We start from the raw sequence: 230,686 nt of genomic DNA, 5'->3' as shown, positions 1-230,686 counted from the left end.
CATGGTTTTGCGGGGCTGTGGGCGCTCATCGACCGACTGCCAGCCGAGCGCCGGCCCCATCTTTTGCGCGGTGACTGCGCCTATGGCCAGGAGGCGCTGCTCAGTGAAGCTGAAGCGCGTAAACTCAACTATTTGTTCAAACTGCGCCGCACCGCCAAGGCCCGCGAGCTGGTGGCCGCGCTTGAACGCACCACCACCACCGCTTGGACCGACGCCGGACAAGGCTGGCAGGGCTGCGAAAGCTGCCTGCGCCTGCAAGGCTGGAACCGGGCCCGACGTGTGGTGGTCTTGCGCCGTCGCCTCAACGACCAACGCCACCCCCGGGCCCGCCGCCGCCTCGTGCGCGAGCAAGCCGACCACGCTTTGCTGCTGAACATCCCCGACGCGGCCGCCTGCGAGCCGATCATCTACGAACATCAGATCCTCGTTACGAGCCTGCCCTACGAGATCCTTACCCTTGCCACCCTGTATCGGGAACGTGGGGGCGCGGAAAACCCCTTCGACGAGCTCAAGAACCAGTGGAGCTGGTCGGGGTTTACCTCCCAGGAGCTAAACTCCTGTCAGCACGCCGCGCGTTTGGCCGCACTGGTTTACAACTGGTGGACGCTCTATCACCGCCTGCTTCAACCCGGTCAGCACCACGAGGCGGTGAGTACACGTCCCCGTCTGCTCTGCGGAGCGACCCGGCAGAGCGAACACTCCGGTCAACGCCGCCTGGACGTGCGCTTGAGCCATGCCGAGGCACCTCGCCTGAGTGAACTCATCACAAAGCTGGCCAGATGGTTACATGGTATCCTTCATAATGCGGAGCAATGGAGTGTCGCCCAGCGCTGGGGGCAAATCGTAGCGAGGATTTTACAGGAAAACTTCCCTGTACTCGGCCCTGAACCGCCTTTGGCCACCGCCCCAAGCTGATCGCGCTTCCGTTCAGCCTGCCGCAGCACTCTCCACCCTCATCTATCCGACGGGCAACGCCCGCCGGCCGCACTTTCTATTGCCGGATTTAGGATTATTCGATCAAGGCCGTGGTGCTCTCCCGCCAGCGTTACCGCTACGATGCCGCTGCGGAGGTGGCGCCGCTGGACCTCGCGCTTGGCTGGGGCCCCATGTCCACCGCCGCCGTGATCAACGCACTGAGCATCTCCCAATCGGGCCGCTGGTATGAGTACTCCTGGTCCGGCCAAGAACCTCTGCCTCCCGATCAGATCGCCTGCCACTCCGCCAACACCCACTGCCTGCCCGCCACCCCCGAAATCCGCCGGCAACTGCTGGCGATTAAACGCCACGACGTGGTGACCCTCGACGGCTTTTTGGTCGAGGTCACCAAGCCGGGTGGCGGCGACCCCTGGCGTTCGTCGCTCAGCCGGACCGACACCCGCGGCGGCGCCTGCGAAATCATGTGGATCACGGCGATCAAACGGTGAGGGGCGCGGATCTCCGGCCGCAATCGTTCTCCTACTCCTACTCTTACTCCTACTCGTTCTCTAGCCCGGCGTATTTTCCGGCCTCTGGCGCGGACGACACTGAGGTCGGCCCTCGTGTATCGGACTTAACTCCGGTTTCGAAATCCGGGCCTTTCGGGCGAATTCGCGTTCGAGGTGAGCTGAATGAAATCGGTTCCTGGAGCTGCGGATTCCTTGGGGTAAACATCCTTGAGCTCACGCTCAAGGCCACGGGGAGTGTGTCAACGAAGGGTGTGGCCTTGAGCGTGAGCTCAAGGATGCGGCGAGACTCGACTTGAGCGCTCCGCAGTATCAGCCCAGCCACTGCTCAAACTTGACCGCATCCTCTGGCGTATCGACGCCGATGGTCGGGTCGTTGGTCACCCCGCAGCGGATCTCGTAACCGTTTTCCAAAACCCGCAGTTGCTCCAGTTTTTCCAGCTGCTCGTAGCGCCCCAGCGGCAAGCGGGCGAAGCGTTCGATGAGGTCGGCTTTGTACGCGTAGAGGCCGAGGTGTTTGAAGCACGGGTTGGCCTGTACCCAGGCGTCGTCGACCACGCCGGCGCGGTCGCGGCCATAGGGAATCGGCGCGCGGGAGAAATAAAGTGCACGTCCGTCGCCTGGCGCGAAGACCACTTTGACCTGATTGGGGTTGTTGAAATCCGCCGCCGTGGTGAACGGCGTGCCCAACGTGGCCATCGCCGCCGTGCCGCTGATCAGCTCGGCCAGGGTCAAAATCTGAGCTCGGGTCACCAGCGGCTCGTCGGCCTGCACGTTGATAACCTGGTCGGCCTGCACGGTGCGGTTGGCCTCGGCGATGCGGTCGGTACCGCTCTGGTGTTGCACCCCGGTGAGGATCGCGGTGAACCCGGCCGCACGCAGCGGGGCCGCCAACAACTCGTCGTCCACGGCGAAAAAAAGCGGGAATTCCGGGGCTTCCTGGCGGATGCGCTCGGCCACCCACAGCAGCAACGGACGCCCCTTGATGAGGTGTAACAGTTTGCGGGGGAAGCGCGTGGATTCGAGCCGGCAGGGAACGATGATCGCGGTCTTGGACATGGTGGGGCAAACGCTGGGGTTCCGGTTTTGGGGTTGCAAGCCGTCGCCTCGCGCCGGACTCTGCTTAGGCAAATGGCAATGGATAAAACTACTACTACCCCCAGCCCGAATGTGAAGGAACTGGTTGTTCAGAACAAAATGGGCATTCACGCACGCCCGGCGGCCATGATCGTGCGTATCACCAACAAATTTAAGGCCGACGTTTTTGTCAAAAAAGACGAGGAGCAGGTTAACGGTAAGTCCATCATGGGCTTGATGATGCTCGCTGCCGGCAAAGGTTCGAAGGTCAAGTTCCTCGCCACCGGCGACGACGCCCCGCAGATGCTCACCGAGCTCGAACAGCTCTTCACGCGCAAGTTCGACGAGGCCTGACTGGCCACGGAACGGGTTGACCCAAAAACCCCGAATTGAAGCAGGCGGCCCCAAGCGGGCCGCCTTTTTTGTGGCCGCTTGGGGGGCGACGTGAGCGTCGAAGTGCTCGTCGGCATCCGGAAACGGAGTCGGAGTCGAGAACGAGTAAGAGTAGGAGAACGAGAACGATTGCGGAGGGACGACCTCCGTGTCGTCCGTGTTCGCAAAGTAGCGCAGACTTCCAGTCTGCTCCGGCAATCGCCCGAGGCAGACTGGGAAGTCTGCGCTACTTTTTTCGGCCGCCCGATCCAGCCCACCCCAAGGTGGCCCCTCACCTCGCACAAAAAAACGGCGCCCGGGGAGGGCGCCGTTTTTGCGAGGGATGCTCGGGATGGGGGCGATTAGCCCTTGATCATGTCGATGACGGCGGCGCGCTCTTCGACCAGCTCTTTGTTGGTGAGGGCGATCTTCGACTTGGCGAATTCGCACATCTCATAACCGGTGATGACCTCGTAGCTGCCGGGCGTGGTGGTGCGCACGGGCATACCGGCCCAGACTTCGGGGTCGAAGCCGTAGCGGCCTTCGGACTTCACCGCGACGGAGTGGATGGCACCGGGGGTCACTAGACTGTGCACGTGGTCGACGAGGGCGTTGGCGGCCGAGGCGGCCGACGAGAGGCCGCGGGCGGCGATGATCGCGGCGCCGCGTTTGCCGACGGTCTCAAGGAACGGGCCGGTGAGCCATTCCTTGTCGTTGATCACGTCGATGGCCGACTTACCGCCGATGGAGGCGTGGGCGAAGGCGGGGAACATGGTCGGGCTGTGGTTACCGTAAATGAAGATGTCTTTGACGGCGGTGAGGGCGACGCCGGCCTTCTTGGCCAACTGGGCCTGGGCGCGGTTCTGGTCGAGGCGCACCATGGCGGTGAAGCGATCGGCGGTGAGGCGCTTGGCCTGCGAGGCGGCGATCATACAGTTCGTGTTGGCGGGGTTACCCACCACGGCGACGCGGGCGTCGGCAGCGGCGACCTCGTCTATGATCTTACCTTGGCCGATGAAAATCTTGCCGTTGTCCTTAAGGAGATCGGCGCGCTCCATGCCGGGTCCGCGGGGCTTGGCGCCGACCAGCAGTGACCAGTTGGCGTCTTTAAAACCAACGCGCGGGTCGTCGGTTAGGACCATGCTTTGCAGCAGGGGGAAGGCACAGTCGTCGAGTTCCATGGCGACGCCTTCAAGCGCCTTCATGGCCTTTTCAAAAGGCACCTCGATGAGTTGCAGGATGACCGGTTGGTCGGGGCCGAACATCGCGCCGGAGGCGATGCGGAACAATAGCGAGTAGGAGATCTGACCGGCTGCTCCGGTCACGGCGACGCGAATGGGTTGTTTGCTCATGCGGGCAAAAACCTAGGGCGAAAATAGGGCGGGTGACACGCACCAAATTCCCTTATTGCTGCGCAGTTTTTATCCGCAAAATGTGACTGTGCCAAGCTTTGCTTGGGCTTCGTCCCGGAAACTCAGCGCCGATTCATAGCGGGAAGTTTACCGAGGTAAGTGCGCGGAGCGCGCGACGGTCATGATTTTCGGACATGTGGGCGATAAAGTCGGAGGTATAAAGGTGGCGTTTTTTAGTTCGTTGACCGCGCCAGTGCATGAACAGGCTGTTGGCCCAGCGGTTGAACATGCCGTGGATGCGCACCGCGTTCGGGCGGCGTAATCGGCAGCGATCATCCTGGCGCGAGGCGTCGAGGCGGGCATGCAAACCGGTCTCGATTCCCCAGTGCGCAATGTTGACCTCCAGCCATTGGGCGGGAGTCAACTCGGCGGCGGGGCGACTGGTGATCAGCGCCACGGTCTCGGTGGGCTTGCCGTGGCGTTTTCGGCAGATTCTCGCGGCTTGCGCCACCAGGGGGAAGCAGGCGCTTTCCGCGCTCAACTCGCGCGCCACCAGGGTGCGCGTCACGGGGTGCTTCTTTTCCTGGGTGGTACGTTGCTCGGCAGCGGGATCTTTTAACGGGTCAAAAAAGGGGCGCCCGGATCGGGCACTTGCGCTGCTACGATTTTCTGCAAGCCGGGCTGATTGCCTTTGACGGTGAACAGGTAGTCGCCGCCATGCTCCAGTACGATCGCCCGCGCGGTGTCCGCCTGGGTATGCAGGGCATCAAGGCTCACGAGTTTATCGACCAAATCGAGTCTCTCACACAGGGCGCGGGCGGCGGGAATCTCGTTACTTTTTTCGGCGACGACCTCGCTGCCGAGATAAAACAAGCTCGGCGAGGTAACCGCGGTCACGACGTTTTGTCCGCCGCTGTGCTTGGGGACTTTGCCGTCGATGACCACGATCTCGCTGTCGGGGGGCTCGCCTCGCACCTGACGTTGGTGGGCGAGTAAAACCTCCTCGATGCGCGAGGCCTGAACGCGGGCGAACAGCCGACTAAAGGTGGGCTGGCTGGGAGCGCCGTATTTGCCGCGGCGGCGGATCACCCCGAGGGCTTGGCGTTGGACCGGGGAGAGCCGGCGGGCGAAAGCGGCCAGGTCACGTTGGCCGCGGGGTGCTCCGGCCAGATAGGCCGCCGCCGTGATCGCCAGCAGCGCGTGCAAGGGATAGGCCCCGATGTAGGCGCGGTATTCAGGCACTTGCCGGAAGGCCTCCGCCAGGCTGATTAAATCGGGGGCCTTCAGGGTACTTCGCACCGGAACTTTCGCCTCCACCGCAGCCAGCGAGGGTTTGATCTGCCCTGCCTGAAGAGCTCTCCGGGCCCGGGGCTCCAGCTCGCGCACAAACAAGCGCTTGGGCTTGGCGTGGTGCTCGTAGTAATCGCGCGACTTACGCGTGTTGCCCTTGGTCAGGCCCAACTCGGTCCACCCGGATGCCTTGTATACACTTCCCGTAAAACGCTCGGGGTCGACGAAGGTTTCCACGACGAGCACGGGGTGCTCGTAACGCGACTGCCAGTCGGCACTGAGCCGGCCGAGCACCCGGCTCAAAACCGCCGAGCCCAAGTTGGGCACCGCCGGCTTGGGCAGCAGCAGGAACCGCACGTTGTTGACCACCAGCGCCAATCGGCGTCGGCGCTGTTCGCCACTCCAGCCAATCCACGCCTCCCGGCCGCGCAGGTGCAGCGCCGCCGCCGCAAACACCAGCACCGCCACCCAGGTGCCCTGCGCATCGCTCACCGCGTACAGCAGCCGCTCGCCCACCGGTTTCACCGCGCCCAGATAGTGATGCTCCTCAAGCAGCCCCTGCGCTCGGGCGTTTAACTCGGGGCTGTCTAGCACCTGCACCTGCAAGTGGCGCAGCGAAATCACCTCCCCTTGGGGGTTCGACGGGTTCGTTTCGGCCGGCATCATTCACCCAGCCAAAATGATTTCCTAGGGCTTGTCCCGCTTATTCCGCTCCTTTGTTAGTATTCAGGTGTTTAGCTGTTCAATGAATCGGCGGTGCCGGAAACTCTGCTGTTTTGGTAGCACTTTTCGCGCGTGTATTTTAACGCCCCCGCCAAACCCTCGGCGGATAGTAAACACGGCTCGACACGCTGCTGGGGCGAAGCCTCTATTCTCGGCTCATGACCCAAGAGATTCCGGCCCCTCGATTGACTAAAAAAATCTACGAAGAGCGGGTCCCGGCTTTACGGGAGAAGCTCGTTCAGTTGCAGGTTCGGCTCAAGGCAGCGCCGACCAAGGTTCTGCTCATTTTCGCTGGCGAGGAAGGCGGTGGCCGTGGCGAGGTGATCAACACCCTGAGCGCCTGGCTCGACCCGCGCGGGGTGGAGACCGTCGCCTTTCGTGAACCCTCCGACGAGGAGCGCGAGCGCCCCTTGATGTGGCGGTTTTGGCGCTGCCTGCCGTCGTATGGCCGCCTGGGGGTTTTTGCCGGCTCATGGTACACCGAGCTTTTGCGCGCCCAGGCTGGCGACGTACCCAAGCCTGCGCATATCGAGCGCCACCTCGGCCACATTCGGGCCTTTGAGAAACTCCTCTCCGATAACGGCACGCTCATCATCAAAATCTGGCTCCACCTTTCCGAGTCCGACCAGCGCCGGCGCCTCGACGAACTGGCCGACAATCCCGATACGGCTTGGCGAGTGACCGATGAGGCTCGCCGGCATCATCGCAACCATGCCCGGATCGCCCAGTCTACTACTCGTTTACGCGAGGAAACCCACCGCACCGGAGCCCCTTGGGTGGTCATCGATGCGGCGGATTCCCGCAAGCGGAACCTCGAGGTCGCCGCCCTTTTGGTGAGTCAACTGGAGGCACATTTACAGCGCTTCGATGCGCCCCGGGTCCGGGTGCCAGCGCCCAGTGTTCCTGTCTCGCTGCGGCCGGATGGACTGGCGGGTTTGCTTGCTCTGCCGCTGGACCAGAAATTGTCATCGGAAGACTACGAGGCCAAGCGCGAGAAGTGGTTGGGTCGCCTCAACCGCGCTACCCGCGCCGCCCAGAAAGCGCAGCGCTCCATCGTTTTTGTATTCGAAGGTTGGGATGCGGCGGGCAAAGGCGGGGCGATTCGGCGTCTGACGAGCGCGATTGATGCCCAGGATTATCGGGTAATTCCCGTGGCCAAGCCCACGGACGAGGAAAATGCTCATCACTACCTGTGGCGTTTCTGGCGCCACCTGCCGCGAGCTGGGCTCACCTCGATTTACGACCGCTCCTGGTACGGGCGGGTGCTTGTTGAGCGCCTCGAGGGCTTTTGCAGCGAGGCCGAATGGCGCCGGGCCTACGACGAGATCAACGACTTTGAGGGCCAATTGACCGAGCACGGCACCATTGTGATCAAGTTCTGGATGCACGTCAGCCAGGAGGAGCAATTGCGGCGCTTTCGTGAGCGCGAGCAGACGGCCTACAAGCAGCATAAAATTAACGACGAGGACTGGCGTAACCGGAATAAATGGGCCGCCTACGAGATTGCCGTCGGCGATATGCTGGCGCTTACCGCGACCACCGATGCGCCTTGGCACCTCGTTCCCGCGAATGACAAACGCCACGCTCGGCTCCAGATTCTGCGCACTTCGGTGAAGGCTATCGAAGCTGCCCTCGGTCTTTAATGCCGGAGGCGGTCACATTCAAAGCACCGCACTACCTCAGAGCTCAATCCGACAAGATCAATGTTACCGCCTCTGGAGACGGAGCAGCGCTCGTCCTTCGTCGGGGCGCAGAAAGGAGTTTTCAAGCGCCCCGCACTCGGGTCCAGTAACCCCCATGTTGTCCAAACCCATTCCCGGTTCGACCGGAGAGGTGCTCACCTGCCTGCCTTCGCCCTACCAACCGCACCCGGCGACCGGCCTGCTCTACCTGCCCCGGTTCCTGGCCAAGTGCGCCTACGTAAAAGCCCACGGCGCGCTCCCGGCCAGCTACGCCAAGAACTACAAGCGTGGCCTCGACCGCTTCCTCTGTATGCACCTGGGCGTCGAGCCGGCTGCGGTGGAAAAAATCGTCCATACGGCAACGACTGCCGCGGAGATTGAGGCCGGTCTCCTCGCGCTCTTCCCTGCCGACGTGCGCGCGATAAAATGGAACCGCGAACTCGTGCAAAAGGGGCTGACCCCGGCCGGGCGTGAGTTCTTAAAAGAGGCCCTCACCGCCATGGGCTGCGCCGACCGCGCCGAGCAGATCATCAGTGTCCCTGACCTGATCGACTTCGACGAAGGCCGCATCGAGTAGGCTTCCTTCGCAACCGCCAGTTGCGTCCGTGCAAACCTTCCCCGTAGTTTCCCTTCATCATGATCAAAGGACAGAAAGTCGTCTGCACCAACGATAGCTTCGTCGCGGTGGTCCGCGCCATCTACAAGCAGCTCCCGGTAAAGGGTTCGACCTACACCATTCGAGAGGTGTTTCTCGGCCGGGAAAAGGTCGTCAAAGGCGGCGATAGCGCCACCGTGGGCTTGCTGCTCACCGAGCTGGTTAACCCCACCGATCCGTTTCACGCGGGCCAGCAAGAACTGGGTTTTTCCTCCGAGCGGTTTGCCCCGTTGGAGCAGGTTCCCGAGGAGCACGCCGAGGAGTTGGAGGCGGTCGGTGCAGGCAATGACAAGGGTAAGGGCGGGTACTGGATGGATTGAACTGTAGCGCCTTAACGAGCTCCGCAGGCGGTCTGGAGTAGCGCAGGCTTCCAGCCTGCATTTCAGCTCTGAGGCAGACTGGAAGTCCGCGCTACTTTTCGGAGGTAATCCGGCCGTTTCGGGCTTCAATAACGACTGATGCAGGCACAAAAAAGCCGCCCGAAAATCGGGCGGCTTTTTCCTTAAAAAGGCAGCGAGACGGGCTCGTTACTTCTTCTTGGCGACGACGGCCTTCTTGGCAGCTACGACGGGCTTCTTGGCGACGACAGCCTTCTTAGCGGCGACGACGGGCTTCTTAGCAGCGACGGCCTTCTTGGCGACGACAGCCTTCTTGGCAGCGACGGGCTTCTTGGCAGCGACAACTTTCTTAACGGTCTTGGTGGCTTTGGCCATGGGATGTTCCTGTATGGATTTTAGGTTCTGGTAGGACGCCCGAAAGTGGTTTCGGGCGTTTGGCGCATTATGCGCCGCGCGTGGCGAGCATCAGTGAGTCTTTTATAAATGCAAGTGCCCAGTGAGCGAAAAGGGGTGTTTTTACGCAAAAACGGCGGGCTTTTTGGGCCTGCATCCTTTTTTTCGATACGGCGTTTTTGGGCGCGGTTGATGGCCTTCAGTGGCGGCGGTTGTGGCCGGTTTCGTTCCCTTCAAAACGGTCGAATTCGTGTCGGCTCGGAAAGGGATTTCTCCTCCTAAAACGGGGCGCTTGAGGCCTTCGTTGCCCGCCGGCGATCAGCGGTATTCTAGCCAGCCGGTTTCGGAGTATTGCTCGACCAGCCCGTCCATTTCGCCCTCTGCAAATTCCGGCCACGGGCTGGTTAGCGCTTCGGCCCCGAGAGTTTCACCGAGGCGGGTAGTGAAGGCCTCGGTGAAGGCATCCCAGTCCACTTCGCCCAGTGCCGACTTGGCGATGCTGCCCTGAAACAAGAGCCCGTGCTTGGTTCGTTTCTGCGCCGCCCCGGCGACTTTGGCGCCGGTCTCGGCATGGAGTACGTCGTAGAGTTCTGGGCGGATGAAGCAGACGGTGGGCGCGCTGGTGGGTTCACCTGAGCAGGCGGAGTCACAGCGTTCTTTCAGCACTACGGGCTGACCTTGGGCCTGGAGGGCGGCCACCAAATCGGCGTGGACCCGGCGGTAGCTCTCGGTGGCGCGGGCATCGTAGAGTGGTTGGCCTCGCGGGATGACCAAGGCGAAGGTCCAGTCATCGCGGTGATCCACCACGCCGCCACCGGTGGGCCGACGGGTGATGTCCAAGTGCTCGTCGGGGGCGAGGGCCTTGAGTTGCTCGCGCACATAGGCGATTTTTTGGCCGAAGCCGAACGTCACGGCGGGCATGCGCCAGCTGTAATGGCGAAACCGGGCGCTTTCCGGGGCAGGGTAGCGGTTCAGCAGCAGGAAGTCCGCCGCCATGTTTTCCGCGGCACCGGCGGTCCGCTCAGGAAGGATGTGGAGCTGCATGGTTTTTGGGGGAATCGGGCTCTTACTCGGGCTCTTACTCTTACTCGTTCTCCTGCTCCTAAGCGTTCTAGGATCTGGCGGATGGAGCCGAGGCTGGCTGGAGCTCGGCGTTGGGATGAGGAATCGAGAACGAGTAGGAGTAGGAGAACGAGAACGATTGGGGGTGGCGGTTACGCGCTGAAATACCAGGCGCGGCAGGCGGGCGGGATGATGAACTGGTCGAGTTGCGCGGCAAAGGTCTCGATCGGGGTTTTGACCACGCCGGCCAGGGGTTTGAGGTCGAGCCCCAGGCGGGCGGGGCGTTTTGAGGCTGCCCTCGGGTCATCGGCGCGGGAGAGCGCGAGAAGTGGCGCGGAGGTTTCACTTAACTTGAAATGCGCGCGGATGCGGCGGGCGAGTTCGTGGCGGGAAAGCAGGTCGGCGCCGGCCCAGTGAAACACCCCGCGCACGTCGTTGCGTTCGAGGATTTCGACCATCAGCTCGGCGAGGTTGCCCGCCGTGCAGGGCTGGCGGAATTCGTCGGTGTACACGTGCGGGGTCTGGCCCGCAGCCCAGGCTGCAAACAGGCGCTCGTGCAGGCTGCGTTGCGCAGTGAGGCTGTTGCCGCTGAGCAACGGGACGCGCAGCGTGACCGACATGAGGGGCGCTGCGGTCAGCACCAGGCGTTCGCTTTCGGCCTTCTGGCGGGCGTAAAGGTTGAACGGTTTAACCGTGCTTTTAACCGTGTAGGGTTCGGCGCTGGTGCCATCGAAAACCTGCTCGGACGAGAGGTGAATGAGCTTGGCGCTCAGGTGGTGGGCGAGCCGTGCTAGTTGCTCGGGCAGGGCGACGTTGAGGGCTTGGGCGCGGGCTGGATCGGCATCGCACTGGGCGGGTTCGGAAATGGCCGCGCAGTTGACGATGGCCTCGGGGAAGGTCTCCAGGACGACTGCGGTGAGCGCGGCCTCATCGGTCAGGTCGAGGGCGCGTTTCTCGGCTAGTCCGGGAACGGTTCCGGCGTAGGTGCCGACTAAACCGATAACGTGGTGGCCGCGACGGGTGGCGGCTTGGGCGAAGGCGCTGCCAACAAGTCCGGAGGCGCCGGTGAGCAAGATTTTCATGAGCGGGGGCGGGGGAGGCGTGGGGCTTTAATACTCATTAGCTTTCAAGTTGAGGTTTACGGAATCCCTGAGCTCACGCTCAAGGCCACACGCTTCGCGAACAAACTCATAGTGGCCTTAGGCGTGAGCTCAGGGTGTTTCCCCAAGGTATCCGCTTCCCATAAACTAGGGTAATTAATCTCGTTTTGATCGCGAATGAGCATGGGCGGGGCTTTTCCGGTGGATGGCGGGTGCGGATTCCGGTTGAGGCGAGGGTTCGTCGAGTACGGCGCGCACGGTCTGCAAGAGCGTGCTCATCGCGTAGGGTTTGGGAAGCGTGCGGTGGCCGTGCGCCACCACGCCGGCGCGGGTCGGAGTGGACTTGGCGTCCGTGGCGATCAGGCGCAGTTCGGGGTGGCGGGCCTGCAGCGTACCGGCGAGTTTCGCGCCTTCAGCCGGGTTGAGTTCGCCGATGAGCAGGTGCACCGGTTTGCCGTGGCGAAGCACGAGCGGCAGCGCGGCACTGGCACGCGGGGCCGTGAGGACCGTGTAACCATCGGCAGTGAGAATGCCGCCGACCATCTTGGCGACAACGAGGTCGGCTTCGACCAGCAGCACGGTTTCCTTGCCTCGGGTCGAGGGCAGCGGCCCGAGCGAGGTGGGTTGTTGCGACAACGCCTCGGTTACCTCGGGGAGTAGAATTTCGAAGCAGGATCCCTCGCCCGGGGCGCTGCGCACACAGATAAATCCGCCGCTTTGCTGCACCACGCCGTAAACCAAGGCGAGGCCGAGGCCGGTGCCCTGGCCGTGCGGCTTGGTGGTGAAAAAGGGTTCGAAGAGCTGGGCCTGGATCACCTCGTCCATGCCGCGTCCGTCGTCCTGAACGCTCAGCTTGAGATAACGCCCAGGAGCGGGGGCGTCGCGGCGGGCGTGGCCGGTGGGGGAAACCGTGTGGTTGGCGCTTCGCAGGGTGACCCGCCCGCCGACGTCCATGGCGTCACGGGCATTAAGCGTGAGATTGAGCAGCACCTGCTGAAGCTGAGCAGGCTCCACGCACACGTGATCGGTGGTGGCGGCGAGGTCGAGGGAGAGCGATTTATCCGCCCCGAGGAGCTTGGCCAAGATGCCGGCGTTGTCTGCAACCAGTTGGTTCAAGCTCACGACCAGAGGCGTCATGGATTGACGGCGGCTGAAGGCGAGCAGTTGACGAACCAAGCCGGCGGCCTCGATGCCTGCGCGGTGAATCTCGCCGAGCTCGCGGGCGGCCTCGCGCAGGGCGGGTTTTGCACCCAGGATTTCGGAGTAGCCGTTGATCACCGAGAGCAGGTTGTTGAAGTCGTGCGCCACACCGCCCGCCAAGCGGTTGACCGCCTCCAGGCGCTGCGAGTGGATTAGGTCTTCTTGCAGGCGGCGCTTCGCGGTTAGGTCGCGGTAGGTGACGGCGACGTGGGTGACGCGCCCTCGTGGATCGGTGACAAGGCTGTAGGTCCAAGTCGCGTAAAGCGGGCCGCCCTCGCGGCGCTTCAGGTAACCTTCGCCGGTGAGCGTCTCAGCAGGGTTGGGGTCGGTGCGCCAGCGGCGCAGTGCCGCCAGCGAGCGTTGATCGGCGTGGAGGTGGCCGTGGGGTTGACCGCGCAGCTCGGCGGTGGACCAGCCCGTCAGCGCGCACAGGCTGGCGTTGGCAAAAACGACGGGAAATCCACCCCGTTGCCAGCAGGCACTGGCGATGAGCACGCCTTCGCCCAGGGTGGCGAGGGCCGCGGCGAGAAGGCGGTCGGACGGGCGCGAGCTCGGGCGTTTTTTAGCGGAGGCGACAGGCACGGTTAACGCGAAGGTTCAGGGGGCGAGCCGTTCGATAATCCACTCCCCGCCGACAGCGTCACGGCGGTAACGCATGCGGTCATGCAGGCGACTGCGGCGGCCCTGCCAGAACTCGATGCTTTTCGGCGTCAGGCGATAGCCGCCCCAGGCGGGAGGCAGCGGGATCTCGGCGCCTGCGTGGGTTTTCTCCAAGGCCTTTAACGAGTCTTCCAGAATTGAGCGGCCGGTGATGATGGAACTCTGCTGCGATACCCACGCCCCGAGCTGGCTGGCCCGCGGCCGACTGTGGAAATACGCAGCACTCTCCTCGCGGCTGACCTGGCTGAGCTCGCCCTCGACGATGACCTGCCGCTCCAACGCCAGCCAGGGGAACAGGAGTGTGGCGCGGGGGTTCTCGGCGAGTTCGCGGCCCTTGCGGCTTTCGTAGTTGGTAAAAAAAACAAAGCCACGTCCATCGAGTCCCTTGAGTAATACGGTACGAGCCGAGGGTCGGCCCTCGCGCGTCGAGGTGGCGAGCGTCATGGCATTCGGCTCGATGACCTGGGCCGCCTCGGCTTGTTGGAACCACTGCTCGAATTGGCGGATGGGGTCACGGGCGAGGTCTTTTTCCAACAAGCCCGACAAGCTGTAGTCTTTGCGGAGATCGGCGAGAGACATGGTTTAGGGGGTGAAGATGCGCGGCGAGGTGGCCCTGTCAAAATCAACGTGTAAGTGCGCGAATCTCCTCTGCCCAAAGCGGAAAGGCCGAGGTTAACGGGGTGCGTTCACCGAGGCGGAATTCACGCTCGTCCCAAGCCGGGCTCAGGGTGCAGCCGAGCAAGGCCCAACGGCCGCCGGGGGCCAGTCGCGCGCCCTGCCACGCACCAGCCGGCACCACGAGCAGCGGCCGCTGGCCATTCAGTATTTCGGGGCCAAGCCGGGTTTTGGTGCCGTTGCCGGTGGCCGGATCGAGGCACAGGTGCTCGGCTGGATCGCCTGCATAAAAGTGCCAAAGCTCCTCAGTGCTCAGGGAGTGGAGGGCGGAAAAACCTTTGGGCGTGAGCAGAAAATAAATCGCGGATCCGGCTGCCCGCCCGTTCGGCAGGCACAGGGCGCTGCGGTAGGCCGGGCGGAAAAAGCCGCCCTCGTTGGGCAACGCTTCGAGTTGGAGCGCGGCAATGATCGCGGCAGCGGTGGGGTGGAGCGTCTCGGCAGTCATAGGTGCGCTCAGGTTTCCTCAAAGTAGCGCAGACTTCCAGTCTGCTGAGTGCGATTGGCTTTCACGCCAAGCCACCGATCCAAAGTGTCACCTATTAGCCTAAATCCGGCAATAGAAACTAGCCAAAAATCACGCAGGTGATTGTTTGGCTGTCATATGCCGCCGTTTTTACCGCCGGAAAAAGCTCACCCCGAGGGTGAGTCAGAAAACCCTGATCACAAGGCAACGCCAAGCGATGCCGCCGAGGTGTTGATTGTGGATACACCCGGAGGACGTTTTCGTGCGCAGTTCGCCCCAGAGTTGCCGGTGAGCCCCTTGGGGGCACTGGTGTTTTTCACGCAGTACTTGTGTGCGACAGGAGGCTTCGAGGCACTGGTTGCGGACACGCCGCTTTGTTACAGCAGCAACCGCGCACACCGCCCTCGCGACGTGATTGGAACCCTGCTTTTGGGGATGCTCTCCGGGCACTATCGCTACGCGCACCTCGCGGCCCTGCGCGGCGACGACATTGCCCCGAGCCTGCTCGGACTTAAGTCGATTGTCAGCGAGGATTGTGTGCGCCGGGCGCTGGCTCGCATCGGTGCCGAGCAGGGGCAGGACTGGTTGCGGCGTCACCTCGACCAAACCTGTCATGGGTTTTTGGATAACCAGTGGATCCTCGACATCGATGTCACCATCAAGCCCATCTATGGACGTCAGGAAGGTGCCAGCATCGGCTATAACCCGCAAAAGCCCGGACGCCCCAGCCACGCCTACCACACCTACTGGATCGCCACCTTGCGCCTGTGTCTGGACGTGGAGGTGCACCCCGGCGATCAATCCGCCGCCGGACATGGTTTTGCGGGGCTGTGGGCGCTCATCGACCGACTGCCAGCCGAGCGCCGGCCCCATCTTTTGCGCGGTGACTGCGCCTATGGCCAGGAGGCGCTGCTCAGTGAAGCTGAAGCGCGTAAACTCAACTATTTGTTCAAACTGCGCCGCACCGCCAAGGCCCGCGAGCTGGTGGCCGCGCTTGAACGCACCACCACCACCGCTTGGACCGACGCCGGACAAGGCTGGCAGGGCTGCGAAAGCTGCCTGCGCCTGCAAGGCTGGAACCGGGCCCGACGTGTGGTGGTCTTGCGCCGTCGCCTCAACGACCAACGCCACCCCCGGGCCCGCCGCCGCCTCGTGCGCGAGCAAGCCGACCACGCTTTGCTGCTGAACATCCCCGACGCGGCCGCCTGCGAGCCGATCATCTACGAACATCAGATCCTCGTTACGAGCCTGCCCTACGAGATCCTTACCCTTGCCACCCTGTATCGGGAACGTGGGGGCGCGGAAAACCCCTTCGACGAGCTCAAGAACCAGTGGAGCTGGTCGGGGTTTACCTCCCAGGAGCTAAACTCCTGTCAGCACGCCGCGCGTTTGGCCGCACTGGTTTACAACTGGTGGACGCTCTATCACCGCCTGCTTCAACCCGGTCAGCACCACGAGGCGGTGAGTACACGTCCCCGTCTGCTCTGCGGAGCGACCCGGCAGAGCGAACACTCCGGTCAACGCCGCCTGGACGTGCGCTTGAGCCATGCCGAGGCACCTCGCCTGAGTGAACTCATCACAAAGCTGGCCAGATGGTTACATGGTATCCTTCATAATGCGGAGCAATGGAGTGTCGCCCAGCGCTGGGGGCAAATCGTAGCGAGGATTTTACAGGAAAACTTCCCTGTACTCGGCCCTGAACCGCCTTTGGCCACCGCCCCAAGCTGATCGCGCTTCCGTTCAGCCTGCCGCAGCACTCTCCACCCTCATCTATCCGACGGGCAACGCCCGCCGGCCGCACTTTCTATTGCCGGATTTAGGATTAGGTGACACTTTGGGCTGGGGCAAACTGGGGTTGCCGCTGCGAACAAGCCTGCGGGTTTTGGGGTTCCCGAAGAAAAGCCGTTCACTGCTAATCAAACAGCGGGCGCCGTGCTGCTGGCGCGAAACTGAAATCCGAAACTTGCCCTCGTTTACCGCCTGCTGCTCGATGCCGGGAATGATGATTTTTACTTCGCCACGCGGACGCCTGCGCTTGATCGGTTGGCTGGAGGGCACCTCGTTTCTCCTGCTGCTGGGGCTGGCCATGCCGCTAAAGTATTTCTGGGGCCAGCCGGAATGGGTGCGGGTGATCGGGATGGCGCACGGCGTCTTGTTTATCGCTTATCTCGCCGCCGCGCTTCAGGCCGCCATCGATGAGGGCTGGTCGGTGACGCGTACCGGGTTGGTCATGACCGCGAGCTTTCTGCCCTTCGGTACGTTTTATGTGGATGCTAAATGGCTCCGGGCTCCCTTCACGGTGCGCTCTTGAGGACGTCCAGCACGGTTCCGGGGGTGAGTAACTCGGGGAGCGCGATGGGTGCCGGTTTGCCAGGCAGATAAACGAGGTTAAAGGGCACCGCGCTGCGGTTCCACTTCGCCAACTCGGCGGTGATGCGTGGATCGGCGTCGGTCCAGTCGGCGCGCAGGGTAACCACCTCGCGCTCGCGGAAGGTTTTGAGCACCTCGGCTGAGCCGAAGACCACTTTCTTGTTGGTCTGGCAGGTGAAGCACCAGCGCGCGGTGAAATCGACGTACACCGGTTTGCCGTCCGCCACGGCCCGAGCCACCGCCTCGGGACTCCAGGTCTGCCAGACGATTTCGGTGGGCGCGCTGGGTCGCGGCCAGCCCAAGCCGAGTCCGAGTCCAAGCAGGATCAGCCCGCCGAGCACCCCAAGGCGGGCGCGCGCGGGAGTTGCGCTGTACGTGGCGTAGCGTCCGTACAGCCAGGTAGCCATGGCGATCACGGTCAGGCCAAGTAACACCGCGAGCAGCGCCGTGTCGTCGGCTTTGAGCTGCCCGGCCAACACCCAAATCAGGTAACCGACGGTCGCATACAGCGGGAACGCCATAGCTTGTTTAAAGGTTTCCATCCAAGCGCCGGGGCGGGGCAGCAGTTTGACCGCCTGCGGGAAAATCGAGAGCAGCAGGTAGGGTAGCGCCAAACCGACCGCGATGGCGGTGAACACGGCGAACGATTCGACCACCGGCAAGGCCAGCGCAGCGCCGAGAGCGGGCGCCAGAAACGGCGCGCTGCACGGGGTCGCCACCACGGTTGCGAGCACGCCGGTAAAAAACGAGCCGGTGAAGCCGCCCTGGGTTTGCAGGCCGGACCCGACGCCGACCGCGCGCAGGCCGAATTCAAACACCCCGCTCATGCTCAGCGCGAACACCAGCATCACCGCAGCCAGGGCAAAGACGAAGCCGGGCGACTGGAGTTGAAAGCCCCAACCGAGTTGGTCGCCACCAGCGCGCAACACCGCGAGCGCGCCCGCCAGCGTCCAGAACGAGAGCAACACCCCGCCGGCGAACGCGAGGCCGTGCAGCGTGACCTTGCGGCGGTCGGCTCCAGCCTGGTTAACGAAGCCGAGGATTTTTATCCCCAGAACCGGGAAGACGCACGGCATCAGGTTGAGGATCAGCCCGCCCACAAAAGCCAGCAGCAGGGTGCCGGCAAGGGTGTCCACCGCCACCGCCGCCTCGGGTGTGGCGCGGGTGACGCCGAAGCCGCCCGTCGTCGCCGCAGCCCCGTTTGCAGCCGTCGGGACGAGCGAGGCGGGCTCAATGGGGACGTCGATGCGCAATCCCGTGGCGGCCGGTTCGCCCTCGATGCGGAGCACGCCGATGAGCCGCGTGGGGGCGGCGGCGAGTTCCGGGGTGACGGGCAGGTCGAGGCTCAGCCATTCGCCGCCGATGCCGCTGGTGGCCGGCGAGGCGGTGGCGGCGCTGCCCGTGGAGTTCGACGCGGCGGGGCGCACGGTCTGGGGTTGGTCGAAGGCGATGGTCTCATCGTTGGCGAAAAACCACGGTTTTTGCGCCGGTGGAAGCGGCTGCGCGTCGGGGGCGGCGTGGGTGAGGCGCAGGTTGATCTTGTCGCCTTGGCGGGTGGCGCGAGCGGACAGCCCGGTTAACTCGCGCGGTTGGTCGGCGAGGGTTGCTGCGATGGCGGCGGCGTGAAGGGGATCGGCGGCGGGCGGGCTGGCCAAGATGGGCAGGGTGAGCGAGACGGTGGCTTTGCCCGGCACGCAGGTGTCGGCGCACATGAGCCAGCTGGCGTCGGCGGCGAGGGTGACGCTGCTGCCGGGGGGGAGGTCGGAGGGCGGGGTCAACGTGACGGGCAGGTAGAGGACGCCTTCGTAGCCGTTGCCGGCGATGGTGCCTTGTGGGTCGCTGATTACCTTGGGCAGCGGCCAGTGGATGGGCGAGGCGGTCCAGCCGGGCGGGAGTTTCCAGCTCAGTTGGGTGGGCAAACCGGTGCCGGGGTTGAGCCAGTAGGTGTGCCACGGCGCTTCGTGAACCAGCCGCAGGGCCACGGTGAGCGGGCGCCCGGGCTGCACCGACTCGTCGGCGGCGGTGAGCGAGGCCTCGACCTGTGCGCGGGCGGTGGGCCCGAACCAAGCGCAGATCGAGACGAAGAGCAGCAGGGCGAACGAACGAGAGGCGTGGAAGGTCATGGGAGTTGCGAGAGTTAACTGCTGAGACCCACGGGGGCCGAGGCAGTTGCGGGCAATGCGCTCGGTGCGCGGACGGAGCGGTTCAACATGTGGGCGAGCAGCAACGTGTAGAAGCACAGGACGATGTTTTGCAGCGGGAGTTGAAGGGGCGTGGGCAACGCGTAGATGATGCAAACCAGCGGCAGCCAGACGCCGAGGTTGGCGCACAGCAGCGGCAGAACGCGGCGGCCATACCAGCGAGGTTCGCGGAAGTCGGCCTTGAGGCGGGCGAGGCTGCAGCCGTGTTGGTACCAGAAATAAAAGACCGCCGTGGAGGGCACGGCCCAAATCGGGCAATAGATGAACTGGTCGATCACGGTTTTGGCGGTGACCGTTCCCACGTCCACGGCGTCGCCCAAGGTCAGCGCCAGGAAGCCGTACCACAGGCTCACCTCGATGCCCTTGTACGCCCAAAACGCGGTGTAAACGAAGCCGGCGCGCCAGCTGAGTTGTTCGCGGGTGGCGGGGGTGCTTTTGAGGTAGAGCAGGGGCAGCAAGCCGCCGAACAGGCCGGTAGAAAGGATGGCGAAGGACATTCCCATTCTGGCGCGCAATTCGCTGAGTTGGGCGAGCAACGCGTGGGTGGGGCCGTGCCAGTAGTAGCCGAGCACCACCACCAGCGCGAAGGCTTGCAGGGCGAGGCCGGGCACGAGGTTGGCGCGCGCGCTACGCAGGCCGGATTTCCAAGGAGCTTCGTCGAGGGGGACTGGGGCGGACATACAGTGGAGTTAACGTGCCGCCCGGATTTCCATCGGGCAAGCGGGAAGTGGGCGTTACTCCGTCTCCGAAAACCGGCAGAGCGCATGCACCGCGATACCTTCAGCGGCCAGCTTGGCCGAGCCGCCCAGCTCCGGCAGGTCGATCACCGCCGCCACACCCACCACCTCGGCACCCAGCGAGCGGACCAGTTTAGCCGCCGCCAGCACCGTGCCGCCTGTCGCAATCAGGTCGTCGACGATGAGCACGCGGTCGCCGGGCTTGCACGCGTCGGTGTGGATTTCAATGGAGGCTTTGCCGTACTCCAAGGCGTAGTCGGTGCCCACCGTGTCGAAGGGTAACTTGCCCTTCTTGCGCACCAGCATGAAGGGCTTGTTCAGTTGGTAAGCCAGCGCCCCGCCGAGGATAAACCCGCGCGCGTCCACCGCCGCCAGCAGGTTCACCCCGAGCCGGGTCGCATCCAGCGAAAAGCTTTCCACCAGAACGCGGAAGGCTTCCGGGTCGTGAAACAGGGTGGTGACATCGCGGAAGTTGATCCCGGCGTGCGGCCAGTTGCGGACGGTGCGAATGCGAGCTTTCAGGTAGGATTCGGTGTCGGGATAGGCCATGGGGAAAACGCCAACCGTGGCCGCTTCGCTTTTGGCGTGCGAGCCCGCTTTCAGGCCGAAAGGCGGTGAAAAAGTAGCGCAGACTTCCAGTCTGCTCGGCGTGGAAAAGCAGAAGCAGGCTGGAAGCCTGCGCTACTTTTATGCCCTTAAGCTCCACAAATAGACGCCTTGCGCTGCGTTAATCTTTGAGCGGTCGCGAGCTCGTGCGTTGCGTCACTTCGGTGCGGCCGACAAGGTGCCGCGATGCACCTCGATTTCACCGCGCTTTCTCCTCGTGACGCTTATAACTGGATGGCGGATACAATCACCCCCCGGCCAATCGCCTGGGTGTCCACGATCTCGCCCGACGGGCGCACCAATCTCGCCCCCTTTTCCTTTTTTAACGGCATCACCGGCAACCCGCCCACGCTGATGTTTTCGGCTGTCAACAACCGCGCCGGCGAAAAGAAGGACACCGTGCGCAATATCGAGGCGACCGGGCAATTTGTGGTGAATCTAGTTTCCCACGTCCTCACCGAAAAGATGAACGCCTGCGCCGCCCTGCTGCCGTACGGTGAGAGTGAGTTTGATAAATTCGGCATCGCCGCCGTCGCCTCGACGCAGGTGCGCCCGCCACGGGTGGCGGAGGCTCCGGTCGCCTTCGAGTGCCGACTGCACTCCATCGTGCCGATGGGCGAGGGCGCGGGAGCAGCCAGCGTGGTGTTTGGGCGCATCGTTGCCGCCTATGTGAGCGACGCGGTTCTCGGCGCCGCTGGGACGATTGATCCCGCCTTACTCGATACCGTCGGGCGGCTGGGCGGCGAAAACTACGTGACCACCCGCGACCGTTTTACCCTCAAGCGCCCCGATCGGCGCTGAGCGGCGATGGAGCCGAGCGCGGGTCGGTCCGCTGCAAGCCTGGCCGTGGCTGTCCTTAGGCGTGTTAGCGTTCAAGTTGAGGCTTACCGCATCCTTGAGCTCACGCTCAAGGCCACACCCTTCGTGAACACACTCCCCGTGGCCTTGAGCGTGAGCTCAGGGTGATTGCCCCACGGATGCCGCTGCCCCACGGACCGTTTTCCTTAAGCTTATCTTGAACGCGACGTATTACGCGTCGCCCAGATCCATCGCGTCGGCGAGCGCGGCGTAGCCGTTCTTGGGGATGATGAACGGGTCCATGATCGACTCGCTGCGAATCGGGGTTTTCGCCGCCGCCGTCGGCGCGCCCGGAGCGGCTTTAGGCGCTTGGGCAGCGGCGGTCACTCCGGTGGGTGTTTGAACGACTGCGGCCACCGCCACGGTTGCAGGCGGGGCTGCGGGCGCCACGACGATCACCGGCTCCTGCACCGCCTCGACTGGCGCAACTTCGGGTGCTGCTGCAACCACCGGCACGACTGCCTCCACCACCTCCACCGCTGCAACCACAACAGCGGCTGCGGGTGCCTGCTGCACGGGGGCTTCAGCGGCCAACGTGGGTGCGAGAGTCACGGGCGCTGCGGCGGCCACTTCCGCAACGCGGTTCAATTGGTTAACCAATCCCGCCACGGCTGCCTCCACCTCCGCCAAGCGTGCGGTGAGGGCTGCGGTGGTGGCGCCAAGGCGCACCTCGGCGACGGACACCCGCTGCTCGACTTCGGCCGCGAGTTTAACCGGTGCCGCAGCAAGGGCGTCCTGCAACTCGCTGCGAGCGCTGCGCGCCTGTTCCGCAGCGACTGGGAATTCGCTCAGCGAGGCCGCGATCGCCGCGCGGTGTTCGCGCACGTTTGCCTCAAAGCGACCGAACTCCTGGAGAGTCGTTTTAAATTCCGCCGCCGCCGTGCCGATGGGCGCAACCTGGGCGGTGAGCGCGGCAAACTGCTCTGCGAAGGTCGCCATCTGGCTGTCGAGGCTCGCTTCGCGGGCGGCCAAGGCGGACTCTTGCGTGGCGTTTTTCTCCACTTGGCCGGTCAACGCAGACAGTTGGCCGGTGAGCGTCGTTAACTGGCCGTCGAGTTTCGCCGAGTGATGGATGAGGGCTGTTTCACGCGTCGCCAGAGCCGAGTTTTGCGCACCGGACACGGCGGCCTGTCGGGCGAGTTGCTCGGCCTGTTGTTCGAGCTGGGCGGCCAGTTGCGCGCCGAGCTGGGCTGCCAAGGCGGATTCCTGCTGAGCGGCGCGTTCGGCGCGGGCCTGGGCGAGCTGCTCAGCTTCGGTTAATTTCAGGGTGAGCGCCTCGGCGGTTTGCTGGAAAACCACGGGCAGGCGTTCGGCTGCGGCAAGGCTGCGGCTGGCGAGAGCGGCGGCGTCTTCAAGACCAGTGGCGGCGGCGGCCCATTGGGTGCCCCAGCGTGAGGTGTGGGCATTGGACGCGGTGACCAGCTCGGCCAACTCGCGCTGACGCTCGGCCAGGGCGACATCGCGTTGGTGGACGTCGTTAACAATAAAGGGATAAATCATCGCTACCGCACCCAGTCCGACGCAGCTCACTACGGCTAGCAAAGGCCCGCCGGTGAGTTCGCCCGGGGTGAACCAGCCGATCAGTCCGGCCGTGAGCAACAACCCGGCATCGGCGGCGATAAACGGGACAACTGACAGCGGGCTAGGGGACTGGGTGGTGCTCATACGACGATAGAGATAGTGGTAGCGGCATCTTCGTTCCGCTCCCTGCCGGTTTTCAAGGGTGAAGGTCTCGGCCCGAAAAAGTAGCGCAGACTTCCAGTCTGCTCAGAAGCATCCCGAGGCAGACTATGACGTCTGCGCTACTAATACCAATTCGCGTTCAAGATGAGCTTAATTAACTTGGTCATGAGGGAGCGAATACCATTGGGAAAACACCCTGAGCTCACGCTCAAGGCCACAAGGAGCGTGTTCGCGAAGCGTGTGGCCTTGAGCGTGAGCTCAAGGATGCCGTAAGCCTCAACTTGAACGCTAACTGGTATAACGAAACGAACCTACGGCGAAACTCCTCGTCCCATACCCGCGTCTCAGCCCGCCTTGGCTGTTTTCAGCGCCGCCGAGATGAAGTCGAGGATCTCGTCGCGGCCCTTGCGCGTGGTCGACGAGCTGGTGAAAACCGCCGGCTGCTCGGGCACGAACTCCGCGATCGCATGCTTAAACAGGGCGATGTTCGACTGCGTCACCGAGTTGGACTGCTTGTCGGTTTTGGTGAACACCAGCGAGTACGACACGTCGGCGGTCACCACCCAGCGCAAAAACTCCAGGTCGATTTTTTGCGGAGCAAGACGCGAGTCGATCAGCACAAACAGGTGAACAAGGTTTTCGCGCTCCTCGATGAAGTCGGCCACCGCCTCGTTGAAATCGGCGCGTTGGGTTTTGGCGATCTTGGCGTAGCCGTAGCCGGGGAAGTCCACCAGGCACCAGTTGGCGTTGATGCGGAAAAAGTTGATCAACTTGGTCTTGCCGGGCGCGTCGGAGGCCTTGGCCAGGCGGTTGTTTTCGGTGAGCAGGTTGATCAGGGACGACTTGCCGACATTGGAGCGGCCGATAAAGGCGAACTCGGGCAAAGTCCAACGCGGGCTCGTCGCAAGGGTTTGGGCGCTGATCTCGAAGACGGCCGTTTTGATTTTCATGAGGCGCAGTCCGACGCGGTCGGCGCTGCATTTCAAGCTCTGCGACCCTTAGGGCGAACAAAGTACTTCGCACCCGCCCCAAATTTCCCCTTACTCGCCCCTCCTTCGGCACCGCGTCCGTTAATCCGCCACTCCGTCCTCCGTCAATCCGGCCCCAGTCCGTCTACCGACCGACCGTCCTCCGCCACCCTCCCGTCCCTTTTCAATTCGCATGTCGCGCCTCAATTTCACCCTCGAAAAAACCGCCCCCGGCTCCAAAGCCCGCGCCGCGCGGTTCACCACCCTCCACGGCGAGGTGCGTACGCCCGTTTTCATGCCCGTGGGGACCCAGGCCACGGTCAAATCCCAGACCATCGACACGCTCAAGGGCGCCGGCTCCAGCGTGCTGTTGGCCAACACCTACCACCTGCTCCTGCGTCCCGGCCCCGAGGTGTTTAAAAAGTTCGGCGGCATCCACCGCTTCATGAGCTGGGACGGCCCGGTGCTGACCGACTCGGGCGGCTTTCAGATTTTTTCCCTGCCGCACTCGCGAGCGATGGAGGAGGACGGCGCCAAATTCAAAAGCTACGTCGACGGCACGGTTCACAACCTCACGCCCGAGCTGAGCATTGCTACGCAGCGCGCCATTGGCAGCGACATCATGATGGTGTTGGACCAGTGCATTCCCTCGACCGCGCCCTATGATCAGGCCGAGGCGGCCATGCACCTCACGCACCGCTGGGCCGAGCGCTCGTTGCGCGCCCGAGGTGACTCGCCGCAAGCCATGTTCGGCATCGTGCAAGGCGCCTGCCACCACGACCTGCGTAAACAAAGCGCCGCCTACCTGCGCAACCTCCCGTTCGACGGCCTGGCCATTGGTGGCCTCGCCGTCGGCGAGACTCACGCCCAACGCTACGAATTCACGCACCTGGTTACCGAGCACCTGCCGGAAAACTTGCCGCGTTACCTGATGGGCGTAGGCACGCCGATCGACATTTTGGAGGCGGTGAACAGCGGCGTGGACATGTTCGACTGCATCATCCCGACGCAGCTTGCCCAGCGCGGCACCGCCTTCAGTTCACACGGCAAGATGCACATCGCCCGCACCGTGTATAAATTCCAGCAGGGCCCGCTCGACGCGCGCTGCGGTTGCCCGACCTGCCTGCGTTACGAACGCGGCTACCTTCACCATCTGGTTAAGACCGGCGAAAACCTCGGCTGGCACCTGCTCGGCCAGCACAACATCTGGTATTACCACCAGCTCATGCGCGAAATCCGCGAGGCCATCCTCACCGGCACCTGGCTCGCCTACTACGAGCGCAAGCGCCTCGACCTGGTCCGCACCGATGAGGATAACCCCACGATCCCCGAGAAAAAGCCCAAGGCTGAACGCGCCCCGCAGCTCGGCGATTACACGATTCACACCTCCGAAAAAGGCTTTTCGAGTATCCGCCAAATCAGCTCTGGCGAGATCATGCACTCGGTTAACCGCCCCGAGGATGAGGCGAAAACCCTCTACATCGACCAGTCGTATCTGGCGGCGCGGCTCTTGAAACGCTCCGCCGAGGACACCGCCGAGGTGGTGCTGTGGGACGTCGGTCTGGGTGCGGCGCACAACGCCATGGCGGCGCTGCGCTGCTTCGAAACAGTGTTGGCCGAGCACGGGCCGTCGGCGGTGCGTCCGCTGCGCATCGAGAGTTTTGAGTGCGACCTCGACCCGCTCAAGCTGGCTGCCAAGCACCCGCATCAATTCCCCCACCTGCGCCACGGCGCTCCTTATCGCCTGCTGGAAAACGGCAGCTGGGCCCACGCCTCGGGGTTACTCACCTGGGAGCTGCGCCAGGGTGACTTCCTTTCGTTTATCGAAACCAGTCCGGCACCCGACGTGATTTTCTACGACCCGTTTTCCTCAAAAACCGATACCGGGCTGTGGACGGCGGCGGTTTTTACGCGCATCGCCCGCCAGTGTGGCGGGAAAGCGGCGGAGCTATACACCTATTCGAATTCGACGGCGGTGCGGGTGGCCTTGTTGACGGCAGGATTCTGTGTGGCTGAAGGCGCGGGCACGGGCCCGAAGGCGACGACCACGATCGGGTTCACGCAACGGGAGTCGATCGCCACGCATCCGCTCGCGCCCAAGGCGCTGGGTGAAGAGTGGCTGGTGCGCTGGCGCCGCAGCGGTTCGAAATTCCCCGCCGGTTTACCCGAGTCGGAGCAGGCGGCCTTTGCCGCGCAGATCGAAACCCACCGGCAGTTTCAGGGTTAAATCAGCACTCTAGCGATCTAACCGCCGCCCCTCCCCCCACCCCCCAGTTTCCTCATTCGCCCAAGCCAAAGTGTCACCTATTAGGTGACACTTTGGCTTGGTCTGGAGTTTGGCCCCTGACTAGTCGAACGCAGATCAGCCGAATCCTTGAGCTCACGCTCAAGGCCACACTCTTCGCGAACACACTCCTTGTGGCCTTGAGCGTGAGCTCAAGGATTCGGCGCACCGCAGCCAGAAAAAACACCTCGTGCTCACGCACGAAGCCACACCGAGCCAAAGCCACCCAGGCAAAGGCACACTCCAGGCCGCACCCGCCCGAACGTGGCCTTGAGCGTGAGCTCAAGGTCTGGAGTTTGGCCGTTTAACTCGTGCCAAGAACCACACAGGTGCGGCGCATCATGTATGGCGATCTGAGCTGATCACTCCGGAGAGTTTCGCAGACTTCGCAACAGCCACCCGCACGTCAACGAACGCATCGAAACCCATGCCGTTGCTACCTGCGGTAAGCTTCTACCTTAGCTGGGGGGACGGATCTCAACTCGTTTTGGGGCCAAACTCCAGCCCAAGCCAAAGTGTCACCTATTAGGTGACACTTTGGCTTGGTGGTCAGGGAAACAAGCGGGGCGTGATACGGGGGCGAGGGAGGAACTTGGTTACTTCTTAACCGGCACGTGGGCGGCCTGACGCAGGACCTCGCTCTTGGAAATCTTCAGGCCGTGAGCCACTTTATTGACCCGCACCGCTTCCGCTGGCGTTAGCACGGTGACGCGCTCGGTGCCGTCACGATCGACCCACTCGACATGGTGGGGCTTTTGACGGGAGGTTTTGACCAGGTCGGTTAGGAACGTGAGTTCGTCTTCAGGCAGAGTGAGCATGGGCCGGAGTGACCGGACGCCCCGCGCAGGTCAACGCCGCTCGTTTTGGTCATGGGGCCTTGGCGTTAATTCCAAACGCCGAAGTTTTAACCACAGATTTCACAGATGGGCACAGATCGCAGACGGTTGATGAATTTTAAGAGGGGATAACCAGCAGCAGCCGTAAGGGACCGGGTGTTACATGGCTACATTTGGAGTGGGATTTCGCGCTTTGGGGATATGAAACGCTCGAACTCCGTGTTCGCCTGTGCGCAGTTGCCAGCTGAGAAAAAACGCAGGGTCGGAGGCATCTCGATGACGCAGCAACTGCCGCGTGCGCGGGCGGTGCTTAGGGGGGGGGCGGGGCGATTTGGTTGGTTTTGGTGATCGAATGTCTCCGGCAAGGGTCTGGCCGGAGACCCACAACCGCTGAAGAAAGAAAAGGTCTGAAGTGGCCAGGGTGGAATGGCACTTAGTTAGGCGGGGCTATCGTCTTTTTCGGTTAAGTCGCCCCTTCAGGGCTGGTGTACCTTAATCCATGATTCCTAGGGCGTTGCCCTAGGCTTTGATCGAGTGCCCCTTTGGGGCGGTCGGGCCTAACTAAGTGCCATTCTGGCCAGGGTGATTTTTGTCGATTTATCGGGTTTGAAAAATAATGCAGAAACGGTAAAAGCCCATAATATTGTGATGTGGAATTAGTTAATGGATGGATGGAAGCGCCCCTCCACTCTCGGATTACCCTCCCCCAATTTTCGATAAATTCTATATTTTTTAACGACTTAGATTAAAGAAATGCGCGGGGGGTGCCGTAAAGCCTAGGGATAAACCCTTAGTTTCCTTTCCTCATGACTTTTACGCCTTATCGCTTCGGATTCCTTTCAGTTGGTTTTGTCGCGACAACCTGGATCGCGGCCTGGGCGGCTGATTTGCCCACGGGAGGTAGCATCGTGGCCGGCAGCGGCACGATCCACCAGACCGGCACCACCCTCACTGTCACGCAGGCCACACCCAAACTCGCGGCCGACTGGCAGAGCTTTAACATCGGCGCCGGCCACACCGTCGAATTTGTCCAGCCGTCGGCCAGTGCCGTGGCCTTTAACCGGGTCGTGGGCACCGATGTGTCGGTGATCCAGGGGGCGCTCCGGGCCAACGGCCAGGTTTTTTTGGTCAACCCCAATGGCGTGCTCTTCACCCCCACCGCCCAGGTCAACGTCGGCAGCTTGGTTGCCAGTACACTGAACCTAGGCGCAAGCGATTTTATGGCCGGTAACTACGCGTTTGCCGGCAACAGCGGCGCTTCCGTTATCAACCAAGGCACACTCATCGCCAGCGGCGAAAACGGCCTCGGCGGCAGCATCGCGTTGATCGCGGCCACCGTCACCACCACCGGAAGCATCGAGGCGGCGGGCGGCAACGTCCTGCTCGGTGCCGGCCAGGCCGCCACGCTTGACCTCGGCGGGCCGGTCAAACTGCAAATCACCCAAGGTGCTCTCGACGCCCAGATCGCCACAGGCGGGGCAATTCGCGCCTCGGGGGGCCAGGTGTATCTCTCGGCCCGAGCTGCAAACAGTCTTCAGACCAGTGTGATTAACCACAGCGGCGTGATCGAGGCCAGCAGCCTGACGAACCAAGGCGGCCGGATCGTACTCGAAGCCGACCATATTACCCTGGCGAACACCTCACGTTTAACCGCGACCGGCCCGACCGGCGGCGGCACGGTGTTGGTCGGCGGCGACTGGCAAGGCAGCGGTTCTCTGCGTCAAGCTACCACCGTGACCATGGAGTCCGGGGCCCAGATCGACGCCAGCGCCACTCAGTCCGGCGATGGCGGCAAAGTCGTGCTCTGGAGCGATATTCATAACGCCGCTTCGAAGACCCGCGCCCACGGCGTGATTCAGGCCAAAGGCGGAGCGCTCAGCGGCAACGGTGGTGCGATTGAAACCTCCGGCTATTGGCTCGATGTGGCGGGCATCACCGCCAATGCCTCCGCGCCCAACGGCCAAGGCGGCCAGTGGCTGCTCGACCCCATCAACATCGAGATCGGCAGCACCGCGACCACCGGCGGCCCGAGCTTCCCCAATTGGACCTCGACCGCCGACTCGTCGTTTATCCTCAACACCGATCTGGAAACTCAGCTCAACGCCGGCACCAATGTGGTGATCTCCACCGGTTCGGGCGGCAGCCAAAGCGGCGATATCACCGTTTCCAGTACCATCAGCAAAACCAGCGGCGGCAATGCCACACTCCGGCTTAACGCCCACCGCGACATCGTCATCAATGCGGATATCTCATCGACCACCGGCACCTTGGGCCTGGTGTTTGACGCTGACACGGACCGCAATGGCACTGGCTACATCCAGGTGAGCAGCAACCTCACTACCAACGGCGGCAATCTCGAATTCGGTACCGGAGCGAGCGGCTCGATCAACGGTGTAACCACCTTGCTCGGGGGCGATGTGTATTTTAGCGGGGGTAGCGCACTCACCCTGTCCACCGGAGGTGGTAGTTTCTCACTCCAGGGCGAAACGATCATCGCCAACACCAGTGGCCTCACCATCAACACCGCCGGTGGCAGCGTGTCGTTTAGCGGTCTGGTGAATTCGGGCAACAGCTACACCGCCGTCACCAGTGGCTTGGATTGGACAGCTGCCTTGGCTGCGGCCCAATCAGGGTCCGGCACTGCGACCAATGACACCTACCTCGCGACGATTACCTCACGGCTCGAAAATTCCATCGCCAGCCGGGCGACGAACTTTTCCGACTATTGGTTGGGTGGCCGGCGTGTGACGGGGATTGGCAGCAATAGCAGTTGGCGCTGGGTGGCCGGCCCCGAGGCCAGTCTGGACACCAACGGACTGATTTTTTTCACCCAAAACACCAACGGCAGCGGCGGGGGCAGCACCGTAGCGGGTGGGTATTCGAACTTCAGTTCCGGTGAACCCAATAACTTCAATGGGTCATCCGCCTTGACTGATGAAGCCGAGTCCGCGCTTCAGTTTACCGGAACCCAAGGGCAATGGAATGACCTGCCCAAAACGGGGAACACTGTAACCGGTTACCTGCGTGAGACCAACCTGGCGGCCTCCCCGCTCACGATCAATGCAGGCGCAGGGACCGTCACCTTGAGCGCTGCGGTCGGCGGCTCGAAAGCGCTGGCCTCTTTCAACGTCACGGCCCCCACCGTCGCCATCAACGGCGGAGGCGTCACCACCACCGGGGCGCAGACCTACACCGGCAACGTGACCCTCGGCGCGGCCAGCACCACGCTGACCCAGACTACCGCCGACACCGACTTCAGCGTTCTCGCCAACAAATCGATCACCAACGCCAGCGGCGGCAACGCGACTTTGCGGATCAAGACCACGGGCGACATCCTGCTCAATTCCGGCAGCAGCATCTCGTCGTCCACGGGCACCCTCGGCATCACGCTCAACAGTGACAGCGACAACACCGGCGGCGGTGGCATTGCCCTGTTTGGCACCACCCTGAGCAGCAACGGCGGCAACATCACTCTGGGCGGTGGCACCGCCGGTGATGGCTCCGGCAATGCCAACGGCTTGCGAACGGTTGCCAATTACATTTCCGACACCATCAGCCCAAGTGCCGGCAACATGGGTATCACGATTGGTAATTCCACGATCTCGGCCGCCGGAGGTAACATCACGATGAATGGCCAGGGGCGCGATGGCGATGGCACGGCCGGTCGGGCCAAGGGCATCGAGCTGGTGGGCGACACCGGCGGCAACGTCACCGTGTCCACCACCGGCACAGGCACCATCACCCTCAACGGCCAGGGCGGCAACGAAACCGGCGGCGGCAACGTGGCCAATTATGGCGTCAATTTGAATAACTCCTCGGGTACGGGCACCATCACCGTGAGTACACAAAACGGCGCCCTCACGGTCATTGGTGTCGGCGGTGGCACCGGCGACACCAACCACGGCATCAGCTTTGAGGGCTCCAGTAACAGCAACGTGGTCAGCTCAACCGGCGGGGCGATCAGCCTCACGGGCACTGCTGGGTTGGGTTCCGCCTCGCGCGGGATCTCGATTGCGAGCAACTCGACCGTGGGCGGGGCCAGCACCACCGGCGCGATCACCCTCACGGCCGATACCGTCAGCCTGGAGGGCACCTACCGCTCCACGGGAGCACTCACGATCAAGCCACTGACTGCCGCCACCACCATTGGCCTGGGCGGTGGCGCCGGCACCCTCGCCCTCAGCGCCGCTCACTTTTCGACGAACTTCGTCGACGGCTTTTCGAGCATTACGGTCGGACGATCCGACGGCACCGGCCTGATCACCACAGGGGCATTCACCGCCAACGACAGCGTGATCTTACTGAGCGACACCGGTAACATCGTCGTCGGTGGGGCGTTAAACGTCGGCAGCAATACCCTCACGCTCAACACCACCGGTGCGGTCACCCAATCGGCCGGTATCACTGCGGGCAGCCTCGCCTTGTTGGGCACGGGTGGCAGCTACACGCTGACGAACACCGCAAACAATGTAACCACCTTGGCGGCGAATACCGGCGGTATTTCGTTCTTCGATAGTGACACGCTGGCGATCGGCACGGTCGGTGCGACCAACGGCATCACCGCCACCGGACTCGTCACGGTGGAAACCGGCACAGGCAACCTGACGGTCAGTCAGAATATCAGCACCGCCAACACCACCGCTTCGGCCATCGTGTTCAACGCAGGCAAGAGCGCCACGCCCAACACCGCCGCCGGTGGCAACATTGTCCTGAGCGGCAGCCCGACCTTCACCACCGGCAGCGGCGGACGGGCGACTTTATTCACCGGTTCTCTCGAAGGTAGCACGGGGTTGACCGCGCTGTTGGGTGCAAGCAGTGGCCGCTTCCGCTATGGCAGCGACGAGACAACCACCCAATTCACCCCGGCGCTCGGCACCGGTCTGCACGCCATCTACCGTGAGCGGGAGGCGACTCCCGTGGCCGTGAGCACAACCCAGACCCTTGTGACCAAGCTGGTCCCGGTGATCCCCGATCCGATTGTGGCTATTGGCTTCAAGACCGGCGGGAGTTTCCTGGATAGCACGGGCGATACCCGTGCACCCAATGAGCTAAATCCGAAGCACGGCGACTTCGAGGGTGCGAGCATGACCTCGAGCGGACCGTTAACCGTGTTAGTTGTACGAGGCGGTATTTTTATCCCGGAGGATTTTCTCTCCCCTGCCTCGGACCTGCGGTTCGGCCGTTAAACGACCCCATTCCCTTTAATCATAAACTCTTCCCCTTTCTTGTTCATGAAACTCTCCCCTGGTCATGCGCTGGTTTTAGCGACGTCTCTCGTGGTTAGCTCCGCCGGTTTGGCGCAAACCGCGCCGAATGCAGGCGAAACCCTGCAACAACTACAGCCTCCCCCGGTCGCGCCGCGTCCCAACCCCGAAGTCGCCTTGCCGACCACTCCGAAAGCGGCCGTGCCCAAAAGCCCGACGGAGGCGACCGTCGTCCTGCACGCCATCCATTTCGTCGGCAATACCCAGGTAGCCACCGACGAACTGCAACACACGCTGGCGAACGCCTTGGAGCAACCGCTGGATTTAGCTGGCCTGCGCCAGCTGGCCGAGCGAATCGACGCCCTGTACCGGGCGCGTGGGTATCCCTTCGCGCGCGCCGTCCTGCCTCCGCAAGATTTGAAAGACGGAACCTTGCAAATCGATATTTTTGAAGGCCGCTATGGCCAGGTGACGGCCGAAAGCGCCGACCCCAAACTGGCCCAGCAAGCGCAACGTTTCTTAGCGCCGTTGCAGCCGGGCGCGGTCATCGCCACCGCCTCGCTGGAACGCGCGGTGTTGATTTTGAATGATCAGCCCGGGGTCGCCACCACCCCGGTGATCAAACCCGGAGCCGAATCGGGAACCGGCGACCTTGGCGTGAAAGTGGAGCGGACCGCGCTGATCACCGGCGACGTGGGGCTGGACAACTGGGGGAGCCGTTTCAGTGGCCAATATCGGGCCCAGGCGAACCTGGCGATTAACAGCCCCTTCCAGCTCGGCGACCAGATCACGTTGCGCACCCTCGCCAGTAACGAAGATCTGCTGCTCGGTTCACTTAATTACAACACGCCGCTCGGCACTTCCGGTTTACGCGGATCGGCCGGTTACGCCTACACCAGTTACGAATTGGGCAAGGAATTCGCCAATCTCGGGGCCACCGGCGTGGCCAAAGTCACCACGGGAAGTGTCAGCTATCCGCTGATCCGCTCCATGGCCTCCAACCTCTCGCTAACGACCGCTTTTCAATCGAAAGAATTGCACGACGAACGCAGCAGCGTGGGCTCGGAGGAAGAGCGTTCCAGTATCTCACTCCCAATCAGCCTTCAATTTGATCGCCGCGACCTCTGGTGCGGGGGCGGCATCACCTATGGCAGCGTCAGTTGGACTCCCGGCCGCCTCGACCTGGATGCAAACTTGACGGCGGCCGACACCACCGACACCCGCGGCACCTTTCACAAATTTAATGTAGATGTGGTGCGAATTCAGTACCTGCCGCAGGGCTGGAGTTTGATGGGGCGAATCAACGCTCAGGCGGCGGCCAATAATCTCGATTCGTCAGAAAAGTTGAGCTTGGGCGGGGCGAGTGGAATCCGCGCCTACCCCACAGGGGAAGCGACCGGAGACCAAGGGCTGTTGGCGCAAGCCGAATTACGTTACGCGGTTGGGGCATTCACGCCCTACCTGTTTGTCGATGCCGGCCGCATTTACCAAAACACCCACCCCACGGCGAGTACGACAGCCAACGAGCGTGACTTGAGTGGCGTCGGCCTGGGTGTGCGTTTTCAGCGCAACCGCTGGAGCGCCGACCTTGCGTTGGCCTGGCGCACGAGTGGCGGAGCCCCGGAGTCCGACACCAGCAGCGAGCCGATGCCGCGGATTTGGCTGCGAGCGGGCTACGGGTTTTAACCGCACGCCCCTAGGCTGTCCTGCCCTGCGTTCGTTCCGGGGTATGATCCGGAGCCCTAGGGCGTGTCCGGTAAAGATTGGCGGTCTATTTGTATAATTCTGTTAACCAACAACAAAGATTCGTTCCGAGCGATGTCGATTGGGACGAGCTAAAAAAATAAGGCCCAGCGGGACAAGCTGACTGGGGCGCAACGCTGCGGCCGACCATGCGCGGATACCTTCGCCGCCATGGTCTCCATCGCCTGCATCCTCATCTGGCTCCAATCTTAACCAGACACGCCCTAGCAGCCCGTCGGACTGAAAAAAGCGGGTTCGGGCCAAGTCCCCGGCCCGCGCGCCAACTTTGAGTGTGGCGGATAGATTTTGGGGCCTAAAATACTCCTTCGGGCTGTGGCCCGTTGGATTAGGGCGGTTAATCAATGGCGCGTCCGGATTTTTTTGGTGTTTGAGGGTTGGTTTTCCTGCGTTGGCGAGGTTAGGCCGGCCGCAGTTTGGCGTTGAGGCGATGAAGACGCTTAAAGTTGTAGGCCAGGCACACCAGCTCCCATTCGAGGGATACTTTTTCCAGTCCGCGCATTAAAAAACGTCGGAAGCCGAGCGCCTCTTTTATAATACCAAAAATCGGTTCAATGGTTTCTTGCCGTAGTTTATATAACGCTCGTCCGGCGGCCGTAGCGGTGCGGTGGATCATGCGTTCGGCGAAGCTCGCCTCGGGGCCCGGTTGCGGCGGGTCTTCGTGCTGTTCGAGTTGGGCGATCGTGCGGCCATGCGGCTCCCGTTTCATCGCTGCATATACAGTTACGCCCGTTGTGGTTGCGTCCGGTGCGGACTCGGCCTTTGTCACCGCCGCTTCACTCACAAAACCACTGTCAATCAGTACGTTCGCCACCTCAATATGTTGCGCGATGGCCGCCAGGTTTGGCTCAAGCTGCTGTTTATCATTGGGCGCATTACAGACCCGCGCACCGACGATCAGGCGCGAGTCGGTGTCGGCCCCGGCTTGTGCATTATAACACTGCTGGAAGCCGTTGCCCGTTTTCATAATCCGGCTGACTTCATCGGTCAGGTTGACCTGGTCTTTCGTGCCCGGAGTGGGGTCGGGCTGAACGGGAACTGGGCCACGCGGTTTTTTACCCGTGTCGGCTTCGGACGCGGAGCGTTTTGCCATTTTAGCTTCATACTCAGCTTGTTCCGCCTGAAACCGCAGATGCGCCCGGGCCTCGATTTCCGCCTTGGCCTTGGCCAACGTCGCCTTGCGCTCCTCGCGCCGCTGGATCTCTGCGGGGATCGTCAACCCGTCTTGCAGCGGGATCGCGTCCGCAGCGTCGGCTTTGCGCAACAGTTCAGCGATTTCCAGATCAAGGACTTCCATCGTCTTAACCGCATGGGCATAACTCACCGCCGAGTGCTTGCTGGCGTTGGCAAGTATTTTGGTGCCATCGACGGCCACCGTGACGTTGCCGATCTTTAACACTCCGCACGCCGCAGACATCTGAAGTAATTGAGCAAAAGCTTTTTGCACCAATTCCCGGTTCTCCCGGCGGAACGTGCAAATCGTATCGTGGTCGGGGTGCGTGTCGGCACAGAGCAGGCGCACTGCCACGTTTTCATAGGTCGTGCGCTCAATTTGGCGGCTGGAAAAAACTCCCGTCGCGTAACTGTAAGTCAGTAAACTCAGGAGCATCGACGGCGGGTATTGCGCACTGCCGCTCCCACGCTGATTTACGGACACCGAACTGACGTCGATCAAGTCAACCGCATCGATGATAAAATGCACCAAGTGATCCGGCTTCACCCAATCCCGCAGGTCGGGCGGCAGCAGTAACGGAGTGCGCCGATCAATTATAACGAACTTGGTTGCCATGGAACTACTTAGTTACGCTTTTAATTGGTAGTCAATATAATACAAATATTTAATGCGTTTATTTTTCCAAGTCCGACAGGCTCCTAGGTGACACTTTGGCTTGGGGGTCAGGGAAACTAGCGGGGTGGGATGCGGGCGAGGGGGGGGGACTTGGTTATTTCTTAACTGGAACGTGGGCGGCCTGACGCAGGACCTCGCCCTTGGAAATCTTCAGGCCGTGAGCCACTTTATTGACCCGCACCGCTTCCGCTGGCGTTAGCACGGTTACGCGCTCGGTGCCGTCACGATCAACCCACTCGACATGGTGGGGCTTTTGACGGGAGGTTTTGACCAAGTCGGTTAGGAATGTGAGTTCGTCTTCAGGCAGAGTGAGCATGGGGCGGAATTGACCGGCAGGTTCCCGCAAGGTCAACGCTGCACGTTGACGATGCAGGCGCCCAAAAAAGTAGCGCAGACTCCAGGGAGCAGACTGGAAGTCTGCGCTACTTTGTGCCGCCAGGCTCGCGCTGCTTTTTACCCCTCGCTCAGATCGCGTGAATCGCGCTCTTGCTCACCGCCATCGCCGCTTCCTTGACCGCTTCCGACATCGTCGGGTGGGCGTGGATCGTGCGGGCCAAATCTTCGGCGCTGCCACCGTATTCCATGTGCGTGACGATCTCGCTGATGAGTTCACCTGCATTCTTACCGAGGATTTGCGCACCGAGGATTTTGTCGGTCTTGGCGTCGGCGATGATCTTCACGTAGCCGTCGCCGGCATCGTTGGCCAGGGGTCGCCCAAAATGGGGCGCCCAAAATGGGGGCGGGGCGGAATGGCGCTTAGTTAGGCAGGGTAGCCCCAACGGGGCGTCATACCCTAGCCTAGGGCAACGCCCTAGGCATCATGAGGTAACGATAAAAGCCCTGAAGGGGCGACCTAAGCCAGATACACCGATCAGCCCCCTTAACTAAGCGCCATTCGGGGCGGGGCGTTACATGGGTACAGGAGCCGGCAAGAAAGACCCGAAACGTGGACATCGGCCCGAATGTATCCCTGTAACGCCCCGACCCTCTCACTCCCCATTTTCAACGGACTCCGATCGTTCTTGAAATAAATAAAACGTTAGCTAACGTTTTATTTAATGCCTTACGAGCCATTGGATAAAGATCGCCTGAATCAAGCGTTGCGACGCCTAGGCGAGCTTGCTGTGGCCGAGGGCTTGGAGTTGGAACTTTCTTTGTATGGCGGCGCCGTTTTCACCTTGGTCTATGGTTCGCGCGACAGCACCAAGGACGTGGACGCGTTGATTCGTCCCTCCGCTATCGGCCATCGCCTTGCCCTTCGGGTCGCGCTCGAACTGGGGTTGCCCGAGGACTGGATCAACTCCGATGTCGCCCAGTTTTTGTCGGAGCAGGAAGCCAAACGAGCACTGCCGGCGGAGATGTTTGGTCCGGGGCTCCAGGTCACCGTGCCGACGGCCGCCTACCTGCTGGCGCTCAAGTTGCGCGCCTGCCGTCCGCCGTTGCCGGGTTATCCGGGCGACGCGCCCGACATCCGCTTCCTCCTTGGCAAACTCAAGCCGGCTTCCCGCGAAGAGGTGGATGCGATTTTTGCCCGCTTCTTCCCGCACGATGCACTCACCGAGCGCGCGCGGGAAATGGTTGAAACCACACTTGCCGACATCGGCTGATTTTTATGCAACCGCGTCCGCAAACATTGGCCGAGGTGGCCGCCCGCGCCGATACGCTCGAGCGTTTCGGCCGCGAGCTGGCGGACTGGTTGCACACGGTGCGCAAGCTGGGATCGAGGCCGGCGCTTGCCCAGACGTTTGCGGCGGCACCGCTGCGATTGGCGGGTCGTTTTGCCGAGGGCGCTTTGGCCGATGCCACGCTTGCGGCCTATGCCGACTGGTTGGCCACCCGAATACGCGCCGAGCCGCCGACTTGGTGTTTTGAGCCGGAGCGAATCGCACCCGTGCCCTGGTTTGCAGACGAAGGCCCGCGCTCGCGTCTGCTCGCCCTGCGCGACACGCCGCCGGCCTTCAAGCGCCGCAACTTATTCACCTCCGCGCCCGATCTGCCGGTGCGCCTGCGCCGCGGCCGCCCGCCGGTGCCGGTGGCGGACAAGCGTGCCACCAATGCCGCCCGCCAGCGCCGCTTTCAGCAAAAACGCCGCGCACTCTTGCGCGACTTACTGGGGCGCGTGGAGCGTGGAGAACTTAACCCGAACGCCGAAGTTTTAACCACGGAATTCACAGATGAGCACAGATAACAGAGTGTTACTGAATTTGAAGACAGGATGAAAAAAAGGGGATCAAGCTGAGTCCGTTTACCTCCTAAGGGATTGTATCTGTGCAATCTGTGTAATCTGTGGTTGGTTTGAACTTCGGAATTCAGGCTTAACACGTAGGAGGCCCTCCGATGCTGGAGCGCTGATATCAATTCGCGGTCAAGATGAGCTTAATTAACTTGGCCATGAGGGAGCGAATACCATTGGGGAAACACCCTGAGCTCACGCTCAAGGCCACGAGGAGTATGTTCGTTACGAGTGTGGCCTTGAGCGTGAGCTCAAGGATGCCGTAAGCCTCAACTGGAACGCTAACTGGTATACGCACAAAAAAGCCCGCCGGTTGAGGGCGGGCTGGTTATCGAGGCGTGAAGCTGATCCTGTCGCTTAGATCGCGTGAATCGCGCTCTTGCTCACCGCCATCGCCGCTTCCTTCACCGCTTCCGACATCGTCGGGTGGGCGTGGATCGTGCGGGCCAAATCTTCGGCGCTGCCACCGTATTCCATGTGCGTGACGATCTCGCTAATGAGTTCGCCAGCGTTCTTACCGAGGATTTGCGCGCCGATGATTTTGTCGGTTTTGGCGTCGGCGATGATCTTCACGTAGCCGTCGCCGGCATCGTTGGCCAGGGCGCGGGCGTTGGCGGCGAAGTTGAACTTGCCCACGTTGATCGCCAGGCCCTTGGCCTTGGCGGCGTCTTCACCCAGGCCCACCGAGGCGAGCTCCGGGTCGGTATAAACAATCGCGGGCATCAGGTCCCAGTTAATATGGCCGTGTTTACCGGCGATCCACTCGGCGACGGCAATGCCGTCTTCCTCGGCCTTGTGCGCGAGCATCGGGCCGTCGATCACGTCGCCAATCGCCCACACGCCCGCAGCGGTGGTCTTAAGGTGGGCGTCGACTTGGATGCGCTTCTTGTCTGTAAGTGCGACGCCGGCGGCGGCGAGGTTGAGGTTGTCGGCAAACGGGCGACGGCCGACGGCGACGAGCACCTTGTCGGCGGGGAATTCCAAGACTTTGCCCTCCCGCTCGGCGGTGAGGATGCCGTTGGCGAAGCCGGTGACCTTGGCGCCGCACTCGATCTTGAGCCCCTGCTTTTGCAGCAGGCGGGTGAAGTTGCGCACGATGTCGTCGTCGAAGGTCGCGGCGATTTTGGGCAAGAACTCAACCACGGTGACCTCGGCGCCGAGGCGGGCCCAGACCGAGCCGAGTTCGAGACCGATGGCGCCGCCACCTACGACCACGAGCTTCTTGGGCACGGTGGTCAGGGTCAGGGCTTCGGTGCTGGAGATGACCGTCGTGCCATCGAACTTCATGAACGGCAGCTCGACCGGGGCGGAACCGGTGGCGATGACGATATTTTTGGCGGTGAGCTGCTGGTCGCCGACGGCGACCGTGGAGGCGGAAACGAAGGCGGCTTCACCCGTGATGACGGTGACCTTGCGGGCCTTGGCGAGCGCAGCGACGCCACCGGTTAATTTGGTGATGATGCCGTCCTTCTTTTTGAGCATAGCGGCGACGTCGATGGAGACGCCGTCGATTTTGATGCCGTGTTCGGCCGCGTGTTTTTGCGCGAACAGGAAGTGCTCCGAGGAGGCGAGCAGGGCCTTGCTGGGGATGCAGCCGACGTTGAGGCAGGTGCCGCCGAGGGTGGCGCGTTTGTCGATGAGGGCGACCTTGAGGCCGAGCTGGGCGGCGCGGAACGCGCAGACGTAGCCGCCGGGACCGGCGCCGATGACGATGAGATCGAAAGTTTGGGAGGAGGACATGGTTTTAACTCTTTCTCTTTCCTCTTTCTCTTACTCGTTCTCGGTTTGTCCCTGCGGAAGGATAAAGAGAACGATTAAGACTAAAGAGAAAGATGGTTCAGACGCTGAGAAGAAGGCGGGTCGGGTCTTCGATTGCCTGTTTGATTTTGAGCAGGAAGGTGACGGCTTCTTTGCCGTCGACGAGGCGGTGATCGTAGCTGAGGGCGAGGTACATCATCGGGCGGATGACGACCTGGCCGTTGAGGGCGATCGGGCGGTCGTTGATCGCATGCAGGCCGAGGATGGCGCTCTGCGGTGCGTTGATGATCGGGGTCGAGAGCATCGAGCCGAAAATGCCGCCGTTGGTGATGGTGAAGCAGCCGCCTTCGAAGTCGGGCATCGTGAGTTTGCCGTCGCGGGCTTTTTTGGCGACGTCGCCAATGGCTTTCTCGATCCCGGCCATGTTGAGCTGGTCGCAACCGCGCACCACGGGGACAACCAGGCCCTTCTCGGTGGAGACGGCCATGCTGATGTCGTAGTAGTTGTTTTGAATGATCTCGTCGCCGTCGAGCTGGGCGTTGACTCCGGGGACTTCCTTGAGGGCGTGAACCACGGCCTTGGTGAAGAAGGACATGAAGCCGAGCTTCACGCCGTTCTTTTTGACGAAGTCGTCCTGGTACTTGGCGCGCAGGGCCATGACGGCGGACATGTCGACCTCGTTGAAGGTGGTGAGCATGGCGGCCTCGTGCTGGGCGGCGACCAGGCGCTTGGCGATGGTCTGGCGCAGCTTGGTCATCTTGACGCGGGTGCGTTTGCCGGCGGGAGCGGCGGCACCGGTGGAGATAACCGGGGCGCTGCTCGGGAGGGCGGCAGCAGGCGCAGCGGCGATGGCGGCGACGATGGCGGCGGAATTGGGGTTTGAACTTTCAGCTTTCACCTCGGCGGGCGCAGGAGCGGCTGCGGCCACGGTTGCCGCTGGTGCGGCTGCGGCGGCGAGGACGTCGCCCTTGGTCAGGCGGCCGGCTTTGCCGGTGCCGTCGATCTTGGTGGCGTCGACGCCGGTTTCGGCGAGCGCGCGGCGAACGGCGGGGGATTGGGCCGTCTCAGCAGCCTGGGTGGTGGCGGGAGCCGTGGGAGCGGAAGCCGCAGCAGAGGCACCGGCGGCGACATCGGTGTCGATCACGGCGACGATTTCACCGATTTTGACCTCGGTGCCGGGCTGGACCTTGAAGGTGATTTTTCCAGCGACGTCGGCGAGGCCTTCGGAGGTGATTTTGTCGGTTTCGAGCTCGAAAAGCGGTTGGTCTTTTTTGACCACGGTGCCGTCGGCGACGTGCCACTTGGCGAGGATGCCGGAGCTGATGGATTCGCCGAGGGGCGGGATTTTGACTTCGTGGAGAGACATGGTGGTTTTTTTAAAGGGGAGTTTTAACGCAAAGGCCGCGAAACACGCAAAGGATCGGAACTGGGCGATCTTTGCGGCCTCGCGTCTTTGCGTTAAGGATACGATCAGAGCGTGAAGGCGTCCTTGAGGAAGGCGGCGAGTTCTTGTTTGTGGACGGCGAGCGAGCCGACGGCCGGGGAGGCCGAGGCGTCGCGACCGGCGTAGGTTGCCTTGCGGCCGAAGAGCTCCTCGAGCTGCGGGGCGAGGAAGCTCCACGAGCCGTTGTTCTGCGACTCCTCTTGGCACCAGATGAGCTTGGACGCAGCGTGCTCCTTGGCGATTTCGGCGAGCTTGGTTTTGTGGAGCGGGTAGATCTGCTCGATGCGCACCAGCGTGGTGTCGGTGACGTTGTTGGCGGTGCGGTAGGCGTCGAGGTCGTAGTACACTTTGCCCGAGCAGAGAATCAGGCGCTTGGCCTGCTTGGGCGGCTGCGGATCGAGGATGATCTCTTCGAAGCTGCCGGAGGTGAATTCGGCCAGTTTGGAGGTGGCGGCAGGCAGGCGCAGCAGCGACTTCGGCGACATGACGATGAGCGGCTTGCGGAAGTCGCGTTTCATCTGGCGGCGCAGGGCGTGGAAATAGTTGGCCGGGGTCGTGATGTTGGCCACCTGCATGTTGTCCTCGGCGCAGAGCTGGAGGAAGCGTTCGAGGCGGGCCGAGCTGTGCTCGGGGCCTTGTCCTTCGTAACCGTGGGGCAACAGCAGCACCATGCCGCTCATTCGCTGCCACTTGGATTCGGAGGAGGCGAGGAACTGGTCGATTACGACTTGGGCACCGTTGGCAAAGTCGCCGAATTGGGCCTCCCAAATGCAGAGCATCTGGGGGTAATCGAGCGAGTAACCGTAGTCGAAGCCGAGCACGGCGGCCTCGGAGAGCAGCGAGTTGTAAACACAGAAACGCTCCTGCTTCGCGTCGATGTTGAGCAGCGGAGTGTATTTTTCGCGGGTCTCGGAATCGTAGATGACGGCGTGGCGGTGGCTGAAGGTACCGCGCTCGCAGTCCTGGCCGGACAGGCGCACGGGGCTGCCTTCGAGCAGTAGGGTGCCGAAGGCGAGGGCCTCGCCGAAGCCCCAGTCGATCGGGCCGCCGTCCTTGTGGGCCTGAACGCGTGTATCCAAGAATCGCTTGATCTTGGGGTTGGCTTTGAAGTTGGCGGGCAGATGGGTGATGCCGGCCACGACCTTGGCGAGGGCTTCGGCGGATACATGGGTGTCCACGTGGATGTGGTTGTAGCCAGGTTGGAAAATCGCGCTGGAGCCGGCGAACGGGCTGTTGGTTTTACCAGCGGCCTGGGTGGCGGCTTCGGCGGCTTTGGCCTTGGCGAAGGAGGCTTCCATCGCGGCGGTGTACTCGGCCTTGATGGCCTCGGCGCCGGCCTCGTTGAGCGTGTCTTCGCGGATCAGGCGCGCGGAGTAGGGCGCGGAGATCAGCGGGTGAGCGGCGATCTTCTTGTAGAGCGTGGGCTGGGTGAAGGCGGGTTCGTCGGCCTCGTTGTGGCCATGCCGGCGGTAGCAATACATGTCGATCACCACGTCGCGCTGGAATTTGACGCGGAATTCGAGCGCGAGGCGGGTGACGTAGCAGACCGCCTCGGGGTCGTCGCCGTTCACGTGGAAGACGGGCGCCTCGATCATCTTGGCCACGTCGGTGCAGTAGCGCGTGGAGCGGGAATCGCTCGGCTGTGTGGTGAAACCGATCTGGTTGTTAATCACCAAGTGTACGGTGCCGCCGGTGCGGTAGCCGGGCAGTTGCGAGAAGTTGAGCGTCTCGGGGATGACGCCTTGGCCGGCGAAAGCGGCGTCGCCGTGAATGAGGAACGGGCAGACGCGGCGGCGGTCGACGTCGCCACGGATGCGTTGGCGGGCGCGGGCCCGACCCTCGACCACCGGGTTAACGATTTCCAAGTGCGAGGGGTTGGGGGTGAGGCGAACCTCGACCTTGTGGCCGGAGGCGGTGGTGAGCTCGGCCTCGTAGCCAAGGTGGTACTTCACGTCGCCGTCACCACCGACGGTGTTGGGGATGTAGTTTTCGGAAAATTGCTCGAAGAGCACCTCGAAGGGCTTGCGTAGGATGTTGGTGAGTACGCTGAGACGACCACGGTGGGCCATGCCCATGACGAACTCTTCCACGCCGAGCTCGGGGGCGTATTCGATCATGGCGTCGAAGGCCGCAATCATGGTTTCACCGCCTTCTAGCGAGAAGCGCTTCTGGCCGACGAAACGGGTGTGGAGGAACTTTTCAAACAGCTCGGCCTTGTGTAGGCGGCGCAGGATGCGGATCTTTTGGTTGCGGGTGAAAGAGGGGCGGTTGTGGGCTTCCTCCATGCGCAGTTGCAGCCAGTCGCGGGCGTCGAGGTCCTGCATGTGCAGGTATTCCACGCCGATGTGGCCGCAGAAAATCTCGTTCAGCGAACTGATCAACAGGCGCAGCTTCATCTGGCCGCCGCCGCGGAAATTGCCGACGGAGAACGACTGTTCGAGGTCGGCTTCGGTGAGCCCGAAGTGCTGGTAGTTGAGGCGCGGGAAGGGCGCGGGCGGGGGGCTGAGCGGGTCGAGGTGCGCCTGCATGTGGCCGTGGGCGCGGTAGGCGTTGATCAAGCGCAGCACCTGGGCCTGTTTGTTGCTGTCGAGTACGTTGACCCCCGCGGCGGCGACGTTGGCCATGGCCGAGCCTTTGCTGCCGAGTGAAAAGCCTTGGAAAAACGCACGCCAGGTCGGATCGACCGAGTCGGGATTGGTAAGCCAAGCGTTATAGGCCGCCTCGATGACTTCGGAGTTGGCGGGTGAGGACTGGGGCTGGGTGATCATGAAATAGGCGGCCTAATGGCCGGAGGGGACTTACACGGGTCTGCGGCTATGAATAGCGATAATGGAGGAAAAGGGGGGTGACCGTGCCGCGCCTAAATTTTTAACTCAAGAGCCATCCCCGACGCAGCGTCCTGGAACCCCAAGTTGTAATTTTTCTAACTGACTGAGCAGCGAACTTAATTTGGGGTGATGCTTCACATGGAAACACAGATCAAAGCCTCTCTAATTTCGCTCCTTGATGGGATAACCGCTGCTAATGGAGGCGTCATCGCCGCCGAGCTGGTCCGGCTCGACGAGCTGTTGGCCCAAGGCCGGTCGACGTTGCATCCGCAATTGGTGCATTTTTTAGAGGGACGCAGCTACGCCAAGGCGGTGCAATTTCTCGGCGGCGTGAGTGACATTCCGGTCGGTCTGTGTGGCGGGCGGGCTGGGCGGCCGCATTGAGCTGGGAGCTAGGAGCTAGGAGCTGGGAGCTAGGAGCTAGGAGCCGCTTGTTACGGTTCGGTCTGCGGAAAAAACAACTAAAGTAGGCCGCGATTGTGCCGTTAAGGGAAGCGTACCTAAACCCGCCATGCGCCTGTCCGCACCCGTTCCTTCGCACGGTTCGACGCACCCGCGACTCGCTCAGCCCTCAATCCAGCAACCCTCGATTCGCTCCATGATCACTGCCCTACTGAACCGGTTAAGCCCCGGCATCATCCCTGTCGCCCTTTTTTTCGCTTACGCTTGGCACTGGTTTGCCGCTCTCGGCAGCGGAGCTGACCGTGCAAGAAAAGGAGCTCGTCATCAACGGCTCCTATTACAAAAAACTGGTTCAGCAAAAGGACCTGATCGCCGACATCCTGCCGCCGCCCGCCTATATCATCGAATCCTACCTGACGGTTCTGCGCTTGGTTGATACGGCAGAAACGGCAATGGCCGACGGCAAAATTGATGCCGCCGAAATGAAGGTGATCGACGCCATGATCGACTATGGCGTCAAGTTGAAGGACGGCTCGCCCGGCGTCTTCCCGGGCTACTTCGAGCGCATCGAGGTATGGAAAAAGGAGCTGACGGGAACCTCGGCAGACGAAAAATTAGTTAAAAAACTGCTGGTGGTGAAGTCGGTGGAACCGGCTACTCAGTTTTTTGATCTGCGCGACAGCAAGTTCACGCCGCTGATCAAGGCGGGCGATGTGAAGGCCGCCAAGGAATTGGTGCGGACGGGCCTGAAACCGCTTTATGTCGAACACCGCGCCAGCATCGATGCCGTTGTAAGCCGCTCCCGTCGGGTCAACGAGAAGATCGAAAAGGACGTTTCCGACCTGCTTGCCGACTCAGCGAAAAACGCCTCCTTTGCCAGCATTCAAATCAAGGGCGATCTGTATAATAAGGTTATCCAGATGAAGGATTTGGTTGCGGATATCTTGCCGCCACCCGCCTACATTATCGAATCCTACCTCACGGTGTTACAGCAGATCGATGAAACCGAAATCGCTATGGCTGACGGCACCATCGATACCAACGATAAAGCCGTGCTCGACGGCCTGGTCGAGTACGGTCGCCAACTCGAGGCCGGCGATAGCGCCAAAGGCGAGATGGCCGGATACAAAGAACGCATCGCCTTCTGGACAACTGATCTAGCGGCCGACTCACCCGCTGCGCAGGCGATCAAGGATTTGACCCTCAAGGCGTCCTACGAACCAGCGCTGAAGTTTTTCGCCATCCGTAACGACACGTTCCTGCCTGCCATCGCCAAGGGTGCAGTGGAAGACGCTAAAAAAGTGGCCCGCCAAGAGTTGTTACCCTTCTACGACGAGCACCGTAAACACATCGACTCACTGGTGGCTGCTTCGACCGCCATGTACAACCAAGTCCAGGCGCAGGTCGATGCGCTCTTAGCTGCTAAAAAATAACGTGCAGGAGGCGTGCTCTTGAATAGGCACCGCCTCCCGTCAGCAGCCCTTTTACACGCCCAGTTTTCACGGGAAAAACTACCCATGCTTAAACGTCTTTCCCTCACGGTCAGTATCCTGCTCATGTTCGCGCTGGTCATCGCCGCCGTGGCCGGGGTCGGGGGCGCCGTGCTGTGGACCATGTACCACAACGGCACGCTGGTCCGCTCACTGGTCACCAGCCAAAACGACAACGTACAGCAACAAGCGCACTCCATCCTGGCGCAGGCCAAGCTCGTGCAGCAGCAGAGCGTGTTACTCGAGCAACGCGAAAAACTTTCAGCCGCGATCGCTCAGGCCCTCACCAAACGCCAATTAGCGATGGAGCTGGATAGGGAGTTTGTGCAACTGAACTTTTGGCTAACCGAGATCGCCTTGAGCCAATCGGCCGAGTCCGAGCGCAAGGCCGGTACGACCCGCAAGCGGTTGGACAAAATCATGGCCGCCCTGCTCAAGGTGGCGGAGCCGAAGTGGGAGCTCGCCAATATGCCCGCAGCCATCGATGCCTGCGGTCAAAACATCACCGCCGCCTCGGATGCCTTCCTCGGCGACGACCGGGTGCTCGGGAATGCAAATTTCACCAAGGCAAAAGCGAAGGCGCTCACCCTGAGTGATCGCTTGAGTGCAATCTGCGCCGAGATGTCCGCCCTCGTGCTCGCCAAACAGGAGCAGGATGCGGCCATCAACCGGCAGATTGGCGAACTGGGCAAAACCATCACCGAAGCCGGCGCGGCCATGGACGTGTCGCGCACCAAGTTGGAGGCGAGCGGTGACTCGTTTTCAGGGATGGTCGCCGCCAATGATCGCGTCATCCGCGTGTCGTTTTTCGCCCTCGGCTCCTGTGTCATTCTTGGGTTGCTGACCGCCGCCGTTTATTCGCGGAAAATTTCCCGTCGGCTCAGTCTGCTGGTGGCGCAACTCACCGACTGCGCCAAGAATGCCGTTGAATCCTCTGGGCGCTTGACTGCGGGCGGCGAAACCTTGGCGGCTGCCACCTCTCAGTCGGCCGCCGCCCTAGAAGAAACCGCCGCCAGCATCACCCAGATGTCGTCGATGGTTAAACGGACCGCCACCAACACCATCACCGCGGCCGTGATCACCGCTGAAGGACTGGAATCGAACGAGAAGGGCGCCCATGCCGTGGACGCACTGAGCCAAGCCATCCAGCAGATCAAAGCCACCGCCGACCAGACGGTTAAAATCGTCAAAAGCATCGATGCGATCGCCTTCAAAACAAATCTGCTCGCGCTCAATGCGGCGGTCGAAGCTGCCCGCGCCGGAGAAGCCGGCAGGGGCTTTTCCGTGGTCGCCGATGAAGTCGGCAATTTGGCCAAGCAAGCCGGGGAAGCGGCGCGCGCAACCGCAGGACTGATCGAGACCTCCGTGTCTTCCATTAACGTGGTGGTGAATCAGGTCGGAAGCGTCGCCACGATCGTCAATCACAACAAACTCTCCAGTCGTAAAATCCATGACCTAGTGACCGAAATCAGCTCGGCCACGGACGAAATGGCCAAGGGAATCGAACAGCTCAATACCGTGGTCCACCAGATGGACCAGTCCACCCAGTCGCATGCATCCCTTGCCGATGAAACCAGCAAGGTGGGGCAGGAGATGGCGAATCAGAGTCAGTCGATCCAGCAGCTAGTAACAGGTTTTAACGCGCTAACCCACGGGACAAAACGGGCACGGTGACGATTCCGGCGCTAGGTGGAGAGAGAACGTGCCGGTAAATTTATCTCGGTACGGCGTTCGGGTCAGAACCCGATTTTTGTGGTTATAAAATGCTGGACCCCGTCGTCAGGGGCTCAACTGATGCGGCCTGCATGTGAGCGGCGGCGCGAACACCGTCTATTTCTGGCGGTTACAAAATCACCTGTCGTAAAAGCCGATGACCGGCCCCGCCAGGGGCCGATCATCAGGCCCGGTCAGCTTGCAGGTTCGTCGGCCAGGCGGTCTTTCATGCGGTAGGATTTGCCCTCGATGACGACGGTCTGGGCCCGGTGCAGCAGGCGGTCCAGGATCGCCGCGGTGATGCCAGCGTCGTTGTTAAAGATCCCTGCCCAGTGTTTGTAGGCCTTGTTGGTGGTGACGATCAGCGAGCCGCGTTCGTAGCGTTGGCTGACGATCTGGAAGAGCAGGTCGGCCCCCGACTTGTCGAGCGGCAGGTAGCCGACCTCATCGAGCACGAGCACCGCAGGGGTCATGTAACGCTTCAACTCGGCTTGCAACCGGTGCAGGGACTGGGCGGTGACCAGGGCGTTGATCGCGTCCACCGCCGTCGTAAACAGCACCGTGTAACCCGCCTGGCAGGCCGCGTAGCCCAACGCGCTCGCGAGGTGTGTTTTACCGAGCCCCACACCACCGCAAAACACCACGTTGGTGCGCTCCTTCACAAAGCCCAGTTCGAAGAGGTGGCGTACCTGCGCTTCGTTCAACTCCTTGGGCCAGTCCCACTGGAACTGGTCGACGGTTTTCTTGACCGGGAAGCGCGCTGCCTGGATGCGCCGCTCCAGCGCCCGGATCTGGCGATCCTGGGTCTCGGCCTGCACCAGTCGGCGTAAAAATTCGGCGTGCGAACAGCGCGCCTTGGCCGCCTCGGCGGTCAGTTCGCCGTGGTGACGCAACAGGTAACCGAGTTTCAGATACTTGAGCTGGTCTTTTAATAAATCGGGTTTTTCGGGTTCTGTTTTCATTGGGTATAGGGGCTTAAATCCGGGGGCCGTAGTTCGAGTTCCAGTGCGGCCAACGCGTCGGCGCGGGTGAGGTGGATCGGCCCGGCTTGCGGCAAGGCCCGCGCGCGTTGTTCGAGCAAGTTGAGGATGTAATCGCTGGAGTAGGCGCCGAGTTCATGGGCGCTTTCGATCGCCCGGCCGACTGCATCCGTTCCATACAGGGCCACCAAACCCACGATAGTCGCCAGGTGGTGTCCCGCGTTGAGCCGGCGCTCCTCCAGCCCCCGTTGGTAGGCGGGTGCCGCCGGGCTCAGTTCCAAAAACCGTAGCCGCAGGCGCTGCCGCGCCCCCTGCCGTTTGCGCTCCTCGAGTTCGCGCACATGCTCGGGGTTTTCCACATCGGCGCGGCGGGCAAAACTGCGGGCGTGCTCGGCCACCAGGGTGCGTTCCGCAAAAAACCTCACCTGCGCCCCCTCGATCTGCGCGGTGAGTAGCGCCCCGGCAAACTTCGTGGGCACCGAGTAGCGGTTCGTTTCGATACTCACCCGGCACCGCCGCGACGCCCGCACGCTTAAGGTGCGCACCGCCGGACTGGCCACCGGGTTAAGCGGCAGGAGCGCAGCGCGCTCCTCGGGCAGCCGGTCCACCGGCCGGCCCTGGGTTTCAGCGTGAACGCGCACGTTGGCCACCGTTTCCAGCCACAAGCTGGCGGCCGGCCCCAGCTCGGTAAACCCATTCATCTGCCTCCCGCCAAGGAAGCTTTTTTTCACGTAACCCACCGCGTTTTCCACCATGCCCTTGGACTGCGGATGCCCCGGCCCGCACGCTTTTATCGTAAACCCGTAGTGCCGGGCAAAGTCCAGGTACTGGGCGTTGTACACCGGGTCGGTCCCGGGCACATGCGAGAGGACGGCCGTCTTGCAGTTGTCCACCATCACCTCGCGCGGCACCCCGCCGAGTTTTTCAAAGGCGCGCCGGTGACAGCCCAGCCACCACTCCTGGCCCTGCCCGAGGGTAAATTCCACATGCAGGAACCGGCTGTACCCCAAAACCATGACGAAAAAACTTAAAGCCCGCCGGGTGCCGTCCACCTCCACCGAGCCAAAGCTGCCCCAGTCCACCTGCGCGGTCTGGCCGGGGGCGAACTTGAGGGTAAGAAACGCCTCCAGGTTCCGCGGCCGCACCCGCCGCACGTAGTCTTTCAAAATTGAATACCCGCCCGTGTACCCCCGCTCGCGCACCTTTTGCCAGAGCTGCATGGCGGTGAACGGATGGGCCTCCAGCCACCGCGCGATCGCCGGCTTGTGCACGTCGAGCTTGCTTGGCCTAGGCACCTGCGCGGCCTGGCTGCGCGCGTACTTTTCCTGCGCCTGCCAGCGCCTCACCGTCTGCACGTGCAACTGGAGCGAGCGGGCGATTTGCGGCGCACTGTGTCCGGCCGCCTCCGCCTGTTTTATCCGGCAATACAGTTCGTAATTGATCACGCCCCCACCTCCCGGCTCGGCGACGGCGTTACCGCCAGCGTGTGCGTTGGCCTGCCCTGGTCCAAGGAGAGCACCTGGTAAAGTGGCGCGGCGTAGGCGATCACCCCGGCCTCGATTAACTGCCGGCGCGCCTCGACCAGGCCGTCCTCGCTGAGCGTGAGCAGCCGGGCCAGGGTGCGCGTGGCGTAGTAACTCAGCCCGTCGGCGTCGCCCACGGTGACCAGGACCAGATAGAGGCCCCAGGCGGGGGCACTGGCCCGCCCCAGGTAATTGCCCCGCACCAGCCGGTGGTCCAGCCAGCTAAACTGGGCCGGCGTGCGCCGGAGTTGTTCGCGATCGATCGGTTGTTTTTGCATAATCGGGCGGCTGGACGTCGATGCCCAGGATCACCCGCCCCCGGGATTGCAGGTGTCGCAGCATGGGTTCGAGGTCCTCTTGTAACGTCACTCCGGCGAACTGCGCGATAAGCCCCACGAGCACAGGGTTTTGCGACTCCCATCTGTCTTGTAACGGCACGCAGGGATTCGGTAACGCCACCTCGGCGACCGGCTCGGCTTTAGGCTGGTGCACAACGGATTGCGTAGTTGGGATGTCTTGTAACGCCACCCGCCGTCGCGGCCCCCTCCGCCTTGAGTACCCCGGATTGGCCTTCCGCCACTCCTGCACCCGTTGGACATTTTCTGGGCCTTTCCAGTGGTCGAGGTTCTCCGGCTTCGCCAACCATTTGGCCTGACTGGCCGCCCGGCTCGCCCGTCGGCATCCCGGCTTCCCGCAGTAGCGCTGACGCTCGCGGTTATGCGCGTCGGGCAGAAAGAAATCGGCACAGTGCAAACACTTGCGTGAACCGGTTGGATGCATCGCTGTGCATCCGCCAAGCGTCCCGCCGGTTCAATCTCCACCCATTCGCACCCCTCATATCCCCAGCCGGACAGGGAAGAAAACCCACCCACGGAAGAAGAGTATTACTCTTTTTAAGGGGAAGAAGATCCACCGAAGAAGAAGTGCATTCCTAACCGCCAGAAATAGACGCTTTCCCGCTCGCCGCTCACAGTCCGCGAAGCATGTGGCTTTGAGCGTGAGCTCAAGGATGCCGTAACCCTCACCTTAAAGCTAATTAGTGTTAGCGTGGCTGCAGATATTGACGGAACCAACCAGCGGAGAGTGCGGCGACTTCTTCCAGCGCACCCTGCTCTTCGAACAGGTGGGTGGCTCCAGGTACGACGATGATTTGTTTTTTGCACCGTAACTGGTCGAGGGCATCGCGGTTGAGTTCCCTCACGATGTTGTCGCGCCCACCGACGATCAGCAGGGTGGGGGCGGTCACGCGCGGCAGGGCTCGCCCAGCCAAGTCAGGCCGAGCTCCGCGACAGACAACCGCGTCTATCTCCCATCCGAGTTGTGCTGCTGCCAGCAATGCGGCGGCTCCGCCCGTGCTGGCGCCAAAATAGCCTATGCCGAGGCGGCGGGTACTCGGTTGCTGGTCTAGCCAACGGGTGGCGGCGATCAGGCGTTGGGCCAGTAGGTTGATGTCGAAGCGCAGGTGGCCGTCGTGTTCGTCGGCCTCTTCTTCGGCGGCGGTGAGCAGGTCGAATAACAGCGTGCTTGTGCCCGAGGCCTGCAGCACTCCGGCGACCAGCTGGTTGCGCGGACTGTGCTGGCTGCTGCCGCTGCCGTGGGCGAACAGGACGATGCCTTTGGAGTCGGGAATGAGGGTGAGTTCGCCGGCCAGCATGATTTCATTGATCTGAATCTGGACCGGCTGATGGAGGGCTTCATCTGGCCCTGCGAGTGGGGTGGAGGCGACGCGGCTGGGGTTGTATTTCATGGCGCGAGGGGCAACCGGCGGGCGCTTGCGGGTTGGGGTGGAACGGGATGATCCACGGGCCGTCCTGCAGTGAGGCGGATTGCAGAAACACGGTGTTCCGAGTCGTTCCTTTATCAAGTGATCGGGCGCGTTTTCCCTGTCTTCGGTGTTCGTTCTTGCGCCTGTGGCGGCTTACGAACTCGGTTTTCCCATGTCATTTCGCTTCGATTGGATTCGTTTGCTCTCGGATCAGCGCCCGCCGATTTCACCTGCGGACGGCGGCGGTGTCGGCGTCCGGCCTGAACCCTCCAAGCCCATGGCGGAGGGTTCACGCAGTCGCTTTGAGCAAGACTATGATCGGATTATTTTTTCGGCCCCCTTTCGGCGTTTGGCGGGCAAGACCCAGGTGCATCCGTTTGCCTCCGTCGATCACGTGCACAACCGGCTTACGCACACGCTTGAGGTGGCGAGCGTGGGGCGTTCTTTGGCGACCAAGGTTGCCCAGTTTCTGAGCGCGCGCGGTGAACTTCCGCCCAACCGCACGGCGGCGGATCTCGCCTACATTGTCCAGGCGGCCTGCCTCGCCCACGACATGGGAAATCCGCCGTTCGGCCACGCCGGCGAGTACGCGATTCGGGGCTGGGCGGGCGAACACCTTGAGGCGGTTTTTCCGGCGCCGCGCGAGCCCGCGCTCGATGCTGTGCTCAACGACTGGCGCTGGTTTGAGGGCAATGCTCAAAGCTTCCGCCTCGTCGTGCGCAGCGACCAGAATGAGCGCGACTACTTCCGGTTCACTTACGCCTCGCTGGGCGCGATGATCAAATACCCGTGGGTGGCCGACGATGCGCGGGTTCCCGCCAAGGGGAAACACAACGCGTTCTCCTCGGAGAGAGCCGCGTTTTTGCAGATGGCCGAGGGGTTGGGGCTGCGTCGGGCCGACGGCACGGTTGCGCGGCATCCGCTGTCGTTTCTTTCCGAGGTGGCGGACGACATTTGTTACCGCATTTCGGATTTCGAGGATGCGGTGGAGATGCGTATTTTGAGTGAAAGCCACGTGCGGCAGATTTTCGCGCAGATCGTCGGCCGCGACCCTGGCGGGCGGCTGTCGGCGTTGCGCGCGGCGGCGATCGGCACGCTGATCGACGCGGCGGCGGGCGCCTTTTTTGAGCATTACGAGGCGATCATGACGGGCGCGCGCGCCGACGATCTGCGGGCCGCTTTCCCCGGAAACATTCGCGAGGCCATGGCGACGATTAAACAGGGTTATGATGAGGCGATTTTCGGCCACCGCACCAAGGTGGCGACGGAGCTGGGCGCGCATAATATCCTAGGGCAGATTCTCGCCGTGCACAGCCGTGCGGTGCGCGATCTGGCTGGCGGCTACGAGAAGCTGAGTTTTGTTCATAAACGCTGCCTCGAACTGGCGTGGGAAAAAGACTACGTGGTGGCGAATCAGGGCCGAGGAAGCGCATGGTGGCTGGGTCGGGTGATGGACCATGTGGCCGGCATGACCGACGCCTACGCTACCCAAGTGGCGCGCGAAATCTCCGGCGGCTGAACGGGGCCCCGGGAATTGTCCAAACGCGTGGGGGCACTCTTTCGGCCCTCGATGGGCGTGGATAATCGATTGAACCGCCTCGGCGTGTGCTAGTTTCCGGCCAAATCCCTAATCAAGAATCGACAAACCGGCGCCCTCGCTGATTTTAAGCAGCTCGGCTGCTTCAGGTTCCTGCTTAGTGGCGGGTGCTTATCTCCATTCTTTTATCCCTCATGCATTATCCACGTCGTCTGCTTGGCCTTGCGTTGCTGTCCCTCGGCTCTTTGTCGGCCGCTCCCATTCAATATCCGGAGGCCGAAATCCCCGAGCTTAATAGCTTGCTGGAAAAGGCGCGTGAAAATGCTCCCGCGTTAGTGGCCCAAAGCCTTGCGCAAAAGGAGTCGGTTGCGCGGCTGGAAGCGGCGGAGGGTAAATACTATCCGCGTGTGGATGTCGGGTTTAACTCAGGTATCACCAAGACAATGTACATGACGGGAGACACCCCGGCGAAGCAGAATATGGGCCTTGGGTTTAACGCGTCCATCACTCGACCGCTTTATAATTGGGGTGCCCTCGACGCCGCCATCGAGCAGGCGCGGCTGGACTTTAAAAACGAGGAACTCCAACGCGTTTTTATCCTGCGGCAAATGAAGCGGACGCTGCGGGCTGATTATTTAACTCTGTTGGTCAATCAGGAGTCATTGGTCACCTTGCGCCTCCGTCGGCAACAGATTCAAGACGGTATCACTCGGACTCAGACCGACAAGGAACAGGGCACGGCTTCCGACATTGCCATTGAGCAGGCCAACCTCGATCTAAGTCAGAGTTTGGTCGATATTGACTTAGTTGAAGCCCAGCAGCGGCGCATTTTAGTCAATTTTAAGCTTAATCTAGGATGGGATGCCCCACTCGCGTTAAACGTGCCGGTCCCCAACCCGGACGCGGCGGCTGTGATTGCATGGGCGGATCAAAATCAATCGTTGCGCGATGATGCCTGGCTACAGGATAGCTCCGAGGTGATGCGTCGGCAGAATTTTGTCGCACGGGAACGGCTGGAGTTGATCAAGGTCAAGGCGGCCCAGCGGCCCAATTTTAATTTCACTGCCGCCACGTGGCAGTCTCAGACGAACACATCGAGCGCGGACAGCGTGCAGACTCTTTCTTATTTTGTTGGTGTGAGCATGGCATGGAACGTGTTTGACGGCTCATCCAATTCAGCGAAAAAACGCGAAGTCCTCTTGCGTCAGCGTCGGTTGGATGCGCAGCTGGTCGCCTTTCGCGATGAACTGCGTCTTCAGTGTGCCACGGTGGTAGCGATGATCGGTTTTTCCGCTCGTCAGCTGCAGATTGATCAGCGGCGTGCCGAACTCGCCACGCAGAAATTCGCGGTGCAGGAGCGAGATGCTAAGGAGGGACGAATCTCGCAGCAGGAACTCCGTAGTAAGCAGGTGGTTCATAACGAAGCCCAGCAGACTGTTTCGCGCACACGCGTGCGATTGTTGTTGGCGATTAACGACTACCTTGATCTGACGCTACCAGCTGCGGTTAATTTGTGAGCAGCAGGGCGCCTCTTTAATTGGATGTAAGTTTGCTATAAAACAACGGGTTGCAATAACATATGAAGTTCAGGCCTAAATCACTACTTGTGTTCGCAACTATTGTGGGCGCCGTGATCGTCGGTGGTTTGTTCTTTGGGGGGCGTCCGGAGGTGGCTGTCGCCACAATAACGCGTGATAGGGCACTCGATGCCGTGCCCGCCGCAGTCAAAGTGGATCCAGAGTTTCAAGTGACGATCTCAAGTGATGTCGCCGGTCTTGTGCGCAAATCGAACTTGAAAATTGGCCAAGTGGTGAGTGAGGGCGATCTGCTGTTCGAAATCGACAGCTCCAAGTATGAACTCACGCTTTCACAGCTGCTGCTCGCTTTAGAGAATTCCCGCCAACAATTTGCGCTAGATCTTGATCAGCGCACTGCCATTGAGCGTCGCAAGGAGGATCTGGCCAACTTTGCTGCTCGTACTAAGGCGGGTGAATACCCCGAACTCGAGCTCAAGCGCCGTCAAGATGAGCTTGCCATGTTCATTGAAAAACAGAGCAAGGACCACCTTGAGCGGGACCTTAAACTCGGTGGTCTGGAACACACCATTAAGCTTCTCCGTCGGGATATCGCGGATTGCCACGTCAAGGCCCCGACCTCGGGAACGGTGACCGAGCTGTTTGCGCAGCCCGGTGAGGTGGTTGCGGTGCGCGCTCCGTTGGTTCGCATGTTTAGTAAGGCGATTCAGGTCGAAGCCCGCATCAATGAGGAGGACTTTTCCGGTATCCGTATCGGTTTGGATGCATCGGTGCGCTTCCTAGCTTACGGGCCTGAGCTTTATCCGGCCAAGGTGGTCAAAGTTCTGCCCAATGCCGATCCGCTCAATCAGCAATACCGCGCTTACCTGGACGTGGATATCCCCACCGACCGCCTTATTCCGGGCTTAAGTGGTGAGGCCAGTATCATTCGCAACCGTCGTGAGGGTGCGTTGATTGCGCCGCGTTCCGCGCTGAAGGATGGGGCGGTTTTTGTGGTCGAAAATGGCGTGGCGTACCGTCGCCCCGTTACGGTGGGTTTTCGAAGCCTGAGTGCGGTGGAGATCCTTGATGGGGTGCCGGAAAACGCGCAGGTGGCGTTGACACAACTCGAGTCGCTCCGCGACGGCATGCGCGTTCAGGTCAGCCGCTAATTCTGTTTATTGCCCATGCCTCCTTCCCTGCTCATTGCGCTCCGCTTCCTTGGCGCCCGCAAGCGCGCCATGCTCATGAGCCTGACGGGCATCGTTTTCGGGGTGGCTTTTTTTGTCATCACCCAGGCCCAGACCGCCGGCTTCGAGGCCTATTTTATCAAAACCATCCTCGGGGTAAACGGGATGGTTCGCATTGAAGACCGCATTCAGTCGACCCGTGCGATTACTGCAACCGAGGGCAGCAGCTTCTCCATCGCAGTGGAGGGCTCGGTTAAGTATATCCCAGGCATTCAGCACCCTAAGGTTGTCATCGACGCGCTCAATGGCTTCGCCGAGGTCACGGCGGCCTCGCCCGTCATTCGGGGCAATGCCACGCTCATCGCTAATTTCCGCGAATACGACACCAAGCCCTACGGTATCGAACTCGATACCTTCCTTAATGTATCCGACCTCGACACTCAGATTATTGACGGCTCGATCAAAGCCTTTGGCGAAAGCCCCTACGCCCTGATCGCTGGATCGCGAATAGCCAGGCGGATGAATTTGCAAGTGGGGGATTCCGTTTTGCTCGATGGGCCGGGCGAACCGCAACGTTACCGCGTCGCCGCCATTTTTGAAACGGGTATCGATCAAGTGGATCGCGAACGCGTCTACCTGCACCTTTCCGCTATTCGTACCCTGCTCAACAAGCCTACGGGTGCCTCGTTCATCCAAATCAACCTGCTCGATCCCTCGCTCGCCCCTGCGCTCGCCCCCCGCATTGAGCAGGCTGTTTCGCACTCCACCATGGCGTGGCAGGAACGCGAGAAAACCTGGCTGCAGGTTTTTAGCGTGCTGCGTATTTCCTCCGCCCTGACCATCTCGACCATCATTTTTATCTCCGGCTTGGGCATGTTTAACACCTTGGTGATGATCGTCGTCGATAAGACCCGCGAAATCGCCATCCTGCGTTCAATGGGCTACACGCGGGCCGACATCAGCCGTATTTTTATGCTGCAAGGCGGTATTGTCGTGGTGGTCGGGGTGGTGCTCGGGTGCGCGGCCGCCGCCTTGGGGACTTACACTCTTTCGCATATCCCGATTCGCATCCGCGGGATTTTCGCCAGCGACCACTTCGTCGTCTTGTGGGATCCGTGGCACTACGTGGCGGCCGCAGTCATCGCCACAATCGTGGTGTTAATTGCCAGTTATTTCCCATCTCGCCGCGCCGCTCGTCTGGAGCCGGGCGCGGTCATCCGGGGGAGTTCCTCATGAGCCTGCTGCGCGTCGAAAACCTCCATCGCCACCTGGGCGAGGGCGACACCCGCTGCCACGCGCTGCGCGGAGTCGGCTTCACTATCGAGCGCGGGCGCACCTACGCCATCGCCGGCCATTCCGGCTCGGGCAAAAGTACGCTGCTTTACCTCATCGGCCTGCTCGACATCCCCGACGAGGGGCGAATCTGGGTGGGCGACCGCGAGACCAGTCGGCTGTCCGACGACGAGCGCACAGCCGTGCGTAATGAGCACATGGGCTTTGTTTTCCAGTTTCATTTTTTACTCAAGGAGTTCACCGCGCTGGAGAACGTCATGCTGCCGATGCGCAAACTTGGCCGCCTGCCCGAAGAAGCGATGCGAGCCAAGGCGTCGGACCTACTCGCCGCCGTCGGACTGGGTGACAAAACCCGGCGTCTGGGTACGCAGTTATCAGGCGGTGAACAGCAGCGCGTGGCCATTGCCCGTGCGTTGGCCAACGACCCCGGTTTGATTCTGGCCGATGAGCCCACGGGTAACTTGGACCACGCCAACGCCGACCGGGTGTTCGCGTTGCTCAGCGACATCGCCCACCAACGCGGCCAAGCGCTGCTGATGGTGTCGCACAACCCCGATTTGGCCAACCGCTGCGACCACGTTTTTCGTATGCAGGACGGCGTGATTCTGGCTTAGGTGCATCGCCGGCTTTTAGCATTTAACCATGGCCTTCCCTTTTTTCTCCAAGTCCAAAAAACCGATCGCTGAGCGCGCCCGTGACGATTCGGCCACGAAGCTGCGCCTGCGGTACGCGCCCTACTACCACGCCATGGAAGCCCAGCAGGGCACCACCGTGCGCCTTCAGGGCCGCGACATGATCATGTTGGCGAGTAACGACTACCTCGGGCTTTCCTTCCATCCGAAGGTCATCGAGGCGTCCCGCGCCGCCCTTCTCAAATGGGGCTCCAGCCCGACCGGTGCGCGCGTTTCCAACGGCTCACGTGCTTATCACCTCGAACTCGAGGAAAAACTCGCCGCGTTTTTGGGTAAAGAAGCCTGCCACGTTCACGCCGCCGGTTATTTGTCCTGCCTATCCGGCATCGCCGCCTTTGCCCAAAAAGGCGACGTCATCCTCGCCGACAAAAACATCCACTCCTGCCTGTGGGACGGCATCCGCCTGTCGACTGCCACCGTCGAGCGTTTTTCCCATAACAGCGCCGAAGACCTGCGCGCCGTAGTCACCAGTCTGCCTCCGGCAGTGGCCAAGATGATGGTCATCGAGGGCATTTACTCGATGGAAGGCCATATCGCCGACTTGCCCGGCCTGCTCGCGATTGCCAAGGAGTTCACCTGTTTTAACGTGCTCGACGACGCCCACGGTTTTGGCGTGCTTGGCCGGCAGGGGCGCGGGACCTGCGACCACTTCGGGCTCACCGCCGATGTTGATATCATCTGCGGCAGCATGTCCAAGGCCCTCGCAAGCACCGGCGGTTACGTGGCCGGCGATCGCGCGCTGATCGAGTACCTGCGCACGCACAGTAAACACACGATTTTCAGCGCCTCGCTCAGCCCGTCGCAAACCGCCGCCGCCTCGGCCGCCCTCGACGTGCTCCAATCCGAACCGGAGCACCTCGAACGCCTTTGGACCAACACCCGCCGTTACACGGCGATGTTAAAAAACCTTGGGTTGGACACCTGGGGCAGCGAAACGCCCGCCGTGCCCGTGGTGATCGGTGACAAGCAGCGCGCCTACGCCTTTTGGCAGGCGTTGCTGGAGAAAAACGTGTTCACCGTCATGTCGATCGCCCCCGCCGTACCGATCGGCAAAGACCTGATTCGCACTGCCATTTCCGCCGGTCACAGCGACGAACAGATCGAGCGCATCGGCGAGGCGTTTGCCTACGCCAAGAAAAAAGCGCTTTGAGGTAGTGCGGTGCTTTAGCCCGCAGGCGCTGGAACGGGATGTTTTCTCCGGCTACCCAGCGGACCCGCAACAGGCCGGACACAACCAGCTGGAAATAAACCAGCTGGACCGGACGCGCAACCGACAGCAATCAGGTCGACCGATGTGGATGGTCAGTGTGGACGACCGCAATTTTGGCCCCCTGCGTCCTCTGGACGCCTACACGCGGGGCGACGGCGTCCCACCGAAAGTGTCACCTATTAGGTGACACTTTCGGTCTGGAGTTTGGCCTCTGACTAGTTGGCCCGGAGAAGGCCCTAGAGATAAATGGGGCGTCGGGCCCATGGGAAAAAGCGTGGCCATGAACGATGGTGTCGGACCATGAGCACCACCACCAAAGTTCAGCGCATCATCCGCAAAAACAGTGAGCAGTGGTATGTGACATTACCCGCTTCCATCGCCCAGACGATGGGGTTCGCCAAGTCGGAGGCCGTCGAGTGGACCGTCACCGACGCGCATCATTTGGTCCTCTCACGCAGTCTGGTCGCGCCCGTTATGCCGGTCACGCCCGAGCTGGTGGACGTAGGCGTTAAAAAAAAGTCCAGTTGGGTTTATCCGATCGGCTGGGACGACTTATGAAACGGGCTTGTGCTGCGGCTTGCGCCGCCCCCGAGTGCGCCCGGAGACTGCAGGGGCATCTCATGGCGGCACTGGTTTCACCGTGCCGGGGGACTCTTACCAACCTGATTTGTCTGTGCGGGCGTGCCCAGCAGGACTGGACGGCCGACTACCGGTTGTATTCGCGTGACCGGGTGAAGCCGGCGGGGCTTTTCCGCACGGTCCTCCATGAGCTTGAGGTAAACCTGCCGGCGCTTACCCCGTTGGTGGCCGCCATCGATGACACCCTGGTACGCAAAACCGGGGTCAAGATCGACGGCGTCGGCTGGAAACGCGATCCGCTCGGCCCCGCGTTCCAAACCAACCTGGTGCGCGGCCAGCGCTATGTGCAACTCTCTGCGGCCTGGCCTGGTTCCGACGGACACGCCCGGATGATTCCGGTGGATTTCACCCACGCGCCGACGCCGCCAAAGCCGGGTAAAAAAGCCACTACCGACGAGGTTCAGCAGTACACGGAGAAGAAAAAACAGCAGCGGCTTAATGTCGTCGCGCTCGCCCGCATCCAGCAGCTTCGCCAGGCGCTGCCAGACACGCGCAAACTGGTGGTCGCCGGCGATGGCAGTTACACCAATGCGGTCGTACTCAAGGGCCTGCCCGCCAAGACCGTTTATATCGGCCGGATCCGCCGGGACGCCGTGCTCAACGCCCTGCCTGGACCACCCGCGGCCACCGGTCGCCCGCCGGTCTATGGCGCGCCGGTCCAGACCCCGGAAGAGCTGCGCACCGACGACACCGTGGCCTGGCAAAGCGTCGAGGCTTATGCGGCCGGAAAAAAGCACACCTTTAAAATCAAGACCCTCGGGCCGGTGCTGTGGCGTAAAGCCGGGGCGACGCTCCCGTTGCAAGTCATGGTGATCGCCCCGGTGGGCTACCGATTGCGCGCAGGCTCGAAGCTGCTCTATCGCCAGCCTGCCTTCTTGGTTTGCACCGACCCGGATATGCCCGTGGGTGACCAACTCCAGTATTACCTCTGGCGTTGGGTCATCGAGGGAAACTTCCGGGATGAGAAAACCCTGATCGGCACCGGCCAGGCACAACTGCGCACCGCCGCCTCCAACCGCAACCAACCCGCCGCCACCGTCGCCGCCTATGCGCTGTTGTTAATCGCCGCCCTGCTCTTCGGCGATCCTGCGGGGCAAACCCCTGATCCGCCGCCGCATCTTCGCCCGCCCAAATGGCGCACGCACTCTTCGGGCGCCTCGCCTGCGACCAGTTCCACGGGGGACCTCTTGCGCACCCTGCGCAGCGAATGCTGGGCCGACCAGATCGCCCCAGAGAGTTTCTCCGACTTCACGTCGACCGACCCTCCCTCCACGAACTCATCAAAAGCGCCACCCTTCTTGGCTGAAGCACTCTTCCGCGCTGCGTAACCGGGCCTCCGGCCGCTTCGCATCCACCTGCTTTTGGGGCCAAACTCCAGACCGAAAGTGTCACCTATTAGGTGACACTTTCGGTGCGCGCCTGGCCGGCCAGCCCGCCAAAATCCGCAGGCACGCCCAGGTTTTACCCAGATTGGATTTCCACGGGTAAACCAACGTTTTGCGCAGGTAGGTTTTCGCGAACAACCGCGCGTCGCTCGCCACAAACTCACGCCGGATCGTGTCGCCCCAGACCGCCTTGAACCGCTCCAGATTGACGTCGTTAAATCGCTTCCGCCCTGGCGAAGCGCCTTTGTGGTGCACGATCACGCTCGCGTTGGCCACATAGTGACGTCGCCCGAGCCGGTGCATGCGCAGGCACAAATCGATGTCTTCGCAGCCGTTCACGTAGGCTTCGTCAAAACCGCCCGCCGCCCAAAACGTGTCGCGGTGCGTCAGGCAACACGCCGCCGTTACCGCGCTCCAAGGTGTCACACCAGTGCGCAGAACGGCCGGAACCCGCGCGAAATGTTGCCCGTAGTGGGTCGGCGTTAGCCACGGTGCGAAGACCACGCCGAGGTGATCGTAGCGGCGGGTCGTTGGATTGGTCTGGTGGTTGCCAATGAACCCCGCGTCGGGTTTTTCCGCCAACGCTTCCCGCAGCGGCTCATACCAGCCGGGGGCGAGTTCGGTGTCGTTGTTTAAAAACAGCAGCCGTTCCGCCCGAGCTTCCCGCGCCGCGAGGTTGTTGTTGATCGCGAAATTGCCCTTCCGCTCGTTTAGAAAAACCCGATGCAGCGAACCGAGGGTTTTTAAGAAATCGCGTGTTCCGTCGGTGCTCACGTCGTCCACGATCAAGACTTCAAAATTTACGCCGATGAGCGACTGCTCCAGCGTGACGAGGCAGCGCTGGGTGAGGTCGAGTCGGTTAAAAACCGCCATGATAATACTGACCTCGGGCGGATCCGTGTGGGTGTTGGCAGGTGTCACGTGCGAGCGAATGTGGATTCACCGAACTTGCCCGCAACCCCGAAGTGGCGTGGTGGAGTGGCGGGCGCCGTCGTAGCGGCGAAGCAGCCCTAGGCAGAGCCGAACGATGAATTCCGTTGCCGCATGTTTTTGTGATGACGCTCGCGCCCGTCCTCGTTTGAGTCGGCCCGATGTACCGCCAAGCCCTCCTGCTCGTGCGCCTGCTGGCCCTTTGTGGCGTGGTCGTGAACCTCGTCACGCTGTTGGCCAACCTCGCTCAATCCTTCGACGCATTCAACCCGAGCTACGCCGGCTTCTTTGTAAAACAACAGCTCTCCCGTCCGCTTGTGGGCATCTCGCTGTCGCTGGCCCTCGCCGGTTTCGCCCGCCCGCTCGCCCGCTTGCTCGCCCGTGGAACCGACGTGTAAGAGTTCGGCGTTCCGGGCTGCGCTGGTTGCCCTGCTGCTACTCGCCGGCCCCCGGCTACATGCAGTCGCCGAAGATTCCGCTGAGGCTTGGGCCCCGATTCTCACCGTGGCAGGTCCGGCTGGAGACGCCACGCTGGCTGAGGCCGAGTTCGCATTGCGCGACACCTTCACACTTCAAGGGGTGCAGGGCGTCGCTGCTCGACGCGCCGACGGCGGTTTTGACTGGGATGACAAAGGCCCCCGTGACGACCCCGAGTGGGCGTGGTTTTTTAACCGCCACGCTTATTTTCCCTTAATCTGGCAGGCGTATGCGCGTACCCACGACGAGCGTTACCCTGAGTTTATTTTTGTCACCCTCGATGATTGGATCGTGCGCCACCCCGCGCCGGGGCGTTTTTCCTTTTCCGCCGCTTGGCGCCCCCTGGAAGCGGCCCGCCGCATCATCGACAGCTGGTCGCTGGTTTACCTCAAGCTCGGCGACCACCCCCAGTTCACCGCCGAGCGTCGCGCCCGTTTCCTTGCTAGCGTTCACGCCCATGGCGAACAATTGCGCCACCACCACGCGCTCGCCGGCAACCACCGCATCACCGAAATGCTGGCGTTGGCCCAACTCAGCCTGGTTTTTAAAACAGACCGCGATGCTGGGGAATGGCTAAGTTACAGCCTGGCGCAGCTCGAGCAAAGCTACACTGACCAGGTTTACCCTGACGGTACGCACAAGGAGTTGTCCGCTCACTACCAACGCGTGGTGGCGACAATCTACCAGCGCCTGCTCACGTTGCTCGATGCCGCCGGGCGTCACGATCTCGCGGATACTTGGCGGCCGCGTGTACGCACGCTTTGGGCGTATTTGGCGGCGGTGATGAAGCCCGATCATGGCAACCCGCTCAACAACGACTCCGACCAGGAAAACGTGGCCCGCCTCCTGCGCGACAACACTCCCGACCTCGCCGATCCGACTCTCCCTGTTTCCCATTGGATGCCCTACGCGGGCCAGGCGGTTTTCCGCAGTCGAGATGCCCACAGTGACGATACGCTTTGGTCGTTCTTCGACGCCGGTCCACGCGGCACCGACCATGACCATGCCGACCGCCTGCACCTCTCAGTGTCGGTGGGCACCCGCGATTTCCTCGTGGACAACGGTCGCTACACCTACGCGCCCGGCCCGTGGCGTGACTACTTCGCAGGTGCGACCGGCCATAATGTTGTCCTGTTCGATGGCCAGGGCGCTGATCAGGGGCCGAAAGCCGTCGGTGCGCCCGATTCGCTCGGCCGGTTTTTCCGCCAAGGGGATCTTGAAATCGCGTACGGCGACACCTCTTTTTCTACTGCTGAAAATGCCCGTGCCGGCGACTGGCGGCGGCTGGTGATTCACGTGCGCAACCAGGGGTGGATCGTGGTGGACCGCATTGTTGCCTTCCAGCCCGCCACGCTGAGCACGCTCTGGCATTGGGAGCCAGTCTGTGACGCGCTTCCGGCCGATTCGGCCACGGGGCAGATTATTCGCCACGGTGCGGGCTCACTTCGACTCCAGGTTGCTTCCAGCGCTTCGGGCGGCGACTGGCAGGTGGTGCGCGGTGCCAATCATCCGGTGCAAGGCTGGTCGAGCGACCGGTTCAATTTCAAGACTCCGGCATCCTGCACACTGTTTACGCAACGGGTGGCCAAGCCCGCTACCAATGTCTGGCTCATCGTGCCGAACGACGAGGGGCCCTTGGCGGCAACGCTCGACGTCGTTTTTGCGCCGGACGGGCAGTTGGTAATTCGCGCTCGTTACGCCAAAGCGGACTTCGAGTTGCGGCTCGATCCGGAGCAGCCGGAGGGAACCTTGAGCTCACGCTCAAGGCCACGAGGTATGTCGGGTGACGTGTGGCCTTGAGCGTGAGCTCAGGGTCAGTGCCCCGCCGTGAGCTCCCGATAAAGCGCTGCCAGCCGCGCTGCGTTTTTATGCGCATCGAAATTCGCTTCCACCCAGGCGCGCGCGGCCAGTTGCATCTGGGCCGCCGATCGCGCGTTCGCGTTATTGCCATCATGTCGTAAGGCGCTCAGCGCTTCCACCCAGCGGGCCGGTTCATCGAACGGGCATACGCGACCGGTTAGTCCGTCGGTGATCGCTTCGGTGGTGGCCGCCGCCGGTGAAGTGACCACCAGCACGCCGGCGCTCATCGCTTCGGGAATTACGTTGGGCAACCCGTCGCGGTCGCCGTCCGCCGCTACCACACCGGTGTGGAGCAGAACGTCGGCCCATGCCAATTGCGCGGCGATATCCGCCTGCGGTCGGTGGCCGAGGAACGTCACCTGCGCCGTCAGACCGGCGGCGCGGGTCTGGTTTTCAAGCGCGGTGCGCAACGGGCCTTCGCCGGCGATACGCGCCTCAAACGGCACGCCCGCCGCCTTGAGCGCGGCGTAGATACGCAGCTGGTGGTCGAGGCCTTTTTTGGGCACGAGCCGGGCCACGCATAACAAGCGCAACGGGGTACTGCTGCGCTCGGAGCGCAGGCTTTTGAGCGGCGGCAGGGTGGTTAACCCTCGGCGGATGACGTGAATTTTTCCGTCGGTCAGCCCCTTTTCCAAGAGCGTGCGTCGGCCCATGTCGGTCGAGGTGTGGATCCAAAGTGCAGGTGCGAGTTTTTGGCGCAGCCAGCCGTCGCCGCCGTGCTGATACAGGTCATAGGCATGACCCGCTCCACTGTATTCATGGCCGTCGAGCCGCGAGAGCAGCCACGCGCTCGCCGCGGGTGCGCCGCCCCAAACGGCGTGGATGTGCGCCGGGCGGTTTTTACGGAACTGGGATGCGTGGATGAGCCCGAAGCCGAGCCCGAGCAGGTTCTCAAACAAGTTGAGGGTCGACCGCGGGCGATGGCTACAGACTCCGCGTAAAAGTTCGCCGAGTACGCTCGGGTGCCGCAGGCCCAGCCAGGGTAACCACACGGCGAGCGAGAGGAGTTTCCACTTAGGGAAACGGGTCACGTGCTGGCCGTTAAACGTGCCGCCTCCGCCCCACATCGAGTAGAGCCGCAGGTTGACGCCGAGCGCCTGCAGGCCGGTCACCTCGCGCTGGAGGAACGTTTCCGTGGCTTTCGGGAACGTGGTGAAAAGGTAGGCTATGACGGGCGCATCGGCTGGAGGTAGCGCAGACTTCCAGTCTGCTTGGTGATCGGCTGCCCCGAGCAGACTGGAAGTCTGCGCTACTTTTCCTTCGTCCTTCACTCGTGCAGCGCGCTCGACGGGTTAAGCCACCTGCTTGAGCACGACGCAGACGTTGGCCCCGCCAAATCCGCTGCTGTTGTTGAGCACAATGCGCGGCTGTTCGACCAGCGTGGTGCGGGGGATTTTTATGCCTTCGCAGGCCGGATCGAGTTCGCTGATGTGCGCCGAACCGGGGATGAATCCACGCTTGAGCGCGAGGGCGCAGAAGCCCGCCTCCATCGCTCCAGCCAGCGAAAGGCCGTGTCCTGTGAGCGCCTTGGTGCTGCTCATGGCGACGCGGGCGGCGTGTTCGCCAAATACGGTTCGAACGGCTTTACACTCGGCTGCGTCGCCCATCGGCGTGGAGGTGCCGTGCGCGTTGATGTGATCCACGTCGGCCGGGGTGACTCCGGTGGCAGCGAGCGCCTTGCGCATGGCGGAAATCAGGCCGGCGCCGTCGGGGTGAGGAATGGCGACATTGTGGCCGTCGGAGGCCTGGCCCCAACCGAGCACTTCGGCGTACGGGGTTACGCCGCGGCGCAGAACCTCCGCTTCGCTTTCGAGCACGAGTACGGTGGCGCCACCGGTGCCGACGAAGCCGTCGCGGCGCTTGTCGAAGGGGCGCGAGGCCGTGGCGGGGTCGGGGTTGAGTGACAGCGCGCGCATCGCCGCAAACGGCAGGATCGTCTCCACGTTGCCGTCTTCGGCACCGACCACGAACATGCGTTTCTGACGGCCGAGCGCGATTTCATCGATGGCGAAACCCATCGCGTGGGCCGAAGCGGCGCACGCCGAGGTGAAGCCCGTGGACGCTCCCTTGATTTTAAAATGCGCGACCAAGTTGAATTGCACCGTGCCGGCGATGCTGGCCACCACACCGAGTGGCTGGCAGCGCATCACCCCGTGTTGATTCATGCGGTTAACTTGGCGCGCCAGCATGCCGGGCGAACCCGCCGAGGCGGCGTAGAGGCCGGTGTCGTCGTTGGAGACGTCCTCGGGCGCGAGTTTCGCGTCGGTGATGGCCTGTTGCATCGCGCAGGTCGCGTAGAGCGCGTTCGGGCTGAGACTGCGCAATTGGTCGCGTTTTACCGAATACGGCGCGGGGATCGTCCAGTCCTCGGGGTCTTCGGCGTCGGTTTTGAAGTCGCGCACCGGGGCGGCCACTTTGACCGGAATCGTGTCGGCGGCGAATGCCGGATGGCAGACAAACCCGTGGCGCAGCTCGCGCAGGTTTTGCTCAACGACTGCTGAGCTGTTGCCGATGCTGGTGATAAATCCTAATCCGGTGATGAAGATACGAGGCATGGCTGAATAATTCGGTTTCCGCAGCGGAGCGTGTTAGAGCGGGGCTACACGGCGTGCGCCAAAAGCGGTGGCGGTTCAACTCACGCCGCAGGCGAAGGAGTCGTCGATGCGGCGGTTGCCGCAATCGGTGCGGGGGGCGAAATTGGCTCAGCTGCGGGCGTCGCTTCGGGCTCGGGAGCGGGAGGCGCGTCGACGATGCCGAAGGTCAGGGTGATTTCCTCGGCGCTGATGGCTTTTTCCTGGCCCACGCGAATGCTGCCGGTGTAAACGGCGAGCGGCTCTTTAACGCGTTTGGGCTTAAGCGTCAGGGTGAGCACGTCGCCGGGTTTGCAGACGCGGTGGCAACGCACGCCGTCGGTTGAGGCGAAGAAAATGGTGGCAACGCCCACGACCTTGCCGGCGTCCACGGGCAGCCCGGTGAGCAGGTGCAGCACGCCGAGTTGGCCCAGCGCCTCCAGCATGATGGAGGCGGGCATAACCGGGTTGCCCTTGAAATGGCCGGCGAGGAAAAACTCTTGGCCGGTGATGCGGTAACTGGCGGTGGCGAGGGTCGGGCTGACGCGGGCATCGTCGAGAAATAGAAACGGTGCTGAAATCGGCATGCGGTTGCGCAGTTCATCGCCGAGGATGACTTTGGCGGGCGCGGGAGGCGTCACCCCGCGGGCGCGGCAATCCACGAAAATCTTGATGTCGCCAATCGTGACCAGCCCGCGCAACTCGTCGTTCTCGATTTTGGTCTGGGTGACCTCTTCGACCAGCATGACGATTTCCATCATGGTGAGTGAATCCAGCCCGAGATCCTCGATGACGCGCAGGTCGTCGCAATCGGCGGCCAAGCGAGGGCGCAGTTCGGGTTCTACGAAACGCTCAATGATGCCGATGATGATCGCCGGGATGTGCTGGGGGGCGCCGGTCTGACCGTAGGCGACGGCGGCATCGACGGTTTTAGCCGAGCACCGACGCAGGCTTTCCCGTAACGCGATTTCGGCCTCGGCGGTGAGGGGAACGTGGGCAGGCGTGGCGGTGGAGGGAGCGGCGGACGACATGTGTTGGGCGGGAGGGTAAAATTGGCGGCACCAAGGTTACAAACACGGAACGCTGACCGGTGAATTTTATTTTAGTTACAAAAAAACAGGTGCTGGCGGGGCAGGGCTTGCCATCGGCGCGGATTTGCCTGACGAGCTTGCGCCTTCATGAATGATTCAGGCCCGCACTCTGTGTTTGTCATCACACACGAGTTTTTTCCCAAGCGAGGGGGGATCGCGACGTTTACCGAGGAGGTCGCCCGGGCCGGCGCGGCACTGGGCCACAAAATCGAAGTTTGGGCCCAGAGCGCGGCAGGCCACCCCGAAAAGCCCTGGCCGTTCACCCTGCGTCGGCTGCCTCTGGCTGGCACCCACAACCTGTTCTGTCGCCTCAAGCTCATCGTGCGGCTCATCCGTGAGCGCCGCCGGTTGCGCTACGCCACGGTTTATTTGCCGGAACCAGGGCCGATGCTCGCCCTCATGGCACTGCTGCCCCTGCGCACCTTCCGCCCTCGCCGGATCGTGCTCACCTTCCACGGCTCGGAAATCCTGCGCTTCCACGCTGACCCGGTGACCCGCTGGCTCACGCGCCGCCTGATTCGGCACGCGTTTCGCATCACCACGCTCACGCATTACACCAAAAACTTGTTGTGTGAGTGCTTCCCAGAGGCTGATGCGAAAACCTTCCTGACTCCCGGCGCGTTGCGGGATGATTTCGCCACAGTCGCGCGAACACCGGCGGCGAGCGCGGCGGCTGCAGCATCAGGCAAAGTCGTGGTGTTAACAGTCGGGCGGATTCACCCGCGCAAGGGCCAGTTGCTCGCTTTGCAGGCCTTGCAAGCGCTGCCGCCCGCGCTTGCCGAGCGAGTGGAGTATTGGGTTGCGGGCAGTGCGAATAGGGGTGGCTACGAGCGGACCCTGCGCGCAGCGGCCGCCCGGCCTGGCCCGAGTGTGCGTTTTTTTGGCAACGTAGCGGAGGAGGAACTCGAGCGCCTCTATGCCCGCGCGGACATTTTTGCGCTCACCAGCATCGATTACGGTCACAGCGTGGAGGGGTTCGGACTCGTTTATCTGGAGGCCTCCGCCCACGGGCTGCCGGTGGTGGCGCACCGGGTCGGTGGTGTGGCAGAAGCGGTGGTGGACGGCGAAACAGGTTTGCTGGTCGCCCCGCAACACCCCGCGGCGCTCACCGAGGCGTTCCGCCAACTCATCGAAGATCCCGTGCTGCGCAGCCGCATGGGCGTGGCCGGTCGTAGCTGGGCCCGCCGCACCAGCTGGAGCCGCGCCGCCGAGCTGCTGTTTTATCCCGGTGACGAATTGCCCGACGACCCTAGCGACGAATGATCATCTGGCTCCTTCAAGACCGTCTGCGCAGCGGCGGCACCGAACGGCAAACCGTGCTGTTGGCTCGCGCCTTTCACGAAGCCGGCCACGAGGTCACGGTGGTGACGTTTCGCCCCGGCGGGGTGCTGGCACCTACGCTCGGGGGCGTCCGGCAGCTCACGTTGCAGCCCATCGACACCGGCCTAAATTGGTTCGCGCCGGGGCTGGTGCGCGCCGCCCGAGCCGCCGCTCCAGACGTCGTGTTGTGCATGGGGCGGATGGCCAATTGCCACGCGGGTAAAATCGCCCGCGCACTGCCGGCCGTCACGGTGGTTGGCACCCTGCGCACGGGAAAACCCCTGCCGTTCCTGTTTCGCCGCTCGCTGCGGCAGGTGGCGCACATCGTGGCCAACAGTGGTGAATCGGCCGCCCAACTGGTGAGCGTCCATGCCGTCGCCAGTGACCGCGTTTCGGTGATTTATAACGCGTTGGTTTTCCCTCCGCTGACGTCGGTCGTCGTTAAACGCGATTCAGCATTGCGCGCCCGTTTTGGCGCCACGGAAGCGACTCGGGTGCTGCTGTGCGTGGGCATGTTGCGTCCGGAGAAAAACCAGCGCGCGCTCATTGAAGTGGCCGCCGGTTTCGGTGGCGAAATCCCTTGGCAACTCTGGCTGGCGGGCGAAGGTTCGGCCCGAGGCGAGTGCGAGGCGCTGGCTCAACGCCTTGGGGTGGCGGAGCGGGTTAAGTTTCTCGGTTTTCAAGCCGACCCGACCCCGCTTTATCGGGCGGCGGATGTGGCGGTGCTCGCATCGAAGGCTGAGTCGCTTTCCAACTTTTTAATCGAGGCGCAGGCCCATGGTTTGCCTGCGGTGGCCTACGCGGCGGGCGGCGTGGGAGAATGTATTCAAAATGGGGTCACGGGGGCGGTGGTGGAGCCGGGAAACGCGGCGGGATTTGGCGCGGCGTTGAGGTGTTACCTAGGTTCGGCCGAGCGTTGCGAGACCGCTGGCGTGGCTGCGCGTGCGTTCGCCCGGTCGGCGTTCGATCCAGGCCGCCAGGCTCAAGCCTACCTCGATCTCTTTGTGCGTCTGCGCAGTGTCCGTTGAGGTCCTCCGCTCAGCTGCGGCTGCCATAAAGGGCACTGCCGACGCGCACCTGCGTGCTGCCGGCGAGTATCGCCAGTTCCAGGTCGCCGCTCATGCCCATCGAGAGTTCACGCAGCGGCACCCCGAAGCGGGCCGCGAGGTCGTCGCGGAGGGTGCGCAACGTGGCAAAGGTGCCCGCCGCCACTGCGGGGTCGTCGGCGAGTGGCGCGATCGTCATTAACCCGTCGACGCGCAGGTGGGTTTTCCCCAGTGCCGCTGCCAATAGCCGGGGTGCATCCTCGATCTCGGCACCGAACTTGGCGGGATCACGGCCGGCGTTGATCTGGAGCAGGATGGGTAGGGTTTTCCCTAGGGCGGCGGCGGCAGCATCGAGCTGGTTGAGCAGTTTTTCGCTGTCCACGCTTTGGACGCGATCGAAGTGGGCGGCGGCCAGTTTGGCTTTGTTGGACTGAAGGTGGCCGATCAGCTCCCATTGGATTTTGGCCGTGCACTGGGGTTGTTTTTCCACGGCCTCCTGCACCCGGTTTTCCCCCACGGTGCGCAACCCATAGCGCGCGGCGTAGTCGGCGGCTGCGGCCGGGTAGGTTTTGGTCACCGCCAGCAGTTCAACCGACGCCGGATCGCGTCCCGCCCGCAGGCAGGCGGCGGCGATTTGCGCGCGAACGGTATCAGCCCGCTGTTTAAACGACTCGTAGGAGGGAAACATAATGAGCCTAGTTTACGGGGTTGATTTAATAAGATTTGTTTATACCAAGCAATAAGCACCCAAGCCTCATGCAAATCGAAAACTTCAAAATCTTCGCGGATCTGGTTGAGACGAAGAGTTTCTCAAAAGCGGCAAAAATTAATGCCATCACGCAATCAGCCGTGAGCCAGCAGGCGCGGGCAATGGAGCGGCATTTTAAGGCGCTGTTGATCGACCGCAGTCAAAAGCAGTTTCAACTCACCCGTGAGGGTCAGCGCGTGTATGAGGCGGCCAAGGAGCTGCTTCACAGTTATGACAAGCTGTCCAGTGAGCTGCAGGAGATGAAGAAGATCATCAGCGGAACCATTCGTATTTCGACGATCTACTCGATCGGTCTGCACGAGCTGCCGCCCTTTATTAAGCGTTTCCTGGTCGATTTCCCCTCGGTCAACGTGCGGGTTGAATACCGGCGCTCGAACCTGGTTTACGAGGACATTTTGCACAACTCGGTGGACTTCGGCCTAGTCGCCTTTCCGGTTCGCACCCGCCAAATCGAGCAGCTCCCGTTTCGCGACGACAGGCTGGTGGTTATCGCCCATCCCAACCATCCGCTGGCGCAGTTTAGCGAAGCTGGTGTGGATTTGAAGCAACTTGCAGGACAACGCTTTATCGGGTTCGACCCCGATATTCCCACGCGCAAGGCGGTCGATCAGATTTTCCGCGAAAACAAGCTGGATATCGATCCGGTCATGGAGTTCGACAACATCGAGACGGTGAAGCGCGCCGTGGAGATCGATCATGGCATCGCGATTGTGCCCCAGGCCACCGTTCTGCAGGAGCAACAGCAGGGTACTCTGGTGGTTATCCCATTTAAGAACCAGGAGTTCACTCGTCCGCTGGCGATCTTGCATCGCAAGGGACGGGTGCTGACCCCGGCGATGAAAAAGTTCATCGAGACGCTGGGAATGAATATGACAGAGGTTGAAGAGGAGGTGTGATACCATTTTGCATTCAAACGCATTAAAACCCGACCACTACCGTGATCACGTCAGTAGCGACCCATCATCCAACCTTAAAACAACCGGATTTTTAACCACTAATGAACACTAAGATACACTAATCAAGAAGCGACGAATCCCTTGTTTTTATTGGTGGAAATTAGTGTTCATTAGTGGTTAAAATGGTTCGTTTGTATTTCTTTGATCGCGAAATGGTATGAGTCGGGGGCCGACGGCGGCCCTACCAGTCTTTATTTGAGTGAGCAGGCGCAGCCCGATGATTTCGGTCTGCGCCTCGTTTTTTTTGGCTGTTTGTAGCGTCGCTTGACGCAGGGATGAACCGGGATTCTCTGGAGAACTTACTCCATGAATAATCTTACGAAAACGGGATGTGTGGCATTAGCGCTGGTCGCGGGCTTGCTGGCCACCGCAGGCGCTCAGTCTTCGGCTGCGGGTCCGGTGCCGCCGCTGTTAGCGCGTTCGACTTTGCCGGTGCTGGGCAAGGCCCCGGCTTGGGTGCTTCGCGACGTCGAGGGACGCGAGGTCAAGTCGAGCGATTACAAGGGCAAGGTCGTGGTGGTGGATTTTTGGGCGACCTGGTGCCCGCCTTGCCGGAAGGAAATCCCCGACTACATCGCCTGGCAGAAAAAGTACGCCGATCGCGGCCTGGTGATCTTGGGTTTGTCGTTGGACGAAGCTCCGGCATCGGTGGTGAAGGCGTTCGGGGATAAAATGAAGATTAATTACCCTCTCGTGATGGCCGATGCGGCTACAGCTGAGGCCTTTGGCGGGGTAGAGGGGTTGCCGACCGCGTTTGTCATCGATCGCGAGGGCAACATTCGCCACCGCAAGGTCGGGCTAAGCGATCCGGCCGCCTACGAGAAGCTCATCGCGTCGCTGCTGTAGTTTGGGGGGGGGCATGAGGACAGTGCACGAGTCAGTGGGAGGGCCCACCTCCGTGTGGGCTGGATCGGGTGCGGCCCGAAAAGTAGCGCAGACTTCCAGTCTGCCTCGGCGGCGGAGCGCGTAAGCCTTCGGAGCAGACTGGAAGTCTGCGCTACTTGGCTGCCTAACACGGACGACACGGAGGTCGCCGCTCCCGGTTTTCTGGTTTTCAGCAGGTTGCCGTCCTCGGAATTAAGCTCCCTTCTTTATCGCGCTTGAGAGTAAGGGCCCGCCGAAACCCCTAACGGCGGGCCCCCCTGTTTTTCTACGCCGGCGATCAAGCCGGCCTCATGTTACCCCTAAGATCTGGCCGCTTGCGACCAGCCCTGTCGACATAGGCTTTAGCAGCCGTTGTGCCAACGATCCGACGGCTTGCGGGTTGATCACTTTTTTGTCGCACACCGCACGCGCCCGCGCCTCTCGCCTCGGCGGCAGGCGAGGCGTTCGTCAGGCTTCGCTGTGAAAGCGGGCCACTTGGGCTAGGCCGTCGGCGATTTCGCGGTCGCTGCGGCAGCGAGGGGTTTTGTTTTGGCCACCCCATTTGCCTTTGCTGCGCAGCCACTGTTCGAACACCCCTGGCATCACCAGCTTAACTACGGGTGAATCTAGGCCGCCACCGTTACGCTTGGCTTCATAGTCGTCGTTGAGTCGCTTTAACTCCACGTCGAGCTCGACGGCGATGACCGGGCCGGTGGGTGTTTCCGTCGTGTTGGGCTTCAGTTCCACCCACCACTCGTGGCGACCTCGGCGTTGGCCGGCTGCGCTGTCGCTAAACAGCGGGGCCACATGGAAGTTCACAATTGTCCAGCCGTGACGCTGGCAGACGGCGATCAGGGCGTCGGTGAGCTCTTTTTCGATCACATGCTCACCGAACGCGCTCAGCTGGAGCGCGGTGCGCCCCACGTAAACCAGGCGCGGAATGTCGGTGGAAATAAATCGCACCACGTCGCCGATCACGTATCGGGTGAGCCCGGCCGGGGTGCTCAGCACGAGCACGTAATCTACCCCGGCGCGCACGCCAGCCAGGGGCACGGTGCGTTCGCCGAGGTTTTGCAGGTTGCTGGGTTGGTAGTCCTTGAGCGGGATGAACTCGAAAAACAGGCCGACGTCGGTCATTAGCCGCAGGCCGAGTGCCGATTCGGCGTCCTGGGTGGCAATAAAACCCTCGGAGGCGGGGTAAACCTCGTGAAAGTTAACACTGGGGCCGATTTGGGCGCGCAGCTCTTCGATGTAAGGGCCGACGGGGACGCCGCCGTGGATGAGGCATTCCAGATTCGGCCAGACCGCTTGCAGATTGGCCGGAGTGTGGTTCGGGGTGGTGGCGCGCGCTTTGACCGTTTCGGCAAGAATGAGCATCCAACTGGGAATGCCTGCCAAAAGCGTGACGTCGCGGTTCCACGTGCGCTCGGCGATGGCTTGGAGCTTGGAGGGCCAGTCGGCGACTTGCGCAATCGACTTGCCGGGCTCGTAAAGGTGCTTCTCGACCCAGCCGGGCAGGTTAAGCGCGGTGATGCCGCTCAGGTCGCCGGCGTAGGCGGCCTGGTGCTTGGATTCCTCAAGCTGGGTAAGGGTGGTCGAGCCGCCGAGAAACAGGTGTTTGCCGCGGAAAACCCCCGTGTGGCCGACGCGTGCTGTGTAATAAAGCAGCGAGTCCAGACCGGCCTTGCGGAAGTGCTCCAGCATTCCCTCGGTGATCGGCAGGTACTTGGTGCGCCCCGCGGTGGTGCCGGAGGAGACCGCATAAAAACTGCAATGCCCGGGCCACAGCACATTGGGCTCGCCGGCCTTCATGCGCTCGATGTGGGGGATGAAGCCTTCGTAGGTTTGCAGAGGTACGCGCGACTGAAACTGGGTGTAGGTCATACGGGCCTCGATCCCGTGCAAGCGGCCGTAAGCGGTGGCTGCGAGTTGCGTGCACAAACCCGCAAAGGTGCGCTCTTGTGCGGGCACCGCGTCCTTGCCGTCCCTGAGTTTACGCGCAGTGCGCGTGGTCAGGAAACTGACGCCTACGGTGAGCAGACTTCGCGTCGGGGAAAACATACGGGGCGGCTGGCGATTAGGCAGCTTGGCCCGGGGGGCGGTCGCAAGTGTATTCATGCGGCGAGAGGTAACCGGCGGTTTTTAATGGTACCGTAAAAACGGCCGATGGGGGGCAGGAAATTGCCGATGTGGAAAATTAACGAGGCGTGTTGCACCCGTGCGCCGGAGGGGTTGGCCAGCGTGCGGCACTCGCTACGCGGAAAAAAGGCCCGGTGGGCGGCGGTGAACGCGAAGCGGGTGGGGGAGCGCGAATCGATCACGGAGTCCTCGTCTTCCGCGAACAGGATCAGCACCGGGGCTGTGCTCAACGGCAGCAGGCGTTGCGAGAAATAGTCGTTTGGGGAGGTGAAGCGGCGCAGCGCCCCCATGCGTTCGCAGGCACCTCGGGCGTCTATACGCGCAATGGTGTCCATCACAGACGTACTCAGGTGCTCCATCTCGCCTGGGGTCATGAGCGTGGCCAGTGCCGCCTTGTTTTGCACCCCGGCGCCAAACATGCGGGTGAAAATGGTGCGCGATTTTTCAATCAGGCGCGGGTCAACCACCCCATCGACGGCGTCGAGGTAGGGTTTGACCGCGCGGCCGAGCAGGGTGGCCGGTTTGGCCTCGCCGGGGGCCAGCAGGTCTTCGATACAGCCGATGGGGCTCACGAACACGAGGCCGGCAACGTCCGCCTGGCGACCGGCCAAACGGGCGCGACGCAGCCATTCAAGGATCAGGCCGGAGCCAAAGCTCACCGAAAAAATCACCGGCGGGGTGCCCTGTCGGCGCGCGAGGTCATCGACCAGGTCGTCGAGTTGGGCGAAAAGCAGGTCGGCGGAAAAGCCGTGGCGCGGGTAGTTAAGATAAAACACACTGCCGCGTTTGAGCAGCGAGCCGCGCAACAAAAAGACCTGCTCGGTGGCATCGGGCACGAAGCCGCCAAGAACGATCGTGGGCACGTCGCCTTTGCGCTTTTCGTGTAAAAGCGTGGCGAGCTGGTGCGGACCTGCCGCCGCCGAGGCCAGTACCGCGTGTTGGGCGGTGCGGGTGAGCGGTTCGTAGGGAACCGGCCGGGGCGGGCGCAGCTTGTAGCCGGTGGTGCGGATGAGCGTGCGCAGCGGTTGCGCGGGCGATATGCGTCCGAAGGCGGCAAGCAGGGAGAGGGCGGGGGCGAAACTCAGCGCGGTCATAAAGGTGTGGCTAGTCCTGATGCGCCGCCTGTAGCGGTGCGCAAAGGCAAAGCGGCCGCGTAACGCAATGTTCACACATGCGAAACACAGTCGTAACATTGTTCCGGTTTTTGGCGGATTGTTCCCCTCCGCAGCGCACTTCGGCGTCCAGCTTCCAAGGGCGCGATCCCCGATGCAAAATGGCGTGCGAGTTGAGGGCTACGGCCACCCTGAGCTCACGCTCAATGCCACGTGCAGTGTTTTCGCCGGCAGCGTGGCCTTGAGCGTGAGCTCAGGGTTTTTAGCCAAAGGCCCTGGAGTTTGGCCCCAAAACGAGTTGAGATCCGTCCCCCCAGCTAAGGTAGAAGCGTACCGCATGTAGCAACGGCATGGGTTTCGATGCGTTCGTTGACGTGCGGGTGGCAGTTGCGAAGTCTGCGAAACTCTCCGGAGTGATCAGCTCAGATCGCCATACATGATGCGCAGCACCTGTGTGGTTCTTGGCACGAGTTAAACGGCCAAACTCCAGACCTTGAGCTCACGCTCAAGGCCACGTTCGGGCGGGTGCGGCCTGGAGTGTGCCTTTGCCTGGGTGGCTTTGGCTCGGTGTGGCTTCGTGCGTGAGCACGAGGTGTTTTTTCTGGCTGCGGTGCGCCGAATCCTTGAGCTCACGCTCAAGGCCACAAGGAGTGTGTTCGCGAAGAGTGTGGCCTTGAGCGTGAGCTCAAGGATTCGGCTGATCTGCGTTCGACTAGTCAGGGGCCAAACTCCAGAGCCAAACGCCCTAAGACCCAATTTTGTCGGGGGCAGCTTGAACGCGAATGGCGATAAGTCCGATTTGCGCGCGCTAGCGCCCCGAGGTTTTAAACGCCCGCGCCGCGCCAACGGCCAAATCCCAGTCCGCGCGCAGCCGGGCGATATCCTCGGTTGATCGCTGGGGCGTAAAGGTGCGGTCGATCGTCCAGTGGCGGGCGATTTCCTCGCGGTTGGACCAGAAGCCGGTTGCCAGCCCGGCCAGGTAGGCCGCACCCAGCGCGGTCGTTTCGATGCAGCGCGGGCGCACGACATCCACCCCCAGCAAATCCGCCTGAAACTGAAGCAGCGGGGCGCTGCGGGCGGCCCCGCCATCCACGCGCAGTTCGCGCAGCGGTAGCCCGCTGTCTTTTTCCATGCAGCGGATGAGATCGGCGGTTTGCAGGCCGATGGCCTCTATCACGGCGCGGCAAAGCTGCGCGCGGTTGGTCCCTCGGGTGATGCCGACCATCGTGCCGCGGGCAAACGGGTCCCAGTGGGGCGCGCCCAGTCCGGCAAAAGCAGGCACCAAAAAAAGTCCGCCGGCGTCGGGCACCGATTCGGCCAGCCGGTCGAGCTCGGCGGCGTCGCGCACCAGTTGCAGCTCGTCGCGCAGCCACTGGATGGCCGCCCCGCCGATGAATACCGAGCCTTCCAGCGCATACTCGGTGCGCCCGCCGATTTTCCACGCAGGCGTCGTCAGCAGGTGGTGGCGCGAAACCACCGGTTGATCGCCGGTGTGCATCAGGGTAAAACAGCCGGTGCCGTAGGTGTTTTTGGCCATGCCGGGTTGAAAGCATGTCTGGCCAAACAGCGCCGCCTGCTGGTCGCCCGCCACGCCTGCGATGGGCACACCCGTGAGCTCCGGCAGTTCGGTGCCAACGTGTCCGTAGATTTCGGAGCAGGAGCGGATCTGCGGCAACAGGGCGCGCGGGATTTCAAAAAGGGTTAACAGCTCGTCGTCCCAGTCGCCGGTGTGGAGATTACACAACAGGGTGCGAGAGGCGTTAGTCACATCGGTGGCGTGCACGCGCCCGCCCGTGAGCTGCCACAGCAGCCAGCTGTCCACGGTGCCGAAAAGCAGGCGCCCCGCCTCGGCCCCGTCGCGAGCGCCCGGCACGTTGTTTAGAATCCAGCGCAGCTTGGTGGCGGAGAAATACGGGTCGAGGCGCAGGCCGGTTTTGGTGGTGACCCCGGGCTCGTGGCCGTCGCTGCGCAGTTGCGCGCAGTCATCGGCGGTGCGGCGGTCCTGCCAGACGATGGCATTGTAAACGGGTTGGCCCGTCGCGCGGTCCCAGACCAGGGTGGTTTCGCGCTGGTTGGTCAGGCCGATCGCGGCGAAGTCGGAGGCGGGCAGCTGGGCGCGGGCGAGCACTTCGGTGATGACGGCGCGTTGGCTGGCCCAGAGTTCGCGAGGGTCGTGTTCCACCCAGCCGGGCGTGGGGTAATATTGAGTGAACTCCTTTTGGGCAGCGGCGACGATGCGGCCGGAGTGGTCGAAAATGAGGGCGCGTGACGAGGTGGTACCTTGGTCGAGCGCAAGAATGTGGCGGGGGGAGCTCATGGGGCGGCGGGAGAAAATAAGTGAATTTGGATGTTAACCGGTCCGCTTCGTTCTCGTTCTCTTAATCGTTCTCGTTCGTCAGGAAGAGCGGAATTGAATCGGTGTGCAAGGTCGGGGCGCGTTTGGTCGGCATCGGGCGCGAGAACGAGTAGGAGAACGAGAACGAGAACGATTGCGGAGGGGCGACCTCCGTGTCGTCCGTGTTGCTCTGCGCGCTCACGCACAAGCAGACACAGCGATGTGGCTCCGAGCTTGCGCGATGGGCCGAGTAGGCATCCCATGCGTTCCCGTCCATGCCCATTCCTCCTGTAATTTACGAAGACGACACGCTCATCGCGTTCGACAAACCGAGTGGCATGCTGGTCGCGCCCGATCGCTGGGACAAAACTCGCGAAAACCTCATGGGGCTCATTCACGACAAAATGGGCCATGAGGTGGCCAACGTGCACCGCATCGACGCCGACACCAGCGGCATCCTGCTGTGCACGAAGCAAAAGAGCGCCCTCGATTTTGTCAGCGGCCAGTTCCAGTCGAAAACGGTGGCCAAAGTTTACCACGCCCTGTGCGTCGGCCTGCCGGCCCCCGAGCTGTTTGACCCTCTCGACGAGGAGGATGCCGAGGACCTGCCCGCCCCGCTCGGCGCCGACGAATTTTTGATCAACCGTGATTTGATCGACGACGAGACCCAGCCGGGCCGCATGCGCACCATCCGCAAAAAGGGCAAAGCAAGCCAGACGATCGTCAAAGTGCTGGAGCGTTTTACCGGGTTTACGCTCGTCGAGTGCCGCCCGCTCACCGGCCGCACGCACCAGCTGCGCGTCCACTTGCAATACGTCGGCATGCCGATCCTCAACGATCCGTTTTATGGCGACGGCGTGACCGAGTTAAAACTCTCCAATCTCAAGCGTGGCTACAAAGGCCGTGTGGACGAAAAGCCGCTGATCAGTCGCCTGGCGCTCCATGCCAGCCGCATCACGATCAAACATCCGGTGGGCAAGCTGCCGGTGACGATCACCGCGCCGCTGCCCAATGAGTTCGAGGTGGCGCTTAAATACCTGCGCAAGTTCGCGGCGCTGAAGTAGGTCGCGGATTGCTGCTCATTCCCGTTCAAAACGAGGCCCTCAAGAATCGGGTTTTGCTGGTGATTGCATGCCAGTGATCGAGGGAGGGCCCACCGCCGAACGCGGTCGCCGCGCTGCGGAGCGGTTGAGTGGGGCGTGGCGGTTGAGTGGGGCGGGGGGCGGCGGCCCAAAGTGTCACCTATTAGGTGACACTTTGGGTTGGGGGGCGATTGGAGGGGGGGGCGAATGCAAAGTACGACACGGGTTCTGACGCGCCTGTCGATGCTCTGCGAGGACACCGTTGGACTGGGCTCCGGTTGGGGCCGTAGGGCCTACATCCGTGTGGGCTGGGCGAACACGGCCTGAAAAGTAGCGCAGGCTTCCAACCTGCCTTCCCGTTCGGGCAGACTGGAAGTCCGCGCTACTTCACTGCATTTGGCGTGATTGCGGCCTGCGGGCGCACCGTTTCGGGAAGTCGCTGTCTTTTACCGGACAACCGCCTGCCCTGAACTTGAATGTGTTAACCACTCCCTTTCCCCGCGCTAAACCGCTGCAGGCTGCCGATGTACAGCGAGGGCGGTTTTCGAACGGTTTTGTGCTCATCATTACGATCCTGTTGATGTCGTTGCTGGTCTTGGTGGGGGTGTCGTTTGCCGCGTTGACGCGAGTGGAGATTCAGCTGGCTGCCAATCAACAGGCCCAGTCTCTCGCCCAGCAGCACGCGCTCATGGCCCTGAATATCGCGATCGGCCAATTGCAGAGCTATGCCGGTCCGGACGCGCGCATCAGTGCGCAGGCTTCGGCCGTGGATCGGGCTGCCGCGAACCCGTGGTTCACTGGAATTTGGAGCGCCAACTCGCCGGGCCTCGAACCGTTGGTGTGGCTGGTCAGTGGCAACGAGGTGAATCCCCTCCTCGTCGGCCCTGAAGGCGACTTGGGGAGAACCTCTGCTGCTGGCGCCGAGGCCGTGATTTTGGACTCGGCTGGCTTGGCGATGAACGGGCCTGGTACGGCAAAACCCAATACCGTGCGGCTGGTGGGAGCGGGGGCCGCGCGCATGGGCGGCGGTGGCTTGGCCGACGGCTCCGTCGTGGTGCCGGGAGTCCCGATCAACCTGACGCCGCCGGGGTTCGCCTCGGCCAAAACCGTCGGCCGTTACGCGTACTGGGTGGGCGACCAGGGCGTGAAGGCCTCCGTCGGTCTGCCGGATCGGACGGGCGAGGTGAATTACCCGCCGTGGGTGACTTCGGCGGTGGACGACCAGCGCAGCCGCATCCGCCAGCAAATCGCGACCGCGCCGAGCTACTTCCGCAACGTGGCCAACGACCGCTCTGGGTTTGATCCGTTGGATGCGCAAAATGACCCGCTGCGCCATCGCCTGCTGGAGATCAATCAGTGCCAGTTCTTAACGCCCGTGGCGTCCAGTGCGCCTTTGGGCGGGTTTCTGCGTGAGCATTATCACGATTTCACGGTGCGCGCTGTGTCGGTCCTGGCCAACACGCTGCCGGATTCGCAGGCGCACCGCGGGTTGTTGCGCGACCTTTCAGCGCAGCCGGCGCTGCTGGGCAACGCCTTTGCGGCTTTCGTGAATTACCCCGCTTACATGGAGGCGCCCAGTGAATCCAATTCCGCCGTTCCGCCCATCACTACGACGGCATCTTCAAGGCGGCGCTATCACCTGTTTCCCACTGTGGCGACGGCTGCGAGCGTCGAGGCGCCGGCTCTTGAATTTGGCGTGTCGCCGGTGTTGGCGAGCTTCCTGATTCAATTTCGCGTGCTGCGCGCGGGCGGCTCGGTACAGGTGCGCTCGCGGCTCTTCGTCGAGTTGTGGAATCCCTACACCGCCGCCTTCGTGCCGCCGGCCGGCCTTGCGCTGGAGATCACCGGACTTCCGCGCATTCAAATCACCGATACGGGGCCGGGCGGGGCAACCGGGACTTTTGATCTGCAGGCGGTGGGCGCGACATTGCAAGGATCCGGCGGATCGCCCACGCCGATGCAAGTTCAGCTCCCCTTCACGGTTGGCGCGCAAACCGACCGGGCGTCCTGGTTGCCGGGGCGCCTTTATGCTTGGGTCACCGGCACCGGCTCCGCGCCGACGGCCAATCTGACGTTTTATTCCAAAAACCTGTCGGCCCAAGGTTGGGCTTACAGCTCGATGCCTCTGGCGGGCACTTCGGGTGCGCTGCAGGTGGCCACCGACTCCGCGCCCGTTCTCACGGTCAGGCTCAAATCGGGTATCAACTTACTGGCGACTTACACCTCGCCGACTTTTCCGGCGCTGCTGGTGCCCAACGTCGAAGATCCTGCGACGAGCGGAAATTGGGTGTTCGCTTACGGCTTTCGACTCCGGCAGCCGAGTTCGTTGAACAAGGAGCGCGACTGGCTTTCGGCGGCGGCCGGCGATTTCAGAAACCAGTCCCCGCCGGCGAGTGTGTTCACCGCGTTTAATGAAACCCTCGACCTCGATCCCGAGGCGTATGTGGGGACGCCGGCCACCAGCATGGGGGTTAATAATTTCCTGCTTTACCGGGCTGCGGGCGTCGCCCTGGGCTCCACGCGTTCCGCCAACAATGACGCGCCGGTGTTCGAGTTGCCGAGGTTGCCGTTGTTGTCGTTGGGCGAGTTGCAGCACCTGCGTTTCACCGCCGGCCGTCCGTTTGCGTTGGGCAATGCGTGGGGCGCGGCGGTGACCGACCTGCGCGGCGGCACGGTCAACGGCTGGTTCGACCGCTTTTTCTTTTCCGGGGTGCCCTCGGCCGGTGGCGCGCCGGATTTGTTAAACGGGGTTCCTTTACCCAACGCCAATCTGCTGCCGGTCGATAGCCGGGCGGTTCGGACTGCGCCTCTCTCTCTCGATGTCGTGCGCGATGGCGGCAGCGCCTACACCTCGCGGTTCTTGCTGCAGGCGGGCGGTTTCAATGTGAACTCGACGAGTCCGGCGGCCTGGCGCGCGGTGCTTTCGGGGGTGCGCTTCAGTGCGGCAAAACCGTTTCAGCGCATGGTGGTCGACGAGAGTGCTGTACCTAACGACTGCACGGGCAGTCAGGCGGGGGTGGGGCAGGGGGGCGCCGACGAGACGTTGAACGATGCCACGCTCGCCGAAGGTGCGGGAGCCGGCGGCCCGGCTTTTTTTCGTTTCCCTCAATCGGCGCAGGAAACGTATGCGGATTCCAACGCCGCGATCGACGGGCTCCTTTCCAAGAAAACCTTTCGCGCGGGCCTGCGCGGGGGCAGCGACAGTGGCGCAACGCACCTGCTCACCACCGCACAACTTGAGCTGATGGCGCAGGCGATCGTGGGACAGGTGCGCACCAAGATGGCGGCGAGTGGACCGTTTCGAGGCATGGAGGAGTTTCTCGCGCCGCAGGCGTTTTTGGGCGGGGCCAGCGTGCTGGAAAAGGCCATTGCGGATGCGACGATTAATCCAGCGAACCTCAGTGCAAATCCGGTGCCTGCGTTCACTGATCCCGGCTTCAACTCACTCACGCTCACACCTGCCGATATCATGACCGCTTTGGCGCCCTACTGTCGCACGCGATCGGATACCTTTGTGGTCCGCGCCTACGGCGAAGTGATCAATCCCACGGCCGCGACGGTAACGGCTCGGGCTTGGTGCGAGGCAACCGTGCAGCGTTTTCCGGAAACCGTCGCGGCGGACGATGACGTGCTCGCGCCTCGGGTGGATGGCTTCGGCCGCCGGTTTAAAATCACTCAATTCCGATGGTTATCCCCCTCCGATATTTAATCAGTCTTTGGACGCTCATCCCCGTTTTCGTTCAGGGCCAGGCCATGCCGCCGCCCGAGGTGACCGTGCAGTTCACGGTTTTTAGCCGCAAGCGATTGGAGGGGTTGTGTTACCTGCCGACAAAGCTATCGCAGCCGATGAGCTTGCGGTTTTTTACCCAAAATAAATCGGAGCGGTACCGGTACACGGGTTCGGCCGATGTGGCGTTTTATGCGGTAGAAGATTGGGCACGATATGCGCAGGTCGGGGTGGTGGCGGTCCCCCTCGTGAAGCCGTTGCCGCGCCCTGTTGCGGTGGCGACGCTGCCAAGCGGAATGAGGGAGGCGTTGCTGTTGTTTATTCCGCTGCCGGAGACGCAGCCCGACGGTATCAAGTTTTTGGTGCTTCCGGTGGACGATGATCCGGCGCGCTTTCCGGTGGGGCACATCGCGGTGGTCAACGCCACGGGACGGCACTACACGGGGCAGGTGGGGCGTAAGGTTTTGGACCTGCCGCAGGGTGTCGGGAGCAACGTTTCCGCCACGGGGCCGGTTGATTTCCGCCTGGCCTGCTTTGATGGAGGGCAATGGGTTTTTGCCGGCCATCATTTCCTTAATGTTGGGCCGCGTACCCGAGTGCGTCTGGTTCTGTTTCCGGCGACTGCGCCGACGGGCGTGGGGCCTGTCATTCGTGCCCTGGTGGATGAGCCTCACGACAAGACAGGGATGCTGACTGCCGCACGGTTGGCCCCGGGGAAATAGCTGTGCGCCGTGCAACAATGGGCCTTCAACGCGTGGTCGCGTAACGGTGTTTGCAGACTTGCCTGCGTTCGCGTGATGGGGAACGTGGACGGTGAGTATGGAGCCCAAAAAAAACGCCGATTATCGTACCGCTGCGGCACGCGCCGCGTACATCGATCGGTATCTGGCCAAGTTGTATCCAGAAACCCCCATCCCGCTCGATCACACCAACCCCTACACGCTGCTGATCGCAGTCCTGCTCTCGGCCCAGTGCACCGACAAACGGGTTAATTTACAGACGCCCGGGCTCTTCGCGAAAGCGGATAACCCCCGCGACATGGTGAAACTCAGCGTGGCTGAAATCGACGCGCATGTGCGCCCCTGCGGGCTCGCTCCGCGGAAGGCGCAGGCCATTCACCGGCTCTCGGAGCTGTTGCTGGAGCGCCACGGCGGCGAGGTGCCGCGTACGTTTGCGGAACTGGAGGAGTTGCCGGGGGTGGGGCACAAGACGGCATCCGTCGTGATGGCGCAGGCCTTTGGCGTGCCGGCGTTCCCGGTCGACACGCATATTCACCGTCTCGCGCAGCGCTGGAAACTCACCCGCCTCGGGGCCAGCGTGGAGCAGACCGAGCGTGATTTGAAAAAGCTGTTTCCGGTGGAGCACTGGAACGCGTTGCACCTGCGGATCATTTTTTACGGGCGCGAGCACTGCACGGCGCGGGGCTGCGATGGGACGGTGTGCGGGTTATGCCGCGAGCTGTTTCCGCAGCGGCGGCGCGCGGTGCGCGTCAAGAAGGCCTGAATCCGTGGATGCGGGTGATTGGGCGGGAATGACTTGAGCTTTGCCGAGTAATTCATTGCCTGTGCGAGCCGTTGAAAAACGGCCCCTGTCAGAGTTAACCCTAAAGAACATCATTCATGAAAAAGACGATCATTGCCCTCGCTGCCCTCGTGGCCGGCGTTTCCGCCTCCGCTGCCGAAGGCATTTCCAACCCCTTGTCCGTGAGCCTCGATTCCACGTTCGTGAGCACCTACGTGTTTCGCGGCCTTGAAACCGCAGGCGCCTCCTTCCAGCCCTCGATCGAGGCCAACTACCGTGATTTCTACGCCGGAGTGTGGTACTCCGATGACTTCGCTGGCCAAGTGGCCTCGGAGACCGACCTTTACGCCGGCTATAATTTCGCCCTCACCGAGATCTTCTCGGCCGATGTCGGCCTGACTCGTTACCTCTACGAGCGTCAGCTCGGCGACTCCACCGAGGCGTTTGTCGGTTTGAAGGCCAACGTGCTGCTCAGCCCCAGCCTGTATGCCTACTACGATTTGGACAACGAGAGCACCGCCTACATCGCCTCCATCGGCCACAGTGTTCCCGTGGAAAAACTCGGCCTTCAGGTCGACCTCTCCGCTCTGGTGGGCTGCGTCCAGCGCACCAACGGTGCTGATGACTACACCTACTGGGGTGTGGGTGCGGCGATTCCTTATCAGCTGAGCGAAACCGCCAAGGTGACCGCTGCGGTTAACTACACCAATGTGGGCGATTCAAATCCCACCGGTGGCATCAGCTCCGAGCAGGATCAGATCGTGTACTCCCTGGGCATCGCCATTGGGTTCTGATCTCTTTTTAAGCTCAATCCCTACCTTTACCTGCCCGTTGCGCGGAAACTGCGCGGCGGGCTTTTTTATTCACAACCGCAAAACAGGGGTTGACACACCTCTTCTAAGTATCCCCAATCCGCCTCTTTTCTAATGAAAACGTTCCTCGCCAAAAAAGAGACCGTGCAACCCAAGTGGCATCTAATCGATGCCGAGGGGCAGGTCCTTGGCCGTCTCGCGGTCAAAGCAGCCAACCTAATTCGCGGTCGGCATAAAGCCTCCTACACTCCCAGCGTCGATACCGGTGACTTCGTTGTCATCATCAACGCCGAGAAGGTCGTACTCACCGGTAAGAAAGAAGAACAGAACAAGTACATGTTCTTCTCCGGTTTCGTCGGTGGCGAAAGCTACAAGACTATGCAGCAGATGCGGGACAAAAACCCCGCCTTCATCATCGAGCACGCGGTCAAGGGCATGCTGCCCAAGAACCGTATCGCTCGCACGATGCTCACCAAACTTCGCGTGTTCGCCGGCCCGACCCACACCCACGAGGCCCAGAACCCGATCAAGATCTCCGCCTGATACCCATGAGCGCTGAAAAGACCATTTTCCTCGGCACCGGCCGCCGTAAGACCTCCACTGCCCGCGTTCGCCTTTCCGAAGGCACCGGCAAGCTCACTGCCAACGGCAGCGACTTCGAGGTTTACTTCTCCCACGAGAACTTTGCCAAGCAGGCTTTCCGCCCGCTGCTCACCGTCGAGCTTCGCGACAAGATCGACGTTGATGTCAACGTTTCCGGCGGTGGTGTCACTGGCCAGGCCGGTGCAACTGCCCACGGTATCGCCCGCGCCCTCCAGAAGCTCAATCCTGAGCTGCGTGCCGCCCTTAAAAAAGCCGGCCACCTGATGCGCGACCCCCGCGAAAAAGAGCGCAAGAAGCCCGGTCAACCCGGCGCCCGCAAGCGCTTCCAGTTCTCCAAGCGCTAAGTTCTTCGGAACGTTTTCACCAAAAAGCCGCCCTTCGCGAGAGGGCGGCTTTTTTGTGTCGGGTTACTTTAGCAAAGTATTGCTCCGTGTTTTCACATCGGTCTGGTTCGGCGCATGTCCACGACATTGCTCATTTTGGCGGCCGGTATGGGGAGCCGCTACGGCGGCCTTAAACAGCTCGACCCGGTCGGGCCGTCTGGGGAAACCCTGCTCGACTATTCGGTGTTCGATGCGATCCGCGCCGGCTTTACCCGGGTGGTCTTTGTGATCCGCCGCGATTTCGACGCTGAGTTCCGCGCCATGATCGGCAGCCGCTACGAAAACCGCATCGACGTGGACTACGTTTACCAAGGTCTGGACACGCTGCCCGCCGGTTGCAGTGTCTCGCCCACGCGCACCAAGCCCCTCGGCACCGGCCACGCCATCTGGTGCGCCCGGGAAAAAGTGAAAACCCCGTTCGCCGCGATCAACGCCGACGATTTTTACGGGGCCGACGCCTACCGTTCGCTCGCCCAGTTTTTTGCAACTCCAGCCCCGCAGGACGGCATGCAGCATTTTGCCATGGTCGGGTACCGCCTCGACCGCACCCTGTCCGATCACGGCAGCGTGGCCCGCGGGGTCTGCACGGCCGACGACTCCGGTAACCTGCAATCGATCGAGGAGTGGGTCGGCATCGAAAAAGCCCCCGCCGGCGCCCGCTGCAACGCCCCGTCCGGCGACTGGGTTAATTTCACCGGACAGGAAACCGTATCGATGAACTTTTTTGGGTTTACCCCGGCAATTTTCCCCCTGCTCGAAGCGGGTCTCGTCCAATTCCTGCAAACCCGCGCCGGCGACGACAAAGCCGAGTATTATATTCCCTCCGCCGTGGCCGGCATGATGGCCGCCCAGGCCGCCCAAGTGAAGGTCCTCACCAGCGACGGCGCGTGGTTCGGCGTGACCTACCGCGATGACAAACCCCTGGTCACCGCTGCGATCGCCCAGTTGGTGGCGGCCGGTGAATACCCGGCGTCCCTCTCCGCTAAATAAACCGTAGTCCCGTTACCCGATTATAAAACCCCGGTACCCGCTCGCTGTGGAGTCAGCGAGGGAAGCGGGGAAGTGGAAACACCCTGCGCTCACGCGCAAGGCCACGCGGATTGAGGCAGGCGGAATGGGGGCACGGAGTGAAATCCCTGAGGTGGCACTGGGAATCCCCGTGAACTTATCTTGAATGCCCCTGCGCACTCAACCCATCCGCTGGATGCGCTCGGTCACGTCGGCGCGCAGGCGGTCGATATAACCCTGCGTGTAGCCGGCCAGATCGAGCGTCGGCGCGGTCACCAGTGGCGTCAGGTCCATCGCCCAGGTGATGCCCTCGGTTTTGTCGGAGGCGTGCGAGGTGTGATAAGTGGCGTTGGCCGCGCGTCGGCCGATCGTGGCCAGGTCGTAGCGTTTGCCGCCGCTGATCTGGGAATCGAACACCTTTAACAAATCCGCGGCCAGTTCGAGCCGGCGGCCGGAATCGAGCGCCACCTTGTCGGCGTCGATCATCCAGTCGAGGTCGCGCCAGACTTCGCAGCCGAGCACGCGGCGCGGGCGGCGTTCCAGCGGCAGCGCGCGAATCGCCTCCAAACACCGCGCCAGCACGCCGATGTGGGTGTCGTGTTTATCGGCGGGTTGGTGCAGATAAACCACCTCGGGCTGGCAGCCGGCGAAAATCGCTAGCAGGTCGGCGGCGACTCCAGGTTGGCCGGGGCGTTTCACCTCGGCGCTGGGGAGGGCGAGTTGAATCTGGATCGCGTAGCAGCCGAGGTCGGCGGCCTTGCGCTGTTCGAGGCGGCGGATGTCCTGCATCTGCTCGTCGGTGTAGGCGGCGAAGGGGCCGGAGCGCGAGGAGCCGGCGCCGTTGGTCACGACCACCCCGCCGAAGGCTTTGCCGGGGGTATCGAGGCAGTCGCAGATGCCGGCGTGGGCCATGATCTCGATGTCGTCCTGGTGCGCGCCGATGCACAGGTGCGTGACCGTGGCGAGCGCGGCGGCGGGCGCGAGCGCGCCACCGGGGACATAGACATCGGCTTTCGGGTGGGAGAATTCCATGAAGTGGGGATGAGCTGGGGGTTTTTTGGTAAGAGGCTGGTCGGTAAAATATCTAAAGTGTTTCATCCTGAAGCCCTGTAACATCAACGACGAACACCGATCTGTTTAGCCGCGAAAGAACGCAGAGAACGCATAGAAATACAGGGTTTATTCTTTGCGCTCCTTGCGATCTTTCGCGGCTAAATCGCCGTGGTTTGATTCGATATACTTCATATTGCTGCGGAGTAATTAAATATGCAGTCACGGTACTTTTTCTTACCCTGCGGCGACCGCCAGGACGGGGTGGTACGGCAGTTTTTGCCCCTGCCGGCTACGGGCCTTTAGTCGGGCGGCGTGAGCGCTTGAGCGTGATTTTTAAACAGATGGTCTGTCGCGGGATGCGACGTGGGTTTTTGGGCTGGCACCAGGTGTGCTAAATCAAGCCTCATGATCGAGGCCGTCGTCTCCAACACCAATTACCAGCTTGCCCGCAAGCTGCTGGATGCCTCCGTGGTGCGCCAAGAGGCTATCGCCAACAACATCGCCAACGCCGATACCCCCGGCTATCGCCGCCTCGATGTTTCCGCCGACTTTGGCCAGACCCTCAAGGCCCAGTTCGCTCAAGGCGCTAAACCGATGCCCGGTGCCCTTGACTCCCTCACCCCCCGGCTCGCGGTCGACCCCACCGTGCATGCCGTCCGTCCCGATGGTAATAGCGTCGAGATCGAGTCCGAGTTGATGGCCATGAGCCGCAACCGCGTTGATCACGAGTTTCTTACCGAATTGGTCAGCCGTAACATCAAGCAACTCAAAATGGCCATCACCGGCCGTTCTGCGTAACCCCTGCCCGCCATGGATATTCTCGCCGGTATCGCCTCGACCGACAGCGCCCTGACCGCCCAACGCACGCGTTTGGACGTCATCGCGCAAAACATCGCCAACGCCCACACCACTCGCGGCCCCGATGGCCTGCCTTATCAACGCCGGGTGGTCAGCTTCGAGAGCGAGATGCAGAAGTCTCAAAACGCCTTCGGCTCGCGCGGCGCCGGCCTGTCCACCGTGCGGGTGTCCGAAATCAGCAACGACACCACCCCCGGCCAACGTATCAACGACCCGTCCAGCCCGGACGCCGACGCCAAGGGCATGGTGACCATGCCCAACGTTAACCTCGCGTTCGAGATGGTGGACTTGATCACCGCCTCCCGAGCCTATGAGGCCAACCTCACGGTCGCCAAAAACTCCCGCCAAATGGCGATGAAAACCCTGGAAATCGGTAAGTAAGTGAACGAGCTAACGAGCTAATAGCTAAAAGCTAAGAGCTCTCAATCCCCCAGCCACTCCGCTTCCTCCCTTACCGCTCCCAGCTCCTAGCTCTAAGCTCCCAGCTCTTACCCCCACCCCCCATGGCACTCATCGGCGCAGCCCTCCCCATTTCCGCCCAATCGATCCGTCCCCAGCTCGACCTCGCTCAGGTCAAGGAGACCTTCGCTCCCAAAACCTCCGCCGGCGCCCCTCCGGCTGGCGGCGGCTTCGGCGACATTTTCAATAACCTGATCACCGATGTGGAGCAGCGCCAGGCCAAGGCCAGCGAAGTGACCCGCTCGGTGCTCATGGGCGACAACCCCAACCTCCACCAGAGCGTCATTGCCATGCAGGAGGCCTCCCTGTCCTTCGGCCTGATGGTCGAGGTGCGCAACAAGGTGGTCGAGTCCTACCAGGAACTTATGCGTATGCCGGTCTGAGTTGCCTGCGCTGCTGTTTACCCCGTCCCGCTTTTACTGATCCCCAACCCCAAAGATGAACCCCTTCTTCCAGTCCATTGTCGCCCTCTGGGGCCAACTTGGCATCAACCAACGCGTCTCGCTCATCGTGGCCGCGGTTGCGGTGGCGGGCGTGGTCACGGGTCTGACGGTCTGGTCGAATCAGCCCGACTACCAGCTGCTCTACGGCCGCCTCAAGGAGAAGGACGCCGCCGCCATCGTCACCAATTTACAAGCACAGGGCGTCAAACACCGCGTCGGCCTCAACGGCGGTAACATCTATGTGCCTGCCGACCAAGTTCATCGCCTGCGCATGGAGCTCGCTTCCAAGGGCCTGCCCGGCGGCGACGGCGTGGGCTACGAGATTTTCGACAAGGGCCAATTCGGCCTGAGCGACTTCGTGCAACGCACCAATTACAACCGCGCCATTCAGGGCGAGTTGGCCCGCACCATCGGCCAGCTCGACGGCGTGGCTGCGGCCCGCGTCATGATCGTGCAGCCCGAAAACCGCCTGCTGCTGACCGAACAGGGCGTCAAACCCACCGCCTCGGTGTTCATCGAGGTGAACGGCCGTCTTGAGGTCGAAGCGGTTAACTCTATCCGCCACCTGGTGGCCAACGCCGTGCAGGGCCTCTCGCCCGACGAGGTCGCGGTGGTTGACCAACGCGGCCGGGTGCTCTCAGCCGACCTCAAGGAAGATCCCTTGCTCGGCAGCGCCTCCAGCTTGATCCGCTACCGCCAGCAGGTGGAGGACTACTTTGCCAAAAAAATCGAGGGTATGCTCACTCCCGTGCTCGGCGTCGGCCAGGCCATCGTACGCGTCTCGGCCGACATCGACAACGAGTCGGCCACGCTCACCGAGGACAAGTTTGACCCCGAGGGCGCGGTCATTCGTTCGCAGACCAACACCGAGGACAGCAACAGCTCGCAGGAAGCGCGTAAGAGCGGGGCGACCGGTGCCGCCGCCAATACCCCCGGCGCTCCCGGCGCTGCCGCCGCGCCCGAGGCCCCCGCGATCACCAACGCCCAAAACCGCAAGAACACGACCATCAGCTACGAGATCAACCGCAAGACCACCAACGTGAAGCGTAACCCCGGTGGGATCAAATCGCTGACTGCCGCCGTCTTCGTCGCCGCTCGTCCTCCGGTCCCCGCTCCGGTGGTGGCCGGCCAGCCGCCCGCTCCCGCCACGCCGGCCCCCGCGCGCACCCCGGCCGAACTCGACGGCCTGCGCCGGATCGTCATCAACGCCCTCGGCCTCAAACCCTTGGCCGGCCAGAACCTTGAAGAGCTGGTCAGTTTGCAAGAGACCGCCTTCCAGCCGGTGGTGGTGGACGAGCAGATCCAGACCATGGCCAAGGAGAGCCGGGTGCAGGGCTGGATCGAAACCGCCTCGCGTTACTTGGCGGTGGCCATCGCCTTGGGCGCCTTCTTTATCTTCTTCCGCATGCTGCGCAGCCAGCGTCTAGAGCCGGTGCCTGTGGAGTTGCTCTCCATGGATGGCAGTGGTGGCGGATCACGCGCTGCTTCCTCCGGCCCGGTTGCACTGACCCCCGAACTGCTCAACGAACTCATCCGCCAGAAGCCCGCCAACGTAGGCACCGCCCTGCGCGACTGGGTGGCGGCCACCAAGCGTAACTAAGCGCCCACCCCACCATGGCCGACGTCGATTACACCAAGCTCAACCGCACGCAAAAGCTGGCGGTTTTCCTGATCATTGCCGGCCCAGAAATCGCGGCCGACATCCTTAAGCACTTTGAAGACGAGGAGTTGGAATCGATTTGCCGCGAGATGGGCCAACTGCCCGTGGTGCCGGATGCGGCTCGCACCTTAGCCCTGGAAGAATTTGCCCCCCTTATCGGCGACAGCTTGGGCTGCACCTTGGGCGGCATGGATTACGCCCGGCGCGCACTGGAGTTGTCGAAAGGTGAATACAAGGCCGGTTTGCTGCTCACGCGCGTCGGTGCTGCGCCTATGCCTGGTGACAGCAGTGGCATGATGGATGAAATCAGCGCGATGGAGGGGCGGCAGATTTATAACCTTCTGCGCGATGAGCAGCCACAGACGATCGCCTACCTCCTTTCGCACCTGTCCTCGGCCAAGGCCGCCGAGGTCTTTATGATGTTGCCCGTCGAGCAACGGGATGAGGTCGTCGAACGCCTGGGCACCATCGAAAGCACGCCCAGCGACTTGGTCGGCAAAATCGTCCGTAGCCTCACCCGCCACCTCACCGCCAAGTCCGCCACGCCTTACCATGTCAGCGGCGGGGTGCGCGCGGTGGCCGACCTGCTCAACCTGCTCGACAAGGAAAGCTCGAAAACCCTGCTGGCGCGCATCGAGGAGCGCAACCAGACCCTCGGTTCCTCCGTTCGCCGCAAGATGTTCAGCTTCGACGACATTCGCCGCCTTTCGGCCGGCGACCTGCAGCGCGTGCTGCGCGAAGTCGACTCGTCGCATCTGGCGACGGCGATGAAGTCCGCCACCGAGGCGCTGCGCGAAAACATCTACGGAGCCATCTCCAAGCGTGCCGCCGAGGCGCTGCGCGACGAAATCACCATGCTCGGGCCGATCCGCCTCAAGGACGTGGAAGTCGCCCAGGACGCCATCATCCAGGTGGTGCGCCGTCTGGAAGAAGAAGGCGCGATCACGCTCGGCGACGGCGACGGCGCCATGGTGGGCTAACCCACCGCGTCTGCTAACCTATGGCATCCCAACACCACGTTCTCGCTTTCGACCGGCCCCTGATTGCGGTGCAACCCGCATTCGGGGCGCTGCGCGAGCACACGGCGGGCGAACTCATCGCTGCCCGCGTCGCTGGTTATGAGGCCGGGCAGGACGCCGCCCACGACTTTTCCAATCAGCAGATCGTCGAGTTGCGCGCCGAGATGCAGCAGCTGCAGGAGGGGATTTTAACCAGAATTGGCCAGGCGCAGGACGAACTCACCGCGCAGGTGCGCCGGGCCTTGCCTGAGCTGGCGGTGGAAATCGGCCAGCGCTTGCTGGCTGGGTTCGTGCCGCCGCCGGAGTTGGTCGAAAAACTCTGCCGCGAGGCCCTCGACCAGCTTTATCCCGAGCGCGATGGACTCGAACTGGTGGTCGGCCCGCGCGATGCGGCCGTGCTGGAGCGCCTGGTGCCCTCATGGCGCGCTCATTTTACCAACCTGCGTATCACCATCGACGATACCCTCAACCCAGGCGATTGCCTCGTGCGCAGTCGCTTCGGCGTCACCGACGCGCGCGGCGAATCCAAGATCGCCAGCCTCAAACAGGAACTCCTCGGCACATGAGCGCACCCGACGTCACCGATTTCGTCCAACAGCTGCGCACCCAAGTGCGGCACGCTCCAGCGCTGCGCCGCATGGGCCGGGTCGTCGCCGTGACCGGCCTGATCATCGAGTCCGAGGGCCCCAACGTGGGCTTGGGCGACCTCTGCTTGCTCAAATCCGAGCGCGAAGAATTTGAAGTCATGGCCGAAGTGGTCGGCTTCCGCGCGGAGAAGGTATTGCTCATGCCCTTGGGTGAAACCTCCGGCCTGCATGCAGGGTGCTCGGTCACCGCGTGTGACCGTCCGCCGCTGCCCGTGGCGGGTCCGGCGCTGCTGGGCCGCGTGCTTGGTGCGCTGGGACGGCCCTTCGATTCCCTCGGTGCGGTTCCGCTGCACCGCAACACCGGTTCGGGTAAACCGCCGCACCCGCTGCGCCGCCAACGCATCCACGACACGTTCCCCACCGGGGTGCGTGCGCTGGATGTGTTTACCCCTTTCGGCCGTGGTCAACGTCTGGGCCTGTTCGCCGGCTCCGGCGTGGGTAAATCGACGCTCCTAGGCATGATCGCTCGCGCGGCCCAAGCTGACGTGGTGGTGATCGGTCTGGTCGGCGAGCGCGGTCGTGAGGTGCGCGAATTTTTGGAAAAGGATTTAGGCCCTGAAGGTTTGGCTCGTTCGGTTGTCGTGGTCGCCACCTCCGACTCCCCCGCACCGCTACGCCTGCGCGCCGCCACCACCGCGACCTCGATCGCCGAGGGGTTCCGCGACGCCGGCAAAAACGTGTTGCTGTTAATGGACTCGGTGACCCGTTACGCCATGGCGCAACGCGAAATCGGTCTGGCCATCGGCGAGCCGCCCGCCACCCGCGGTTACACCCCGTCGGTATTCGCTATGTTACCACGCCTGCTGGAGCGCGCTGGTGCTGGCGAGAGCGGGGCGATCACCGCGCTTTACACGGTGCTCGTCGAGGGCGACGACATGAACGAGCCGGTGGCTGACGCGGTGCGCGGTATTTTGGACGGTCACTTGGTGCTCTCCCGCGCCCTGGCCCACGCCAACCATTATCCCGCCATCGACGTGCTCGAAAGTGTCAGCCGTCTGACCCGCGACATTTGCCAACCCGCCGAGGTGGAGCTGGCCGCCCGAGCCCGAGAACACCTTGCCCTTTATAAACGCAACGAGGACCTCATCACCGTGGGCGCCTACCAAAAAGGCTCCAGCGTCGCCCTCGACCGCGCGGTTGCCCTGCACGACGGCCTCAAGGCTTTCCTTCGCCAGTCGGTGGATGAGGTCACCGTGCGCGCCACCGCCTACACCCGCCTAGCTCAACTCCTCGGCCCCGCATGAAACGCTTCCGCTTCCGCCTCGAATCGATTCGGAACCTGCGCGATGTCGCCGAGCGCAAGGCGCGCGAGAGCTTCGGCCTGGCGCAGCAGCAGGTGCTTATCGCCCAGCAGGCAGTCGAAGCCGCCGAGGTGCGCCGCAGTGAATTGAACGCCGCGATCTCCAGCGCGCGCACCGGCAGTTTTCGGCCCAGTGAACAGGTTTCCGGTTTGGCTGCGCTGGGCCAGGCTGACCGCGAAGTGGCAGAGGCCGGCCGCAAACTCGGCGAGGTCGAGAAGGCCCGCGACCTGGCGCGCGAGGGCTGGTTAAATGCCCGCCGCGCCCTTCAAGTGATGCAAAAACTCGAGGAGCGCGCTCGGCTCGCGCACCGCGAAGCCAGCGACAAAGCCGAGCAAACCCTGCTGGATGAAATTGCCTCAATGACCCTAGCCCGTTTGGGCCCCCTCGCATGAAAGCGCTCCCCGCACCTGTTGTTATCCTCCTCCCCGTCCTGCTCTCTGTCGTGCCCATGATGATGATGCTCACCACGGCCTCCACCGCACTATTGGGTAATATTAAGGTGGAGAAGGCTGCCGAGATCGAAGCCAAGCGCCCGCCCAAGCCTTGGGATTTCTGGACCCCTGAAGTCGAAAATCTGGCGAAAGAACTCGTTGAGCAAAAGGCCGGTTTTGCCGCCCGTGAGGCCGAGCTGGCGACGCGTGAAAAACGCATCGCCGCCGACGCCAAGGAGCTCGACGTACTGCGTCAGCAGATCGAGTCGCTGCGTGGTGAAATAGCCTCGCGCATCACCGAGGTGCAGGCGCAGGAACTCAAAAATATCAAGACGCTGTCCACCACCTACAGCAAGGTGAGCCCGGCCGCCGCTGTCGCGATTTTTAGCGAGATGGACGTCCCCTCGGTCACCAAAATCCTCTCGATGATGAAGGTGGATTTGACCTCGGCGATTCTGCAGGAGATGGGCCGCTCGCCCGGTCCGGATAACGTTAATGCCAAGCGAGCCGCCGATATTTCGCAGCGCCTGCGCATGATGCAACCGGCCAAGCAGCCGGCCAGCTGATTACCCCCTTTCTTCCGCAACCACCCCTATCGTGCCAAGGACGGCGCGAGTGAACTGCCATGAAGGCCTGTACTCCCCATGCTTTCACCCTTCATTCCGGCCGCGTCCACTCCCTCCGCCAAGCCCGCTGATCAAGCCGCCAGCCATAAACCGGAGGCAGGTGCCCCCGCCGATGGCACCTCGTTTCACGAGTTGCTCGCCCGCAAAACCAACGCCCCGCCCGCGCACTCCCAGGCATCGGCCCACTCGCAGGCTCAGGCGCATTCCCGAGCGCAGTTTCACGCGAAAGCGCAGGCGCTGAATCATCACCATGCCCGCGCCAACGAGCGCGCCGAGGCGCACACCCAGTCCCAGCCCGAAGCCAAATCCCGCGACACTTCCCCCGAGGGCGATTCGGCCACCGCTAAGGCTGCTCGCGAGAAGCACGAAAAACCCGTCGACCACTCGGTCAACCGTCGCGTGGCCAAGCCCGCAGCCAAAACCAATTCCAACGCGGCCGATGCCAAAGCCGATACTGAGGCAACCGCTGACCAGTCTGACTCCCCTGAACTGCTCAACCCGGTGGTTAAATCGCCCGCTGACGCCCTCTCCGACACGACTTCCGAGGATGCGTCAGCGACCGACGAACCAGTGCTGGCCGTTCTCCCTGCTTTTGGCGAACAACCCCAAGCGATCGCTTTACCCGCAATCCCACTTATGCCCGTGGCACCGCTAACTGTGGGTCTGCCCACAGCTGGTGTCCCGGCTCCGGAGCAAGGTACGGATTCAGCTGAGGCGAGTGCCGCCGTGTCTGAACTCGCGACGGCTGAGGGCACCTCGCAGGCTTCGACTGCCGCAGCTGGCACCCTGACCAGCCACGCGGCGGCCAAGGCTCGCGCCAGCCAAACCGCCGCTGCCAAAAGCACGGGTGATTTTACCCTGAACTCGGCCGATGCCACGGCGCAAAAATCCACCGCCAGTGCAACCTCCGGCAACCTAGCCTCTGCCACCGAGTCAGCCGCAAGCGCTGATACCAACGAAGGGCTTCCTTCGGCCCTTCCAGCTGGCTCCGCTGCCGGTTCGAACGTGGCGGCCAAGGCTCGCGCCAGCCAAACCGCCGCTGCCAAAAGCACGGGTGATTTTACCCTGAACTCGGCCGATGCCACGGCGCAAAAATCCACCGCCAGTGCAACCTCCGGCAACCTAGCCTCTGCCACCGAGTCAGCCGCAAGCGCTGATACCAACGAAGGGCTTCCTTCGGCCCTTCCAGCTGGCTCCGCTGCCGGTTCGAACGTGGCGACCGAGGGCTCGACCGCTGCCGCCGCCCAAGCAGATGCGCGCCAAGGTGCGAACGCTTACGGGCTGGCGGCACAAATTGCCGACACAGCCAAAGCGGGTAACCCCTCGGCTCAGGATTTGGCCATCGGTAAAATTAAAAACAGTAATCAAGATGCTAAATACAAAGAGGATAAGAAGTCGGCTTTGGGTGATGGCATACGGCGAGCTTATGAGTTGCCCAGCATGAGTACGACCACCCCCGTTTTCCAGGCCCCGACTGCATCCGTGCAGACCTTGGGACCGGTCAACGCCAACTCCCCCGTCGCCCAGACCGTCGCGTCCACGGCGGTGCGTATGGTGGAGAAGGTCAGCGAGGTCGCCGAGCACCTGGCCTCCAATCCGGCCGAGCAGGTCACCGTGCGAATTGATTTGGATGCGACCCACCGCGTCGATGTGCATGTTTCGATGCGCGGCGGCCAGGTGCACGCCGACTTCCGCAGTGATTCGGCCGATATGCGCGCGGCGCTGGCTTCGGCTTGGAACGAGTTTTCCCAAAAACGTGAAGGCACGGACCGGCAGTGGGCCGCGCCGGTGTTTTCAACGATGGGAGCTCCTGCAGCCGCTTCCAGTTTCACCCCCGCCGCGCAAGCCAACGAGGCATCCCTTTCGTTTAGCCAAGGTCAGGACTCGGCCAATCGTCAGGCCGCCGAGCGCGAGGCCCAGACCCAAGGCATGGCCAAAGCGATTCGTCCCGCCGCCAGCGTCGCCGCCCCCGCGAGCGCTGACGTTAAAACTCCTATCGTTCGTTCCGAAAACTCCCAGCACCTCAGCGTGCTGGCTTAACCCCCGCTTCCTTATGAGCACCTCAGCAATCACCGCAGCCGCCTTTAATCCGGCCTCCTCGACGACCCAACCCGGCTCGATGCGCACGCCGCAGAAAGCCCTCGGTCAGGCGGATTTCTTGAAGTTACTCACCGTTCAGCTCCAGTCCCAGGATCCGATGAAGCCGATGGAGGACACCTCCTTCATGGCGCAGATGGCCCAGTTCTCCGCCCTGCAGCAGTCCTCGGAAATGGCCAAAGACATGGCTAGCCTGCAAAACGATTTCGCCCTGCAGTCGGCCGCCGGCATGATTGGCCACCAAGTCACCCTGAACACCCCCAACGGCCTGGTGACCGGGCTGGTCAAGTCCGTCGATGTCTCTTCGGGCAGCGTCAATCTGAACGTCGGCGGAACCGCCTACCCGTTATCCAAAGTCGTCGGCGTGGCCCCGGCCCCCGCTTCGAATTAATCGTAACCCTTAACCCCCTCCCTCATGTCACTCATCGGCACACTCACTTCAGGTACGAGCGCTCTGCAAAGTTTCACCAAGGGCCTCGAAGTCATCGGTAACAATATCGCCAACGTGAACACCGTTGGCTTCAAAGGTTCGACCGCCAATTTCCAAGAAAACTTCAGCAACACCCTGCGCGCCTCCGCCGCCTCCACCGCCACCAGCTCCAATCTTTCGGCCATCCAGGTGGGTACCGGCGTCAAGTTGGCATCGATCAACGCCAACATGAACCAGGGCGCTTTGAGTAGCACCGGGGTGAGCACCGATCTGGGTATTTCCGGCACCGGGTTTTTCGTGGTGGCCAGCCCGATTGACGGCAGCCAATTCGCCACCCGTGCCGGCGATTTCCGCATGGATGACAAAGGCTTTTTGGTCACCACCAAGGGCCTGCGGGTACAGGGCTTAACGGGCGGCGATTACCTGAACGCTCCCAGCACCGTGGGTAACGTCCGCCTGCGCACCAGTTCTGAAATCGCCGCTACCTGGCCGGTGCACAACGCCACCAATATCGCCAACACGGCTGCCAACGCCACCGTGGCCGCCGCCGTCAATACCAGCCTCGCGGGCCTCGTGACCAGCGCGGCTGGCCAAAACAATGCCGCGGCCCTGGCTACCGCTACCACCGCCTTGGGCACGGCGACCACTGCTGAAACCACGGCCATCGCCGCCGCCGCCGCCGCTCCCACCAATGTTGCCCTCGCTACCGCTTCGGCCGCCGCCACCGCTGTTAAGAATGCTCTCAGCGCGGCTATTGCCGCCGGTAACTCAGCCGTACTTGGCAAGCCATCTGTGACCAGTGCCTTTCTGACTTCCCTGACCACCTCCTCGACCACGGCTGCCGCCAGCAAAGTCACCGCTGACACCGCCGCCTTGGCCGCGACCACCCCGGCCGGTCTCCAATCCTACTCCTTCGATCCTCAGGGTAACGTGATTGAGTTCTACTCCGACGGCAGTTCGGCGACGACCAACAAGCTGCTCCTGCAAAATTTCAGGGACCCCTCGGCCCTGCAACGCGCCGGCGACAACCTTTACGCCGGCTTCACCGCCGCCGGTCCCATCACCGGCAGTACCGCTCTCGATGCAACCGGCCTCAATAGCCCCGGTAACAACGGTCTGGGCACCATCCAGGCCGGCAGGCTGGAGTTGTCCAACGTCGATCTCACCGAGCAGTTCGCCAACATGATCACCGTGCAGCGCAGTTTCCAAGCCAGCTCGCGCATCGTCACCGTGTCCGACTCGATCCTTGAGGAAGTCGTGAACCTGAAGCGTTAAGTTTTTAATTTATGTCCGACAAAAAACCAGATGCGGCACCGGCCGCCGAAAAAGGCGATGGCCACGGGGCGGCGCCAGCTGCGGGCGGCGGTGGTGGAGGTGGAATGAAGGCGATGATGCCGGCGATCATCGCCATCGTGATGGCCCCGGCCGCCACGTGGGGCGTCGCCAATTTCGTGCTGTTGCCCAAGTTCAAGGCCAGCGTGGCTGAGGCGGTGGCCGCCGGCGATCCCGAGGCCGCAGCCCACGGCGAGGCCAAACCTAAGGCCGATGCCAAAGCCGACGCTCATGGTGCCAAAAAAGCCGATCCGCATGGGGCTAAAAAAGCCGACCCGCATGGCGCCAAGGGCGGCGGTGGCGGCGAGGGCTACAAATTTGAAAACGTCGTGGTGAACCTCGCCGGCACCATGGGCACGCGTTACCTCAAGGCCACCTTCCTGATCACCGGCGAGAGGCCCGATTTAGCCGAGCGTTTTGCGGAGGCCAAACCTCAGTTGACTGACATTACGCTCGCGGTGCTGTCCTCGCTTACCCTCGCGGATCTGGAGGAAGCCGGGTTCAAGAACATCCTCCGCGAGCGCTTGCTCGCCTCCTACAATCAGGCCCTTGGCAGCAAGGTGGCCGAAAACCTCTATTTCTCGGAATTTGTAGTGCAGTAATTATGGGCGACTCCACGGACAATATCGGGGGCGGCATTCTCGACCAGAGCGAGATTGACCAACTGCTGGCTGCGGCAGTGGCCGAGACGCGGCCGCCGCTGATTCGTGCCGACGGCAAACGCATCGGTGAGTCCGAGGAGGTTCGGGTGGAGTCCTACGACTTCCGCAACCCGACCTTCCTGACCGAGGTCGAGCTGCGCCGGTTGCGCATCCTGCACGAGGATTTTATCCGTTATTTGGCCGCCCGCCTGGCCATGTTTTTGCGCATGGAGTGCGGCTTGAAAATGGCGCGCTTGCAGACGCAGTCCTACGCCAAGTTCACCGAGGGGCTGGCGTCGCCCTCGCACATTTGTTTGTTCAAAATGGAGCCCCTGGTCGGGGTGGGTTTGTTGGATGTGAATCCCCGTCTCGCGCTCACGTTTGTCGACCGCTTGCTGGGTGGACGCGGCCATTCTGTGAAGGCCGAGCGTTACCTCACCGAGATTGAGGTTTCGCTGCTGGAGGACGTGCTGAAGATTATTTTGGAGGAGTGGTGTTCGCAGTGGCGCGAGGACAAGGAACTGCACCACGCGATCATCGGCCATGAGAGTAACGGCCGCTTCCTGCAGACCTCGCCGCGCGACTCGGTGGTGCTGGCGCTGGCCATCGAGGTGAGCTTTGGCGACTGCTCTGAGCAGATTCAGATCGGCCTGCCGTATTACACCATCGAGCCCTTGGTTAAATCCCTGCAACAGCGCCGCCAAAAGGACACCGCGCCGGTGGCCGCCGCAGCCAAGGCCGAGTGGCATGATGTGTACGAGCACGTGCAACTGCCCGTGCGCGCCGAATGGAACCTGCCCGACATGCCGCTGCGCGAAATCGCCAGCATGCGCGTGGGCGACCTGTTGGAAATCCCGATGGGCAACATCGAGCAGACCCGCGTACTGCTCAATGGCATCCCCAAATTTTTAGGCACTGTCGGCCTCGAAGGCCAGCAGGTCGCCGTGAAACTCAACCGTAAACTGACCGAGGCTGACCAAGCCCGGTCCTAAAATATCATGGAAAGCGCCACTATTGATCTGGTGATGGATGTGAAGGTGAAGGTCACCGTGCAACTCGGCTCGAGCATGCTCTCGATGCGCGAGGTGCTCGCGCTCGCCGCCGGCTCCGTCATCCAGTTGCAGCACAAAGCCAGCGAGCCGGTCGGCCTCTACGTGAACGACAAACTCGTCGCCTACGGCGAGGTCGTGGTCGTGGAGGAGCATTTCGGCATCAAGATCATCGAGTTGATCGGCCCCGCCTCCTAATGCGCCTCCCCCTTTTCACCCCTTCCAGCCTGGTACGCTGGCTGACAGTGGTCGTTGGCTGCGTCGTTATGGAGACGACGCAGCTGATGCACGCTGCCGAACCCCTTCCAACCGCCCGTGAGGGCGAAACCCTGCTTTATCCTGCCGGCGGCCCGACGCCTGCCGGTGTTGCGCCCGCAACCCCGGCGGCCACCTCCGCGACCTGGGTATTTGTGGTGCTGGTCGGCGTGACCGCCGGCGCGGTGTGGTTTTGGCGCCGCCGGCAACCCAGCAAACCGGGCCGCCGTGGAAATATTCAAATCGAGGATACGCGTGCGCTGGGTAACCGCCAGTTCCTTGTCGTGGCCTCCTGCGATGGCCGCCGGTTCCTGCTCGGTGTCGCTGCCGGCGGCATTCAAATGCTTTCGCCCCTGGATTCCCAAGACGACCTCGATGACGCCAACAAAGCCTAGTGCGAGCAGTGGCCTGCGGAGTGGCATGGGCGTCCCTCCCATGGTCTTGAATCGTTCTCGTTCTCTTACTCTTACTCGTTCTCTTTCGTCAGGGGGCTTGCTCAGATCGGTTCCGATACGAACCGGATCGGACAAGAGAACGATTAAGATAAAGAGGAAAGAGAAAGAGGTCGGTGGCACGGCCCTGACTTCCTTCATTTTAAAACTCGCCGCTTGGTGCTTCCTCGCGCTGGTGCTGCTCATGCCTGCGGTGTTGAGCGCCCAGGAGGCGCCAGCGGCTCCGGCTGCGGCGGCCGCGCCCTGGCGGCTGGCGGTGGATTTGGAGGGTGGGGCAGGGCAGGCCGGTTCGGCCAGCGTGGGCATGCAGATCGTGGTGGTGATGACGCTCTTGAGCGTTGCCCCGTCGCTGATCCTGTTAATGACCTCGTTTACCCGCATCGTCATCGTGCTCGGGTTTGTACGTACCGCGATCGGCGTGCCCAGTGCCCCGGCCAATCAAATTGTCACCGGGTTGGCCCTGTTCCTGACGCTTTTTATCATGGGGCCGGTGTTGGAGAAATCTTACAAAAACGGGATACAGCCCTACATGGAGGGTAAGCAAGGGACGGCCCAGGCGTTGGAGGCCGCTTCGCAACCCCTGCGCGAGTTCATGCTCAAGCAGACCCGCACCCGCGACCTGGAATTTTTCCTGCAACTGGGGCGTTTTCCACCGACCAAGGTCGATGACCTGCCGCTGCGCGTGGTGGTGCCCGCTTACATCATCAGCGAGCTGCAAACCGCCTTCCAGATGGGCTTCCTCATCTTTTTGCCCTTCCTCGTCATCGATCTGCTCGTCTCGGCCACCCTGATGGCGCTGGGCATGATGATGATGCCGCCGGCGACCATCGCGTTGCCCTTTAAACTCCTGCTCTTTGTCCTCGTTGATGGCTGGCACCTGGTGGTGCAAAGCCTGGTGATGAGTTTCCGCGTATGAACGCCGAGGCCGCCATTGATATTTTTAAGACGGTGGTGATGTTCTCGCTGTACCTGATGGCCCCCTTTGTCGGGGTGATTCTGATCGTCGGTTTGCTGACCAGCCTGGTGCAATCGGTCACCAGTATTCAGGAGGCAACGCTGACCTTTGTGCCCAAATTAATCGCGCTGGCTGCGGTGATGATGCTGCTCGCCCCGTGGGTGTTGCGGCTGCTCTCCGAGTATACGGTGCAAAGCCTGATGCGCATCAGCAGCATGGGGCCCTAGCCCGCGAAGGCCATGCCCTGGGCGGACATAATGGTGGTCATGATGGGCTCGTTGCGGGCCATCGGCGTGGTCTTGGCCCTGCCGACGATGGGCGGCACCACGTTGCCGCCCATGTTACGCGCGGCGCTGGCGTTTATGCTGGGCGGGCTGCTGGCCTCGGTGGCCCCGCCCGGGGTGGTGCCGCCGACCTCGGCGCTGGTCAGTTTGGCCGGGGCGTCGTTGCACGAATTGTTACTCGGTTTGGCGATGGGGTTGGTGATGCGCATGGTGATGTCCGGGGCGGAGTTGGCGGGACGGTTGATCTCGGGCGAAGTGGGTTTGATCGCCGCGCCCGGCTTTGACGTGCCGAAACCCTCGCAGGAGCCGCTGCCCTCGTTGATGGGCTTCTTTGCCGGGTTGATGTTTTTCGCGTTGCACGCCCATGAGCAGGTACTGGCGGCCTTTGCGCGCAGTTTTGTGATCGCACCGCCAGGAATGGGTGGCCTGAGCCCGATGGCGGCCGAGACCCTGGTGGGCGGGCTGTCGGCGCTCATGGAAATGGCGCTGCGGATGGCCGCGCCGTTTATTGCGCTCAATTTCGTGATCACCTTCGCCTTTGCGATTTTGGGGCGGGCGGTGCCGAAGATGAACGTGTTTATCCTCAGTGGCGCCATGCGCTCGCTGATGGGCATGATGCTGTTGGCTGGCGGCGGGGCGTTGTTTACTCGGTACCTGTCGGGCGCGTTCGATCGCCTGCCTTGGACGATGCTCGAGCTGGTGACGCGCCGTTGAGCGGACGTCCGGCGGTGGGTATGAGCGGACCACAATTTTATAATTTGGAGTGGACCTGAGTGGTCGTTGGGGCTTTGTTCCGAATGCTTTAACACCCATAAAATGAAAAACACCCTAGCTCACTCGCTCCGTTGCGTTCTTGCCCTTCTGGTCATCGGTTTCGCGGTTTCCTCCGCTTCAGCCGAGGAATCGGAAAAGAAGAAGCCCAAGCCGCCTTCCGCTGCCGATTTAGAGAAATATGATGCCAACAAAGACGGCACCTTGGATAAAGAAGAGAAAGCTGCAATGAGCGCCGCCAAAAAGGCCGCCGCTGACAAGAAGAAGGCCGCCGAAGCCGCTAAGTAATCTGAGTTTCAGTCTTTTTTTTAGACCCCGCCCGATGTGGCGGGGTCTTTTTTTTGTGGGTGTGGATCGGGTAGAGCACGGACGACACTGAGGTCGTCCCTCCGGGGGATCGGCACTTGGGATCGCACGTGGGATGAATCGGGACCGAGGGAGGGCCCACCTCCGTGTGGGCTGGGTCGATCACGCGCAAACCAGCTGCAGCGCATCCTCCACTTCCCGCGCAAACACCAGTGTCCAAATCACCTAGCGGCACAATTTGCCGCTTCTTTAGCGCGATCTTCATTTTTCTTTTCCGCCGCGCATCTGGCAGCTTTTTTAAAATTATTAAAAGCTGTTGTATAACGTCTTAGGGTTGTTGGCACGCGCTTGGCAGCGGGCTTGCTAAGTAAATTCTCCCTTTCAATGGCCGACGACGACAAAGACTCCAAAACCGAAGAAGCCTCAGGCAAGCGCCTGACGGAGGCCCATGACAAGGGGCAGTTCGCGCGTTCGGCGGAGTTGGGCATGGTTTGCTCGCTGGCGGCCGCGTTTTTTTCGCTCAGTCTCGGTGCTGCCAGCGGGGCTCGTGAGGTTGCCGAGTACACCAGCAACGTGTTGGCTCACTTGAGCATAGATCCCTTTGCGCCCGGCCACTTGCCGCTGCCGCTGGTGGCCGCCGGCAAGGTCGTGGCGATCGTCTTGGCCCCGATCCTCGTCGCCACCGTGGTGGCTTCGCTGCTCGCCGGTGGCTTGCAGAGCGGCTTCCAGCTCACCCCCGAGGCGCTCGGCTTCAAACTCGAAAAACTTAACCCGATCCCCGGGTTTCAGCGCCTGGTTTCCCAGCAGGTCGTGGTCAGCGGCTGTGTCGATTTCATGAAAATGTGCGCGATCGGCGTGTGTCTGTGGCTGGCGCTCAAGCAGTTGCTGGCCGACCCGCTGTTCACCACGCCGATGGAGGTCGCTTACCTGGGCCAATTTATGCTCGGCAGTATGCGCTCGCTGCTGTCGCGCCTGATGCTGGCTCTGGGCGTGATCGCCGCGATCAGCTACGCCTACGAAAAGTACAAAACCGGCAAGGACCTCATGATGACCAAGGAGGAGGTCAAGGAGGAGACCAAGCAGGCTGAGGGTAACGCGCTGGTCAAGGGCGCCATTCGCCGCATGGCCCGCCGCCTGGCCCAGCGCCAGATGCTCGCCGCCGTGGCCACCGCCGACGTGGTGGTGACCAACCCGACCCACTACGCCGTGGCCCTCAAATACGAGCGCGGCATCGACGCTGCTCCCATGGTGCTGGCCAAGGGTGAGAACGCCCTCGCCCGCCGCATCAAGGCCCTCGCCGCCGAGCACGAGGTGCCGATGGTCGAAAACCGCCCCGTCGCCCGCATGCTCTACGCCACCGCCACCGTCGGTGAGGCCATCCCCTCTGAACTTTACCAGGCGGTCGCCGGTATCCTGGCCTTCGTTTACCGCACCCACCGCTACTACTTCTATCGCCTGCCGAGCCGCCGCGCCGCCGCCGCTCAACAAGGAGGCTCCGCCGCATGAGCGCCACCCCCGCCACCGCCCTAGCCCCGGCGCTCTCTTCGGTGTTCCAGAAGCGGGCCGACTTGGTGTTCACCGTCGCCCTGTTCTCGACGGTCCTGCTGCTGATCATGCCGGTGCCCACCCTGGTGCTGGACCTGCTGCTGGCCATCAGCATCGGCTTCTCGCTGCTCATGATGATGATCGTCATCTACGTGCGGGAGCCCTCCGAGTTCTCCGGCTTCCCCACCATCCTGCTGGCCTTCACTCTGTTCCGGCTGGCTCTGAACATTTGTACTACCCGCCTCATTCTCACCAAGGGCGAGGCTGGCGGGGTTATCGAGTCGTTCGGCCACTTCGTCATTCAGGGCAACTATGTAGTCGGCTTCGTAGTCTTTATCATCCTGGTGTTGATCAACTTCGTGGTGATCACCAAGGGCGCCGGCCGTATCGCCGAGGTGAGCGCCCGTTTCACCCTCGATGCCTTGCCCGGTAAACAGATGGCCATCGACGCCGAGCTCAACGCCGGCGTGATCGACGAGGTTACCGCCACCTCCCGCCGCATGAAGGTGCAAAAAGAGGCCGACTTCTACGGTTCGATGGACGGTGCCTCCAAGTTCGTGCGCGGTGAGGCCGTCGCCGGCATCATGATCACGTTGGTCAACGTGTTGGGCGGTTTCGCCATCGGTGTGATGCAAATGGACATGACCATGGGCGAGGCGCTGCAGAAGTTCACCCTGCTGTCGATCGGTGACGGTCTGGTTTCGCAGATCCCCGCGCTGGTGGTGTCGGTGGCGGCCGGTTTGCTCGTCACGCGCGCAGCCGGTAGCACCAACATGGGTGTGCAAATCGGCGGCCAGTTAATCGCTTATCCCCGCGCCTTGCGTGTCGTCGGCGTGATGTTGGGCGGTTTCGGCCTGATGCCCGGCATGCCGATTCTGCCCTTCGCCTTGCTCGGCGGCCTGGCCTACTACGTCGGCCACCAATGCGGTAAGGGTAAACCCGACGAGTTTGCCGCCGCTCCTGTCGCCGTGCTGCCCGCCTCCACCGGCAAGGCAGGGGAAGCCGGTGCCAGCGGAGCCAAGTCGGGCGGCACCACCCCCGGCAACCCCAACATCCCCGAGGAGTTGCGCAAGGTTATCGACCAGGACGTGTTTGCCATCGAGGTGGGTTACGGGCTGTTGCCCTTGGCCGATGCCAACCGCGGCGGCGACCTGATCTCCCGCATCACCGGCGTGCGCAAGAGCTTGGCCCGCGAGCGCGGCGTGATCGTGCCGCCCATCTCGGTGCGCGACAACTTGGAGCTGGAATCCAACGACTACCGTTTCCTGCTGCGCGGCAAGGCGGTTGGTCGTGGTGTGGTTTACGCCTCCCGCTGGATGGCGATGAACGTGACCGGCAGCCGCGTCGCCCTGCGTGGTACGCCTTGCCGCGAGCCAGTGTTCGGGCTTGAGGCGGTGTGGATCGAGGAGAGCGAGCGCAAGGTCGCCGAAATCAACGGCTACACCGTCGTCGACGCCGCTTCGGTGGTCATCACTCACCTCTCCGAGGTGCTCAAAACCTCGGCCCACCACCTGGTTGGCCGCCAAGAGGTGCAGACCCTGGTCGATCACGTCAAAGTCACGCACCCGGCTCTGGTGGCCGAGCTGCTGCCCGACTTGGTGGGCCTGGGCATCATCCAACGCGTGATGCAAAACCTGTTGCGCGAAGGTGTGCCGGTGCTGGGCCTACCGACTATTTTGGAAGGCATCGCGGACTTCGCCGGTACCACCAAGAATCCCGACGATCTGAGCGAGTTGGTGCGCCGCCGTCTGGGCATGTACTTCGTGGGTGACTACGAGAGCCGCCCCAATGTGATCCGTGCGCTCACGCTCGACCCACGGTTGGAGCAGGCGCTGGCCTCCCGCGTGCACCGCACCCCAGGCGAGGTCGGTCTGGCCCTCGATCCGGTGCTGGGTCGTCACTTGCTCGAGCAACTCTCCAAGGGCGCTGCAGCCCTCACCGAAAGCGGTGCGCCGTCGGTGGTCGTGGTGGGGGCCGAACTGCGCCTGCCCCTGCGCCGCTTCCTTGAGCCCTCCTTCCCCCGCCTTTCGGTGCTCGCCTACCAGGAATTGCCCGCCGCCACCGAGGTGGAAAACGCCGGAATCATCGCCGCCCCTCTCAACCTACCTCTGCCGGCCCACGCCCGCGCCGCTTAAGTAGCACCCCGCCATGCCCGCCACCGCTTTAGCCCCCACCTCCGCCGCCCCCGGCACCTACCGTTTCGAGGTGGGGTCCACCGCCGAGGCCGTCTCGGTCATCCAGAACCAACTCGGGCCCGACGCCCGCGTGTTGTCGGTGCAGGCCAGCCCCCGCCGGGGTTTCGGCCGCCTGTTCGGCGCCCCGCGTTTTACCGTCATCGCCGAGCTGCCCGCTCCAGCCCTGCCCGAGCCCGCTGCCGAGGTGATCGAGCGCGCCCAATCGCCGATTCGCGACAACCAACTCGGGCTGGTCGCCGGCTCGCGCCTGCCGCTGGTGTTGCGCCGCGCCGGTTTCCCCGAACGGCTGATCGGCCGTCTGGAAGCCTCCCCGGGCTGGTCGCGCGCCCTGTCCCGCCCGCTGCACGTGGCGATGGTGGATTTGGCCCGCGACCTGCGCGCGGCAGCCGGCCCGCTGCGGCCTTTGCCCGAGCGTGTGGCCTTCCTCGGTGCGTCCGGTGTGGGCCGCACCACCGCACTGTGCAAATGGCTGTCTCGCGAAGTGTTTATGCGCGGCCGTTCGGGCCGGGTGTGGCGCGTGGAGTTCGGCCGCCCCAATCCCGCGCCCTCGCTCGATGTGTTTTGCGAGGCGCTGGGGGTGCCGGTGGAACATTACGCGCCCGACATGACCGAGAGCCCCGCCGAGGCCGCCGAGTTTCATCTGGCCGATCTGCCCTGCCTGCCTGCCGCCGGCACCCGCGAGGCCCGCGAACTGACCCAGTTTCTTGATAAGGAAAAATTTGCCGGGCGAGTGTTGGTGTTGAACGCCGCCTATGATGCCGAAGCCCTGCGCGAAGCCTATGCGCGCGGCCGTGATTTTGGTGCAACTCATTTGGTTTGCACGCATTTGGATGAAACCCCGCGCTGGGGCCGCTTGTGGGAGTTCCTGCTCGAAGGCGAGCTCTCCCCGCTGTTCCTGAGCACCGGCCCCGGCCTGACCGGCGAATTGGAAACCGATGTGCTCGACCGGGTTTTGGCCCGCAGTTTGTCGCTGGTAGGCGAGGAGGTGCACTCATGAGGTACGTCTTTTTATTCTCTGGAGTGTGCGGCTTCGTGCTGGTGGCAGCCGTGGGCTATTTCGCCGAGCGCCCGTTTGATTTGGTGCTGCGCGACGCCGCACTGGCCTGTCTCGGCTCGGCCCTGGTGGGCCGCTGGTTCTGGAGCGTGTTGGACCGCGCTTTTGCCTCGACCATGGAGGTGCGCCGCGCCGCCGCCGAAGCCGCCCACGCCACCGAAGAAGCCACCAAGGAAGCCGCCAAGGGCGCCATCAACAAAACCACCGCATCCCTCTCGACTGCCGCCACTAAACAGACCCCGACTCGTCCCTCGTCTGCCTCCGCGACCGCCACAGGCCCGGCCGCTACCCACCGCTAGTGAGTTATCTTAACCCGTTATCGCCATGAAATCTGCTACCAAGTCTGCGCCTTCCGCTTCCACCGCCACCCTCAGCGCCCCCACGGTTTCCACCTCCGCTCCCGCCAACCCGAACCTCGGCTCCTCGGCATGGCGGGCCTACCAATCCGCCGGCGGTACGGTGGACGAAAAGGAACTGCTGGAGCGTTACCTGCCGCTGGTGCGCAACGTCGTCGATCGCCTCAAGCTTACCCTGCCTGCCCATGTGGATGCCGATGACCTTTACAGCGTGGGCGTGACCGGGCTGATCGCCGCCGTGCGCCGCTTCAACCCCGAGCTGCAGCACACCTTCGCCGCTTACGCCTCCACCCGGGTGCGCGGTGCGGTGCTCGACGAACTGCGCCGCCTCGACTGGTTTCCCCGCCGCGCCCGCGCCAAGGCCCGCAAGATCAAGGCCGCCATCACCACCCTCGAGCAAAGCCTGGGCCGCCCGCCCACCGACGACGAGATCCGCACCCTGCTCGGCCTTTCCGTCAAAGAGTACGCCCACTGGCTGGTCGAGGTGCGCCCGATCAGCTTCGTGGCCATCGACGACAACGGTGCGACCGAGGAGGCCGGCGGCACCAGCCGTCACGAGATGATTGCCGACGAGCAGGCCGTGCCCGTGCACACCACCATGGAGAACGAGGAAATGGGCGCACTCATGGCGCTTAAAATCCAAGAACTGCCCGACATCCAGCGCCGGGTGCTGGCGATGTATTTCCACGAAAACATGCGCCTGGGTGAAATCGCCGCCGTGTTTAACCTCACCGAGTCGCGCATTTGCCAGATTCACGCCCGCGCCCTGCTCGGGCTGCGCGCCCAACTCGAACACGCCCGCAACCGCTAGGTTTAACCTGAGTTCGCTCGCAGCCCAAACGGCGGCGGGCGCTTAAACCCTTCAATTCCCCATGTTTGTACTCATCGGCTTAGCTATCGTTTTTGCCTCCACGATCGTCGGCTTTATGATGGCGGGTGGTAATCCCATCGTGCTCATCCACGCCTCGGAGTTTGTGGTGATTCTGGGCATTGCCTTGGGCGTGTTGGTCATCTCCACGCCGATCGGCGTGATCAAGGCCATGGTTGGCGGGCTCAAGGTCGCGCTGGCCGCCAAGACCGAGACCAAGGCCAGTTACACCGATTTGATGAAGATGCTGTACGAGATCTTTATGGTGGGACGGCGCAACGGCCTGGTGGCGCTCGAAGAACACGTGGTTAACCCCGACAGCAGCGCCATTTTCGCCAAATACCCCGCCTTTACCCACGACCACCACCGCATGGATTTCCTCATCAACGGCATCAAGCCGGTGATCGACGGCAAAATTAAGCCCGACCAGCTCGAAGCCCTGCTGATGGACGAACTCAAGACCAAGGCCGATGAGGCCCACCACGTTGTGCATGCTTATCAAATGGTGGGTGATGCGTTGCCGGCGATCGGCATCGTCGCGGCGGTGTTGGGCATCATCAACACCATGGCCTCGATTGCCGATGGTCCTGAGGCGGTGGGTGCCAAGGTGTCGGCGGCGCTCACCGGCACGATGTTGGGCATTTTCGTGTCCTACGGCATGGTCGTGCCGCTGGCCAATCGCATTCATTCCCTCGACGAAGCCAATTCTTCCTATTTGCGCTGCATCGTCATCGCCGTGTCCGGTTTCGCCAAGGGCTTGGCGCCGATCACCGCAGTCGAAATCGCCCGCCGCACCATCCCCCACGATAGCCAACCGGGTGCCGACGAATTAGAAACCATTCTCAAGGCCATCAAGTAACCCCGGGGTCGCTGGTCCTTTTTCTTTCGGTTCATTTAACCTTTAAAAACTTAATACCATGGGAGGAGGAGGAGCATGGAAAGTGGCGTTTGCGGACTTCATGACGGCTATGATGGCCTTCTTCTTGGTCATGTGGCTGACCTCACAGGACAAGGAGATCCTCATTGCCACATCGCAGTATTTTCAGAGCCCGTTCAAGTCGCCGCTCACGGACAAGGCCGGCTTGCTTAACTTTGACTCCAAGAATGTCACCAAAAGTGGCGGCGATGGGAAAAAGAAGGACTCACAGTCGGGGGCGTCGACGTCCTCGGCCACCGCGATGGACCTGCAGTTTCTCAACTCGGTGGCCAAGGAGATGTATAAAATGCTCAACTTAGACGACGCCCTGGCCGACAAGCCGCTCGACGTCCAGGTGACCAGTGACGGCCTGAAAGTGACCCTGTATGACCGGGGCAAGCAGCCCTTTTTCGAGTCAGGAACGGCCAAGTTCACCAAGTGGGGTGATTTTGTGATGCAGAGCCTGGCGTGGACGGTGGAGCGCAACAAATTTAACATCGTGATTGAGGGCCACACGCGCACCGGACTGGTTTTGCCCAATCCCGATTACGGTGCTTGGGAGTTGTCGGCCGACCGTGCCAATGCGGCCCGTCGAGCACTGGTGAAGTATGCGGTCGACCCCGCGCAAATCGAACGGGTGACCGGTTACGCCAACACCCGCCCGGTGCCGCTGACGCCCCCCGATTCGGAGACCAACCAGCGCGTAAGTATGAGTTTACGAATTGGTAAAAAACCTGGAGAAAAATCGAATTTCGCCTCGCAACCCATTCCCACGGTCAAAGCCGCCGCGCCGCCCGAGTCCGGCCACAGCCCCACCGCCCAGCCCAAACATTAGCTTGGAGCTAGGAGCTGGGAGCTTGGAGCTTGGAGCTTGGAGCTTGGAGCTAAGAGCTAGGAGCTAGGAGCCCGGAATAGCTCCAAGCTCTTAGCTCCAATCTCCAAGCTCCAAGCTCCAAGCTCCAAGCTCTTAGCTCTTAGCTCCAAGCTCCAAGCTCCCAGCTCTTAGCTCCCAGCTCATTAGCTCACACCCTTTCCCCATGAAATCATTTCTTTCTGATCGAGCACGCGTGGAGGCCCCGGGCTCAGTGGTGTCGCCGACGGGATTCCCCTCCGCCGGGGCGATGCCCCATGCCAAAGGGCAGGGGCAACATGCCGAGCACGCCGGATCCACTCCGCAGATCGAATGCGTGCGTGAGGGCGACCGCATTACCCGCCTGATCGTTGTGTGCGCCTGTGGTGAGCGCATCGAGATCGACTGTCTCTACGCCCAAGGCAAGTGAACCGGGGCGACGCGCTGATGAGGGAGCGTCCACCTCTGAACGCGGTCGCTGAGCTGCGGAGCGGTTGATTGGGACGGCGCAGTGCGGCAACCCAAAGTGTCACCTATTAGGTGACACTTTGGGTTGGGGGGGGCGGCGGGACCGCCTCCGTGTGGGCCGGGGGGGCGGGCACGGCCCGAAATGTAGCAAACTTCCAGTCTGCTTGGATCGTTTGCCGGAGCCGAACCCCGGAGGCAGACTGGAAGTCTGCGCTAGTTGGCTGGCCCGGTGCTTGAACGTTCAGTGTTGAATGTTGAGCGTTCTCCTCCGTTTCTCCGACACCGTCCTACGCCTGATGCGCCGCCGTTACCCGATTTTCAACGCCCTTGGTGCCCACGCCCTCGCCCTGCTGGCAGTGGCCGTGGCGGTGGTGCTCGTCGGGCAGGGCCTGGGCCTGCGCCCGCCGTTATGGGCGGCAGTGGCGCTTCAGGCGGTGTTGGCCACTGCGTTCGGGCGCCGCTTCGGCCTAGCTCGCGGTTGGCTCGTGTTTCAGGCCGGTTTTCTGCCGGTTGCACTCGGCCTGCACGTGCTCGCGCTGCCCGCTTGGGTGTATCTGGCGGGATTTCTTTTGGTTTTGCTGCTCAACTGGAACAGCTTCCGGCACGGCATTCCGCTTTACCTGACCAGCACTCCGGCAACCCTGCGGTTAAAAGGGTGGCTACTCGGCCAGCCCACAAATTTTGCCTTTATTGATCTCGGTTGTGGTTTGGCCGGCCCGCTCTGCCAGCTCGCCCGGGCCTTTCCGCAGGCCCATTTTACTGGCGTGGAAACCTCCCCGCTTAGCTTTGCCCTCGCTTGGTTGCGCAGCCTGCCACTGCGTAACTGCCGCATCCGCTACCGCAACCTGTGGACGACCCCGCTCGCGCCCTACGATGTGGTTTATTGTTTCCTCTCGCCGCTGCCGATGCCTGCGATTTGGGAAAAAGCGCAGGCCGAGCTCAAGCCCGGCGCGCGGTTGGTGAGTAACACCTTTGGCATTCCCGGCGTCGAGCCCGACCAGACGATCGCCCTAGGCGACTGGCGCAGCGCGCGGCTGCTGATCTGGGAAAAGCGCGCGTAACTGAGGCCCGAGCAATAGCGCCTGAGAAGTAGCGCAGACTTCCAGTCTGCTTCGGATGCACCACCCGCAAGCAACGGAGGCAGACAGGGAAGTCTGCGCTACTTGGCTTGTTGAACCCGGACGACACGGAGGTCGTCCCTCCGGGGGGGGGGGAGAAGGGACGTGCCTCAGGTCCGAGGGAGGGCCCACCTCCGTGTGGGCTGGGTCGGCTACGCTAACAGGCCTGCCGCAAAATCTGCGCAGCCGGCAGCCAAAATCATGGGTTTCCTGTTTTTTTGAGTTCGGGCTAAAGTCGGCGTGAAATCTGCCGATTACTAGGGGACTTAAAACTCCTCCCCGGGTTACGCCTGTACCCTCGTCTTCTCCTCCCTCTGCTTCCCCCCCCCGTTATGTCTCTCAACGTTAATCATAAAGTCAGTATCCTTGCCTGTACCGCCGGTCTTATCATCAGCGCTCTGGTGGGCGGGGTGTATCAGCAGTTCAGCCAGTTGACTGCCGCTGCGGAGCACCTGCACCTCAACAACCAGCAGCTGCAAAATCATCAGGTGGCCGACATGATGCACGACGCACTCCACTCCGATGTGCTTACTGCCGCCGACGTTTCGCGCCGCCGCGATGACACCGCCGATTCATTGAACAGCTAAACACCTGAATACTAACAAAGGAGCGGAATAAGCGGGACAAGCCCCAGGAAATCATTTTGGCTGGGTGAATGATGCCGGCCGAAACGAACCCGTCGAACCCCCAAGGGGAGGTGATTTCGCTGCGCCACTTGCAGGTGCAGGTGCTAGACAGCCCCGAGTTAAACGCCCGAGCGCAGGGGCTGCTTGAGGAGCATCACTATCTGGGCGCGGTGAAACCGGTGGGCGAGCGGCTGCTGTACGCGGTGAGCGATGCGCAGGGCACCTGGGTGGCGGTGCTGGTGTTTGCGGCGGCGGCGCTGCACCTGCGCGGCCGGGAGGCGTGGATTGGCTGGAGTGGCGAACAGCGCCGACGCCGATTGGCGCTGGTGGTCAACAACGTGCGGTTCCTGCTGCTGCCCAAGCCGGCGGTGCCCAACTTGGGCTCGGCGGTTTTGAGCCGGGTGCTCGGCCGGCTCAGTGCCGACTGGCAGTCGCGTTACGAGCACCCCGTGCTCGTCGTGGAAACCTTCGTCGACCCCGAGCGTTTTACGGGAAGTGTATACAAGGCATCCGGGTGGACCGAGTTGGGCCTGACCAAGGGCAACACGCGTAAGTCGCGCGATTACTACGAGCACCACGCCAAGCCCAAGCGCTTGTTTGTGCGCGAGCTGGAGCCCCGGGCCCGGAGAGCTCTTCAGGCAGGGCAGATCAAACCCTCGCTGGCTGCGGTGGAGGCGAAAGTTCCGGTGCGAAGTACCCTGAAGGCCCCCGATTTAATCAGCCTGGCGGAGGCCTTCCGGCAAGTGCCTGAATACCGCGCCTACATCGGGGCCTATCCCTTGCACGCGCTGCTGGCGATCACGGCGGCGGCCTATCTGGCCGGAGCACCCCGCGGCCAACGTGACCTGGCCGCTTTCGCCCGCCGGCTCTCCCCGGTCCAACGCCAAGCCCTCGGGGTGATCCGCCGCCGCGGCAAATACGGCGCTCCCAGCCAGCCCACCTTCAGCCGTCTGTTCGCCCGTGTGCAGGCCGCGCGCATCGAGGAGGTTTTACTCGCCCACCAACGCCAGGTGCGAGGCGAGCCTCCCGCCACCGAGATCGTGGTCATCGACGGCAAAGTCCCCAAGCACAGCGGCGGACAAAACGTCGTGACCGCGGTTACCTCGCCGAGCTTGTTTTATCTCGGCAGCGAGGTCGTCGCCGAAAAAAGTAACGAGATTCCCGCCGCCCGCGCCCTGTGTGAGAGACTCGATTTGGTCGATAAACTCGTGAGCCTTGATGCCCTGCATACCCAGGCGGACACCGCGCGGGCGATCGTACTGGAGCATGGCGGCGACTACCTGTTCACCGTCAAAGGCAATCAGCCCGGCTTGCAGAAAATCGTAGCAGCGCAAGTGCCCGATCCGGGCGCCCCTTTTTTGACCCGTTAAAAGATCCCGCTGCCGAGCAACGTACCACCCAGGAAAAGAAGCACCCCGTGACGCGCACCCTGGTGGCGCGCGAGTTGAGCGCGGAAAGCGCCTGCTTCCCCCTGGTGGCGCAAGCCGCGAGAATCTGCCGAAAACGCCACGGCAAGCCCACCGAGACCGTGGCGCTGATCACCAGTCGCCCCGCCGCCGAGTTGACTCCCGCCCAATGGCTGGAGGTCAACATTGCGCACTGGGGAATCGAGACCGGTTTGCATGCCCGCCTCGACGCCTCGCGCCAGGATGATCGCTGCCGATTACGCCGCCCGAACGCGGTGCGCATCCACGGCATGTTCAACCGCTGGGCCAACAGCCTGTTCATGCACTGGCGCGGTCAACGAACTAAAAAACGCCACCTTTATACCTCCGACTTTATCGCCCACATGTCCGAAAATCATGACCGTCGCGCGCTCCGCGCACTTACCTCGGTAAACTTCCCGCTATGAATCGGCGCTGCCGCGATGAGGCCGGCCGCGATCAATTGTTGAAATCCGTTAAGGAGCACATTAAGACGATGCGCGATAATTTGGCGGCCAACAGCGCCATGACGATGCCGCCGGCGGTGGCAGAGGCGCAGGCGGCAGTCGCCGCGCCGCTGGAGGTCTACCTGAAGGAGGCCGAGACGTTGGTGGGGCTGGCGTGGGCCGATCTGGCTGCCGTTGAAAAAGCCCAACTGCACTTTGCGCAAACCTTCGAGGCGCTGGAGGAATCGTTGGGAAAGGTGGGCGAACTGTTTGAGGCGGAATCCGTGCGGCTGAACGCCGAAAGCGCTGCCGCGACAAAATGGTTTCTGCTGATGCTGCGAGGTGGGGCCGTCGGCGCGTTGGTCCTGTTGGCGGGCGTGGCCTTCGGGGTGGCGCGGAGTATCCCGAAGCCGTTTGCCAAGGTGATCGGCGAACTCAGTGCGTTGGCCGACGGCAACATCGTCTCCGCCCGCGAGGTGAGTGCGGCAAGCCAAACGCTCGCGGCGGGCGCGAGTGAGCAGGCGGCTTCGCTGGAGGAAGTGTCGGCCACGTTGGAGGAATTGGTTAGCATGACCAAGCGCAACGCCGAGCATGCCCAGTCGGGTAAAGCCTCGGCTGCCAACGCGCGCATCGCGGCTGAAACCGGAGCGCAGGAGATGGAGCGCATGCAGGTCGCCATGACGGCGATCAACCAGTCGTCGCTGGAAATTTCCAAAATCATCAAGACGATCGATGAGATCGCGTTTCAGACCAATATCTTGGCGCTCAATGCGGCGGTGGAGGCGGCGCGTGCCGGTGAGGCGGGCGCGGGGTTTGCGGTGGTGGCCGACGAAGTGCGGTCCTTGGCGCAACGTTCCGCGATGGCTGCCCGCGAAACCGCCGACAAAATAGCGATGGCCAGCGAGCGCAGTGCGCAAGGCGTGCAGTTGTCCAGTCGGGTGGCAACGGAACTGAGCTCGATTGTTAATCAGGTCCGCGAAGTGGACCGCTTGGTGGTGGACGTCGCCGCAGCCTCGCAGGAGCAGAAAGCGGGCTTGGAGCAAATCAGCACAACGCTCACGCGCATGGACCAGATGACGCAGGCCAACGCGGCGACAGCGGAGGAGACGGCGAGCGCCTCCGCGCTGCTCACGAGCAAGTCGGAGGAGTTGCACGACGCCAGCGCGCGTCTGGCGAAATTGGTGGGGCGCTGAGGACGAACACGGGCGACACGGAGGTCGTCCCTCCGGGGGGGGGGGGGCGTCGGTTCCGAGGGGGCGATCGACGCGGGGGGGGGGGGGGGCGGGCCGTATGTTCGAGGGCGGGCCCACCTCCGAACGTGGTCGCTGAGCTGCGGTGCGCTTGAGTGGGGAGGCGTGGCGGCGGCCCAAAGTGTCACCTATTAGGTGACACTTTGGGTCTAGAGTTTGGCCCCTGAGCCGTCGAACGCAGATCAGCCGAATCCTTGAGCTCACGCTCAAGGCCACACGCTTCGCGAACACACTCCTTGTGGCCTTGAGCGTGAGCTCAAGGTCTGGAGTTTGGCCCCTGAGCAGACTGGAAGTCTGCGCTACTTTGCCTGTCGATCACGGACGTCACGGAGGTCGTCCCTCCGGGGGGAATCGGCACGCGCGGGGCCTGGGCCGGGGATGGGGCCTGGGATGGGGCCGGGCAGGGGAGGGCCGGGGCACGCGGAAGATTTTACCCTTGTTTGCGCAGGCAATCGGCGTGATCCCCGCGCGCGTTTTTAAAAAACTGGTGGTTCGTGTAGTTAGGGATGTGGCATTGGCTCTGCTTAGCCCCTTGGCATGAATATCGGACTCTACCAAAGCGCCGCTGCGCTAAGCTCCTTGGAGCGTTGGCAGGATGCCGTGTCCCAGAATATCACTTCGGCCCAAGTCACCGGTTTTAAGCGCCGCTCCGTGCAGGTCGCCGCCGAGGCCCATGGCGAGATTTTGACCCAGCCCGGCGCCAAGCCTGACAACGGCGATGGCATGCCGGCTTTGTTTCCCCAGACGCGTTATTCCATCGCGTTTAACCCGGGCGAAAACAACCCGACGCGCCGCGAGCTCGATGTGGCCCTTTCCGGCCCGGGCTTTTTCACCGTCCGCAAGCCCGATGGCAACACCGCCTACACCCGCGCTGGCGAACTGCAGGTCCGCGCCGATCGCACCTTGGTGACCGCTCAGGGTTGCGAGGTGCTTAACAACTCCGGTAGCCCCATCCAGCTCTCGCAAGAGGGCGGCGCGATTGTCGTGATGGAGGACGGCACGGTTCGCCACGGTGAAAACATCGTCGGCAAGCTCGGTATCGCCAAGGCGACCAATCCTGCACGCCTCATTTCCATGGCCAGCGGCCTGTTCCTCGCCGACACCGGCGCGGGCATGGTGCCGGTCGAAAAACCGATCATCCAGCAGGGCTACTTGGAGGGCAGTAATGTCTCTCCCCTGCGCGAGATGGTGGACCTCGTGAATATTTCCCGCGCTTACGAGGCCAACCAGAAGCTCATCCAGAGCCGCGACGGTATCATGCAGAAAACCCTCGATGCGGTCAGCTAACTAACCCCCCAGCCCCAATCCTATGAATCTTTCACTCTACTCGGCCGCCACGGGCATGGAAGCTCAGCAGCTCAACCTGAACACCATCGCGAACAACCTCGCGAACGTGAACACCCCGGGTTTCAAGCGCAGCACGATCCAGTTCCAGGACTTGCTTTACCAAAAGCCCCGCAACGCCGGTGCCGAGAGCGGCGGCGGCGACGTGGTCCCCACCGGCATTGAGGTGGGTAACGGTACGCGCGTCGCGTCCACCACCAAGATTTTTACCCAAGGCCAGCTCACCAACAGCGGCCAGCAACTCGATTTGGCGATTCAGGGCGACGGCTTTTACGAGGTGCAAAAGCCCGACGGCACCGTCGCTTACACCCGCGATGGTTCCTTTAAACTCAACTCGGCGGGTCAGGTTGTCACCACCGACGGCCGCCCCGTGCTCGGCGGTTTCCAAAACGTGCCCGCCGGCACCACCGCCATCAACGTCTCTGCGAGCGGCGTGGTCAGTTACCAAACCGCCAGTGGCACCACCACCTTTAACCTGACCCTGTCGCGTTTTGCCAATCCGGCCGGCTTGCAGAGTCTGGGCGGCAACCTTTACGCGGCCACCGGCGCCAGCGGCACGGCCGAGGTCGGCGCACCCGGTGAAAACGGCTTCGGCAGCGTCATGCAGGGCTACGTCGAGACCTCCAACGTCAACATCGTCGAGGAGATGGTTAACCTCATTGTCGCCCAGCGCGCCTACGAGGTGAACAGCAAGTCGATCCAAGCCTCCGACGAGATGCTGCAGAACGTTAACCAACTCAAACGCTGAGCCTTTCCCCCATGTCGCGCCGTTATCTTGTTCTCGGTCTGTTCTGCGCCCTCGCCACCTTCGGCCAGGCGCAGGTGCAAGCGGCTCCCGCTTCAGCCACCGGCGCAACCGCCAGTGCGCCCGACCCGTGGCTGGAGACGCTGTGCGCCTTGTTGACCGACCGCTATCAGGTCACCGGCCAGCTTAATCTCGCGTGGAACCGCCCGCGCCCGGCCGCCACCCCCGTCGAGGCCGATCTGGTGGTCGTAACCGCCTCCGCAGAATTGGCCCCGCAGATCCTGGTGACGGTGCGTGCAACCGACTCCGCCGGGGTGAAAAGCGACCACATGCTGGTGCTGCGCGCCGAGTTGTGGCGCGACGGCTGGATGGTGCGCGATCCCGTTACGGCCGGCTCGCGCCTTGATCCTTTGGCCCTCGATCCCCGCCGCTTCGACGCCTTGCGCGAGCGCGACTCCATTCCCGCAGACCCCAAACTGGATCTCAACTTCGCGCGCAACATGCCTATGGGCCGCTTGGTGGCTTGGCGCGATGTGGTGCGCCGCCCGCTGGTGCGCCGCGGCCAGGCCATGGAGGTCATCGCCACCTCCGGCGCGCTGACGGTCACCTTGAACGGCATCGCCCTCAATGATGCTGCCAGCGGTGAAACGGTGCGCGTGCGCAATCCTGACTCCAAGAAGGAGTTCGTCGCCCAGGTCGTTTCGGAGTCCCGCGCCACCATCCGCTTCTAGTCCTCAACCCCTCTTTTTTCTCCCATGAAAACCCGCCTGTTGCTCCTGTGTTTACTCCCCGTTTCGGCCGCCACCGTGCGCGCTGATTCGCTGTGGACGGCCGCCGGTTCACGCGAGCAGGGGGTCGCCACCCAGATCAAGGCGACCCAAGTCGGCGATATTTTGACCATCGTCGTGTCCGAGTCCGCCAACCAAACCGCCTCGCAGAGCAAGAGCAGCAGTTCGGCGAGCAACATGGACGCCTCGGTGAGCCAGTTCCTGTTCCCGTCCTCGGTGAGCAAGTTCGGCACCAAGGGCGGCGAGATGCCGGGCATCAAGTTCGGCGGTAGCAGCGATTTCAAGGGCGGCGGTGATGTGAAAAACTCCCAGACGATCAACGCCCGCGCCGCCGTGCTCGTCACCGATGTGTTGCCCAACGGCAACCTGGTCATCGCCGGGTCGCGCCGCATCACCTTTTCCGGCGAAACCCAGCATATCGTGCTCCACGGCCTGGTGCGCTCCGCCGACATCGCCAGCGACAACACCATCCAGTCGAGCAACATCGCCGACGCCCGCGTAGAGTTCATTTCCGAGGGCACGATGAGCGATGCAGCCAAGCGCGGCTGGTTGAGCAAAATCTACGAGAAGTTCCGCCCCCTCTGAGTTTTCTCCCGCCCGCCCCCGTTTTAACACATGCGCCGTTTACTCCTACTCCTTGGGTTGATCTCACCGCTCTTGCTTGAGGCGGCGCGAATCAAGGACATGGCCCGCCTGGCCGGACAGCGGGACAATCAACTGGTGGGTTACGGCCTGGTGGTGGGTCTGGCAGGCGACGGCGATTCCAACGCCCTGGCCACGCTCAGCTCGGTGGCCAACGTGCTGGAGCGCAGCGGCGTGAAGATCGACCCGACCCTGATCAAGGCCAAGAACGCGGCTGCTGTTATTCTCACCGCCGACATCGGCTCGTTCCTGAAGTCGGGTTCGCGCATCGACGTCACGGTTTCCTCGATGGGTGACGCCAAGTCGCTGCAGGGCGCGGTCTTGCTGCAAGCCCCGCTCTTGGGTGCGGACGGCCGGGTGTACGCGGTGGCCCAGGGCGCGGTGGCCGTGGGTGGCTTTTTGGGTGGTGCCGGTGGTTCCGGTGGCGCCACGGTCCAGAAGAATCACCCCACCGTGGGTATCATCAGCAACGGCGCGATTGTTGAGCGCGAAATCCCCGCCACCATCGTCCAGGAGGGGCGTATCTCCTTCAGCCTGTACAACCCCGATTTCACCTCCGCAGCCCGCATGGCCGATGCCATCAACGCGGTTTTCCCCACCGCCGACGCCTTGGCCCGCGATGCGTCGACCATCGACCTCAATTTGCCTCCCCAATATGTCGGCCGTGACGTCATGTTTCTGGCCGATGTCGGCGCGATTACAGTCACCCCGGACGCCATGGCGCGCATCGTCATCAACGAGCGCACGGGCACGATTGTCGCCACGGCACCGGTGAGCCTGTCGCATGTGGCGATCAGCCACGGTTCTCTCACTATCACGATCGCCTCGACGCCCACGGTTTCTCAGCCCGGTGCTCTGAGCGGAGGCCAGACGGCGATCACCAACACCACGAACACCGACGTGAAGGAAACCACGGGGCATTTCACCATGATTCCTGAAGCTCCCACGGTGGAAAAACTTGCCTCGGCGCTCAACACCTTGGGTGTGAGCACCCGCGACATGATGTCGATTTTCCAGGCACTCAAAAGCGCCGGCGCCCTCCAAGCCGACCTGATTATTAACTGATTACGGTCCCCCCAACTCCTATGTCTATCGATCCCCTTTCTGCCATTTCTTCCATCGACCGGTCCACCTCAATGCCCGGCGGTAAACTCAAAAACTCCCCTAAACCCACGGCTAGCGAACTGAACAAGGCGGCCCAGCAGTTTGAGGCCATCATGGTGCGCCAGCTGTTGTCCCCGGCGATCGAGCCGATGATGAACGGCGGCGTCGGTGGCGAAAAATCCAAATCCGGGGCCGGCGGCGGTGGTGGCGTTTACGGCTACATGCTCACCGACACGCTGGCCAATTCCATCGCGCAAGGTGGCGGACTCGGCCTGGCCAAGGTGATCAGTCGGCAACTCTCTCCCGCGACCCCGGTCGCTCAACCCAAATGACCTCACATCCTTTCATTCCCCTGGTGGAATTGCTACGTGCCGAGCTGGCCGGTTACGGCGGGCTGCTGGCGCTGTTTGATGAACAACAAGCTCAGTTGTGGCGCCGCGAGGTGCAGGCGGTGGCCGACACCTCGTTGGCCATCGAGCAAATTGCCGCTGAAACCGCCCGCCACCGCCTTGAACGCGAGGCCTGGGTGGCGCGTTTTGCCACCGGCAAAGGCCAGCCCGCCGAGACCAACCTGCGCCGCCTGTTGGAGTTTTTCCCGGCTGACCAGCAGCCCCTGCTCGGCGCGCTCATCGACGAGATCAATCACCTGTTGCACCGGGTGCGCCGCCGCGCCCGCCAGAACCACTCGATTTTGGCCCGTGCCGTCGAGTTGCACCGCGACGCCCTGGCGACGTTGCACCCCGCCGCCCGGCCGCGCACCTACGCGCCCTCGGGACGCATCGGATCGCTCGCCGGCCCGGCCGCCACCCTGCAAGCCGCCGGTTAACGCCCGGACCACCGGGGAATCGGTAGCGCGGGCCCAACGGAACGCTGAGCTCCAGCTCGGCTCCGTGCAGCACAGCGAGAACCCGCAAAGGCCGAGCTGGAGCTCAGCGTTCCGGCCGAAGCCTCGCCAGCACGTCCGCACCAACGTTCAACGTCCAACATCGAACGTTCAGCGTCCAGTGCCTCCCGGAGTCCTCCGCAATCGGTCATGGGTCATTGCCCCTTTTTCGCCCCGCCTCTGAGCCCCGGGGCAGTTTTTTCCCCCTATCGCCCCCTGGGCGGCCAAAGCCCTCAGCTTAATTTTTAACAAATTGCCGATTCGTGTAGTTAGAGATGTGGCATTGGCTCTGCTTAGTCCCTTGGCATGAATCCCGGACTCGCCCCCAGCACCCCCAGCGCACCCCTGCTGGAAGGCCGCTTGTCCGCCCCTGTCGCCGCCACCTGCTAACGCCTTTCTCCCCCTCGACCCCACACCATTATGGCCGGTCTATTTGGCACGCTTAACCAGTCCGTTCAGTCCCTCCATGCCCAGTCCATCGGCATTGAGGTAGCGGGGCGCAATCTGGCCAACGTCAACAACCCCGATTTCTCCCGCCAACGGGTGGTCTTCGGTGACCGCGGCACCGTTATCACCCCCCAGGGCGCGCAATCGCTGGGTATCGAGGCCAAGTCCGTCCAGCAGATCCGCGACTTCCTGATCGACCAGCAGGTCAGCCGCGAGACCGCCTCCTTGGCTAGCCTCACGGCCGAGAATGATATTTACTCTAAAACCCAGGCCGCTTTGGGCGAGTCGATCGATAGTACCAAGAAGGCAACTTCCCCTGCCGCCGGCATGTCGGGCGTCGTTAGCGGTTTTTTCAACGCTTTCAAGGCCTTCGCCGCCAGCCCCACCGACATGGGCCAGCGTCAGAATCTGATCCAGCAAGCCGGCATCCTCACCGACCGCTTCAACTCCACCGATGAGCGCTTGGCGCAGGTGCAAGCCGCCGCCGGCACCAACATCGCCGCTGATGTCGCCACGGTGAACGACTTGCTGGCCAACGTCGCCTCGCTCAACAGCCAGATCGGCGGTCTGGAAATCAACGCCGTGGGCACCGCAGTCCACCTGCGCGACCAGCGCCAAGCCGCCATCGAAAAACTCGCCGGGCTGATCGGTGCCGAGACCGCCCCGAATGCCACGCAAGTGGGCCAAGTGGATGTGTTTGTGCGCGACGGCAGCGGCAATGCGATCACCCTGGTCAGCCTGGCCTCGGTGAACAACCCGGTTAACTACATCGGCACGGGTTTAACCGCCGGCACCAGTGGCACGCCGATCGCCCTGACTTCCGGCAAGGTCAACGGTTTGTTCAAGGCCCGCGACGGCGCGGTGCAAGACTTGCGCGACAGCCTCAACACCTTCGCCGGCCAGATCGGCCTCGCCGTCAACACCGCCTATAATCCCCTCAGCACCCCCGGGGCTAATTTCTTCACGTTCACCACCGGTTCGGCTGCTTCCACTCTCACTGTGGCGGCCGGTCTCACCCCGGCTACCCTCAAAGCATCCAACGGTGCGGTCGGCGACAACACCCTGGCCGCCGCAGTGGCCGCGCTCGCCTCGCGCTCCTTCGCCGTCACCTCGGGCGACGCCATCGACGGCACCTTTAGCCAGTATTTTTCGGGCGTGGTCAGTGATTTCGGCCGCACTGTGGCCAGCACCTCCAACCGTCTGGAGGACCAGTCCACCATCACCAAACTGGTCAACCAGCAGCGCCAGAGCCTCAGCGGCGTTTCCATGGACGAGGAAATGGCCGATCTGCTCAAGTATCAGCGCGCCTTCGAGGCCTCCTCCAAAGTCATTTCCATCATCGACGGTCTGATCGACATCGTCGTCAACCGCCTAGGCAGGTAACCCCAAAGCCTAGCTCATCCTCGCTCCTAAAACACCATGAGAATTTCCACCGCCAGCACCTCCACCGCCGTCCTCATTCAACTGCAAAAGTTGAGCGGTCGCCAAGCCGAGCTGCAGAACCAGGTCGCTACCGGCCAGCGCATTTTCCTGCCCGGCGACGACCCCTCCGCCATGGGCCGGGTGATTTCCGCCCAGATGGAGCGCAGCGCGGTCGCCCAGTATTCGCGCAACGCCGACACCGCCTTGGCGTATTCACAGACCTCGTATGCGGCCCTCGCTCAATTTAAGAAACTCTCAGACCGCGCGGGCGAACTCGGCGTGCTGGGCACCGGCAGCATCGGCACTGCTGCGATGAAAGCCTACGGTGCCGAGGTTAACCAGTTGCTCGAACAGGCCGCCACGGTGGGTAACACCCGCTCGCGCAACGACTACATCTTCTCGGGCACCGCCGTCACCACACCTCCCTTCACACTCACCCGCGACGTCACCGGCAAAATCACGGGGGTCGCTTATGCGGGCGATGCCGGTGAAATTTCTGTGCCGCTGGGCGACGGAACCTCGATCAAACCCTCGACGGGTTCGGCCACCAACAACGGCTTGGCCGCTTTCATGACTCAGCTGATCGCCCTGCGCGACGCGCTGAACACGGGCAGCACCGCCGGCGTGCAGGCCACGCGCACCAATTTAGATACGTCCGAAAACCTTCTGGTTTCCGCTCTCAGTGAACACGGCGCGGTCCAGCTGCGCATCGAAGTTGCCAAGGCCCAACACAAGGCCCGGGGCGACGAACTGGACCGTCAAGTTTCCCTCGAGGCGGATGCTGATCTGCCCTCAACCATTGTTAACCTCAACCAGACCACGCAGGCCTACGAGGCGGCATTATCCTCTTCCGCGACCTTGCTGAAACTGTCGCTGCTCGATTATATTAGGTAACTTTACTTTTTTCGTACCCACCCATGAAAGTCCTAGCCGAATCACCCCAACTGCAAGACCTCGAGGCTCCACCCACGTTGGACCTCAGTTTCCCCACCGGCATCGTCGGCTTCCCCGAACACCACCGCGGCGAGATTTTCCACTTTGCCGACCAATTGCCGTTCCAGTGGTTGCGCCTGCATGGGCCGTCCCCCCTGCACTTTGTGGTCATCGATCCGGCCGGACTGCTGCCCGACTACACCCCCGAGTTGTTCGACGATGACGCCAACGCCCTGGGAATCACCGAAGCCTCTGATGCCCTGTTATTCAACATTGTCACGGTCCGCGATCAGTCCTCTACTGCTACCGTGAATCTCGTCGGCCCCATTATTGTTAATCGACATACGGGGGTCGGCCGCCAGGTCGTCATCGCCAACCACGCGCAATACAGCGCCCGCCACCCCCTCGTCACCGCCAGCTGATCTCAGCCATGCTTGTTCTTACTCGAAAGGTTAATGAAGCCATTGTCATCGGTGATAACATCGAGATCCGCATTACGCGCATCGATGGAGACACGGTGAAAATCGGCATCCAGGCCCCTCGCGAGATCTCGATCGTGCGCAAGGAGGTCCTCATTGATATCGCGGCGAGCAATCAAGCCGCCGCCGTTTCCACCCCCGCCGCCGGCGGAGCTGGTTCCCGCATGCCCTCGCTGCCCCGCCTGGTCGCCCCGACCCGGTCAGCCAAGCCCTGAACACTCGACCCCATTCACCCATGTCCCCTCTCGGTACCACCCAACAATCCCTTTTTCTCGCCGCTGGACTCGGCCGCCTTCAATCCCTCAACGACGCCGCCTCCGCGCGGGTTTCCTCCGGCAAACGCATTGATACCCCCGCCGCCGATGTCGCGGGCGTGGGTATGGCCGCCAAACTTGATGGCCAGCAGGCCCGTCTGCGTGGCGTGGAAATCAACCTGCAAAACGGTGTCAGCCGCATGCAGTCCACCGCCGGCCAGCTCAACACCATCTCTCGCGTGGTGACCCGCCTGAGCGAACTCTCGGTGCTCGGCTCCAATGCGACGCAGGATGCCAAGAGCCGCTCGCTCTATCAGGTCGAGTTCACCAAGTTGCAGGATCAGCTCCGCCAGACCATCGGTGGCACCACGGCCGAAATCGGTGGCACGGCTGATGTGAGCAACCCGTCGGGCACCTACAACGGCACGCGCCTGTTTGGTGCGGCTGCCGCCGAGACGCTGTCGGTGGGTTTGCAAGCCGACGAGCAGATCACCCTGCCGTCGATGAATCTGAGCAACGGCGCCATGGGGGCGCTGATCAGCCAGGACGCCTCGGGCAACTACACGACGACGATCGCCAGCCTCGGGGCCGGCACGACGATCAACGACGCCCTCACGCAGACCGGCCAAGTGTTGGCCAATGTGGGCGCGGTGCAGAGCCGCATCGATTTCTCGGTTAACATTGCCGCGACTGCCAGTGCCAACCACGAAGCCGCGCTTTCGGTCATTCGCGATGCGGATTTGGCGACCGACGTCACCGCGATTTCCCGCCTCAACATGCTCCGCGACGCCCACAACGCCATGTTGGCCCAGTCGCGTGATTCCGGTGCCAAGTTGATCGGCCTGCTCTCGCGCAACTAAGCCGAGTAACGAGGATTTATAAGCCTTTGGATGCTGACCTCGGAGGTGGCGCGAAAGCGCTGCTCCGAGGTTTTTTTATGGCTTATACTCATTGGCTTTTGAGTTAAGTGTTTACGGCATCCTTGAGCTCACGCTCAAGGCCACACGCTTCGCGAACACGTTCTTCGAGCTCACGCTCTTCGCAATCACACGCTTCGCTAACACACTCCCCGTGGCCTTGAGCGTGAGCTCAGGGTGGTATCCTCTCTCCAGCGACCAGGTTAATTAATCCCACCTTGATCGCGAATTGGTATTAGTAGGCTGTCACCATCGAGTTGTCGCATCAGCAACCACGTGCAATCAACGCCCCGACTTCGATCCTTTTAGCCGCGAAAGATCGCAGTGATCGCATAGAAATACGCAGGCTTGTTCTTTGCGTTCCTTGCGTTCTTTCGCGGCTAAACTGCTGTGGTTTCATCCGACACGGTGAATGTTACTGTCAGGCAAACACACCCGCCCGCCCCGCGCCTCCCTGTTTTGCGCTTGGGTTCACTTAAAATTTAAGACCCGAGCCTTCCGTGCCGATTAGGGGGGTAAGTTTTCTGATGCGATCCCTGTTTCTATCCCTGTCGTCACCTTGGGTGGCGTCCCTGTACGGCGTTGATGCGGCGCCGGGACCGGGCTGTAAGCTACACTTTTCGGAGGGTTGCCGATGAGCGTGCCACCCCTTCAACCGGGCGAATCCGCTTCTGTGTTACCGCCTTTGGACGGGGATCAGGCGCTGCTCGATGCCATGGCGGCTTCAGCTGAGGGTTCGGGCGTTTTGATCAGTCCCGATGGCCGGGTGCTGGCGGTGTCGGCCCAGGCAGGCTTGAGCGTCGGTGAGGATTTTTTTGCCGGGTGCACGCCGGAGCTTGGCTCAGGTTTGAGGCAACTGATGGCGGGCGAACGCGCGTTGTTTACCTACGATTACATTCGCAGCGAATCCGATGGTTGGCGTGTCCGCGTGCGCGCGTCGCCGTGGCGGCGGCCCGACGGCTGTGGCGCTTTGTTGATCCAAACCGCACGCCCCAATGAATCACGGGTGCAGTCGGCGCGGGATTTGGAGCTGAGCAATAGCCGGTTGAGCGAGGCGATCGCCCATGCCAACGATATGGCTGCTCAAGCCACCGCGGCCAATCAGTCCAAGAGCATGTTTCTGGCGAACATGAGCCATGAGCTGCGCACGCCGATCAACGGGGTGATGGGCATGGTCGGGCTGCTGCTCGATACCCGGCTTGATGCCGAGCAACGCGGGTTTGCCGAAACTGCCCGGGTGAGCGGTGAAAACCTGCTGCAACTGATCAACGACATCCTCGATTTTTCCAAGATCGAGGCCGGTAAAGTGGAACTGGAGTCGATCGATTTTGATTTGTCGGAACTGATCGAGGAGTCGCTGGATTTACTCACCTTGCGAGCCCATGAGCGCGGGCTGGAGTTGGCGGCGGTGATCGCCCCGGGCACCCCGCTGCGGGTGCGCGGCGACCCAGGGAGGATCCGCCAAGTGCTGGTTAATTTGTTAGGTAATGCGGTGAAATTCACCGAGCGCGGCGACGTGGTGGTCCGCGTGGCGGTGCGCCCTTCGGATACGGGCACGCCGCTGATTGGTTTCGCGGTGAGCGACAGCGGGGTGGGAATCGCCCCAGAGCGCGCCGCCCATCTGTTTCAGCCGTTTACCCAGGCGGATTCCTCGACCACGCGGCGTTACGGCGGGACAGGGCTGGGGTTGGCTATATCGCGACAACTCGTTGAGTTAATGGGGGGTGAAATCACCCTGCAAAGCCGACCTGGGGTGGGCAGCACGTTTACGTTCGCCCTGCCGCTGCAGGTCCTGCAGCAACCCGAGCCGGTGCTCCGCCCGACCTGGGCAGGAAAACGAATTTTACTGGTGGAGTCGCACCGGCCCACGGCCGACCACATCGCTTTGTTGTTGGATGCCGGCGGTGCGCGCTGCGAGGTGGCGTCCTCGCTGGTGTCGGTGCTCGACCGGTTGAGCGCGCCGGAGGGGGCGGGTTGCGACGTGTTGATGTTGTCCGACCGGGTCTCGGGGGCGGCGGAGGCGTTGGCGGCCACCTTGTTGCCGCGCCGGGGGGAAGCGCCGCGGGTTCGGGTGGTGGTGCTGACGAGTATGGTGGGGCGGCCGGCGCTGGCTGGCGCTGCGGCGACGCTGCCCAAGCCGGTGCGCGTGGCCGCGTTAAATCGAACGCTGTCGGCCTTGTTCAGTCCGGTTGCCCCGGTGAAGCCAGCGCCGCCGCCGCCGGTCACGGGCAATCGGGGCGGGTGGCGTTTGCTCCTGGTTGAGGACAATTCGATCAATCAACGCGTGGCGCTGGCCATGCTTGCCCGGCTCGGCTACCGCGCCGATGCGGTTGCCAACGGCCGCGAGGCGGTCACCGCGCTGTGCCGCGTCCCGTACGATCTGGTGCTCATGGATTGCCAGATGCCCGAGATGGATGGCTATGAGGCCACCCGCGCGGTGCGCGCCAGTGGCAGCCCCGTGCTCAACCCCGCCATCCCGATTGTCGCCATGACGGCCAACGCCATGCAGGGCGACCGCGAGCGTTGCCTCGAATCGGGCATGAACGATTACCTCACCAAGCCGATCAGCACCAAATCCTTGGCCGAATGCCTTTCGATGCACCTCGCCGCCTTGGCCACCCCTAACGAAACCCCGCCGGCAATCGCCTGGGCGGAGCTGCTCGAGGGGCTGGGCGGCGATGTCCCGCTGGCCCATGAGATGCTCAGCCAGTTCTGCGGGGAGGTGACCATTTACTTTGAGCGTGCCTGTGCGGCGCACGCAGCGGGCAACACGGCGCTGTTAACCCGTATCCTGCGCAGCCTCAAGGGGGCGTCGGTTAATTTCTCAGCCAAGGGCCTGCATTTCGCCGCCGCCGAGGCCGAGTCCGCCCTGGCTCACGGCCTCGATATGACGCCCCTGTTCGCCGCCCTTGACGCGCAAATCAAAGCGGTGCTCGCCGACCATGCGTTGCGCCTCGACAGCACGCGTCCCGATGTGGTCAATCGGGGACCCTGATGACCGCCGATTTGTCCACTCTCCCCGTCGTTATTTTGGTCAACGATGATCCGCTTCAATTGGATTTACTCACGGGCATGCTCGGCCAGCAGCCCTGGCAGGTGGTGGCCTGCCGTTCGGCCAACGAAGCGCTGCAGGCGATGTCGCGCCATCAGCCCGCCTTGGTCATCACCGACCTTTACATGCCCGACATCGACGGGTGGGCGTTCTGCCGGATGCTGCGCTCGGCCGCTTACAAGCGCTTTAACCTGACGCCTATCCTGGTGCTCTCCGGCATTCTGGCCAGTGAAGAGGCCGCGGAAATCGCCTCCGAGCTTGGCGCCACGGATTTTTCCCCGTTGCCCGTCGAAGCCGCACTTTTGCGTGAGCGGGTTCGCATGCTGATCGAAACCCCTCCGCTGACTCCTGCGTGGAAGGTGTTGCTAGCGATGGCAGCCGGGCCCGAGGCCGACGCCGTCCGGGCGGTGTTTGGCGCCCAGGGCTGCGAGGTCAGCCAGGTTGAGGACATCGCGGCCGTCGACGACGTGCTTTCACACGAACCCTGGGAAGCGGTGATCTGCGACCTCGATTTGCCTGATTGCTCGATGGCGCTGGTTCGCATGTGGATCGCGGCCACGCCGCACTCAGCCTTCGTACTGGTCACCGCCAATCCTGACCCGCAGGCGGCGGTCACGTCCATTCGGGCAGGGGCGAGCGTGCACACGCGGAGGCCCTATGCACCCGACTACCTGTTCGGGTTGTGCGAACTGGCCCGGCAAAAAAATTCGCTCATCCGCGCGCAACGCATGTTGGAGCTGCGAACCGTCGAGTTGCGTAACTCCGATCGGCTGATCCAGTCCATTCTGGATTCTTCCGACCAGGTTTACTTGGTGATCGACCGGTTGGGCGGCGTCGAGATGGCCAATCGAGCCGCTCGCCAGATCGCCGCCGAAATCCTGCCTCACTTGGCTCAAAGCGAGGATGCCGCCGTCGCACAACTGCCCGCGCTGTTGAGCGACCGCACCAAGCAAAGTCTCGCGCTGGCCATGGTCGGGCAAGTGGTGCACCACGACTCCGCAGTGAGTGATGCCTCCGGCCGCCGCCGGCGTTTTATGGTCCGCTACACGCCCTTGCCCGACGCCGATGGGCGCACCGCTCGGGTGTGCTTTAACGCCCAGGACATGACCGCGCGTATCGAGGCCGAGGATGCGCTCCGGCTGCGCAACCACGCGCTCAGTTCCATTTCCCAAGGTGTACTCATCACCGATGCCGAACTAAATGTGACCTACGCCAATGACAGCTTCGTTGGCATGACCGGCTTTAGCCGCAGCGAGATCATTGGTTTGCGGTGCGGCTTTTTGCATGCGGAGCGCACCGATGCCGAAGCGCTCGCCGACATACGCCGCAAACTCGATGCCGGCCTGCCGTTTTCCGGCGAGGTGTTGGATCAGCGTAAAAACGGCGAGTCATTCTGGAGCGAGCGCTCGCTCACTCCGGTCAAGGACGCACAGGGCACCGTTACCCAATACGTCGGCGTGCAGCGCGACATCACGGATCGCAAGCGTCAGCAGGACGAACTGCGCTACAGTCAGGCCCGGTTGCAGGCGCTCTTTGATCACTCCAACGATGCGATCATGCTGGTTAACGACTCGGGGCGTTACGTGGAGGTGAATCCAGCTGCCTGCGCACTGCTCGGTTATAGCCGCGAGGAACTGCTCAAGCTCGGGGTGGGCGAGATTTTCAGCAAAAGCGAACACGGGTTGGCCGAGGGTGCCTGGCACGAGTTTTTAGAGACCGGCACCCAACGCGGTGAATGCTCCCTGCGCCGCAAGGACGGCACCCTTTCGCGCGCTGATTACAGTGCCATTGCGCATATCCAAAACGGGCTGCACCTGACGATTTTTCGCGACGTTTCCGAGAGTCATGCGCTCCAGTCCCAGCTCCTGCGCCAGCAGCGGCTTGAAAGCGTTGGCCGCTTGGCCAGCGGTGTGGCCCACGACCTTAATAATATCCTCACGCCCATTCTTATGGCGCCTGCCATGCTGCGCGGTTTTGTCACCGACGCCGGTGCGCGCATGCTGCTTGAATCGATGGAATCGGGGGCGCGGCGCGGGTCGGCCATCGTTCAGCAATTGCTGGCCTTTTCGCGTGGCGAGGCGGGCGAGAAAGTCCGTCTGGACCTGCAGAAAACTCTGCGCGAATCGTGCGCGATCATGCGGGAAACCTTTCCCAAGAGTGTTGCCGTCGAGTTTGCCCCGGCGGCGGGCGATTTTTTTGTCGTGGGCGACCCCAATCAGCTCCAACAGGTGGTGTTGAATCTGGCGCTGAACGCGGCCGATGCCATGCCGCGCGGCGGGCGGTTGGTGCTGAGCTTGGAGGCGGTGGAGATTTCCCCGGGCGCAGCTGCTCGCGACCCGGAGCTGATTGCGGGTCGTCACGCCGTGTTGACCGTGGTCGATCACGGCACCGGCATCGCACCTGAAATCCTCGACAAGATTTTCGATCCGTTTTTCACCACCAAGCCCTTCGGCCAGGGCAGTGGACTCGGTCTTTCCGTCGTTCTTGGAATCGTGCGCTCGCACGGCGGTTTTGTCCGTGTGACCAGTCGTGTTGGTGTGGGCACGATCTTCAAAGTGCACCTACCGCTGCAAGCCGACGTGCTTGCTACGAGCCCGCAGCCGGCGAAGGTGCCAGCGGTTAACCGACTGCCCCCGGCCGGGGCGGGGCGCACGGTGTTGGTCATCGATGACGAGGCCGATGTGCGCGATATCATCCGGCTCACCCTCAGTCACGAGGGTTACCGGGTGATAGGTGCAGCGGGGGCCGATGCGGCCTTTTCCCAGCTGCAAGCCTGCGGCGGGCGCGTGGATTTGATTCTCACTGACCTGTCGATGCCCGGGGTGTCGGGGGTCAAGCTGATCGAAATGTTGCATGGTCGGCACCCCGAGCAGCGTATCTTGGTGATGACGGGCAATGGGGCCAATTGTTCGGTGGTGCCCAAGTTGCGCGATCTGGTGTGCGGGATTCTGCCCAAACCCTTCGAGGTTTCGACCTTGGTTCTGGCGGTCAACCAGGCCCTGCAATCACCCGCTCTGTAACGGGCGTAATTCCAATCGGCGATCAGGCTGAGCCGATAACCGAAATGGGCCGGGGACGGCCAACGCTACGCGGGAGCGCTGAATTGGCCGAGACGGCCAACCCTACACGGGAGCGGGAACTGTAGGGTTGGCCGTCCCTGGCCAAAAGCCGCGATAGGCTAAGTTCTAACGCTAATTACTAAGTGTTTTGCTTATAGGGATAAAGTTTCGGCCTAAACAACCGATAGGAAAGTCCAGTACTTCCTGTTGGCTCCTGCGGGCCAGCGCGGCCGTTTTCTCCAACCCCATCACACCCGTTTATCCCGTCATGAAATTAGGTAATAAAATCGTCTCCATTGTCCTCGTTGCCATCGTAGTTAGCGTCTCGGCTGGTTTGGTGGTCCAGCACCGAGTTATCCGCGATCAGGGCATCGAGCTCACGCGGGGTACGATGCGGGCTGCCATCGTCGAGGCCGAGAATGTGCGCGGGACCATTTCTTCGATGAGCAGTGCGGGCGCGTTCGATATGCCCAAGCTGCTTGAGGAGTTTAAGCGCACGGGCGACCTACGAAAGTCGACCCTCTACAAAACCGTACCCGTGGTTGCCGCCTGGGATGCCATTCAAAAGGTAGCCGACGACAATAACTGGGATTTTCGCGTGCCCAAACACAATGCGCGCAACGAAAAGAATACCCCGACTGCGGACGAAGAGCGGATCCTTGCGATATTGGAGCACGGCGATGTGCCGGAGTATTTCCACGTCGATAAAGCGGCCAATAAAATCATTTTAGCTCGGCCGATCAAGTTGACCGCCGATTGCTTGAGCTGCCACGGCGACCCCAAAAACAGCCCCACTGGCGATGGGTTGGACATGGTGGGTTTTAAAATGGAAAATTGGAAGGCGGGTGAAGTCCATGGTGCCTTCGTGCTGCACGCGACGCTCGACAACGTCGATGCTGTCGCCCGCGCCGGCATGATCAAAACCTCACTGTGGGTGCTGCCGGTGGCGGCCCTGGTGGGGCTCGGCGCATTGTGCTTCGCGCGCAAAACGATCATCCGTCCGCTCGAAGCGTCCATCGCCGTGATCGACGCCGCCAGCGCTCAGGAGGAGTCCTCGGCCCGGGAGATTTCCACCGCGTCGCAGCGCCTCGCCGAGGGCGCCAGTGAGCAGGCCGCCTCCTTGGAGGAAACCAGCGCCTCCTTGGAGGAGATCTCCAGCATGACCCAGCGCAACGCCGAGCATGCCGGTAATGCCGAGGGGATCGCCGCCCAAACCCGCAGCGCCGCCGACAGCGGTACCGCCGACATGGAGGAGATGGTCCGTGCCATGGGCGAGATCAAGGCGGCCTCCGATAACATTTCAAAAATCATCAAAACGATCGACGAAATCGCCTTCCAGACCAACATCCTGGCGCTGAACGCCGCCGTGGAAGCCGCCCGTGCCGGCGAGGCCGGAGCCGGGTTCGCCGTCGTGGCTGACGAGGTGCGTTCACTTGCTCAACGCTCGGCCCTCGCTGCCAAGGAGACCGCCGACCGCATCACGGCCTCGATTGAGAAAAGCGAACATGGTGTGCGGGTGAGCAACAAAGTGTCGACCAGCCTTGCCGACATCGCCGACAAGGCCCGCCGTATGAATGAACTGGTGCGTGAAATCGCCTCCGGTTCTACCGAGCAAAGCCAGGGTATTGCCCAAGTGAACACGGCAGTGAGCCAACTCGACGGGGTCACCCAGACCAACGCTGCGGCTGCCGAGGAATCGGCTTCTGCCTCCGAGGAACTCAGTGCGCAGTCGATCGAATTGAAGGCAGCTGTTGAGCAACTGGTGATGATTGTCTCTGGTGCCTCAGCTCGTGCCAAACCGACAAACGCTCCGGATAACATCCCGCCGGCACCCGGAAAACCGGGCAAGACGCATTCAGCGGCTGCACCCGTTGTGACCAAAAAAGTGACAAAGCCTAGCGCGAAGAGCGGCGGCGGTCCCGCCACCTCGGGTAATGATACGCTGAGCTTCCGCGATTGAGGTGTAGTCGATAAATAAGGGGACGAGTCGGAGGGACGAACCCGGCCCACACGGAGGTCGTCCCTCCGTGTGGGCCAGCGCGGGATTTTTTACGGGAACGGGCTCGCGCAGGCGAACGGGTTCCCTTTTTTTCTCCTCATGCCTTTTTTCATTAAACAGCCGGAGAAGTCTTCGACTAATGTGTCGCCGCTGTTGGATTCCGCTTGGCTGGCCTTTCTCGATAATGCGCCGGCGATGATCTGGATCGGTGACCCACGGGGGCGGTTGATTCACCTCAATAACACCTGGTGCAAAGCCACCGGAATAGATATCGCACGTTATCAGGGAAATCATGTTTGGGATGTGGTCCATCCCGTCGATCGCGGGCGTCTTGCAGAGGCCGCTGATGCCTTTGCGGGGGAATCGATTTCTTATGAGTACCGGTTACGGCAAGCCGATGGCAGTTATCGCTGGGTGCATGAAAACGTGCGTATTTGGCGCGACGATCAGGGGATGACGTTGGGCTATATCGGCAGCGCCACGGACATCCAGGGGCAGCGCGATCAAGAGCAGTACTTGGCAATCATCGCCATGCGTCAGACCTCGCTCACGTACTTTAGCCGTTTGGTGGTGGAAGTGGCCTCGCCGGCGCAGGTCAATAGCGAGGCACTGCGTTTGTTTTGCGAGCATCTGGCGGTCCCGGCAGCCGTCCTGGTGATTCAGGCCGATGAAGGCGGTGCGCTTGGGGTTGCCGCAGTGCATGGACTCGACGAATCCACGCCGTTGCCGCAGCTCTCTGAACTTACGCCGACGGGCGACACGCTTGATTATCCCGAGGACGCGCAGTCATTCCCGCTGTTACATTCCTGGATGAGCGAAGCGGGTTGGAGCGAAGGGGTGGCGGTGCCGCTTGATCCGCAGGCGCCCCAGGTGGGGTGGATCATTGGCTTGCGCGCCGAGCCTGGTGCCGGCCCGATCGGGCCTCTGCATTACGCCCGCGATCTGGTGAGTATTTTGGCGATCACCCACGCCCGCCATCGCACGCAATGCAAGCAGCGCGAGGGCGAGGAGCGTGCCCTTCAATTACAAAAAATGGAGGCCGTGGGCCTGCTCGCTGGTGGTGTTGCCCACGATTTTAATAACCTGCTCACCGCCATTCGCTGCTTCGCCGAATTGTTGCGCGACGAACTTCAGGTGCCTGAACAGCAGGCTAAGGTGGACGACATCCTGCATGCCTCCAGTCGCGCGAGTCATCTGGTGCGGCAATTGGTGTCGTTTAGTCGCCAAGAGGTGTCTCAGCCCGAACCGGTCGATTTAAACTGCTTGGTTGATAGCTTGCGCGGGTTTGTCCGCTCGGTGCTCAGCGAACACATCCGCATTAACATCGAGCCCTGCGTCCAACCCGCTTGGTGTCGCGCCGAAAGTAAGCAACTTGAGCAGGTGATTTTTAATCTCTGTTTGAATGCTCGCGACGTGATGATCACCGAGGGCGTGCTCACGTTGCGCATAACCTGTGGAGAACAAGCGGGGCGCGATGGGCGCGGCGTGCGGCTGTCCGTTGCGGATACCGGTGGCGGCATACCCGAAGCGGTTCGCGCCAAGCTCTTTCAACCTTTCCACACGACCAAAGCACCCGGTCGAGGCACCGGGCTTGGGCTGGCCACCTCACTGGGAATTGTGCGCAGCTTTGGCGGTGATCTGACCTATGAGACCGAGCTGGGCAAGGGCACGGTTTTCCATATCGATCTGCCTGAAATCGCGGATCCGCTCGCTGGATACGACGAGGATGTGGCGACGGGCTCAGCGCCGATAGCGGGCGTGCGTATCCTGCTGGTTGAGGATGATGATCTGGTGCGTATGGTGACCCAGATGATGGCCACGTCTTTAGGGCATCACGTCACCGCGTATAGTGACAGCCGGGAAGCGTGTGCTTGGGCTGAGCAAAACGGCTTGGCCGATATTGACCTATTGGTGACTGATATCGTCATGCCCGGTTTGGACGGACACGGGCTTTCCACTCGCCTGCGGCAGATCAAGCCCTCGTTGAAAGTCTTCTACATGTCGGGCTACGTGGATGATCCGGCCACGATCGAGGCGATGGCGCAGCCGGGAATTTTCTTTCTGGCGAAGCCGTTCTCCAGTGATGAGTTCAGCCGCAAGCTGGCGGCCGCGTTGCAGGCCAGCGGGTGAGTGCGGGGTTGTCGGTGTAGATCGTCGGAGCAGGGGCCGAGGGATGGCCCACCTCCGTGTGGGCTGGGTCGAGCACGGACCGAAAAGTAGCGCAGACTTCCAGTCTGCTTCGGGGGGCGGAATGGAGTCGGCGCGGAGCAGACTGGAAGTCTGCGCTACTTTCGGCGGGAGCCCGGACGACACGGAGGTCGGTGCTCCGGGGAGGGGGCGAACGCTGCCCGCCTTCCCGCGGATCGTCGTGAGCCTAATCGCGGAAGCTCAACGACTCGGATCCAGAGGATTGCGAGGAATGGCTGGTGGAGTGGGTTTGGGCCTTTTTAACGGCGGGAACATGCCGGTCCGGTTTCATTGCGCTCGGGGCAGCAGGAACGTGCGTTTGGGCCTGTTGCGGCGCAGGTGTCACCTCGGTTTCAGTCGGTCGTGGCGGGTGCCCTGAGGCGGATTTAAGTCCTGCCAAGGCCGCCAGTTGATCGGCAGCTGCACTCAGCTCGGCTGATTGGGCATTGAGCTCTTCTGCCGACGATGCGGTTTCTTCCGCCCCAGCGGCGTTGGCCTGCGTGACTTTATCCATCTGGCTGATGGCATTGTTGATTTGCGCCAGGCCTTCGCTCTGTTCGTGGGAGGCGGTGGCGACTTCGGTAACGAGGCGGTCCACTTCGCGGTTCTTTTCCAGAATCTGCTGAAGCCCGGCTGCTACGCGCACGGTCAGTTCCACGCCCTGAGCGCTGCGAGCGGATGCGTCGGCGATTTTGTCGGCGGTTTCCTTGGCGGCCAGCGCCGAGCGCTGGGCGAGCGAGCGCACTTCGTCGGCCACCACCGCAAAGCCCGCTCCGGCCTCACCGGCACGGGCGGCTTCCACTGCGGCGTTGAGCGCCAAAATGTTGGTCTGGAAGGCGATTTCGTCGATGGTCTTGATGATCTTGGCGATGTCGTTGGAGGATTGCTGGATCGCATTCATGGCGGCTTGCAAACGCTCCATTTCGGCGGCACCGGATTCGGCGGCGCTGCGTGCTTGATTTGACGAGGCTTTGCCCGACTGGGCGTTCTCGGCGTTGCGTTTGGTCAGGCTGGAGAGCTCCTCGACAGAGGAGCTGATTTCCTCGAGCGAGGCGGCTTGTTCGCTGGCTCCTTCAGCGAGGGATTGGCTGGAGGCGGAAACTTCGCCTGCGGCAGCTGCTACTTGTGACGCGCCTTGGGTGATCGATTCGGTGGTCGCGGTGAGGACCCGGTTGATGCTGCGGATGATAAAGCCGGAGATGGCCAGCGCGAGTAGAAGAGCCCCGGCCAAGCCGCCGATGAGGATTTTTTCGGATTGTTCGACGTTGCTCACGATGCCGGTAATGTCGTCTATAAGGCGGGATTGGTTTAGTTGTCCCAAGGCATTGAGTTGGACGCTGATGTCGGCATAAACCGATTCCATCGTGCCGGCGGCCATCTCCTTGGCTTCGGCCATCTTGCCGGCGTTGCTGAGCTCCAAAACGGCGGTAAATTCTTTAACGAAGAGCGCCCGATCTTTGGTGAATTGATCGAATATGGAGCGGGCAGCAGGATCGGTGATCGATTGATCGTATTTAGTTATGAAGCCACTGATGATCTCGCGGTTTTTCGCTATTTGGGCGTTGATCTCGGCTTGTTCGGTGCCGCGAAGGTGTTTTTGGACCAACTTATAATTTTCACCGATCACCTTATTTATTTGGACGATAGCCAAGGGGCCGTTGACGAGGTCTTTTCCATTGAGGTTGACCTGATTGAGGGCCTTCAACGCGACAAGCCCGATGGCGGCGGTGAGAAGGCTTAAGGCAGCGAAGCCGATAGAAATACGGCGGCCAAGGGTGAGCTTTTTCATGATTTCAGGAGTGGTCGATTAAGGAGAAACGTACAGGCAGTGCCTTGAGGATGCCCTTATATCGTCCATAATCGTGGATACTTTAGCCGAACCGTTTTTTAGGGTGCGAACTCGGCGCATTTGAAATTCAGCTGTAGCCGCTTGAAGTAGCGCAGACTTCCAGTCTGCTCATCAGAAAAAGCAGGCTAGTAGGAGCCTCCTCGAAAAGCCTTTCGCAACGGGCGTATTCCCGCCCCGGCCGGCCACTGGGGACGCAAACAGCCCTGAACGGACTCGATTTACGTGTTCACGAAGGGGCGGCGGCCTAAAAACAGCCCCGGCCCCATCACTAAGGTCGCTTTTCCAACGGCGAAGTCCACGGCGGTTCGCTCCGGGGCTTTTACACCGAACTAATTGAGCCGATTTGGGTTAGCCGCGACGACCGAAACTACTCAGGCCGCCAAGGGCAGCGGCTTTTCCTGAGACTTCCTCGCGCGCACCAAAATCATCCGGTCAAAGTTGTGCGCGAGGATCTTCAGGGTCAGTTCGCTGCGCACCGCCGCCAACCCGCGACGACCCGGCCGGCCGAACCCGTGGTTGAACTTGAGCGTAAACATCAGCGACTCGATCGCGCTGCGCTCGGCGCGAAGCGTGATATAGTCTTGATGGTTCCATAGTTCCTCGCCGAGCAAGGCGCGCCCCTTGGCTCCGGAGATGCTCACCTTGGCCACCTTCAGCTCGTATGCCTGCGCCAGCCCTTCGGCGCTGGAGTAGCCGTCGTCGACGTTCGCGCTCGCCGGCACCAGGCCCGTGTTGGCGATATTCTGAATCAGCATGGGCACCAGTTGCTTGCAATCAGCCACGTTGCCCGCGTCGAGAATCAGCGCGGTGACAAAACCGGCGCGGCTACGGGCCAATTGCGGCTTGTAGCCAATCACCGGTTCCCGCCCGCCTTTTTCAATAAAAGCAGCACTGCGATCAGCCAGGCTGAGGACCCTTTCCCTCGACTTGGTCTTCACCCCATCGTGCACCCGCTCAAGGCTTTGCTGGATCGTCGTAACCACCGCGACCACGTCCCCGTGGATGCAGTCCAGTAGGTCTTCCGCGATCCGGCGCTTGGAGGGCCGCAGCTTGGCCAGTTTAACATTTGCTTCGGCCTCTGCGACTTCTACTTCGGTGAGCAACCTGCCGCCCAACTTGCAGGCTATTTGGTAAAACTGGTCGTAGAGCAGCCGGAGTTTTTGGGCTCGGCGGGGACCACTGCCCAGCAGGGCGATGGCGCGGGCGCTCTTTCGCAACTCCTCCAGCCAGTGGTCTTTGCAGCCAGCCTGCAGCGAGGTAAGCCCGACCTGGTCGAGCTTGCCGCCCAAGCGGTAGGCTCGCTCAAAGAGTCGATAAATGATACCGGAGTCTGTTGGCCAGCAACTGGATGCCTTGATCGCCGTGCTGTCCAGGGTGATATCGGTAAACGAATCGAGCCCTTCGGACAAAATACCGGCCAATTGGGCCCGGTGGATCAGGGCGAGAGTACTTTCACTCAGGCGATTTATCAGGGGGCCAACGGTATTAGGTGCAGGCAGCGTGTACCCCAAATCATCGAGCAAGGTGCGCAACGATGCCGATTCAAGCAGCACCATCCGGGGGCAGGCACCGTATTGCGACCCCAGGTAACCGGTGGCCATGGCCGTGATAAAAACCACAACAGCGGGGGTGCGCGGACGCCCTGCGGCGAGGAACTCGGCTTGCGTTTTTTCCGCCGTGCCTGACGCCGGCACGGCGAACAACGCCTCGGTCTGCGCCAGTTCGAACTCCCGGTCCTTCCGCCGTTCGCGCTTTTCCGCCATGGCGTGGGCGTCGAGATCGGCGGTCATGGCCACTTCGATTTCGGGGTGGGACCGCCAAAAGCGCTGTAATTGCAGTAAGAAATCACCAAAATCACTGCGCGCCGGGGTTGAAAAGAAGTCGCCGGAGGGATAAACGATCGATTCGTTACTTGATAATTTAACGCTGCTACTTATTTTGTTTCCTGTTTTCATGCAGTACAATACGGCACTTTTACGGAAAACTTAAATCACATAAGTTGTTTTTAATAAAAAACCCAAAAACCTTTTCGAGGAGGCTCTAGAAGCCTGCGCTACGTCGAGCCAATCTCGCCTATAACATTATTTGAAATGCTCTAGCGCGGACTCGCAGGTGCACCGGATTGCACGGGCTAGGGCGAGGAGTGGGGGAGGGGCCACCTGCTTGGGGGCTGAGCCAGCGTGAACGCTGCGCCGGTGGGATTACCCGAACACTCGATCCATCATCTGCACGAAGGCCGCTGGCGGACGCACGGGTTTACCAGAACGGTCGATAAACACGTGCAGGCTGGTGGCGGTGGCGATGAGCTCGTCGCCGCGATGCAGTTGGTACTCCATGCGGATGCGCAGGGATGGTTTTTCTTTTAAGACCGTGGTGATCACCACTTCGTCGTCGTATTTCGCCGGCCGAAGGTAACGCAGGCTGACCTCAACCACGGGCAGGAAAAAACCCTCAGCCTCAAGTACGCGGTAGGGGATGCCATGGTCTTTGAGCAGTTGGGTGCGCCCGATCTCCAGCCAGGGCAGATAACTGCCGTGATACACCACGCCCATCATGTCGGTTTCGGCGTAGCGGACTGAGACGGAGGCGCGTGAGGTGATCATGAAAAAAAGGAGCGAGAGCGGGAAAAGTGTAAAAACTCAGCCAATAAGGGCAGGGGGGACAAGGCTGTTTGCGGGGTTAAGCCGTTCGGCGGCAGGGGAGGGGAAGCTAAGTTTCTGGCGTAGGGCGGTGCTTTAGCCCGCTGTTTTATTACGCAACGAGCTGCCGGCTAAAGCACCGACCTACGTTCGTGCAGCCGATCCCAAAAAACGACGCGCTGGCGCAAAGTGAGGGCCGGGGAGCGGGCACGGGCAAAAGTAAGCGCACAACAAAAACGCATGATAAGCAGTAGCGTGGGTTAAGGGTGCGCAGTCTTATTCTCCCTGCTGATGACAGTGTTTAGTGGAATTTTTGTTTTACTTTGGAAAAAACGGTCCATTCCTTCGCCGACTGCTTCAGACTATCCAAAACCTTAACAACCTGTGAGCCACCAACACTCGCGAAAAAATTTCTTCGCCAAGTTGCTGGGCCTTTTCGCCGTCGCTGGCGTGGCCCCTAAACTCCTTGCCAAGTCCACCGTGTCATCTGCCGTTGCCGATCCGGTTCCTCCGGCTGCACCGTTCAAGGTGAGCGCAGACTCCCGCACCGTCGCCCGTTCGGGTGATGCGGTTTAACCCGACGCCCGTCTCACCCCGAGCGAAGATCCCATCGGACTATGTCTAAACTTTTCCCCAAATCGGCCAACAGGTTGCCGCTCCAGATTATCATTCTGGTGTTCATCGTCGGCAGCCTTGTGGCCGCCGGTACGACTTACTACGCGACCAATAGCTACATCAACGTGGGCTACGCCCCAGTGCAGCCTGTCCCGTTCAGCCACGCGCTGCACGCCGGTCAGTTGGGCATCGACTGCCGCTATTGCCACGTGGGCGTGGACAAGAGCGCGACCTCTTCGGTCCCGGCCGCGCAGACCTGCATGAACTGCCACAACCAGGTCAAGCCGGACAGCCCGCTTCTCCAGGTCGTGCGCGACAGCTACGCCTCTGGCGATCCCGTGCCTTGGGTGAAGATCCACCAGGCCCCCGACTACGTTTACTTCAACCACTCGGTGCACATCGCCCGCGGCGTCTCCTGCGTGGAGTGCCACGGCAAAATCAACGAGATGGACGTCGTCAGTCAGGCCAAGCCGCTCTCCATGGGCTTCTGCTTGGACTGCCACCGTGAGCCCGAAAAATTTGTACGTGACCCGAAACTCGTGACCAACCTCGACTGGAAGCACCCCGGTGGTGCCGCAGGCCAGCTCGAAGACGGCAAGAAGTTCGTCCACGACTGGAACATCAATCCCCCGAAAAGCTGCTCCGGCTGCCATCGCTGATACCGCTGATGAAACGCACATTTGAACATCCCGCTCCGTCCGCCAGCGAACTGACTGGTCCGAAATACTGGCGCAGCCTCGACGAACTCGCCGCCACCCCGGGCTTCGAGGCCCAGGCTGAACGCGAATTCCCCGCCGACGCCTCGAACCTGAACGGCGTTGATCGCCGTCATTTCTTCAAGCTCATGGCCGCCTCCTTCGCCCTCGGTGGCGTGGGCCTGGCCGCCGGTTGCCGCCGTCCGGAAAAGAACATCCTCCCTTACGGCAAGTCCGTCGAGGATGCCATCTCCGGCCTGCCGCTCTACTTCGCCTCGGCGATGCCGACGCGCCGTGGTGCTGTCCCAATTCTGGCCGAGACCCACGAGGGTCGCCCGACCAAGATCGAGGGTAACCCGACCTACGCGCCCTACGGCGGTGGTTCCAACGCCTTTGTTCAGGCCTCCGTTCTCGATCTCTACGATCCGGACCGCGCCACCGTCGCCACCGTTAAAGGTGCCGCCGTTTCCGCGGCCGCCGTGCAGGACTTGCTGGCCAAAATCGGCGCTGATGCCGCCGCCGCTTCTGGCGCTGGTCTCGCGTTCTTGGCAGGCCAATCCAGCTCGCCGACACGCGCCGCACTGGTCGCCAAGTTAAAGAAAAAGTTCCCCGCCGCGATCTGGGCCGAATACGAGGCCGGTCTGGATGAGGCTTCCGCTTCAGCCGCGCTCGCTGTCTTCAGCCAGAGCGTCAAGCCGCTCTACCAGTTCGCCAAGGCCAAGCGCATTGTCGCGATTGACGCCGATTTCTTCCAGACCGAGGCGCACTCGCTGGCCTACGCCCGCGATTTCGCCAAGGGCCGCAAGGTTGTCAGCAAGACCGACGCGATGAACCGCCTCTACTCGATCGAGAGCAGCTTCTCGCTCGTCGGATCGATGGCCGATCACCGCCTGCGTCTTGCCAGTAGCCACATGTTGGCCTTCACCGCCGCCCTCGCAGGCAAAGTGAGCGGAACCGAAACCTTCTCCGCGCTGGCTCAGGGCTTGACGTTCAAGGATCAAGACAAGTGGCTCGACGCCTGCGCCGCCGACCTGATCGCCCACAGGGGTGAGAGTGTGATCGTCGCCGGCAGCCACCTGCCGCCCCAGGTTCACGCCATCGTCTACGCCCTCAATGTTGCCCTCGGCAACGTGGGAAAAACGGTCGACTTCGTCGAGGTTCCCGCCAACACCGCCGCGACCATCTCGACCCTCGCCGCCGCCCTCAAGGCTGGTTCGGTCAAGTCGCTGGTTATCCTCGGCGGTAACCCCGTTTACGACGCTCCGGCCGACCTCGGTTTCGCCGAGTTGGTTAAAAACGTGCCCAACGTGGTGCGTTATGGCTACTACGTTGACGAGACCTCTGCGGTTTCCGGCACGCACATCCAGGCTGCCCACTACCTCGAGTCGTGGGGCGACGCCCGCACGGCTGACGGCACCATCGTGCCGGTCCAGCCGATGATTATGCCGCTGTTCAACGGCCTGACTGAGATCGAGGTGCTCGCCCGCATCGCCGGCGAGACCGTCACCGATCCTTACACCCAGGTTTACAACACCATCACGGGAATCATTGGCGGGGGTAACGCTGACCATGTGTTCCGCCAGTTCCTCCACGACGGCGTGTTGGTCGGTTCGGCTTACAAAAAGGCCGACGTGCGTTTCAACGCCACCGGTCTGGCCCCGCTGTTCGCCCTCGCACCCAGCTACAGTGCGCTCTCCGAGACCAACCTCGAAGTTCGCTTTACCTTCGACGCCAAGGTCGACGACGGCCGCTTTGCCAACAACGGCTGGCTCCAAGAGTGCCCGGACCCGATCACCAAGATCTCATGGGACAACGCCATCCTCGTCAGCCCGCGTTTGGCCAAGCACCTCGGCATCGATCCAGCCGGTTCGCTCCTGCAGGTCGCCCGCAAGGAAAACGCCAACTTCAAGCAGGGCAAAGAGCAGGCCTTCATCGGCGAAGTGACTGTTAACGGCGTCACTGTCCGCGGTCCGCTGCACATTCAGCCAGGTCTTTCTAACTACACGCTCGTCCTCCCGCTCGGTTACGGCCGCACGGTGTCCGGTCGAGTGGGCAAGGGCGTGGGCCACAACTTCTATCCCGCCCGCACCACCAGCACGCTCGGTTTTGCCACCGGCGCGACGATCAAGGTCACCAGCGACGTTTATGCCTTGGCCAACACCCAAGAGCATTGGTCGATGGAAGGCCGCGAAATCGTTCGCGAGTCGAATTTTGCTGAGGACGGTTCCACCGATCTCACCTTTGTTAACAAATTCGGCATCGAGTCCCACGCCCCGTCCAACTTGGGTGAGGCGGACTCGATCGAAGAGCTGGCCAAGCTCTCGCCCGAAGATCGCGCCAAGCGCAAGGCGATCATCGCCGGCCAGATCCCGCGCGGTCAGTCGCTCTACGATCACGAGCAGCTCTCCGGCGTGCACCAGTGGGGCATGTCGATCGACCTGAACACCTGCATCGGTTGCAACGCCTGCGTCGTTGCCTGCCAAGCCGAGAACAACATCCCGATCGTCGGCAAGGACCAGGTCATGCGCGGCCGCGAGATGCACTGGATTCGCTTGGACCGGTACTATTCCGACGGCCAGATCGAGGCCGCCGCATTCGGTGGCGAAGGCAACAAGATCCTCCCCGAGGATCCTCAGGTTTCGCTACAGCCCGTGGGTTGCCAACATTGCGAACTTGCCCCGTGCGAAATCGTCTGCCCGGTCAACGCCACCGTCCACGACGAGGAAGGCCTCAACACGATGGCCTACAACCGTTGCATCGGTACGCGTTATTGCGCGAATAACTGCCCCTACAAGGTGCGCCGCTTCAACTTCTTCGATTGGAACAAGCGTTCCATCGACGAGTTGTACATGGGGCCGCTCGGTCAGTCCGGCATGCCGGAGCTGGTCAAGATGGTCAAAAACCCCGACGTCACCGTGCGTATGCGCGGCGTGATGGAGAAGTGCACCTATTGCGTGCAACGCATCCAGCAGGCCAAGATCAAGCAGAAGGTGAAGGCCGGCGCTTCCGACAACGTGGCGATTCCCGATGGTACCATCCGCACGGCCTGCCAACAGGTTTGCCCTGCCGATGCCGTCACCTTCGGCAACATCAAGGATCCGACCAGCGCCGTCTCGAAGGCCAAGGCCCTCGAACAGGACTACGCGTTGCTCGGCTACCTCAACATCCGTCCTCGGACCACTTACCTCGGCAAACTGCGCAATCCGAACCCGGCTATGCCCGACTACGCCGCGCTCCCGCTCAGCCGCACCGAGTACGAGAAGAAGAACAACCCGCTCCACGGCAAGGAACCGGCGCACGGCCACGGTCACGACGACCACAGCCACGCTCCCGCCGCCGGGCATTCGGAGAAACACAGTGCCCTTCGTGGCAATAACCTCTTCGGGGGACTTAGCTAATGGCCTCTCACGCACACACATCAGCCGCTCAGCCGGCCATCCTCAACGAGGTTAATCCGACCCCGTTCCCCCGCGCCACTCTGGTTGAAAACAACCGGAGCTTCGGCTGGGTGACCGATAAGATCTGCGGCATCATCGAGGGCAAAACCCCCACCTGGTGGTGGGTTTGCTTCATCCTCGCCTGCTGCGTCGCCTCCTTCACCGTAGCCGGCATCACCTACCTCGTTGCCACGGGCGTCGGTGTTTGGGGCCACGCCAACCCGGTCAACTGGGCCTGGGACATCGTTAACTTCGTGTTCTGGATCGGTATCGGCCACGCCGGTACCTTGATCTCGGCGATCTTGTGCTTGTTGCGCCAAAAATGGCGCACCTCGATCAATCGTGCCGCCGAAGCCATGACGATTTTCGCCGTGGTCTGCGCCGGTATCTTCCCGGTGTTCCACGTCGGTCGCGTCTGGTTCGCCTGGTACCTGTTCCCGATCCCGAACAGCAACGCCATCTGGCAAAACTACCGTTCACCGCTGGAGTGGGACGTGTTCGCCGTCTCCACCTACGGTACCGTTTCGGTCCTGTTTTGGTACGTCGGTCTGTTGCCTGACTTGGCTGTCCTCCGTGACCGCTTCTTCAAGGCCGGCAATAAGGTGCGTTCGTTCTGCTACGGCTTTTTTGCCCTCGGCTGGCGCGGTTCCAACCGTCACTGGAGCAACTACGAGATGGCTTACCTCATCTTGGCCGGTATCTCGACCCCGCTGGTGTTGTCGGTGCACACGATCGTGTCGTTCGACTTCGCCGTGTCGCTGCTCCCGGGCTGGCATACCACCATCTTCCCTCCGTACTTCGTGGCTGGCGCGATCTTCTCCGGTTTCGGCATGGTGCTGACCCTGATGCTCCCGCTGCGCGCCATCTACGGCATGCAGGATCTGATCACCCAGTATCACATCGACTGTATGTGTAAGATCGTTTTGGCCACCGGCACCATCGTCGGTTACGCCTACGGCATGGAGTTCTTCATCGCCTGGTACGGCGCTAACCCCAACGAAGGTTTCGCCTTCATCAACCGCGCGTTTGGTCACTACGCATGGGCTTACTGGATCATGATCAGCTGCAACGTCATCACCCCGCAGTTCTTCTGGTTCAAGAAGGTCCGCGAAAACACCGCGCTGGTCTGGATCCTGTCGATTTTCGTCAACGTCGGTATGTGGTTCGAGCGCTTTGTGATCATCGTCACCTCGCTTGCTCGCGACTTCCTGCCGTCCTCGTGGGGTTACTACAGCCCCTCGATCGTCGAAATCTTCACCTTCTTCGGCACCTTCGGCGTGTTCAGCGTGCTGTTCCTCCTCTTCATCCGTTTCCTGCCCGTCATGCCCATGGCTGAGATCAAATCAGTCATGCCTCAGGCCGACGTTCACGGCAAAGACCACCACTAATTTAACGCCGACACATTTATTAACATGTCTGCCAAACCTTACGGCTTGATCGCCACCTTCGACACGACTCCGAGCGTTTACCACGCGGCGGAGCAGGTGCGCGACGCCGGCTACAAAAACTGGGACTGCATCACGCCGTTCCCGATCCACGGTCTCGACAAGGCCATGGGTTTGAAGCGCTCCAACGTTCCTAAGTTCTCGCTGTGCGGCGGTTTGCTCGGTTTTACCACCGGCATGTCGCTGATCTTCTACACCAGCTATATCAACTACCCGTTGGTGGTGGGCGGTAAGCCCTACTTCAGCCCACTGTTCGCCTTCCCGGTGTCATACGAGCTGACCATTCTCTTCACCGCGTTCGCCACCATCGGCGGCATGTTCTTCCTGAACGGCCTGCCGATGCATTACCACCCGGTGCTCAAGAGTGACAAAATCCTCTCCGGTATGGACGACAAATTTCACATCGTGATCGAGTCCGCCGACCCGAAATTCAACCTCGCCCTGACCAAGGCCTTGCTCGAGAAGGCCGGGGGCAAAGACATCCAGGAGCTGGAAGCCTGAGCCATGCGTTACGTTTATCTCACTCTCTTCTTCGTCGTCGTGCTCGGACTGTCCATTTTGGGCTTCCGCGGCTCGCTCTCGACTCGTTCACCCCTTGAGGTGTTCGACGACATGGACCACCAGGACAAGTACAAGGCGCAGGCCTCGTCCAAGTTCTTTGCCGATGGTCGTGCCGACCGCACGCGTATCCCCGGCACGGTGGCCTTTGGTCGCCGCTCCGATGCCCCTGACGCCACCTTCCTTAAGGCCGATTCCGCTCGGTTCGAGGGTAAGGACGCCAAGGGCGCTGGGTTGTTGCTTTCCCCTCCGCCATCACGGTGGACGCCAAGTTCTTGGAGCGCGGTCAGGATCGTTTCACGATCTATTGCGCTCCCTGCCATGGTGCAATCGGTGACGGTAACGGTATCACCAAACAGTACGGCATGGGTGCAACTCCCACCTTCCACGACGTCCGCCTGCGCACCATGACGGAAGGCGAGATTTTCAACACCATTACCCACGGTAAGGGCAACATGCTTTCCTACGCGGACAAACTGCCCGCCGATGATCGCTGGGCAGTTATCGCCTACGTGCGCGCCCTCCAGCGTGCAGCCCACTCCACCGCCGCGGACGTTCCTCCCGGTCACAAATCTGAGCTTGGTATCAAATGAGCACCCACGCTGCCACCGCTTCTGCGGCAATCCCTTCTGAAACCCCTTCGTCCTGTGCCTGCGCAAGCAAGTTTCTGGGCGTAGGTATCGCTGGTATCGTACTGACGATCATCGGCTTATTCGTGTCCAGTGGTAAGGCCGTTGCGCTTTCCTGGCTCATCGGCGTGTCCTTCTGGACCGCGATCGCTATCGGCATGCTGATGTTGGTGATGATCCACCACATCCTCGACGCCTCGTGGTCGGTGGTCCTTCGTCGCCAATTCGAGCATGGACTTGCCGCCTTCCCGTGGCTCGCCTTGTTGTTCACGCCCTTGGTCATCGTTTCTTGGACGGGCTCACACGACACCATCTGGAAGTGGATGAACCCCGATTACGTGCTGCTCAACGGCCACACGGTCGGCCACGATCCGCTCTACATTAAGAAGTCCAGTTTCCTGAACTTGGAGATGTTTCACCGCCATGACCGCGTTGTGCTTCGCCGCTTGGATCTGGCTTTCTGCCCGCCTGCGCAAAGCCTCGTTCAGCCAAGACGCCGATGGTGACCTCAAGTGGACGTTCATGAATCGCAAGACCGCCGCCTTCGGTTTGGCTGTTGGTGCGATCACCCTGTCACTTGCGGCCATTTACTGGATCAAGAGCTTGGAGTACCACTGGTTCTCCACCATGTACGGTGTGTGGTATTTTGCCAATTGCGTGCGTGGTGCGCTGGCGATCGGTGTGCTCATGCTGCTGGCGCTCTACAAGCGCGGCGACCTCAAAGGCATCTTAAACACCAATCACTTGCATTCCGTGGGCATGTTGATCTTCGCCTTCACCGTGTTCTGGGCCTACGTCACGTTCTCCCAGTACTTCCTGATCTGGAATGCCAACGTTCCTGAGGAAACGTTCTGGTACAACCTGCGCGAAATCACCCGCGCCGGCGAACCCAGCCAGTGGAAATACGTCGGTATGTTGATCCTGTTTGGCCACTTCCTGTTCCCGTTCCTGTTCCTGCTCTCGTACAAGAACAAGATCACCCACAGCCGCATTACCTTCATCGTCCGCTGGATACTCCTGATGATCGTGGTCGACTTGATCTACAACGTCGCTCCCGCGCTCAAGGACTCCCTCGGCGAGCCCTTGCCCTTCCTCTCGCTTAACCTGCTCTGGACGGCCACCTCGATCATCGGTGTCGGTGGCGTGTTCTTCTGGGCCTACCTGAAGAGCTTCCCCAAGACCAAACTCATCCCGATCCGCGACCCGCGTATCACTGAATGCCTCACCCATCATGAGTGATTCTCAAAAAACTCCTTCTGCTTCTTCCGGTACGTTGATCACGGTGGCCGCCGCCATCGGTGGCTTCGCGATCTTCGCACTGATCGTGTTCATTGCCTATCTGCCTAAAACGCCGGCTCCGCTGGCCGATGGCGTCCGCACTCCCGAGCAGCGCAAAGCCGCGCTCGCCGAGTTGCGCGCCAAAGAAAAGGCTGCCGCCACCACCTATGGCTGGGTTGACCAGCCCACGGGTGTGGTTCGCATCCCGATCTCCGAGGCCATCAACATCACGATCAAAGAGCTCAACGCCAAGAAGTAGATCTCCCGAAGGTAGGAAGCCCCTTTAACGTACCCATCGTTCGTCCATAAACGGGCTCCTACCATCCGATTCCAACACCCACCGATGGCCACTGATTCCCATAAACCAAAGCAGAAGAGCGACTGCGCATTGGCGCCTTCGTGCGATGCTTCCGTCATCGACGCCTCACTGCGTGCGCCGCTCACGGTGCTGATCACTTCGGCCCTAATTTGGCTGCTGGTGGCCAGCGCCTTGAGCGTGGTTGCCGCTTGGCAGCTGCACACGCCGTCGTTTTTTAATAATTGTGAATACGTTACTTATGGTCGTATTCAGCCGGCCCAAAGCAGCGTCTTCATCTACGGCTGGGGCTTTAACGCCGCTTTTGCGGTCAGCCTCTGGCTGATGGCGCGCCTGTCGCGTGGCGCACTCCCGGGTTGTGGGGTCCTCCTGCTGGGCACTGTTTTTTGGAATGTGGGTGTCACCCTGGGTACCGGTGGCATTTTGGCCGGTTTCTCGACCTCCATGGCTTCTTTGGAAATGCCCGGTTTCGCCACTCCGCTTCTTTGGGTGGCCTATGCGTTGATCGCGGCTTGGTCGTTCGTGGTATTCCGTGCCGGGCGTTCACAACAAACTGTTTGCCTCCCAATGGTATCTTTTTGTTGCCCTGCTCGCCTTCCCTTGGATTTACGCGATCGCCCAGGTCATGCTGGTGTTCGTTCCAGTTCGCGGAACCGTGCAATCGGTCATTCAAGCCTGGTTCGCGGGTAACCTCTTCTTGCTCTGGTTCGCCTCAATCGCTTTGGCCGCGATTTACTACTTCCTGCCAAAGCTGCTGCAAAAGCCCGTTTCCAGCTACTACCTCGCCTCCACCGGTTTTTGGTGGCTGGTGGTGTTTGGCAGCTGGGCGGGCATCGCTCGCCTGATCGGTGGTCCGGTTCCCGCTTGGGTGCAAACCTTCGGCGCCGCCGCCAGCTTCATGCTGCTCGTCCCGTTGTTCATTTTTGTGCTGAACTTCCTTGGCTCCTTTGCAGGGAATTGGTCTTCATTAAAAAACAGTTATCCGCTGCGCTTCATTGCCTTCGGTGTGTTTTCACTGCTGCTGGTGTTGTTGGCGTGGGTTGCCGGTGCACTCCACGGCTTCGCGGCCATCACCCAATTCACCTACTTCACCGCCGCTGAGGCTCAGCTCGGCTACTACGGGTTCTTTAGCATGGTGATCTTTGGTGCACTTTACGTCCTTGTGCCGCGTGTGTTTGCCACGGCCTGGGCCAACGACGCCTTGATCGGCGTGCACTTCGTCGCCTCAGCAATCGGCGTGACGTTGGTGGTCGGTTCACTGGCGGTCGGCGGCATTAATCAAGGTCTGCAACTCGCGGACGCCTCGGTTGCCTTCACCGCAGTCACCACCGGTACCCTTCCTTACCTTTTCTCGGCCAGCGTCGGTTGCGTACTGATCGCGATTGGCCAACTCGCCTTCGCTATCAACTTCTTCTGGACCCTAGCCAACGCGTCTGCCTGCTGTGTTAGCTCGGTCAAACAATTGCTGTCCGCACAACCGGAGGCCACCCGATGAACCGCGCTCCCTTTTTATTCCTCGGTATTTTCTTGGCCCTCGCCCTCTCTTTTGTCGGCTTGGTGCTAACAAACCAAATCAGCTACGGCGCCTTCGTGACTCATGTCGATGAAGGGGAAGGCAAGGCGTTCCCGTTGCAGGCCCCTGGTCTCGCCGCCCAAGGTAAACTGGTTTATCAAGACCTCGGCTGTGTCTCCTGCCACACTCAGCAAGTTCGCCGCGAAGGATTTGGTTCCGATATTGGTGAAAAGAGCCGCGGTTGGGGTGAGCGTCAGAGTGTGGCCCGTGACTACTTGCGTGAATCCCGCGTCCTGCTGGGTTCGCAACGCATCGGCCCAGATCTGCGCAACTTTGCCGCTCGCAAAAATGCCGATGGTACCGAGCACACAGCCGCCGCGCTTTATGCGTACCTTTACCACCCCCAAGCGGTGGTCAAAACGTCGAACATGCCAGCCTACGCTTACTTGTTCAAAACCCAGCCCATCATTGGCCAGGGTTCGGCCAAGGCCCTCAAGATTCCCGCCGCCGCCGGCTACGAAGTGGTGCCGACGGCGCGCGCTGAGGCGCTTGTCGCTTATCTGCTGAGCCTAAAGGATACCTACGCTTATCCCGAGACTAAGAACGTGTACACCGCTCCTGCGGCCGCTAAGACCCAACCCGCTAAGGAGTCCCATAAATGAGTGCTGATCAGAATCATAACCTCTCCTCCGGACCCGACGGAGCCAGTGACGAAAGCATCCAGCAGGTTCACGCCGAGTTGCTCAATAACAAGAGCGAGCCAGCTGAAGGCTTTAAGCTGATGCCGCTCTTCTTGCTCGGCTTCGTTTCCACGCTGATTTTCGTGACGTGCGTCTATGTGGTCCATTACCGCGCGGGTTTCAGCCCAATGGTGTACGACGAGCGCTTTGACCCGAAGACTGCAGCCGGTAGCGCTAGCAAGGAACTGACTCCTGAGCAAATAGTTGCTGCTGGTAAAAAGTCTTATCAGCAGGTTTGTGCCACGTGCCACCAAGTTTCGGGCATGGGTGTAGCCGGTGTTTATCCTCCCTTGGTCGACTCGGAGTGGGTTACCGGCAATGAAGAGCGTGTGGTGCGCGTGCTCCTGCATGGTCTTAATGGTAACATTGAGGTCCACGGCAAGACTTACAACGGTGCCATGCCTGCCTTCGGCAAGGTCCCCGGTGGTGGTTACAACTGGAACGAGGAGAAGATTTCCCAAGTACTCACCTACATCCGCCAAGAGTGGGGTAATAAAGCTGAACCGATCACCAAGGCCAAGGTCGCCGAGGTATTGGCCAAAGAGGCTTCCCGCGCCAAACCCTGGACTGCTCCGGAGTTAGAACCGTTTAAGTAAGAGGTTACTTACAGTTAAAAACCCGGTCATGATCGACCGGGTTTTTTTGTGCGTTTAGAAAAACGTTTTTGGGGTGACTCCTCGTGGTCATTCGAGCGACGAGTGGGGGCCAAATTAGTATTTAGAAAGCCACACTGCTTGGAACTTATGAGGTCTCGCTGGGGAGAAGTTATGCAAAGTTTACTTGCTAGTGGATATGAATTAGGGGGGGATTACAAAGGCTCGTGCCATTTCCATTTATGTCATACCTCAGTTCACTACCCCTAATTGCGGTTACTGGCGGCGCCGTCGCCAGTGCCGGTGAAAGTGCGATAAAACTCAGCCTCGCCTGGGTCGATTACCTCATCATTGGCGTTTATTTGTGAGCGGCGGCGCGAACACCGTCTATTTCTGGCGGTTACAAAATCACCTGTCGTAAAAGCCGATGACCGGCCCCGCCAGGGGCCGATCATCAGGCCCGGTCAGCTTGCAGGTTCGTCGGCTAGGCGGTCTTTCATGCGGTAGGATTTGCCCTCGATGACGACGGTCTGGGCCCGGTGCAGTAGGCGGTCCAGGATCGCCGCGGTGATGCCAGCGTCGTTGTTAAAGATCCCTGCCCAGTGTTTGTAGGCCTTGTTGGTGGTGACGATCAGCGAGCCGCGTTCGTAGCGTTGGCTGACGATCTGGAAGAGCAGGTCGGCCCCCGACTTGTCGAGCGGCAGGTAGCCGACCTCATCGAGCACGAGCACCGCAGGGGTCATGTAACGCTTTCAACTCGGCTTGCAACCGGTGCAGGGACTGGGCGGTGACCAGGGCGTTGATCGCGTCCACCGCCGTCGTAAACAGCACCGTGTAACCCGCCTGGCAGGCCGCGTAGCCCAACGCGCTCGCGAGGATGTGTCTTTACCGAGCCCCACACCACCGCAAAACACCGCGTTGGTGCGCTCCTTGACAAAGCCCAGTTCGAAGAGGTGCCGCACCTGCGCTTCGTTCAACTCCTTGGGCCAGTCCCACTGGAACTGGTCGACGGTTTTCTTGACCGGGAAGCGCGCCTGCCTGGATACGCCGCTCCAGCGCCCGGATCTGGCGGTCCTGGGTCTCGGCCTGCACCAGTCGGCGTAAAAATTCGGCGTGCGAACAGCGCGCCTTGGCCGCCTCGGCGGTCAGTTCGCCGTGGTGACGCAACAGGTAACCGAGTTTCAGATACTTAAGCTGGATCTTTTAATAAATCGGGTTTTTTCGGGTTCTGTTTTCATAGAGGTATAGGGGCTTAAATCCGGGGGACACAGTTCGAGTTCCAACGCGGCCACCGCGTCGGCGCGGGTGAGGTGGATCGGCCCGGCTTGCGGCAAGGCCCGCGCGCGTTGTTCGAGCAAGTTGAGGATGTAATCGCTGGAGTAGGCGCCGAGTTCATGGGCGCTTTCGATCGCCCGGCCGACTGCCTCCGTTCCATACAGGGCCACCAAACCCACGATAGTCGCCAGGTGGTGTCCCGCGTTGAGCCGGCGCTCCTCCAGCCCCCGTTGGTAGGCGGGTGCCGCCGGGCTCAGTTCCAAAAACCGTAGCCGCAGGCGCTGCCGCGCCCCCTGCCGTTTGCGCTCCTCGAGTTCGCGCACATGCTCGGGGTTTTCCACATCGGCGCGGCGGGCAAAACTGCGGGCATGCTCGGCCACCAGGGTGCGGTCCGCATAAAACCTCACCTGCGCCCCCTCGATCTGCGCGGTGAGTAGCGCCCCGGCAAACTTCGTGGGCACCGAGTAGCGGTTCGTTTCGATACTCACCCGGCACCGCCGCGACGCCCGCACGCTTAAGGTGCGCACCGCCGGACTGGCCACCGGGTTAAGCGGCAGGAGCGCAGCGCGCTCCTCGGGCAGCCGGTCCACCGGCCGGCCCTGGGTTTCAGCGTGAACGCGCACGTTGGCCACCGTTTCCAGCCACAAGCTGGCGGCCGGCCCCAGCTCGGTAAACCCAGTTCATCTGCCTCCCGCCAAGGAAGCTTTTTTTCACGTAACCCACCGCGTTTTCCACCATGCCCTTGGACTGCGGATGCCCCGGCCCGCACGCTTTTATCGTAAACCCGTAGTGCCGGGCAAAGTCCAGGTACTGGGCGTTGTACACCGGGTCGGTCCCGGGCACATGCGAGAGGACGGCCGTCTTGCAGTTGTCCACCATCACCTCGCGCGGCACCCCGCCGAGTTTTTCAAAGGCGCGCCGGTGACAGCCCAGCCACCACTCCTGGCCCTGCCCGAGGGTAAATTCCACATGCAGGAACCGGCTGTACCCCAAAACCATGACGAAAAAACTTAAAGCCCGCCGGGTGCCGTCCACCTCCACCGAGCCAAAGCTGCCCCAGTCCACCTGCGCGGTCTGGCCGGGGGCGAACTTGAGGGTAAGAAACGCCTCCAGGTTCCGCGGCCGCACCCGCCGCACGTAGTCTTTCAAAATTGAATACCCGCCCGTGTACCCCCGCTCGCGCACCTTTTGCCAGAGCTGCATGGCGGTGAACGGATGGGCCTCCAGCCACCGCGCGATCGCCGGCTTGTGCACGTCGAGCTTGCTTGGCCTAGGCACCTGCGCGGCCTGGCTGCGCGCGTACTTTTCCTGCGCCTGCCAGCGCCTCACCGTCTGCACGTGCAACTGGAGCGAGCGGGCGATTTGCGGCGCACTGTGTCCGGCCGCCTCCGCCTGTTTTATCCGGCAATACAGTTCGTAATTGATCACGCCCCCACCTCCCGGCTCGGCGACGGCGTTACCGCCAGCGTGTGCGTTGGCCTGCCCTGGTCCAAGGAGAGCACCTGGTAAAGTGGCGCGGCGTAGGCGATCACCCCGGCCTCGATTAACTGCCGGCGCGCCTCGACCAGGCCGTCCTCGCTGAGCGTGAGCAGCCGGGCCAGGGTGCGCGTGGCGTAGTAACTCAGCCCGTCGGCGTCGCCCACGGTGACCAGGACCAGATAGAGGCCCCAGGCGGGGGCACTGGCCCGCCCCAGGTAATTGCCCCGCACCAGCCGGTGGTCCAGCCAGCTAAACTGGGCCGGCGTGCGCCGGAGTTGTTCGCGATCGATCGGTTGTTTTTGCATAATCGGGCGGCTGGACGTCGATGCCCAGGATCACCCGCCCCCGGGATTGCAGGTGTCGCAGCATGGGTTCGAGGTCCTCTTGTAACGTCACTCCGGCGAACTGCGCGATAAGCCCCACGAGCACAGGGTTTTGCGACTCCCATCTGTCTTGTAACGGCACGCAGGGATTCGGTAACGCCACCTCGGCGACCGGCTCGGCTTTAGGCTGGTGCACAACGGATTGCGTAGTTGGGATGTCTTGTAACGCCACCCGCCGTCGCGGCCCCCTCCGCCTTGAGTACCCCGGATTGGCCTTCCGCCACTCCTGCACCCGTTGGACATTTTCTGGGCCTTTCCAGTGGTCGAGGTTCTCCGGCTTCGCCAACCATTTGGCCTGACTGGCCGCCCGGCTCGCCCGTCGGCATCCCGGCTTCCCGCAGTAGCGCTGACGCTCGCGGTTATGCGCGTCGGGCAGAAAGAAATCGGCACAGTGCAAACACTTGCGTGAACCGGTTGGATGCATCGCTGTGCATCCGCCAAGCGTCCCGCCGGTTCAATCTCCACCCATTCGCATCCCCCATATCCCCAGCCGGACAGGGAAGAAAACCCACCCACTGAAGAAGAGTTTCACTCTTTAAAATGGGAAGAAGATCCACCGAAGAAGAAGTGAATTCCTAACCGCCAGAAATAGACGCTTTCCCGCTCGCCGCTCACACTTTAAACGGAATACTGGCGTCACGAAGATTCCACTCAGGCGTCAGGAGGTCTGAGTCTGCTCCGCGCCTACGCAGCCAAGACCCCGAAGCAGACTGGAAGTCTGCGCTACTTTTCCCGCCAAGCACGGACGACGCGGAGGTCGACCCCTGGGGGATCGCAACTCGGACCGGAGCAAACGCGCGGAACGTGCCCCGGCCTTAGGCCAGCGACACCGTGATCGTGCGGTCGGGCAGCTTGATGGTCAGCATGCCCGTGCCGACGTCCAAGTGGAGCGTGCGGTTGACTGTGCCGCCCACTTCGCCGCCCGCCAGTCGGCAACCGTACACAGCGAGCATTTTCCTCACCGCCACCACGTTGCGCTCACCAATCTTAAAACTATCCGGCCCCGACAAAACCGAGGCGCCGCCAGCCATAAATAAGTTGATCCGCGCCCGTTGCGCCCGCACGCCGTTGAGCGCGTTAAACAGCGCCGGTATCCCCGTGTCGGCGAACATCGCCGGTTTTTCCGCCGCCTTTGCCGGTGAAAGCGAGGATTCGGGCAGCATCAGGTGCAACAAGCCGCCTGCTTTGGCCGCGGGGTCGTAGGCCACCAGTCCGATACAGGAGCCGAGCGCGTAGGTGCTCAGGGTCGCTTGAAGTTGGCTGGCAACCGCCAGCTCGGCGACCCCGACGACGATGCGCTGGGCAAAAATACTGGCAATGGTGGGTGAGCCGGCCATGGGGTTTTTAGGAGTAAACCAGCAGGCGTTGGCTGATCGGGGCCATCAGGTTGTGGCTGCGGATCTTGGCAATCATGCCGACGTTGAGCGGCTGGCCTTCGCTGACCAGCAGCAACCCGTGCGGGCTGTAAATGCCGCTGGCCAACACCATGCCCGCCTTGAGGTCTTCGAGCATCACTTCGCGCACACTGCGCGGCAGCGGTTGCAGGCGCGTGGTGGTGCGGAACAGTCGGATCGCCTCCGGATCGAGCTCTTTGCCCGATTGGGCGGCAATCGCCTCCAGCGCCTGATCGGTGGGCAGGCTCGATTCGACGAAGGCCACCGCGACCGCCAGGCAGCGCGCCGTCCACGGGATGGCCTGTTGAGCCAGACCGTCGGGGAAGCCGCTGCCATCGAAGTGCTCGTGGTGCGCGCGAATGGTTTCGCCGACCAAGGGGCGACCATCGATGTGGGCGGCCAGGGTTTGGCTGTAAACGGGGTGGTTGTGGATACCCGCCAGCTCGCGCTCGCTGAGCTTTTCGGGTTCGCGGCGGAACAGTCGGTAAACTTCGCGGGAAACGCCAATCAGACCGAGATCGCACAGCCAAGCGCTGGTTTTGAGGGCTTCGCGCTGTTCAGGTGTAAAGTGCTCGGATACCGCCATTTGGTTGGCGATGGCAGCGACGGCTTGGGTTTGGCCGGCGAGCATCGGGTCGTAGGTGGCCAAGATGCGGCTGCACAATTCCAGCGATAAATCGTAGCGGCGACCCAGCTCCAGGTTGGCTTTGTCCAGCGAGCGGCGCTGCTGTTCGAGTGTGGCCACTTGCGTGGCGAGGGCGGCGTTGGCCTGCGACAGCTTGGCGTTGAGCTCGGAGGATTCGGCCAGCAGGCGCTGGTTTTGGGTCAGCAGTTCGTAGCGATTGGAGGCATTGCGCACGGTGACAATGAGCTCCTCACGCAGCCAAGGTTTGGCCAGAAAGCGGTAAATTTCTCCCCGGTTAATCGCCTCCACCAACGTGGGTAGCGAAAGCACGGCGGTGACCAAAATGCGCGTGGCTTGGGGCTGGATGCGCTGGCACTCGACGAGGAAATCCATGCCCGACATCGACGGCATGAGGTGGTCGGAAATGATGACGCCGAAGGCGCGCTCTTGCAGCAGGTCGATGGCGCGGCGCGGGTCGGTGGTGGTGACCACATGGAATTGCTGGCGTTCGAGCACTTCCTTGAGGCCGGCGAGAACGCGAGGCTCGTCGTCGACGACGAGCAGGGTGTGGGCGGTGGTGGAGTCGTGCTTAATCATTTATTTAAAATAGGTTGCCCGCTCAGGCGGACGATGTGGGCGGCGATGGTGTCGAGGGGGAGTTGGACGGCGGAACCGCCCTGATCCCAAGCTTCTTTGGGCATGCCGTAAACCACGCAGCTGGCCTCGTCTTGTGAGAAGGTGGTCGCACCGGCTTTGCGCAGGCGCAGCAGGCCCTCGGCGCCGTCCTTGCCCATGCCCGTAAGTACCCCGCCGATCACGTGCGGGCAATGCGCCTGGGGCACCGATTTGAACAAAATGTCGACTGCGGGGCGTTGATGCCAGACGGGCGCGCCGGAGTTGAGTTCGGCGCGGTAACCCGTTCCGGTCCAACGCACCAGCAGGTGGTAGCCGCCCGGGGCGACCAGCGCGATGCCAGGCGGGAGGAGTTCGCCGTCGACGGCCTCGCGCACGGGGAATGCGCACAGGGAGTTGAGGCGGTCCGCAAACGCCTTGGAAAAGTGGGCCGGGATGTGTTGAACGATGGCGATGGGAGGTAGGCCGGCGGGCAAACCGACCATGACTTCGCGCAAGGCCTCGGTGCCGCCAGTGGAGGCGCCCAAAACGATGAGGCGGCGCGGGTCGCCCCGGTAGGCGGTTTCGATGTGGGCGCGCGGCGGCGCAAGCGGGGTAATGACACGGGCTTGGGGGGCGGCCATGCTGGCGGCGACGCCGATCTTGGGCGCGGGTACAGTTGCATTCACGCTTGGGTTCGCGCTGGCGGGAGCGTTCGCGGGGGCCGCACTCGGACGGCGCAGGCGCGCGCGTGAGGCCGCTTTGATCGCGTGGATGAGCTGCGGGCCGAGGTCGCCAAAGCTGAAGGAGCCACCGGGTTTGGCCAACACCTCGACTGCGCCCAGACGCAGGGCTTCCATCGCCTTTTGCGAGCCTTGTTGGGTTAACGAACTCATCATCACCACCGGCAGCGGGTGTTCGCGCATGAGGATACCCAGAAACGTAAGCCCATCCATGCGCGGCATTTCGACGTCCAAGGTGATGACGTCGGGCTTGAGTTCGAGGATGCGGTCCTTGGCGATAAACGGGTCGGTCGCGGTGCCCACCACGACGATGCCGGGATCGGTGCTGAGCGCCTGGGTCACCAGACGGCGCACGACTGCGGAGTCGTCGACGATGAGCACCTTGATGGGGCGGGGGGCTTCCATGCGGCAAATCAGGCCAACGGCTTCTGGTAGGTGGCGGCGCGGATTAGTTTTAACCCGTGGTTGATGCCGGTGAGGCTCTCGGAGTGGCCAACCATCAGGTACCCACCCGGCACGAGGCGTGCCTTGAGGCGGTTGATCAGCTCCTCCTGCGTGGCCCGGTCAAAGTAGATCATAACGTTGCGGCAAAAGATGATGTGGAACGGCTCGTTGAACGGCGGTTGACCCTCCAGCAGGTTGAGTTGGCTGAAGCGCACGGTGTCGCGGATGGCGGCTTTCACGCGGTAGAGACCTGCTTGTTCGCCGAAACCGGTCTGGAAATAAGCTTTGGCGGTGGCCGGGGGGATGCGCGAGACGGTTTCCGAGGAGTAAATTCCAGCTTTGGCCTTGGCGAGGATGCGCGTGGAGATGTCGGTGGCCTCGAACTGGCGTGGCCAGGACGGCGGGTGGGCGTTGAAATATTCGTCGAGGGCGATGGCCACCGAATAGACCTCTTCGCCGCTGGAACTGGCGGCGCTCCAGACGCGCAAGGTGGGCCACGACTCCTTTTGTCGGCGGCGGGCTAAGTCAGGCAGGATGATCTCCTTAAGTGCGGTGAAATGGCCGTCTTCGCGGAAGAAATAGGTGTGGTTGGTGGAGATGACGTCGATCAGGTTGCCCAGTTCCTCGGCGCCGGCGGGGGTGCGCAGTAGATCGCAGTAATCGCTGATGGTTGCTTTGCCGGTGGCGCGCAGGCGTTTACCGAGGCGGGCGCTGACCAGCTCCTGCTTGTCTTCGCCGAGGTTGATGCGGCTGTTTTTGTAAACGATGTCGCGGATGAACTGATAATCTTTGGCGAGCATGATGAAGTCATGGGGATATCGGCGCGTTGGCGGAAAAATGAACCCGCAGACGCCAAATCGCGGGAATTTTTATTTTTCCGGCCTGATTTCTAGCCGCTAATTCCAGTGAGCGATCAAAAAGACAGGTGGAGTCAGGCGGCGCGTTTGCCGAAAAATTGTGGCCCTGAGCGTGAGCTCAGGAACCCTGCGCTCACGCGCAAGGCCACGGGGAGTGAGGCGTTACGTTAACTGCGGTAATCCGCGTTTTCGCTCACGTATTCATGCGTGAGGTCGCCGCCGAACACCGTCGCTTCCGCCGTGCCCGAGCCGAGGTCCACCTCGATCTCAACGCAGCGCTCGTGCGGCGGGTAATCCACCGTCGCACTGAAAATACCGTCCGCCGTCGGCTTGCTCACGTAAAGTTCGGCGTGCTTGAGGTGCTCCACCAACGCCTTTTCCTTGTCTGGATTCAGGCGGAACGCCCCTTCCGCGAAAATCTCCACGCCGCCGATACTCGCCCGCAGTTGGGACAAATCCGTATCCGGCGCATGGGCACCGACGTGTTTGCCAATCGCTTGCACGAGGCGGCCCACGTTGGGGTCGTTGCCCGCAACCGCACATTTAAAGAGCGGCGCGTTGACGATCGCCTTGCCCAGCGCAACCGCCAGCGACGGGGTGGCGGCTTTTTTAACCACCACACGAATGACGTGGCGCACGCCCTCGCCGTTGCGCACCACATCCTCGGCCAGATCGCGGCACACCTGGGTCAGCGCCGCCTCGAAGCCGGCCAGGTCGTCGCAGGGCACCGCACTCGACGACACCAGCGCAACCGTGTCGGAGGTGCTCGTGTCGCTGTCGACACTGATGCGGTTAAACGTGGCATCGACGGCGCGTTTGAGCACGGCGCGCAACGTGTCGCGCGGCACGGCCAGATCGGTCAGCAGGTAAACGAGCATCGTGGCCATGTTGGGCTCGATCATGCCGGCGCCCTTGGCGATGCCCACGATCCGGCCCGCGCCGACTTGGGCGCTGCGGATTTTGGGATAAAGGTCAGTGGTCACGATGCCCTCGGCGGCGGGCAGGATGGAGCCGGCGGCGAGCGCGGCGGCGGCCTGCGGCAGGTGGGCAATGATGTCTTCGGCGGGCAACCCCCAGCCGATCACGCCGGTGGAACACGGCAGCACCGCGGTGGCGGGCAAGCCGAGCAGGCGGGCGGTCTCGGCGCACACGCGCTGCGAGGTCTCGACGCCGCCGGGCGCGCAGACGTTGGAAATCTTGTTGTTGATGATGATCGCGCCGAGCACCGGTTCGCCGAGGCGCTGGCGGCCCACGATGATGGGCGCCCCTGGAAAGGCGTTTTTGGTGAACATCGCCGCGAAGTCCGCCGTGGGCTGGTCGAGCGCGATGAGCGTGAGCGTCATCTTGGCGGGTTTGGGTGCCTCCTTCGGCATGAAATCGAAGCGCGTGGTGCCGACGCGGAATCCGCGCGGCAGGGCGGCTTGAGTGGTGAGCCAGGCGCGGTGTTCCGCGCACGAGGAAAAGGTAAGGGCGGTGCTAGACACGCGTCCACAAGTGGCGCACGGCAGCGCGGAGTGAAGCCGAATGTGCAGTTCAAGCGGTTTAATCAAGGGTGGCCAAGCCCGCGGCAGCCGGAATGGTATCACAGAGAAAATCCGGAGCCCGGACACAGAGGCCACGGAGTCAAACCGTTCAAAATCGGCAACAAGACCAGGAGCAACGAAAGAGTTAACAAGCCAGACCGAGCCCGAGCCGCTCGGCGGTTTTTGAGCCAACGAAGTCGTTGAGGCCTCCCCTGTCTGCGCTCTGTGGGCTGGGCTCCGTGGACTCTGTGTAACCTGCCGAGGTTTGTTTTTCCATCCAACGACTCACCGGAAACGTCGACGAACCCCGAATGTGCAGTTCAAGCGCGCCAATTGTGTGAATTCCTGCGCGCCGCCGAGAAATAAGATGGAAATGCCGCCCGCGCGTGATTTACCCGTGATTAACTTATCCAATCCGCTACGTGAACGTTAACGAAATTACTACCAAGGCCAGAGTGCTTCTCGAAGCCCTACCTTACATCCAAGACTTCCGCGGCTCCACGTTTGTCGTCAAATACGGCGGCAGCTTCATGGACGACCCCGATTCCGAGGTGCGCAACCGCGTCGCCTACGATATCGCGTTCCTTGCAGCAGTGGGAATCAACGTCGTGGTCGTCCACGGTGGTGGCAAGGCCATCACCAAAGCGCTTGAGCTATCCGGTCTTAAATCGCAGTTTGCCCCCAACGGCATGCGCATCACCGACGCGGATACCGTGGGGATTGTTAAAAAAACGCTCGATGAGATCGTCAACAAGGACGTGTGCAACGCCATCTCCCTAGCCAAGGCCAAGGCCAAGGGCCTGGCTGGTGACAGCGTGCTCGTGTGCGAGAAACTCATTGTCGACGACAACGGCAACACCGTTGATCTGGGCTACGTCGGGGAGGTGACTGAGGTGAAGGTGAAGTTGATCAAAAAGGAAATCGCCGATGGTAACATTCCGGTGATTTCGCCGGTCGCCGAGGGTCTCGACGGCAAGCCTTACAACGTGAACGCCGATTTGGTCGCCGGTCGTGTCGCCAGCGCCCTGCGCGCCCGCCGCCTCGTTTACATGAGCGACGTGCCCGGCCTGCTCTCCAACCCGAGCGATCCCGACTCCCTCATTTCCACCCTCAAGGTTTCGCAGGTCGACGACCTCAAAAAGCGCGGCGTCATCGATAAGGGCATGCGCCCAAAGGTGCTCAGCGCCGTGCGCGCCCTGCAAGAAGGCGTCCAGCGCGTGCACTTCATCGACGGCCGCCTCCCGCACTCGCTGCTGCTGGAGATTTTCACCGACAAGGGCATCGGCACCGAAATCGTGCACGGCTAACGTTTGCCGACAAAACGGGGCGGCGCCCGCCGGCGGGGCGCTTATCCCATTCGCGTTCAAGATGAGCTTAATAAACCTGATTCCTTGGGGCGCGAATGCCGTTGGGCAAACACCCTGAGCTCACGCTCAAGGCCACGGTGCGTGTGTTCACAAAGGGTGTGGCCTTGAGCGTGAGCTCAAGGATATCGTCCGCAACTTGAGCGCTAACTCGTGTTACCTATTTCCCAATTTATGAACCGTTCTGATGTCGCTTCCCCGAGCACGGCCGATCTTTACGACGCGCATGTGATGAAAAACTACGGACGTCCCCCGCTCACGCTGGTGCGCGGCAGCGGCTCGTACGTCTGGGACGACCAGGGGCGCAAGTTTCTGGATTTCACCTCGGGGATCGCGGTGTGCGCGCTCGGGCATTGTCACCCGCACTGGGTGGCCGAGGTGCAGCGCCAGGCCGGCGAACTCGTTCACGTGAGCAACCTGTTCCGCAACCCCAATCAGGGTGAGTTGGCGCGGCGGTTGGTCGGTTACGCCGGGCCGGGCCGGGTGTTTTTCTGCAACAGCGGAGCCGAGGCCAACGAAGGGCTGCTCAAGCTGGCACGCCTGCACGGGGCGACCAAGGTCGGTGGCGAAGAGGGCAAGTGTTACAAGGTGATCTGTGCCCAGAGCGCGTTTCACGGCCGCACCTTTGGCGGCATGAGCGCCACCCCGCAGGAGAAAATTCAAAAAGGCTTCCGTCCGCTGGTGCCGGGTTTCGCCTTCGGGGAACTCAATAATTTGGCCTCCTTCGAGGCGCTGATCGACGACACGACGGCCGCGATTTTCGTCGAAACGATTCAGGGCGAGGGCGGAGTTAACCCGGCAACGACCGAGTTTTTGGTGGGCCTGCGCGCGCTGTGCGACCGGCACAACCTGCTGCTGATTTTGGACGAAGTGCAGTGCGGCATTGGGCGCACGGGCAAGTTTTACGCCTTCGAACACGCCGCGGTGAAGCCAGACGCGATCGGCATGGCGAAGGGACTCGGCGGCGGTTTCCCAATTGGGGCGATTTGGACGGGGCCGAAGGCGGCGGAGTTGTTTCAACCCGGCATGCACGGCACGACCTTTGGCGGCACGCCGCTGGCCTGCGCCGCTGGGTTGGCGGTTTTGGATGTGATCGAGCGCGACGGGCTGTTGGCGCACGTCACGCAAGCTGGCGCCGAGTGGCTGGCGGCGCTGAGCGCACTGGCGGCTGAGTTTCCGGCCCAGGTGCTGAAGGTGCGCGGGCGCGGTTTTATGCTCGGTCTCCAGCTCGCCAGCGACCCGGTCCCCTACGTGACGGCGCTGCGCGAAGCCGGATTGTTGGCACCTATGGCCGGCGGCAACGTCGTGCGCCTACTCCCCCCGCTCACCGCGAGCGCCGAGGAACTGGCAAGTAGCGTGGACATCATCCGCAGCGTGCTCGCCGCCAAAGCCTAAGTGTCACCTATTAGGTGACAGATCTGCCGTTACTGCCAAACCAACGAAATACTTCGATCCTTGTAGCCGCGAAAGAACGCAAAGAGCGCATAGAAATACAGGGTTTGTTCTTTGTGCTCCTTGCGTTCTTTTGCGGCTAAACGGCCTTGGTTTTATCCGGCAAGTTCAATGTTACTGCCTAACAGGGTACTCCCGCCCGGCACCGCAAACATCGCTCTGGCGCCGCGCATCGCGATGCGTTTACTCGCCGCTAACCCGTGAGCGCATCCGAGCCATCCAGCCTGTTTGATTTTTTCGCCGACACACCCGCGACCGCAGGCGTCGAGGCGGCACCCGCGCGCCCCGACCTGATCTTCGAGCGCAGCGCCAAGGCCACCCGCTACCGGCTCACCCTCAAAAAGGACGGCACCGCCGTCGCCATTATTCCCCTACGCGGCAACGAGCGTGAGGCCCGCGCCTTCGTCGAGCAGCAGAGCGATTGGCTCGAGCGCGCCCGTGAACGCCAAAAAAGCAAACCGCGCGGTGCCACCGTCTGGACGCTCGGCACCCATGTGCTCTGGCGCGGCGAACTCACCGAGGTGCGCAAAGCCGTCGACGGTGAACGCCCCCAGGTCTGCCTGGCCGCCGACGTGTTCCGCGTCCTCAAGCTCGAAGGCGACCTGCGGCCGACCTTGGAAGCCCACTTCTTGCGCATGGCCAAGGCCGAATTATCCGGGCGCACCTGGGAGTTGGCCGCCGTGACCGGTATGGCGGTGAGCGCCGTGTCGGTGCGTAACCAGCGCACCCGCTGGGGCTCCTGCACCAGCGACGGCGGCATCTCGCTGAACTGGCGCCTGATCCAGACACCTGATCTGGTGCGTGATTACATCATTTACCATGAGCTGATGCACCTGAAGGAGATGAACCACTCCGACCGGTTCTGGGCCCGCGTTGAAGAGGTCTGCCCGGGCTGGCGCGAGGCCGAGTACTGGCTCAAACGCAACGGCTCGCTGCTGGGGCTTTAAGCCTGAGTTCCGGCGTCGGACGGTGGCGGTCCACCCACACGCGGAACAACCCGTATAGGGTCAAGCTACTGCAATAAACGAGGCCCAGGGGGCGCTCTTAAGCGGGCGGCTATCCCATGCCCAGACGCACGCCATCCGCGTAAAGTGGGCGAGTAACCCAATGAAAAAAAACATACTCGCCCTCTCATTATTCGCGCTCAGCCCCCTTCTGGCTTTCGCATCCTCCGAAACGGATCGGAAGATCGAAGACACGGCCAAGGAGTCGTACAACTACCGCACGGTCCTCGAAGATAAAGTGAAGGTGAAGGCCAAGGATGGCGTGGTCACCCTCACCGGCACCGTTCAAGATAAAGACGACAAGGCGCTTGCCTCCGACACGGTCGAGAAAATCCCCGGCGTGACCGGCGTTAAAAACGAAATCGTCGTCAAGGCCCCCTATCCTGAACATTCCGACGCTTGGATCGCCTTCAAGATTCGCGGCCGGTTGCTGATGAAGGCCAACGTCAGCGCCGCCACCACCAAGGTCGCGGTGAATGACGGCATCGTCACCTTGACGGGCACAGCAGATAACGCCGCGCAAAAGGAACTCACTGAGGCTTACGCCAAGGAAATCGACTGGGTGAAATCGGTTAAAAACAACCTCGTTATCAAACCGAAGCCCGCCAGCGATCTGACCCTCGGCGAGAAAATCGACGACGCGTCCATCACCAGCCAAGTGAAGTACGCGCTCATCAGCCACAAATCGACCAGCGCGCTCAAAACCAAAGTGAGCACAACCGATGGTGTTGTGGTAATCACCGGCGAGGCCGCCACCGATGCCGAAAAATCCCTGGTCTCCAAACTCGCGCAAGACGTCCGAGGCGTGAAAGAGGTTACCAACAACATGACCGTAAAGGAGTAATGCCAACGACGGAATCAGTTTAGACTTATCCCCGACATGGGCGAGACGCCCAGGCCACGCTCGGAACTGCTCGACGTGGCACGGGCGTCTCGCCCGTGGGATTTGAGTCTAAACGTATTCTGCTGCTGGAGTAACCCCACCTCCGCTCCCCGCTGAGGACAGGGCCGCTTCGAGCGTTAGCCCGCTGCGGCCCTGTCTTCGCCGAAAGTGCCCCACCATGAACAAAATCATCTCCATCAGCCTGCTCGTCGGAGGCATCATTATGGTCGTCTTCGGCTTCCAAGCCTCCGACTCGATCGGTTCGGGTTTTTCCCGACTATTTACCGGCACCCCAACGGATAAATCAATCTGGCTGCTCATCGGGGGCGCCGCGCTTGCAGTGGTCGGGTTAGTCGGGGTGCTGCGGTTTCCTCGGGACTAATTCAAACTAATCGCCCCCATGCTTAATTACGCCTTCTTGTTTCTCATCATCGCCCTGATCGCAGCAGTGCTCGGATTTGGGGTGATCGCCGGCACCGCGGCGACCATCGCCAAAATCCTTTTTCTGGTCTTTCTGATCTTGTTCATCGCCTCGTTCATTCTCGGAAAACGAAGGTAACTCCTTCGGCAGCAATAATGGGTGGCGGACGAATACTCGGCCGTTTAGCTGCAAAGGTAAGCAACCCGAGCATCGTTTAAACCCGAAAGACCGACTTGGGTAAATCCGCTAAATTTAACGTTACCCATCGTGTGAATAACGTGTTGGCAACAGACGGGAACTTCCGGTTGCTTTTGTGCCCAACGCGGCCGATTTTCACACCGCCATGAGCGACGCATGCACCTTGATCCCTTCACTGGAAAACCCACCTGCATCCATGGCGGCCGGCTCCCGACAGCCGAAAAGCGACGCGCGCTTCAACACGATCACCGGCTGCGACTGGAAGCGCTCGCTCGTCTCAGCGCGGCAGCGGCGCGCGTCGGCATCGGAACGGATCCGGACGATGACCTCATCCTCTGGGAATCCGACGAAATAGCCCTGCTGGCCTTAGCCGGCCCGCTTTGGCACGAATTGTACGAGGCGGCCCAAGGGTTCCGCACCTTGCTGCCGCTCATCTCGTTGGAAGATTTTGGGTTTCCCTCCGGCGTCGAGGACCTGTTGGCCGAATGTGGACCTAGCCTGCGGCCGATCAGCAGCGGGGTTGAGGCGACGGCCTTCGAGGCCAAGGACCACTCGATCTACAAGTTTTTCATGCCGCGCACCAACGGGCGCATCGGCGGCACCTTCGCGTTTCGCCGCAGCGACGATGTTGCCCTGATCGCCGATGCCTCCGACGGTAGTTATCGGGCTATGCTGGAGAAGTTTAACCTCATCGTGCACCTCGACGGCATGCCCACTGAAGTGCTCGGCGTGACCAAAAACGAGGGCGTGCTGGTGACCAAACAAACCCTGGGCAAGCTCCTCGCCGAAGGCGCCGACACCTCGCAGGTCCAACCCGCGCCGCTCATCCCGATTCCGTCGCGATTTTTGCGCGCCTACCGCGATCACCCCCGGCTTTATTTTTTGGATGGAAAGCCCTGGCTGATAGCGGACTTGCATTCGAAGAACTTGGTTCGCGCCGCCGACGGGGTGTTGCGCGCGATCGATCTGCTTGCGGCCCCGCTGCCAGCCGACTTGGTAGCCAAGGAACCGCTGCTGGTTGACTGGCTGGCGCGGGCTCGGCTTGACCCGACTGCCGCGTTGTTGCGCCCCGTCCACGACGACGAGTTGTAGGGAGCGCGGATACCTTGCGCAAACACCTTGAGCTCACGCTCAAGGCCACGGAGGGCAACTTGCGCGTTAGCTCAAGGCCACAAGGCGTGTGTTCAAAACGAGCGTGGTCGTGAGCTTGGCCTTGAGTGGCTCTCTTGCGCAAACACCTTGAGCTCACGCTCAAGGCCACGGAGGGCAACTTGCGCGTTAGCTCAAGGCCACAAGGCGTGTGTTCAAAACGAGCGTGGTCGTGAGCTTGGCCTTGAGTGGCTCTCTTGCGCAAACACCTTGAGCTCACGTTCAAGGCCACGGAGGGCAACTTGCGCGTTAGCTCAAGGCCACAAGGCGTGTGTTCAAAACGAGCGTGGTCGTGAGCTTGGCCTTGAGTGGCTCTTGAATGTGGCCTTGAGCGTGAGCTCAAGGATGCCGTAACCCTCAACTCTAAAGCTGATTAGGCTTACTTCGCTTCGATGAACTTTATGATATCGGCGGCTTGCTGCTTGGTTGAACCCTTGGTGTCGGCGTACACCACCTTGCCGTCGTGGATCAGGAAGGCTTGGCGGCTTGCGAACATTAACGCGTTTTGGCCAAACGCTTTAAGTATCACTTTGTTGATGTCGGCGAGGAGGGTGTAAGGCAGTTTGTATTCCTCCTTAAAACTCTTCTGTTTTTCCACCGTGTCGGTGCTGACGCCGATGATGGTCACCCCGAGTTTGGTGAGCGCCTCGTAGCCGTCGCGCAGTGAGCAGCTTTGGGCGGTGCAGCCGGGGGTGAAGGCTTTAGGGTAGAAAAACACCAGCGTGTACGGGCTGGAGGTGTAGACGTCGGCGAGGTTCAGTTCGACGCCCTGTTCGGTGGTGGCGGTGGCGACGGGTGCAGGATCGCCGACCTTGGGCCGATCGGCAGCTTGGGAAATGGAAAACATGGCGAGGAATGCGGTGAGGGTGAGCAGGGTGCGGAGGGTTTTCATGGGCGAGAAACGAGGGAGGATGGTCGGGATGGCGCGCTTCGCAAGCCGCCGCGTGAAGTGGGCCGAAGACCAGGCGACTGAATAATTAACCGCTAATAAACGCTAAGATACGCTAATTCGCGGGCGCTGAATCTTTGTTTTATTAGCGTCCGTTGGCGGCCATTAGCGGTTAAAACGGTGCGTTGGGCTGCGTTTGAGGGCGAAAGGGGCTTACTCAACGCCGGTCACGGGCAGGTCGGCGGGATGCTCGATGGAGAACTTCAGCGGGATCTCGCGCTTCTCGCCCGGCTTCAGGTCGAGGCGCCAGGTGATTTTCCCCGTCGCGTCACGGGCGATGCCGGCTTTGGGCGGTTGCGCAGCGGCGTCTTCGGGCTTGAGCAGCTCGCGAGCGGCGGGCGCGATCAGTTCGACGACAATCTTCTCATCGCGCGAAACTGGCGCGACATCCTGGATTACGACGCGTTCGGTGGTGCGCTTGTTGTTGGTGAGCGTCACCAGAATGTCGTAGGTGGTGCGGCGGCTCTTGGTGGTGAAACCGGTGTCTTCGGTGAAGCGGGAAACGATCTTGCGCTTGATCGCGATGCCCTCGTCCGCCCCGAGGTTGAGGGTGAACTTTTCGCCGGGCATGGTGGTGGCCAAACGCGCGGTCGCCACAAAGGTGTCGTCGAGGAACACGTTGAGCGCACCGGCGAGCAGGGGAAGTTCACTGCGGTTAACCACAGCGGCGGCCAGGTACGCGGTTTCCTGAAGTTTGGGGGTCGCTTGGTAACTGAGCTCGGCGGCCAGCGTGACAGCGCCGAGTGGCAGGCGCTGCGGGGTGTTGTCGCTGGCCAAGGTGACGGGCGTGGCGATCTTGAAACTGGCACTGGTGGCGGCGGTCTCGATTTGTGCGCTGGCGTTGACGGCGGCGATCGGCTCAGGGGCGGCGGCAAAGTTGTCGGCCAAGGCGGCGGTCGGGGCCAAGGATGATTCGAGTGACTTGCGCTTGGCGCTACCGAGGCCGTGGTCGAAGGCCATCGAGCTGCCTTCGGCCCGGGAATAATTTACCACGCGGGCGACATCGACCAGCCACGGGGCGATCTCGGGCGCGGCGCCACCCAATCCGGGGCGCGCAGTGGACAGGGTCAGGGTGATGGCCTTCCAGTCTTCGCCGGTGCCGTTGCGCACCAGGCCAAACGCGTCGAGTTGCACCTGGCGTTTTTCCGAGCGCAGGCGGGCGTCGTAGGCGGGTGCCCAGGAGGCGCCGGGCAGGCCGTAACTGAGGGTCAGGTCGAGTTTGCCGGCGGCCTCGGTGGCGAGGCGCACGGTGACGGTTTTTTGGGCGCGGCGGGAGGGTTGTTTGCCGCGCAGTTCGTTGAGCTGCGCCTGGGTGGCGGCGATTTTTTCGGCGAGAGCAGTGCGGTCGAGATCGAGTTTTTGGGCGGCGGCGTCGAAGCGCGCGCGCTGGGAGGCGGAGAAGCCGAGGAGTTTCTCGTAATCGTCGAGCGCGGGGCGGGCCGGGGGCGTTTCGCCGGGGCGCGAGGTCACGGGTGTGGTGGAGACTTTTTCAATGCTGGTGAGCAACGCGCGCTGGGATTCGAGCACGCTGCCCTGGTCGTTGAGGGCGCGTTCGTCGCGGCGCAGGGCGAGCAGTTGGTCTTCGAGGGTTTTAACGCGGGCGTCGGGCTCGGCGGTGACGTAGGCGATGCGCGTGGTGATGTCCAAAAGGGCGGCGGCGGTGGTGCCCTTGGCGGAGACCTGCACCGATTCGTCGAGGAGCGCGGCGGGCAGTTGCCCAAAACTGATTTCGGTGGTGCCGGCGGGCACGTCGATGAGCGAGGCGGTGCGGGTGACCACGGCGCGGTCTGGGTAAATGGTGGCGGCGGTGAGGGTAGATTCGGCGGGAATCGGGGCGGCGAGCGCGGAGGTGCAAACCAACGCGACAAGGACCAGGGGCAGGCGGAGTAGGTGCATAGGGGTGGGAGTGAGCTGTGTGAGACTGCAAGAATCGGGAAACGATCCAAGGGCGGAAAAAATAAGGCGGAAGGGGCGGACGACGGTGGCGAAGGGCGGGGATGGCCGGAGGAGCGGTGGGCCGGGGGGCGGCGGAGCAGGGGCTCAAGGTGGTTCCCCTCCAAGGCCCCGCCCCAACCCAAAGTGTCACCTATTAGGTGACACTTTGGGTTGGGGCGGGGGGGGGCGAGGGGCATAAAAAAGGCGGCACCCACAATGGGGCGCCGCCGGAAACAAGGGAGCCGGGACAGGATTCGAAGGAGCGGGGACGGGCTGTGGCCGCGTACAGCGCTGGTTTTTACCAGGTATCGCTGCGGAAAGGCACCGCGGGCAGGCCGTCGACGTTGAACAACCCGGCGAGCGGGGCGTTGCGCCAGGCGTAGCGCACCGCCACCGGCGCGGGCACCTTGGCGCTAGTCACGAGCACGGTGTCTTTTTCGATCTTGGCGGTGGCCGGTTTGAAAACCTTGTCTTCACCGGCGAGTTCGAAGCCGACCAGGGTGTTGAGCGGGGCAATCAGGCCGCCGTTGACCTCGGTGAAGCTCACGCGGAAGCCGGCACCGTCGCGTTCGGCCTTGGCGAACACCGGGCCGCTTGCGACGATCTTTTGGCCATACGTGCGGGCCAGAGCGACGCGGGCGAGACGGCGGCCGACGTCCTTTTTGTTGCGCGGGTGGCCGTCGCTGACGTCGCCGATGTCGACAGTGACGGCCTGGCCGGTGTTGGGCAGAGCGAGGGTCTGGGTTTGGGCTTCGCGCAGGAAGGCCCAGGTGGTGTCGGTGGCGCTGGCGAAGTTGGCCAATTGCACCCAATAAAAGGGGAAGTCGCCCTGGCCGAACTGGGTGCGCCAGCCTTTGATCATGGCAGAGAACAGGGCGCGGTATTCGGCGGCCTTACCGACGTTGGCCTCACCCTGATACCAGATGGTGCCGCGCAGGGCGTAGGGTGCGAGGGGGGCGATCATGCCGTTGTTAAGGCCGGAGGGGGTGGAAAAGTGGCCAGGCCCTGCGATGCTAGGCCACGTAAGTTTGGGTTCGGGTTTAGTGAACGGTTGGCCTGCTGCCTTGGCGGTGGCCGCCTCCGTGTTCCACACGGCGAGGGCGCTTTCGTGAGCGGCTTTTTTAGCCGGGTATTCGGCGAGGACTTTCGCCCAACGCTCACCCACAATCGCGAATTCAGGATCTGACTTAAGCGAAGCGGGTGACATCCACGACTCGATGGGTGTGCCGCCCCAACTGCTGTTAATGATGCCGATGGGCACGTTGAGCACCCGGTAGAGATCGAGGGCAAAGTAGTAACCGACGGCGGTGAATTCGGCGGCGGTGGAGGGGCTGGCGACTTGCCACGTGCCGGTCGCGGTGGTGAGTGGCGCATCCGAGACCTTTTTGGCGATTTTGATGTGGCGAATCAGTGGGTTGGAGGCCGAGCCGGCGATGTCGAGGGCGGCGTCGTAGGTTTTGGACAACTTCCACTCCATGTTGGATTGGCCGGAGGCGATCCAGACCTCGCCGACGACGACGTTGGTGCGGGTAACCGTGTTGTTGCCCTTCACCACCAAGTCGGCGGGCGTGGCATTGGCGGGCAGCGCGGCGAGGGCAACGCTCCACTTGCCGGCGGCATCGGCGGTGGTGGCGAGCGATTGCCCGGCGAAGGTGACGGTGACCTTTTCACCGGCGTCGGCCGTGCCCCAGACGGGGACCGGCTTGTCGCGTTGAAAAACGGCGTTGTCGGTGAACAGCGGCGCGAGCACGACGTTGGCGTGCGCGGCGGCGCCGAAGCTGAACAGGGCCAGGCAGAGGAGGGGTTTACGCATGGGAGGCGCAGTCATACGCAGAGCGGCGGGGTGGGCAAGCGTTATGTCTTTTTTAACAGTGGCGTTGGCGGAATTCCTCAAAGCGCAGCGCCCAGTCCGCCGCGTTTCCGCAATCGTTCTCCTACCTCTATACTCGTTCTCGTTCTCTTACTCCTACTCCTACTCGTTCTCGTTCGGCAGGGCGGGGGGCGGGGAGTGCAGCTCTACTGGATGGAGTAGGAGTAGGAGTAAGAGAACGAGAACGATTAAGAGGGCAGCGGGGCGTGCAGGTAGGCGTGCAGCTCGGCGGCCAGGCGCAGGCCGAGGCCTTCGACTTCGGCCAGTTGCGCTTCGCTGGCCGCCTTCAACCGCTCGATGCTGCCGAAGTGGGCCAACAACGCGGTCCGTCGTACCGCACCCAGCCCGGGGAAGTCATCGAGGACGGACTCGCGGATTTTCTTGGAGCGCAGGTCGGCGTTGTAGGTGTTGGCGACGCGGTGGGCTTCGTCACGCAGGCGCTGGAGCAGGTTGAGCGCGGGCGAGTTGAGCGGGAGGTTCAGCGGCGCGCGTTCGTCGGGAAAAATGATCGTCTCGTGCTTTTTGGCCAAACCGATCAGCGGCGGCGGCTCCACTTCGATCGCGGCAAACGCCTTGAGCGCCGCGCCAATCTGGCCGCGCCCACCGTCGATCACGATCAGGTCGGGCAACGGCTTTTGTTCGTCGCGCATCCGCCGGTAATGGCGGCCGACCACCTCCTCCATCGCCCGGTAATCGTCGTTGCCAATAAAACTCTTAATCTGAAACCGCCGGTAACGGTCCTTGTCGGGCCGCCCCTCGTTAAAGTGCACCATCGACGCCACCACGAAGGTGCCGCTGATGTGCGAAATATCAAAGCACTCCAGCGTGCGCGGGATTTTTTCCAGCCCAAGGGCCTCGCCGAGCAGGCGCATGGCCTCCTCGTCGGCGGCGGGGTGCGTGGGGTCGAAGCGCTCGAAATTGCGCGTGCGGGCCAGGGTTTTTTCGAGGGCAAACACCACGTCGCGCAACTCGGCGGCTTTCTCGAATTCCTTTTTGCCGGCGGCCTCCAGCATCTCGGCGCGCAGGGTTTCGAGCCATTCGCGCGACTTGCCCTCCAGAAACTCGCAGGCCTCGGCCACGCGTTGGCGGTAGTCCTCGGCGGTGGTTTCGTTGGCGAAGCCGTAGAGCTCCTGGCGCACGTCGTCGTAGAGTTGCCAGCGGCCGTCGGGCAGGCGCTGGGGCGTGGCGTCGCTTAGCAAAATGCCGAACTGGCGGCGCATCTGGGCGAGGGTTTTGCGCAACAGCCCGCTGTGGGCGAACGGCCCAAAGTAGCGCGAGCGGTCGTCCTTTTTGAAGCGCGTGACGGCGAAGCGCGGCAGCTCCTGGGCCGGGTCGACGCGCACCAGCGGGAAGCGTTTGTCGTCGGTGAAGTCGGTGTTGTACTTGGGTTTCCACTGCTTGATCAGCTTGCCCTCCAGCAGCAGCGCCTCGGGTTCGGACTTCACCTCGATGGTGTCGAAGTCGGCGATCATCTCGATCAAGGCGCGGATTTTCGGGTGCAACGTCATCGCCCGCGCCGGGGTGAAATACGACGAGACCCGCTTTTTTAACGCCTTGGCTTTGCCGACGTAAATGATGCGCCCCAAGCGGTCCTTCATCAGGTAAACCCCCGGCTTCTCGGGCAGCTGGCGGACCTTCTCTTTGAGGTTAATGGAGTGAGGCGCTGGCATTTTGGCTGAGTTTAACCTAGTTTCGCGCTTCGCAAGTATGGTTTCCAAAAACATCGCCCCTCCCGGCTCGGTCGCCTCCAAACGTTACGAACTCCTCACCCTGGGGGATGAGTTGCTTTTGGGCCTGACCGCCAACGGTCATCTCACCTACATCGGCGCCCAGCTCGGGCAGCGCGGGGTGCTGCTCCAGCGCAACGTGACGTTGACCGACGAGGCTGACGCGATCGCCGAACAATTTCGCGAGAGCTGGGCGCGCGCCGACGTGGTCATCACCACCGGCGGGCTGGGGCCGACCTGCGACGACCGCACGCGCGAGGCGGTCGCCGGGGTGTTGGGGCAACGCCTGGTTTTCGAGCCCGAAATCGCTGCGGGCATCGAGGCGTTTTTCGCCAGTCGAGGCCGGATCATGACGGAGAACAACCTCAAGCAGGCCTACCGTTTTGAGCGCGGCGAGGTGTTGCCCAACGCCAACGGCACCGCGCCAGGCCTGTGGGTGGAGCAAGACGGCAAGGTGCTGATCATGCTGCCGGGCCCGCCCAACGAGTTGCAACCGATGTTTACCGAACAGGTGATTCCTCGGCTGGCGCAGCGTGGGCTCCTACTCGACCGACAAGCCTACGTGCAGCTGCGCACGGCGGGCATCGGCGAGTCGGCGCTGGAGACCAAACTGCAGCCTGTTTTTGCCGATTACGGTGACGGTCTGAGCATCGCCTACTGTGCGCATCAAGGGCAGGTGGACGTGCGCCTGAGTTCCCCCAGTGGGCAGCTCTCGTTTGGGCAACTCGACGAGGTGGCCGGCGAGTGCGAGCGCCTCTTGGGGGAGGATTTTATGGGGTACGGGAGCGCTTCGTTGGCGCAAGTCGTCGGCGACCTGTTGCGAGCGCAGGAGTGCATGCTGGCGGTGGCCGAGACCGCCACGGGCGGGCTGCTGGCCAGCGAGTTCACGGGAATCTGCGGGGCCACGAAGTTTTTTGCGGGCGGCTGCGTGTGTTACTCCAACGAGTCGAAGATGCAGTTGCTCGACGTACCCGAATGCCTGCTGGAGCAGCACGGCGGGGTGTCGGCGGAAAACGCGGTGGCGATGGCCGTCGGCGCGGCCGAGCGGCTGGGCGCCGACTACGCGCTGGCGATCACGGGCTTTGCGGGCCCTTGCGGCGGCACCCACGAAAACCCGGTCGGCACGATGTACCTGGCGCTGTATTCGCCTCAGGGCATGTGGTCGAAAAAGCTCCATTATCCCGGCCCGCGAGCGACGGTGAACCGGCGCGCGGTGATTGCCGCGCTGGACTGGTTGCGGCGCGAGTTGGTCCGCACGCAAAGCGGCGTGACTACCGGGGCGCAGGCCGGCGGGCGGGAGTGACCGGCGCAGGGCGTTGGGCGGTGGCAGAGTCCGGAGGCGAATAATAAAACAATCCTCGGTCAATTTAGCCGCGAAAGAACGCAGAGAGCGCATAGAAATTCAGGTTTTTATCTTTGCGATCCTTGCGATCTTTCGCGGCTAACTGGGCGTGGATTTATCCTTAAAATAACGTTACAGCGTGCTGAGTAATCGCGTGACTTGCGGTTCGGCCGAACTGGCGCTTGGTTTCGGCCCCAATATGGCCACGGTCACCCTGCCTTCCTCCAACACTCCCCCGTCGCTTCCGCGCCTTAGCGGCGACGAAAAGGCCCTCATCATTCTTTGCCACCTCTCGGGCTTTCTGGGTGTGGGGTTTATCCTCCCGCTGGTGGTGTTTTTGATCAAAAAAGCCGAGGGTGGTCCTGTGGCGGTGCAGGCCAAGGAGGTGCTTAACTTCCACCTCTCCCTGCTGATCTACGCGTTGTGCATCGCCCCGCTGTGCTTCGTTTTTGTGGGGTTCATCCTGCTGCCGATCCTTGCGGTCGCAGCCATTGTTTTGGCGATTGTCGCGGCGATCAAGGCCTCCGACGGCTTCGCCTACCGCTACCCGCTCTGCATCCGCTTCATCTCCTGATCGAGGGGCGGGTATCCAAACCAAGCGGGCGCAAAAAAGCCCCGCAGTGGGCACTGCGGGGCAAACGCTGCGCTTTAGCTAGCGCGCTGCGTCTTAGAAGCCGACGTTGATGAAGGGGAAAACCTTAGGCAACGGGTCAAACTGATCCCAATCACGCGAGTTGACCTGGTTCCACAGGCCGAGCTGAACGCCTTTGAGCGTTTCGGCGTAGTTAATGAAGCCGAGCTGCACGCCGTGCACATGTTTGGCGGTGTTGACGAAGCCGAGTTGCACGCCGGAAACGTCAGCTGAGGTCATATCGTTGTAGTTAATCAGGCCGCTTTGTAAGCCTTTGACCTTGGCGGTCGAGATGTTGATCCAGCCTGACTGCCAGCCGGTGACCTCGCCCTCAGTGTAATTAACTAAGCCCCACTGAACGCCTGTGGTCGTTCCGCCGACATGATTGTAGAGGGTGAAGAGACCGCCAAAACCGACAAAGTCGCCGGTGGTCGAGTGGGCGAAGCCGATGTCGACGCCGCGCATGTTACGGTTCTCGCCGTAAACCTGCAGGCGGACGCCGGAAACGTCGTCGGTGGCGGGCACAAGTTGGGGCGAGGGGGCCCACAGCGAGGCCTGGAAAACGGCCGGCTCGGGTGCCATGGGCTCGGTGGCCATTTGGGCGTGGGCCGAGATGGCCAAGCTGCTGGCTACGGCTAAGGCGGATAGAGACTTAAGGGATTTCATTATGGGTTTTAGACTGACGCGTTCGGGTTAAGCGGACGCGCAATGGGTTAGCTGAATGCTGTTCGGGTCCATCGCACGGACACGCGAACACGCGAACGGTTCGCCGGTTATGCTAATTAGCGTTCAAGTTGAGGTTTAGGGCATCCTTGAGCTCACGCTCAAGGCCACCGCTTTGCGAACACACGTTTCCACTAACACCCGCTTCGCGAACTCACTCCCCGTGGCCTTGAGCGTGAGCTCAAGGTGTTTGCCCAAAGGTATATCTCCCCGCCCCCTCTCCAATCAGCCTACACCACCGGCGGCTGGCTGGCGTCGCGGGTCTTTTGGCCGAGCTCCTTGATGTCCTTCTCCAGCTTGGCGCGGACTTTTTTCTCCATGCGGTCGATAAAAAGCGTGCCGTTGAGGTGGTCGACTTCGTGCTGGATGCAGCGCGAAAACAACCCGTCGCACAGCAGCGTGTGCGCCGTCCCCTGCAAATCCTGAAAGGTCACCCGAATCACGTCGGCGCGAATCACGTCGCCGCGGATTTCCGGAAACGACAGGCAGCCTTCCTCGTAAACGGTCTTCTCCGACGGCAGCACGGTGACAACGGGGTTGGCCAGGGTGAGTGGCATAAACAACTCCAATGGCGGGCGACCGCCGTCGAGCTCCCAACTGAAGTCGCGGTCGGTGCCGAGCATGTCGACCACGCAAAATTGGAGCGCGCGTCCGACCTGCTGAGCCGCCAGACCGATGCCGGCGGCGGTGTTCATGGTCGCCACCATTTGGGCGGAAAGCAGCGTGAGGGCGGAGTCGAAGACCGTTACGGGGTCGCCTTTTTTACGGAGCACCGGGTCGTTATAATGAACAATTCGCAGGGCCATAGGTCGGATGAGGGATGAGGCCGTGCAACCTGTATTTGCCAACACCGCGCGGCAAACGAATACTTCGCCGCAAATGACGTCGTCCCGCCCCGCTTTTCCCCGCTCCGTGCCGACCGGGTGGATCGTCGGCCTGGGCCTCGGCTTGCTGGCGGCGGCGTGGAGCGTGCCGGTTAACCTCCAGTCGGTTACCCCGCCGCTGCTGGAGCGCGCCGGCGAGGCCACGCCCACGGTGGCCCAGCTCGGGCGCCAGTGGCTTGACCGCGAGAAACCCGGCCCTGCTGCCCTCGCCATCGCCGCCGCACGCACCTTGGGCGATCCGCAGGCCGCCCCGCTTGCCACCGCGCTCGACAACACCGCTCACCGCCAGCCCGAGCTCATCGCCTGGGGCGGCTGGGATCCGTTTCTCGATCCGCTGTTTAACCTCAAGGAAAACACCGGCCGCACCCAGAGCACGCCGGTGCTCACCTTTTTTATCACCCAAAAGGCGCGCGCCCAACTGCTCGCCTACCTCGGGAATTCCCGCTCGCAGGGCGTGCTGGAGCTGTTGCGCCTGCGCACCGTCACCGGCACCCAGCGCTTCGCGCCCGCCACCCAACCCGGCGGCCAAGCCCTCGACGCCGTGATTTTGCTCTCCGCCCTGCTTTATCAGGGCGATCACCTCAGCCACGCGCTTCAGCGCGAGCTGCGCGACCTTGCTGGAGCTGCCGTGGCGGCCAATCAGCTCGGCGACCTGGGGCCGGTTTTCGGCGATCTGCTTTCCCTCGGTAAACGCCTCGATTGGGTCCAACTGTGCGAACTGCTTCGCCTGACCGGCAGCGTGAAAACCCTCGGCGAATTCGCCCAGCTCGCCCGTGTTGCGCCCGACGACCTGCCGCTCATTTACAGCGCTGCGCAGCTCTCCGGCTCGGCCGATCGCGTGGCGACCTACCTGCTGAAATTCGGCCGCACGGGCCTGGCCGACCTGCGCCTCGCGCTCGGCTTTGGCCAAGGCGCCGTCGAGCAGTTGCTCTCCCGCCAAGTGCCCGTCAACCACCAGCCAGCCCCGTCCTTCGGCCCGTTAACCCTGGCCGCCCTGCTGTTTCCCAAACTCGCCCTAGCCGCCAAGTACATGGGGTTTCTCCTTGGGGCGTTTTGCCTATTCCTCGGCCTGGAGCGGGTGCTGTTTGACGACGACACCGACGGTGACCCGGGCCTGTTCCGTGCGAAGAGCGGGCTCCTCGCGCTGCTCACCGCCGCCCTGCTCGTGCTGGGCACCGAACCCTTTTTGTTAAAACCGACCGCGCCCTCCGAATTTCAGCTCAAGTTAACCATTCCCGTTCTCTCCAACCTTTCCGATCCCGCCTCCCTCACGCCCACGGCACCCACACTCACCATGGATATCTCCACCCTTATCAGCATCGGCTTTTTCGCCGCGCTGCAGATCGGCATGTACCTGTTCTGCCTCTCGAAAATCCGCGAAATCGAGCGCCAGTCCCTGTCCGCCCTGCTGAAACTCCGCCTCATGGAGAACGAGGAAAACCTCTTCGACGGCGGCCTGTACATCGGCATCGCCGGCACCGCCACCGCGCTCGTGCTGCAAGTCCTCGGCGTGATTCAGCCCAACCTGCTCGCCGCTTATTCCTCCAACCTGTTCGGCATCTGTTGCGTCGCGATCATCAAAATCCGCCACGTGCGCCCCTACAAACGCCGCCTCATCCTCGACGGCCACTCCGCCGAGCCCAAGTCCACCCCGGCCGTCGTCGCCGCTTAACCGCCGCGCCCCCGCGCCATGAATCGCACGCTCCTCCTCATCCTTTGCGACTTCCTGTTGCTGACGCTGCTCGCGCTCACCGACTGGCAGAAAGCCGCCCCGCCCGCCAAGCCCGTGCCGCCTCCGCCGCCGGCCGCCGCCGTGCGTGCCGCCAACGGCGCAGCCACCCAGGACGACGACCTCGTCGCGGTCATGAAGCTCTCGCTGGCCGACGAACGCAGCCAACGCGACCAGGTTGCCCAGCAGCTCCAGTCCACCCAAAGCACCCTGAGCGAGCGTGAAAAAGCCCTCGCCGACACCGCCAGCTCCCTCGACGCCACCCGTCAAAAAGCTGAAACGCTCACCGCGCAGGTTAACTCGGCCGCCGCCGAGGCCACGATTTCCAAGGCGCGCCTCGCCCAGCTTCAACGCGATTTGGAACAACGCCAGGCCGAGGCCGCGCGCCAGTCCCAGGCGCTCGCCACCCTCGAAAAGGCCCAGACCGAAGCCCGCGCCAAGATCGAGGATCTCAGTGTGACGGTGCGCGTCGTGGAGCAGGAAAAACAGCTCCTGCGCACCACCGCCGAAACGTTGAAAACTCAGGTCGAGGCCGAGCGTCAGGAGCGCATCAAGGTGCAGGAAACCACCACCCAGCTCGCCCAAGGCGTGGGCCAACTCGCCGACAGCTCAGTGGCGCTGACCAAGGAAATCCGCGAAAATCGGCCGATTAACATCAACGTTCTCTTCAACGAGTTTTTGGCCAACCGCGTGCAAACCGCGCTGGAAGGTACCCGCCCGTTTTTGCTCAGCTCGCGCACCGACAAACGCGATACCAACACGGTGTTCGTGACCGACGGCCGCGACACCGTGGCGTTGCTCCACGTGGGCGACACGCCCTTTTCCCTGATCGACCCGCCCTGGAACTGGGCCTCGCTCAAAGCCGAGTTCCGCAAAGGAGCACAACGCATCGCGGTGGACCGCCTGGTGTTTTTGGCCATCGACCCGCGCGTGGCGGTTTTGCCGGTCACCCCGGCGCAGATGACGGCGCTTGGGGTGAAGAGTTACCCGATCGCGCTGGAGCCGTTTAAGTTCACCGAGGCGCTGATCATCGCCAACGGGGGCACCGGTTATGGCGAGGTTCCCTTCAAACTCGATCCGAGCAATCCGAGTTACGTGCACATGGATAACCGGCTGGTTCGGAAATTATTTGGCGATTTCTCATCCTCGCGCGGCGACCTCGTTTTGAGCAAGACCGGCGAGCTACTCGGGATCATGGTGACCAGCAATTATTGCGCGCTGGTGAACAACTTTTTGCCCTCGCAGGTGATTCGCACCGGCGCAGACCTTGCCGCCCGGCCGACGGGCAAGTCGCTGGAAGACCTCAGCCAGCGCCTGCGCAAACTCCCCCAGCGCCTCCAGTAGGAAACTCGATCCTTTCAGCAGGTTGAGCATCACGAAATCGGTTGGTGCGGGGGGGGGCGATACCGTTGAAGGAAACACCTTGAGCTCACGCTCAAGGCCACGCGGACATGCTGCAAAGAAGAGCGGAATGTGGCCCTGAGCGTGAGCTTAGGGAAAAGGCGTCATCTTCACCTTGAGCTCACGCTCAAGGCCACGGGAACATGCTGTAAAGCAGAGCGGAATGTGGCCCTGAGCGTGAGCTTAGGGAAATGGCGTCATCTTCACCTTGAGCTCACGCTCAAGGCCACGCGGACATGCTGCAAAGCAGAGCGGAATGTGGCCCTGAGCGTGAGCTTAGGGAAATGGCGTCATCTTCACCTTGAGCTCACGCTCAAGGCCACGCGGACATGCTGCAAAGCAGAGCGGAATGTGGCCCTGAGCGTGAGCTTAGGGAAAAGGCGTCATCCCCACCTTGAGCTCACGCTCAAGGCCACGGGAACATGCTGTAAAGCAGAGCGGAATGTGGCCCTGAGCGTGAGCTTAGGGAAATGGCGTCATCTTCACCTTGAGCTCACGCTCAAGGCCACGCGGACATGCTGTAAAGCAGAGCGGAATGTGGCCCTGAGCGTGAGCTCAGGGAAAAGGCGTCATCTTCACCTTGAGCTCACGCTCAAGGCCACGCGGACATGCTGTAAAGCAGAGCGGAATGTGGCCCTGAGCGTGAGCTCAGGGAAAAGGCGTCATCTTCACCTTGAGCTCACGCTCAAGGCCACGCGGACATGCTGTAAAGCAGAGCGGAATGTGGCCCTGAGCGTGAGCTTAGGGAAAAGGCGTCATCTTCACCTTGAGCTCACGCTCAAGGCCACGGGAACATGCTGCAAAGCGGAGCGGAATGTGGCCCTGAGCGTGAGCTCAGGGAAAAGGCGTCATCTTCACCTTGAGCTCACGCTCAAGGCCACGCGGACATGCTGCAAAGCGGAGCGGAATGTGGCCCTGAGCGTGAGCTCAGGGAAAAGGCGTCATCTTCACCTTGAGCTCACGCTCAAGGCCACGCGGACATGCTGCAAAGCAGAGCGGAATGTGGCCCTGAGCGTGAGCTCAGGGAATGGCGTCATCCCCACCTTGAGCGCGAGTTTGCATGAGCCACACGTGGATATCATGAAACCGTGCTCCGCCCAGCATTGCGCGCCGACCGGCATGGGCTCCGGACTATGGCGCGAGCTGAGTCCAGAGCGCCGAGGCTTTTTCAGCCACCAGCTGGCGGGCATGCGTCACTTTGGCCGTGCGAGCGGCGAGGTTTTCGTCGGCGATTTTAGCTAGGTCGTCGAGGTTGTAGAGGAACACGTTGTCCAATTCGGTGACCGCCGGGTCGATGTCGCGGGGCAGCGCCAGGTCGATGAAGAACAGCGGTTCGGCGCGGCGCTTGCGCATCGCCGCCTCCGCTTGCGCGACGGTTACCACCACATCGGGCGCTGAGGTCGAGCCAACCACAATGGAGTAGTCACCGAGGTGGGTGGGCACGTGCTCCCAGGGCAACGCGGTGGCATTGAGGGTGGTAGCCAACTCCATCGCCCGGCCGTGTGTACGGCTGGCGATGGTGAGCGATTCTGCCCCACGGCTTTGGAACGCTTTGGCGGTTTTCTCACCGATGTCGCCCGCACCCAGCAGCAGGATGCGGGTGTTGGACAGGTCGCCAAAAATCTTCAGCGCTAGGTCCACGGCCACGTTGGCCACGCTGATCTGACCTTCGGTAATTGCACTGTGGGTACGCACGTATTTGGCGTGCTGAAAGATTTTTTGAAACAGGCGGTTGAGCACCGGCCCGGTGGTTTTGCGGCTTTGGGCGGTGGCGTAGGCGGTCTTGATTTGCCCTAAAATCTCGGTCTCGCCGAGCATCTGCGAATCCAGCCCCGAGGCGACGCTCAGCAAGTGTTCGATCGCCGCCAAGTCGGCGGCTTGGTGGCTGATGGAGGTGAAAACCTCGGCGGGGAGTTGCTGGAAAGCGCAGAAGACGGCGTGCAGGTTTTGGACAACGGCGGGCGAGTCGGCGCTGCCGTAAAACTCCACGCGGTTGCAGGTGTTGAGCACGGCGAACTCGCGCAGGCCGGGGAGCGCGGCGGCGGCGGCGTAAAAAAGCGGCAACCGCTCGGGGCTTAGCGCGAGTTTTTCGCGCAGCTCGAGCGGGGTCGTGCGATGACTCGCGCCCAGAAGGAAAAGCACGGGGGGCGTCATGAGGCGCTGCCGCTGACCAGCGGAAGTGAAATCAGGAGCAGGCCGAACAGGGCGAGCAGGAGCCAGGCGAGGCGCTTGCCGACCAACTGGCTGCGCAGACGCAGTCCAAGTGCGGTGGAGTAGGCCGCCCAGATCAGCACGGTTACGGCGAGTTTAGTGGCGTTAACCGAGGCCCAGTCTTGGCTCCAATGAACGGCCCCAACGAGCAGTGATGCGGTGAGCAAAACGGCGCCGGCCGCGAGCAGGCGCAGGCAAATGTGGTCGAGTTCGCGAATCGACGGCAGGAAGGAAAACAGGCCGTGGAGGTGATGGCGTTTGAGGCTGAAAACCTGCAGCACGTACATGGCGGCGGTCAGCGACAGCAGCGCGAACACGCCATAGCTCAGCAGTGCGATGGCGGCGTGGAATTCGATCCACGCATTGCCGCCAAAAATGCCGATGCGTCGGGTGGCATCCCAGGCTGGGAAGGCAAGCGAGAGTGCGGTGAGTGCGGCCCCCAGCAGGCAGGTAAAATAGCCCAGCAGGCTGAAGCGAAAGGTGGTGCCGATGACCAGGTAAAGCGCCATGGCTGACCAGGCGATGAACTGGAACAGCTCGAAGGTGTTGCCCAACGGACAGCCTTTGACTTCGAGGCCGCGCAGGTAGAGCCCGAAGGTTTGTACGGTGAAACCGGCGGCGATGATAAAGTACATCAACAGCCGCGAGAGCTTACGTTCGCGCAGGACCGCCAAGGTGCCGAGCCCGAAGCCCGCCAGGTACAGCGCGGAGGCGAGCCAGAGCCAGGTGCGATCGGTGAAAGTGAACATGTCGAAAAGGGATGAGCCGTTGAGGGGATGAAAAAGTAGCGCAGACTTCCAGTCTGCATTTGGCCGTAAAATTAACCTGAACGGCGTGCTCGTCTGCGCGCTCCGCTCACCGGAGCAGACTGGAATCTGCGCTACTTTTCGAATCGCGGCCTCAAGCCCGGTGGGAGACCCAGAAGCGGCATTCGTCGGAAAAGTCATGCACCGCGCTCGATTCGTGGCACAGGTCGCTACGCATGACGTCGTAGGTGTGCGTCCAGCCGGTGGCGGCGAGGTCGGCGAGTATTTCGGCGCGGTCGGGCAGGTGCATAAACGTGCGCCCCACGTCGTCGGAAAAGTACCGGTCGCCAAACTCGACGAGACGCGGGTCCTGCTTGCCACTTTCCCAGCGCAGCGTTTCCAGTTTCCAAGACGCGCGTTCGACACGCGAGTGATCGCGATCGTGCGTGGTGAACAACAACGGCGCCCCCGGCCGGCAAACCGCGGCGAGGTTGGCGAGGGCCGCCCGCCGGTTTTCGCGGCCCGGGATCTGCATCAGCCCGTTGAACATAAACAGCGCGCCCCCAAATCCAGTGTCACCTATTAGGTGACAGTTAGGATTGGTTTGAGGTGCGTTTTCCGACGGGGCGACAACGACAGTGTCACCTAATAGGTGACACTGGATTGGCTGGGTCGCGTCGGCGTGGTGGATGGGGATGGCGGCACCGCGCTCTTCGGCGAGGTAGCGGGCTTGCTCGACCAGTTCCTCGGCGAAATCAAAGGCGACGAGCTGGCGGTAACCCAGCTGCCAAAGGCCGAGGGTCACCCGACCGGCTCCGCATCCGGCTTCCAGCAGACGGGCAGTTTTGTCGGTGAAAAACCGTTCAATGAGCAACTGCTCGGATTTCCACAGGCCGAGGCTGTGCGCTGCACGGGCATAGTGCACGACCGCAACCGGATCGTTGAAATCGTCACGGACCGTGGCGGAGGAGATTTTTGCGTCGGAGGTTTTCACCGAAAAAAATCGCAGCATTCACCACGACATCGAAGGGCGTTAGGCCCGCCATGAACGTGGCGACTGTTGCGTTAAAACTCAGGCCTTCCGGCGCCAGGCGGCGATGAACATGCCGTTGCCGTTAATCTCGTGGGGCCAGAGGTGGACTTGGCTCGGGCTCGCAGGGGTCGTCGCGTTGGCGGCGAACACCGGATCGGGAATGTAATCGGGGTGCTCGGCGGTGAAGGTGTCGGCAATCTTCGTGGTTTCGCTCTTGGTCAGCGTGCAGACCGCGTAAACCAAACGGCCGCCCGGTTTGAGGGCGGGGGCGGCGTGGTTGAGCAACTGGATCTGGATCTCGGCGAGTTCGCTCACGTCGGTGGGCGTGGTGGTCCAGCGGGCGTGGGGGTTGCGCTGCCAGGTGCCGACGCCGCTGCACGGGGCGTCGATGAGGATGCCGTCGAACTTGGTCTTGGTGGGCAGGAAGGGGCCGCCATTCCAGGTGACCGCGCGGTAGTTGAACGCCTGGGCTCGGCCGGCGCGTTTGCGCAGCGTGGCGATGCGCCCGGTGTTGCGATCGCTCGCCCAGATCAGGCCCTTGTTTTCCATCAGGGCCGAGAGATGCAGGGTTTTGCCGCCTTCGCCTGCGCAGGTGTCCCACCACGTCTCGCCGGGCTTGGGTGCGGCGGCGTAGCCGACCAGTTGCGAGGCGATGTCCTGGATTTCAAAAACGCCCTGGTGGAATTCGGAGGTGCGGAACAGGTCGGTGTTGCCGCTGTAGCGCAGAGTGGTGCCGCGGTGTGGCGAGGGAACCAGCGGGGAGGGCGAAGGCGTGAGGTTGCCCAGCGAGCGGGGCAGGGCGGCGGCGAATTCCTGTTGCACGCGTATCCAGAGCGTGGGTTCGCTTTGCAGGTGGTGCAGGTAGGCGGGGGTGAGGTCGATCTCGCTTTTAACCCACTCCGGGACGGCGCGGGCGGCGAGGGCCTCGGGTTTGAAGTAGGCCGGGTCCGCCTCGAACTTGCGCTGCAGGTCGAGGGCGGAGGAGACGCGGCTGGTGGTGGGAGCGGCCTTGTCGAGCCAGCTCAGCCAGCGGAAATAGGTGAAAACGGCCTTGGAGATATCGCGCTTTTCGGCCGGCAGCAGCTCCTTGTCGGCGCCGAGGTCGCCGCGCAGGACGTAGTCGGCGGGTTTGTCGGCAGAAACCTGGTCAATGATGTGTGTGGCGCGGGCGAGAAGGGAGGAGTCGGACATGGAAAAGAAGGGTGTTAACCACTAAAAATCGGAAAGACACGAAAGAATCCGGCGTGAACGTGAAATTGGAAACGCCACGCGGCAGGGACGACACGGAGGTCGTCCCTGCGGGTGAGGCAAACGCCGAGGGCGGGCCCGGTCGCTTCCGGGCTCAAGGTTTGGTGGGGATAAACTTCGAGTTGCCAGGCGGGTTTTTGTAGGGGGCTTTCACGGACTTCGGTGCTTTTTTGACGTTGGCGGTCTTCGACGACTTGCCCTGCTTGGCAGGCTTATCCGACTTACCCTGTTTACCTGACTTGGCGGCTTTAGCGGGCTTGCCGGCCGTTTTTGACGGCTTTCCCGAGGCCTTGTGTGCGGGGTGCGCGGCCTTGGGGGCAAGCGTGGGCTTGGTCGAACGTTGACCTGCGGGGGCCGCAGGTTTGGACATGGCGGGCTTGGCCACGGCAGGCGCCGCAGGGGGGCGCAGGTGGGGATGCGACGGCACCAGCGGTTGTGCGGCGGCGTTGCCCTCGCCGGCGACATACGGGCGGAAGTCGAGCAGGCGCTTGAAGCGGTCCACTTTGGCCACCGCCACAAAAAGGCGTGAGGCGAGCGCATAGGCTTTTTTGCTGCGGCGGCCCACCAACGTGTCGCCCGCGTTGTTGAGCGTGTAAACGTCGTCGGTGAGCACGCTCATCGGTATGAAGCCGAAGGTCATCGACTCGACCAACTCGATAAAAAGCCCGTTGGCGCGCACGTCGGTGATCACCGCCTCGAAGGAGGTCTTTTTTTCCTTGGCCAGTTCGCGCTCAAAGAACTCCAGCAGTTTGATTTTGACGCTCTCCCGCTCGGCCTCGGTGGAGTTGATTTCGGTGAGGCTGAGGTGCTCGCCGATACTTTCCATCTTCGCCTTGTTGTAGCCGTAAACGTAGTTGGCCGGCTCGGCGTGGCCCTCGTGTTTGATCAGGTAGTGGTCGAACACCCGGTGCACGACCAAGTCGGAGTAGCGACGGATGGGCGAGGTGAAGTGGGTGTAGTCGTTTTTCGCCAGGCCGTAGTGGCCGTCGGGCGAGCCCCGGTAACAGGCCTTTTTGAGGCTGCGCAGCAACTGGGTGCGCAACGTGTAGCCCTGCGGGTGCGTGGCCAGGGCGGCCAGCAGGCCGATGATCTCTGCGCGCAACGTGAGGTCGCCGGTGCGGATGTCGTAGGTGGCGAGAAACTCGCGTAGTTCGTTGAGTTTTTCGGAGTCGGGTTCGTCGTGAACGCGGTAAACCGAGGGTAGGTTTTTGGTGCGCGTGAGCCGGGCGAGCGCTTCGTTGGCGGCGAGCATGAACTCCTCGATGAGCTGGTGGCTTTCGTCGTGCTCGATTTTTTCCAGGCGGTCGGCGTAGCCCTCGGCGTCGACGAACACCTTGGTCTCGGGCATGTCGAGGTCGAGCGAGCCGTTGGCCATGCGATCGAGGCGCAGGCCGGAGGCGAGTTTCCACAGGTGGCGAACCCAGCCCTGCAGGTCGGTTAACTCAGGGTCGGTTAACGACGAAAGCGCGCGCCCGGTGGAGCCGGTCTGGTGTTTGGCAGGGAGGGGCAACGCGCGGATGTTATCTAGGTTGTCCTCAAACAGGAGTGTGTAGGCCTGTTTGTAGGTGAGGCGCTTGCGGCTGCGGATGACGGTGTTCGAGTAGGTTTGGGCCTTGAGGCCGCCCTGGGCGTCGAACACGAGGAAGACCGCCTTGGTGAGCCGGTCCTGGGCCTCGACCAGCGAGCACAGGCCGTTGGAGAGTTTTTCGGGCAGCATCGGAATGACCGTGCCGACCAGGTAGGTCGAGTTGCCACGGCGCTGGGCTTCTTTGTCGAGAAAAGTACCTGCCTTCACGTAGGCGGAAACATCCGCAATGTGAATACCGACGCGCACCTCGCCTTCGGGCAGGTACTCAAGTGAGAGGGCATCGTCGAAATCCTTGGCGTCGTCCGGGTCGATGGTGAAGGTCGGGATCTGCCGGTAGTCGAGGCGGCCGGCGAGTTCACCGGGTTGAACGGTGTCGGGAAGCGAGGCGACCTCGCGTTCGACGGCGGCGGGGAACGTGGGATCGAGTTTGAACTTGTGGTAAATGCCGGCGAGTTCGGCGCGGGGTTCGAAGGTTTTACCGAGGCGCTCGAGGATTTCACCTTGGATAAGCTGGCTGCGCTGGGTCCATTCGCCGAGGCGGACCACGACCTTGTCGCCAATTTCTGGAGTCGGCGTGAGCGTGCCGGCGGCGGGGTCGCCGACCACGATCTCGTGAAACATCCGCGGGTCGTCGGGTTTAACGTAGTAGGTGTTGCGGATGCGCTGGAGGTTGCCGACGACGGTGTCGCGGGCGCGTTCGAGCACGCGCAGCACCCGACCCGTTCGCTCGGTGCCACGGCCATCGCGGCGCTGACGGATGCCGGGGTTAACGTGGATTTCGACCGTGTCACCGTGGAAGGCGACGCCGGTGTCCTCGGGGAAAATCTGAATCGCCTCGGGGGCGGGGCCGGAGCCGGTTTTGGTTGGTACCACGAAGGCTGAGCCGCCAGCGCGAAAGTTGAGCCGGCCGGTGAGCACCTCGGACTCGGCGTGGCGTTCCGGAGTGCGCTCGGAAGAACGCGTAAAGGCGGACGTGTTGGGTTGAAAGATGGCCCGCTGGCCCTGTCCATGAGCTCGTGCTTGGGCGGGTGTGTGGGGGGCACCGGGGGCTGACTTAGAGGACGCAGCGCCTCGCGAGGGCATGGCGATACGGTCGCCTTGAACGAGCGCCAGTTCGCCCTTGGCGAGCAGGCCGCGGACCTCGTGGGCGAAGACGGCGCGGAGTTTTTTATGGAGGCCGAGGGCGCGGGAAAGCGTCAGAACGGTGGCGGGTCGATAGTCGGGTTGACGCAGCAATTCGAGGAGCGAGTCGCGGTATTTCATGGCGTGGAGCGGGGCGGCCGAAACCGGGAATTGCCCCAGTTTTTCAGTGGTATTAACCAACGCAAGTGCCTACGGTGCCGCGATGAAAATCGTGCACGTTGCCAGTGAATTGTTCCCCTACATTAAAACTGGCGGACTGGCCGATGCGGTGGCGGCGCTTACAGGTACTCTGGCGGCACGCGGCAACGAGGTGTCGGTGTTCCTTCCCGGTTACCGGGCGGTGGTGGATCATCCGCTGGCGACGGGGGCCACAAGGACGCACGGATTGCGCATCGAAATGGGTGATGCCTTCATGACCGGTGAAGTCCGGTCATTTTCTCCGGCTAAGAATCTCACGATCCATCTGATTTGCCGCGAGGAGTTCTTCGATCGCCGCAATCCGTACGGCACGGCTGAACGCGACTACGAGGACAACCACCACCGGTTTATTTTCTTCTGCAAAGGCGTGGTGGAGACCATGCGCTTTCTCGATCTGAGCGCCGACGTGATCCACGGCCACGACTGGCAATGCGGATTTCTGCCGTTGCTCCTGCGTCATGCCGAGCAGCGCTACGGCATCACCTTGGCAATGAAAACGGTGTTCACCATTCACAACATCGCCTTCCAAGGGGTGTTCCCGATGCGCTCGTTTTACCGCACCAATCTGCCCGAGGAACTCATGGGCATCGATGGCGTCGAGTTTTACGGACAGATGAGCATGATGAAGGCGGGTATCCTGTTTTCGGATCGAGTGACCACGGTCAGCCCGCGCTACGCTCGCGAAATCCAAACGGCGGAGTTCGGTTGTGGTCTTGACGGCGTTATTTTGAGCCGCGCTGCCGATTTGGTCGGCTTCATTAACGGCATCGACACAGCGGTCTGGAATCCGGCGACCGATCCGCTGATTCCCGAGCATTACTCCGTGGGGAAACTTGCAGGCAAAGCGAAGTGCCGGACCGAGTTGCTTACCCGGGCGGGATTGGATCCGAAGTATGCCGGCCCGATCTTCGGCATGGTGTGCCGCCTGACCGAGCAGAAAGGGGTTGATCTGCTTCTGGATAACGCGGCCTTTTTTCGCAAAAACGACGTGCGCCTGATCGTGCTCGGCAAGGGAGACAAACAGTTGGAGTCGAGCCTGCGTGAACTCGCGGCGTTGGTGCCCACGCACGTGGTTTTGTCGAGTCGGGTGGACGAGTCGATGAGCCACCTGATCGAAGCCGGCAGCGACTTTTTTGTGATGCCCTCCCGCTTCGAACCGTGCGGGTTAAATCAGATGTATTCGCAGGCCTACGGGACGATTCCGCTGGTCACGCAAGTGGGCGGGTTGGTCGACACGGTCATCGATATTGATACCAACCCGGCGGCTGGCACCGGCGTGATGTTCAGCCCGAGCGTGGCGGGGCTGGGCGGCGGTTTGACGCGAGCGCTCAAGCTGTTTGCCGACAAGCAGCATTACACCGAAGTCCAGGCTCGCGGAATGCGCACCGACTTCGGGTGGGCGAAGACAGCGCTGGCCTACGAGGATCTTTATACCGACTCGATTTAGTGGGCAGTAACAGGGATCTTTTCGGATCAAACCACGGCAATTTAGCCGCAAAAGAGCGCAAGGATCGCAAAGAACCAGCCCTGTATTTCTATACGTTCTCTGCGTTCTTTCGCGGCTAAAGGCTCGATGTAGGAACGCTGATGAGGGATGGGTGGTTATGCGATAACTCGAAGGTTACTGCATAATAGTGGTCTTACTTCAGGGTGAAACGGGAGTAGGCTTCTTGCCTGCGTAAACGTAGTCCGAATACGCCACGGTCATGTCTTCATCGAGCGACTTCACCCACATTGCGCGGCCACGAATTTTCACCGCCACCTCTTTCAGCAACGAGGGCCGGCCGGAATCGGGCCGGGTGTAGGTCATCACGGTGCGTGCCTCCGCAATCTTCACCATAAAAACCGGGGAGAAGGGTTCGGTGCTGGCCAGTTCGATTTTCTCGATGGTCTGCGTGGGGCGGTGCAGCGTGTACGTTACCCGCATAAACGCGGCGGACTGGTCGTCTTTGTCGCCGGTTTTGAGCTGAAAACGATAAACACCCAGCTCTGCGCTTTCGCTCAAAATCTCGCAGCTATCGGGGTTGATTTGGTCTTTCACATTGGGGGCGTTTTCATTGGATGAGCGACGCGCCTTGAGCTCCTTGTATTTGCCCGCCTCCTCCTCGGTTGGGGCGCGCCCGTCCTGCTGCACCAGCGACCATTGCACGGAGTCGCGTCCTGCGGGGTTAAACTGTTCGACACGACTGTGGGATCTGGCGGTGGAGGTTTGGGTAAAACCCCAGCCGCGCGGGCCCTCGGTGCGGAAATCCTTCAGGGCAGCAGCCAACTCGGCGGGCATGGGGGCGCCCATCAGGCGGCAAGTGACCAAGGCGAAAACGAGGAGGAGCGAGAGACGCATCCGCCCGAGAAATGCGAAGCCCGCGCAGCTGGCAACTCAACTCTCCTCCTTAGGCCAGCGCGACGATCTTGTGGCTGACGGGGCCGGCGCGGCCGGGTAATTGCACGGTCGCTCCCACGCGTTGCCCCACCAATTGGCGCCCCAGCGGCGAGGCCGGCGTGACCACGGTGAAGGCCACATTGTCCACTTCGGCCTCCAGGCCACCATTGCGCGGGCCGAGGAAATAATAGTGGGGCCGACCGCGGGCCTCTAGGGTGATGAAGGCCCCGATTCCGGCGGGCGCACCTGCGGGCCAGGCGGCCAGATCGAGCCCGTGGTAAAGTGTGAGGGCTTCGACGATCTCGGCGGCTTGGCGGGCTTGGCCCTCGGCCAGATAGGCTGCCTCCTGGCCGCGCATGTCGTATTTGCCCTCGGATTTACTCTCCTCGCTGGTGGCCTCCTCGCGGGCTTCGTTGGCGGCGCGCGACTGGAGATCGAGCTCGCGCTGGAGTTGGGCGACGATCGCGTCGCGGACGGCGGACTTCTGCATTCGCGCTAACGTAGGCACCGGCATGTCCGTTGCCAGCGAAACCTGCGGCGATCCATGTCGGGCGGCCCGGCTCAAATCGTGCGGCGGGCGAACAGGTCGGAGAGCAGGTAACGCGCGCCGCTGAGGGCTGCGTCGCTGAGCAGATCGTTGTCGGTAAGAATCGCCTCCAGGCGGAAGCGCCCGCCGTTGGTGACGTAGAGCTCTATGTTTTGATAGCGGCCGTCGACGATCCACAGCCGCGGCACCAAGCAGGACGCGAGGATGTTTTTTTTGATTACCGTATCCGGATGTCGGTCACTGTTCTGCAGGACCTCGACGGCCAGGTAGAGGCGTGGGTCGTTGCGCCGAATGAGCGCAAGATCCGGGCGGATTTCCGTATCGGGGCGGAGTTTAACCAGCGAACGACGGCGCAGGAGTTGGAGCGCGGAGTTGTGGGGGAGGTTTTGCGCCACCCAGGCGTGGAGGCGGTCGCAGAGCAGCTCATGCGGGCCGTTTATTGGCCCGCGAATCAGGGGGCGACCGTCGAGAACTTCTTCATAGGGATCGGCCATGGGATACCTATTTTTTAAGGGCTCGCAGCAACACCAGCAGCGTGACGCTGCCGCCGAGTGCGAAGCCCGCTTGTATCGCGGCGGGGTTGATTTGGCGCAGTATCCACCAGCCGAGAAAGGCTCCAGCGGTGGACACGCCTAGGTTAACCGGAAGAGAAAGTTTTGGGCCCTTGCCCACCAACGTAGCGACGACACCGACAATCACACCGACCACTAACAACGTGATGAAAGTCGGGAGGTTCATGCGCTCAGCCGGCAACGGGGGCCGGGATGGTTAACTTCTGCCAGAGTGCCACGGGGACTTCTTCGGCGCGGCTTTGCGGGCTGTAGCCGCCGGCGGCCAACACCGCAAACCAGGCCTGACCGCCGTCGGGAAGTTTGTCGCGCAGGAGCGCTCCAAGCTGTTTGCGGCGCTGCTGAAAGCAGGAACGAATGAGGAGCTTAACCTCAGGTGCGAAAACAAAGGGCACGGGCTTGCGCACCAGGTTGAGCAGGTACGACTCGATGTCGGGCCGGGGATGGAAACACGCCGCCGCGACCTTGTGGCCAGGGGCAATGTCGTAGGCGGATTGCAGAAAAATCGAAATCGCGCCGAAGAGCTTGGTGCCGGGGGAAGCGGCGTAACGTTGCGCGGCTTCCTGCTGGAGCATGAGCACGAGATTCGTTGGCAACGGTCCGGAAAACACGGCGTCCATCCACGGTGTGGAAATGGCGTAAGGCAGGTTGGCCACGACTTTGAAGCCGGCGGCGGCGCGGTCGGCGGGCAGGGCCGCCAGCGGGTGTTCGACCGCATCGCCTTCGAGCAAATGGAATTTACCTGGGAAACGCGGCCCGAGCGTGGACTCCAGGTAGGCGTGGAGGTGACGGTCGAATTCGACCGCCCACAGGTCGGCGCCCGCTTCGAGCAGGGCGATGGTTAAAGTGCCCAGGCCGGGCCCGATCTCGACGACAGTGTCGCCCGCGCGCACACCGGCCAGTTCGAGGGATTTGTTAACGATATTACCATCAACGAGAAAGTTTTGCCCAAGGGCGCGCTTGGGAAAGTGGCCGAGTTGGCCGAGCAGGTCGCGGGTGGCTGAAGGAGAGAGGGGCATGTAAATACGGTGGTCCGCTACCGACTACTCATCGGCACGAATGGGTGAATTTTTAGCTGAACTTGAGAGAGAATCAGCGATTTCTGAACTCGCTGATGAGGGCGGCGGTGTCGGGCGCCTTCATGAGGGCCTCGCCGCAAAGGATGGCGTGGGCACCGGCGGCTTGCACGCGGGCCGCATCGGCCCCGGTGAAAATGCCGCTCTCGCTCACGGCGATCACGTGCTTGGGAAACAACGGGATGAGTCGCTCGCTCAAGCCGAGATCACACTTGAAAATGGCGAGGTCGCGGTTGTTCACGCCGATGATTTTGGCGCCGTGCTTTACGGCGCGCTCCAGTTCGGACTCGTTGTGGATCTCGAAGAGCGTATCGAGACCGGCGAACTTGGCGGCTTCGAACAACTTGGCGATTTCGTCGTCGTTGAGAGCACGCACGATGATGAGGATCGCGCTGGCACCGGCTTCGCGCGCCTGCAGCACCTGTATCGGGTGCACCATGAAGTCTTTGCGCAGGCACGGGATGGCCGGGCGGTTCTCGCGGAAAAACGTGGTGACGGAGCTCAGGTCTTCGAGCGTGCCGCCGAAAAATTTCTCGTCGGTGAGAATGGACAGCGCGCTGGCGCCGGCCGCGCGGTAGTTAACCGCTTGATCGGCCGCGGCAATGCCAGTGGCGATGGCACCGGCGGACGGTGAGCGGCGCTTGATTTCGGCGATCACCGCCAGTTTCCCGTCGTCGCGGCGCAAGGCGGCAGCAAACGACGGCGGCTTGGGCGCCATGGCATTGAACGCGGCCAGCTCGGGCAGCGAAACCTCGCGGATGAGCGAGGCGATTTCTTGACGCTTCCAGGCCATGATCTCGGTGAGTTTGTCGGACATTTGTGCACCACGAAACACACCAAGGTCATGAAAACCAGATTTTATGGTGCGAGGCCGGCCCGATTAGGGAAGTAGCGCAGACTTCCAGTCTGCTCCGTGCGGTTTTACTTAATCGAAGCAGACTGGAAGTCTGCGCTACTTTGACGGAGTTCTACGTTGCCGGCGCGCTACGGTACCGGAGTTCTACGTTTTTCCGTGTGTTCCGTGGCTTCCGAGGGCAACTTCCGCCGCATGAGTGCTCTTGCCGACCTTCGTAAAACCATCGCCGCCTTACGCGCGCCTGGCGGCTGTCCCTGGGATCAGGAACAAACACACGCCTCCCTCACGCGCTGTCTCATCGACGAAGTCAGCGAACTGCTCGACACCATCGACCGCCTTGATTTTTCCCACATGCGCGAGGAGCTCGGCGACGTGCTCATGCAGGTGGTTTTCCATGCGCAACTCGCCGAGGAGGCCGGCCTGTTTGACCTCGAGGCGGTCGCGGCCGAGGCCAACGAAAAACTGGTGCGCCGCCACCCGCACGTGTTCGGCACCGGCGACAAAATCGGCACCGCCGAGGACGTCATCGTGAAGTGGGAGCAAATCAAGGCCCTCGAAAAGAAGAACGGCCCGGTTCAGTCGGGCGTGTTTAAAGACCTGCCGCCCCGCCTGCCCGCCCTGATGTTCGCCGAAACCGTGTGGAAGCAGATTCAAAAAAAGAGCCTGCCCGCCGACGCCGCAGTCGATCTCGCCCAAGTTCAGGCGCTCGGCGCGCAACTCGACGAGGCCACCTTGGGCAAAATGCTCTTCGAGCTGACCGCCGCCGCGCGCGTCAAAGGCCTCGATCCCGAAGGGGCGCTGCGGCTCCACGCCACCCAAGTCATGCGCGATGTCGAAGCCCGCCTTGCTACCGCCGCCACCTGAGCCGGTGCTCACGCGCTGGTGGGCGCCGTTTGCGGATTTCCTCGAAAAGGAGCGCCGCTATTCGGCGTACACGCTGCGCAACTACCGGCAGGCGTTCGACGACTTCTACCGCTGGCTGCGCGCCGCCGGCCTGTGGGACGCAGGGTTCGACCAACTCGGCACGCGCAACACCCGCGACTTTGTCATCGAGGCGCAGAACCGTTTCGACCGCCGCACGCTGCACAACCACGTCTCCGGCCTGCGCGCGTTTTTCAAGTTCTGGCTGCTGCGCGGGCAAGTGGCGCGCAATCCCTTCCTGGGCGTGCCGCTGCCAAAACTGGTGAAACGCCTGCCGCAGTTTCTCACCGAGACGCAGATGACGCTGCTCTTAACCGGCCCGCAGCGCCTGCTGGAAAACCAGTCGCTAGATGCATTCACCGCCTGGCGCGACCGCCTGACGATGGAGTTGCTCTACGGCGGCGGGTTGCGCGTGAGCGAATTGGTCGCGCTCGACTACGGGCAGATTGATTTCAGCAGCGGCGTGGCCCGGGTGCTCGGCAAAGGCAAAAAAGAACGCCTGTGCCCGCTCGGCCGGTTGGCGATGGCGGTGCTGGGGAAATGGAAAACCGACTTCGCCCGCGACAGCGGACCGGCGGCACCGGTGCTGGTTAACGCCAAACACGAGCGCCTGCCGGTGCGCCAGGTGCAGTTGTTGTTAAAGCGCTACCTGGCGCTGGCCGACCTGCCGCTGGAGCTCACGCCGCACAAGTTGCGGCACAGTTACGCGACACACCTCCTCAACGCCGGAGCCGACCTACGCCTGGTGCAAGAGCTGCTCGGTCACGTGAGCCTGAATACGACGCAAGTTTACACCCACGTGAGCGTGGCTCGGCTGCGCGACATTTACGCCAAAGCGCATCCGCGGGCGTGAAGCTGGGGCGGGGGGAAATACGTCCTGATGCGCCCTGAGCTCCCGCTCAGAAGGTTTTGCCGGCGGCGATTTCCTCGGGGAGGAATTCCCCGTTGGCGGCGAGGATGCGGCGGGCCAGCGGCGCGAGCTCTTCGGCCGGCACCTCGACCACCTGGTTGTCGCGCCATTGGATGATGGGCAGACCGAAGCGCAGGTTCTCTAACACGGCATAGGCAAAGGCCTTGCGCATCGCCCGCATCGACCGGCGCGTCACTTCTTCAGGAGTGAACGCCAGCGGCTCTGCAAGTAGACCGTCATTATTTCCCTTGGGCATGAACGAAACGCTGGCCGCCGTTTCGATATGCGCAAGCATCCTGGCATCGGAGATCGTGAGCACGCCGTCTTTCTCTTCCGCCACAAGGTGCGGATTCTCAAAGGTGTTGTCGTAAAGGTTCCAATGGTCGAGCAGCGGCCGGTAAAGCGTGGCGAGATTGCGGATGCCGAGATGGAAGCGGCGTTGTTGCACGACGTCGGGGATGTCATGTCCGCCCTTGGCCACGCGTTGCCGCACCCGTTGGCGGGTTAGGTCCAGTTGCGGAATCCATAGAAAATCCAAATGGATGCGATAACCCGCTGCACGCATCTCGCGCAGGAGCGGTGCATAGGTGCGGCCGGAGAGCGTCGTTTCGAAGGAGAAATCCACCCGCTGGGCCGTGAGGTCGCGCAGGCGGTGCAGCATGATCCGGCCGGCTTCGAACGCGGCTTGGTCAGGGGCAAACGGCGACAGGCCGGCGGCAATCAGGTCGGCGTTGACGAACTCGCGCGTGTGCATCTCCTCGGGCAAAAAACGACGGGCGTAGGTGGTTTTGCCGGCACCATTTGGGCCCGCGATGACGAAGAGGTTGGGCATGTCGGTAAAGGTAACCGGCCTCAGGGCCGCGTGGCGAGTTCGAGCGCGGTTAACCCGGCGAACGCCTCTGCCGTGCTGGCGCCGCACATCTCCTGCGACGGTCGCAGGCTGGCGCAAAAGGCGGGGCGCTCCGGTTTGCCAAAGATCGCGCACCGCAGGTCGGGCAATAACTGCACGCACCGCTCACCGGCCTTTTTCCCGTTCGGCATGCCGGGGATCGGCGAGGTGATCGACGGCGCTATACAACACGCCCCGCACTCGGCTCGGCAGTTCATGAAGGAGAAGGAGTCGGAGGAGGAGGAGGACGGTCAATGTCCAATGACCAATGACCAATGACCAATGACCAATGACCAATGACCAATGTCCAAGGTTCAATGACCAATGACGAAGGTCCAATGACGAGGGTCCAATGACGAGGGTCCAATGACGAAGGTCAACTGCGGTGGGTTGGACGTTGATCCGGGTTACCGCAGTTGCAGGAACACCTTCGCGCCTTTGCCTTCGGGGGCGGGCGGGCTCAGGAACAGGCGGCCGGCGTCGATCTCGCCTCCAACTAAAAGGGCGTCGCGGACCTGTTGCGCGCGGCTTTCGGCGAGTTGGCGCAGGTCGTCGTCGGACACCGGAATGGCGGCGGCGAGCGCAAGGCGTGCCTCGGCCAGGGTCGGTGCAGCGGTTGCCCCCGGTGCGGTGGCGGCCCCTGTGGATGGAGCGAGCACGATCGTTTTGACGGGGGTGGGACTGGGTTTGCGCACCCTGGCTTGGTCTCGATCATAGGGAACCACACGGGCGGCCTTCGCCTTGACGGGCACCGGCGATTTTACGGCGGGAATTTCTGTTGCCGGGGTCGCGGTTGCGGCGAGCTGGGGCGTCGTGGCGGCGCGTTCAGTGAGGAACAGGCCGATGATCCGCGCTTCATCTTCCGGCGAAACCACGATTTCGGCGGGCGGCGGAGTTTGCGGGTTTTTGACGCGCAACTCCTCCCAGAGACGAAAACGCACCTGTTGGTTGAGCCGCTGTTCGCGAACGGCCGCGAGGTCGGCGGTGGCGTCGTAGCTGCCGGTGATATCAAGGTTGAGCGCGGGACGTCCTTTGAGGGCCTTGCGCAGCGTGTCGGTTTTCTTGAGCTCGGCTTCGAGCGGCAGGGCGGCACCCGGAGAAAAATCCTGATAGGCCAATTCGTCGCCGCCGCCGCCGAACGCCGCTCCGATAAGCGAGAACGGTGAGGTCGCCGCTTTCATCAGGAGGTTCACGATCACACGCAGCACCACGCGGCCGATTTTGAACTCGGGGTCGTCGAGGCTGCCCTGGATCGGCAGATCGATAATGATGTTGCCGTCGATGTCCTTGAGCAGCGCCACGCCGAGGCGCACAGGCAGGCTGGTTGCCTCCGGGCTTTGCGTCGCCGGGCCAAAGGTGAACTGGTTAAGCGTGACCACGTTGCTGCTGGTGATCGTACGCTGGGTCAGGCGGGCCTTCACGTCGACGGTCAGTCCGCTGCGCGCCAACTCGTAACCAGCATAGGTGCCGACGTAGGGGGAAATCGGCGACAGGTCGACGTGCTTCACGTCGATGAACAATTCGGTCAGCGCGCCGGGGGCGAGCGTGGCCGCCTTGGCGTCAAGTTTTCCGGTGAAGGCGACCGAGCCGGTGTTGTTGATCTGACCGCGGATGTCGACGTCGGCACGTTGAAGGTCGACCGAAGACAGTCCGGAGATGGTGCCGGAGAAATGGTCGAGCGAGAGGCGGGCCGAGGGCTTGATCGAGCGATCGGCCACGGTGACCGAGCCGTTTTTCAAGGTGAACTTGGCGAGCGACCAGACCGGGCCGGCCTCGGCCGGGGTGGCGGTGGTCGGCGCGGCGTGCGGCGTAGTTGGCGCTGCGGCGGTAGGCGATACGGCGACCCCAGGTTGAGTCGCGGCGGGCACCGCATCGGGTGCGGAGGCCGGGGCGGTTTCGCGGCGCAGGATACTGGCGAGGTTGGTGGTTTTGTCGGCGTTGATCACCAAACGGGCGGAGGGGGTATCGAGTAAAATTTCGCGGATGTGGGCGGCGAGCGGCGACGACGTGGCGTCGATCCCCAGAATGGCGAACTGGTTAAAGGTGACGAAGTCCTCGCCCTGCGCACCATCGACGGTGGCGAATTTGTCCACCGCCACATCGCCCTTGAACGTGGCGACGGTGCCGTTGAGACGGGCATTGCCCTCGACGGAGAGTGTGCCGCCGGCGATACGTAAGTTGAGCATCGGCTCGATATAGGGCGTGGCCGCAGCAAGGGGCAGCGCGGTGATTTTTAGAGCGAGGTCGGCGGCCAGCGGTTCGCGCACCGCCGAACCTGCGACGTCGATCACCCCGCCCTGCACGGTGAGCGCGGAGAATTTTACCTGAACGGGTGCTGCGGCCTCGGACAACGAGAAGTTTTTAACCGAGATATCGAGTCGGCTGAGGCCGTTTTTGGCGGGGGAGGACGGAATGCGGTCTTCGATATCGATGGCCATGCCGGAGAGGGATAACTCGCCGAGTTTGACGTCGGGCAGCGCTGTGGGCGTGGCGGGAATGGAGGCTGTGGCTGCGGCAGGAGTGGTCGTCGTTGCAGCGGGAAGGGGCGCGGAAGCGGCGAGCAGGTTGAGCAAGTTAATGGAGCCGTTGGTTTCGCGCACCACGGCGATATGGCCGCCAATGAGAGCGATGCGGGCGATGGTGGCGGACGGCTTGAGGCCATCGGCGTTGAGCCCCTCGATGGCAAACGAGGGCAGATCGATGAGCGGCGTGGTTGCCCCGCGCGCTGCGAGTTGGAAGCGCGAGAGTTTTATGGCGCCCTTGGAGAGTGCGAGTTGGCGCGCGCCTTCGGTCAGATCGAAAACGTAGCGGCCGCTGACATCGAGCACGCCGTCGAGCAGATCGGCATTGATGAGTTCGGCGTAGTAGGGTGCGTATTTTTTGAGGGAAAGCTGGCCGACGCTGAACTCGCCGGTGGAGCGCACGGGGTCGATGGAGAGGGTGCCTTTCCAGGCGAAGGTTTCGCCGGCTTCGGTGGAAGCGCTAAACGCATACGGGGCCTTGGGGTGACCGGCGGTGACGAAGTTTTGCAGGGTGAAACTGAGCGGGCCGACTGCGGTTGCGAAGGGGCGGGCGCGGCTGGCATCGGTGAACGCCAAAGCGGCGGCCGACACGTTGAGTTGGCTGATACGCAGGGGGCGGGGCGGTTTGGTGGCGGCGGCGGGTGCGGCGGCAACGGGTTCGGCTGCGGGCGGGATCAGGTCGGCAAAGTTGAATGAACCGTCCTTGGCGATGGCCACGCGCTGAGAGAAACCGTCGAGGGTGATTTCCTCAAAATGCCACTCGCTGCCGAAGAGCGAAAAGCCGTCGAAATCAACGAACAGGCGTTTCCATGCGGTAAACGGCGCGCCGTCGCGGTCCTTTATCTGCAAGCCCTCGACGGCAACCGAGAGGGTGAAGGGATTGAGGCGAATGCGCTCGATGGTGACTTCGCGGTGGAGCGCGGCGGAGAGGTGTTTGACGGCCTGGGCGCGGATGATGGGCGGCAGGCCGAAAAAGGTGAACAACACGAGGCCGATCACCACGCCAAGTGCGATCGCTGCGCGGCGCAGGCGGGGGCGTAGGCGCGATTTTTTGGCGGAAACGATGGCGGAGGCAGGCTTGGGCAAGGACATGGAGAATAGTTTAACGGGAGTGATGAAGCAGAGAGCGCCACCCTAGGCGAGGCCGAGGAAACGAAAACATGATCGAGACGAGCACAACGAGCGTTGGCGGGGGACGAGCGGAATGACGAGTGGGCGCACGAGTGGACTTTCGAGAACGTGAACGCTTTAGACCCCACAGCGGTTAACTGGCTCCCGAGGTCGCACGCACGGGGCTGGTCATGAGCGTTGCCTCGAGCGCTGGCGGCGTATTAAGAAGGCGCATGATTTGTTTTACGTTAACACGGACCCGCCCACCTCAGGTTGGGGCGACGCATCGGTTGACGCACCAGGGAGGCCGGGGCGATGTCTGAGGCAAACCCCATCCCCAGCCGCCGCGAATTCTGGGCCGTCGTTACGCTCATAGCCGGCACCTGCGGCTACTTTTTGATTTTTGCGCAGTTCGCTTTTTGGGAGCTTCTGCGGGCCCATGTCGGGGCCGATCAACTACAGGTGTCGATGATCGCGCTGGGGCTGGCCGGGGTGGCTGGCAGTGGTCTGGCGGCGTGGCGGTTCCGCTTGGTGACGTGCCAGACGGCGTTGCGCGGGGGAGCGATGGCTTGCGTGCTCGCGGCGGTGGCGGGGTGCGTGGACGCTTCGCCGGTTGCGGCGGCCGCCGTCGGATTGTCGGTGGGCTGGCTGACGGTGACACTGGTCGCGGGCCTGCGTGCGGCGGCTGGCATGCAGCACCTCGGGCGCGCGGTGGGCGTAGGCACGGGGCTGGCCTATGCGGCGTGTAACCTGCCAGGAGTGCACAGCGCCGCGCCGCTCGTTCAGGCGGGAATGGCGATCGTGTTAATGGCCGTAGCCGCCGTGGCGATTCGATGGGTGCGAATGGGCGAGGCGGAGGTTTCCCATAACGATGATTTCAGGCCGGTGCGCATGGCCGCTTGGGTCGGGATTTTTTTGGCGCTGGTGTGGATGGAATCGGCGGCTTTTTACGTGATCCAGCATACGCCGGTACTGCGGGCGGAAACCTGGGGCGGGAGCCTGCGCCTGTTGCTCAACGCGACGATCCACCTCGCGGTGGCGGTGGGCGCGGGGGTGTGGATGGATCGGGGGCGGTTTGGGCGGGTGGTGCTGGCGGGCTGGGCGGCGCTGGCCGGGTCGTGCCTGCTGCTCGACGAACGGATGCGCCCGTTCGTGGGTGTGGAGGTGCTCTATACAGCGGGCGTTTCGGCCTGTGCGGTGGCGTTGGTGTATTATGCGGCGCGAGGCGGGCGGGCGTGGCTGGTCGCGGTGCTGCTGACCATCGCAGGCGGGCTGGGGTCAGCCTTGGGCATCGGCATGGCTCAGGAGCTTAACCGCTTGCCGGTGGGCTTTGTGCTCGCCGCGTGCGCCGTGGTGACGGGTCTGCTGACGATCCGGCACAGGGGCCGGCGGCTGCGGCGGCCGTTGCTGCTGGCGGTGGCGGGGCTGCTGTGGGTGCCGGCGCAGCGCGAGGCGCGGGCTGGCGCGGTGGCTGACCTGCCGGTGGTGAACGCAACTCTAGCGGCTCACCCTATGAATTCGCGTTCAAGTTAAGCTTAATGAAATCGGTTCGTGGGGCAGCGGATGTCTTTGGGGAAACACCTTGAGCTCACGCTCAAGGCCACCGGGAGTGTGTTCTCACGGGGGAGTGTTTCCTTAAGTGGGGTGGCCTTGAACGTGAGTTCAAGGCTGCTGGAGTTTGGCCCCAAAACGAGTTGAGATCCCCCCCCAGCTAAGGTAGAAGCGTACCGCAGGTAGCAACGGCATGGGTTTCGATGCGTTCGTGGACGTGAGGGTGGCTGTTGCGAAGTCTGCGAAACTCTCCGGAGTGATCAGCTCAGATCGCCATACATGATGCGCAGCACCTGTATGGTTCTTGGCACGAGTTAAACCCGAACGCCGAAGTTTTAACCACGGAATTCACAGATGAGCACAGATAACAGAGTGTTACTGAATTTGAAGACAGGATGAAAAAAAAGGGATCAAGCTGAGTCCGTTTACCTCCTAAGGGATTGTATCTGTGTAATCTGTGTAATCTGTGGTTGGTTTGAACTTCGGAGTTCGGGTGTGCGACCATGAAACTAACAACCATAACAGTGAAAGTCTGTTCGGCCGAATTTAACGATTCGCGGTCGAAGGGCCCGGTCACGGATGCAGGCCGCGAGGCCTCGCCGGAAAGCACGACCGTGTGCCCGAACCAGTCAGCCGCAACGAAGGTGAACCCCATCCAATGAGCTCCGTTACCGAAACAACCGACGAGTCCAGCCGCTACCTGAACGGTGAAGCCTGCAAGGATCGGAAAAGGCAGTCTCGCAAAGACGTAGGACCTAAATCGTTGATTTCCGATCAACACGTCGGCGGAGTCAGCGGGGGCGGCGGGGTGGGAAAGGTCGTTAGGTTAAGTGGTGAGACCTGCGGCGGTGGGGCGTCTTGCGATGCCTCAACCACCGGCACAAGCGCGGCAAAACCTCGTAAGGCCGGACGGGCCGTGGCAGGAGTCGGAGACCTCCATAGTAGTGATGATCTAGCGGACATTAAAACCGCCGGGGAGCGAAGGGAGGGCACTTGTTCCCACGCATCACAGAGCGGCAAAGGACCCGACGATGGCTGGGGTGATGAACTCTGGATAAAAACGTCACCGAAGGTTCGGAAGCTGCAACGTGTGCTATATCGGAAAGCAAAAGCGGAGCCGCATTGGCGGTTCTATAGTTTGTATGGAGAGCTGTATCGGCAGGACATTCTGTCGGATGCGCTCGATCAGGTGATCGCCAATGACGGCGTGCCGGGAGTGGACGGGTTCGAGGTGGAAACGCTCGCAAAGAACGAAGCCTATCGGGCGGCATGGCTGCTTGCGCTGGCGGAGGAAATGCGAACGAAAACCTACCGACCCAGTCCGGTCCTGCGCGTCTATATATGGAAGGATCAGGCCAGGACCAAACGTCGTGCGCTGGGCATCCCTACGGTGAAAGACCGGGTGGTGCAAAGCGCGGCGGTGATCGTGTTGCAGCCAATCCTAGAGGCGGACTTCCATGACCATTCCTACGCCTACCGGCCGAAACGTCGGACCCATCAGGCGATGGATAAGGTCAAGGAAGCCATGCTGAGCGGAAAGGTGGAGGTGGTGGACGCGGATTTATCGAGCTACTTCGATATGATCCCGCACCGCGAACTCCTGCAATTGGTGGCCAAACGGGTGAGCGATGGGAGCGTGTTGCGTTTAATAAAAACGTGGCTGCGCGCACCCATCGTGGAAGAGGACCGGGACACGGGGTGCCGCAAGGTGAGCGCGAACCGGTGTGGCACGCCACAAGGCGGAGTTATATCGCCTCTGCTGGCGAACCTCTACCTCAACGACCTCGATCATGCGGTGAATGAGAAGTGCGAACAAAAGCCGACGATGGTGCGTTACGCCGACGACCTCCTGATCCTGTGCAAACCGGGTCAAGGGGCGGGGCTGCAAACGCGACTGAAACGGTGGCTGGAGGCACGTAAGTTAAAGCTCAACGAAGAGAAAACCCGACTGGTGGATACACGAAAGGAAGGCTTTGAGTTCCTCGGTTTTTCCGTCGCATGGCGGCAAGGCATGAAGAGCAAACGAAGGTATCCGCACGTGGAACCCAGTGCGAAAAGTCTGGCCAAGTTACGCGACAAAGTGCGGATGGAGCTAGATGTGCGAACGCGCAACCAACCGGCGGTGGCGGTGGTCCGCAAGGTCAACCAAATCACTCGCGGTTGGGCGACGGCGTTTCATTACGGCAACAGCACGCACGTGTTTAGTAACCAGCAGGCTTTTGTGCGCAACCGGTTGCGGCGGTGGCTGTGGCGAAAGTATAGCCGCACCCACGGACTCTTCGAGTTCTTCACCGACGACCGTTTGCATGGTCAATACAAACTATGGCACTGGCCGCTTACGGCGGCTTGGAAGCAATGAACTCCGCTGAAACCAAACCGAAAGAATGGGGACTCGGTAAGCCGTGTGCGGGAAAACCGCTTGCACGGTTTGACGAGGGGGAGGGTCGCGCTGACGGGTTACCGACGCGCGGCTCTCTCTACTCTACTAAACGGCCAAACTCCAGACCTTGAGCTCACGCTCAAGGGCACAAGGAGTGTGTTCGCGAATCATGTGGCCTTGAGCGTGAGCTCAAGGATTCGGCTGATCTGCGTTCGACTAGTCAGGGGCCAAACTCCAGGCGCAGGCTTCTAGCCTGCATTTTTAATGAGCAGACTGGAAGTCTGCGCAACTCTTGTGGAGCCTTTAGCGGCTGTCGGGTCAGTGCTATTGCGCTCTCAGCGCGGCCACCAATTCGGCGGTGCCGGCGGCCATGCTGATGCGCGGCACATAACCGAGGTCGCGCCGCGCGGCCGCGATGGAAAACCAGTGGTCTTTGGCCAATTCGGCGGCGATGAAGCGCGTCATCGGGGGTTCGCCCTTTAAAGGCAGCACCCGCCAAGCCGCCTCGCATAACGCCCCCACCGCCGACGCCGCCCCCAGCGAAACGCACCGCGTGATGGGCGGCTCGCCAAGCGCGCTAAGCAAGCCGTTGATCCAGTCCCACAGCACCACCGGCTCATCGTTGGTAATAAAATACGCCCTCCCTCCAGCCGCCGCGGCCCGAGTGTCACCTAATAGGTGACACTGCGCCGCGAGGGCGGATTCGGCGGCGAGGTGGGCGTCGACGGCGTTTTCGACGTGGACCATGTCCATGCGGTTTTGGCCGTTGCCGACGATGCGAAGCCGGCCTGCGCGTGCGCGCGCCAGAATGCGCGGCACCAGGTGGGGATCGCCTACGCCCCAGATCAGGTGCGGACGCAGCGCCACCGTGCTCAGCCCGGGCGAGTGGGCCGCCAACACTTCGCGTTCGGCGATGGCTTTGGTTAATGGATACGGGCTGGGGCAGGCGGTGGTGAGCGGTAGCGATTCGTCGGCGCCGGCGAGGTTTTTGCCGTTAAAGACCACGCTGGGGGTGCTGGTGTGCACGAAGCGCTTCACCCCGTGTTCACGGCAGCCGGCGAGCAGGGCGCGGGTGCCCAGCACGTTGGCGCGGAAAAAATCATCGTAGCGTCCCCACACGCCGACTTTGGCGGCCACGTGAAAAACCGTGCCGATGCCCCGGCAGGCGGCGCTAACCGCCGCCGCGTCGTCGAGGCTGGCGCGCACGAAGCGCACGCCGCGCCGCTCCAAGTCGGGGGCGGGGGTGCGCCCGAGAACGACCACCGGGCGGCCCTGCGCCAGCAGGCGTTCGACCAGTCGACGCCCCAAAAAACCGGTGCCTCCAGTGACCAGCACGGGTGCGGTAAGCGAAGGGGAAGTGTCACCTAATAGGTGACACTGGGGTGGAGACGCGGCCGGGGGCAGGGCGGAGGAGGAATGAGCGGTCGGGTGGGTGGCGGTGTTGCGGGCTGGGGGGCTCATCGCTTGGGGTCGGATTCGTAGCCTTTGGCGGTCAACGCCCAGCGGGCCAGGGAGAGGCGGTGGATCTTGGCATTGTGCCTCACATCCACCGGCATTTTTTTTAAGAAATAGAAGGTCTTAATTCCCGCGGTGTGCGGGTGGGTCTTGGCGAGCAAGCGCAGTTCGCGGGCGAAGGGGCGGCACTCATCGCTCGTCTCGGCTTGCGACCAGTCGTCGGGCTCAACCACCAGCGCGGCGCGCTGCCGGCCTCGTTCACCTATCCCGATAAGGGCGCAGCGGCGAACTTTGGCGTGGGCGTTGAACAGGGGCTCGATTTGCTCGGTGTAGAGCGGGCCTTCCGGCGTTTCAACGCGCTCGGCTTTGCGTCCGCAAAACCAGAGGCGGCCTTCGGCATCCAGATAACCGAGATCGCCCATCCGGTGCCAGCCGGCGTCGGCGGCAACCGCCGCCGACGCCGGCAAAACCCCGGCGACCGGGGCGCAAATCCCAAATTCCAAATCACAAATCCCGACGGCTGCGGCAGCACCGGTGGCATCGACGCCCGTGTAGTTGGTAGTTGGTTTTATCCCTTTGGGAATTCCGCCGCCATCGGGATCGGCATTTGGGATTTGGGGTTTAATCGCTGCTGCCGCGTAGTCGGGATTTGGGTTTTGCCCAATTGCATTTGGGATTTGCCCAATGGGATTTGGAGTTTGGCCATTGGGGATTTCGCCTTCATCGGGTCCGGCCTTTGGGATTTGCCCAATGGGATTTCCACGGTGTCCGACTCCGATCTTCGCGGCGGCGGTGGCCTCCGGCAGGCCGTCGTAGGTCTGGGTGACGGTCGGGCCGCGCACGATGATTTCACCGATCTGGCCGGCGGGTAGTTCGCGGGTATCGCCGAGCGTGGCGAGGGGCACGTCGGTTAGAGCGATGATTTTAACTTGGTTGGCTGCCAAGGGCCGGCCGACACAGGTGCCCGCCCCGCGTGCGGTAGCCGCAGCCGTGCCGGCGTGGACTTCAGCCGCGCTGATCGAGCTCACGGGCAGCGCCTCGGTCGCGCCGTACGGGCTGTGCAGTGTGCCGTGGGGCAACACTGGAGTCATCAAATCCCAAAGGTCCGGCGGCACGGGTGCGCCGGCGCAAAGCACGCGTTTCAGCGTGGGCAATTCGACGTGGTGGGTCTGGCAGTGGACGGCAATTTTGCGCCACAGCGTGGGCGAGCCGAACGAGCTGGTGACGCCCTCTTGGCGGATAGCCTGGATAATTTTACGCGGGTCGACGGTGGCCGGGCGGCTGGGGTCGATCTCGGGTACCACGGTGGTCATGCCGAGAGCGGGGTTAAACAGCGCGAACAGCGGCAGCAGCGGCAGGTCGATTTCGCCGGGGCGGATGTCGTAGGTGGCGCGGATCAGTTCCACCTGGGCGTCGAACATGCCGTGGGTGTAACACACGCCCTTGGGCGCGCCGGTCGAACCGGAGGTGAACAGAATGGCGGCCAGATCGGTTTGGAGCGTAGCGCAGGCTTCCAGCCTGCTGGTTGGGAGCGGAGCAGACTGGAAGTCTGCGCTACTTTGCCCCGATGCAGACAGGAAGCCGGCGCTAGTTTTACGGGCGGTCGCGGAGCCGCTGGCGGGCACGCGGATTTGGACGCTGCTGAAGGTTTTGCGGTAAATCCGGCTGATGACGCGCGCCAGTGGGATGCCAAGTAGAACGCGCGGTTGCGAGCGGGCGACGCAGGCGAGAAAACTTGTCAGGCCCATGCCGGGGTCGATCACGATGGGCACCGCGCCGAGGCTGAACAGGGCGAAGGCCGCGGCTATCAGCGGCAATCCGGGGCGCACCATTACCAGAACGCGGTCGGCGGGGCGCACGCCACGGGTGGTCAGATCGGCCTGCCAAGAGGCGACTTCGGCGGCGAGTTCGCTGAAGGATAGCGTGAGGTAGTCGATGTCGCCAGTGCGGGTGCGGCCACGCGGAACTTTTAGCGCGGCGACGGTGGGTTGCCGCTCGGCCATGAGGGCGAGGTGGCGGGCGATGTTGGCGTTATCCGGAAGCACGAGTTCGGGAAAACCTCACGCATCGGCGGGCAGAGGCAAAGAAAAACCCCGCGTGGCGCAGGGCCGGACGCGGGGTCGGGAAGTTCGGGACTGAACGGTCGGCTCAGTAGTCGTGCAGGGTGACGGCGCCCCAGAGAGCGGACACCTGGGTACCGGAGGGGTTGACGCGCCCTAGGAACTGGGTTCCGTCGATGTCGATGGTGTTGGGCGTGACCGGTTGGTAGCTGCCGGTGTTGTAGACGAACAGGCCTCCGAGGAAGCTGTTGTTACGGCCGGTGCGGGTCTTTTGCGTGGAGCATCCCGAAGTCAGGGAGGCTGCAACGGCGCAAATCGCGAGGACAAGAAGGGTCTTCGATTTCATAGGGGTGGCGTGCAAGTTGTGGAGTGATCAGGGGTTTGGCAAGCCTAGGAATTGGGCGGGTCTTAGGGGGCCGTGAATCCGCCCAGTCCTACGCTGAGGTCTCGGCGGCGAGCAGTTTATCGAACAGGGTTTTGTCGGTCGCCTTCATGTAGGCTTCGCGAGCACTGATTTTTCCGGATTCGACGAGCTCACGAAGCGTGTTGTCCATCGAGACCATGCCTTCGGCGCGGGCGCCTTCGATGATGTTGCGAATCGCCGCGATGTTGCCGCTGCGAATGGTGCCGCCGAGCGCGTCGTGGGGCAGTAGGATTTCGTGAGCGGCGACACGGCCGCCGGCGATCTTTTTGCACAGCAACTGCGAGACAATGCCGCGTAAACAGCCCGCCAACAGCACGCGGATCTGGTTCTGTTCGTCGGCTGGAAAGGCGTCGATGATACGGTCGATCGTCTTGGGGGCGTTGTTGGTGTGCAGGGTCGCGAACACGAGCATGCCCATCGAGGCGCAGCCCAAGGCAAGGCGCATGACCTCGGTCTGCCGCAACTCGCCGACGAGGATGACATCGGGGTCGGCACGCATGGCGCCTTTGAGGGCGTCGGCAAAACTTTCGGTGTGGTCGCCGACCTCGCGGTGGATGACGATGGACTCCTTGTTCTGATGGACGAACTCGATGGGGTCCTCGACGGTGATGATGTTGCGCCGTGAGGTGCTGTTGATGTGGTCGATGAGCGCGGCCAGCGTAGTGGATTTACCGCTACCGGTCGGGCCGGTGACGAGTACCAGGCCCTCGCGCAGGGCGCACATTTTTTTGAGCGAGGCAGGCAGGGCCAGCTCGTCGAAACTGAGGATTCGTGTGGGAATCTGGCGCAACACGGCGGCCATGCCCCAGGCGTTTTGTAGGTAATTGACGCGGTAGCGGCACTGGCCTGGGACCTCGTAGGCGAAGTCGAGGTCGTTGTGTTCGAGGTAATGTTTCCAGCGGGCCGGCGGGCAGATTTCGCGCAGGATGGACTCCATTTGTTCGGCAGTGATGGAGGGGAACTGGTCGAGTGTGACGAGCGAGCCGGAGGCGCGGGCGCGGGGCGGCTGGCCGATCATCAGGTGGAGGTCGGAGCCTTTGAGCGCGTGCATGGCGCTGAGCATTTTGTCGATCGCGTGCATGGGTAGGGGGGGCTTTGGGGGTTAGCGGGCGCCGGGGATCTGCTGGCGGACGAGGCGGTTGATGATGTTATCGGCGGCGGTCTGGTCAGAGATTTTTTTCTCCTGCCAGAGGGCGAGTACGGCGTTGTCCATGGCGATCATGCCCTCGCGGCGGTTGGTCTCGATGACGCTGGGGATGCCCTGGGTCTTGGCGTCGCGCACCATGGCGGAGACGGCGGTGTTGTTAATTAAGATCTCACAGGCGAGGACCAGGCCGCTGGCGCGACCGGGCAGCAGGCGCTGGCAGATGACCCCGCGCAAACTCTGTGCGACCATCGCGCGGATCTGCGGCTGCTGGCTGGGGGGGAAGGCGTCGAGAAGGCGGTTGAGCGTGGTGGTGGCATCGCTGGTGTGCATGGTGCCGATCACCAAGTGGCCGGTTTCGGAGGCGGAGATGGCCATTTCGATGGTGGCCAAGTCGCGCAATTCACCAATGACGATGATGTCGGGGTCTTCGCGCAGTGCGCTGCGCAAGGCGCTGCCGAAGGTCGCGGTGTGTTGGCCGACTTGGCGCTGCGTGATATTGCAACCTTGGCTGGTGTGCAGGAACTCGATGGGGTCCTCGACGGTGATGATGTGGTCGTCGCGGGTCTGGTTGATCTCGTTGATGAGGGAGTTGAGCGTGGTGGTCTTGCCGGAGCCCACCGGGCCGGTCACCAGGATCAGACCGTTGTGGTAACTGAGGAGCTTTTGGATGACGGCGGGGTTGGGGAACCCGAGCTCGGCTAGACTGCGAAGGCGCTCGGGGACGATGCGGTAGGTGCCCTTGGTGCCCTGCTTGTGCTGCATGACGTTGACGCGGATGCGGCGTCCGCCGTCCATGGCGAAGGCATAGTCAAAGTCGTTGCGGGTGGCGAAAATCTGCTGGTGCGCGGCAGACAGCAGGCAGGTGTTGAGTTTACGGGCCTGTTCGGCGGAGAGCGGCGTGGTATCGAGATATTGGAGCGCGCGCATGCTGCGGATGTAGGGCGCGGTGCCGGCGGAGAGATGCAGGTCGCTGGCACCGACGGCCTGCGCGGTCTTGAGCAACTCGTTCATGAACGCCTTGAGTTCGAGCTCGGAGAGCGTGTCGACGCGGCTGAAATCCATGTTGCCCAATTTGGCGGTGACTGGAGCGGGACCGTTCGGGGCGGGAACCGGAAGCGGAGGGGCGTCGGCCCCTGAGGAGGCGACGATCTTGGCCTTGGCGACGAGGCCGGTGAGGGTCGCACGATCGGTGATATGGCCTTTGGCCAGAGCGGCCTGGGCGAACGCCTGGCCGTCGGAGCCGGGGGGCGTCGAGGCGACCAACTGGGCGGCCAGTTGAGCGTCGAGGAGGTTTTCGTGCACGCAGAAGAGCGCCAACCAGGGGACTTCTTTATTCATAGGGGGTAGAGAATGAGTGGTGAGCGAAACCAAGTGCGCTCAGTTGGGAAGACTAAATGTGCGCACCGGGGGTGTTCGGGGCCGCGGCAATCGGGCGAGCAAGCGCCCGTTCGGAGGGACGACCTCCGTGTCGTCCTGGGATCGAGCCAGCCCACACGGAGGTGGGCCCTCCCACGGAAAGCGAAAAGGCAGAGTACGAGAGAACGAGTAGGAGTATGAGAACGAGAACGATTACTGCGGAAGGCCTCAGGCGTAGTAGCCTTTGAACCATTCCACGAACTTGCCCAGGCCTTCGCTCAGCGGGGTGCGCGGCGCGTAACCGATCGCGGCGTTAACCCGCGTGAGGTCGGCGCAGGTTTCCACCATGTCGCCAGGCTGCGGGCCGACCAACTCGATTTGCGCTTTGCGCCCGAGCAGGCGCTCCAGTTCGCGCACAAAATCGACCACCTCCACGGGGTGATTGTGGCCGAGGTTGTAAACGCGCGCCGGCGGCAGCTCGGCGGTGGCTTGCGGCGGGTTGCGCATGGCCGCCAATACCCCGGCCACGATGTCGTCCACGTAGGTGAAATCGCGGCGGTTGAGCCCGTGGTTGAACAGCTTGATGGGCTTGCCCTCGGCGATCGCTTTGGAAAATAAAATCGGCGCCATGTCGGGGCGTCCCCACGGCCCGTAAACGGTGAAAAAGCGCAGGCCGGTCAGCGGCAGCCCGAAAAGGTGGGCGTAACTGTAAGCCATGACCTCGTTGCTTTTCTTGGTCGCGGCGTAAAACGACAGCGGGCGGTCGGTGGGCTGCTCTTCGTGAAACGGGGTCACCGCTCCGCCGCCGTAGACGCTGCTCGACGAGGCGTAAACGAGGTGGCGCGGCGGGCGCACCCGCGCGGCTTCCAGCACCGAGGAAAACCCGATCAGGTTGCTGTGCACGTAGGCCGTGGGGTTTTCCATGCTGTAACGCACCCCAGCCTGCGCCCCGAGGTGAATCACGTAGTCGGGCGCGAAGTTCAGGTAGATTTCGCGAAAACGGGCGGCGTCGGCGAAGTCCGCGGCGATAAAGCGGAAGGAGGGAAATTTGGCCAACTGGGCTAGGCGCGCATCCTTGAGTGCGACCGAGTAGTAGTCATTGAGATTATCCAGACCGAGCACTTCGCACTCCCCGGAGGCAGCGAGTTGGCGGGCGGTGTGATAGCCGATGAAGCCGGCCGCGCCGGTGATGAGAACTTTCATGAGGAGGAGGGTGGGGTTGGGGTCGCGGAACGCTGGGCGGTTGTCGCAGGATCGGCAAGGGTTCGCTCGCGCAGCAAAAGCCAAGCGAGCAGTTCGCCAGCAATAAAGACGGCCGCTCCCGCCCAGATCACGTCGGACAAAAAGTGGCCGCCCTGAACGATGCGAGCCCAGCCAATCGCTGCCCCCATGAGTACGCCGGCGGCGAGGCTGGCCCGAGCCAGCAGGGGCCGACGCCCGCGCCAAACAAAATAGCCGGCCAGCAGGTAAAAGCCCATGGAGGCGTGGCCGGAGGGGAAGGATTTGCGGTCTTTGGCCACCGGGCCGATGGCGCCGGCAGTGATGTAGGTGTCGGGCCCGCCGAACTCCTGAATTTGTTTGGGGCGGGGGCGCCCCCAGTTGTCTTTGCCCACCGCGTTCACCAGCAGGCCCGGGCCGAGCAGCATGAGCAACGGGAAGATCCACGCGCGCCTTGCCATCGCGGCGTCACGCTTAGGTCCAAATGTGCTGAGCAGCCCTAGGCCCAGTCCGCCGACCGCGAGCGACACGGCCAGCCACGGGCCGTAGCGATAAAGCAATTGGATCACCGTGTCGTTTTGGTGGGTCCAGCCTTCGCCGGGGGTAAAATAGTGGCGTGCCACCGCGATGTCGCCGCCGGTGCGCGCCAGGATAATCCCGGCGAGGGCAGCGAAGGCCAGGGCGGCGAAAATGCGGAAAAGGCTCTTCATGGTGGCGGAGGCGGGCGGGGGATTACGGAGTGTTTTGCAAAGGCTTGCCGTGGTCCCAGGCCTGCAGGTTTTCGCCGACGAGGATGCGCAGGTGAGGGGGGAGCGCAGTGGTGCGCGTGGAGTTGATCTCACTCAGCGGGGTCAGTCGGCCGAGGCCCTCGGTGAGGGCGGCGGGCAATTCGTCGGCGGAGGTGACCAACAGCACGCGAGCGCCGCGCCACTTGGGCAGTGGGCCTTTCCACAGGGCGTATTGCGAGTCGACCAGTCCGGGCGGGGTCCAGCGCCACACCATGGGTTGCCCGGGTAAATAAAACGCGAGTTCGCTGGCCAGTTGGCGCCCGCCATAGGTCACCACGATCACGGGCGCGCCGCCGTCGGCTTCGAGTTTGGCTTTGATCGCGCCGACGTCGGCGCCGAATTGCTCCCAGCCGCGCAGGCGGCGGGTGAAATCGAGCTTGTGGCCGGTCAGGCCGAGCGGGCCAATGGCCAACACCAGCGCGTAGCCCAGCGCCACGATGCCCACGCCGCTCATCCAGGCCGCGCGCCACGCCTTCTGCCGGCGCGGCCAAGCTTGCGCGTTGACCAGCCAGCCGACCGTCAAAAACACGCCGCCGAGGTGGAAAACCGCCGGCCAGTTCGGGTTGATGCGCTGGCGCAGGCTCATCGCGAGGATCAGGGCCAGCGCCGGCACCGTCATCATCCAGGCAAACCACTGGCGGCGGTCCGCGCGCACCTCGCGCCAGCCGCAGGCAGCAATCACCAGCAGGACCGCCGCCACCGGCCCGATTACGCCGAGCTGGCTGCCGATAAACTCGACGCAGAAGTTGAGTCCTTTGCCCAGGCGCCACGAGTCGGCCTCAAAGTGGTGGGCGGTGTGTTGCACCGTGATCCAGTCATGATGGATGTTCCACCACAGCAGCGGAACGAGCGCCAGCAGCGGCACCGCCAGCCAGAGATAAACCGCGAGCCGGCCCCGCCACGCGCGGTCTCCCGGTGCCGGCGAGGTGAATACAAACACCAGCGCGAGCAGGGGCAAAATCAGCATCATCTGTTTGCTGAGCACGCCGAGCAGGCCGGCCAGCGCGTAAAGCGCCCACCACCCCGTGCGGTTAACGGTGCTCCGCGCAACCTGCGCGGCGCGCCCGCTCGGCTCGATTTCGCCCTCCGGTTCGAGTGCCCGCCACAGCGCGTAAAGCGCCACGCTCCAGCAGGCAATCAGCGGGGCGTCGATGGTCAGCAGTGAATTGAGGGCGAGCGAGCCGGGGGCGGTGGCCCCGAGCACCACCGCGACAAACCCCGCCCGCTCACCCCAAAGGCGACGGGACAGCAGCCAAGTTGCCACCAGCCCGATCGTGCCGAGAACCACCGCCGGGGTGCGCATCAGGGGCGCCGTGGTGAAGCCGAGGGCTTGGGTCACGGTGTTGAGCCACGCGATCATCGGCGGCTTACTATAATAGCACCAATCCGGCTGCCGCCCCCAGTCCCAGTAATAGGCCTCGTCGGGCACCAGATCGAGCGGCACCAGCCATAGCCACAAAAAGCGGACAACCGCCAACCCAGCGATCAGCCCTAGGCTGCGGCGTACCCACGCGGTGTCCGCAGTGAGGGCGGCGGGATGGGACTGGCTGGCAAGCGGGGCGGCGGGGAGCATGGCGATAAAAACGGCCACCGTCGCAGTCGCCCCACCCCCGCTCAACCCGAAAATTAGATTGCCTCCCATGGTTGATCCCTCGGTTTATGGGGCTTTAGCCGTGACCCACCTGTCCATCATCATCCCTTTCTACAACGAGGACGAAAACGTCGAGCCGCTCCTGCGTGAGGTGTTGGCCGCCTGTCCCGACGCCGAGATCATCGCCGTGGACGACGGTTCGCGTGACGCCACCTTGGCCCGCATCAAAGGCGTTCCCGGGGTCACCGCTCTGGCCCTGCCGGTCAACCTCGGCCAAAGCGCCGCGCTCTACGCCGGCCTTTCCCACGCGACCGGCCGGGTTTGCGTCATGCTCGACGGCGACGGCCAGAACGATCCTGCCGACATCCCCGCTCTGGTCGCCGCGATGGACGGCGTCGACTTTGCCTGCGGTTACCGCCGCACCCGCCAGGATAGTTTTAACCGCCGCGTCGCTTCGCGTTTCGCCAACAACATCCGCCGCTTTTTCCTCAAAGATCAGGTGCGTGACACCGGCTGTTCGCTCAAGGCCATGCGCCGCGACCACGTCGGTTACCTGATTCCGTTCAACGGCCTGCACCGCTACATCCCCGCGCTCTTGCTCAACGCTGGTCTCACCCTGGTGGAAGTGCCGGTTAACCACCGCCCGCGTACCCGCGGCGTATCCAAATACACCATCGGCGGGCGCGCGCTGCGCGGCCTGCGCGACCTGTTCGGGGTGAGCTGGGTCATGGCTCGCCAGATCCGGTACCCGGCAGGCGTGCTGCCCGGCTCCGGCCCCCGCTAAGGGACGGCCGTTTTTGATGACGTAGCGCGGGCTTTCAGTCGGTTTTGGATTTCCTAAACGTAGCGCAGACTTCCAGTCTGCTCCGAGCTGGAATGCAGACTGGAAGTTTGCGCTACGTTTTACGGCAACGAGTCCCCCCATTAATCAACGAGTCTATCTTATGAACGAAGTTTTGTTTAACCTCTCGCTGGGTGGCATCAACGTGGTCGTCACTGCGTGGAAGATTGTGGGTTACCTAGGCACGCTCATGTTTGCTGGACGCTGGGTGGTGCAGTTTATCGCCACGCGGGCGGCCGGGCGCCCTGTCATGCCGCGCGCTTTTTGGTACATGAGCGTGGTCGGCAGCGTCATGTTGCTGTGCTATTTCACGATGGGTAAAAGCGACTCGGTGGGCGTGATGTCCAACCTGTTCCCGGCGTTCACCGGCGCGTACAACCTTTGGATGGACGTGAAAATGCGCCGTAACCCCGAGCTGCATCCTGCTGCCAAACTCTAAGCGAGATGGGCGCGGAAACGACAGCATGGTGGCGAGTGCTCGGTGGCTGGTACGGCGAGGCGGGCCGGAGCGTGCGTCGGCGTGCTTGGTCGATCGGCGTGGGCGCGGCCTGCGTGCTGGCGTTGGCCGCCGGGCTCGCGCTGAGCGGCACCGATCGGGCGATTGCCGACGGGTTAACCGCAGCCCGACCCGAGGGCATGATCGCCTTCGCTAAAGGCGCCTCCAAGTGGGGCGAGCTGCACCTGGCCCCGTTCGTGGCGCTGCTGGCGCTGGGCGGGCTTGGCGCCTGGGCTGGCCGCTTGCCCTGGCTGTTCGCGGCGGTCGCTGGGCTGCTGGGCGGGACAACTGCCGGGATAATCGCGGTCTTTTTTAAGGCCCTACTGGGCCGTCCCCGGCCAAGCATGAATGCGGTCGATGAGTTCACCTGGTTCGCGCGGGCCTCCGGGTTTCAAAGCTTTCCCTCCGGTCACGCCACCCACTGCTTCGGGGTGGCCGTGGCGGTGGCCGTGCTGGCGCCGCGCTGGGGAGTGGGCTTTGTGGCGGCGGCGGGGTTGGTCGCCTGGTCGCGGATGTATTTGGGCAGCCATTACCTAAGCGACGTGCTCGCCGGCGCCGCGCTGGGCACGCTGGTCGGCGCGGTGCTGGCGCTGGCGATTCGCCGCTGGCTGGAAAACCGCGCGACGGAACCAGCGAAGTTAACCGCGTGAATTTATTGAAGTGATGAACTCCGAAGCCGCCAAAACGTGGAAATGGGACCGGTTCGCCCCTTGGTTGCTGGTGCTGCTGGTGCTGGCGGTGTACCTGCCCGGCACCGCGCAACTGCCGCTGGTGGACCGCGACGAGCCGCGTTTTGCCACTGCGGCCCGCGAAATGTTGGAGCGCCACGACTGGATCGTGCCGACCTTCAATGGCGACTACCGCTTCGATAAACCCGCGCTGGTTTACTGGCTCATGCACGCCGGTTACGCGACGGTTGGAATCAATGAGCTGGGGGCGCGCCTGCCGGCGGTGGCCTGCATGCTCGCGCTGGTGCTGCTGGTCTGGCACACAGGGCGGCGCTGGTTCGGTGCGCGGGCGGGCTTTGCCGCCGGGTTCATGCTGGCGACGAGCTTGCAGTTTTTTATCCACGGCCGGCTGGCGGTGGCCGATATGCCCATGGTGTTGGCAGTGGCGGTGGCCTGCGTAGCGCTGGCCGAGTTGCTGCTCGCGCCGACGCTGGCGGGTGCGGCGGCTACGAACGGGACTGCGAATGCAGCGACGGGTGTGGCGGCGAGCGCTGCGGGCGGCACGGAGCCGACCGATTCGGCCACGACTAGCTGGAGCCCGCGGCTCGCGTGGTGGAGCCTGTGGGTGTCGCTGGGACTGGGTTTTTTGGGCAAGGGTCCAATTACGTTGGTGGTGCCGGCGCTGGCGCTGATGTTGTGGCGCTGGGTATTTTGGCGCAAACCGCTGCCCTGGGCGCGGCTGCAGGCGGGGCGCGGGCTGGTGCTGGCCACCGGTATCGTCGCCATTTGGGGGATACCGGCGCTGGTGGCGACGCACGGCCTGTTTTGGCAAAAAGGTATCGGTGAACACGTGGTGCAGCGGGGCTTGGAAAAACTCAACGGGCGCTCTTACAACCCGTTTTTCTACCTAATGACCGCGCCTATGACCCTGTTTCCGTGGGTTGTGTTTGCCGGTGCGGCCTGGGTGGCGGCGCGGCGCGAGTGGGACGCCCGCCGTGCTTGGCTGGCGAGCTGGTTACTGGCCCCGTATGTGATTTTCACGGCCTACCTGACCCAGTTGCCCCACTACGTGCTGCCGGGATTTCCGGCATTTTTCCTCCTGTTGGGCGCGGGCTTAACGCCGGCGGGCATGGCGGCGCTGGCGCGTTGGGCGCGGGTGGCCATGGGAGTTTTTTTCGCGGTGTTCGGTCTGGTGGCGACGGTGGCGCTGGTTTTGGTGGTGCGCGCGGAACTGCCCGCCGGGCTGGATCCGTTGCGCGATGCCGTCGTCGGGCTGCTGGTCACGGTGGGCGGTTTTTTGCTGGTGGCATCCGCCTGGTGGGGGCGTCGCGCGGCGGTGGTGGTGCTCGGGGTGCTGCTGATCAGTGCGGGGGCGTGGCGCATGGGCACCGGGCTGCGGTCGGTCAGCCCCGGGGTGACGCTCGAGCCGGCGTTGCGCGCGATGCCCGCCGGCACGCGTTTTCTGGGCTGTCGTTTTGCCGAGCCGAGCATCGTTTTTTACAGCGGCGCGAAGTGGACTTTTTCAGACCAGCCCGAGGCGCTGGCGGCGATGTTGGCCCAGCCCGGCCCGGTGGCCGTGGTGGTGATGGAACGCGAATGCGACCCTCTGGGTTTTTTCACCGGACGCTTGAAGTGGCGCGAGTATTCCGCGCCGAGCGGATTAAGTGCGGTTGCGCAGCGCCAGCAGACGGTGGAAGTGTTTAACTTGGGGCGTTCGCGCTGGCAGACGCTCAGCGTGTGGGTGCGCCCCTGAGCACCTCAGAAAAGTAGACGCAGACTTCCCGTCATCTCAGTTGCGGCGAACCTGAACACGGCCCTCCGTTTGCCTCCTCTGGAAAATTGACGGAAATGGGGAACCTTTCGCTTGATCGTCGCGCAATCGGGCGTATCAATTGGCTGGTTTTTCCGCTCAACCCATCCTTCGCATGCAAATCAAAGCCTATCTGAAACCCTCCTGTGGCTGGTCCAACGGTGTTCGCACCATCATGCGCAAGTACAGCCTGCCGTTCGAGGACATCGACATCATCAACAACCGCGCCAACTACGCGGAGATGGTGCAGAAGTCCGGTCAGCCCCTCTCACCCTGCGTCGAAATCGACGGCGTGATGCTGGCCGACATCTCCGGCGAGGAGGTGGAGAACTACATGCTTTCCAATAACTTGGTTAAGCCTACCGACGTTCCCGCGAGCGCCCCGACCAACGCCGGTTGCACCGACGCCGAGCACGCAAAAATGGCGACCCAGACCGTACGCTTCTTCTGAGGCATGCTGGCTACCGTTTCGACGCTCCCCCAAAACGGTCTCCTAGCGCGAGGCCGTTTTTTTCGTTTACTGACCCGGACGGCTTCGACCGTTCGGCGCTCGCTGGAGGCTCCTCCCTCCCTGGTTTTTAACCCACCCTTTCCGTCCGTTTAACTGGCTCGATTCCTGTCGTGAATAACTCCCGTCCTCTCGCCTCCGCCCAGTCCTCTCAGCCGTCCGTCGCCGGGCGTCCCGCCAAGCAGGGTCTCTACGATCCCTGGTTCGAGCATGACGCTTGCGGCGTCGGCTTCGTGGTCGACATGAAGGGCCGCGCGACCCACGCCATCCTCCGCCAGGGTATCCAGGTTTTGGAGAACCTCGACCACCGCGGTGCCGCCGGTAGCGAGCCCAACACCGGTGACGGCGCCGGCATTCTTCTCCAGGTCCCTCACGCTTTCTGCGTCGATGTCGCTAAAAAGGCCCGCATCACCCTGCCTGCAGCCGGCCTCTATGGCACCGGCCTGATTTTCCTACCGCGCAACGCTACCCACCGCCGCAAGATCGAGGAAAAGTTCGCCCAGATCATTCAGAGCGAAGGCCAGGTTTTCCTCGGCTGGCGCACCGTCCCTACCGACAACGCCTCCCTCGGCGAGACCGCCAAGGCCAGCGAGCCGTTCATCCGCCAAGTGTTCATCGGCCGCAGCGAAGAGATTGCCGACACCCTGGCTTTCGAGCGCAAGCTCTACGTCATCCGCAAGCGCGCCTCCGCCGAGCTGCGCGACGAGGGTTTCCTCGGTGCCGAGACCTGGTACGTGCCCAGCCTGTCCGCCCGCACGATGGTTTACAAAGGCATGCTGCTAACCACCCAGCTGTCGGTGTATTTCCCCGACCTGCAAAACCCGTTCATGGCCACCGCCATCGCGCTGGTTCACTCGCGTTTCAGCACCAACACCTTCCCGAGCTGGGACCGCGCCCACCCGTACCGCTACGTCGCTCACAACGGCGAAATCAACACCCTGCGCGGTAACATCAACTGGATGCACGCCCGTCAGGCTCACTGCATCTCCGACGCGTTCGGCGACGACATCAAAAAGATCCTCCCGATCATCAACCCCAACGGCAGCGACTCGGCGATGTTCGACAACACGCTGGAGTTGCTCCACCTCGCCGGCCGCTCTCTGCCGCACGCGGTGATGATGATGATCCCCGAGCCGTGGTCCAACCACCAGACGATGGAGGACACCCGCCGCGCCTTCTACCAGTACCACGCGTGTTTGATGGAGCCGTGGGACGGCCCCGCCGCCATGACCTTCACCGACGGCCAGAGCATCGGCGCGGTTCTCGACCGCAACGGCCTGCGCCCCGCCCGTTACTACGTCACCAAGGACGACCTCGTCATCCTCGCCTCCGAGGCCGGCGTGCTCGACATCCCTGACGCCGATATCGTCGAAAAGGGCCGTATCCAGCCCGGTAAGATGTTCCTCGTGGACACACAGCAGGGCCGCATCATTCCCGACGAGGAAATCAAGCGCCAGCTCGCGGCCGAATTCCCCTACCGCGCCTGGCTCGACGAGCACCTCGTCCACCTCGACGACCTGCCCGCCGCCCCCGAGCTTCCTGCGCCCGACCGTGACACGCTCCACCAGCGCCAACTCGCCTTCGGGTACACCCACGAGGACGAGCGCGCGATCCTTGCCCCTATGGCCAAGGACGGCGTTGAGGGCATCGGCTCGATGGGCAACGACACGCCGCTGGCGGTCCTCTCCAACAAGCCGCGCTTGCTCTACGATTATTTCAAACAGCTGTTCGCCCAGGTCACCAATCCGCCGATCGACTGTATCCGCGAAGAAATTATCACCTCCCACGAGACCCGCCTCGGCTCTGAGGGCAACCTGCTGCAACCCGGCGCCACTGCCTGCCGTCGCGTCGAGCTCGACTGGCCCGTCCTCACCAACGAGGAGTTTGGCAAAATTCGCCGCATGCAGTTGCCCGGCCTCAAGGTCGATGTCCTGCCGATTCTATTCCGCGTTTCCCGTGGCGAGAAGGGCCTGGCCAAGGCGATGGAGGAGCTGTGTGTGCTCGCCCGCCGCGCCATCGAGGATAACGAAGTTAACGTCCTCATCCTCTCCGACCGCGGTGTCACCAAGGACTACGCCCCGATTCCTGCCCTGCTCGCCGTCGCCGGCTTGCACCATTATCTCATCCGCGAGGGTCTGCGCACCCAGGTCAGCCTCGTGCTGGAAACCGGCGAAGCCCGCCAGGTTCATCACATGGCGCTGCTCATCGGTTACGGCGTGAGCGCGATCAACCCGTACCTGGCCTTCGAGACCATCGACGACATGATCCACGAGGGTCTGTTGCCCGGCGTCGACCACAAGACTGCCTGCAAGAATCTGGTCAAAGCCACCGCCAAGGGCGTGGTCAAAGTCGCCTCCAAGATGGGCATTTCGTCGATCCAGAGCTACCGCGGCGCTCAGGTGTTCGAGGCGGTCGGCCTGCGCCAGGACGTGATCGACCACTACTTCACGTGGACCCCGTCGCGCGTCGGCGGCATCGGCTTGGACATCATCGCCCAGGAGGTGCTCATGCGCCACCGCGAGGCCTTCGGTGAGCGTAACGTCATCGACCACTCCCTGCCCGCCGGCGGCCAATTCAAGTGGCGCTCCGACGGTGAGTTTCACTTGTTCAACCCCGAGTCGATCCACGCCCTGCAAAAGGCTGTGCGCGCCGGCGACTACGGCGTGTTCCAACAGTACGCCCGCCTGGTCAACGATCAGTCGAAGGCCCTGTGCACGTTGCGCGGCATGCTCGACTTCAAGCCCTCTGACGCCATCCCGATCGAGGAGGTTGAGTCGATTGAAAAGATCCTCAGCCGCTTCAAGACCGGCGCCATGTCCTACGGCTCGATCTCGCAAGAGGCCCACGAGACCCTCGCCATCGCCATGAACCGCATCGGTGGTAAATCCAACACCGGTGAGGGCGGCGAAGACCCGGCGCGTTTCGTCCCCATGGCGAACGGTGACTCGAAGAACTCCGCCATCAAGCAGGTCGCTTCCGGCCGCTTCGGTGTGACCAGCAACTACCTGGTCAGCGCCCGCGAGATCCAGATTAAGATGGCCCAGGGCGCCAAGCCCGGCGAGGGCGGCCAGTTGCCGGGCACCAAGGTCTATCCGTGGGTCGCCAAGACCCGCCACACCACCGCCGGCGTCGGCCTCATCTCCCCGCCTCCGCACCACGACATCTATTCGATCGAGGATTTGGCCGAGCTGATCCACGACCTGAAAAACGCCAACCGACGCGCCCGCATCAGTGTGAAACTGGTGGCCGAGGTCGGTGTCGGCACCATCGCCGCCGGCGTTGCCAAGGCCCACGCCGACGTGGTCTTGATCTCCGGCCACGACGGTGGCACCGGCGCCTCGCCGCAGAACTCCATCTGGCACGCCGGTCTGCCGTGGGAACTCGGCCTGGCCGAAACCCACCAGACGCTGGTTCTTAACAACCTTCGCTCCCGCATCGCCGTGGAGACGGACGGCCAGCTCAAGACCGGCCGCGACGTCATCATGGCCGCGCTGCTCGGCGCCGAGGAATTCGGTTTCGCCACCGCCCCGCTCGTCGCCACCGGCTGTATCATGATGCGTGTTTGCCATCTGAATACTTGCCCGACCGGCGTCGCCACCCAGGACCCACGCCTGCGTGAGAAATACACCGGCAAGCCCGAGTACGTCGTGAACTTCATGACGTTCATCGCCCAGGAAGTCCGCGAGCTCATGGCCCAGCTCGGTTTCCGCACCATCGAAGAGATGGTCGGCCGCACCGACCGCCTCGAACCGCGCAAGGCCATCACCCATTGGAAGGCCAAGGGCATGGACTTCTCCAGCCTGCTCTATTCGCCCGACACTGGCCCGGAGGTCGGTCGCTACTGCCAGCAGACCCAGGACCACGGCTTGGACAAGTCGCTCGACTTGACCTCGCTGCTCGGCCTCTGCGAGCCGGCGATTGCGCGCGGCGAAAAGGTCGTCGCCACCGTACCGGTTAAAAACGTCCACCGCGTGGTCGGCACGATTACCGGCAGCGAGGTTACCCGTAAATACGGCGCGGCCGGCCTGCCCGAGGACACCATCGACATCCGCTTCACCGGTTCGGCTGGTCAAAGCTTCGGCGCCTTCATGCCCAAGGGCATGACCTTCCGCCTCGAAGGCGATGCCAACGACTACGTCGGCAAGGGCCTCTCGGGCGGCAAGATCATCGTGCGCGCCCCGGCCGCCTCCGGCTTCAAGCCCTCGGAGAACATCATCATCGGTAACGTCGCTCTCTACGGCGCGACCGCCGGTGAGCTGTTCGTCGGTGGCCGCGCCGGCGAGCGGTTCTGCGTGCGCAACTCCGGTGTCACCACGGTGGTCGAGGGCGTGGGCGACCACGGCCTTGAGTATATGACCGGTGGCCGCGTGGTGGTGCTCGGGCCGACCGGCCGTAACTTCGCCGCTGGTATGTCCGGTGGCGTAGCTTACGTGCTCGACGACGCCGACCTGCTTAAGGGCAACGTCAACCTCTCGATGGTGGCCCTCGAAAAGGTCGAGACCGCCGCCGAGCAGGCCGAACTGCGCGAGCTCATCCAGCGCCAGGCCGACCTCACCGGCAGCACCCGCGCTGCCGAAGTGTTGGCTAACTGGGACGCGATGCTGCCCAAGTTCGTCAAGATCATGCCCAAGGACTACAAGCGCATGCTGGCTTGTATCGCCAACGCGCAGGCCCAGGGCCTCACCGGTGACGAAGCCATCATGGCCGCCTTCGAAGAAAACGCCCGCGACACCTCGCGTGTCGGCGGTAACTAAGTCCAGCAACAACCCTTCAACGCAAAGTCGCCGAGACGCTAAGCACGTAAAGTTCGAGTTCATTCCTTCGCGTCTTCTGCGTCTTCTCGCCTTTGCGTTAAAATTTAAAAATCCGACCTCCACATCCCATGGGCAAACCTACCGGCTTCCTCGAATACCTGCGCGAAATCCCCGCCGACCGTCCTCCGCTTGAGCGGGTGCGCGACTGGAACGAGTTCCACCTCCACATGGAGGAGAAGAAACTCAAAAATCAGGGCGCCCGCTGCATGGATTGCGGCGTGCCCTTCTGCCACACCGGCAAACTCATCGGCGGCATGGCCTCCGGTTGCCCGATCAATAACCTCATTCCCGAGTTCAACGACTTGGTGTTCCGCGGCCTGTGGAAAGAGGCGCTCGAGCGTCTGCACAAGACCAACAACTTCCCCGAGTTCACCGGCCGCGTCTGCCCCGCGCCCTGCGAAGGCTCCTGCGTGCTCGGCCTGAACAACCCGCCCGTCACGATCAAGAACATCGAGTACTCGATTATCGAAAAGGGCTGGGACGAGGGCTGGGTTGTCCCCACCGCGCCCCGCAGTCGCACCGGTAAAAAGGTCGCCGTGATCGGCTCCGGCCCCGCCGGTCTGTCCGCCGCCGCCCAGCTCAATGCCGCCGGCCACACCGTCACCGTGTTTGAACGCGCCGACCGTCCGGGCGGCCTGCTCATGTACGGCATCCCCAACATGAAGTTGGATAAAAAGGACGTCGTGCTGCGCCGTATCCAGTTGATGGAGCAGGAAGGCATCACCTTCGTGTGCAACGCCAACATCGGCGTGACCCACGACGTGGCTGACCTGCGCAAGGGTTTCGACGCGCTGGTGTTTGCCACCGGGGCGACCCTGCCGCGCGATTTGCCGATCGAAGGCCGCAGCTACACCGGCGTGCACTTCGCGATGGAGTACCTCACGGCCAACACCAAGGCGGTTCTCGCCGGCGATCCCTCGACCAGCCCGATCAGCGCCAAGGACAAGGACGTGATCGTGATCGGTGGCGGCGACACCGGCACCGACTGCGTGGGCTCGGCCCTGCGCCAGGGCTGCCGCAGCGTTACCCAAATCGAGATCCTGCCCAAGCCCGCGCTGGAGCGCCAGGCCGACAACCCCTGGCCGGAGTGGCCAAAAACCTACAAGATGGACTACGGCCAGGAAGAGGCCGCCGCCCGTTACGGTTCCGACCCCCGCGTCTATTTGACCACGGTGAAAAAGTTCAGCGCCGACGCCAACGGCCACGTTGAGTCGTTGGTCACGGTGGAAATCAAGTGGGGCAAGAACGACAATGGCCAGTTCGTGCCGCAGGAGCAGGCCGGCACCGAGAAGACGCGTCAGGCGCAACTGGTGCTGCTGGCGATGGGCTTCCTCGGGCCGGAGCAGGTGGTGCTGAAGGCGCTCGGACTGGAGGCGGATGCGCGCAGCAACATCAAGGCGGAGCACAACGTGCACACGACGAGTGTGCCGGGCGTGTTTGCGGCGGGCGACTGCCGCCGCGGCCAGAGCTTGGTGGTCTGGGCGATCAACGAAGGCCGTGCGGCCGCGCGCGAGTGCGACCGTTACCTGATGGGCGCGACCATGCTGCCGTAATCCGGTAACCGAAGATTGAGTTCGGTGTCAGTTGTAGGCCCGACCGTTACTGGTCGGGCCTTTTTATGGCCATCCCTCCTCCCAGCCGTCCGTAGACCAGCCTGAATGGGGACGCCCGCCGGGCCCTCCCTTCATTATCTTTTACGTAACCCCGGCGCCAGGTGTGGCGTGCGCAACAGCGTCGCCAAGCGCGTCTCGCTCTCCGGACTGAATCCGAGGGCCCGCTTTAACATCACATCCCGCGCCAAGGGATTCACATGGCGGCGCGAGGCCCGATAATCGTCCCATTCGATCATGCCAAAAGCCGCCATCACCAGTCCGCTCGGGGGCACGGGTAAATCGCTGCCATAAAGGATGCGCGCCGCCAGTTCCTCGTCCTCAAGAATTCGTCGCATCTGCCGGGGTCGGAAGCGCAGGCTGAGGCCGGCGAGGGCGCTGTTATCCCCATAAAGGTTCGGGTAGCGTTTCGTCATGGCGACGAACTCGTCGAAATAATCGGGATCAAGCGCGATCATGCCTGTGCCACAGTGCGCCGCGATACAGGTGACGCCGATTTCAAGCGCTTGGGTCAACACCCGGGGCGCCGCGAGGTCGGGGCGCAGCACGGGCATGGTCCGTTCGCTGCCGGTGTGCGCGAGCAGAATCAGTCCGGATTCAGCCATACGCTCCAAAAACGGCCGGTAACGCCGGTCATTCCAATCCATGTTTTGGCAATTAGGCAGGCACTTCAGCATGACCGCCCCGCCCTCCAAGCAGCGGTCCAGTTCGGCTAATGCATCCGGCCGGGCGGGATGAATCGAGACGGCGGGCAGGAATTCCGCGTGGGTGCGGGCGAGCCCGAGTACGTAGTCATTGGGCACGTAAAAGGAGCCGGTGTCGGCGATCACCGTGCCGTCGTCGCGGTGGGGTTCGTCCTGGGCGAGAATCACCAAGGCATTAAGCCCGGTCCCGCGTAGTTGCGCCCGCAGGGCTTCGACTTAGATCGACTCGAAGTTCGCCTGCAAATCTGCCGCACGGAGGCCCATAGAGCGCAGGAGAATGGGTTCGCCGATGCGCGTCAGCCCTCGCGGTCGGTACCAGCAGCCAGAACCGTTTTTTCCCGTGCCGATGACATGGACGTGGCAATCGATGCGCATAGAGGTGAAGGGTTCGTAAATCGGGTTAAGGGCAATGACTCCACATAACGCTGAGGCGACATCGTTAACGGGGATGGAGGTGCGAGCCGCTTTGCTTGCTGGCGAGCGGGGTCGGCATCAGCAGCCTACGGCCAAAGCCCCAGGAAAACGATGCGTTGAGTGTTTCGGTACCGCCGATGCGGACGCCGTGAAACATCGTTTCGGCAATGCTGGTCGAGTTGAGCAGTCGGGCGACATCGATCATCAGTTCGGCATCAGCAGCCAGGCGCTCGACGTCCTCACCCGGGTAACCGGCCCAATATTTCAGGTCGTGCAGAAAGCCGGCCGGGTAAAGGCTGACGCCTTTCCAGTTGTCGAACCAGCCGGTGCAACCATCGCTTTTGAACGGACGAATCGGCGGGTCGCGTTCGATTTTCCGCCACAGTTTGTTGAGACCATAGAAATCGCAAATCACCTTAATGTGCTCGATCGGCACCTCCTCGCCGAGGGCCGGCAGGTTCATCTGCGGTCGACTGGCCGGCGTCGGCGATGCGGCGGAGGCCAGGGGAAGTGGTGAGCCGACTACGCCGAGCAGCAGAAGAGCGATCCAGGGGCGGAGGGACTTGGACATGGAATCACTTTGGTTCCGGAAGATTTTCAACGACAACCTGATTCCGCCCAGGCTGTAACCCAGGGGCTTTTCCTCATCAATTGGAAGTGATTGGGGATGAGCGGAGTAACTTTGGGCTAGACGAAAGAGGCGATTTTGCTTCTGCTTGGGTGGGATGAACTCTGAACCAGACGAAGCGAAGAGCGCAAAAACGGGGGACCGGCAATTGCAGGTGCGGGTGGCCACAACCGATGAGCAGGAGTGGTTCGACCAGCAGCTGCGCGAGAAGCATTATCTAGGGCCAGGGCAGCCGGTGGGAGACTACCTGAGGCAGGTGGTCGAACGAGGCGGGCAGGCGGTGGCCCTGTTGGTGTGGGGCCCGGCGAGCTATGCACTCAAAGACCGGGATCTATGGATTGGCTGGAGTGCTACCACGCGGGTGGAGCGGCTCAGTCTGATTGTGCAGAACAGGAGATTCCTTCTGCTCACCCCGAAGGGTTCCGAGCCGAACCTGGCTTCGCAGGTGCTCGGGTTGGTGCTGCGAGAACTCGCAGGGCATTGGCACGGC

The 230,686-nt window shown here is 62.3% G+C and carries 193 protein-coding genes and 8 pseudogenes (2 of these 201 cut by a window edge); 123 read left to right on the top strand and 78 right to left on the bottom strand.

The window, feature by feature from the left end; translation table 11 throughout:
• Both H2170_11265 and H2170_11260 read left to right on the top strand, forming a co-directional pair.
• Positions 1-915 carry the 3' portion of a transposase gene (locus H2170_11265; GenBank protein MCS6300658.1) on the top strand. It extends 675 nt beyond the left edge of the window, so only the last 915 of its 1,590 coding nucleotides appear in the window; its start codon lies off the left edge, out of view; it ends in the stop codon at positions 913-915.
• 110 nt (positions 916-1,025) lie between these two features.
• The gene (locus H2170_11260; protein ID MCS6300657.1) at positions 1,026-1,424 is read left to right on the top strand and encodes a hypothetical protein; all 399 of its coding nucleotides are present in this window, start codon (positions 1,026-1,028) and stop codon (positions 1,422-1,424) included.
• Positions 1,425-1,754: 330 nt separating this feature from the next.
• Here the strand turns inward: H2170_11260 and kdsB are convergent, their stop codons facing one another.
• On the bottom strand, positions 1,755-2,501 hold the full coding sequence (gene kdsB, locus H2170_11255; protein MCS6300656.1) for a 3-deoxy-manno-octulosonate cytidylyltransferase: 747 nt from the start codon (positions 2,499-2,501) through the stop codon (positions 1,755-1,757).
• A gap of 72 nt (positions 2,502-2,573) precedes the next feature.
• Here kdsB and H2170_11250 point away from each other — a divergent pair, with 72 nt between their 5' ends.
• Positions 2,574-2,873, top strand: coding sequence for an HPr family phosphocarrier protein (locus tag H2170_11250; GenBank protein MCS6300655.1), 300 nt, complete (start codon positions 2,574-2,576; stop codon positions 2,871-2,873).
• 380 nt (positions 2,874-3,253) lie between these two features.
• Here H2170_11250 and H2170_11245 read toward each other — a convergent pair whose 3' ends face one another.
• The 3 genes from H2170_11245 to H2170_11235 all read right to left on the bottom strand — a co-directional run bounded on the left by H2170_11245 (position 3,254) and on the right by H2170_11235 (position 6,199).
• Positions 3,254-4,243 carry a malate dehydrogenase gene (locus tag H2170_11245; protein ID MCS6300654.1) on the bottom strand — a complete coding sequence of 330 codons (990 nt, stop codon included), beginning with the start codon at positions 4,241-4,243 and terminating at the stop codon, positions 3,254-3,256.
• Positions 4,244-4,376: 133 nt separating this feature from the next.
• Positions 4,377-4,811: a hypothetical protein gene (locus H2170_11240; protein MCS6300653.1), complete on the bottom strand. Its 435-nt coding sequence runs from the start codon at positions 4,809-4,811 to the stop codon at positions 4,377-4,379.
• Positions 4,812-4,858: 47 nt separating this feature from the next.
• Entirely contained in the window at positions 4,859-6,199 is a 1,341-nt protein-coding gene (locus tag H2170_11235) for an ISAs1 family transposase (GenBank protein MCS6300652.1), read from the bottom strand.
• Positions 6,200-6,414: 215 nt separating this feature from the next.
• Between H2170_11235 and pap the strand changes: the two genes are divergently transcribed.
• The 3 genes from pap (at position 6,415) to H2170_11220 (ending at position 8,913) form a co-directional block, all read left to right on the top strand.
• Positions 6,415-7,899 carry a polyphosphate:AMP phosphotransferase gene (gene pap, locus H2170_11230; protein ID MCS6300651.1) on the top strand — a complete coding sequence of 495 codons (1,485 nt, stop codon included), beginning with the start codon at positions 6,415-6,417 and terminating at the stop codon, positions 7,897-7,899.
• Positions 7,900-8,053: 154 nt separating this feature from the next.
• Positions 8,054-8,515: a DUF5069 domain-containing protein gene (locus H2170_11225; GenBank protein MCS6300650.1), complete on the top strand. Its 462-nt coding sequence runs from the start codon at positions 8,054-8,056 to the stop codon at positions 8,513-8,515.
• Between the two features lie 59 nt (positions 8,516-8,574).
• On the top strand, positions 8,575-8,913 hold the full coding sequence (locus tag H2170_11220; protein ID MCS6300649.1) for a hypothetical protein: 339 nt from the start codon (positions 8,575-8,577) through the stop codon (positions 8,911-8,913).
• Positions 8,914-9,120: 207 nt separating this feature from the next.
• Here H2170_11220 and H2170_11215 read toward each other — a convergent pair whose 3' ends face one another.
• From H2170_11215 to H2170_11190, 6 genes are all read right to left on the bottom strand, one after another.
• The gene (locus H2170_11215) at positions 9,121-9,306 is read right to left on the bottom strand and encodes a hypothetical protein (protein MCS6300648.1); all 186 of its coding nucleotides are present in this window, start codon (positions 9,304-9,306) and stop codon (positions 9,121-9,123) included.
• Positions 9,307-9,642: 336 nt separating this feature from the next.
• Complete coding sequence (locus tag H2170_11210; GenBank protein MCS6300647.1) at positions 9,643-10,368, bottom strand: lipoate--protein ligase family protein; 726 nt, start codon at positions 10,366-10,368, stop codon at positions 9,643-9,645.
• A 170-nt stretch (positions 10,369-10,538) separates the two neighbouring features.
• Complete coding sequence (locus H2170_11205) at positions 10,539-11,468, bottom strand: SDR family oxidoreductase (protein MCS6300646.1); 930 nt, start codon at positions 11,466-11,468, stop codon at positions 10,539-10,541.
• A gap of 174 nt (positions 11,469-11,642) precedes the next feature.
• Entirely contained in the window at positions 11,643-13,268 is a 1,626-nt protein-coding gene (locus H2170_11200; protein MCS6300645.1) for a PAS domain S-box protein, read from the bottom strand.
• 15 nt (positions 13,269-13,283) lie between these two features.
• A complete protein-coding gene (gene pdxH, locus H2170_11195; protein ID MCS6300644.1) occupies positions 13,284-13,925 on the bottom strand; it encodes a pyridoxamine 5'-phosphate oxidase in 642 nt (213 codons plus the stop codon).
• Positions 13,926-13,968: 43 nt separating this feature from the next.
• Positions 13,969-14,466 (bottom strand): cupin domain-containing protein, encoded by a 498-nt coding sequence (locus H2170_11190; GenBank protein MCS6300643.1) that lies wholly within the window; start codon positions 14,464-14,466, stop codon positions 13,969-13,971.
• A gap of 156 nt (positions 14,467-14,622) precedes the next feature.
• On the opposite strand from H2170_11190, the gene H2170_11185 reads away from it, so the two are divergent.
• Positions 14,623-16,212 (top strand): transposase, encoded by a 1,590-nt coding sequence (locus tag H2170_11185; GenBank protein MCS6300642.1) that lies wholly within the window; start codon positions 14,623-14,625, stop codon positions 16,210-16,212.
• Positions 16,213-16,486: 274 nt separating this feature from the next.
• Complete coding sequence (locus tag H2170_11180; protein ID MCS6300641.1) at positions 16,487-16,795, top strand: DUF3817 domain-containing protein; 309 nt, start codon at positions 16,487-16,489, stop codon at positions 16,793-16,795.
• Here the strand turns inward: H2170_11180 and H2170_11175 are convergent.
• From H2170_11175 to H2170_11165, 3 genes are read right to left on the bottom strand one after another with little or no spacing between them, the layout of a single operon-like run.
• Complete coding sequence (locus H2170_11175) at positions 16,779-18,977, bottom strand: thioredoxin family protein (protein ID MCS6300640.1); 2,199 nt, start codon at positions 18,975-18,977, stop codon at positions 16,779-16,781. The genes H2170_11180 and H2170_11175 overlap by 17 nt on opposite strands.
• Before the next feature lie 14 nt (positions 18,978-18,991).
• Positions 18,992-19,735 carry a hypothetical protein gene (locus tag H2170_11170; GenBank protein ID MCS6300639.1) on the bottom strand — a complete coding sequence of 248 codons (744 nt, stop codon included), beginning with the start codon at positions 19,733-19,735 and terminating at the stop codon, positions 18,992-18,994.
• Positions 19,736-19,789: 54 nt separating this feature from the next.
• Positions 19,790-20,341, bottom strand: a complete 552-nt coding sequence (locus tag H2170_11165) for an adenine phosphoribosyltransferase (protein MCS6300638.1) — start codon at positions 20,339-20,341, stop codon at positions 19,790-19,792.
• Positions 20,342-20,584: 243 nt separating this feature from the next.
• Between H2170_11165 and H2170_11160 the strand changes: the two genes are divergently transcribed.
• A complete protein-coding gene (locus H2170_11160; GenBank protein ID MCS6300637.1) occupies positions 20,585-21,199 on the top strand; it encodes a flavin reductase family protein in 615 nt (204 codons plus the stop codon).
• 228 nt (positions 21,200-21,427) lie between these two features.
• Here the strand turns inward: H2170_11160 and H2170_11155 are convergent, their stop codons facing one another.
• Both H2170_11155 and H2170_11150 read right to left on the bottom strand, forming a co-directional pair.
• Positions 21,428-22,921, bottom strand: a complete 1,494-nt coding sequence (locus tag H2170_11155; GenBank protein MCS6300636.1) for a hypothetical protein — start codon at positions 22,919-22,921, stop codon at positions 21,428-21,430.
• A gap of 362 nt (positions 22,922-23,283) precedes the next feature.
• Positions 23,284-23,889, bottom strand: coding sequence for a YihA family ribosome biogenesis GTP-binding protein (locus H2170_11150; protein ID MCS6300635.1), 606 nt, complete (start codon positions 23,887-23,889; stop codon positions 23,284-23,286).
• 211 nt (positions 23,890-24,100) lie between these two features.
• Here H2170_11150 and tgt point away from each other — a divergent pair, with 211 nt between their 5' ends.
• Positions 24,101-26,134, top strand: a complete 2,034-nt coding sequence (gene tgt / locus H2170_11145) for a tRNA guanosine(34) transglycosylase Tgt (GenBank protein MCS6300634.1) — start codon at positions 24,101-24,103, stop codon at positions 26,132-26,134.
• Positions 26,135-26,787: 653 nt separating this feature from the next.
• Here tgt and H2170_11140 read toward each other — a convergent pair.
• On the bottom strand, positions 26,788-27,009 hold the full coding sequence (locus H2170_11140; protein ID MCS6300633.1) for a hypothetical protein: 222 nt from the start codon (positions 27,007-27,009) through the stop codon (positions 26,788-26,790).
• Between the two features lie 824 nt (positions 27,010-27,833).
• Here H2170_11140 and H2170_11135 point away from each other — a divergent pair.
• Complete coding sequence (locus H2170_11135) at positions 27,834-32,213, top strand: filamentous hemagglutinin N-terminal domain-containing protein (protein MCS6300632.1); 4,380 nt, start codon at positions 27,834-27,836, stop codon at positions 32,211-32,213.
• 45 nt (positions 32,214-32,258) lie between these two features.
• Positions 32,259-33,917: a ShlB/FhaC/HecB family hemolysin secretion/activation protein gene (locus tag H2170_11130; GenBank protein ID MCS6300631.1), complete on the top strand. Its 1,659-nt coding sequence runs from the start codon at positions 32,259-32,261 to the stop codon at positions 33,915-33,917.
• 475 nt (positions 33,918-34,392) lie between these two features.
• On the opposite strand, the gene H2170_11125 is transcribed toward H2170_11130, so the two are convergent.
• From H2170_11125 to H2170_11115, 3 genes and pseudogenes are all read right to left on the bottom strand, one after another.
• On the bottom strand, positions 34,393-35,781 hold the full coding sequence (locus H2170_11125; GenBank protein ID MCS6300630.1) for a transposase: 1,389 nt from the start codon (positions 35,779-35,781) through the stop codon (positions 34,393-34,395).
• Positions 35,782-35,935: 154 nt separating this feature from the next.
• On the bottom strand, positions 35,936-36,157 hold the full coding sequence (locus H2170_11120) for a hypothetical protein (protein MCS6300629.1): 222 nt from the start codon (positions 36,155-36,157) through the stop codon (positions 35,936-35,938).
• A 148-nt stretch (positions 36,158-36,305) separates the two neighbouring features.
• Positions 36,306-36,530, bottom strand: a pseudogene (locus H2170_11115) (dihydrolipoyl dehydrogenase).
• Between the two features lie 369 nt (positions 36,531-36,899).
• Here H2170_11115 and H2170_11110 point away from each other — a divergent pair.
• Both H2170_11110 and H2170_11105 read left to right on the top strand, forming a co-directional pair.
• On the top strand, positions 36,900-37,448 hold the full coding sequence (locus tag H2170_11110) for a hypothetical protein (GenBank protein ID MCS6300628.1): 549 nt from the start codon (positions 36,900-36,902) through the stop codon (positions 37,446-37,448).
• Between the two features lie 5 nt (positions 37,449-37,453).
• Complete coding sequence (locus H2170_11105) at positions 37,454-38,029, top strand: hypothetical protein (protein MCS6300627.1); 576 nt, start codon at positions 37,454-37,456, stop codon at positions 38,027-38,029.
• Positions 38,030-38,431: 402 nt separating this feature from the next.
• Here the strand turns inward: H2170_11105 and lpdA are convergent, their stop codons facing one another.
• From lpdA to H2170_11090, 3 genes are all read right to left on the bottom strand, one after another.
• A complete protein-coding gene (gene lpdA / locus H2170_11100; GenBank protein ID MCS6300626.1) occupies positions 38,432-39,814 on the bottom strand; it encodes a dihydrolipoyl dehydrogenase in 1,383 nt (460 codons plus the stop codon).
• Positions 39,815-39,911: 97 nt separating this feature from the next.
• Positions 39,912-41,198 carry a 2-oxoglutarate dehydrogenase complex dihydrolipoyllysine-residue succinyltransferase gene (gene odhB / locus H2170_11095; protein ID MCS6300625.1) on the bottom strand — a complete coding sequence of 429 codons (1,287 nt, stop codon included), beginning with the start codon at positions 41,196-41,198 and terminating at the stop codon, positions 39,912-39,914.
• A gap of 104 nt (positions 41,199-41,302) precedes the next feature.
• Positions 41,303-44,044 (bottom strand): 2-oxoglutarate dehydrogenase E1 component, encoded by a 2,742-nt coding sequence (locus H2170_11090; protein MCS6300624.1) that lies wholly within the window; start codon positions 44,042-44,044, stop codon positions 41,303-41,305.
• A 198-nt stretch (positions 44,045-44,242) separates the two neighbouring features.
• Between H2170_11090 and H2170_11085 the strand changes: the two genes are divergently transcribed.
• The 3 genes from H2170_11085 to H2170_11075 all read left to right on the top strand — a co-directional run bounded on the left by H2170_11085 (position 44,243) and on the right by H2170_11075 (position 47,670).
• Positions 44,243-44,488: a hypothetical protein gene (locus tag H2170_11085; GenBank protein ID MCS6300623.1), complete on the top strand. Its 246-nt coding sequence runs from the start codon at positions 44,243-44,245 to the stop codon at positions 44,486-44,488.
• Between the two features lie 293 nt (positions 44,489-44,781).
• The gene (locus H2170_11080; GenBank protein ID MCS6300622.1) at positions 44,782-45,939 is read left to right on the top strand and encodes a hypothetical protein; all 1,158 of its coding nucleotides are present in this window, start codon (positions 44,782-44,784) and stop codon (positions 45,937-45,939) included.
• An 84-nt stretch (positions 45,940-46,023) separates the two neighbouring features.
• Positions 46,024-47,670, top strand: coding sequence for a hypothetical protein (locus tag H2170_11075; GenBank protein ID MCS6300621.1), 1,647 nt, complete (start codon positions 46,024-46,026; stop codon positions 47,668-47,670).
• 233 nt (positions 47,671-47,903) lie between these two features.
• On the opposite strand, the gene H2170_11070 is transcribed toward H2170_11075, so the two are convergent.
• From H2170_11070 to H2170_11055, 4 genes are all read right to left on the bottom strand, one after another.
• Positions 47,904-48,671, bottom strand: a complete 768-nt coding sequence (locus H2170_11070) for an ATP-binding protein (GenBank protein MCS6300620.1) — start codon at positions 48,669-48,671, stop codon at positions 47,904-47,906.
• Complete coding sequence (locus H2170_11065) at positions 48,668-50,134, bottom strand: IS21 family transposase (GenBank protein ID MCS6300619.1); 1,467 nt, start codon at positions 50,132-50,134, stop codon at positions 48,668-48,670. The genes H2170_11070 and H2170_11065 overlap by 4 nt, the downstream gene beginning before the upstream one ends.
• The gene (locus H2170_11060; GenBank protein MCS6300618.1) at positions 50,131-50,490 is read right to left on the bottom strand and encodes a hypothetical protein; all 360 of its coding nucleotides are present in this window, start codon (positions 50,488-50,490) and stop codon (positions 50,131-50,133) included. Before H2170_11060 ends, H2170_11065 begins: the two co-directional genes overlap by 4 nt.
• Before the next feature lie 764 nt (positions 50,491-51,254).
• The gene (locus H2170_11055) at positions 51,255-51,959 is read right to left on the bottom strand and encodes a dienelactone hydrolase family protein (protein MCS6300617.1); all 705 of its coding nucleotides are present in this window, start codon (positions 51,957-51,959) and stop codon (positions 51,255-51,257) included.
• Between the two features lie 190 nt (positions 51,960-52,149).
• Here H2170_11055 and dgt point away from each other — a divergent pair, with 190 nt between their 5' ends.
• The 8 genes from dgt to H2170_11015 all read left to right on the top strand — a co-directional run bounded on the left by dgt (position 52,150) and on the right by H2170_11015 (position 61,380).
• Positions 52,150-53,496: a dNTP triphosphohydrolase gene (gene dgt / locus H2170_11050; protein ID MCS6300616.1), complete on the top strand. Its 1,347-nt coding sequence runs from the start codon at positions 52,150-52,152 to the stop codon at positions 53,494-53,496.
• A 212-nt stretch (positions 53,497-53,708) separates the two neighbouring features.
• Complete coding sequence (locus tag H2170_11045; protein MCS6300615.1) at positions 53,709-55,031, top strand: TolC family protein; 1,323 nt, start codon at positions 53,709-53,711, stop codon at positions 55,029-55,031.
• Between the two features lie 62 nt (positions 55,032-55,093).
• Positions 55,094-56,200, top strand: a complete 1,107-nt coding sequence (locus H2170_11040) for an efflux RND transporter periplasmic adaptor subunit (protein MCS6300614.1) — start codon at positions 55,094-55,096, stop codon at positions 56,198-56,200.
• Between the two features lie 15 nt (positions 56,201-56,215).
• On the top strand, positions 56,216-57,454 hold the full coding sequence (locus tag H2170_11035; GenBank protein MCS6300613.1) for an ABC transporter permease: 1,239 nt from the start codon (positions 56,216-56,218) through the stop codon (positions 57,452-57,454).
• Complete coding sequence (locus H2170_11030; protein MCS6300612.1) at positions 57,451-58,125, top strand: ABC transporter ATP-binding protein; 675 nt, start codon at positions 57,451-57,453, stop codon at positions 58,123-58,125. The genes H2170_11035 and H2170_11030 overlap by 4 nt, the downstream gene beginning before the upstream one ends.
• Before the next feature lie 28 nt (positions 58,126-58,153).
• Positions 58,154-59,353 carry a pyridoxal phosphate-dependent aminotransferase family protein gene (locus H2170_11025; GenBank protein MCS6300611.1) on the top strand — a complete coding sequence of 400 codons (1,200 nt, stop codon included), beginning with the start codon at positions 58,154-58,156 and terminating at the stop codon, positions 59,351-59,353.
• A gap of 360 nt (positions 59,354-59,713) precedes the next feature.
• Positions 59,714-59,971 carry a hypothetical protein gene (locus H2170_11020; protein ID MCS6300610.1) on the top strand — a complete coding sequence of 86 codons (258 nt, stop codon included), beginning with the start codon at positions 59,714-59,716 and terminating at the stop codon, positions 59,969-59,971.
• Between the two features lie 62 nt (positions 59,972-60,033).
• Positions 60,034-61,380 carry a transposase gene (locus tag H2170_11015; GenBank protein MCS6300609.1) on the top strand — a complete coding sequence of 449 codons (1,347 nt, stop codon included), beginning with the start codon at positions 60,034-60,036 and terminating at the stop codon, positions 61,378-61,380.
• 60 nt (positions 61,381-61,440) lie between these two features.
• On the opposite strand, the gene H2170_11010 is transcribed toward H2170_11015, so the two are convergent.
• Positions 61,441-62,358 (bottom strand): glycosyltransferase family 2 protein, encoded by a 918-nt coding sequence (locus H2170_11010; protein MCS6300608.1) that lies wholly within the window; start codon positions 62,356-62,358, stop codon positions 61,441-61,443.
• 170 nt (positions 62,359-62,528) lie between these two features.
• Here H2170_11010 and H2170_11005 point away from each other — a divergent pair, with 170 nt between their 5' ends.
• Complete coding sequence (locus H2170_11005) at positions 62,529-62,765, top strand: hypothetical protein (protein MCS6300607.1); 237 nt, start codon at positions 62,529-62,531, stop codon at positions 62,763-62,765.
• On the top strand, positions 62,749-64,644 hold the full coding sequence (locus H2170_11000; protein MCS6300606.1) for an alginate lyase family protein: 1,896 nt from the start codon (positions 62,749-62,751) through the stop codon (positions 64,642-64,644). The genes H2170_11005 and H2170_11000 overlap by 17 nt, the downstream gene beginning before the upstream one ends.
• A gap of 14 nt (positions 64,645-64,658) precedes the next feature.
• Here the strand turns inward: H2170_11000 and H2170_10995 are convergent, their stop codons facing one another.
• The 4 genes and pseudogenes from H2170_10995 to H2170_10980 all read right to left on the bottom strand — a co-directional run bounded on the left by H2170_10995 (position 64,659) and on the right by H2170_10980 (position 68,305).
• Entirely contained in the window at positions 64,659-65,939 is a 1,281-nt protein-coding gene (locus H2170_10995; protein ID MCS6300605.1) for a glycosyltransferase family 4 protein, read from the bottom strand.
• Positions 65,940-65,996: 57 nt separating this feature from the next.
• Positions 65,997-67,259: a beta-ketoacyl-[acyl-carrier-protein] synthase family protein gene (locus H2170_10990; GenBank protein MCS6300604.1), complete on the bottom strand. Its 1,263-nt coding sequence runs from the start codon at positions 67,257-67,259 to the stop codon at positions 65,997-65,999.
• Between the two features lie 80 nt (positions 67,260-67,339).
• The gene (locus H2170_10985; GenBank protein MCS6300603.1) at positions 67,340-67,861 is read right to left on the bottom strand and encodes a 3-hydroxyacyl-ACP dehydratase; all 522 of its coding nucleotides are present in this window, start codon (positions 67,859-67,861) and stop codon (positions 67,340-67,342) included.
• A gap of 33 nt (positions 67,862-67,894) precedes the next feature.
• Positions 67,895-68,305 (bottom strand): annotated as a pseudogene (locus H2170_10980) (acyl carrier protein).
• Between the two features lie 147 nt (positions 68,306-68,452).
• On the opposite strand from H2170_10980, the gene H2170_10975 reads away from it, so the two are divergent.
• A complete protein-coding gene (locus tag H2170_10975) occupies positions 68,453-69,628 on the top strand; it encodes a glycosyltransferase family 4 protein (protein ID MCS6300602.1) in 1,176 nt (391 codons plus the stop codon).
• On the top strand, positions 69,625-70,713 hold the full coding sequence (locus H2170_10970; protein ID MCS6300601.1) for a glycosyltransferase: 1,089 nt from the start codon (positions 69,625-69,627) through the stop codon (positions 70,711-70,713). Before H2170_10975 ends, H2170_10970 begins: the two co-directional genes overlap by 4 nt.
• 10 nt (positions 70,714-70,723) lie before the next feature.
• On the opposite strand, the gene H2170_10965 is transcribed toward H2170_10970, so the two are convergent.
• Positions 70,724-71,419, bottom strand: coding sequence for a YggS family pyridoxal phosphate-dependent enzyme (locus tag H2170_10965; GenBank protein ID MCS6300600.1), 696 nt, complete (start codon positions 71,417-71,419; stop codon positions 70,724-70,726).
• A 68-nt stretch (positions 71,420-71,487) separates the two neighbouring features.
• On the opposite strand from H2170_10965, the gene H2170_10960 reads away from it, so the two are divergent.
• Both H2170_10960 and H2170_10955 read left to right on the top strand, forming a co-directional pair.
• A complete protein-coding gene (locus H2170_10960; GenBank protein MCS6300599.1) occupies positions 71,488-72,396 on the top strand; it encodes a LysR family transcriptional regulator in 909 nt (302 codons plus the stop codon).
• A gap of 366 nt (positions 72,397-72,762) precedes the next feature.
• Positions 72,763-73,302, top strand: a complete 540-nt coding sequence (locus H2170_10955; protein MCS6300598.1) for a TlpA family protein disulfide reductase — start codon at positions 72,763-72,765, stop codon at positions 73,300-73,302.
• Between the two features lie 486 nt (positions 73,303-73,788).
• Here the strand turns inward: H2170_10955 and H2170_10950 are convergent, their stop codons facing one another.
• The 4 genes from H2170_10950 to H2170_10935 form a co-directional block, all read right to left on the bottom strand.
• Positions 73,789-75,438: a GH3 auxin-responsive promoter family protein gene (locus H2170_10950; GenBank protein ID MCS6300597.1), complete on the bottom strand. Its 1,650-nt coding sequence runs from the start codon at positions 75,436-75,438 to the stop codon at positions 73,789-73,791.
• Positions 75,435-76,553, bottom strand: a complete 1,119-nt coding sequence (locus H2170_10945; GenBank protein MCS6300596.1) for an alpha/beta hydrolase — start codon at positions 76,551-76,553, stop codon at positions 75,435-75,437. Before H2170_10945 ends, H2170_10950 begins: the two co-directional genes overlap by 4 nt.
• An 826-nt stretch (positions 76,554-77,379) precedes the next feature.
• The gene (gene glpK, locus H2170_10940; GenBank protein MCS6300595.1) at positions 77,380-78,888 is read right to left on the bottom strand and encodes a glycerol kinase GlpK; all 1,509 of its coding nucleotides are present in this window, start codon (positions 78,886-78,888) and stop codon (positions 77,380-77,382) included.
• 61 nt (positions 78,889-78,949) lie between these two features.
• Positions 78,950-79,183 carry a hypothetical protein gene (locus H2170_10935; GenBank protein ID MCS6300594.1) on the bottom strand — a complete coding sequence of 78 codons (234 nt, stop codon included), beginning with the start codon at positions 79,181-79,183 and terminating at the stop codon, positions 78,950-78,952.
• Here H2170_10935 and H2170_10930 point away from each other — a divergent pair.
• The 8 genes from H2170_10930 to H2170_10895 all read left to right on the top strand — a co-directional run bounded on the left by H2170_10930 (position 79,182) and on the right by H2170_10895 (position 88,024).
• A complete protein-coding gene (locus H2170_10930) occupies positions 79,182-79,970 on the top strand; it encodes an RluA family pseudouridine synthase (GenBank protein ID MCS6300593.1) in 789 nt (262 codons plus the stop codon). The genes H2170_10935 and H2170_10930 overlap by 2 nt on opposite strands.
• A 574-nt stretch (positions 79,971-80,544) precedes the next feature.
• Positions 80,545-83,697 (top strand): hypothetical protein, encoded by a 3,153-nt coding sequence (locus H2170_10925; GenBank protein ID MCS6300592.1) that lies wholly within the window; start codon positions 80,545-80,547, stop codon positions 83,695-83,697.
• Entirely contained in the window at positions 83,673-84,437 is a 765-nt protein-coding gene (locus H2170_10920; GenBank protein ID MCS6300591.1) for a hypothetical protein, read from the top strand. Before H2170_10925 ends, H2170_10920 begins: the two co-directional genes overlap by 25 nt.
• A gap of 97 nt (positions 84,438-84,534) precedes the next feature.
• Positions 84,535-85,218 carry an endonuclease III gene (locus H2170_10915; protein MCS6300590.1) on the top strand — a complete coding sequence of 228 codons (684 nt, stop codon included), beginning with the start codon at positions 84,535-84,537 and terminating at the stop codon, positions 85,216-85,218.
• Between the two features lie 116 nt (positions 85,219-85,334).
• The gene (locus H2170_10910) at positions 85,335-86,030 is read left to right on the top strand and encodes a hypothetical protein (GenBank protein ID MCS6300589.1); all 696 of its coding nucleotides are present in this window, start codon (positions 85,335-85,337) and stop codon (positions 86,028-86,030) included.
• 132 nt (positions 86,031-86,162) lie between these two features.
• Positions 86,163-86,591, top strand: coding sequence for a 50S ribosomal protein L13 (gene rplM, locus H2170_10905; protein MCS6300588.1), 429 nt, complete (start codon positions 86,163-86,165; stop codon positions 86,589-86,591).
• Between the two features lie 5 nt (positions 86,592-86,596).
• Complete coding sequence (gene rpsI / locus H2170_10900; GenBank protein ID MCS6300587.1) at positions 86,597-86,995, top strand: 30S ribosomal protein S9; 399 nt, start codon at positions 86,597-86,599, stop codon at positions 86,993-86,995.
• A 114-nt stretch (positions 86,996-87,109) separates the two neighbouring features.
• Positions 87,110-88,024 (top strand): NTP transferase domain-containing protein, encoded by a 915-nt coding sequence (locus H2170_10895; protein ID MCS6300586.1) that lies wholly within the window; start codon positions 87,110-87,112, stop codon positions 88,022-88,024.
• 198 nt (positions 88,025-88,222) lie between these two features.
• On the opposite strand, the gene H2170_10890 is transcribed toward H2170_10895, so the two are convergent.
• The gene (locus H2170_10890) at positions 88,223-89,074 is read right to left on the bottom strand and encodes a PIG-L family deacetylase (GenBank protein MCS6300585.1); all 852 of its coding nucleotides are present in this window, start codon (positions 89,072-89,074) and stop codon (positions 88,223-88,225) included.
• 426 nt (positions 89,075-89,500) lie between these two features.
• On the opposite strand from H2170_10890, the gene flgB reads away from it, so the two are divergent.
• From flgB to H2170_10640, 50 genes and pseudogenes are all read left to right on the top strand, one after another.
• On the top strand, positions 89,501-89,893 hold the full coding sequence (gene flgB / locus H2170_10885) for a flagellar basal body rod protein FlgB (GenBank protein MCS6300584.1): 393 nt from the start codon (positions 89,501-89,503) through the stop codon (positions 89,891-89,893).
• A gap of 12 nt (positions 89,894-89,905) precedes the next feature.
• Positions 89,906-90,334: a flagellar basal body rod protein FlgC gene (gene flgC, locus H2170_10880; GenBank protein MCS6300583.1), complete on the top strand. Its 429-nt coding sequence runs from the start codon at positions 89,906-89,908 to the stop codon at positions 90,332-90,334.
• Positions 90,335-90,456: 122 nt separating this feature from the next.
• Positions 90,457-90,795, top strand: a complete 339-nt coding sequence (gene fliE / locus H2170_10875) for a flagellar hook-basal body complex protein FliE (GenBank protein MCS6300582.1) — start codon at positions 90,457-90,459, stop codon at positions 90,793-90,795.
• 55 nt (positions 90,796-90,850) lie between these two features.
• Positions 90,851-92,455, top strand: coding sequence for a flagellar M-ring protein FliF (fliF, locus tag H2170_10870; protein MCS6300581.1), 1,605 nt, complete (start codon positions 90,851-90,853; stop codon positions 92,453-92,455).
• 14 nt (positions 92,456-92,469) lie between these two features.
• Positions 92,470-93,495: a flagellar motor switch protein FliG gene (fliG, locus tag H2170_10865; GenBank protein ID MCS6300580.1), complete on the top strand. Its 1,026-nt coding sequence runs from the start codon at positions 92,470-92,472 to the stop codon at positions 93,493-93,495.
• Between the two features lie 20 nt (positions 93,496-93,515).
• Positions 93,516-94,100, top strand: coding sequence for a flagellar biosynthesis protein (locus H2170_10860; protein MCS6300579.1), 585 nt, complete (start codon positions 93,516-93,518; stop codon positions 94,098-94,100).
• Positions 94,097-95,425 carry a FliI/YscN family ATPase gene (locus H2170_10855; protein ID MCS6300578.1) on the top strand — a complete coding sequence of 443 codons (1,329 nt, stop codon included), beginning with the start codon at positions 94,097-94,099 and terminating at the stop codon, positions 95,423-95,425. Before H2170_10860 ends, H2170_10855 begins: the two co-directional genes overlap by 4 nt.
• Entirely contained in the window at positions 95,422-95,874 is a 453-nt protein-coding gene (locus H2170_10850; protein ID MCS6300577.1) for a flagellar FliJ family protein, read from the top strand. The genes H2170_10855 and H2170_10850 overlap by 4 nt, the downstream gene beginning before the upstream one ends.
• A complete protein-coding gene (locus H2170_10845; GenBank protein ID MCS6300576.1) occupies positions 95,871-96,479 on the top strand; it encodes a hypothetical protein in 609 nt (202 codons plus the stop codon). The genes H2170_10850 and H2170_10845 overlap by 4 nt, the downstream gene beginning before the upstream one ends.
• Positions 96,480-96,557: 78 nt before the next feature.
• The gene (locus H2170_10840) at positions 96,558-98,579 is read left to right on the top strand and encodes a hypothetical protein (GenBank protein ID MCS6300575.1); all 2,022 of its coding nucleotides are present in this window, start codon (positions 96,558-96,560) and stop codon (positions 98,577-98,579) included.
• A gap of 13 nt (positions 98,580-98,592) precedes the next feature.
• On the top strand, positions 98,593-99,027 hold the full coding sequence (locus tag H2170_10835) for a flagellar hook capping protein (protein ID MCS6300574.1): 435 nt from the start codon (positions 98,593-98,595) through the stop codon (positions 99,025-99,027).
• 24 nt (positions 99,028-99,051) lie between these two features.
• Positions 99,052-100,341, top strand: a complete 1,290-nt coding sequence (locus tag H2170_10830; GenBank protein MCS6300573.1) for a flagellar hook-basal body complex protein — start codon at positions 99,052-99,054, stop codon at positions 100,339-100,341.
• 11 nt (positions 100,342-100,352) lie between these two features.
• The gene (locus H2170_10825; protein ID MCS6300572.1) at positions 100,353-101,000 is read left to right on the top strand and encodes a flagellar basal body-associated FliL family protein; all 648 of its coding nucleotides are present in this window, start codon (positions 100,353-100,355) and stop codon (positions 100,998-101,000) included.
• Positions 101,001-101,002: 2 nt separating this feature from the next.
• Positions 101,003-102,031, top strand: coding sequence for a FliM/FliN family flagellar motor switch protein (locus tag H2170_10820; GenBank protein ID MCS6300571.1), 1,029 nt, complete (start codon positions 101,003-101,005; stop codon positions 102,029-102,031).
• 6 nt (positions 102,032-102,037) lie between these two features.
• Positions 102,038-102,286: a flagellar motor switch protein FliN gene (gene fliN / locus H2170_10815; GenBank protein MCS6300570.1), complete on the top strand. Its 249-nt coding sequence runs from the start codon at positions 102,038-102,040 to the stop codon at positions 102,284-102,286.
• Positions 102,286-102,738, top strand: coding sequence for a flagellar biosynthetic protein FliO (locus H2170_10810; GenBank protein MCS6300569.1), 453 nt, complete (start codon positions 102,286-102,288; stop codon positions 102,736-102,738). The genes fliN and H2170_10810 overlap by 1 nt, the downstream gene beginning before the upstream one ends.
• Positions 102,739-102,979: 241 nt before the next feature.
• On the top strand, positions 102,980-103,711 hold the full coding sequence (gene fliP / locus H2170_10805) for a flagellar type III secretion system pore protein FliP (GenBank protein MCS6300568.1): 732 nt from the start codon (positions 102,980-102,982) through the stop codon (positions 103,709-103,711).
• Positions 103,708-103,977: a flagellar biosynthetic protein FliQ gene (locus H2170_10800; GenBank protein ID MCS6300567.1), complete on the top strand. Its 270-nt coding sequence runs from the start codon at positions 103,708-103,710 to the stop codon at positions 103,975-103,977. The genes fliP and H2170_10800 overlap by 4 nt, the downstream gene beginning before the upstream one ends.
• Positions 103,978-103,989: 12 nt before the next feature.
• Positions 103,990-104,748, top strand: a complete 759-nt coding sequence (locus tag H2170_10795; protein ID MCS6300566.1) for a flagellar biosynthetic protein FliR — start codon at positions 103,990-103,992, stop codon at positions 104,746-104,748.
• Positions 104,749-104,850: 102 nt separating this feature from the next.
• The gene (locus H2170_10790; protein ID MCS6300565.1) at positions 104,851-105,093 is read left to right on the top strand and encodes a hypothetical protein; all 243 of its coding nucleotides are present in this window, start codon (positions 104,851-104,853) and stop codon (positions 105,091-105,093) included.
• 402 nt (positions 105,094-105,495) lie between these two features.
• Entirely contained in the window at positions 105,496-106,617 is a 1,122-nt protein-coding gene (locus tag H2170_10785) for an EscU/YscU/HrcU family type III secretion system export apparatus switch protein (GenBank protein ID MCS6300564.1), read from the top strand.
• Positions 106,614-108,791, top strand: a complete 2,178-nt coding sequence (gene flhA, locus H2170_10780; GenBank protein MCS6300563.1) for a flagellar biosynthesis protein FlhA — start codon at positions 106,614-106,616, stop codon at positions 108,789-108,791. The genes H2170_10785 and flhA overlap by 4 nt, the downstream gene beginning before the upstream one ends.
• Positions 108,792-108,804: 13 nt before the next feature.
• Positions 108,805-109,848, top strand: a complete 1,044-nt coding sequence (locus H2170_10775) for a flagellar GTP-binding protein (protein ID MCS6300562.1) — start codon at positions 108,805-108,807, stop codon at positions 109,846-109,848.
• Complete coding sequence (locus H2170_10770) at positions 109,845-110,204, top strand: hypothetical protein (GenBank protein ID MCS6300561.1); 360 nt, start codon at positions 109,845-109,847, stop codon at positions 110,202-110,204. The genes H2170_10775 and H2170_10770 overlap by 4 nt, the downstream gene beginning before the upstream one ends.
• A 25-nt stretch (positions 110,205-110,229) precedes the next feature.
• Positions 110,230-111,072, top strand: a complete 843-nt coding sequence (locus tag H2170_10765) for a FliA/WhiG family RNA polymerase sigma factor (GenBank protein MCS6300560.1) — start codon at positions 110,230-110,232, stop codon at positions 111,070-111,072.
• A 61-nt stretch (positions 111,073-111,133) separates the two neighbouring features.
• The gene (gene motA / locus H2170_10760; protein MCS6300559.1) at positions 111,134-111,988 is read left to right on the top strand and encodes a flagellar motor stator protein MotA; all 855 of its coding nucleotides are present in this window, start codon (positions 111,134-111,136) and stop codon (positions 111,986-111,988) included.
• Positions 111,989-112,046: 58 nt separating this feature from the next.
• A complete protein-coding gene (locus H2170_10755) occupies positions 112,047-112,880 on the top strand; it encodes an OmpA family protein (protein MCS6300558.1) in 834 nt (277 codons plus the stop codon).
• Positions 112,881-113,082: 202 nt separating this feature from the next.
• Positions 113,083-113,325, top strand: a complete 243-nt coding sequence (locus tag H2170_10750; protein ID MCS6300557.1) for a hypothetical protein — start codon at positions 113,083-113,085, stop codon at positions 113,323-113,325.
• 334 nt (positions 113,326-113,659) lie between these two features.
• Positions 113,660-114,424: a class I SAM-dependent methyltransferase gene (locus H2170_10745; GenBank protein MCS6300556.1), complete on the top strand. Its 765-nt coding sequence runs from the start codon at positions 113,660-113,662 to the stop codon at positions 114,422-114,424.
• Between the two features lie 389 nt (positions 114,425-114,813).
• Positions 114,814-115,068 (top strand): hypothetical protein, encoded by a 255-nt coding sequence (locus H2170_10740; GenBank protein MCS6300555.1) that lies wholly within the window; start codon positions 114,814-114,816, stop codon positions 115,066-115,068.
• Positions 115,069-115,136: 68 nt separating this feature from the next.
• Positions 115,137-116,477: an ISAs1 family transposase gene (locus tag H2170_10735; protein MCS6300554.1), complete on the top strand. Its 1,341-nt coding sequence runs from the start codon at positions 115,137-115,139 to the stop codon at positions 116,475-116,477.
• Between the two features lie 47 nt (positions 116,478-116,524).
• Positions 116,525-116,959 carry a hypothetical protein gene (locus H2170_10730; protein MCS6300553.1) on the top strand — a complete coding sequence of 145 codons (435 nt, stop codon included), beginning with the start codon at positions 116,525-116,527 and terminating at the stop codon, positions 116,957-116,959.
• Positions 116,956-118,170, top strand: coding sequence for a chemotaxis protein (locus H2170_10725; protein MCS6300552.1), 1,215 nt, complete (start codon positions 116,956-116,958; stop codon positions 118,168-118,170). Before H2170_10730 ends, H2170_10725 begins: the two co-directional genes overlap by 4 nt.
• Positions 118,171-118,764: 594 nt before the next feature.
• Positions 118,765-119,514 carry a flagellar hook-basal body protein gene (locus H2170_10720; GenBank protein MCS6300551.1) on the top strand — a complete coding sequence of 250 codons (750 nt, stop codon included), beginning with the start codon at positions 118,765-118,767 and terminating at the stop codon, positions 119,512-119,514.
• 22 nt (positions 119,515-119,536) lie between these two features.
• Positions 119,537-120,319, top strand: a complete 783-nt coding sequence (gene flgG, locus H2170_10715) for a flagellar basal-body rod protein FlgG (protein MCS6300550.1) — start codon at positions 119,537-119,539, stop codon at positions 120,317-120,319.
• Between the two features lie 11 nt (positions 120,320-120,330).
• Positions 120,331-121,047, top strand: a complete 717-nt coding sequence (gene flgA, locus H2170_10710; GenBank protein ID MCS6300549.1) for a flagellar basal body P-ring formation protein FlgA — start codon at positions 120,331-120,333, stop codon at positions 121,045-121,047.
• Between the two features lie 24 nt (positions 121,048-121,071).
• Entirely contained in the window at positions 121,072-121,689 is a 618-nt protein-coding gene (locus H2170_10705) for a flagellar basal body L-ring protein FlgH (GenBank protein MCS6300548.1), read from the top strand.
• A gap of 30 nt (positions 121,690-121,719) precedes the next feature.
• Positions 121,720-122,811 (top strand): flagellar basal body P-ring protein FlgI, encoded by a 1,092-nt coding sequence (locus H2170_10700; GenBank protein MCS6300547.1) that lies wholly within the window; start codon positions 121,720-121,722, stop codon positions 122,809-122,811.
• A gap of 20 nt (positions 122,812-122,831) precedes the next feature.
• A complete protein-coding gene (locus H2170_10695) occupies positions 122,832-123,182 on the top strand; it encodes a rod-binding protein (protein ID MCS6300546.1) in 351 nt (116 codons plus the stop codon).
• On the top strand, positions 123,179-123,676 hold the full coding sequence (gene flgN / locus H2170_10690; protein MCS6300545.1) for a flagellar export chaperone FlgN: 498 nt from the start codon (positions 123,179-123,181) through the stop codon (positions 123,674-123,676). Before H2170_10695 ends, flgN begins: the two co-directional genes overlap by 4 nt.
• Before the next feature lie 477 nt (positions 123,677-124,153).
• On the top strand, positions 124,154-125,563 hold the full coding sequence (gene flgK / locus H2170_10685; GenBank protein ID MCS6300544.1) for a flagellar hook-associated protein FlgK: 1,410 nt from the start codon (positions 124,154-124,156) through the stop codon (positions 125,561-125,563).
• 36 nt (positions 125,564-125,599) lie between these two features.
• Positions 125,600-126,496 carry a flagellin gene (locus H2170_10680; GenBank protein MCS6300543.1) on the top strand — a complete coding sequence of 299 codons (897 nt, stop codon included), beginning with the start codon at positions 125,600-125,602 and terminating at the stop codon, positions 126,494-126,496.
• 23 nt (positions 126,497-126,519) lie between these two features.
• Positions 126,520-126,957: a flagellar assembly protein FliW gene (locus tag H2170_10675; GenBank protein ID MCS6300542.1), complete on the top strand. Its 438-nt coding sequence runs from the start codon at positions 126,520-126,522 to the stop codon at positions 126,955-126,957.
• Positions 126,958-126,965: 8 nt separating this feature from the next.
• On the top strand, positions 126,966-127,229 hold the full coding sequence (gene csrA, locus H2170_10670; GenBank protein MCS6300541.1) for a carbon storage regulator CsrA: 264 nt from the start codon (positions 126,966-126,968) through the stop codon (positions 127,227-127,229).
• A gap of 20 nt (positions 127,230-127,249) precedes the next feature.
• Positions 127,250-128,128 carry a flagellin gene (locus H2170_10665; GenBank protein MCS6300540.1) on the top strand — a complete coding sequence of 293 codons (879 nt, stop codon included), beginning with the start codon at positions 127,250-127,252 and terminating at the stop codon, positions 128,126-128,128.
• A gap of 691 nt (positions 128,129-128,819) precedes the next feature.
• Positions 128,820-131,180, top strand: coding sequence for a response regulator (locus H2170_10660; protein ID MCS6300539.1), 2,361 nt, complete (start codon positions 128,820-128,822; stop codon positions 131,178-131,180).
• A gap of 11 nt (positions 131,181-131,191) precedes the next feature.
• Positions 131,192-134,257: a response regulator gene (locus H2170_10655; protein MCS6300538.1), complete on the top strand. Its 3,066-nt coding sequence runs from the start codon at positions 131,192-131,194 to the stop codon at positions 134,255-134,257.
• 307 nt (positions 134,258-134,564) lie between these two features.
• A pseudogene (locus H2170_10650) lies at positions 134,565-135,167 on the top strand (DUF3365 domain-containing protein).
• Entirely contained in the window at positions 135,108-136,256 is a 1,149-nt protein-coding gene (locus H2170_10645) for a hypothetical protein (protein ID MCS6300537.1), read from the top strand. Before H2170_10650 ends, H2170_10645 begins: the two are co-directional and overlap by 60 nt.
• A gap of 69 nt (positions 136,257-136,325) precedes the next feature.
• Positions 136,326-138,425: a response regulator gene (locus H2170_10640; protein ID MCS6300536.1), complete on the top strand. Its 2,100-nt coding sequence runs from the start codon at positions 136,326-136,328 to the stop codon at positions 138,423-138,425.
• 244 nt (positions 138,426-138,669) lie between these two features.
• Here the strand turns inward: H2170_10640 and H2170_10635 are convergent, their stop codons facing one another.
• From H2170_10635 to H2170_10625, 3 genes are all read right to left on the bottom strand, one after another.
• A complete protein-coding gene (locus H2170_10635; protein ID MCS6300535.1) occupies positions 138,670-139,878 on the bottom strand; it encodes a chemotaxis protein in 1,209 nt (402 codons plus the stop codon).
• An 824-nt stretch (positions 139,879-140,702) separates the two neighbouring features.
• Complete coding sequence (locus H2170_10630) at positions 140,703-142,286, bottom strand: hypothetical protein (protein ID MCS6300534.1); 1,584 nt, start codon at positions 142,284-142,286, stop codon at positions 140,703-140,705.
• A gap of 246 nt (positions 142,287-142,532) precedes the next feature.
• Positions 142,533-142,934 carry an acyl-CoA thioesterase gene (locus H2170_10625; protein ID MCS6300533.1) on the bottom strand — a complete coding sequence of 134 codons (402 nt, stop codon included), beginning with the start codon at positions 142,932-142,934 and terminating at the stop codon, positions 142,533-142,535.
• A gap of 653 nt (positions 142,935-143,587) precedes the next feature.
• On the opposite strand from H2170_10625, the gene H2170_10620 reads away from it, so the two are divergent.
• From H2170_10620 to H2170_10575, 10 genes and pseudogenes are all read left to right on the top strand, one after another.
• Positions 143,588-144,244 (top strand): cytochrome c3 family protein, encoded by a 657-nt coding sequence (locus tag H2170_10620; protein MCS6300532.1) that lies wholly within the window; start codon positions 143,588-143,590, stop codon positions 144,242-144,244.
• An 8-nt stretch (positions 144,245-144,252) separates the two neighbouring features.
• On the top strand, positions 144,253-147,678 hold the full coding sequence (locus H2170_10615; protein ID MCS6300531.1) for a TAT-variant-translocated molybdopterin oxidoreductase: 3,426 nt from the start codon (positions 144,253-144,255) through the stop codon (positions 147,676-147,678).
• Complete coding sequence (gene nrfD / locus H2170_10610) at positions 147,678-149,105, top strand: polysulfide reductase NrfD (GenBank protein ID MCS6300530.1); 1,428 nt, start codon at positions 147,678-147,680, stop codon at positions 149,103-149,105. Before H2170_10615 ends, nrfD begins: the two co-directional genes overlap by 1 nt.
• A 24-nt stretch (positions 149,106-149,129) precedes the next feature.
• Positions 149,130-149,663, top strand: a complete 534-nt coding sequence (locus tag H2170_10605; protein ID MCS6300529.1) for a DUF3341 domain-containing protein — start codon at positions 149,130-149,132, stop codon at positions 149,661-149,663.
• Between the two features lie 3 nt (positions 149,664-149,666).
• Positions 149,667-150,313 (top strand): annotated as a pseudogene (locus H2170_10600) (cytochrome c).
• A pseudogene (locus tag H2170_10595) lies at positions 150,310-151,588 on the top strand (hypothetical protein). The pseudogenes H2170_10600 and H2170_10595 overlap by 4 nt, the downstream one beginning before the upstream one ends.
• Positions 151,581-151,886: a hypothetical protein gene (locus tag H2170_10590; protein MCS6300528.1), complete on the top strand. Its 306-nt coding sequence runs from the start codon at positions 151,581-151,583 to the stop codon at positions 151,884-151,886. Before H2170_10595 ends, H2170_10590 begins: the two are co-directional and overlap by 8 nt.
• A gap of 589 nt (positions 151,887-152,475) precedes the next feature.
• The gene (locus tag H2170_10585) at positions 152,476-153,438 is read left to right on the top strand and encodes a cbb3-type cytochrome c oxidase subunit I (GenBank protein ID MCS6300527.1); all 963 of its coding nucleotides are present in this window, start codon (positions 152,476-152,478) and stop codon (positions 153,436-153,438) included.
• Positions 153,435-154,118 carry a cbb3-type cytochrome c oxidase subunit II gene (locus H2170_10580; protein MCS6300526.1) on the top strand — a complete coding sequence of 228 codons (684 nt, stop codon included), beginning with the start codon at positions 153,435-153,437 and terminating at the stop codon, positions 154,116-154,118. Before H2170_10585 ends, H2170_10580 begins: the two co-directional genes overlap by 4 nt.
• Positions 154,115-154,792 carry a cytochrome c gene (locus H2170_10575; GenBank protein ID MCS6300525.1) on the top strand — a complete coding sequence of 226 codons (678 nt, stop codon included), beginning with the start codon at positions 154,115-154,117 and terminating at the stop codon, positions 154,790-154,792. The genes H2170_10580 and H2170_10575 overlap by 4 nt, the downstream gene beginning before the upstream one ends.
• Before the next feature lie 461 nt (positions 154,793-155,253).
• On the opposite strand, the pseudogene H2170_10570 reads toward H2170_10575, so the two are convergent.
• From H2170_10570 to H2170_10535, 8 genes and pseudogenes are all read right to left on the bottom strand, one after another.
• A pseudogene (locus H2170_10570) lies at positions 155,254-155,989 on the bottom strand (ATP-binding protein).
• Positions 155,971-157,492, bottom strand: a pseudogene (locus H2170_10565) (IS21 family transposase). Before H2170_10565 ends, H2170_10570 begins: the two co-directional pseudogenes overlap by 19 nt.
• Positions 157,489-157,848 (bottom strand): hypothetical protein, encoded by a 360-nt coding sequence (locus H2170_10560; GenBank protein MCS6300524.1) that lies wholly within the window; start codon positions 157,846-157,848, stop codon positions 157,489-157,491. Before H2170_10560 ends, H2170_10565 begins: the two are co-directional and overlap by 4 nt.
• Before the next feature lie 893 nt (positions 157,849-158,741).
• Positions 158,742-159,263, bottom strand: coding sequence for a chemotaxis protein CheD (locus tag H2170_10555; GenBank protein ID MCS6300523.1), 522 nt, complete (start codon positions 159,261-159,263; stop codon positions 158,742-158,744).
• A 7-nt stretch (positions 159,264-159,270) separates the two neighbouring features.
• A complete protein-coding gene (locus tag H2170_10550) occupies positions 159,271-160,542 on the bottom strand; it encodes a response regulator (protein ID MCS6300522.1) in 1,272 nt (423 codons plus the stop codon).
• Complete coding sequence (locus tag H2170_10545) at positions 160,539-161,705, bottom strand: chemotaxis response regulator protein-glutamate methylesterase (GenBank protein MCS6300521.1); 1,167 nt, start codon at positions 161,703-161,705, stop codon at positions 160,539-160,541. Before H2170_10545 ends, H2170_10550 begins: the two co-directional genes overlap by 4 nt.
• Positions 161,706-161,713: 8 nt before the next feature.
• Entirely contained in the window at positions 161,714-162,544 is an 831-nt protein-coding gene (locus tag H2170_10540; GenBank protein ID MCS6300520.1) for a protein-glutamate O-methyltransferase, read from the bottom strand.
• A 224-nt stretch (positions 162,545-162,768) separates the two neighbouring features.
• Positions 162,769-164,085 (bottom strand): bifunctional ornithine acetyltransferase/N-acetylglutamate synthase, encoded by a 1,317-nt coding sequence (locus tag H2170_10535; GenBank protein MCS6300519.1) that lies wholly within the window; start codon positions 164,083-164,085, stop codon positions 162,769-162,771.
• A gap of 461 nt (positions 164,086-164,546) precedes the next feature.
• Between H2170_10535 and argB the strand changes: the two genes are divergently transcribed.
• The 7 genes from argB to H2170_10500 all read left to right on the top strand — a co-directional run bounded on the left by argB (position 164,547) and on the right by H2170_10500 (position 170,538).
• Positions 164,547-165,431 (top strand): acetylglutamate kinase, encoded by an 885-nt coding sequence (gene argB / locus H2170_10530; GenBank protein MCS6300518.1) that lies wholly within the window; start codon positions 164,547-164,549, stop codon positions 165,429-165,431.
• Between the two features lie 231 nt (positions 165,432-165,662).
• Entirely contained in the window at positions 165,663-166,883 is a 1,221-nt protein-coding gene (locus H2170_10525) for an aspartate aminotransferase family protein (protein ID MCS6300517.1), read from the top strand.
• Between the two features lie 257 nt (positions 166,884-167,140).
• Entirely contained in the window at positions 167,141-167,887 is a 747-nt protein-coding gene (locus tag H2170_10520; GenBank protein ID MCS6300516.1) for a M48 family metallopeptidase, read from the top strand.
• Positions 167,888-168,047: 160 nt separating this feature from the next.
• Positions 168,048-168,788: a BON domain-containing protein gene (locus H2170_10515; GenBank protein ID MCS6300515.1), complete on the top strand. Its 741-nt coding sequence runs from the start codon at positions 168,048-168,050 to the stop codon at positions 168,786-168,788.
• 217 nt (positions 168,789-169,005) lie between these two features.
• Positions 169,006-169,209 carry a DUF3185 family protein gene (locus H2170_10510; GenBank protein MCS6300514.1) on the top strand — a complete coding sequence of 68 codons (204 nt, stop codon included), beginning with the start codon at positions 169,006-169,008 and terminating at the stop codon, positions 169,207-169,209.
• 18 nt (positions 169,210-169,227) lie between these two features.
• Positions 169,228-169,386, top strand: a complete 159-nt coding sequence (locus H2170_10505) for a DUF1328 domain-containing protein (protein MCS6300513.1) — start codon at positions 169,228-169,230, stop codon at positions 169,384-169,386.
• Between the two features lie 216 nt (positions 169,387-169,602).
• Positions 169,603-170,538, top strand: coding sequence for a hypothetical protein (locus tag H2170_10500; GenBank protein MCS6300512.1), 936 nt, complete (start codon positions 169,603-169,605; stop codon positions 170,536-170,538).
• Positions 170,539-170,974: 436 nt separating this feature from the next.
• Here H2170_10500 and H2170_10495 read toward each other — a convergent pair whose 3' ends face one another.
• The 4 genes from H2170_10495 to H2170_10480 all read right to left on the bottom strand — a co-directional run bounded on the left by H2170_10495 (position 170,975) and on the right by H2170_10480 (position 177,019).
• Positions 170,975-171,487 (bottom strand): peroxiredoxin, encoded by a 513-nt coding sequence (locus tag H2170_10495; protein MCS6300511.1) that lies wholly within the window; start codon positions 171,485-171,487, stop codon positions 170,975-170,977.
• Between the two features lie 210 nt (positions 171,488-171,697).
• The gene (locus tag H2170_10490) at positions 171,698-173,440 is read right to left on the bottom strand and encodes a mucoidy inhibitor MuiA family protein (GenBank protein MCS6300510.1); all 1,743 of its coding nucleotides are present in this window, start codon (positions 173,438-173,440) and stop codon (positions 171,698-171,700) included.
• A 337-nt stretch (positions 173,441-173,777) separates the two neighbouring features.
• Positions 173,778-175,292 (bottom strand): sialate O-acetylesterase, encoded by a 1,515-nt coding sequence (locus H2170_10485; GenBank protein MCS6300509.1) that lies wholly within the window; start codon positions 175,290-175,292, stop codon positions 173,778-173,780.
• Positions 175,293-175,537: 245 nt separating this feature from the next.
• The gene (locus H2170_10480; protein ID MCS6300508.1) at positions 175,538-177,019 is read right to left on the bottom strand and encodes an excinuclease ABC subunit UvrC; all 1,482 of its coding nucleotides are present in this window, start codon (positions 177,017-177,019) and stop codon (positions 175,538-175,540) included.
• Between the two features lie 37 nt (positions 177,020-177,056).
• On the opposite strand from H2170_10480, the gene H2170_10475 reads away from it, so the two are divergent.
• Positions 177,057-178,379 carry a CinA family nicotinamide mononucleotide deamidase-related protein gene (locus H2170_10475; GenBank protein ID MCS6300507.1) on the top strand — a complete coding sequence of 441 codons (1,323 nt, stop codon included), beginning with the start codon at positions 177,057-177,059 and terminating at the stop codon, positions 178,377-178,379.
• A 178-nt stretch (positions 178,380-178,557) separates the two neighbouring features.
• Positions 178,558-178,992, top strand: coding sequence for a DUF4870 domain-containing protein (locus H2170_10470; GenBank protein MCS6300506.1), 435 nt, complete (start codon positions 178,558-178,560; stop codon positions 178,990-178,992).
• Positions 178,993-179,085: 93 nt separating this feature from the next.
• On the opposite strand, the gene H2170_10465 is transcribed toward H2170_10470, so the two are convergent.
• Entirely contained in the window at positions 179,086-179,715 is a 630-nt protein-coding gene (locus H2170_10465; GenBank protein ID MCS6300505.1) for a hypothetical protein, read from the bottom strand.
• A gap of 287 nt (positions 179,716-180,002) precedes the next feature.
• Entirely contained in the window at positions 180,003-180,578 is a 576-nt protein-coding gene (gene def, locus H2170_10460; GenBank protein MCS6300504.1) for a peptide deformylase, read from the bottom strand.
• Between the two features lie 73 nt (positions 180,579-180,651).
• Between def and H2170_10455 the strand changes: the two genes are divergently transcribed.
• Together H2170_10455 and H2170_10450 are read left to right on the top strand one after the other, a co-directional pair.
• The gene (locus H2170_10455) at positions 180,652-182,328 is read left to right on the top strand and encodes a hypothetical protein (protein ID MCS6300503.1); all 1,677 of its coding nucleotides are present in this window, start codon (positions 180,652-180,654) and stop codon (positions 182,326-182,328) included.
• 18 nt (positions 182,329-182,346) lie between these two features.
• On the top strand, positions 182,347-183,729 hold the full coding sequence (locus tag H2170_10450; GenBank protein ID MCS6300502.1) for a hypothetical protein: 1,383 nt from the start codon (positions 182,347-182,349) through the stop codon (positions 183,727-183,729).
• 1,188 nt (positions 183,730-184,917) lie between these two features.
• On the opposite strand, the gene H2170_10445 is transcribed toward H2170_10450, so the two are convergent.
• From H2170_10445 to H2170_10425, 5 genes are all read right to left on the bottom strand, one after another.
• Positions 184,918-185,940, bottom strand: a complete 1,023-nt coding sequence (locus H2170_10445; protein ID MCS6300501.1) for a glutamyl-tRNA reductase — start codon at positions 185,938-185,940, stop codon at positions 184,918-184,920.
• Entirely contained in the window at positions 185,937-186,746 is an 810-nt protein-coding gene (gene ccsA, locus H2170_10440; GenBank protein ID MCS6300500.1) for a cytochrome c biogenesis protein CcsA, read from the bottom strand. The genes H2170_10445 and ccsA overlap by 4 nt, the downstream gene beginning before the upstream one ends.
• Before the next feature lie 151 nt (positions 186,747-186,897).
• On the bottom strand, positions 186,898-187,755 hold the full coding sequence (locus H2170_10435; GenBank protein MCS6300499.1) for a class I SAM-dependent methyltransferase: 858 nt from the start codon (positions 187,753-187,755) through the stop codon (positions 186,898-186,900).
• A gap of 60 nt (positions 187,756-187,815) precedes the next feature.
• Positions 187,816-188,967: an RsmB/NOP family class I SAM-dependent RNA methyltransferase gene (locus H2170_10430; protein MCS6300498.1), complete on the bottom strand. Its 1,152-nt coding sequence runs from the start codon at positions 188,965-188,967 to the stop codon at positions 187,816-187,818.
• A gap of 151 nt (positions 188,968-189,118) precedes the next feature.
• The gene (locus H2170_10425; protein MCS6300497.1) at positions 189,119-191,875 is read right to left on the bottom strand and encodes an RNB domain-containing ribonuclease; all 2,757 of its coding nucleotides are present in this window, start codon (positions 191,873-191,875) and stop codon (positions 189,119-189,121) included.
• Positions 191,876-191,957: 82 nt separating this feature from the next.
• Between H2170_10425 and glgA the strand changes: the two genes are divergently transcribed.
• Entirely contained in the window at positions 191,958-193,400 is a 1,443-nt protein-coding gene (gene glgA / locus H2170_10420; protein ID MCS6300496.1) for a glycogen synthase GlgA, read from the top strand.
• Positions 193,401-193,598: 198 nt separating this feature from the next.
• On the opposite strand, the gene H2170_10415 is transcribed toward glgA, so the two are convergent.
• The 6 genes from H2170_10415 to trpC form a co-directional block, all read right to left on the bottom strand.
• Positions 193,599-194,294, bottom strand: coding sequence for a hypothetical protein (locus tag H2170_10415; GenBank protein ID MCS6300495.1), 696 nt, complete (start codon positions 194,292-194,294; stop codon positions 193,599-193,601).
• A 49-nt stretch (positions 194,295-194,343) separates the two neighbouring features.
• A complete protein-coding gene (locus tag H2170_10410; GenBank protein ID MCS6300494.1) occupies positions 194,344-194,823 on the bottom strand; it encodes a transcription elongation factor in 480 nt (159 codons plus the stop codon).
• Between the two features lie 71 nt (positions 194,824-194,894).
• Positions 194,895-195,374 (bottom strand): Uma2 family endonuclease, encoded by a 480-nt coding sequence (locus H2170_10405; GenBank protein MCS6300493.1) that lies wholly within the window; start codon positions 195,372-195,374, stop codon positions 194,895-194,897.
• 7 nt (positions 195,375-195,381) lie between these two features.
• Positions 195,382-195,618 (bottom strand): hypothetical protein, encoded by a 237-nt coding sequence (locus tag H2170_10400; GenBank protein MCS6300492.1) that lies wholly within the window; start codon positions 195,616-195,618, stop codon positions 195,382-195,384.
• 4 nt (positions 195,619-195,622) lie between these two features.
• On the bottom strand, positions 195,623-196,468 hold the full coding sequence (gene rsmA, locus H2170_10395; GenBank protein MCS6300491.1) for a ribosomal RNA small subunit methyltransferase A: 846 nt from the start codon (positions 196,466-196,468) through the stop codon (positions 195,623-195,625).
• A gap of 73 nt (positions 196,469-196,541) precedes the next feature.
• Positions 196,542-197,342: an indole-3-glycerol phosphate synthase TrpC gene (trpC, locus tag H2170_10390; GenBank protein MCS6300490.1), complete on the bottom strand. Its 801-nt coding sequence runs from the start codon at positions 197,340-197,342 to the stop codon at positions 196,542-196,544.
• A 231-nt stretch (positions 197,343-197,573) separates the two neighbouring features.
• On the opposite strand from trpC, the gene H2170_10385 reads away from it, so the two are divergent.
• Entirely contained in the window at positions 197,574-198,245 is a 672-nt protein-coding gene (locus H2170_10385; GenBank protein ID MCS6300489.1) for a MazG family protein, read from the top strand.
• Positions 198,211-199,155 (top strand): tyrosine-type recombinase/integrase, encoded by a 945-nt coding sequence (locus tag H2170_10380; GenBank protein ID MCS6300488.1) that lies wholly within the window; start codon positions 198,211-198,213, stop codon positions 199,153-199,155. Before H2170_10385 ends, H2170_10380 begins: the two co-directional genes overlap by 35 nt.
• 46 nt (positions 199,156-199,201) lie before the next feature.
• Here the strand turns inward: H2170_10380 and H2170_10375 are convergent, their stop codons facing one another.
• From H2170_10375 to H2170_10365, 3 genes are all read right to left on the bottom strand, one after another.
• Positions 199,202-200,044 (bottom strand): hypothetical protein, encoded by an 843-nt coding sequence (locus H2170_10375; protein MCS6300487.1) that lies wholly within the window; start codon positions 200,042-200,044, stop codon positions 199,202-199,204.
• Positions 200,045-200,064: 20 nt separating this feature from the next.
• On the bottom strand, positions 200,065-200,319 hold the full coding sequence (locus H2170_10370) for a YkgJ family cysteine cluster protein (GenBank protein ID MCS6300486.1): 255 nt from the start codon (positions 200,317-200,319) through the stop codon (positions 200,065-200,067).
• A 189-nt stretch (positions 200,320-200,508) separates the two neighbouring features.
• Positions 200,509-203,715 (bottom strand): DUF748 domain-containing protein, encoded by a 3,207-nt coding sequence (locus H2170_10365; GenBank protein ID MCS6300485.1) that lies wholly within the window; start codon positions 203,713-203,715, stop codon positions 200,509-200,511.
• 333 nt (positions 203,716-204,048) lie between these two features.
• Between H2170_10365 and H2170_10360 the strand changes: the two genes are divergently transcribed.
• Positions 204,049-205,266: a hypothetical protein gene (locus H2170_10360; GenBank protein ID MCS6300484.1), complete on the top strand. Its 1,218-nt coding sequence runs from the start codon at positions 204,049-204,051 to the stop codon at positions 205,264-205,266.
• A 676-nt stretch (positions 205,267-205,942) separates the two neighbouring features.
• The gene (gene ltrA / locus H2170_10355) at positions 205,943-207,643 is read left to right on the top strand and encodes a group II intron reverse transcriptase/maturase (protein MCS6300483.1); all 1,701 of its coding nucleotides are present in this window, start codon (positions 205,943-205,945) and stop codon (positions 207,641-207,643) included.
• A 345-nt stretch (positions 207,644-207,988) separates the two neighbouring features.
• Here the strand turns inward: ltrA and H2170_10350 are convergent, their stop codons facing one another.
• The 8 genes and pseudogenes from H2170_10350 to H2170_10315 form a co-directional block, all read right to left on the bottom strand.
• A complete protein-coding gene (locus H2170_10350; GenBank protein MCS6300482.1) occupies positions 207,989-209,125 on the bottom strand; it encodes an NAD-dependent epimerase/dehydratase family protein in 1,137 nt (378 codons plus the stop codon).
• A 773-nt stretch (positions 209,126-209,898) separates the two neighbouring features.
• Positions 209,899-211,122 (bottom strand): annotated as a pseudogene (locus H2170_10345) (AMP-binding protein).
• Between the two features lie 145 nt (positions 211,123-211,267).
• The gene (locus tag H2170_10340) at positions 211,268-211,525 is read right to left on the bottom strand and encodes a hypothetical protein (GenBank protein MCS6300481.1); all 258 of its coding nucleotides are present in this window, start codon (positions 211,523-211,525) and stop codon (positions 211,268-211,270) included.
• An 88-nt stretch (positions 211,526-211,613) separates the two neighbouring features.
• Positions 211,614-212,684 carry a PilT/PilU family type 4a pilus ATPase gene (locus H2170_10335; GenBank protein ID MCS6300480.1) on the bottom strand — a complete coding sequence of 357 codons (1,071 nt, stop codon included), beginning with the start codon at positions 212,682-212,684 and terminating at the stop codon, positions 211,614-211,616.
• A gap of 21 nt (positions 212,685-212,705) precedes the next feature.
• On the bottom strand, positions 212,706-214,088 hold the full coding sequence (locus H2170_10330) for a PilT/PilU family type 4a pilus ATPase (protein MCS6300479.1): 1,383 nt from the start codon (positions 214,086-214,088) through the stop codon (positions 212,706-212,708).
• Between the two features lie 246 nt (positions 214,089-214,334).
• On the bottom strand, positions 214,335-215,309 hold the full coding sequence (locus H2170_10325) for an NAD-dependent epimerase/dehydratase family protein (GenBank protein ID MCS6300478.1): 975 nt from the start codon (positions 215,307-215,309) through the stop codon (positions 214,335-214,337).
• Positions 215,306-216,034 (bottom strand): phosphatase PAP2 family protein, encoded by a 729-nt coding sequence (locus H2170_10320; protein ID MCS6300477.1) that lies wholly within the window; start codon positions 216,032-216,034, stop codon positions 215,306-215,308. Before H2170_10320 ends, H2170_10325 begins: the two co-directional genes overlap by 4 nt.
• 22 nt (positions 216,035-216,056) lie before the next feature.
• Positions 216,057-217,685 (bottom strand): glycosyltransferase family 39 protein, encoded by a 1,629-nt coding sequence (locus H2170_10315; GenBank protein ID MCS6300476.1) that lies wholly within the window; start codon positions 217,683-217,685, stop codon positions 216,057-216,059.
• 67 nt (positions 217,686-217,752) lie between these two features.
• Here H2170_10315 and H2170_10310 point away from each other — a divergent pair, with 67 nt between their 5' ends.
• The 7 genes from H2170_10310 to H2170_10280 all read left to right on the top strand — a co-directional run bounded on the left by H2170_10310 (position 217,753) and on the right by H2170_10280 (position 228,393).
• On the top strand, positions 217,753-218,487 hold the full coding sequence (locus H2170_10310) for a glycosyltransferase family 2 protein (protein MCS6300475.1): 735 nt from the start codon (positions 217,753-217,755) through the stop codon (positions 218,485-218,487).
• 160 nt (positions 218,488-218,647) lie between these two features.
• On the top strand, positions 218,648-218,983 hold the full coding sequence (locus tag H2170_10305; protein ID MCS6300474.1) for a lipid-A-disaccharide synthase N-terminal domain-containing protein: 336 nt from the start codon (positions 218,648-218,650) through the stop codon (positions 218,981-218,983).
• Positions 218,984-218,988: 5 nt separating this feature from the next.
• Positions 218,989-219,690: a phosphatase PAP2 family protein gene (locus tag H2170_10300; protein MCS6300473.1), complete on the top strand. Its 702-nt coding sequence runs from the start codon at positions 218,989-218,991 to the stop codon at positions 219,688-219,690.
• A gap of 13 nt (positions 219,691-219,703) precedes the next feature.
• Positions 219,704-221,461 (top strand): glycosyltransferase family 39 protein, encoded by a 1,758-nt coding sequence (locus H2170_10295; protein MCS6300472.1) that lies wholly within the window; start codon positions 219,704-219,706, stop codon positions 221,459-221,461.
• A 172-nt stretch (positions 221,462-221,633) separates the two neighbouring features.
• Positions 221,634-221,969 (top strand): glutaredoxin, encoded by a 336-nt coding sequence (locus tag H2170_10290; protein ID MCS6300471.1) that lies wholly within the window; start codon positions 221,634-221,636, stop codon positions 221,967-221,969.
• Between the two features lie 161 nt (positions 221,970-222,130).
• Positions 222,131-226,780, top strand: coding sequence for a glutamate synthase large subunit (gltB, locus tag H2170_10285; GenBank protein ID MCS6300470.1), 4,650 nt, complete (start codon positions 222,131-222,133; stop codon positions 226,778-226,780).
• A gap of 128 nt (positions 226,781-226,908) precedes the next feature.
• Positions 226,909-228,393: a glutamate synthase subunit beta gene (locus H2170_10280; protein MCS6300469.1), complete on the top strand. Its 1,485-nt coding sequence runs from the start codon at positions 226,909-226,911 to the stop codon at positions 228,391-228,393.
• 134 nt (positions 228,394-228,527) lie between these two features.
• Here H2170_10280 and H2170_10275 read toward each other — a convergent pair whose 3' ends face one another.
• Together H2170_10275 and H2170_10270 are read right to left on the bottom strand one after the other, a co-directional pair.
• Positions 228,528-229,322, bottom strand: a complete 795-nt coding sequence (locus H2170_10275) for an amidohydrolase family protein (GenBank protein MCS6300468.1) — start codon at positions 229,320-229,322, stop codon at positions 228,528-228,530.
• A gap of 271 nt (positions 229,323-229,593) precedes the next feature.
• Positions 229,594-230,139, bottom strand: a complete 546-nt coding sequence (locus H2170_10270) for a hypothetical protein (GenBank protein MCS6300467.1) — start codon at positions 230,137-230,139, stop codon at positions 229,594-229,596.
• A 154-nt stretch (positions 230,140-230,293) separates the two neighbouring features.
• Between H2170_10270 and H2170_10265 the strand changes: the two genes are divergently transcribed.
• Positions 230,294-230,686, top strand: the start of a protein-coding gene (locus H2170_10265) for an ISAs1 family transposase (protein MCS6300466.1). It continues 978 nt past the right edge of the window; only the first 393 of its 1,371 coding nucleotides appear in the window; its start codon is at positions 230,294-230,296; its stop codon lies beyond the right edge, outside the window.

Source organism: Opitutus sp., from assembly GCA_024998815.1.
Classification (GTDB): domain Bacteria; phylum Verrucomicrobiota; class Verrucomicrobiia; order Opitutales; family Opitutaceae; genus Rariglobus.
This window is presented reverse-complemented; position numbering and strand designations above follow the sequence as displayed.

What these genes read in the sequence shown, in the direction of transcription:
- kdsB (MCS6300656.1), bottom strand. Translation starts at nt 2,501, where the DNA reads ATGTCCAAGACCGCGATCATCGTTCCCTGCCGGCTCGAATCCACGCGC.
- H2170_11250 (MCS6300655.1), top strand. Translation starts at nt 2,574, where the DNA reads ATGGCAATGGATAAAACTACTACTACCCCCAGCCCGAATGTGAAGGAA.
- H2170_11245 (MCS6300654.1), bottom strand. Translation starts at nt 4,243, where the DNA reads ATGAGCAAACAACCCATTCGCGTCGCCGTGACCGGAGCAGCCGGTCAG.
- H2170_11235 (MCS6300652.1), bottom strand. Translation starts at nt 6,199, where the DNA reads ATGATGCCGGCCGAAACGAACCCGTCGAACCCCCAAGGGGAGGTGATT.
- pap (MCS6300651.1), top strand. Translation starts at nt 6,415, where the DNA reads ATGACCCAAGAGATTCCGGCCCCTCGATTGACTAAAAAAATCTACGAA.
- H2170_11225 (MCS6300650.1), top strand. Translation starts at nt 8,054, where the DNA reads ATGTTGTCCAAACCCATTCCCGGTTCGACCGGAGAGGTGCTCACCTGC.
- H2170_11220 (MCS6300649.1), top strand. Translation starts at nt 8,575, where the DNA reads ATGATCAAAGGACAGAAAGTCGTCTGCACCAACGATAGCTTCGTCGCG.
- H2170_11215 (MCS6300648.1), bottom strand. Translation starts at nt 9,306, where the DNA reads ATGGCCAAAGCCACCAAGACCGTTAAGAAAGTTGTCGCTGCCAAGAAG.
- H2170_11210 (MCS6300647.1), bottom strand. Translation starts at nt 10,368, where the DNA reads ATGCAGCTCCACATCCTTCCTGAGCGGACCGCCGGTGCCGCGGAAAAC.
- H2170_11205 (MCS6300646.1), bottom strand. Translation starts at nt 11,468, where the DNA reads ATGAAAATCTTGCTCACCGGCGCCTCCGGACTTGTTGGCAGCGCCTTC.
- pdxH (MCS6300644.1), bottom strand. Translation starts at nt 13,925, where the DNA reads ATGTCTCTCGCCGATCTCCGCAAAGACTACAGCTTGTCGGGCTTGTTG.
- H2170_11190 (MCS6300643.1), bottom strand. Translation starts at nt 14,466, where the DNA reads ATGACTGCCGAGACGCTCCACCCCACCGCTGCCGCGATCATTGCCGCG.
- H2170_11185 (MCS6300642.1), top strand. Translation starts at nt 14,623, where the DNA reads ATGCCGCCGTTTTTACCGCCGGAAAAAGCTCACCCCGAGGGTGAGTCA.
- H2170_11180 (MCS6300641.1), top strand. Translation starts at nt 16,487, where the DNA reads ATGATTTTTACTTCGCCACGCGGACGCCTGCGCTTGATCGGTTGGCTG.
- H2170_11175 (MCS6300640.1), bottom strand. Translation starts at nt 18,977, where the DNA reads ATGACCTTCCACGCCTCTCGTTCGTTCGCCCTGCTGCTCTTCGTCTCG.
- H2170_11170 (MCS6300639.1), bottom strand. Translation starts at nt 19,735, where the DNA reads ATGTCCGCCCCAGTCCCCCTCGACGAAGCTCCTTGGAAATCCGGCCTG.
- H2170_11165 (MCS6300638.1), bottom strand. Translation starts at nt 20,341, where the DNA reads ATGGCCTATCCCGACACCGAATCCTACCTGAAAGCTCGCATTCGCACC.
- H2170_11160 (MCS6300637.1), top strand. Translation starts at nt 20,585, where the DNA reads ATGCACCTCGATTTCACCGCGCTTTCTCCTCGTGACGCTTATAACTGG.
- H2170_11155 (MCS6300636.1), bottom strand. Translation starts at nt 22,921, where the DNA reads ATGAGCACCACCCAGTCCCCTAGCCCGCTGTCAGTTGTCCCGTTTATC.
- H2170_11150 (MCS6300635.1), bottom strand. Translation starts at nt 23,889, where the DNA reads ATGAAAATCAAAACGGCCGTCTTCGAGATCAGCGCCCAAACCCTTGCG.
- tgt (MCS6300634.1), top strand. Translation starts at nt 24,101, where the DNA reads ATGTCGCGCCTCAATTTCACCCTCGAAAAAACCGCCCCCGGCTCCAAA.
- H2170_11140 (MCS6300633.1), bottom strand. Translation starts at nt 27,009, where the DNA reads ATGCTCACTCTGCCTGAAGACGAACTCACGTTCCTAACCGACCTGGTC.
- H2170_11135 (MCS6300632.1), top strand. Translation starts at nt 27,834, where the DNA reads ATGACTTTTACGCCTTATCGCTTCGGATTCCTTTCAGTTGGTTTTGTC.
- H2170_11130 (MCS6300631.1), top strand. Translation starts at nt 32,259, where the DNA reads ATGAAACTCTCCCCTGGTCATGCGCTGGTTTTAGCGACGTCTCTCGTG.
- H2170_11125 (MCS6300630.1), bottom strand. Translation starts at nt 35,781, where the DNA reads ATGGCAACCAAGTTCGTTATAATTGATCGGCGCACTCCGTTACTGCTG.
- H2170_11120 (MCS6300629.1), bottom strand. Translation starts at nt 36,157, where the DNA reads ATGCTCACTCTGCCTGAAGACGAACTCACATTCCTAACCGACTTGGTC.
- H2170_11110 (MCS6300628.1), top strand. Translation starts at nt 36,900, where the DNA reads ATGCCTTACGAGCCATTGGATAAAGATCGCCTGAATCAAGCGTTGCGA.
- H2170_11105 (MCS6300627.1), top strand. Translation starts at nt 37,454, where the DNA reads ATGCAACCGCGTCCGCAAACATTGGCCGAGGTGGCCGCCCGCGCCGAT.
- lpdA (MCS6300626.1), bottom strand. Translation starts at nt 39,814, where the DNA reads ATGTCCTCCTCCCAAACTTTCGATCTCATCGTCATCGGCGCCGGTCCC.
- odhB (MCS6300625.1), bottom strand. Translation starts at nt 41,198, where the DNA reads ATGTCTCTCCACGAAGTCAAAATCCCGCCCCTCGGCGAATCCATCAGC.
- H2170_11090 (MCS6300624.1), bottom strand. Translation starts at nt 44,044, where the DNA reads ATGATCACCCAGCCCCAGTCCTCACCCGCCAACTCCGAAGTCATCGAG.
- H2170_11085 (MCS6300623.1), top strand. Translation starts at nt 44,243, where the DNA reads ATGGAAACACAGATCAAAGCCTCTCTAATTTCGCTCCTTGATGGGATA.
- H2170_11075 (MCS6300621.1), top strand. Translation starts at nt 46,024, where the DNA reads ATGCTTAAACGTCTTTCCCTCACGGTCAGTATCCTGCTCATGTTCGCG.
- H2170_11070 (MCS6300620.1), bottom strand. Translation starts at nt 48,671, where the DNA reads ATGAAAACAGAACCCGAAAAACCCGATTTATTAAAAGACCAGCTCAAG.
- H2170_11060 (MCS6300618.1), bottom strand. Translation starts at nt 50,490, where the DNA reads ATGCAAAAACAACCGATCGATCGCGAACAACTCCGGCGCACGCCGGCC.
- H2170_11055 (MCS6300617.1), bottom strand. Translation starts at nt 51,959, where the DNA reads ATGAAATACAACCCCAGCCGCGTCGCCTCCACCCCACTCGCAGGGCCA.
- dgt (MCS6300616.1), top strand. Translation starts at nt 52,150, where the DNA reads ATGTCATTTCGCTTCGATTGGATTCGTTTGCTCTCGGATCAGCGCCCG.
- H2170_11045 (MCS6300615.1), top strand. Translation starts at nt 53,709, where the DNA reads ATGCATTATCCACGTCGTCTGCTTGGCCTTGCGTTGCTGTCCCTCGGC.
- H2170_11040 (MCS6300614.1), top strand. Translation starts at nt 55,094, where the DNA reads ATGAAGTTCAGGCCTAAATCACTACTTGTGTTCGCAACTATTGTGGGC.
- H2170_11035 (MCS6300613.1), top strand. Translation starts at nt 56,216, where the DNA reads ATGCCTCCTTCCCTGCTCATTGCGCTCCGCTTCCTTGGCGCCCGCAAG.
- H2170_11030 (MCS6300612.1), top strand. Translation starts at nt 57,451, where the DNA reads ATGAGCCTGCTGCGCGTCGAAAACCTCCATCGCCACCTGGGCGAGGGC.
- H2170_11025 (MCS6300611.1), top strand. Translation starts at nt 58,154, where the DNA reads ATGGCCTTCCCTTTTTTCTCCAAGTCCAAAAAACCGATCGCTGAGCGC.
- H2170_11020 (MCS6300610.1), top strand. Translation starts at nt 59,714, where the DNA reads ATGAGCACCACCACCAAAGTTCAGCGCATCATCCGCAAAAACAGTGAG.
- H2170_11015 (MCS6300609.1), top strand. Translation starts at nt 60,034, where the DNA reads ATGGCGGCACTGGTTTCACCGTGCCGGGGGACTCTTACCAACCTGATT.
- H2170_11005 (MCS6300607.1), top strand. Translation starts at nt 62,529, where the DNA reads ATGTACCGCCAAGCCCTCCTGCTCGTGCGCCTGCTGGCCCTTTGTGGC.
- H2170_10990 (MCS6300604.1), bottom strand. Translation starts at nt 67,259, where the DNA reads ATGCCTCGTATCTTCATCACCGGATTAGGATTTATCACCAGCATCGGC.
- H2170_10985 (MCS6300603.1), bottom strand. Translation starts at nt 67,861, where the DNA reads ATGCCGATTTCAGCACCGTTTCTATTTCTCGACGATGCCCGCGTCAGC.
- H2170_10975 (MCS6300602.1), top strand. Translation starts at nt 68,453, where the DNA reads ATGAATGATTCAGGCCCGCACTCTGTGTTTGTCATCACACACGAGTTT.
- H2170_10970 (MCS6300601.1), top strand. Translation starts at nt 69,625, where the DNA reads ATGATCATCTGGCTCCTTCAAGACCGTCTGCGCAGCGGCGGCACCGAA.
- H2170_10965 (MCS6300600.1), bottom strand. Translation starts at nt 71,419, where the DNA reads ATGTTTCCCTCCTACGAGTCGTTTAAACAGCGGGCTGATACCGTTCGC.
- H2170_10960 (MCS6300599.1), top strand. Translation starts at nt 71,488, where the DNA reads ATGCAAATCGAAAACTTCAAAATCTTCGCGGATCTGGTTGAGACGAAG.
- H2170_10955 (MCS6300598.1), top strand. Translation starts at nt 72,763, where the DNA reads ATGAATAATCTTACGAAAACGGGATGTGTGGCATTAGCGCTGGTCGCG.
- H2170_10950 (MCS6300597.1), bottom strand. Translation starts at nt 75,438, where the DNA reads ATGAATACACTTGCGACCGCCCCCCGGGCCAAGCTGCCTAATCGCCAG.
- H2170_10945 (MCS6300596.1), bottom strand. Translation starts at nt 76,553, where the DNA reads ATGACCGCGCTGAGTTTCGCCCCCGCCCTCTCCCTGCTTGCCGCCTTC.
- glpK (MCS6300595.1), bottom strand. Translation starts at nt 78,888, where the DNA reads ATGAGCTCCCCCCGCCACATTCTTGCGCTCGACCAAGGTACCACCTCG.
- H2170_10930 (MCS6300593.1), top strand. Translation starts at nt 79,182, where the DNA reads ATGCCCATTCCTCCTGTAATTTACGAAGACGACACGCTCATCGCGTTC.
- H2170_10935 (MCS6300594.1), bottom strand. Translation starts at nt 79,183, where the DNA reads ATGGACGGGAACGCATGGGATGCCTACTCGGCCCATCGCGCAAGCTCG.
- H2170_10920 (MCS6300591.1), top strand. Translation starts at nt 83,673, where the DNA reads ATGGTTATCCCCCTCCGATATTTAATCAGTCTTTGGACGCTCATCCCC.
- H2170_10915 (MCS6300590.1), top strand. Translation starts at nt 84,535, where the DNA reads ATGGAGCCCAAAAAAAACGCCGATTATCGTACCGCTGCGGCACGCGCC.
- H2170_10910 (MCS6300589.1), top strand. Translation starts at nt 85,335, where the DNA reads ATGAAAAAGACGATCATTGCCCTCGCTGCCCTCGTGGCCGGCGTTTCC.
- rplM (MCS6300588.1), top strand. Translation starts at nt 86,163, where the DNA reads ATGAAAACGTTCCTCGCCAAAAAAGAGACCGTGCAACCCAAGTGGCAT.
- rpsI (MCS6300587.1), top strand. Translation starts at nt 86,597, where the DNA reads ATGAGCGCTGAAAAGACCATTTTCCTCGGCACCGGCCGCCGTAAGACC.
- H2170_10895 (MCS6300586.1), top strand. Translation starts at nt 87,110, where the DNA reads ATGTCCACGACATTGCTCATTTTGGCGGCCGGTATGGGGAGCCGCTAC.
- H2170_10890 (MCS6300585.1), bottom strand. Translation starts at nt 89,074, where the DNA reads ATGGAATTCTCCCACCCGAAAGCCGATGTCTATGTCCCCGGTGGCGCG.
- flgB (MCS6300584.1), top strand. Translation starts at nt 89,501, where the DNA reads ATGATCGAGGCCGTCGTCTCCAACACCAATTACCAGCTTGCCCGCAAG.
- flgC (MCS6300583.1), top strand. Translation starts at nt 89,906, where the DNA reads ATGGATATTCTCGCCGGTATCGCCTCGACCGACAGCGCCCTGACCGCC.
- fliE (MCS6300582.1), top strand. Translation starts at nt 90,457, where the DNA reads ATGGCACTCATCGGCGCAGCCCTCCCCATTTCCGCCCAATCGATCCGT.
- fliF (MCS6300581.1), top strand. Translation starts at nt 90,851, where the DNA reads ATGAACCCCTTCTTCCAGTCCATTGTCGCCCTCTGGGGCCAACTTGGC.
- fliG (MCS6300580.1), top strand. Translation starts at nt 92,470, where the DNA reads ATGGCCGACGTCGATTACACCAAGCTCAACCGCACGCAAAAGCTGGCG.
- H2170_10860 (MCS6300579.1), top strand. Translation starts at nt 93,516, where the DNA reads ATGGCATCCCAACACCACGTTCTCGCTTTCGACCGGCCCCTGATTGCG.
- H2170_10855 (MCS6300578.1), top strand. Translation starts at nt 94,097, where the DNA reads ATGAGCGCACCCGACGTCACCGATTTCGTCCAACAGCTGCGCACCCAA.
- H2170_10850 (MCS6300577.1), top strand. Translation starts at nt 95,422, where the DNA reads ATGAAACGCTTCCGCTTCCGCCTCGAATCGATTCGGAACCTGCGCGAT.
- H2170_10845 (MCS6300576.1), top strand. Translation starts at nt 95,871, where the DNA reads ATGAAAGCGCTCCCCGCACCTGTTGTTATCCTCCTCCCCGTCCTGCTC.
- H2170_10840 (MCS6300575.1), top strand. Translation starts at nt 96,558, where the DNA reads ATGCTTTCACCCTTCATTCCGGCCGCGTCCACTCCCTCCGCCAAGCCC.
- H2170_10835 (MCS6300574.1), top strand. Translation starts at nt 98,593, where the DNA reads ATGAGCACCTCAGCAATCACCGCAGCCGCCTTTAATCCGGCCTCCTCG.
- H2170_10830 (MCS6300573.1), top strand. Translation starts at nt 99,052, where the DNA reads ATGTCACTCATCGGCACACTCACTTCAGGTACGAGCGCTCTGCAAAGT.
- H2170_10825 (MCS6300572.1), top strand. Translation starts at nt 100,353, where the DNA reads ATGTCCGACAAAAAACCAGATGCGGCACCGGCCGCCGAAAAAGGCGAT.
- H2170_10820 (MCS6300571.1), top strand. Translation starts at nt 101,003, where the DNA reads ATGGGCGACTCCACGGACAATATCGGGGGCGGCATTCTCGACCAGAGC.
- fliN (MCS6300570.1), top strand. Translation starts at nt 102,038, where the DNA reads ATGGAAAGCGCCACTATTGATCTGGTGATGGATGTGAAGGTGAAGGTC.
- H2170_10810 (MCS6300569.1), top strand. Translation starts at nt 102,286, where the DNA reads ATGCGCCTCCCCCTTTTCACCCCTTCCAGCCTGGTACGCTGGCTGACA.
- fliP (MCS6300568.1), top strand. Translation starts at nt 102,980, where the DNA reads ATGCCTGCGGTGTTGAGCGCCCAGGAGGCGCCAGCGGCTCCGGCTGCG.
- H2170_10800 (MCS6300567.1), top strand. Translation starts at nt 103,708, where the DNA reads ATGAACGCCGAGGCCGCCATTGATATTTTTAAGACGGTGGTGATGTTC.
- H2170_10795 (MCS6300566.1), top strand. Translation starts at nt 103,990, where the DNA reads ATGCCCTGGGCGGACATAATGGTGGTCATGATGGGCTCGTTGCGGGCC.
- H2170_10790 (MCS6300565.1), top strand. Translation starts at nt 104,851, where the DNA reads ATGAAAAACACCCTAGCTCACTCGCTCCGTTGCGTTCTTGCCCTTCTG.
- H2170_10785 (MCS6300564.1), top strand. Translation starts at nt 105,496, where the DNA reads ATGGCCGACGACGACAAAGACTCCAAAACCGAAGAAGCCTCAGGCAAG.
- flhA (MCS6300563.1), top strand. Translation starts at nt 106,614, where the DNA reads ATGAGCGCCACCCCCGCCACCGCCCTAGCCCCGGCGCTCTCTTCGGTG.
- H2170_10775 (MCS6300562.1), top strand. Translation starts at nt 108,805, where the DNA reads ATGCCCGCCACCGCTTTAGCCCCCACCTCCGCCGCCCCCGGCACCTAC.
- H2170_10770 (MCS6300561.1), top strand. Translation starts at nt 109,845, where the DNA reads ATGAGGTACGTCTTTTTATTCTCTGGAGTGTGCGGCTTCGTGCTGGTG.
- H2170_10765 (MCS6300560.1), top strand. Translation starts at nt 110,230, where the DNA reads ATGAAATCTGCTACCAAGTCTGCGCCTTCCGCTTCCACCGCCACCCTC.
- motA (MCS6300559.1), top strand. Translation starts at nt 111,134, where the DNA reads ATGTTTGTACTCATCGGCTTAGCTATCGTTTTTGCCTCCACGATCGTC.
- H2170_10755 (MCS6300558.1), top strand. Translation starts at nt 112,047, where the DNA reads ATGGGAGGAGGAGGAGCATGGAAAGTGGCGTTTGCGGACTTCATGACG.
- H2170_10750 (MCS6300557.1), top strand. Translation starts at nt 113,083, where the DNA reads ATGAAATCATTTCTTTCTGATCGAGCACGCGTGGAGGCCCCGGGCTCA.
- H2170_10745 (MCS6300556.1), top strand. Translation starts at nt 113,660, where the DNA reads ATGCGCCGCCGTTACCCGATTTTCAACGCCCTTGGTGCCCACGCCCTC.
- H2170_10740 (MCS6300555.1), top strand. Translation starts at nt 114,814, where the DNA reads ATGTCTCTCAACGTTAATCATAAAGTCAGTATCCTTGCCTGTACCGCC.
- H2170_10735 (MCS6300554.1), top strand. Translation starts at nt 115,137, where the DNA reads ATGATGCCGGCCGAAACGAACCCGTCGAACCCCCAAGGGGAGGTGATT.
- H2170_10725 (MCS6300552.1), top strand. Translation starts at nt 116,956, where the DNA reads ATGAATCGGCGCTGCCGCGATGAGGCCGGCCGCGATCAATTGTTGAAA.
- H2170_10720 (MCS6300551.1), top strand. Translation starts at nt 118,765, where the DNA reads ATGAATATCGGACTCTACCAAAGCGCCGCTGCGCTAAGCTCCTTGGAG.
- flgG (MCS6300550.1), top strand. Translation starts at nt 119,537, where the DNA reads ATGAATCTTTCACTCTACTCGGCCGCCACGGGCATGGAAGCTCAGCAG.
- flgA (MCS6300549.1), top strand. Translation starts at nt 120,331, where the DNA reads ATGTCGCGCCGTTATCTTGTTCTCGGTCTGTTCTGCGCCCTCGCCACC.
- H2170_10705 (MCS6300548.1), top strand. Translation starts at nt 121,072, where the DNA reads ATGAAAACCCGCCTGTTGCTCCTGTGTTTACTCCCCGTTTCGGCCGCC.
- H2170_10700 (MCS6300547.1), top strand. Translation starts at nt 121,720, where the DNA reads ATGCGCCGTTTACTCCTACTCCTTGGGTTGATCTCACCGCTCTTGCTT.
- H2170_10695 (MCS6300546.1), top strand. Translation starts at nt 122,832, where the DNA reads ATGTCTATCGATCCCCTTTCTGCCATTTCTTCCATCGACCGGTCCACC.
- flgN (MCS6300545.1), top strand. Translation starts at nt 123,179, where the DNA reads ATGACCTCACATCCTTTCATTCCCCTGGTGGAATTGCTACGTGCCGAG.
- flgK (MCS6300544.1), top strand. Translation starts at nt 124,154, where the DNA reads ATGGCCGGTCTATTTGGCACGCTTAACCAGTCCGTTCAGTCCCTCCAT.
- H2170_10680 (MCS6300543.1), top strand. Translation starts at nt 125,600, where the DNA reads ATGAGAATTTCCACCGCCAGCACCTCCACCGCCGTCCTCATTCAACTG.
- H2170_10675 (MCS6300542.1), top strand. Translation starts at nt 126,520, where the DNA reads ATGAAAGTCCTAGCCGAATCACCCCAACTGCAAGACCTCGAGGCTCCA.
- csrA (MCS6300541.1), top strand. Translation starts at nt 126,966, where the DNA reads ATGCTTGTTCTTACTCGAAAGGTTAATGAAGCCATTGTCATCGGTGAT.
- H2170_10665 (MCS6300540.1), top strand. Translation starts at nt 127,250, where the DNA reads ATGTCCCCTCTCGGTACCACCCAACAATCCCTTTTTCTCGCCGCTGGA.
- H2170_10660 (MCS6300539.1), top strand. Translation starts at nt 128,820, where the DNA reads ATGAGCGTGCCACCCCTTCAACCGGGCGAATCCGCTTCTGTGTTACCG.
- H2170_10645 (MCS6300537.1), top strand. Translation starts at nt 135,108, where the DNA reads ATGGTGGGTTTTAAAATGGAAAATTGGAAGGCGGGTGAAGTCCATGGT.
- H2170_10635 (MCS6300535.1), bottom strand. Translation starts at nt 139,878, where the DNA reads ATGGCCGAAGCCAAGGAGATGGCCGCCGGCACGATGGAATCGGTTTAT.
- H2170_10630 (MCS6300534.1), bottom strand. Translation starts at nt 142,286, where the DNA reads ATGAAAACAGGAAACAAAATAAGTAGCAGCGTTAAATTATCAAGTAAC.
- H2170_10625 (MCS6300533.1), bottom strand. Translation starts at nt 142,934, where the DNA reads ATGATCACCTCACGCGCCTCCGTCTCAGTCCGCTACGCCGAAACCGAC.
- H2170_10620 (MCS6300532.1), top strand. Translation starts at nt 143,588, where the DNA reads ATGTCTAAACTTTTCCCCAAATCGGCCAACAGGTTGCCGCTCCAGATT.
- H2170_10615 (MCS6300531.1), top strand. Translation starts at nt 144,253, where the DNA reads ATGAAACGCACATTTGAACATCCCGCTCCGTCCGCCAGCGAACTGACT.
- nrfD (MCS6300530.1), top strand. Translation starts at nt 147,678, where the DNA reads ATGGCCTCTCACGCACACACATCAGCCGCTCAGCCGGCCATCCTCAAC.
- H2170_10605 (MCS6300529.1), top strand. Translation starts at nt 149,130, where the DNA reads ATGTCTGCCAAACCTTACGGCTTGATCGCCACCTTCGACACGACTCCG.
- H2170_10590 (MCS6300528.1), top strand. Translation starts at nt 151,581, where the DNA reads ATGAGTGATTCTCAAAAAACTCCTTCTGCTTCTTCCGGTACGTTGATC.
- H2170_10580 (MCS6300526.1), top strand. Translation starts at nt 153,435, where the DNA reads ATGAACCGCGCTCCCTTTTTATTCCTCGGTATTTTCTTGGCCCTCGCC.
- H2170_10575 (MCS6300525.1), top strand. Translation starts at nt 154,115, where the DNA reads ATGAGTGCTGATCAGAATCATAACCTCTCCTCCGGACCCGACGGAGCC.
- H2170_10560 (MCS6300524.1), bottom strand. Translation starts at nt 157,848, where the DNA reads ATGCAAAAACAACCGATCGATCGCGAACAACTCCGGCGCACGCCGGCC.
- H2170_10555 (MCS6300523.1), bottom strand. Translation starts at nt 159,263, where the DNA reads ATGGCCGGCTCACCCACCATTGCCAGTATTTTTGCCCAGCGCATCGTC.
- H2170_10550 (MCS6300522.1), bottom strand. Translation starts at nt 160,542, where the DNA reads ATGATTAAGCACGACTCCACCACCGCCCACACCCTGCTCGTCGTCGAC.
- H2170_10545 (MCS6300521.1), bottom strand. Translation starts at nt 161,705, where the DNA reads ATGGAAGCCCCCCGCCCCATCAAGGTGCTCATCGTCGACGACTCCGCA.
- H2170_10540 (MCS6300520.1), bottom strand. Translation starts at nt 162,544, where the DNA reads ATGCTCGCCAAAGATTATCAGTTCATCCGCGACATCGTTTACAAAAAC.
- H2170_10525 (MCS6300517.1), top strand. Translation starts at nt 165,663, where the DNA reads ATGAACCGTTCTGATGTCGCTTCCCCGAGCACGGCCGATCTTTACGAC.
- H2170_10515 (MCS6300515.1), top strand. Translation starts at nt 168,048, where the DNA reads ATGAAAAAAAACATACTCGCCCTCTCATTATTCGCGCTCAGCCCCCTT.
- H2170_10510 (MCS6300514.1), top strand. Translation starts at nt 169,006, where the DNA reads ATGAACAAAATCATCTCCATCAGCCTGCTCGTCGGAGGCATCATTATG.
- H2170_10505 (MCS6300513.1), top strand. Translation starts at nt 169,228, where the DNA reads ATGCTTAATTACGCCTTCTTGTTTCTCATCATCGCCCTGATCGCAGCA.
- H2170_10500 (MCS6300512.1), top strand. Translation starts at nt 169,603, where the DNA reads ATGCACCTTGATCCCTTCACTGGAAAACCCACCTGCATCCATGGCGGC.
- H2170_10495 (MCS6300511.1), bottom strand. Translation starts at nt 171,487, where the DNA reads ATGAAAACCCTCCGCACCCTGCTCACCCTCACCGCATTCCTCGCCATG.
- H2170_10490 (MCS6300510.1), bottom strand. Translation starts at nt 173,440, where the DNA reads ATGCACCTACTCCGCCTGCCCCTGGTCCTTGTCGCGTTGGTTTGCACC.
- H2170_10485 (MCS6300509.1), bottom strand. Translation starts at nt 175,292, where the DNA reads ATGCGTAAACCCCTCCTCTGCCTGGCCCTGTTCAGCTTCGGCGCCGCC.
- H2170_10480 (MCS6300508.1), bottom strand. Translation starts at nt 177,019, where the DNA reads ATGCCAGCGCCTCACTCCATTAACCTCAAAGAGAAGGTCCGCCAGCTG.
- H2170_10475 (MCS6300507.1), top strand. Translation starts at nt 177,057, where the DNA reads ATGGTTTCCAAAAACATCGCCCCTCCCGGCTCGGTCGCCTCCAAACGT.
- H2170_10465 (MCS6300505.1), bottom strand. Translation starts at nt 179,715, where the DNA reads ATGAAATCCCTTAAGTCTCTATCCGCCTTAGCCGTAGCCAGCAGCTTG.
- def (MCS6300504.1), bottom strand. Translation starts at nt 180,578, where the DNA reads ATGGCCCTGCGAATTGTTCATTATAACGACCCGGTGCTCCGTAAAAAA.
- H2170_10455 (MCS6300503.1), top strand. Translation starts at nt 180,652, where the DNA reads ATGACGTCGTCCCGCCCCGCTTTTCCCCGCTCCGTGCCGACCGGGTGG.
- H2170_10450 (MCS6300502.1), top strand. Translation starts at nt 182,347, where the DNA reads ATGAATCGCACGCTCCTCCTCATCCTTTGCGACTTCCTGTTGCTGACG.
- H2170_10445 (MCS6300501.1), bottom strand. Translation starts at nt 185,940, where the DNA reads ATGACGCCCCCCGTGCTTTTCCTTCTGGGCGCGAGTCATCGCACGACC.
- ccsA (MCS6300500.1), bottom strand. Translation starts at nt 186,746, where the DNA reads ATGTTCACTTTCACCGATCGCACCTGGCTCTGGCTCGCCTCCGCGCTG.
- H2170_10435 (MCS6300499.1), bottom strand. Translation starts at nt 187,755, where the DNA reads ATGCTGCGATTTTTTTCGGTGAAAACCTCCGACGCAAAAATCTCCTCC.
- H2170_10430 (MCS6300498.1), bottom strand. Translation starts at nt 188,967, where the DNA reads ATGTCCGACTCCTCCCTTCTCGCCCGCGCCACACACATCATTGACCAG.
- H2170_10425 (MCS6300497.1), bottom strand. Translation starts at nt 191,875, where the DNA reads ATGAAATACCGCGACTCGCTCCTCGAATTGCTGCGTCAACCCGACTAT.
- glgA (MCS6300496.1), top strand. Translation starts at nt 191,958, where the DNA reads ATGAAAATCGTGCACGTTGCCAGTGAATTGTTCCCCTACATTAAAACT.
- H2170_10415 (MCS6300495.1), bottom strand. Translation starts at nt 194,294, where the DNA reads ATGCGTCTCTCGCTCCTCCTCGTTTTCGCCTTGGTCACTTGCCGCCTG.
- H2170_10410 (MCS6300494.1), bottom strand. Translation starts at nt 194,823, where the DNA reads ATGCAGAAGTCCGCCGTCCGCGACGCGATCGTCGCCCAACTCCAGCGC.
- H2170_10405 (MCS6300493.1), bottom strand. Translation starts at nt 195,374, where the DNA reads ATGGCCGATCCCTATGAAGAAGTTCTCGACGGTCGCCCCCTGATTCGC.
- H2170_10400 (MCS6300492.1), bottom strand. Translation starts at nt 195,618, where the DNA reads ATGAACCTCCCGACTTTCATCACGTTGTTAGTGGTCGGTGTGATTGTC.
- rsmA (MCS6300491.1), bottom strand. Translation starts at nt 196,468, where the DNA reads ATGCCCCTCTCTCCTTCAGCCACCCGCGACCTGCTCGGCCAACTCGGC.
- trpC (MCS6300490.1), bottom strand. Translation starts at nt 197,342, where the DNA reads ATGTCCGACAAACTCACCGAGATCATGGCCTGGAAGCGTCAAGAAATC.
- H2170_10385 (MCS6300489.1), top strand. Translation starts at nt 197,574, where the DNA reads ATGAGTGCTCTTGCCGACCTTCGTAAAACCATCGCCGCCTTACGCGCG.
- H2170_10380 (MCS6300488.1), top strand. Translation starts at nt 198,211, where the DNA reads ATGTCGAAGCCCGCCTTGCTACCGCCGCCACCTGAGCCGGTGCTCACG.
- H2170_10375 (MCS6300487.1), bottom strand. Translation starts at nt 200,044, where the DNA reads ATGCCCAACCTCTTCGTCATCGCGGGCCCAAATGGTGCCGGCAAAACC.
- H2170_10370 (MCS6300486.1), bottom strand. Translation starts at nt 200,319, where the DNA reads ATGAACTGCCGAGCCGAGTGCGGGGCGTGTTGTATAGCGCCGTCGATC.
- H2170_10365 (MCS6300485.1), bottom strand. Translation starts at nt 203,715, where the DNA reads ATGTCCTTGCCCAAGCCTGCCTCCGCCATCGTTTCCGCCAAAAAATCG.
- H2170_10360 (MCS6300484.1), top strand. Translation starts at nt 204,049, where the DNA reads ATGTCTGAGGCAAACCCCATCCCCAGCCGCCGCGAATTCTGGGCCGTC.
- ltrA (MCS6300483.1), top strand. Translation starts at nt 205,943, where the DNA reads ATGAGCTCCGTTACCGAAACAACCGACGAGTCCAGCCGCTACCTGAAC.
- H2170_10350 (MCS6300482.1), bottom strand. Translation starts at nt 209,125, where the DNA reads ATGAGCCCCCCAGCCCGCAACACCGCCACCCACCCGACCGCTCATTCC.
- H2170_10340 (MCS6300481.1), bottom strand. Translation starts at nt 211,525, where the DNA reads ATGAAATCGAAGACCCTTCTTGTCCTCGCGATTTGCGCCGTTGCAGCC.
- H2170_10335 (MCS6300480.1), bottom strand. Translation starts at nt 212,684, where the DNA reads ATGCACGCGATCGACAAAATGCTCAGCGCCATGCACGCGCTCAAAGGC.
- H2170_10330 (MCS6300479.1), bottom strand. Translation starts at nt 214,088, where the DNA reads ATGAATAAAGAAGTCCCCTGGTTGGCGCTCTTCTGCGTGCACGAAAAC.
- H2170_10325 (MCS6300478.1), bottom strand. Translation starts at nt 215,309, where the DNA reads ATGAAAGTTCTCATCACCGGCGCGGCCGGCTTCATCGGCTATCACACC.
- H2170_10320 (MCS6300477.1), bottom strand. Translation starts at nt 216,034, where the DNA reads ATGAAGAGCCTTTTCCGCATTTTCGCCGCCCTGGCCTTCGCTGCCCTC.
- H2170_10315 (MCS6300476.1), bottom strand. Translation starts at nt 217,685, where the DNA reads ATGCTCCCCGCCGCCCCGCTTGCCAGCCAGTCCCATCCCGCCGCCCTC.
- H2170_10310 (MCS6300475.1), top strand. Translation starts at nt 217,753, where the DNA reads ATGGTTGATCCCTCGGTTTATGGGGCTTTAGCCGTGACCCACCTGTCC.
- H2170_10305 (MCS6300474.1), top strand. Translation starts at nt 218,648, where the DNA reads ATGAACGAAGTTTTGTTTAACCTCTCGCTGGGTGGCATCAACGTGGTC.
- H2170_10300 (MCS6300473.1), top strand. Translation starts at nt 218,989, where the DNA reads ATGGGCGCGGAAACGACAGCATGGTGGCGAGTGCTCGGTGGCTGGTAC.
- H2170_10295 (MCS6300472.1), top strand. Translation starts at nt 219,704, where the DNA reads ATGAACTCCGAAGCCGCCAAAACGTGGAAATGGGACCGGTTCGCCCCT.
- H2170_10290 (MCS6300471.1), top strand. Translation starts at nt 221,634, where the DNA reads ATGCAAATCAAAGCCTATCTGAAACCCTCCTGTGGCTGGTCCAACGGT.
- H2170_10280 (MCS6300469.1), top strand. Translation starts at nt 226,909, where the DNA reads ATGGGCAAACCTACCGGCTTCCTCGAATACCTGCGCGAAATCCCCGCC.
- H2170_10270 (MCS6300467.1), bottom strand. Translation starts at nt 230,139, where the DNA reads ATGTCCAAGTCCCTCCGCCCCTGGATCGCTCTTCTGCTGCTCGGCGTA.